The 230,686-nt window shown below is 71.9% G+C and carries 190 protein-coding genes, 5 tRNA genes and 2 pseudogenes (1 of these 197 only partly in view); 76 read left to right on the top strand and 121 right to left on the bottom strand.

The window, feature by feature from the left end; genetic code table 11:
• Positions 1–14 precede the first annotated feature (14 nt).
• On the top strand, positions 15–1,199 hold the full coding sequence (locus tag DRB89_RS03680) for a pyridoxal phosphate-dependent aminotransferase (RefSeq protein ID WP_112446232.1): 1,185 nt from the start codon (positions 15–17) through the stop codon (positions 1,197–1,199).
• 62 nt (positions 1,200–1,261) lie between these two features.
• On the opposite strand, the gene DRB89_RS03675 is transcribed toward DRB89_RS03680, so the two are convergent.
• Positions 1,262–1,678 carry a DUF3224 domain-containing protein gene (locus DRB89_RS03675; protein WP_112453110.1) on the bottom strand — a complete coding sequence of 139 codons (417 nt, stop codon included), beginning with the start codon at positions 1,676–1,678 and terminating at the stop codon, positions 1,262–1,264.
• 44 nt (positions 1,679–1,722) lie between these two features.
• Between DRB89_RS03675 and DRB89_RS03670 the strand changes: the two genes are divergently transcribed.
• Complete coding sequence (locus DRB89_RS03670; RefSeq protein WP_112446231.1) at positions 1,723–2,922, top strand: mannosyltransferase family protein; 1,200 nt, start codon at positions 1,723–1,725, stop codon at positions 2,920–2,922.
• Positions 2,923–2,936: 14 nt separating this feature from the next.
• Here the strand turns inward: DRB89_RS03670 and DRB89_RS03665 are convergent, their stop codons facing one another.
• Complete coding sequence (locus DRB89_RS03665) at positions 2,937–3,503, bottom strand: YbjN domain-containing protein (RefSeq protein ID WP_112446230.1); 567 nt, start codon at positions 3,501–3,503, stop codon at positions 2,937–2,939.
• A 216-nt stretch (positions 3,504–3,719) separates the two neighbouring features.
• On the bottom strand, positions 3,720–6,320 hold the full coding sequence (gene clpB, locus DRB89_RS03660; RefSeq protein ID WP_112446229.1) for an ATP-dependent chaperone ClpB: 2,601 nt from the start codon (positions 6,318–6,320) through the stop codon (positions 3,720–3,722).
• Between the two features lie 121 nt (positions 6,321–6,441).
• On the opposite strand from clpB, the gene DRB89_RS03655 reads away from it, so the two are divergent.
• Positions 6,442–6,879 carry a pyridoxamine 5'-phosphate oxidase family protein gene (locus DRB89_RS03655; protein ID WP_112446228.1) on the top strand — a complete coding sequence of 146 codons (438 nt, stop codon included), beginning with the start codon at positions 6,442–6,444 and terminating at the stop codon, positions 6,877–6,879.
• Positions 6,880–7,026: 147 nt separating this feature from the next.
• On the top strand, positions 7,027–7,266 hold the full coding sequence (locus DRB89_RS03650) for a hypothetical protein (protein ID WP_112447349.1): 240 nt from the start codon (positions 7,027–7,029) through the stop codon (positions 7,264–7,266).
• 156 nt (positions 7,267–7,422) lie between these two features.
• Here DRB89_RS03650 and DRB89_RS03645 read toward each other — a convergent pair whose 3' ends face one another.
• From DRB89_RS03645 to DRB89_RS03635, 3 genes are all read right to left on the bottom strand, one after another.
• Positions 7,423–8,952: a UDP-N-acetylglucosamine 1-carboxyvinyltransferase gene (locus DRB89_RS03645; RefSeq protein ID WP_112447347.1), complete on the bottom strand. Its 1,530-nt coding sequence runs from the start codon at positions 8,950–8,952 to the stop codon at positions 7,423–7,425.
• A 67-nt stretch (positions 8,953–9,019) separates the two neighbouring features.
• Entirely contained in the window at positions 9,020–9,370 is a 351-nt protein-coding gene (locus DRB89_RS03640) for a hypothetical protein (RefSeq protein WP_112447346.1), read from the bottom strand.
• Positions 9,371–9,421: 51 nt separating this feature from the next.
• Complete coding sequence (locus tag DRB89_RS03635) at positions 9,422–11,428, bottom strand: amidohydrolase (RefSeq protein WP_239516000.1); 2,007 nt, start codon at positions 11,426–11,428, stop codon at positions 9,422–9,424.
• Positions 11,429–11,520: 92 nt separating this feature from the next.
• On the opposite strand from DRB89_RS03635, the gene DRB89_RS03630 reads away from it, so the two are divergent.
• The 5 genes from DRB89_RS03630 (at position 11,521) to DRB89_RS03610 (ending at position 19,179) form a co-directional block, all read left to right on the top strand.
• Positions 11,521–12,606, top strand: coding sequence for a LacI family DNA-binding transcriptional regulator (locus DRB89_RS03630; RefSeq protein WP_239515999.1), 1,086 nt, complete (start codon positions 11,521–11,523; stop codon positions 12,604–12,606).
• A gap of 154 nt (positions 12,607–12,760) precedes the next feature.
• Positions 12,761–15,475, top strand: a complete 2,715-nt coding sequence (gene acnA, locus DRB89_RS03625; RefSeq protein ID WP_112453235.1) for an aconitate hydratase AcnA — start codon at positions 12,761–12,763, stop codon at positions 15,473–15,475.
• 321 nt (positions 15,476–15,796) lie between these two features.
• Positions 15,797–17,248 (top strand): N-acetylglucosamine/diacetylchitobiose ABC transporter substrate-binding protein, encoded by a 1,452-nt coding sequence (ngcE, locus tag DRB89_RS03620; protein ID WP_112447342.1) that lies wholly within the window; start codon positions 15,797–15,799, stop codon positions 17,246–17,248.
• Between the two features lie 44 nt (positions 17,249–17,292).
• Positions 17,293–18,237 (top strand): sugar ABC transporter permease, encoded by a 945-nt coding sequence (locus DRB89_RS03615; protein ID WP_112447340.1) that lies wholly within the window; start codon positions 17,293–17,295, stop codon positions 18,235–18,237.
• Between the two features lie 12 nt (positions 18,238–18,249).
• Positions 18,250–19,179 (top strand): carbohydrate ABC transporter permease, encoded by a 930-nt coding sequence (locus tag DRB89_RS03610; protein ID WP_112447338.1) that lies wholly within the window; start codon positions 18,250–18,252, stop codon positions 19,177–19,179.
• On the opposite strand, the gene DRB89_RS03605 is transcribed toward DRB89_RS03610, so the two are convergent.
• Complete coding sequence (locus DRB89_RS03605) at positions 19,172–19,936, bottom strand: MgtC/SapB family protein (RefSeq protein WP_239515998.1); 765 nt, start codon at positions 19,934–19,936, stop codon at positions 19,172–19,174. The two genes, DRB89_RS03610 and DRB89_RS03605, sit on opposite strands and share 8 nt — an antisense overlap.
• A 76-nt stretch (positions 19,937–20,012) precedes the next feature.
• Positions 20,013–22,733 (bottom strand): magnesium-translocating P-type ATPase, encoded by a 2,721-nt coding sequence (gene mgtA / locus DRB89_RS03600; RefSeq protein WP_112447336.1) that lies wholly within the window; start codon positions 22,731–22,733, stop codon positions 20,013–20,015.
• A gap of 623 nt (positions 22,734–23,356) precedes the next feature.
• On the opposite strand from mgtA, the gene DRB89_RS03595 reads away from it, so the two are divergent.
• The 7 genes from DRB89_RS03595 (at position 23,357) to DRB89_RS03565 (ending at position 32,388) form a co-directional block, all read left to right on the top strand.
• Positions 23,357–24,571 carry an ROK family transcriptional regulator gene (locus DRB89_RS03595; RefSeq protein ID WP_112447334.1) on the top strand — a complete coding sequence of 405 codons (1,215 nt, stop codon included), beginning with the start codon at positions 23,357–23,359 and terminating at the stop codon, positions 24,569–24,571.
• Positions 24,572–24,689: 118 nt separating this feature from the next.
• Complete coding sequence (locus DRB89_RS03590; RefSeq protein WP_204357651.1) at positions 24,690–25,802, top strand: substrate-binding domain-containing protein; 1,113 nt, start codon at positions 24,690–24,692, stop codon at positions 25,800–25,802.
• A gap of 167 nt (positions 25,803–25,969) precedes the next feature.
• Positions 25,970–26,758 (top strand): ATP-binding cassette domain-containing protein, encoded by a 789-nt coding sequence (locus DRB89_RS03585; RefSeq protein WP_112447331.1) that lies wholly within the window; start codon positions 25,970–25,972, stop codon positions 26,756–26,758.
• Positions 26,755–28,026: a sugar ABC transporter permease gene (locus DRB89_RS03580; protein WP_112447329.1), complete on the top strand. Its 1,272-nt coding sequence runs from the start codon at positions 26,755–26,757 to the stop codon at positions 28,024–28,026. Before DRB89_RS03585 ends, DRB89_RS03580 begins: the two co-directional genes overlap by 4 nt.
• A 252-nt stretch (positions 28,027–28,278) precedes the next feature.
• Positions 28,279–30,195: a 1-deoxy-D-xylulose-5-phosphate synthase gene (gene dxs / locus DRB89_RS03575; RefSeq protein WP_112447328.1), complete on the top strand. Its 1,917-nt coding sequence runs from the start codon at positions 28,279–28,281 to the stop codon at positions 30,193–30,195.
• A gap of 130 nt (positions 30,196–30,325) precedes the next feature.
• Positions 30,326–31,840: an amino acid permease gene (locus DRB89_RS03570; RefSeq protein WP_239515997.1), complete on the top strand. Its 1,515-nt coding sequence runs from the start codon at positions 30,326–30,328 to the stop codon at positions 31,838–31,840.
• A gap of 20 nt (positions 31,841–31,860) precedes the next feature.
• The gene (locus DRB89_RS03565; protein WP_112447325.1) at positions 31,861–32,388 is read left to right on the top strand and encodes a GNAT family N-acetyltransferase; all 528 of its coding nucleotides are present in this window, start codon (positions 31,861–31,863) and stop codon (positions 32,386–32,388) included.
• Positions 32,389–32,458: 70 nt separating this feature from the next.
• On the opposite strand, the gene DRB89_RS03560 is transcribed toward DRB89_RS03565, so the two are convergent.
• A complete protein-coding gene (locus tag DRB89_RS03560; RefSeq protein WP_112447323.1) occupies positions 32,459–33,526 on the bottom strand; it encodes an LCP family protein in 1,068 nt (355 codons plus the stop codon).
• A gap of 239 nt (positions 33,527–33,765) precedes the next feature.
• Here DRB89_RS03560 and DRB89_RS03555 point away from each other — a divergent pair, with 239 nt between their 5' ends.
• On the top strand, positions 33,766–34,803 hold the full coding sequence (locus DRB89_RS03555) for a hypothetical protein (RefSeq protein ID WP_112447321.1): 1,038 nt from the start codon (positions 33,766–33,768) through the stop codon (positions 34,801–34,803).
• A gap of 69 nt (positions 34,804–34,872) precedes the next feature.
• On the opposite strand, the gene DRB89_RS03550 is transcribed toward DRB89_RS03555, so the two are convergent.
• From DRB89_RS03550 to DRB89_RS03495, 12 genes are all read right to left on the bottom strand, one after another.
• Positions 34,873–36,474: a glycosyltransferase family 2 protein gene (locus DRB89_RS03550; RefSeq protein ID WP_162688456.1), complete on the bottom strand. Its 1,602-nt coding sequence runs from the start codon at positions 36,472–36,474 to the stop codon at positions 34,873–34,875.
• Positions 36,475–36,491: 17 nt separating this feature from the next.
• Complete coding sequence (locus DRB89_RS03545) at positions 36,492–37,295, bottom strand: Ig-like domain-containing protein (protein WP_112447318.1); 804 nt, start codon at positions 37,293–37,295, stop codon at positions 36,492–36,494.
• The gene (locus DRB89_RS03540; protein WP_112447316.1) at positions 37,292–38,113 is read right to left on the bottom strand and encodes a rhamnogalacturonan acetylesterase; all 822 of its coding nucleotides are present in this window, start codon (positions 38,111–38,113) and stop codon (positions 37,292–37,294) included. Before DRB89_RS03540 ends, DRB89_RS03545 begins: the two co-directional genes overlap by 4 nt.
• 2 nt (positions 38,114–38,115) lie before the next feature.
• Complete coding sequence (locus DRB89_RS03535; protein WP_112447314.1) at positions 38,116–39,621, bottom strand: bifunctional cytidylyltransferase/SDR family oxidoreductase; 1,506 nt, start codon at positions 39,619–39,621, stop codon at positions 38,116–38,118.
• 75 nt (positions 39,622–39,696) lie between these two features.
• Positions 39,697–41,691, bottom strand: a complete 1,995-nt coding sequence (locus tag DRB89_RS03530) for a hypothetical protein (RefSeq protein WP_112447313.1) — start codon at positions 41,689–41,691, stop codon at positions 39,697–39,699.
• A 161-nt stretch (positions 41,692–41,852) separates the two neighbouring features.
• A complete protein-coding gene (locus tag DRB89_RS03525; protein ID WP_112447311.1) occupies positions 41,853–42,896 on the bottom strand; it encodes a signaling protein in 1,044 nt (347 codons plus the stop codon).
• A 151-nt stretch (positions 42,897–43,047) separates the two neighbouring features.
• Positions 43,048–45,189 carry a 3-hydroxyacyl-CoA dehydrogenase NAD-binding domain-containing protein gene (locus DRB89_RS03520; RefSeq protein WP_112447310.1) on the bottom strand — a complete coding sequence of 714 codons (2,142 nt, stop codon included), beginning with the start codon at positions 45,187–45,189 and terminating at the stop codon, positions 43,048–43,050.
• Positions 45,186–46,412 carry an acetyl-CoA C-acyltransferase gene (locus DRB89_RS03515; protein WP_112447308.1) on the bottom strand — a complete coding sequence of 409 codons (1,227 nt, stop codon included), beginning with the start codon at positions 46,410–46,412 and terminating at the stop codon, positions 45,186–45,188. The genes DRB89_RS03520 and DRB89_RS03515 overlap by 4 nt, the downstream gene beginning before the upstream one ends.
• A 68-nt stretch (positions 46,413–46,480) precedes the next feature.
• Positions 46,481–47,344, bottom strand: coding sequence for a ferritin-like domain-containing protein (locus DRB89_RS03510; RefSeq protein WP_239515996.1), 864 nt, complete (start codon positions 47,342–47,344; stop codon positions 46,481–46,483).
• Positions 47,345–47,494: 150 nt separating this feature from the next.
• On the bottom strand, positions 47,495–48,805 hold the full coding sequence (locus tag DRB89_RS03505; RefSeq protein ID WP_112447306.1) for a ribonuclease D: 1,311 nt from the start codon (positions 48,803–48,805) through the stop codon (positions 47,495–47,497).
• Positions 48,806–48,938: 133 nt separating this feature from the next.
• Positions 48,939–49,601, bottom strand: a complete 663-nt coding sequence (locus tag DRB89_RS03500) for a response regulator transcription factor (RefSeq protein WP_112447304.1) — start codon at positions 49,599–49,601, stop codon at positions 48,939–48,941.
• 402 nt (positions 49,602–50,003) lie between these two features.
• Positions 50,004–50,666 (bottom strand): DUF3000 domain-containing protein, encoded by a 663-nt coding sequence (locus DRB89_RS03495; RefSeq protein WP_112447302.1) that lies wholly within the window; start codon positions 50,664–50,666, stop codon positions 50,004–50,006.
• Between the two features lie 91 nt (positions 50,667–50,757).
• Here DRB89_RS03495 and hemE point away from each other — a divergent pair, with 91 nt between their 5' ends.
• On the top strand, positions 50,758–51,822 hold the full coding sequence (gene hemE, locus DRB89_RS03490; protein WP_112447300.1) for a uroporphyrinogen decarboxylase: 1,065 nt from the start codon (positions 50,758–50,760) through the stop codon (positions 51,820–51,822).
• Between the two features lie 18 nt (positions 51,823–51,840).
• Here the strand turns inward: hemE and DRB89_RS03485 are convergent, their stop codons facing one another.
• Both DRB89_RS03485 and DRB89_RS03480 read right to left on the bottom strand, forming a co-directional pair.
• The gene (locus DRB89_RS03485) at positions 51,841–53,229 is read right to left on the bottom strand and encodes an FAD-dependent oxidoreductase (RefSeq protein WP_112447299.1); all 1,389 of its coding nucleotides are present in this window, start codon (positions 53,227–53,229) and stop codon (positions 51,841–51,843) included.
• A 64-nt stretch (positions 53,230–53,293) separates the two neighbouring features.
• Positions 53,294–54,373, bottom strand: a complete 1,080-nt coding sequence (locus tag DRB89_RS03480; protein WP_112447297.1) for a DUF4349 domain-containing protein — start codon at positions 54,371–54,373, stop codon at positions 53,294–53,296.
• Between the two features lie 175 nt (positions 54,374–54,548).
• Here DRB89_RS03480 and hemG point away from each other — a divergent pair, with 175 nt between their 5' ends.
• Positions 54,549–56,051 carry a protoporphyrinogen oxidase gene (gene hemG / locus DRB89_RS03475; protein WP_239515995.1) on the top strand — a complete coding sequence of 501 codons (1,503 nt, stop codon included), beginning with the start codon at positions 54,549–54,551 and terminating at the stop codon, positions 56,049–56,051.
• A 4-nt stretch (positions 56,052–56,055) separates the two neighbouring features.
• The gene (gene hemQ, locus DRB89_RS03470) at positions 56,056–56,769 is read left to right on the top strand and encodes a hydrogen peroxide-dependent heme synthase (protein WP_112447295.1); all 714 of its coding nucleotides are present in this window, start codon (positions 56,056–56,058) and stop codon (positions 56,767–56,769) included.
• 102 nt (positions 56,770–56,871) lie between these two features.
• On the opposite strand, the gene DRB89_RS03465 is transcribed toward hemQ, so the two are convergent.
• The 5 genes from DRB89_RS03465 to DRB89_RS03445 form a co-directional block, all read right to left on the bottom strand.
• Entirely contained in the window at positions 56,872–58,593 is a 1,722-nt protein-coding gene (locus DRB89_RS03465) for an alpha/beta hydrolase (protein ID WP_112463201.1), read from the bottom strand.
• 80 nt (positions 58,594–58,673) lie between these two features.
• On the bottom strand, positions 58,674–59,465 hold the full coding sequence (locus DRB89_RS03460; RefSeq protein ID WP_112452591.1) for a TIGR04222 domain-containing membrane protein: 792 nt from the start codon (positions 59,463–59,465) through the stop codon (positions 58,674–58,676).
• Between the two features lie 83 nt (positions 59,466–59,548).
• Positions 59,549–60,607 (bottom strand): TIGR04222 domain-containing membrane protein, encoded by a 1,059-nt coding sequence (locus DRB89_RS03455; RefSeq protein ID WP_162688455.1) that lies wholly within the window; start codon positions 60,605–60,607, stop codon positions 59,549–59,551.
• Positions 60,604–62,004, bottom strand: coding sequence for a DUF692 domain-containing protein (locus DRB89_RS03450; protein ID WP_112452589.1), 1,401 nt, complete (start codon positions 62,002–62,004; stop codon positions 60,604–60,606). Before DRB89_RS03450 ends, DRB89_RS03455 begins: the two co-directional genes overlap by 4 nt.
• Positions 62,005–62,151: 147 nt before the next feature.
• Positions 62,152–62,901: a peptidyl-tRNA hydrolase gene (locus DRB89_RS03445; RefSeq protein ID WP_112452588.1), complete on the bottom strand. Its 750-nt coding sequence runs from the start codon at positions 62,899–62,901 to the stop codon at positions 62,152–62,154.
• A 95-nt stretch (positions 62,902–62,996) separates the two neighbouring features.
• Between DRB89_RS03445 and DRB89_RS03440 the strand changes: the two genes are divergently transcribed.
• Positions 62,997–63,179 (top strand): hypothetical protein, encoded by a 183-nt coding sequence (locus tag DRB89_RS03440; RefSeq protein WP_112454290.1) that lies wholly within the window; start codon positions 62,997–62,999, stop codon positions 63,177–63,179.
• Between the two features lie 98 nt (positions 63,180–63,277).
• Here the strand turns inward: DRB89_RS03440 and DRB89_RS03435 are convergent, their stop codons facing one another.
• The 4 genes from DRB89_RS03435 to zapE form a co-directional block, all read right to left on the bottom strand.
• Positions 63,278–64,207: a polysaccharide deacetylase family protein gene (locus DRB89_RS03435; protein ID WP_112463200.1), complete on the bottom strand. Its 930-nt coding sequence runs from the start codon at positions 64,205–64,207 to the stop codon at positions 63,278–63,280.
• A 17-nt stretch (positions 64,208–64,224) separates the two neighbouring features.
• Positions 64,225–65,046, bottom strand: coding sequence for a PPK2 family polyphosphate kinase (locus DRB89_RS03430; RefSeq protein WP_239516730.1), 822 nt, complete (start codon positions 65,044–65,046; stop codon positions 64,225–64,227).
• Positions 65,047–65,574: 528 nt separating this feature from the next.
• Positions 65,575–67,161 (bottom strand): OsmC family peroxiredoxin, encoded by a 1,587-nt coding sequence (locus tag DRB89_RS03425; protein ID WP_112463199.1) that lies wholly within the window; start codon positions 67,159–67,161, stop codon positions 65,575–65,577.
• Between the two features lie 61 nt (positions 67,162–67,222).
• Positions 67,223–68,332, bottom strand: coding sequence for a cell division protein ZapE (gene zapE / locus DRB89_RS03420; RefSeq protein ID WP_112451139.1), 1,110 nt, complete (start codon positions 68,330–68,332; stop codon positions 67,223–67,225).
• Between the two features lie 36 nt (positions 68,333–68,368).
• Here zapE and DRB89_RS03415 point away from each other — a divergent pair, with 36 nt between their 5' ends.
• From DRB89_RS03415 to msrB, 4 genes are all read left to right on the top strand, one after another.
• Positions 68,369–69,142, top strand: a complete 774-nt coding sequence (locus DRB89_RS03415; protein ID WP_112451138.1) for a pyrimidine reductase family protein — start codon at positions 68,369–68,371, stop codon at positions 69,140–69,142.
• Between the two features lie 147 nt (positions 69,143–69,289).
• Entirely contained in the window at positions 69,290–69,757 is a 468-nt protein-coding gene (locus DRB89_RS03410; RefSeq protein ID WP_112451137.1) for an indole-3-glycerol phosphate synthase, read from the top strand.
• Between the two features lie 77 nt (positions 69,758–69,834).
• The gene (gene murC / locus DRB89_RS03405) at positions 69,835–71,229 is read left to right on the top strand and encodes a UDP-N-acetylmuramate--L-alanine ligase (protein ID WP_112451136.1); all 1,395 of its coding nucleotides are present in this window, start codon (positions 69,835–69,837) and stop codon (positions 71,227–71,229) included.
• Between the two features lie 24 nt (positions 71,230–71,253).
• Positions 71,254–71,661: a peptide-methionine (R)-S-oxide reductase MsrB gene (gene msrB, locus DRB89_RS03400; RefSeq protein ID WP_112451135.1), complete on the top strand. Its 408-nt coding sequence runs from the start codon at positions 71,254–71,256 to the stop codon at positions 71,659–71,661.
• A 102-nt stretch (positions 71,662–71,763) separates the two neighbouring features.
• Here the strand turns inward: msrB and DRB89_RS03395 are convergent, their stop codons facing one another.
• Positions 71,764–73,071, bottom strand: a complete 1,308-nt coding sequence (locus DRB89_RS03395; protein WP_112451134.1) for a hypothetical protein — start codon at positions 73,069–73,071, stop codon at positions 71,764–71,766.
• A 189-nt stretch (positions 73,072–73,260) separates the two neighbouring features.
• Here DRB89_RS03395 and DRB89_RS44155 point away from each other — a divergent pair, with 189 nt between their 5' ends.
• The 3 genes from DRB89_RS44155 to DRB89_RS03380 all read left to right on the top strand — a co-directional run bounded on the left by DRB89_RS44155 (position 73,261) and on the right by DRB89_RS03380 (position 77,252).
• A complete protein-coding gene (locus tag DRB89_RS44155; RefSeq protein WP_239515994.1) occupies positions 73,261–73,941 on the top strand; it encodes a hypothetical protein in 681 nt (226 codons plus the stop codon).
• Positions 73,942–74,220: 279 nt separating this feature from the next.
• Positions 74,221–76,281 carry a phospholipase C, phosphocholine-specific gene (locus DRB89_RS03385; protein ID WP_112451133.1) on the top strand — a complete coding sequence of 687 codons (2,061 nt, stop codon included), beginning with the start codon at positions 74,221–74,223 and terminating at the stop codon, positions 76,279–76,281.
• A gap of 215 nt (positions 76,282–76,496) precedes the next feature.
• Positions 76,497–77,252, top strand: a complete 756-nt coding sequence (locus tag DRB89_RS03380) for an alpha/beta hydrolase (protein ID WP_112451132.1) — start codon at positions 76,497–76,499, stop codon at positions 77,250–77,252.
• Positions 77,253–77,435: 183 nt separating this feature from the next.
• Here the strand turns inward: DRB89_RS03380 and DRB89_RS03375 are convergent, their stop codons facing one another.
• Together DRB89_RS03375 and DRB89_RS03370 are read right to left on the bottom strand one after the other, a co-directional pair.
• Positions 77,436–77,915, bottom strand: a complete 480-nt coding sequence (locus tag DRB89_RS03375) for a TIGR00645 family protein (RefSeq protein WP_112453808.1) — start codon at positions 77,913–77,915, stop codon at positions 77,436–77,438.
• 109 nt (positions 77,916–78,024) lie between these two features.
• Positions 78,025–79,083, bottom strand: a complete 1,059-nt coding sequence (locus DRB89_RS03370) for a PfkB family carbohydrate kinase (protein WP_239516729.1) — start codon at positions 79,081–79,083, stop codon at positions 78,025–78,027.
• Between the two features lie 283 nt (positions 79,084–79,366).
• On the opposite strand from DRB89_RS03370, the gene DRB89_RS03365 reads away from it, so the two are divergent.
• Entirely contained in the window at positions 79,367–80,761 is a 1,395-nt protein-coding gene (locus DRB89_RS03365; protein ID WP_239515993.1) for an MFS transporter, read from the top strand.
• A gap of 81 nt (positions 80,762–80,842) precedes the next feature.
• On the opposite strand, the gene DRB89_RS03360 is transcribed toward DRB89_RS03365, so the two are convergent.
• The 6 genes from DRB89_RS03360 to hrcA all read right to left on the bottom strand — a co-directional run bounded on the left by DRB89_RS03360 (position 80,843) and on the right by hrcA (position 86,393).
• Complete coding sequence (locus DRB89_RS03360; protein ID WP_112449273.1) at positions 80,843–81,748, bottom strand: ribonuclease Z; 906 nt, start codon at positions 81,746–81,748, stop codon at positions 80,843–80,845.
• 3 nt (positions 81,749–81,751) lie between these two features.
• Entirely contained in the window at positions 81,752–82,111 is a 360-nt protein-coding gene (locus DRB89_RS03355; RefSeq protein WP_112449272.1) for a histidine triad nucleotide-binding protein, read from the bottom strand.
• Positions 82,112–82,236: 125 nt separating this feature from the next.
• Positions 82,237–82,980 (bottom strand): 16S rRNA (uracil(1498)-N(3))-methyltransferase, encoded by a 744-nt coding sequence (locus DRB89_RS03350; protein WP_112449271.1) that lies wholly within the window; start codon positions 82,978–82,980, stop codon positions 82,237–82,239.
• Positions 82,977–84,068 carry a nitronate monooxygenase gene (locus tag DRB89_RS03345; protein ID WP_112449270.1) on the bottom strand — a complete coding sequence of 364 codons (1,092 nt, stop codon included), beginning with the start codon at positions 84,066–84,068 and terminating at the stop codon, positions 82,977–82,979. The genes DRB89_RS03350 and DRB89_RS03345 overlap by 4 nt, the downstream gene beginning before the upstream one ends.
• Before the next feature lie 168 nt (positions 84,069–84,236).
• Positions 84,237–85,376: a molecular chaperone DnaJ gene (dnaJ, locus tag DRB89_RS03340; protein ID WP_112449269.1), complete on the bottom strand. Its 1,140-nt coding sequence runs from the start codon at positions 85,374–85,376 to the stop codon at positions 84,237–84,239.
• Positions 85,377–86,393 (bottom strand): heat-inducible transcriptional repressor HrcA, encoded by a 1,017-nt coding sequence (gene hrcA / locus DRB89_RS03335; RefSeq protein ID WP_112453492.1) that lies wholly within the window; start codon positions 86,391–86,393, stop codon positions 85,377–85,379. It abuts the gene before it with no gap.
• Between the two features lie 142 nt (positions 86,394–86,535).
• On the opposite strand from hrcA, the gene DRB89_RS03330 reads away from it, so the two are divergent.
• Both DRB89_RS03330 and DRB89_RS03325 read left to right on the top strand, forming a co-directional pair.
• Positions 86,536–87,264 (top strand): MBL fold metallo-hydrolase, encoded by a 729-nt coding sequence (locus DRB89_RS03330; protein WP_112449268.1) that lies wholly within the window; start codon positions 86,536–86,538, stop codon positions 87,262–87,264.
• 28 nt (positions 87,265–87,292) lie between these two features.
• On the top strand, positions 87,293–88,102 hold the full coding sequence (locus DRB89_RS03325; RefSeq protein ID WP_112449267.1) for a DUF3097 domain-containing protein: 810 nt from the start codon (positions 87,293–87,295) through the stop codon (positions 88,100–88,102).
• Positions 88,103–88,222: 120 nt separating this feature from the next.
• On the opposite strand, the gene hemW is transcribed toward DRB89_RS03325, so the two are convergent.
• The 3 genes from hemW to lepA all read right to left on the bottom strand — a co-directional run bounded on the left by hemW (position 88,223) and on the right by lepA (position 93,686).
• Positions 88,223–89,455 (bottom strand): radical SAM family heme chaperone HemW, encoded by a 1,233-nt coding sequence (gene hemW / locus DRB89_RS03320; RefSeq protein WP_112449266.1) that lies wholly within the window; start codon positions 89,453–89,455, stop codon positions 88,223–88,225.
• A 205-nt stretch (positions 89,456–89,660) separates the two neighbouring features.
• The gene (locus DRB89_RS03315; protein ID WP_112453491.1) at positions 89,661–91,553 is read right to left on the bottom strand and encodes a long-chain fatty acid--CoA ligase; all 1,893 of its coding nucleotides are present in this window, start codon (positions 91,551–91,553) and stop codon (positions 89,661–89,663) included.
• A 267-nt stretch (positions 91,554–91,820) separates the two neighbouring features.
• Entirely contained in the window at positions 91,821–93,686 is a 1,866-nt protein-coding gene (lepA, locus tag DRB89_RS03310) for a translation elongation factor 4 (protein ID WP_112449265.1), read from the bottom strand.
• A 223-nt stretch (positions 93,687–93,909) separates the two neighbouring features.
• Here lepA and rpsT point away from each other — a divergent pair, with 223 nt between their 5' ends.
• Complete coding sequence (gene rpsT, locus DRB89_RS03305) at positions 93,910–94,176, top strand: 30S ribosomal protein S20 (RefSeq protein ID WP_112449264.1); 267 nt, start codon at positions 93,910–93,912, stop codon at positions 94,174–94,176.
• Between the two features lie 182 nt (positions 94,177–94,358).
• Here rpsT and holA read toward each other — a convergent pair whose 3' ends face one another.
• Positions 94,359–95,351, bottom strand: coding sequence for a DNA polymerase III subunit delta (holA, locus tag DRB89_RS03300; RefSeq protein WP_112453490.1), 993 nt, complete (start codon positions 95,349–95,351; stop codon positions 94,359–94,361).
• A gap of 73 nt (positions 95,352–95,424) precedes the next feature.
• Here holA and DRB89_RS03295 point away from each other — a divergent pair, with 73 nt between their 5' ends.
• Positions 95,425–95,667 carry a hypothetical protein gene (locus DRB89_RS03295; RefSeq protein WP_112449263.1) on the top strand — a complete coding sequence of 81 codons (243 nt, stop codon included), beginning with the start codon at positions 95,425–95,427 and terminating at the stop codon, positions 95,665–95,667.
• Between the two features lie 12 nt (positions 95,668–95,679).
• On the opposite strand, the gene DRB89_RS03290 is transcribed toward DRB89_RS03295, so the two are convergent.
• From DRB89_RS03290 to DRB89_RS43610, 14 genes and pseudogenes are all read right to left on the bottom strand, one after another.
• Positions 95,680–96,561 (bottom strand): YceI family protein, encoded by an 882-nt coding sequence (locus tag DRB89_RS03290; protein ID WP_112449262.1) that lies wholly within the window; start codon positions 96,559–96,561, stop codon positions 95,680–95,682.
• Between the two features lie 136 nt (positions 96,562–96,697).
• A pseudogene (locus tag DRB89_RS03285) lies at positions 96,698–99,085 on the bottom strand (ComEC/Rec2 family competence protein); the annotation flags it as partial.
• 41 nt (positions 99,086–99,126) lie between these two features.
• Positions 99,127–100,089 (bottom strand): ComEA family DNA-binding protein, encoded by a 963-nt coding sequence (locus DRB89_RS03280; protein ID WP_112446593.1) that lies wholly within the window; start codon positions 100,087–100,089, stop codon positions 99,127–99,129.
• A 98-nt stretch (positions 100,090–100,187) separates the two neighbouring features.
• Positions 100,188–101,033 carry a DegV family protein gene (locus DRB89_RS03275; protein WP_112446592.1) on the bottom strand — a complete coding sequence of 282 codons (846 nt, stop codon included), beginning with the start codon at positions 101,031–101,033 and terminating at the stop codon, positions 100,188–100,190.
• 77 nt (positions 101,034–101,110) lie between these two features.
• Positions 101,111–101,833 (bottom strand): hypothetical protein, encoded by a 723-nt coding sequence (locus DRB89_RS03270; RefSeq protein WP_112446591.1) that lies wholly within the window; start codon positions 101,831–101,833, stop codon positions 101,111–101,113.
• 109 nt (positions 101,834–101,942) lie between these two features.
• Positions 101,943–104,828 carry a leucine--tRNA ligase gene (leuS, locus tag DRB89_RS03265; protein WP_112446590.1) on the bottom strand — a complete coding sequence of 962 codons (2,886 nt, stop codon included), beginning with the start codon at positions 104,826–104,828 and terminating at the stop codon, positions 101,943–101,945.
• Positions 104,829–105,087: 259 nt separating this feature from the next.
• Positions 105,088–105,160: transfer RNA gene (locus tag DRB89_RS03260), tRNA-Ala, on the bottom strand.
• A gap of 131 nt (positions 105,161–105,291) precedes the next feature.
• Positions 105,292–105,525 (bottom strand): hypothetical protein, encoded by a 234-nt coding sequence (locus DRB89_RS03255; protein ID WP_112446589.1) that lies wholly within the window; start codon positions 105,523–105,525, stop codon positions 105,292–105,294.
• A 136-nt stretch (positions 105,526–105,661) separates the two neighbouring features.
• A tRNA-Ala gene (locus DRB89_RS03250) sits at positions 105,662–105,734 on the bottom strand.
• Between the two features lie 124 nt (positions 105,735–105,858).
• A complete protein-coding gene (locus DRB89_RS03245; RefSeq protein WP_112446588.1) occupies positions 105,859–106,545 on the bottom strand; it encodes a histidine phosphatase family protein in 687 nt (228 codons plus the stop codon).
• Positions 106,542–106,988 (bottom strand): ribosome silencing factor, encoded by a 447-nt coding sequence (gene rsfS, locus DRB89_RS03240; protein WP_112446587.1) that lies wholly within the window; start codon positions 106,986–106,988, stop codon positions 106,542–106,544. Before rsfS ends, DRB89_RS03245 begins: the two co-directional genes overlap by 4 nt.
• 120 nt (positions 106,989–107,108) lie before the next feature.
• The gene (locus tag DRB89_RS03235; RefSeq protein ID WP_112446586.1) at positions 107,109–108,899 is read right to left on the bottom strand and encodes an LCP family protein; all 1,791 of its coding nucleotides are present in this window, start codon (positions 108,897–108,899) and stop codon (positions 107,109–107,111) included.
• A gap of 24 nt (positions 108,900–108,923) precedes the next feature.
• Positions 108,924–109,541 carry a nicotinate-nucleotide adenylyltransferase gene (nadD, locus tag DRB89_RS03230; RefSeq protein ID WP_112446585.1) on the bottom strand — a complete coding sequence of 206 codons (618 nt, stop codon included), beginning with the start codon at positions 109,539–109,541 and terminating at the stop codon, positions 108,924–108,926.
• Between the two features lie 70 nt (positions 109,542–109,611).
• Entirely contained in the window at positions 109,612–109,779 is a 168-nt protein-coding gene (locus tag DRB89_RS43610) for a hypothetical protein (protein WP_204357619.1), read from the bottom strand.
• A 141-nt stretch (positions 109,780–109,920) separates the two neighbouring features.
• Here DRB89_RS43610 and DRB89_RS03225 point away from each other — a divergent pair, with 141 nt between their 5' ends.
• Positions 109,921–111,078 (top strand): M48 family metallopeptidase, encoded by a 1,158-nt coding sequence (locus tag DRB89_RS03225; RefSeq protein ID WP_112446584.1) that lies wholly within the window; start codon positions 109,921–109,923, stop codon positions 111,076–111,078.
• Here DRB89_RS03225 and DRB89_RS03220 read toward each other — a convergent pair.
• The 7 genes from DRB89_RS03220 to DRB89_RS03190 form a co-directional block, all read right to left on the bottom strand.
• Positions 111,062–112,210, bottom strand: a complete 1,149-nt coding sequence (locus DRB89_RS03220; RefSeq protein ID WP_112446583.1) for a hypothetical protein — start codon at positions 112,208–112,210, stop codon at positions 111,062–111,064. The genes DRB89_RS03225 and DRB89_RS03220 overlap by 17 nt on opposite strands.
• A gap of 67 nt (positions 112,211–112,277) precedes the next feature.
• Entirely contained in the window at positions 112,278–112,838 is a 561-nt protein-coding gene (locus DRB89_RS03215; protein ID WP_112446582.1) for a hypothetical protein, read from the bottom strand.
• A 77-nt stretch (positions 112,839–112,915) separates the two neighbouring features.
• Positions 112,916–114,193 carry a glutamate-5-semialdehyde dehydrogenase gene (locus DRB89_RS03210; protein WP_112446581.1) on the bottom strand — a complete coding sequence of 426 codons (1,278 nt, stop codon included), beginning with the start codon at positions 114,191–114,193 and terminating at the stop codon, positions 112,916–112,918.
• Between the two features lie 95 nt (positions 114,194–114,288).
• Positions 114,289–114,687 (bottom strand): hypothetical protein, encoded by a 399-nt coding sequence (locus DRB89_RS03205; RefSeq protein WP_239516728.1) that lies wholly within the window; start codon positions 114,685–114,687, stop codon positions 114,289–114,291.
• A gap of 99 nt (positions 114,688–114,786) precedes the next feature.
• A complete protein-coding gene (proB, locus tag DRB89_RS03200) occupies positions 114,787–115,914 on the bottom strand; it encodes a glutamate 5-kinase (protein ID WP_204357618.1) in 1,128 nt (375 codons plus the stop codon).
• 79 nt (positions 115,915–115,993) lie between these two features.
• Positions 115,994–116,473 (bottom strand): GtrA family protein, encoded by a 480-nt coding sequence (locus tag DRB89_RS03195; protein ID WP_112446578.1) that lies wholly within the window; start codon positions 116,471–116,473, stop codon positions 115,994–115,996.
• Complete coding sequence (locus DRB89_RS03190; RefSeq protein WP_239515992.1) at positions 116,473–117,489, bottom strand: glycosyltransferase family 2 protein; 1,017 nt, start codon at positions 117,487–117,489, stop codon at positions 116,473–116,475. The genes DRB89_RS03195 and DRB89_RS03190 overlap by 1 nt, the downstream gene beginning before the upstream one ends.
• A gap of 157 nt (positions 117,490–117,646) precedes the next feature.
• Between DRB89_RS03190 and DRB89_RS03185 the strand changes: the two genes are divergently transcribed.
• Together DRB89_RS03185 and DRB89_RS03180 are read left to right on the top strand one after the other, a co-directional pair.
• Positions 117,647–120,517 (top strand): bifunctional glycosyltransferase family 2 protein/CDP-glycerol:glycerophosphate glycerophosphotransferase, encoded by a 2,871-nt coding sequence (locus DRB89_RS03185; protein ID WP_112446577.1) that lies wholly within the window; start codon positions 117,647–117,649, stop codon positions 120,515–120,517.
• On the top strand, positions 120,514–121,719 hold the full coding sequence (locus DRB89_RS03180) for a glycosyltransferase (protein ID WP_239515991.1): 1,206 nt from the start codon (positions 120,514–120,516) through the stop codon (positions 121,717–121,719). Before DRB89_RS03185 ends, DRB89_RS03180 begins: the two co-directional genes overlap by 4 nt.
• 125 nt (positions 121,720–121,844) lie before the next feature.
• Here DRB89_RS03180 and galE read toward each other — a convergent pair whose 3' ends face one another.
• The 18 genes from galE to DRB89_RS03090 form a co-directional block, all read right to left on the bottom strand.
• Positions 121,845–122,834 (bottom strand): UDP-glucose 4-epimerase GalE, encoded by a 990-nt coding sequence (galE, locus tag DRB89_RS03175; RefSeq protein ID WP_112446576.1) that lies wholly within the window; start codon positions 122,832–122,834, stop codon positions 121,845–121,847.
• 92 nt (positions 122,835–122,926) lie between these two features.
• Positions 122,927–124,549: a glycosyltransferase family 2 protein gene (locus tag DRB89_RS03170; protein ID WP_112446575.1), complete on the bottom strand. Its 1,623-nt coding sequence runs from the start codon at positions 124,547–124,549 to the stop codon at positions 122,927–122,929.
• A gap of 127 nt (positions 124,550–124,676) precedes the next feature.
• Entirely contained in the window at positions 124,677–126,119 is a 1,443-nt protein-coding gene (gene obgE / locus DRB89_RS03165) for a GTPase ObgE (RefSeq protein ID WP_112446574.1), read from the bottom strand.
• A gap of 170 nt (positions 126,120–126,289) precedes the next feature.
• The gene (rpmA, locus tag DRB89_RS03160) at positions 126,290–126,544 is read right to left on the bottom strand and encodes a 50S ribosomal protein L27 (RefSeq protein WP_112446573.1); all 255 of its coding nucleotides are present in this window, start codon (positions 126,542–126,544) and stop codon (positions 126,290–126,292) included.
• A 13-nt stretch (positions 126,545–126,557) separates the two neighbouring features.
• Complete coding sequence (gene rplU, locus DRB89_RS03155) at positions 126,558–126,878, bottom strand: 50S ribosomal protein L21 (protein WP_112446572.1); 321 nt, start codon at positions 126,876–126,878, stop codon at positions 126,558–126,560.
• A 279-nt stretch (positions 126,879–127,157) separates the two neighbouring features.
• Positions 127,158–131,195, bottom strand: coding sequence for an Rne/Rng family ribonuclease (locus tag DRB89_RS03150; RefSeq protein ID WP_112463198.1), 4,038 nt, complete (start codon positions 131,193–131,195; stop codon positions 127,158–127,160).
• Between the two features lie 234 nt (positions 131,196–131,429).
• On the bottom strand, positions 131,430–132,221 hold the full coding sequence (locus DRB89_RS03145) for a TIGR03936 family radical SAM-associated protein (RefSeq protein WP_112453165.1): 792 nt from the start codon (positions 132,219–132,221) through the stop codon (positions 131,430–131,432).
• Positions 132,222–132,347: 126 nt separating this feature from the next.
• The gene (locus tag DRB89_RS03140) at positions 132,348–133,412 is read right to left on the bottom strand and encodes a hypothetical protein (protein ID WP_112446571.1); all 1,065 of its coding nucleotides are present in this window, start codon (positions 133,410–133,412) and stop codon (positions 132,348–132,350) included.
• A gap of 114 nt (positions 133,413–133,526) precedes the next feature.
• The gene (locus DRB89_RS03135) at positions 133,527–135,452 is read right to left on the bottom strand and encodes a TIGR03960 family B12-binding radical SAM protein (RefSeq protein ID WP_204357617.1); all 1,926 of its coding nucleotides are present in this window, start codon (positions 135,450–135,452) and stop codon (positions 133,527–133,529) included.
• 71 nt (positions 135,453–135,523) lie between these two features.
• Complete coding sequence (locus DRB89_RS03130) at positions 135,524–137,044, bottom strand: CYTH and CHAD domain-containing protein (protein ID WP_112446569.1); 1,521 nt, start codon at positions 137,042–137,044, stop codon at positions 135,524–135,526.
• 79 nt (positions 137,045–137,123) lie between these two features.
• Entirely contained in the window at positions 137,124–138,323 is a 1,200-nt protein-coding gene (rodA, locus tag DRB89_RS03125; RefSeq protein ID WP_112446568.1) for a rod shape-determining protein RodA, read from the bottom strand.
• Positions 138,324–138,337: 14 nt separating this feature from the next.
• Complete coding sequence (gene mrdA, locus DRB89_RS03120) at positions 138,338–140,518, bottom strand: penicillin-binding protein 2 (protein ID WP_112446567.1); 2,181 nt, start codon at positions 140,516–140,518, stop codon at positions 138,338–138,340.
• 13 nt (positions 140,519–140,531) lie between these two features.
• Entirely contained in the window at positions 140,532–141,236 is a 705-nt protein-coding gene (mreD, locus tag DRB89_RS03115; protein WP_112446566.1) for a rod shape-determining protein MreD, read from the bottom strand.
• Positions 141,237–141,248: 12 nt separating this feature from the next.
• Positions 141,249–142,190: a rod shape-determining protein MreC gene (gene mreC, locus DRB89_RS03110; protein ID WP_112446565.1), complete on the bottom strand. Its 942-nt coding sequence runs from the start codon at positions 142,188–142,190 to the stop codon at positions 141,249–141,251.
• 208 nt (positions 142,191–142,398) lie between these two features.
• Complete coding sequence (locus DRB89_RS03105; protein WP_112453164.1) at positions 142,399–143,418, bottom strand: rod shape-determining protein; 1,020 nt, start codon at positions 143,416–143,418, stop codon at positions 142,399–142,401.
• A gap of 296 nt (positions 143,419–143,714) precedes the next feature.
• Complete coding sequence (gene ndk, locus DRB89_RS03100) at positions 143,715–144,125, bottom strand: nucleoside-diphosphate kinase (protein WP_112446564.1); 411 nt, start codon at positions 144,123–144,125, stop codon at positions 143,715–143,717.
• A gap of 103 nt (positions 144,126–144,228) precedes the next feature.
• On the bottom strand, positions 144,229–144,579 hold the full coding sequence (locus DRB89_RS03095; protein ID WP_112446563.1) for a DUF4233 domain-containing protein: 351 nt from the start codon (positions 144,577–144,579) through the stop codon (positions 144,229–144,231).
• Between the two features lie 4 nt (positions 144,580–144,583).
• Positions 144,584–146,098 carry a folylpolyglutamate synthase/dihydrofolate synthase family protein gene (locus tag DRB89_RS03090; protein ID WP_112446562.1) on the bottom strand — a complete coding sequence of 505 codons (1,515 nt, stop codon included), beginning with the start codon at positions 146,096–146,098 and terminating at the stop codon, positions 144,584–144,586.
• A gap of 117 nt (positions 146,099–146,215) precedes the next feature.
• On the opposite strand from DRB89_RS03090, the gene DRB89_RS03085 reads away from it, so the two are divergent.
• Positions 146,216–147,280 carry a rod shape-determining protein gene (locus tag DRB89_RS03085; RefSeq protein ID WP_112446561.1) on the top strand — a complete coding sequence of 355 codons (1,065 nt, stop codon included), beginning with the start codon at positions 146,216–146,218 and terminating at the stop codon, positions 147,278–147,280.
• On the opposite strand, the gene DRB89_RS03080 is transcribed toward DRB89_RS03085, so the two are convergent.
• Positions 147,277–148,425: a histidine kinase gene (locus DRB89_RS03080; protein WP_112446560.1), complete on the bottom strand. Its 1,149-nt coding sequence runs from the start codon at positions 148,423–148,425 to the stop codon at positions 147,277–147,279. The genes DRB89_RS03085 and DRB89_RS03080 overlap by 4 nt on opposite strands.
• Positions 148,426–148,564: 139 nt before the next feature.
• Between DRB89_RS03080 and DRB89_RS03075 the strand changes: the two genes are divergently transcribed.
• Positions 148,565–149,158: a vitamin K epoxide reductase family protein gene (locus DRB89_RS03075; protein WP_112446559.1), complete on the top strand. Its 594-nt coding sequence runs from the start codon at positions 148,565–148,567 to the stop codon at positions 149,156–149,158.
• A gap of 81 nt (positions 149,159–149,239) precedes the next feature.
• Here DRB89_RS03075 and DRB89_RS03070 read toward each other — a convergent pair whose 3' ends face one another.
• Positions 149,240–151,888 (bottom strand): valine--tRNA ligase, encoded by a 2,649-nt coding sequence (locus DRB89_RS03070; protein WP_112446558.1) that lies wholly within the window; start codon positions 151,886–151,888, stop codon positions 149,240–149,242.
• Between the two features lie 128 nt (positions 151,889–152,016).
• Between DRB89_RS03070 and DRB89_RS03065 the strand changes: the two genes are divergently transcribed.
• Complete coding sequence (locus DRB89_RS03065) at positions 152,017–152,967, top strand: hypothetical protein (protein WP_112446557.1); 951 nt, start codon at positions 152,017–152,019, stop codon at positions 152,965–152,967.
• A gap of 78 nt (positions 152,968–153,045) precedes the next feature.
• On the opposite strand, the gene clpX is transcribed toward DRB89_RS03065, so the two are convergent.
• The 5 genes from clpX to DRB89_RS03040 form a co-directional block, all read right to left on the bottom strand.
• A complete protein-coding gene (clpX, locus tag DRB89_RS03060; protein WP_112446556.1) occupies positions 153,046–154,332 on the bottom strand; it encodes an ATP-dependent Clp protease ATP-binding subunit ClpX in 1,287 nt (428 codons plus the stop codon).
• Positions 154,333–154,485: 153 nt separating this feature from the next.
• Positions 154,486–155,157, bottom strand: coding sequence for an ATP-dependent Clp protease proteolytic subunit (locus tag DRB89_RS03055; RefSeq protein WP_112446555.1), 672 nt, complete (start codon positions 155,155–155,157; stop codon positions 154,486–154,488).
• 86 nt (positions 155,158–155,243) lie between these two features.
• Entirely contained in the window at positions 155,244–155,861 is a 618-nt protein-coding gene (locus DRB89_RS03050; RefSeq protein ID WP_112446554.1) for an ATP-dependent Clp protease proteolytic subunit, read from the bottom strand.
• Positions 155,862–156,160: 299 nt separating this feature from the next.
• Positions 156,161–157,564 (bottom strand): trigger factor, encoded by a 1,404-nt coding sequence (gene tig / locus DRB89_RS03045; protein ID WP_112446553.1) that lies wholly within the window; start codon positions 157,562–157,564, stop codon positions 156,161–156,163.
• Positions 157,565–157,807: 243 nt separating this feature from the next.
• A tRNA-Pro gene (locus DRB89_RS03040) sits at positions 157,808–157,884 on the bottom strand.
• Positions 157,885–158,051: 167 nt separating this feature from the next.
• Between DRB89_RS03040 and DRB89_RS03035 the strand changes: the two genes are divergently transcribed.
• Positions 158,052–158,122, top strand: a tRNA-Gly gene (locus DRB89_RS03035).
• A gap of 460 nt (positions 158,123–158,582) precedes the next feature.
• A complete protein-coding gene (locus tag DRB89_RS03030; protein WP_112446552.1) occupies positions 158,583–158,774 on the top strand; it encodes a DUF1059 domain-containing protein in 192 nt (63 codons plus the stop codon).
• Between the two features lie 347 nt (positions 158,775–159,121).
• Here the strand turns inward: DRB89_RS03030 and DRB89_RS03025 are convergent, their stop codons facing one another.
• From DRB89_RS03025 to DRB89_RS43605, 4 genes and pseudogenes are all read right to left on the bottom strand, one after another.
• Complete coding sequence (locus DRB89_RS03025; protein ID WP_112446551.1) at positions 159,122–159,316, bottom strand: hypothetical protein; 195 nt, start codon at positions 159,314–159,316, stop codon at positions 159,122–159,124.
• Between the two features lie 130 nt (positions 159,317–159,446).
• The gene (locus DRB89_RS03020; RefSeq protein ID WP_112446550.1) at positions 159,447–159,902 is read right to left on the bottom strand and encodes an HD domain-containing protein; all 456 of its coding nucleotides are present in this window, start codon (positions 159,900–159,902) and stop codon (positions 159,447–159,449) included.
• Positions 159,899–161,296, bottom strand: coding sequence for a pyridoxal-dependent decarboxylase (locus DRB89_RS03015; protein WP_112453163.1), 1,398 nt, complete (start codon positions 161,294–161,296; stop codon positions 159,899–159,901). Before DRB89_RS03015 ends, DRB89_RS03020 begins: the two co-directional genes overlap by 4 nt.
• 81 nt (positions 161,297–161,377) lie before the next feature.
• A pseudogene (locus DRB89_RS43605) lies at positions 161,378–162,601 on the bottom strand (tetratricopeptide repeat protein); the annotation flags it as partial.
• 399 nt (positions 162,602–163,000) lie between these two features.
• Between DRB89_RS43605 and DRB89_RS03010 the strand changes: the two are divergent.
• Together DRB89_RS03010 and DRB89_RS03005 are read left to right on the top strand one after the other, a co-directional pair.
• On the top strand, positions 163,001–163,459 hold the full coding sequence (locus DRB89_RS03010) for a hypothetical protein (RefSeq protein ID WP_204357786.1): 459 nt from the start codon (positions 163,001–163,003) through the stop codon (positions 163,457–163,459).
• Positions 163,460–163,493: 34 nt separating this feature from the next.
• Positions 163,494–164,366, top strand: a complete 873-nt coding sequence (locus DRB89_RS03005) for a fused MFS/spermidine synthase (RefSeq protein WP_112449995.1) — start codon at positions 163,494–163,496, stop codon at positions 164,364–164,366.
• Positions 164,367–164,406: 40 nt separating this feature from the next.
• Here DRB89_RS03005 and DRB89_RS03000 read toward each other — a convergent pair whose 3' ends face one another.
• Positions 164,407–164,964 carry a hypothetical protein gene (locus DRB89_RS03000; protein WP_112449996.1) on the bottom strand — a complete coding sequence of 186 codons (558 nt, stop codon included), beginning with the start codon at positions 164,962–164,964 and terminating at the stop codon, positions 164,407–164,409.
• A gap of 79 nt (positions 164,965–165,043) precedes the next feature.
• Between DRB89_RS03000 and DRB89_RS02995 the strand changes: the two genes are divergently transcribed.
• The 5 genes from DRB89_RS02995 to DRB89_RS02980 all read left to right on the top strand — a co-directional run bounded on the left by DRB89_RS02995 (position 165,044) and on the right by DRB89_RS02980 (position 169,056).
• The gene (locus DRB89_RS02995) at positions 165,044–165,733 is read left to right on the top strand and encodes a response regulator transcription factor (protein WP_112449997.1); all 690 of its coding nucleotides are present in this window, start codon (positions 165,044–165,046) and stop codon (positions 165,731–165,733) included.
• A 109-nt stretch (positions 165,734–165,842) separates the two neighbouring features.
• Positions 165,843–167,222, top strand: coding sequence for a HAMP domain-containing sensor histidine kinase (locus DRB89_RS02990; RefSeq protein ID WP_112449998.1), 1,380 nt, complete (start codon positions 165,843–165,845; stop codon positions 167,220–167,222).
• A gap of 172 nt (positions 167,223–167,394) precedes the next feature.
• Positions 167,395–167,559, top strand: coding sequence for a DUF5993 family protein (locus DRB89_RS43600; RefSeq protein WP_204357787.1), 165 nt, complete (start codon positions 167,395–167,397; stop codon positions 167,557–167,559).
• A gap of 11 nt (positions 167,560–167,570) precedes the next feature.
• The gene (locus tag DRB89_RS02985) at positions 167,571–168,212 is read left to right on the top strand and encodes a disulfide bond formation protein B (RefSeq protein ID WP_112453629.1); all 642 of its coding nucleotides are present in this window, start codon (positions 167,571–167,573) and stop codon (positions 168,210–168,212) included.
• 154 nt (positions 168,213–168,366) lie between these two features.
• Positions 168,367–169,056: an NAD(P)-binding domain-containing protein gene (locus DRB89_RS02980; protein ID WP_112449999.1), complete on the top strand. Its 690-nt coding sequence runs from the start codon at positions 168,367–168,369 to the stop codon at positions 169,054–169,056.
• Between the two features lie 38 nt (positions 169,057–169,094).
• On the opposite strand, the gene DRB89_RS02975 is transcribed toward DRB89_RS02980, so the two are convergent.
• The gene (locus tag DRB89_RS02975) at positions 169,095–169,595 is read right to left on the bottom strand and encodes a MarR family transcriptional regulator (RefSeq protein ID WP_112450000.1); all 501 of its coding nucleotides are present in this window, start codon (positions 169,593–169,595) and stop codon (positions 169,095–169,097) included.
• 121 nt (positions 169,596–169,716) lie between these two features.
• Between DRB89_RS02975 and DRB89_RS42675 the strand changes: the two genes are divergently transcribed.
• Positions 169,717–169,872: a hypothetical protein gene (locus DRB89_RS42675; RefSeq protein WP_162688454.1), complete on the top strand. Its 156-nt coding sequence runs from the start codon at positions 169,717–169,719 to the stop codon at positions 169,870–169,872.
• A gap of 59 nt (positions 169,873–169,931) precedes the next feature.
• On the opposite strand, the gene DRB89_RS02970 is transcribed toward DRB89_RS42675, so the two are convergent.
• The 4 genes from DRB89_RS02970 to DRB89_RS02955 form a co-directional block, all read right to left on the bottom strand.
• Positions 169,932–170,004, bottom strand: a tRNA-His gene (locus tag DRB89_RS02970).
• 106 nt (positions 170,005–170,110) lie between these two features.
• The gene (gene orn, locus DRB89_RS02965) at positions 170,111–170,713 is read right to left on the bottom strand and encodes an oligoribonuclease (RefSeq protein ID WP_112450001.1); all 603 of its coding nucleotides are present in this window, start codon (positions 170,711–170,713) and stop codon (positions 170,111–170,113) included.
• A gap of 81 nt (positions 170,714–170,794) precedes the next feature.
• The gene (locus DRB89_RS02960; RefSeq protein WP_112450002.1) at positions 170,795–171,964 is read right to left on the bottom strand and encodes a helix-turn-helix domain-containing protein; all 1,170 of its coding nucleotides are present in this window, start codon (positions 171,962–171,964) and stop codon (positions 170,795–170,797) included.
• A gap of 376 nt (positions 171,965–172,340) precedes the next feature.
• Positions 172,341–172,688: a hypothetical protein gene (locus DRB89_RS02955; protein WP_112453630.1), complete on the bottom strand. Its 348-nt coding sequence runs from the start codon at positions 172,686–172,688 to the stop codon at positions 172,341–172,343.
• A gap of 447 nt (positions 172,689–173,135) precedes the next feature.
• On the opposite strand from DRB89_RS02955, the gene DRB89_RS02950 reads away from it, so the two are divergent.
• Together DRB89_RS02950 and DRB89_RS02945 are read left to right on the top strand one after the other, a co-directional pair.
• On the top strand, positions 173,136–173,666 hold the full coding sequence (locus DRB89_RS02950) for a universal stress protein (protein WP_112450003.1): 531 nt from the start codon (positions 173,136–173,138) through the stop codon (positions 173,664–173,666).
• Between the two features lie 99 nt (positions 173,667–173,765).
• Positions 173,766–174,332, top strand: a complete 567-nt coding sequence (locus DRB89_RS02945; RefSeq protein WP_112450004.1) for a GPR1/FUN34/YaaH family transporter — start codon at positions 173,766–173,768, stop codon at positions 174,330–174,332.
• 83 nt (positions 174,333–174,415) lie between these two features.
• On the opposite strand, the gene glmS is transcribed toward DRB89_RS02945, so the two are convergent.
• The 3 genes from glmS to DRB89_RS02930 all read right to left on the bottom strand — a co-directional run bounded on the left by glmS (position 174,416) and on the right by DRB89_RS02930 (position 177,611).
• Entirely contained in the window at positions 174,416–176,233 is a 1,818-nt protein-coding gene (gene glmS / locus DRB89_RS02940; protein ID WP_112450005.1) for a glutamine--fructose-6-phosphate transaminase (isomerizing), read from the bottom strand.
• 62 nt (positions 176,234–176,295) lie between these two features.
• Positions 176,296–176,571, bottom strand: a complete 276-nt coding sequence (locus tag DRB89_RS02935) for a hypothetical protein (protein WP_112450006.1) — start codon at positions 176,569–176,571, stop codon at positions 176,296–176,298.
• A gap of 107 nt (positions 176,572–176,678) precedes the next feature.
• On the bottom strand, positions 176,679–177,611 hold the full coding sequence (locus tag DRB89_RS02930; protein ID WP_112450007.1) for a DUF4429 domain-containing protein: 933 nt from the start codon (positions 177,609–177,611) through the stop codon (positions 176,679–176,681).
• A gap of 63 nt (positions 177,612–177,674) precedes the next feature.
• Between DRB89_RS02930 and DRB89_RS02925 the strand changes: the two genes are divergently transcribed.
• Positions 177,675–179,267, top strand: coding sequence for a beta-N-acetylhexosaminidase (locus DRB89_RS02925; RefSeq protein WP_112463840.1), 1,593 nt, complete (start codon positions 177,675–177,677; stop codon positions 179,265–179,267).
• A gap of 64 nt (positions 179,268–179,331) precedes the next feature.
• On the opposite strand, the gene DRB89_RS02920 is transcribed toward DRB89_RS02925, so the two are convergent.
• The 5 genes from DRB89_RS02920 to DRB89_RS02900 form a co-directional block, all read right to left on the bottom strand.
• On the bottom strand, positions 179,332–180,366 hold the full coding sequence (locus tag DRB89_RS02920) for an ABC transporter substrate-binding protein (RefSeq protein ID WP_112450008.1): 1,035 nt from the start codon (positions 180,364–180,366) through the stop codon (positions 179,332–179,334).
• 198 nt (positions 180,367–180,564) lie between these two features.
• Positions 180,565–181,725 (bottom strand): acyl-CoA dehydrogenase family protein, encoded by a 1,161-nt coding sequence (locus DRB89_RS02915; protein WP_112450009.1) that lies wholly within the window; start codon positions 181,723–181,725, stop codon positions 180,565–180,567.
• Positions 181,726–181,733: 8 nt separating this feature from the next.
• Positions 181,734–182,651, bottom strand: a complete 918-nt coding sequence (locus DRB89_RS02910) for a hydroxymethylglutaryl-CoA lyase (protein ID WP_112453632.1) — start codon at positions 182,649–182,651, stop codon at positions 181,734–181,736.
• An 11-nt stretch (positions 182,652–182,662) separates the two neighbouring features.
• Entirely contained in the window at positions 182,663–184,747 is a 2,085-nt protein-coding gene (locus DRB89_RS02905) for a biotin carboxylase N-terminal domain-containing protein (protein ID WP_112463197.1), read from the bottom strand.
• Positions 184,748–184,770: 23 nt separating this feature from the next.
• Entirely contained in the window at positions 184,771–186,387 is a 1,617-nt protein-coding gene (locus DRB89_RS02900) for a carboxyl transferase domain-containing protein (RefSeq protein WP_112451724.1), read from the bottom strand.
• A gap of 100 nt (positions 186,388–186,487) precedes the next feature.
• Here DRB89_RS02900 and DRB89_RS02895 point away from each other — a divergent pair, with 100 nt between their 5' ends.
• Together DRB89_RS02895 and DRB89_RS02890 are read left to right on the top strand one after the other, a co-directional pair.
• Entirely contained in the window at positions 186,488–187,066 is a 579-nt protein-coding gene (locus DRB89_RS02895) for a TetR/AcrR family transcriptional regulator (RefSeq protein WP_112451725.1), read from the top strand.
• 56 nt (positions 187,067–187,122) lie between these two features.
• Entirely contained in the window at positions 187,123–187,935 is an 813-nt protein-coding gene (locus DRB89_RS02890) for a phosphatase (protein ID WP_112451726.1), read from the top strand.
• Between the two features lie 58 nt (positions 187,936–187,993).
• Here DRB89_RS02890 and DRB89_RS02885 read toward each other — a convergent pair whose 3' ends face one another.
• The 5 genes from DRB89_RS02885 to DRB89_RS02865 all read right to left on the bottom strand — a co-directional run bounded on the left by DRB89_RS02885 (position 187,994) and on the right by DRB89_RS02865 (position 194,182).
• Entirely contained in the window at positions 187,994–188,953 is a 960-nt protein-coding gene (locus DRB89_RS02885) for a cation diffusion facilitator family transporter (protein ID WP_112451727.1), read from the bottom strand.
• Positions 188,954–188,980: 27 nt separating this feature from the next.
• The gene (gene tesB, locus DRB89_RS02880; RefSeq protein ID WP_112451728.1) at positions 188,981–189,859 is read right to left on the bottom strand and encodes an acyl-CoA thioesterase II; all 879 of its coding nucleotides are present in this window, start codon (positions 189,857–189,859) and stop codon (positions 188,981–188,983) included.
• Positions 189,860–189,878: 19 nt separating this feature from the next.
• Complete coding sequence (locus tag DRB89_RS02875; RefSeq protein ID WP_112451729.1) at positions 189,879–191,036, bottom strand: acyl-CoA dehydrogenase family protein; 1,158 nt, start codon at positions 191,034–191,036, stop codon at positions 189,879–189,881.
• A gap of 209 nt (positions 191,037–191,245) precedes the next feature.
• The gene (locus tag DRB89_RS02870; RefSeq protein ID WP_162688453.1) at positions 191,246–192,520 is read right to left on the bottom strand and encodes a hypothetical protein; all 1,275 of its coding nucleotides are present in this window, start codon (positions 192,518–192,520) and stop codon (positions 191,246–191,248) included.
• Positions 192,521–192,652: 132 nt separating this feature from the next.
• Positions 192,653–194,182 carry a PucR family transcriptional regulator gene (locus DRB89_RS02865; RefSeq protein WP_112463196.1) on the bottom strand — a complete coding sequence of 510 codons (1,530 nt, stop codon included), beginning with the start codon at positions 194,180–194,182 and terminating at the stop codon, positions 192,653–192,655.
• A gap of 127 nt (positions 194,183–194,309) precedes the next feature.
• On the opposite strand from DRB89_RS02865, the gene speB reads away from it, so the two are divergent.
• Both speB and DRB89_RS02855 read left to right on the top strand, forming a co-directional pair.
• The gene (gene speB, locus DRB89_RS02860) at positions 194,310–195,278 is read left to right on the top strand and encodes an agmatinase (protein ID WP_112447159.1); all 969 of its coding nucleotides are present in this window, start codon (positions 194,310–194,312) and stop codon (positions 195,276–195,278) included.
• Between the two features lie 45 nt (positions 195,279–195,323).
• A complete protein-coding gene (locus DRB89_RS02855) occupies positions 195,324–196,991 on the top strand; it encodes a thiamine pyrophosphate-binding protein (RefSeq protein WP_112447157.1) in 1,668 nt (555 codons plus the stop codon).
• Between the two features lie 10 nt (positions 196,992–197,001).
• On the opposite strand, the gene DRB89_RS02850 is transcribed toward DRB89_RS02855, so the two are convergent.
• Together DRB89_RS02850 and DRB89_RS02845 are read right to left on the bottom strand one after the other, a co-directional pair.
• Positions 197,002–197,346 carry a helix-turn-helix transcriptional regulator gene (locus DRB89_RS02850; protein WP_112447155.1) on the bottom strand — a complete coding sequence of 115 codons (345 nt, stop codon included), beginning with the start codon at positions 197,344–197,346 and terminating at the stop codon, positions 197,002–197,004.
• A gap of 13 nt (positions 197,347–197,359) precedes the next feature.
• Positions 197,360–197,728 (bottom strand): type II toxin-antitoxin system RelE/ParE family toxin, encoded by a 369-nt coding sequence (locus tag DRB89_RS02845; RefSeq protein WP_112447153.1) that lies wholly within the window; start codon positions 197,726–197,728, stop codon positions 197,360–197,362.
• Positions 197,729–197,803: 75 nt separating this feature from the next.
• On the opposite strand from DRB89_RS02845, the gene DRB89_RS02840 reads away from it, so the two are divergent.
• On the top strand, positions 197,804–198,562 hold the full coding sequence (locus DRB89_RS02840; RefSeq protein ID WP_112453222.1) for a GntR family transcriptional regulator: 759 nt from the start codon (positions 197,804–197,806) through the stop codon (positions 198,560–198,562).
• Positions 198,563–198,857: 295 nt separating this feature from the next.
• Entirely contained in the window at positions 198,858–202,664 is a 3,807-nt protein-coding gene (locus tag DRB89_RS02835) for an ABC transporter ATP-binding protein (protein ID WP_112447151.1), read from the top strand.
• Between the two features lie 25 nt (positions 202,665–202,689).
• Here DRB89_RS02835 and DRB89_RS02830 read toward each other — a convergent pair whose 3' ends face one another.
• A complete protein-coding gene (locus DRB89_RS02830; protein WP_112447149.1) occupies positions 202,690–203,244 on the bottom strand; it encodes an EF-hand domain-containing protein in 555 nt (184 codons plus the stop codon).
• Positions 203,245–203,343: 99 nt separating this feature from the next.
• Here DRB89_RS02830 and DRB89_RS02825 point away from each other — a divergent pair, with 99 nt between their 5' ends.
• The 3 genes from DRB89_RS02825 (at position 203,344) to DRB89_RS02815 (ending at position 207,011) form a co-directional block, all read left to right on the top strand.
• The gene (locus tag DRB89_RS02825; RefSeq protein WP_112447147.1) at positions 203,344–204,954 is read left to right on the top strand and encodes an aldehyde dehydrogenase family protein; all 1,611 of its coding nucleotides are present in this window, start codon (positions 203,344–203,346) and stop codon (positions 204,952–204,954) included.
• A gap of 120 nt (positions 204,955–205,074) precedes the next feature.
• Positions 205,075–205,476, top strand: coding sequence for a hypothetical protein (locus DRB89_RS02820; protein WP_343234506.1), 402 nt, complete (start codon positions 205,075–205,077; stop codon positions 205,474–205,476).
• An 83-nt stretch (positions 205,477–205,559) separates the two neighbouring features.
• Positions 205,560–207,011, top strand: a complete 1,452-nt coding sequence (locus tag DRB89_RS02815) for a S28 family serine protease (protein ID WP_112447145.1) — start codon at positions 205,560–205,562, stop codon at positions 207,009–207,011.
• A 24-nt stretch (positions 207,012–207,035) separates the two neighbouring features.
• On the opposite strand, the gene DRB89_RS02810 is transcribed toward DRB89_RS02815, so the two are convergent.
• Both DRB89_RS02810 and DRB89_RS02805 read right to left on the bottom strand, forming a co-directional pair.
• The gene (locus DRB89_RS02810; RefSeq protein WP_112447143.1) at positions 207,036–208,913 is read right to left on the bottom strand and encodes a glycoside hydrolase family 3 protein; all 1,878 of its coding nucleotides are present in this window, start codon (positions 208,911–208,913) and stop codon (positions 207,036–207,038) included.
• Positions 208,914–208,942: 29 nt separating this feature from the next.
• Positions 208,943–209,938, bottom strand: coding sequence for a LysR family transcriptional regulator (locus tag DRB89_RS02805; RefSeq protein ID WP_112447141.1), 996 nt, complete (start codon positions 209,936–209,938; stop codon positions 208,943–208,945).
• A gap of 108 nt (positions 209,939–210,046) precedes the next feature.
• On the opposite strand from DRB89_RS02805, the gene DRB89_RS02800 reads away from it, so the two are divergent.
• Positions 210,047–211,006: an EamA family transporter gene (locus tag DRB89_RS02800; protein WP_112447139.1), complete on the top strand. Its 960-nt coding sequence runs from the start codon at positions 210,047–210,049 to the stop codon at positions 211,004–211,006.
• Between the two features lie 28 nt (positions 211,007–211,034).
• Here the strand turns inward: DRB89_RS02800 and DRB89_RS02795 are convergent, their stop codons facing one another.
• Entirely contained in the window at positions 211,035–212,003 is a 969-nt protein-coding gene (locus DRB89_RS02795) for a LuxR C-terminal-related transcriptional regulator (RefSeq protein WP_112447137.1), read from the bottom strand.
• Between the two features lie 308 nt (positions 212,004–212,311).
• Between DRB89_RS02795 and DRB89_RS02790 the strand changes: the two genes are divergently transcribed.
• The 14 genes from DRB89_RS02790 (at position 212,312) to DRB89_RS02725 (ending at position 230,231) form a co-directional block, all read left to right on the top strand.
• On the top strand, positions 212,312–213,115 hold the full coding sequence (locus DRB89_RS02790) for a hypothetical protein (protein WP_162688452.1): 804 nt from the start codon (positions 212,312–212,314) through the stop codon (positions 213,113–213,115).
• A 204-nt stretch (positions 213,116–213,319) separates the two neighbouring features.
• The gene (locus DRB89_RS02785) at positions 213,320–213,895 is read left to right on the top strand and encodes a GNAT family N-acetyltransferase (protein WP_112447133.1); all 576 of its coding nucleotides are present in this window, start codon (positions 213,320–213,322) and stop codon (positions 213,893–213,895) included.
• A gap of 343 nt (positions 213,896–214,238) precedes the next feature.
• Positions 214,239–214,823 (top strand): isochorismatase family cysteine hydrolase, encoded by a 585-nt coding sequence (locus DRB89_RS02780; protein WP_112447131.1) that lies wholly within the window; start codon positions 214,239–214,241, stop codon positions 214,821–214,823.
• 43 nt (positions 214,824–214,866) lie between these two features.
• The gene (gene hypE / locus DRB89_RS02775; protein WP_112447130.1) at positions 214,867–215,892 is read left to right on the top strand and encodes a hydrogenase expression/formation protein HypE; all 1,026 of its coding nucleotides are present in this window, start codon (positions 214,867–214,869) and stop codon (positions 215,890–215,892) included.
• Positions 215,893–215,912: 20 nt separating this feature from the next.
• A complete protein-coding gene (gene hypF, locus DRB89_RS02770; protein ID WP_204357647.1) occupies positions 215,913–218,282 on the top strand; it encodes a carbamoyltransferase HypF in 2,370 nt (789 codons plus the stop codon).
• Between the two features lie 4 nt (positions 218,283–218,286).
• Entirely contained in the window at positions 218,287–219,621 is a 1,335-nt protein-coding gene (locus DRB89_RS02765; protein WP_204357646.1) for a diaminobutyrate--2-oxoglutarate transaminase family protein, read from the top strand.
• A 73-nt stretch (positions 219,622–219,694) separates the two neighbouring features.
• Positions 219,695–220,408: a cyclase family protein gene (locus tag DRB89_RS02760; protein ID WP_112447127.1), complete on the top strand. Its 714-nt coding sequence runs from the start codon at positions 219,695–219,697 to the stop codon at positions 220,406–220,408.
• Entirely contained in the window at positions 220,395–221,756 is a 1,362-nt protein-coding gene (locus DRB89_RS02755; protein WP_112447125.1) for an MFS transporter, read from the top strand. Before DRB89_RS02760 ends, DRB89_RS02755 begins: the two co-directional genes overlap by 14 nt.
• A gap of 10 nt (positions 221,757–221,766) precedes the next feature.
• The gene (locus tag DRB89_RS02750) at positions 221,767–223,113 is read left to right on the top strand and encodes an amidohydrolase (RefSeq protein WP_204357645.1); all 1,347 of its coding nucleotides are present in this window, start codon (positions 221,767–221,769) and stop codon (positions 223,111–223,113) included.
• Positions 223,110–224,378: a biotin carboxylase gene (locus DRB89_RS02745; protein WP_112447121.1), complete on the top strand. Its 1,269-nt coding sequence runs from the start codon at positions 223,110–223,112 to the stop codon at positions 224,376–224,378. Before DRB89_RS02750 ends, DRB89_RS02745 begins: the two co-directional genes overlap by 4 nt.
• 103 nt (positions 224,379–224,481) lie before the next feature.
• The gene (locus DRB89_RS02740) at positions 224,482–227,100 is read left to right on the top strand and encodes an ATP-grasp domain-containing protein (RefSeq protein WP_112447119.1); all 2,619 of its coding nucleotides are present in this window, start codon (positions 224,482–224,484) and stop codon (positions 227,098–227,100) included.
• Positions 227,097–228,437, top strand: a complete 1,341-nt coding sequence (locus tag DRB89_RS02735; protein WP_162688451.1) for an MFS transporter — start codon at positions 227,097–227,099, stop codon at positions 228,435–228,437. Before DRB89_RS02740 ends, DRB89_RS02735 begins: the two co-directional genes overlap by 4 nt.
• Positions 228,434–229,726, top strand: a complete 1,293-nt coding sequence (locus tag DRB89_RS02730) for a PLP-dependent aminotransferase family protein (protein WP_204357644.1) — start codon at positions 228,434–228,436, stop codon at positions 229,724–229,726. Before DRB89_RS02735 ends, DRB89_RS02730 begins: the two co-directional genes overlap by 4 nt.
• A gap of 130 nt (positions 229,727–229,856) precedes the next feature.
• Positions 229,857–230,231, top strand: coding sequence for a nuclear transport factor 2 family protein (locus DRB89_RS02725; RefSeq protein ID WP_204357643.1), 375 nt, complete (start codon positions 229,857–229,859; stop codon positions 230,229–230,231).
• 170 nt (positions 230,232–230,401) lie between these two features.
• Here the strand turns inward: DRB89_RS02725 and DRB89_RS02720 are convergent, their stop codons facing one another.
• Positions 230,402–230,686 carry the 3' end of a DUF937 domain-containing protein gene (locus DRB89_RS02720; RefSeq protein ID WP_112447116.1) on the bottom strand. 321 nt of this gene lie beyond the right edge of the window, so 285 of the gene's 606 nt are visible here — the last part of the coding sequence; the start codon falls outside the window, past its right edge — the gene reads right to left on this strand; the stop codon is at positions 230,402–230,404.

Below are 230,686 nucleotides of genomic sequence, written 5' to 3'. Positions count from 1 at the left end.
AGGTTGCCCACAGGATGGCGCCCATGAGCGCTCCCGAACGCACCAACCGCCCCTTCCTCAACCGCAAGCTGGCGGCCTTCGGCACGACGATCTTCGCGGAGATGTCCGCGCTGGCCGCCTCCACCGGGGCGATCAACCTCGGCCAGGGGTTCCCCGACACCGACGGCCCGGTCGAGATCGCCGAAGCGGCGGCGCGCGCGGTCCTCGACGGCCGGGGCAACCAGTACCCGCCGGGTCCCGGCGTCCCGGAGCTGCGCGGCGCGATCGCCGCCCACCAGCAGCGCTTCTACGGCCTGGCCTACGACCCCGACACCGAGGTCCTGGTCACGGCGGGCGCCACGGAGGCCATCGCGGCCACCCTGCTGGCCCTCCTGGAGCCGGGCGACGAGGTCATCGCCCTGGAGCCCTTCTACGACTCGTACGCCGCCTGCATCGCGATGGCCGGCGCGGTCCGCGTCCCGCTGACCCTGCGCGCCCCCGATTTCCGCCTGGACGTCGACGCGCTGAAGGCGGCGGTCACCCCGCGCACCCGCCTCCTCCTCCTGAACACCCCGCACAACCCGACGGGCACGGTCCTCACCCCCGCCGAGCTGGCCGCGGTCGCGGAGCTGGCCGTCTCCCGCGACCTGCTGGTCATCACGGACGAGGTGTACGAGCACCTGGTCTTCGAGGGCGCCCACACCCCGCTGGCCGGCCTGCCGGGCATGCGCGAGCGCACGGTCACCATCTCCTCCGCCGGCAAGACCTTCTCCTTCACCGGCTGGAAGGTCGGCTGGGTGACCGGGACCCCGGAGCTGGTGACGGCGGTCCGCTCGGCGAAGCAGTTCCTCACCTACGTCTCCTCCGGCCCCTTCCAGTACGCGATCGCCGAGGCGCTGGCCCTGCCGGACTCGTACTTCACGTCCTTCCGCGCCGACCTGGCCGCGAAGCGCGACCTGCTGGCCGACGGCCTCGCGGCGGCCGGCTTCGAGGTCTACCGCCCGCAGGGCACGTACTTCATCACCACGGACATCACCCCGCTCGGCGAGAAGGACGGCCTGGCCTTCTGCCGGGCGCTGCCCGAACGCTGCGGGGTGGTCGCGATCCCGAACCAGGTCTTCTACGACGACAAGCAGGCGGGCGCCACCCAGGTCAGGTGGGCCTTCTGCAAGCAGACGTCCGTCCTGGAGGAAGCGGTGAACCGCCTGCGCCGCCTCTGAGCGGTGCGCGGCGGCGGAGGCCCGGGGCCGCCCCGGCGCGCTGCGGCGGGGCGGCTCCGGGGTCAGGCCGGGAGGGCGTAGTCGAACCAGATGTGGTGGACGCCGTTCTCGTCGACGCGCAGGCCGCCCGCGCCCGTGATGCCCTTCAGGGCGGCCGTGCCGCTGCCCGGGACGATCGCGAAGTGTTCGGCGCCGCGGGTGGGGCCGCCGTCCGTGGCGTCCGAGTGGACGAAGTTGAAGGCTCCCTCGCGGCCGGCGAGGGAGCCTTCGAAGGATTCCATCGCCACGTAGCTGCCGACGCCCGTCTCCTGGTCGAAGGCGGCCGTGAAGAGCGTGGCCGAGCGGCCCGTGAGGCTCTCGCCCTCGTAGTGTTTCTCCATCGTCGCGACTCCGACCGGGAGCCCGGTTTCCACGGCGGGCTCCGGGGCGAGCGGTGCCGGGGTGAAGCTGACGACCTCGAACGTGCCGGAAGCTCTCATCATCCGATGAGCGTACTCAGGCGAGACCAGGAAAGTCGGGATGCATGGCGACGCTGTCGAGCAGCGGCATACGGACCGGGCGCGAGGGGCGCGACGGGCACGGTGAGCCCGGCGGGCGCGGCCTGCACGGCCGGGCGCCCGGCGCGCTCGTCGCCCTCGGGGTGTACGCCGCCGTCCGCGGGGCCGGTGTGCTGGCGGTCGCCGTGGCCGCCTGGTGGACCGGGCGCAGCCCCGTACGCGTGCTCGGCGAGTCCTGGGACTCCACCTGGTACCTGCGGATCGCCGAGAACGGCTACGGGCGCACCCAGATCTGGCCCGGGATCGGCTCCGTGCAGAGCGACTCCGCCTTCTTCCCGCTCTACCCCGTCCTCATCCGCTGCGCCTCCGCGGTGCTGCCCGGCTCCCTGGCCGTCGCCGCGCTCGCCGTCGCCTGGCTCGCCGCCGGAGCGGCCGCCGTCGGGGTGTACCGGGTCGGGGCGCACCTGCTGGGGGCCCGCGCCGGGCTGCTCCTCGTCGCGCTGTGGGCCGTGCTGCCGCACGCCCTCATGCTGACCCTCGCCTACACCGAGGCCCTGCTGACCGCCTTCGCCGCCTGGGCCCTGTACGCGCTGCTGCGCGGCCGCTGGGGGTGGGCGGCGGGTCTGGCCGTGCTCGCCGGGCTGACCCGGCCCACCGGGATCGCGGTCGCCGCCGCCGTGGTGGTGAGCGCCGCCTGGGAGCTCTGGCGGCGGCGGGGCCGCGCGCCCGCGGTGTGGGCCGCCGCGCTGGCGGCGCCGGCGGGCTGGGCCTCGTACGTCCTGCTGGTCGGCGTGCGCCGGGGCGATCCGCTCGGCGGGTACTTCGCCGTGCAGAGCGGCTGGGGCTCGCGCTTCGACTTCGGGGCCGGCGCGGTCGCCTCCGCGCGGCACGCGCTGGGCGGCGGGAACGTGGAGCTCGCCACCCACGTGACGGTGGTGCTGCTGGTGGCCGCGCTGGTGCTGGCGGGCCTGCTGGCGGCGGACCGCTCGACCCCGCTGCCGCTGCTCGTGTACACCGGCGTGCTGCTGGTGATGACCTACGGCGGCGCCGGGTTCTTCGAGTCGAAGCCGCGCTTCCTGCTGCCCGCGTTCCCCCTGCTGCTGCCGGTGGCGGCCCTCATGGCGAAAGCCCGGCCGCGCACCGCGGTCGTGGTGACCGCGGTGCTGGCCGGGCTCAGCTACGGATACGGGCCGTACCTGCTGCTCGCGTCCGGAGTGGCGCCGTGAGGGCGGCCTGAGACCTAGTTGGTCTCGGCGGCGCCGTCGCCGTCCTCGTCGCCTTCGGCCTTCTCGGCGGAGTCCGCCGAGTCGACGGCCTGCTCCAGTCCGAACTGCTCGACGAGCCACTTGTCGAACTCGATCGACGCGCGGACCCAGCTGACCGTGGAGGACACGAAGTGCTCCAGGTTCACGCCGGTGCCGATCAGCATCTGCGCCTCGCCGATGAGGCGGACGGAGCCGTCGTCGTGCGTGTGGCTGTAGACCTTGGGCCACAGCGTGCGGCGGTTCCAGTCGTCGATCGACTCGAGGAGCTGGGGCTTCTCGTCGATCTTGTGCGGGCGGTCGTAGAAGGTCCGCACGGAGAAGACCTGCTGCTCGTCCTCGCCGCGGAACATGAAGTACGTGCGGAAGTCCTCCCACGGCGCCGCGAGGTCACCCTCGTCGTCGACGACGTACTTGAGCTCCATCTGCTCCAGGAGCTGCTTCACGAGGTCCTGGTCGGGGACGACGGGGCCCGCCGGTCCTGTGGCCTGCGGATCGGGCTGCTGCCCTCCGAAGTTCGGAATCGAGGCCGGGTCGATGCTCACCGTGTGACTTCCCTTCGTGCGGATGCGGCCATCCTCCCCCATCGCGCCCACCCCGTGTCCACCCCCGCAGCCACGATCCGCTCCGGGCGGACAGGAGTAGGCCCGCCGTAAGGGGGACGGATGGCCGTTCAAGGGATTTTGCGCGTGCGGCGGGGGCCCAGGCCCTGGGGCCCCAGGGCCGCAGCCCCGTACGGGGCTGCGGGCGTCCTCAGGGGGTCAGAGGACCTTGCCGACCAACAGGCCTTCGCCCGCCACGTCGACGCGGACCGTGTCCCCGTCCTTGACCTCGCCGGAGAGGATCTCCTTGGCCAGCCGGTCGCCGATCGCCGTCTGGATCAGGCGGCGCAGCGGCCGGGCGCCGTACGCCGGGTCGTAGCCCTTGTCCGCCAGCCAGGCCAGGGCCGCGGGCGTGACGTCCAGGGTGAGCCGGCGGTCGGCCAGCCGCCTGGCGAGGCGGCCGATCTGGATCTCCGCGATGTGGGCCAGCTCGGCCTGGCTGAGCGCGGAGAAGACCACCATGTCATCGAGCCGGTTCAGGAACTCCGGCTTGAAGGAGGCCCTCACCACGTCCAGGACCTTGGCCTTCTGCTCCTCCGCCGCCGTGGCCGGGTCCATCGAACCCGGCCCGCTCAGGAACTGGCTGCCCAGGTTCGAGGTCAGGATCAGGATGGCGTTGCGGAAGTCCACGGTCCGTCCCTGGCCGTCCGTGAGGCGGCCGTCGTCGAGGACCTGGAGCAGGACGTCGAAGACCTCCGGGTGGGCCTTCTCCACCTCGTCCAGCAGGACCACCGAGTACGGGCGCCGGCGCACGGCCTCCGTCAGCTGGCCGCCCTCCTCGTAGCCCACGTACCCGGGCGGCGCCCCGACGAGGCGGGCGACGCTGTGCTTCTCGCCGTACTCCGACATGTCGATCCGGACCATGGCCCGCTCGTCGTCGAACAGGAAGTCCGCCAGCGCCTTGGCCAGCTCCGTCTTGCCCACGCCCGTCGGGCCGAGGAAGAGGAACGAGCCGGTCGGCCGGTCCGGGTCGGAGATGCCCGCGCGGGTGCGGCGCACGGCGTCCGAGACGGCGCGCACGGCCTCGCCCTGGCCGATCAGGCGGCGGCCCAGCTCGTCCTCCATGCGCAGGAGCTTCTGGGTCTCGCCCTCCAGCAGGCGGCCGGCCGGGATGCCCGTCCAGGCGCCCACCACGTCGGCGATGTCGTCCGGGCCGACCTCGTCCTTGACCATCGTGTCCTTGGACACCTCGGCCTCGGCCTCGGTGGCCTCCGCCAGCTCGCGCTCGAGCGCCGGGATCTCCCCGTAGAGCAGCTGGGAGGCGGTGTCGAAGTCGCCGTCGCGCTGGGCCCGCTCGGCCTGGCCGCGCAGGTCGTCCAGCCGCTCCTTGAGCTCGCCGACCCGGTTGAGGGACTGCTTCTCCTTCTCCCAGCGGGCGGTGAGGCCCCGCAGGTCCTCCTCCTTGTCCGCGAGGTCCTTGCGGATCTTCTCCAGGCGTTCGCGGGAGGCGGGGTCCGACTCGTTGTTCAGGGCCAGCTCCTCCATCCGCAGGCGGTCCACGGAGCGCTGGAGCTCGTCGATCTCCAGCGGCGAGGAGTCGATCTCCATGCGCAGCCGGGACGCGGCCTCGTCGACGAGGTCGATGGCCTTGTCGGGCAGGAAGCGGGAGGTGATGTACCGGTCGGAGAGGGTGGCCGCGGCGACCAGCGCGCTGTCGTTGATGACGACCTTGTGGTGGGCCTCGTAGCGGCCCTTGAGCCCGCGCAGGATCGCGATGGTGTCCTCGACGGACGGCTCGGCGACCAGCACCTGCTGGAAGCGCCGCTCCAGCGCCGGGTCCTTCTCGATCCGCTCGCGGTACTCGTCGAGGGTGGTCGCGCCGACCATGCGCAGCTCGCCGCGGGCCAGCATGGGCTTGAGCATGTTGCCCGCGTCCATGGCGGAGTCCCCGCCGGCGCCCGCGCCGACGACGGTGTGCAGCTCGTCGATGAAGGTGATGATCTGGCCGTCGCTGGACTTGATCTCCGCGAGGACGGTCTTGAGGCGCTCCTCGAACTCGCCGCGGTACTTGGCGCCGGCGACCATCGCGCCGAGGTCGAGGGAGACGAGCCGCTTGTTCTTCAGGGACTCGGGGACGTCGCCCTTGACGATGCGCTGGGCCAGGCCCTCGACGACGGCGGTCTTGCCGACGCCGGGCTCGCCGATGAGCACCGGGTTGTTCTTCGTACGGCGGGAGAGGACCTGGACGACGCGCCGGATCTCCTGGTCCCGGCCGATGACCGGGTCGAGCTTGCCCTCGCGGGCCGCGGCCGTGAAGTCGGTGCCGAACTTCTCCAGGGCCTTGTACTGGCCCTCGGGGTCGGGGGAGGTCACCCGCCGCCCTCCTCTTGCGTTCTCGAATGCGGACAGCAGCTTCTTCGCGGTCGCGCCCTGGTCGGAAAGGAGCTCGCCGGCCGCGCCGCCCTTGGCGGCCAGCGCGATGAGCAGGTGCTCGGTGGAGAGGTACTCGTCGCCGAGCTTCCCGGCCCGCGCGTCGGCCTCGGCCAGTACGGCGAGCAGCTCGCGCGTGGGCTGCGGGGGCGCGACCGTGGAGCCCGTGACGCTGGGCAGGGCGGCGAGCAGCCGCTCGGCCCCGGCCCGCACGGCGACCTGGTCTGCGTCGGTCGCGGCCAGCAGGTCGGTGATGTTCTCGTTGTCCTCGCCGGCGAGCAGCGCCAGCAGCAGGTGCGCGGGCGTCAGGTCCGCGTGCCCGTCCTTGACGGCCCTGCTGGTGGCCGCGTTCAGCGCGTCCCGGCTCCTGTTGGTCAGCTCGGCGTCCACGGGCGGCTTCTCCTCTCCCTGCGGTCAGTGCGCAGCTTGCCTGCTTGCGTGTAGTTCACACGCATAACCTGCATAAAGTTGAGTCTATTCCACTCAAGGCCGAAGATCGTACCCTTCGCACATGCCGGCAACCACCACAGCCCATGACGTACTCAACCCGACGCCCGAGTACCTCGCCTTCTGGCGGGAGCGGCACGTCTGCACCCTGACGACCCCGCGTCCCGACGGCTCGCCGCACGTGGTCCCGGTGGGCGTGACGTACGACCCGGAGGCCGGGCTGGCACGGGTGATCAGCAACAAGCACAGCAAGAAGGTCCGCAACGTGCTGGCGGCGCAGGACACGGGCGCCGTCCCGCGGGACGGGGTCCGGGTCGCGGTGTGCCAGATGGAGGGGCGCCGCTGGGCGACCCTGGAGGGCCGCGCGGTGGTCCGTACGGACGAGGCCTCGGTCGCGGAGGCGGTACGGCGCTACGCGGAGCGGTACGGGCGGACGCCGTCGCCGAACCCGGACCGGGTGGTCATGGAGATCACCCTGGACCGGGCCATGGGGCGGGCGTAGGCGGGCACCGGGGGGGGTACCAGATGTACACAGGATGAGTCGCCGGCAGCGTCAGATGTGTACAAGAGCCAGGCCCACACGGCCCCCACCGGGCGGCACGGCCGGAAGCCTGTCCTCCGGCCCACCGCACCTGGAAGCATCCCGCGCATGAAGACGTTCGTGCGCGCCGCCGCCACCGCCCTGTTCCTGTCCACCGCCGCCCTGGGCCTCTCCCTGCCCACGGCCGGCGCGGCCCCCGCCGCCGACTGCGCCACGTGCATCCACACCACCGCCGATCTCGGCCCGGCCTGGTCGGGCCAGACCGCCCCGGCGGGCAGCTGCACCTCGTGCTGGCCGTCCGGCGCCGTCACCCAGCCCCGCGGGAACGCCGGCCACGCCCACGCGTAGCCGCGGCGCGGGGACCGTGCGCGGTGTCATCCGCAACCCGGCAGGTCGACGTCGGCAGCCCCGTTGCCGGAGCGAACGGCAAGAGGCCCCCTCGCTCCGTGAGGAGCGAGGGGGCCTCGGGATCCGGGGGTCGTCGTGGCCGCCCCGTCCGCCGGTTTAGATGTCGCGGAAGATCTCGATCTGTGCGCCCACCGAGTTGAGGCGTTCCGCCAGTTCCTCGTAGCCGCGGTTGATGACGTAGACGTTGCGCAGGACCGAGGTGCCCTCGGCCGCCATCATCGCCAGGAGGACGACCACCGCCGGGCGCAGGGCCGGCGGGCACATCATCTCCGCCGCGCGCCAGCGGGTGGGGCCCTCGACCAGGACGCGGTGCGGGTCCAGGAGCTGGAGGCGACCGCCGAGGCGGTTGAGGTCCGTCAGGTAGATGGCCCGGTTGTCGTACACCCAGTCGTGGATCAGGGTCTGACCCTGGGCCACGGCCGCGATGGCGGCGAAGAACGGGACGTTGTCGATGTTCAGCCCGGGGAAGGGCATCGGGTGGATCTTGTCGATCGGCGCTTCGAGCTTCGACGGGCGGACGGTGAGGTCCACCAGGCGGGTGCGGCCGTTGTCCGCCGTGTACTCGGGGGAGCGGTCGTGGTCGAGGCCCATCTCCTCCAGGACCGCGAGCTCGATCTCCATGAACTCGATCGGCACCCGGCGGATGGTCAGCTCGGACTCGGTGACCACGGCCGCGGCCAGCAGGCTCATCGCCTCGACCGGGTCCTCGGAGGGGGAGTAGTCCACGTCCACGTCGATGTTCGGGACGCCGTGGACCGTCAGGGTCGTGGTGCCGACGCCGTCGACCCGGACGCCGAGCGCCTCCAGGAAGAAGCACAGGTCCTGGACCATGTAGTTGGAGGAGGCGTTGCGGATGACCGTGGTCCCGTCGTGCCGGGCGGCGGCCAGCAGCGCGTTCTCGGTGACGGTGTCCCCGCGCTCGGTCAGCACGATCGGGCGGTCCGGGGAGACCCCGGCCTCGACCTGGGCGTGGTAGATGCCCTCGGTCGCGGTGATGTCCAGGCCGAAGCGGCGCAGGGCGATCATGTGCGGCTCGATGGTGCGGGTGCCGAGGTCGCAGCCGCCCGCGTACGGCAGCTTGAAGTGGTCCATCCGGTGCAGGAGGGGACCCAGGAACATGATGATGCTGCGGGTCCGGCGGGCCGCGTCCGCGTCCATGGCGTCCATGTCGAGGCGGGCGGGCGGTACGAGTTCCAGGTCGACGCCGTCGTTGATCCAGCGGGTGCGGACACCGATGGAGTTCAGGACCTCCAGGAGGCGGTAGACCTCCTCGATCCGGGCGACCCGCCTCAGCACCGTGCGGCCCTTGTTGAGCAGTGAGGCGCACAGCAGGGCGACGCACGCGTTCTTGCTCGTCTTGACGTCGATGGCGCCGGACAGCCGGCGGCCGCCGACCACGCGCAGGTGCATCGGACCGGCGTAGCCCAGGGAGACGATTTCGCTGTCGAGGGCTTCCCCGATGCGGGCGATCATCTCAAGGCTGATGTTCTGGTTGCCGCGCTCGATCCGGTTCACGGCACTCTGGCTGGTGCCGAGTGCGTCGGCGAGCTGACTCTGTGTCCAGCCACGGTGCTGCCGGGCGTCACGGATGAGCTTGCCGATGCGTACGAGGTAGTCGTCTGCCATGGCTGCACCGTATCTCAGATATGAGATCGCGCTCGCGTCGGGTGTGCCATACGGGTGTTACCGGCCGTCAGCTCCCGTGGCGGGTCGGCGTGCGCCGTGGTGACCGGTTGCTCCCGTTCGCGCGACCATCATGCGTTTTGCGGGCATCCACCCCGATCGGTCCCCGAGTCCGGCGCCGCCGGCGCCGGGCGGCCTCGACGGTGGACAGGGCGCTCCGGCCCGGTCGGCCGGGGGAGCGCCCGCGGGCGCCGCGCGTTCCCCGCGGCGTCGCGGGGAACGCGGGCAGTTCGGCGGTCCGGGTCGGCTGGAGGAGGATCTCCAGGTGGCGCAGCTGCCGGGCCAGGGCCTCCTTGAACTCGGCGCCGGCCACCACCGCTTCGGGGGTCCCGCCGCAGGCCTCGCGCGCCGCGTTCCGCACGCCTGGGAACAGGAAGTGGAATTGACCCCTCAGTGCCCGCTGGGTGCCGCCTCAGTGCCCGCAGGCGTGGTGCCGACCGCCCCCGTGGACCGCCGCGTACGAGGCCGGGTACGAGGCCGGCCGCGGGCCCGCCGCCGCGGCCCGGGCCACCCGCGCCGAAGCCGCCCGCCCCGACGTCGAATCCGCGTCGTGCACCACGCGTCCGCCGACCAGGGTCATCCGTACCTCCGTCCCGCCGATGTCGGCCACGGGACAGCGCGTCACGTCCCGGTCCAGCACCACCAGGTCCGCCGCCTTGCCCACCTCGACCGTGCCGGTCAGCTCCTCCTGGCGCAGCTGCCACGCAGTCCCCGACGTGTGCATCCGCAAGACGGTCTCCCGGCTCAGCCCCTCCTGCTCCCGGTACAACTCGCCCGCCCCGAACACGCCCTGCCGGTCGATCGCCGTCCGCAGCTGGTTCCACACCTGGAGGGCGTCCACCGGCCAGTCGGAGCCGCCCGCCAGCCGCGCGCCCGCCTTCTCCAGGCTGCGCGCCGGGTACATCCACCGGTGCCGCCGGGGCCCGATGTAGGGGAGCAGCGCCTCCATCGTCCAGGTGTCCCGCGCCGCCCACTGGAGCTGCATGCACGCCGCGACGCCCAGCTGCGCGAAGCGCCGCAGGTCCGCGGGGTCCACGAGCTGCAGGTGGGCCACCGCGTTGCGGGCGTCCCGGTGGCCCGTCACCCGCCGGGCGTACGCGTACCCGTCCAGGGCGGTGCGCACCGCCCGGTCTCCGAGGCCGTGGGCGTGCATCTGCCAGCCGGCCCGGTTGAAGGCGGCGCTGAGCCGGCCGTAGTCCGCCGCCGAGGTGTAGAGCTCGCCCCGGTTCGCGGTCGGCTTCCCCTTCCCGTCGAGGTACGGCTCCAGCAGGGCGGCCGTCTGCGCGGGGTACTCGATGACCCCGTCCAGGAAGACCTTGACCGTCCCGAACCGGAGCCCCGGCACCCCGTCCGCGGACCCGAACTCCCGCCGCAGGCCCCGTGCGTAGGCCAGCGAGCCCGCCGGGTCCTTGGCCTGCTCCGCGTCCAGCCGGATCGCGGGGACGATCCGCTGCGGCAGGGCGCCCGCCGCGGAGAGCGCCTGGTAGAGCTCCAGCTCGCGCCGCCCGACCAGGGCGTCCATCATCGTGGTGACCCCGGAGGCGGCCGCCAGCCGCAGCACCTCGGTGCAGGCCGCGACCAGTTCGGCCCGCGTGTGCTCCGGTACGTGCCGCTTCACCAGCCCCTGCGCGTCGTCCTTGAGGACGCCCGTGGGCTGTCCGTCCGCGCCCTTGACCACCTTGCCGCCGACCGGGTCGGGGGTGGCCGCCGTGATCCCGGCGACGTCCAGGGCCCGCCGGTTGGCCCACAGGTTGTGCCCGTCGCCGCCGACGAGGACGACGGGCCGCCGGGTCGGGAGCGCGTCCAGCACCGTGTGGTGCGGGCTGGTGCCCACGGGGAGCAGCCCGACCGGGTTCCAGTCCTCGACCACCAGCCAGCGGTCGGGTTCGGCGCCGGCGCCGCCGGTGTCGGCCAGGAAGCCGGTCAGGATCTCCCGGAGCTGCTCCGGGGTGGTCTCCGCGCCGTCCAGGGAGGGGCTCAGCGAGCGCTCGCCGGCGCCCAGCGGGTGGACGTGGCCGTCGTGGATCCCGCTCATCACCGTGTTGCCGCGGGCGTCGACCACCTCGGTGTCCCGGCCGGCGTACCGGCGCAGCGCCTCGTCGGTCCCGGTGGCCAGGATCCTGCCGTCCCGGCCGACGGCGACGGCCCGCACGGGCCCCCGGCCGCCGGTCCCGGTGAACACCGAGGCGTTGCGGACCACCAGGGCGGCCGAACCGCGCCCGCCGGAAGCGGCCCCGGAGGCGGCTCCGGAAGCGGCCCCGGGGGCGGCCGCGGCGGGTCCCGCACCCAGCAGGCCCGCCGCGCCGACGGCTCCGGCGGCCGCGAGGAGCCCCCGGCGGGACAGCGGGGCCGGCGGGGCCGCCGAGGAGGCCGAGGACGCCGGGGCCGGGGGAGCCCCGGCGGAGGAAGAAGACTGCATGCCCACTCCAAAGGTTGGTGTGGGCAGGACGCTGTTTGATTAAGGCGTTAACCAGAAGCCGCATCCGGCGACGGAATCCGTACGATGGCGGCGTGTCAGCGCCCGTTCCCGTCTCCGGTCCGCGGCCCGGTGCCATGCCGGCGCCCGCGCCCGTGCCCGGTCCGACCCTCGCCGACGTCGCGCGCGCCGCCGAGGTGTCCACGGCGACCGTCTCGCACGCGCTCAACGGCACCGGCCGGCTCGGCGAGTCGACCCGCCGCCGGGTGCGCGAGGTGGCCGGGGCCCTGGGCTACGGCGCCCGGCGCGGCCCGCACAGCCGCAGCCTCGGCGTCGCCGTGACCACGTACGCCGGTTTCGCCTGGGACTTCGCGCGGATCGCCTACTTCTCCCGGCTCCTCACCGCCGCCACCTCGGCCGCGCACGCCCACGGCTACGCCCTGACCACGCTGCCCGCCGACCGGGGCGCCGAGCCGCTGTGGCACAACCTCGCGGTGGACGGGATGCTCCTGCTCGACACCCCGGCCGACGACCCGGTGCTGCGCGCGCTGCGGGCGCGGGGCCTGCCCGTGGTCTTCGACGGGCGCCCGCCCGATCCCCGGCCGCAGGACGTGTGGGTGGACAACGACCACACCGCGACCACCCGCGAGGTGCTGGACCACCTCGCGGAGTCCGGTGCCCGGCGGATCGCCCTGCACTCGGCGTACGGCCGGGAGCACTACACCGCGGCCGTCACCTCGGCCTACGAGCAGTGGTGCGCCGAGCGCGGCCGGACTCCGCTCGTGGTCCCCTTCGACCCGAACGACGCGGCCGGGCACGCCTTCGACTCCGCGTTCGAGGGCCCGGACCGGCCCGACGCCGTCCACTGCGCGTACGACCCGGGGGGACGGCAGGTGCTGGCCGCCGCCGCGCGCCACGGCCTTCGGATACCCGGCCGCCCGTCCGCGGACGGGAGCGGGCTGGACGGCCTGCTGCTGGTGTGCGCCAGCGAGGATCCGGCGTACGCCGAGAACGAACCCCCAGTGACCACCGTCACTTTCGATCCGGACCGGATCGCCGCCACGGCGGTCTCAGCCCTGGTCAAGCTCGTCGAATCCGGACACGCGAAATCGCCCGGCCAGCTGACCGTGCGGGCGGGGCTGAGGGTGCGTGCCTCGTCCCGGCCCCCTCGCATGTACTAGAGTTATCTCGACATCGAGATATCTGCCCCGGACGTACCGCAGCCGTCCCGCTGGTAAGGGTTACCTAACTTAGCCTCACCTTAGCGGATTGGCCAGAGTGCCTCGCGGCAGGATTGCGGTAATACGCGCGAATTCATGCATGAAGGAGACTGTCGTGTCGGCGAACAGCTTCGACGCCCGCAGCACGCTGCAGGTGGGCGACGAGTCGTACGAGATCTTCAAGCTGGACAAGGTCGAGGGCTCCGCCCGCCTTCCCTACAGCCTGAAGGTCCTGCTGGAGAACCTGCTCCGTACCGAGGACGGCGCGAACATCACCGCCGACCACATCCGGTCGCTCGGCAACTGGGACTCGCAGGCCCAGCCCAGCGAGGAGATCCAGTTCACGCCGGCCCGCGTGATCATGCAGGACTTCACCGGCGTCCCCTGCGTCGTGGACCTCGCCACCATGCGCGAGGCCGTGAAGGCCCTCGGCGGCGACCCGGCGAAGATCAACCCGCTCTCGCCCGCCGAGATGGTCATCGACCACTCGGTCATCGCCGACAAGTTCGGCACGGCCGACGCGTTCGCGCAGAACGTCGAGCTGGAGTACGGCCGCAACAAGGAGCGCTACCAGTTCCTGCGCTGGGGCCAGACCGCCTTCGACGACTTCAAGGTGGTCCCCCCGGGCACCGGCATCGTCCACCAGGTCAACATCGAGCACCTGGCCCGCACGGTCATGGTCCGAAACGGCCAGGCGTACCCCGACACCCTCGTCGGCACCGACTCGCACACCACGATGGTCAACGGCCTGGGCGTACTGGGCTGGGGCGTCGGCGGCATCGAGGCCGAGGCCGCGATGCTCGGCCAGCCGGTCTCCATGCTGATCCCGCGCGTCGTGGGCTTCAAGCTGACCGGCGAGCTGCCGGCCGGCACCACCGCCACCGACCTCGTGCTGACCATCACCGAGATGCTCCGCAAGCACGGTGTCGTCGGCAAGTTCGTCGAGTTCTACGGTGTGGGCGTCGCCGCCACCTCCCTCGCGAACCGCGCCACCATCGGCAACATGTCGCCGGAGTTCGGTTCCACCGCCGCCATCTTCCCGATCGACGACGAGACCCTGAAGTACCTGCGCCTGACCGGCCGCGACGCCCAGCAGGTCGCGCTCGTCGAGGCCTACGCCAAGGCCCAGGGCGTGTGGCTGGACCCGGCCGCCGAGCCGGACTTCTCCGAGAGGCTGGAGCTCGACCTCTCCACGGTCGTCCCCTCCATCGCCGGCCCGAAGCGCCCGCAGGACCGCATCGTCCTCGCGAACGCCTCCCAGCAGTTCGCCCAGGACGTGCGCAACTACGTCAACGACGACGAGGAGTCCGGCAAGGAGTCCTTCCCGGCGTCCGACTCGCCGACGTCCACCAACGGCGTGCCCACCAAGCCGACCCCGGTGACCCTGGCCGACGGCACCTCCTTCGAGATCGACCACGGCGCCGTCACGGTCGCCGCGATCACCTCGTGCACCAACACCTCGAACCCCTACGTCATGGTCGCCGCGGCGCTCGTGGCGAAGAAGGCCGTCGAGAAGGGCCTCACCCGCAAGCCGTGGGTCAAGACCACCCTGGCCCCGGGCTCGAAGGTCGTCACCGACTACTTCGACAAGGCCGGCCTGACCCCCTACCTCGACAAGATGGGCTTCAACCTCGTCGGGTACGGCTGCACCACCTGCATCGGCAACTCGGGTCCGCTGGAGGAGGAGATCTCCAAGGCGATCAACGACGCCGACCTCGCGGTCACCTCGGTCCTCTCGGGCAACCGCAACTTCGAGGGCCGCATCAACCCCGACGTCAAGATGAACTACCTGGCCTCCCCGCCGCTGGTCGTCGCGTACGCCATCGCGGGCTCCATGAAGGTGGACATCACCAAGGACGCCATCGCCACGGACTCCGAGGGCAAGCCGGTCTTCCTCGCGGACATCTGGCCCACCGAGGCCGAGGTCAACGACGTCGTCGCGAACGCGATCGGCGAGGACATGTTCAACAAGTCCTACCAGGACGTCTTCGCGGGTGACGCCCAGTGGCAGGCGCTGGAGATCCCGACCGGCAACACCTTCGAGTGGGACCCGCAGTCCACCTACGTGCGCAAGCCCCCCTACTTCGAGGGCATGACGATGGAGACCACCCCGGTCTCCGACATCGCCGGCGCGCGCGTGCTGGCGAAGCTGGGCGACTCGGTCACCACCGACCACATCTCCCCGGCCGGTGCGATCAAGGCCGACACCCCGGCCGGCAAGTACCTCACGGAGCACGGCGTCGAGCGCCGCGACTTCAACTCGTACGGTTCCCGCCGAGGCAACCACGAGGTCATGATCCGCGGCACGTTCGCGAACATTCGCCTTCGCAACCAGATCGCCGCGGGCACCGAGGGCGGCTTCACCCGCGACTTCACCGTCGACGGCGCGCCGGTCGCCTTCATCTACGACGCCTCGCAGAACTACCAGGCCGCCGGCATCCCGCTGGTCATCCTGGCGGGCAAGGAGTACGGCTCCGGCTCGTCCCGCGACTGGGCGGCCAAGGGCACCGCGCTGCTCGGCGTCAAGGCCGTCATCGCGGAGTCCTACGAGCGCATCCACCGCTCCAACCTGATCGGCATGGGCGTCCTGCCCCTGCAGTTCCCCGAGGGCGCCACGGCGGCCTCCCTGGGCCTCTCCGGCGAGGAGACCTTCGCCTTCACCGGAGTGGAGGAGCTGAACGACGGCACCACCCCGCGCACGGTCAAGGTGACCACCGACACCGGCGTGGAGTTCGACGCGGTCGTCCGCATCGACACCCCCGGTGAGGCGGACTACTACCGCAACGGCGGCATCATGCAGTACGTGCTCCGCAACCTCATCCGTGGATAAGCACAGCCGCGGCTGAGCACATACCGGCACCAAAGGGCCGTACCCCCGTTAAGGGGGTACGGCCCTTCCGTTTCTGCGGGCGGCTCCGACGGGCCAGGTCAGGTGACGGTGAGGTCTCAACTCGGAAAAGCCGGGGCCCATACCGGCACATGATCTTGCTCACAGGAGCGGAAGTGGACTATACCTGTGCCCGTCCGGGTCACCGCGAAACGAGCGGCTCCGGACGGGGGGATGGCGGGGACCTGCGGTGATGTCCGCTGGGCGGCAGCAGTCGCACTTTCCTTCCTCCTTCACACTCCTGACGAAGGCGAGGACTTGAGCATGGGATCCACCTCCGCCCACGGCGAGAACAGCAACGGTGAGGGCTTCGGCCGCCGGGACCTGATCAAGCGCTCCGCGGCACTCGGCCTGATCGCCGTCCCGACGATGAGCTTCCTGTCCGCGTGCGCTTCCGGCTCCGACGAGACGACCAAGGGCAACGAGTCCAAGGTGGCCGTCACCAAGGAGAACCCGTTCGGCGTCGCCAAGGGCGGCAAGCTCGACGTCGTGGTCTTCAAGGGCGGCTACGGCGACGACTACGCCAAGGCCTGGGAAGCGGCGTTCGACAAGAAGTGGGGCACCACGTCCTCGCACCTCTCCACCCAGGAGATCACCTCCAAGCTGCAGCCGCGCTTCAACGGCGGCAACCCGCCGGACGTCGTCGACGACTCGGGCGCCCAGCAGATCAAGCTGGACGTGCTCGTCAAGGGCGACCAGCTCACCGACCTCACCGTGGTGCTCGACGCCCCCTCGCTCGACGACCCGAGCAAGAAGGTCCGGGACACCCTGATGCCCGGGACCATCGAAAGCGGCATGGTCGGCGGCAAGTTCGTCGCGCTGCAGTACGTCTACACCGTCTGGGGCCTGTGGTACTCGGGCAAGCTCTTCAAGGAGAAGGGCTGGACCGCGCCGAAGACCTGGCCCGAGTTCATGGACATCTGTCAGAAGGCCAAGGCGGCCGGCATCGGCGGCTTGGCCCACCAGGGCAAGTACCCGTACTACATCAACGTCGCCATCATGGACCTGATCGCCAAGAAGGGCGGCCTGGATGCCATGAAGGCGATCGACAACCTCGAGCCGAACGCCTTCGCGGACAACCCGGTCGCGCTGGAGGCCGTCGAAGCGATCTACGAGATCGTCGAGAAGGACCTGCTGATGCCGGGCACCAACGGCCTGACGCACACCGAGTCCCAGACCCAGTGGAACCAGGGCAAGGCCGCCTTCATCACCTCCGGCTCCTGGCTGGAGAACGAGCAGCTCAAGCAGACCCCGGAAGACTTCGACATGCAGTTCCTGCCGATGCCGGTGCTGCCCGGGAGCAAGCTGCCCTTCGAGGCCATCCGCGCCGGCGCCGGCGAGCCCTTCATCGTCCCGGAGAAGGCCGCCAACAAGGCCGGCGGCCTGGAGTTCCTCCGCTCGATGCTGTCGCGCGAGTGGTCGACCCTCTTCGCCCAGCAGGCCAACTCCCTCACCGTCCTCAAGGACGGCGTGGACCCGACGGTCAAGCTCCGCGCGGGTACGCAGTCCGCCGTCACCGCGCTCAAGGCGGCGGGGGACAATACCTTCAACTACCGCTACGCGGACTGGTACAGCGAGATGGGCACGGAGCTGGAGAACGCGTCCAATGAGCTGATGGCCAAGCGCATCCAGCCCAAGGAATGGATCAAGCGGGCCCAGGCTGCGGTAGACAAGGCCACGAAGGACCCGAACGCCAAGAACAACAAGCGCAGCTGACACCCGCGTCCACCGGTCACCCGGAAACACCAGGGACGGACACCATGAGCCACGTAGCAAACAGCAAAGGGCGGGGCGGCTTCATCGCCGGCTTCCTCATCCTGCCCCTTGCGCTGTACCTGACCTTTGTCATCTGGCCGTACATTCAGACGTTCGGCTATTCCTTCACCAACTGGACGGGTCAGTCACCGACTTTCGACTTCGTCGGTCTGGACAACTACTCGGCCCTGCTGAAGGACGAGGTCTTCCGCGGCGCGCTGCTGCACAACCTGCTGCTCCTGGTGTTCGTCCCGACGGTCACCATCCTGATCTCCCTGTTCTTCGCCTTCATGCTGAACGCCGGCGGGCGCAGCGGGGCCGGCGGAGTCAAGGGGGTCGCGGGCTCCGCCCTCTACAAGGTGATCTACTTCTTCCCGCAGGTCCTCTCCCTCGCGATCCTCGCGGTGCTCTTCGGAGCCGTGTACCGCAGTGACGAGGGAGGGCTGCTGAATGGATTCCTCACCAAACTGGGCCTGGTCGACCCGGCCCACCCCATCGAATGGCTCAACCAGCCCAACTTCGTCCTCTGGTGCCTGCTGCTCGTGGTCGTCTGGCACGGGGTCGGCTTCTACCTCGTCCTGTTCTCGGCCGCCATGCAGTCGGTCCCCAAGGACATCTACGAAGCCGCACTCCTCGACGGCGCGGGGCGCGCCCAGACCTTCTTCAAGGTCACGCTGCCCCTGCTGTGGGATTCTGTGCAGACCTCCGCGGTCTATCTGGGCATCGCCGCGATGGACATGTTCGTCCTCGTGTCGACCATGACCTCGGGCCAGTTCGGCGGCGGACCGGACCACCACAGCGAGGTCATGGCGACGGTGCTGATGCGTAACTTCCTCTACTTCGGCAAGGCCGGCTACGCCTGTGCCATGGGGGTCGTCATGCTCGTCCTCACCCTGATCCTCTCCGCCATCACGCTGCGGGCCACTCGCCGCGAGCACGTCGAGTTCTAGCGGGAGACCACGATGACCACAGTTGTCAAAGCACCGGGCGAGGCGGCGGCCGAGAAGCGCTCCGCCGCCTCCGGGCAGCCCCGCGGGAAGAGCAAGAGCGGCTCCGACGGAATGGTCCTGAACGTCTTCTCCCACGGCTTCCTCGCCGTGTGGGGGATACTGATCATCCTGCCGCTGATCTGGCTGGTGCTCGGATCGTTCAAGACCGACGTGCAGATCGGCGAATCGGCCCTGAGCTGGCCGGCCAACTGGCACTTCGACGCCTTCCCCCGCGCCTGGGACAAGGGCATCGGGAGCTACTTCGCCAACACGCTGATCGTGATGGTGTTCTCGGTTCCGCTGACGATGCTGCTCGGCTCGATGGCCGCGTACGTCCTGGCCCGCTACCCCTTCCGGGGCAACCGGCCGATCTACTACTTCTTCGTCAGCGGGGCCATGTTCCCGGTCTTCCTGGCGCTCGTCCCGCTGTTCTTCATGGTGAAGCGGCTGGACATGCTCAACACCTTCCAGGGCCTGATCCTGGTGTACGTGGCGTACTCGATGCCGTTCACCGTCTTCTTCATGCACTCGTTCTTCAGGACGCTGCCGACGGCCGTGCACGAGGCGGCGGTGATCGACGGGGCCTCGCACACCCGGATCTTCTTCCAGGTGATGATGCCGATGGCCAAGCCCGGCCTGATCAGCGTCGGGATATTCAATGTCCTGGGGCAGTGGAACCAGTACATCCTGCCCTCCGTACTGATGCAGCCGCAGACCGGATCCGACCCCGAGCGCTACATGCTCACCCAGGGCCTGATCCAGCTGCAGTACCAGATGGGCTACGAGACGGACCTGCCGGTGCTGTTCGCCGGTGTGACCATCGCGATGATCCCCATGCTGGTGGTCTACCTGTCCTTCCAGCGCCAGATCCAGGCCGGCCTGACCTCCGCCACGCTCAAGTAGCGTCAGGCCGAGGCCGACGGATCGGGCACGACCGACCAGCTGACCGCCGAGACCGGGGGTCCCCCCGGCCGAAGGCTGGGGGCGGGTCGAGCGAGAGGTTGCTGACGGCTTCCTCCAGCATCCGGCCCCCCTCGCCCTCGGCGGTCAGCAGTGCGGACACCGTCACCAGGCCGGCCCTCGGGCCGTCCTGGCTGCTGATCGAGCGCAGCTGGTAGCCCGGCCGGCCCAGTGCGTCGACCAGCCGGTGGCGGATGTGGGCCTCCTCCGCCTCCAGGCACACGGCCTCGAAGTGGAAGTCGGTCGCCACCTCGGCCCCGCCGCCCGGCTCGCGGTCCATGCGCCGGCCCAGCGGGCGCAGCAGGAGGTTCGCCCCCACCACGCCCACCGTGCCGAAGGCCGCCAGGAGGAACATCCCGGTGCCGGCGAGGCAGCCCACGGCCGCCGAACACCACAGGGTGGCGGCCGTGTTCAGGCCCCGGACGCTCAGCCCGTCGCGCATGATCACGCCGGCGCCGAGGAAGCCGATCCCCGAGACGATCTGGGCGGCGACCCGCGAGCCGTCGTACTGGACCTCCGAGACCTCGCTCATGAACCCGTACTGCGAGAGCAGCACGAACAGCGCGGCTCCGCCCGCCACCAGGGCGTTGGTCCGCAGGCCCGCCATCCGGGCCCGCCACTGCCGTTCCAGGCCGATCGCCGCCCCGAATCCGAGCGCCGCGGCCAGGTGTCCGGCCATCTCCCATTCGGTGGGCATCATCGGCCCTCCTCCCTTCTTCTCACGGCTCTCGCAGCCGGGTCCCGTCAGAGCCCGCTCCCGGCAGGGCCGGCCTGCGTCAGAGCCAGGTGCCGAACTTGCGGATGTACACGGTCTTCAGCAGCTGCGTGAGCGTGCAGTACGCGAGCAGCACGCCGATCAGCCACGGGAAGTAGCTCGCGGGCAGGGGTACGAAGCCCAGCGAGGCGGCCAGCGGCGAGAAGGGCAGGAAGAGCCCGGTCAGCACCGCGAGGACGGTCATCACCATCACCGGCCAGGACGCGCGGGACTGGATGAAGGGGATCTTGCGGGTACGGATCATGTGGACGACCAGGGTCTGCGAAAGCAGGCCCTCGATGAACCAGCCGGACTGGAAGAGCGCCGCGTGCGCCTCGGTGTTGGCGGCGAACACGTTCCACATGATGACGAACATCGCGATGTCGAAGATCGAGCTGATGGGGCCGATGCAGAGCATGAAGCGGCCGATGCCCTTGGCGTCCCAGTTGCGGGGCTTGCGCAGGTACTCCTCGTCCATCCGGTCCCACGGCGTGGCCAGCTGGGCGATGTCGTAGACCAGGTTCTGGACCAGCAGCATGATCGCGAGCATCGGCTGGAAGGGGATGAAGGCGCTCGCCACCAGGACCGAGAAGACGTTGCCGAAGTTCGAGCTGGCCGTCATCTTGATGTACTTGATGGTGTTGCCGAAGGTGGTCCGGCCCTGGATCACTCCCTGCTCCAGGACGGTCAGGTCCTTCTCCAGCAGGATGATGTCGGCGGACTCCTTGGCGATGTCGACCGCGGTGTCCACGGAGATGCCGACGTCCGCGTCGCGCAGCGCGGCCGCGTCGTTGATGCCGTCCCCGAGGAAGCCGACCGTGTGGCCGTCGGCCTGCAGCGCCCGGACGATCCGGGCCTTCTGGACCGGGTTGACCTTGGCGAAGACCGTCGTACGGGCGGCCAGTTCGCGCAGCGCCACGTCGTCGAGGGCGTCGATCTCGGTGCCGCCGACCACGTGGCCGACGGTGAGGCCGACATCGGCGCAGACCCGGGCGGCGACGAGCTCGTTGTCGCCGGTCACCACCTTCACGGCGATGCCCTTGTCCGCGAGGCCCTGCAGGGCCCGGGCGGCGTCGGCCTTCGGCGGGTCGAGGAAGGCGAGGAAGCCGACCAGGGTGAGCTGGTCCTCGTCGGCGACCGTGTAGGTGTCGCGCGGGGCGGCGATCGTGCGGGTGGCGACGGCGAGGACGCGCAGGCCCCGGCGGTTGTTGTCTTCCGCGATGCGGGTGGCGCGGCGGCGCAGCTGCTCGGTGAGCTCGACCTTCCGGCCGCGGTCCGTCATGTGGGTGCACAGGGCGAGGACTTCCTCGACCGCACCCTTGGTGATCATGACGTGCTCGGAGCGGCCGGGGCCGCCGACGATGTTGTTGCGGCTCAGGACCACGGACATCCGGCGCCGGGCGAAGTCGAAGGGGATCTCGTCGACCATCGAGAACCGGGCATCGACGACAACCTCCTCGGCCTCGTCCACGCGGTTGATGACCGCCTGGTCCATCAGGTTCTTCAGACCGGTCTGGAAGTGCGAGTTGAGGTAGCCGTACTCCAGGACCTCGTTGTCGTCGTTGCCGTGCACGTCCAGGTAGCGGTCCAGGACGATCCGGTCCTCGGTGAGGGTGCCGGTCTTGTCCGTGCAGAGCACGTCCATGGCGCCCAGGTTCTGGATCGCGTTGAGCCGCTTGACGACGACCTTGCGCCGGGACATGGCGACGGCGCCGCGCGCCAGGTTCGCGGAGACCACCATCGGCAGCATCTCGGGGGTCAGGCCGACCGCCACGGCGATGCCGAGGAGGAAGGCGGCCTCCCAGTCGCCCTTGGTGAAGCCGTTGATCATGAAGACGACGGGGACCATCACCAGCATGAAGCGGATCAGCAGGAAGCTGACCTTGCGCACACCGGTGTCGAAATTGGTCTCCGGACGCTCGCCGACCAGGGATCCGGCCATCGAGCCGAAGTAGGTGTCGGAGCCCGTGGCGACGACGACCCCGGTGGCGGTCCCGGAGGTCACCGAGGTGCCCATCAGGCAGATGTTGTCGGCCTCGACGGGGTCGGTGGTCTCGAACTGGCCGAGGTCGTCCGCGCGGGTGTCGGCCTTGGCGACGGGCAGGGACTCGCCGGACAGCGCGGCCTGGCTGACCATCAGGTCCTTGGAGGTGATCAGCCGCAGGTCGGCCGGGATCAGGTCGCCGGCGGCCAGTTTGACCACGTCACCGGGGACCACCCGGTCCATCGGGATCTCGAAGGTGGTGGCGCCCGAGCCGCTGCCGGCCCTGCGCTGCACCGCGCAGGTGGTGGTGACGAGCTTCTTCAGGGCGTCGGCGGCCCGGCCCGAGCGGTACTCCTGCCAGAAGCGCAGCACTCCGCTGATCCCGACCATCACCGAGAGGATGATGACGCCCGGGTCGGCCGGGTCCTGCCAGTACATGACGGCGGCCAGGAAGACCAGGACCCCGATGAAGGGGTTCCAGTACGCCTTCGCCAGCTGGAACCACCAGCGCGGGGCGCGCTCCCGCGCGACGGTGTTCGAGCCGTGCCGCTCCAGGCGCAGGGCGGCCTCGGTGTGGGTGAGGCCGTTGCGGGTCGCGGCCAGTTCCTGCAGGACCTGGGGTCCGGTGGCGGCGCTGGAGCGGGCGAGCCGTTCGCCGGCCGCACGGGTACGGGCCTCCAGTTCGGCGGCCTTGCGCTCGCGGCGGGCCTTGCCCGGCGGTGCGAGCTTCGCGGGGGTGCGAGGGGTGAGCATGGTCATGACGAAAACCTCCCTCCACGGTGTCCGGGCAGCGCGAAGCCGAGCGGTCACGTGGAGTGATCATGGGTCGGCGCGGGGTGGCACGTACGGCCACGGGGTACGCCGGTGGGCATGGGGAGTCCCCCGGACGAAGCCCGGAGGCGCATGCCGGACGGAAGCGTCAGGGCATGCGGAAGGGGTCACGAAGATGAATGCAGAAACGCACGGGGGCGACATCGGGCCGCGGCCGTGCACACTCGAAGAGAGGGCGGACGCTCAGAAGAGGTCGGGAGAGGTCAGCCGCAGAGAGCGCTGCAAGGACTTCGATCGGGACTCATCCCGAACACCTCCTTGCGTAGCGCTGTCATGACAGAGGGCGCCCGATCCGGCCGCGAAAGCCTGTGGAAGGCCGGGAAGATCGGCGCCTCGGCGACCGTAGCACGATCCGGATGGAGGTTTCTCTCATACTTATGACCGGTAGTGGCTGATTCGTACTGCGTCGGCCTCTTGACGTCTTGAGGCGTAAAGGCTCGACTTAAGGTTCACAAGTTGGAGAGACGCCGGGGTCTCGGAGCACGCAGCCGCGACGGCCCCGGCCGGGGGGCGACGGCTGGCCGTCGCTTATGGGCAGGAGTGGATGAGTCGTGCAGACTCCCGGATCGCAGTCTTCACTGCATCGCGCGAATCTGGAGCGCGTCGTACGGGCGGTGCGGCTCGCGGGTTCGCTGACCCAGGCGGAGATCGCCCGGAGCACCGGGCTGTCGGCGGCCACGGTCTCCAACATCGTGCGCGAGCTCAAGGAGGCCGGGACCGTCGAGGTCACGGACACCTCGGCCGGCGGCCGGCGGGCGCGCAGCGTCTCGCTCAGCGGTGACGCGGGCATCGTCATCGGCGTCGACTTCGGCCACACCCATCTGAGGGTGGCCGTCGGCAACCTGGCCCACCAGGTGCTGGCCGAGGAGGCCGAGCCGCTGGATGTGGACGCCTCCTGGGTGGAGGGCTTCGACCGGGCGGAATCCCTGGTCGGACGGCTGATCGCGGGCATCGGGGTCGGCCGCGACAAGGTCATCGGTGTCGGGCTCGGCGTACCGGGCCCCATCGACGTGGAGTCCGGAACCCTCGGATCCACCGCGATCCTGCCGGGCTGGGCCGGGATCAACCCGCGCCAGGAGCTCTCGCGGCGCCTGGGCGTGCCCGTGTACGTGGACAACGACGCGAACCTCGGGGCGCTCGGGGAACTGGTGTGGGGGAGCGGCAGGGGAGTCAAAGACCTCGCCTACATCAAGGTGGCCAGCGGCGTCGGCGCCGGGCTGGTCATCAACGGTCAGATCTACCGGGGGCCGGGGGGCACCGCCGGGGAGATCGGGCACATCACGCTGGACGAATCGGGCCCCGTCTGCCGCTGCGGCAACCGCGGCTGCCTGGAGACCTTCGCCGCCGCCCGGTACGTGCTGCCGCTCCTGCAGAGCAGCCACGGACCGGAGTTGACGATGGAGCGGGTCGTGGAGCTGGCCCGGGAGGGCGACCCCGGCTGCCGCCGGGTCATCACCGACGTGGGCCGCCACATCGGCAGCGGAGTGGCCAGCCTGTGCAACCTCCTGAACCCGAGCCGGGTGGTCCTGGGCGGCTCGCTGGCCGATGCCGGCGAGCTGGTGCTGGCGCCCATCCGCGAGTCCGTGGGGAGGTACGCGATCCCCAGCGCGGCCCGGCAGTTGTCGGTCCTCACCGGGTCGCTGGGCGGGCGCGCGGAGGTACTGGGAGCACTGGCCCTCGTACTCAGCGAGATGGGCGATTCGACGCTTTTGGCGGAAAATAGTAGTGGGGTGCGAGCTCCAGCCCTCTTGTCTTCAGTTAGATAACGGATGGCACCGTTGTCATCTCGTTAAGGATTCACTCCTTGACGACAAACTTGCGGCCGGGGTTGACTCACATCCACCTCGGCCGCAGCGTTGCGGCCTCGTCAGGGAGGTTCAAGTAATGAACACGCGTATGCGCAGAGCCGCCGTAGCCGTCGCCGCCAGCGCCATGGCCGTTTCGCTCGCCGCTTGCGGCAGTGCGAAGGAGTCCGGCGACAAGAAGGACTCCACCGCCACCGTCAAGGGCAACGCGATCAAGGTCGGCCTGCTCCTGCCGGAGAACCAGACCGCGCGCTACGAGAAGTTCGACAAGCCGCTCATCGAGAAGGCCGTCGCCGATCTCACCGCCGGCAAGGGCACCGTGGTCTACGCCAACGCCAAGCAGGACGCGACCACGCAGAACTCCCAGGTCGACACGATGATCACCAACAAGGTGAACGTCCTGATCATCGACGCGGTCGACTCCAAGGCCATCGCGGGCTCGGTCAAGAAGGCGAAGGAGGCCGGCATCCCGGTCGTCGCCTACGACCGCCTGGCGGAGGGCCCGATCGACGCCTACACCTCCTTCGACAACGAAGAGGTCGGCAAGGTCCAGGGCAAGGCGCTGCTGGAGGCCCTGGGCGACAAGGCCAAGGACGGCCAGATCGTCATGATGAACGGGTCCGTCACCGACCCGAACGCCGCGCTGTTCAAGAAGGGCGCGCACTCCGTCCTCGACGGCAAGGTGAACATCGGCAAGGAGTACGACACCGTCGAGTGGAAGCCGGAGAACGCCAACACCAACATGGCGGCCGCGCTTTCCGCGCTCGGCAAGGAGAAGGTCATCGGCGTCTACTCCGCCAATGACGGCATGGCCGGTGGCATCATCACGGCCCTCAAGGCGGCCGGCGTGCCCACCCTGCCCCCGGTCACGGGCCAGGACGCCGAACTCGCCGGTGTGCAGCGGATCGTGGCGGGCGAGCAGTTCATGAGCGTCTACAAGCCGTACGCCCCCGAGGCCGAGGCCGCCGCGAAGATGGCCGTCGCCCTCGCCAAGGGCGACTCGATCGCCACCGTCGCCACCGGCAAGGTCGACAGCCCCACCGCCAAGGGCGTTCCGTCCCTGCTGATCCCGGTCGTCTCGCTGACCAAGGCGAACGTCAAGGACACCGTCATCCGGGACAACGTCTACACGGCCGACGAGATCTGCACCGACAAGTACGCGGCCGCCTGCGCCACCCTCGGCCTGAAGTAAGGCCCCGCCGCTCGGTCCGCCGAGCCGGCCCCCATTCCTGTCCGGCGTTCCCGCCTCCACAATCCCGCCACTGGCGGGGCGCCGGACAGAAACGATTCTTCCCCCCCCCAGTTCCCCCGTGGTCCTGCTCTTTTGCACGACATCCCCGCCGGTCAGGCGGCAAGGAGATGGTTCATGTGTCCGCTGCGCCCGTACTGGCGTTGCGAGGGGTCTCGAAGCGGTTCGGCGCCGTTCAGGCCCTCACCGACGTAGAACTCGAGATCCACTCCGGCGAGGTGGTCGCCCTCGTCGGCGACAACGGCGCCGGTAAGTCCACGCTGGTCAAGACGATCGCCGGCGTGCACCCCATCGATGACGGCGTCATCGAGTGGGAGGGCCGCCCGGTCTCGATCACCAAGCCCCACGACGCCCAGAACCTGGGCATTGCGACGGTCTACCAGGACCTCGCGCTGTGCGACAACATCGATGTCGTCGGCAACCTCTTCCTGGGCCGCGAGCTCAAGCGGCGCGGCATCCTCGACGAGGTGGAGATGGAGCGGCGCGCCCGCGAGCTCCTGACCACCCTGTCCATCCGGATCCCCAGCGTCCGCATCCCGATCGCCTCGCTCTCCGGCGGCCAGCGCCAGACCGTGGCGATCGCCCGCTCCATGCTGGGCGAGCCGCAGCTCGTGATCCTCGACGAGCCCACCGCCGCCCTCGGCGTCGAGCAGACCGCACAGGTCCTCGACCTGGTCGAGCGGCTGCGCGAGCGCGGCCACGCCGTCATCCTCATCAGCCACAACATGGCCGATGTGAAGGCCGTGGCCGACAAGGTCGCCGTCCTGCGGCTGGGCCGCAACAACGGAGTCTTCTCCGTGAAGGACACGTCGCAGGAAGAGATCATCTCCGCCATCACCGGGGCCACGGACAACGCCGTGACCCGCCGGGCGGCCCGCACCGGGGAGGCCCGCAAGTGAGCACCCAGCACATAGACCCCGTCAACCCGGCCGCCGCGCACGACGCCATCCCGGCCGTGGACCCGCGACTGCTCGTCCGCGAGCAGGGCTTCGCCGGGTACGTGCACGAGTTCGGGCGCAAGCTCAAGGCCGGCGACCTGGGCTCCGTGCCCGTCGTCCTCGGCCTGATCATCATCTGGAGCATCTTCCAGGGCCTGAACTCGAACTTCCTCGGCCCCGAGAACCTCACCAACATCGCGATCACGATGACGGCCACCGGCATGATGGCGGTCGGCATCATCTTCGTCCTGCTGCTCGGCGAGATCGACCTCTCGGTCGGCTCGGTCAGCGGCGTCTCGGGCGCGATCGTCGCGGTCCTCTCGGTCACCAACGGCGTCAACGAATGGCTGGCCATCCTCGCGGCGGTCACCGGAGGCGCCCTGATCGGCTCCCTCCACGGCTTCTTCTTCGCCAAGATCGGCGCCCCGGCCTTCGCCGTCACCCTGTCGGGCCTGCTCTTCTGGTCCGGCGCCATGCTGCAGATCCTCGGCAGCAACGGCACGATCAACCTCGACTCCGAGGGCGTGGTCGGGCACCTGACGACGTACTTCTTCTCGGACGTGGTCGTCGGCTACGGGCTCGCCGGACTCGCGGTGGCGGGGTACTTCGCCGCCACGTTCTTCGACGCGCGCCGCCGCGAGGCCGCGGGCGTCCCCTCCCGGCCGGTCGGCGAGATCGTGCTGCGCACCGGGCTCCTCGCGGTGTTCACCTTCGGTCCCGCCGTCGTGTTCAACCAGTACAAGGGCCTGCCGCTCGCGGTGGTGCTCTTCCTGCTGGCCCTGGTCGGCACGGACTTCGTGCTGCGGCGCACCACCTTCGGCCGCCAGATCTTCGCGCTCGGCGGCAGCGTCGAGGCCTCCCGGCGCGCGGGCATCAACGTCAACCGGGTCCGGATCACGGTCTTCGCGGTCGCCGGCACCTTCGCGGCGATCGGCGGCCTCTTCTGGGCCTCCAAGATCGCGGCGGCCAACCAGAGCGCCGGCGCCGGCGACCTGCTGATGAACGTGATCGCGGCGGCCGTCATCGGCGGCACCAGCCTCTTCGGCGGCCGCGGCCGGACCTGGAACGCCCTCCTCGGCGTCATGGTCATCACCTCCATCCAGTACGGTCTGGCCCTGGAGGGAATCGCCACGCCGATCCAGTACATGATCACCGGTGCGGTACTGCTCGCCACCGTGGTGATCGACTCGATCACCCGCAAGACGCAGAAGACGGCCGGACGGGCCTGAACCGAGCGTTCTGCGAGTGACCAGGCGGTAAGAACCGTCACAGTGCCCGGTGCCACTACGTGTGGTGCCGGGCACCTATGCGTAGCCGTTTACGTACACCTGTACGGGTATACGCCCGTTCGGTGGGTGTGACTTCGCGCGGCTGTGTACAGGTATGACAAAGGTGTGACCCGACCGGTACCGCCCGATGATGCCCGCCGTGAGCGGAACATTAGACTCGACAGACCAGCAAGCAACTGCAAGGAGGCACGGGTGCTGCTGACCCGCATCAAGGGACCGCGCGATCTGGACCGGCTCAGCCAGGAGGAGCTCGACCAGCTCGCCGCCGAGATCAGGTCCTTCCTCGTCGACGCCGTGTCCAAGACAGGCGGGCACCTCGGCCCCAACCTCGGTGTGGTCGAGCTGACGATCGCCCTGCACCGGGTCTTCGACTCGCCCAAGGACAAGGTCCTCTTCGACACCGGCCACCAGGCCTACGTCCACAAGCTGCTCACCGGCCGCCAGGACTTCGGGAACCTGCGCTCGAAGGGCGGCCTCTCGGGCTACCCCTCGCGCGCCGAGTCCGACCACGACGTGATCGAGAACTCGCACGCCTCCACCGTGCTGGGCTGGGCCGACGGCATCGCCAAGGCCAACGAGGTGCTCGGCCGCGAGGACCACCACGTCGCCGCGGTCATCGGTGACGGCGCCCTGACCGGCGGAATGGCCTGGGAGGCGCTGAACAACATCGCCGCCGCCAAGGACCGCCCCCTGGTCATCGTCGTCAACGACAACGAGCGCTCCTACGGCCCGACCATCGGCGGCCTCGCCAACCACCTGGCCACCCTGCGCACCACGGACGGCTACGAGCGCTTCCTGGCCCGCGGCAAGGACCTGCTGGAGCGGACCCCGGTCGTCGGGAAGCCGCTCTACGAGACCCTGCACGGAGCCAAGAAGGGCCTCAAGGACTTCATCGCCCCGCAGGGCATGTTCGAGGACCTGGGCCTGAAGTACATCGGGCCGATCGACGGCCACGACATCGAGGCCCTGGAATCGGCCCTGCAGCGCGCCAAGCGCTTCAGCGGACCGGTCATCGTCCACTGCCTCACCCAGAAGGGCCGCGGCTACGAGCCGGCCGTCCAGGACGAGGCGGACCGCTTCCACGCGGTCGGCGTCATCCACCCGGACACCGGCCTGCCCGTCAGCACCGACGCCGCCAGCTGGACCTCCGTCTTCGCCGACGAGATGGTCAAGCTCGGCAAGGAGCGCAAGGACATCGTCGCCATCACCGCGGCCATGCTCCAGCCCGTCGGCCTGAAGAAGTTCGCGGACGCCTACCCGGACCGGATCTTCGACGTCGGCATCGCCGAGCAGCACGGCGCCACCTCGGCGGCGGGCCTGGCGACCGGCGGCGCCCACCCGGTCTTCGCGGTGTACGCGACCTTCCTCAACCGCGCCTTCGACCAGGTCCTGATGGACGTGGCCCTGCACAAGTGCGGAGTCACCTTCGTCCTGGACCGCGCCGGCGTCACCGGCACCGACGGCGCCTCCCACAACGGCATGTGGGACATGTCCATCCTCCAGGTCGTCCCCGGCCTGCGCCTGGCCGCCCCGCGCGACGCGGAGCAGCTGCGGGCCCAGCTGAACGAGGCCGTCCTGGTGAAGGACGCGCCGACCGTGGTGCGCTTCTCCAAGGGCGTCGTCGGCCCGGCCGTCCCGGCCGTCGGCAAGATCGGCGGGATGGACGTGCTGCGCCGTCCGGCCGAGGAGGTCACCCGTCCGGACGTACTGCTCGTCTCGGTCGGCGCACTCGCCCCGATGTGCCTGGAGATCGCCGACCTCCTCGACAAGCAGGGCATCTCCACGACCGTGGTCGACCCCCGCTGGGTCAAGCCGGTGGACGAGGCCCTGGCCCCGCTCGCCGACCGCCACCGCGTGGTCGTCACCGTCGAGGACAACAGCCGCGCCGGCGGTGTGGGCTCCGCCGTCGCGCAGGCACTGCGGGACGCGGGAGTTGACGTGCCGCTGCGCGACTTCGGCATCCCGTCGCGGTTCCTGGACCACGCCACGCGCAAGGAGGTCATGGCCGAGATCGGTCTGACCGCTCCGGACATCGCGCGGCAGGTCACCGGCCTGGTGGCCAAGCTGGACGGGCGCTACGAGAGCGAGCAGGCCGCCGTCGTCGACTGACGGCTTCCGGTCAGCGCCGACGGCGGCTGATCATCTGCGGTTGCACGCCACGGGCCGGAAGGTTCACCCTTGAAAGGTGGGCCTTCCGGCCCGTCTCGTTTCGATGCGGGCTCTCCTGGGAGGTGCGTCGGTGAGTACGAATCTGAACAGCCCCTTCCGTACCAAATCCGTCGAACAGTCCATCCTCGACACCGAAGAGCCGGAACACGCGCTCAAGAAATCCCTGTCCGCCTGGGACCTGACCGTCTTCGGCGTCGGCGTCATCATCGGCACCGGCATCTTCGTCCTCACGGGCAAGGTCGCCAAGGAGACCGCCGGACCCGCCACCGCCCTCGCGTTCGTCGCCGCCGGAATCGTCTGCGCGCTCGCCGCCCTGTGCTACGCCGAGTTCGCCTCGACGGTGCCGGTGGCCGGGTCGGCGTACACCTTCTCCTACGCCTCGATCGGCGAGCTGCCGGCCTGGATCATCGGCTGGGACCTGGTCCTGGAGTTCGCGCTCGGCACCGCCGTCGTCGCGGTCGGCTGGTCGGGCTACGTGCGCTCGCTCATGGACAACGCGGGCATCCACCTGCCGGCCTCGCTCCAGGGGCCCGACGTGCAGGGCGGCACCTTCGACGTGCTCGCCTTCGTCCTGGTCCTGGTCCTCACCGCGATCCTCGTCGTCGGGGTGAAGCTCTCCGCGCGGATCACCGGGGTCGTCGTCGCGATCAAGGTCACGGTGGTCCTCATCGTGATCATCGCGGGTCTGTTCTTCATCACGAAGTCCAACTACGACCCGTTCATCCCGCCGGCCAAGCCCCAGGAGGGCGGCTCCGGGTTCGACGCCCCGCTCGTCCAGCTGATCTTCGGCTACGAGCCCACCAACTTCGGCATCATGGGCATCTTCACCGCCGCCTCCGTCGTCTTCTTCGCCTTCATCGGCTTCGACGTGGTGGCCACCGCGGCCGAGGAGACCAAGCTGCCGCAGAAGGACATGCCGCGCGGCATCCTCGGCTCACTGATCATCTGCACCGTGCTCTACGTGGCGGTCTCGATCGTGGTGACCGGCATGCAGAACTACAAGGACCTCTCCACCAGCGCCCCGCTGGCCGACGCCTTCAAATCCGCCGGCCACCCGGTCTTCGGCGGCATCATCAGCTTCGGCGCGGCCGTCGGCCTGACCACCGTCTGCATGATCCTGCTGCTGGGCCAGACCAGGGTGTTCTTCGCCATGAGCCGCGACGGACTGCTGCCGCGCTTCTTCTCGCGGACCCACCCGAAGTTCCGCACGCCCTACCGGCCGACGATCCTGCTCGGCGTGATCATCGCGATCGTCGCCGGATTCACCAGCATCAACGAACTGGCGACCCTGGTGAACATCGGCACGCTCTTCGCCTTCGTCGTCGTGGCGCTCGGCGTGATCGTCCTGCGCCGCACCCGCCCCGACCTGCACCGGGCCTTCCGCACCCCGTGGGTGCCGTTCGTTCCCATCGTGTCGATCGCCGCGTCGGTCTGGCTGATGCTCAACCTGCCGGCCGAGACCTGGCTGCGCTTCGGGATCTGGATGGTCATCGGCTTCGTCGTCTACTTCCTCTACGGGAAGTCGCACAGCCGGCTGGGACGGGGCGAGGGCATGACCGCGAACCCGGCGCGCGAGGGCCGCTGAGCGTCTCCTACGGTGGCGGCATGGACATCTCCGTGCGCCTCGAACCCTGGGCGGAAGACGACTTCTGGCTCCTGCTCCGCAAGAACGAGCCGGTCATGACCGCACACCTCGGCGGTCCCGAGAGCGAGGCCAAGCTCCGGGACCGCCACCGGCGCTACCTCGCGCTGAGCGCCCGGGAGCCGGGGGCCGGGCGGATGTTCCGGGTCGTCGCCGACGGCGAGAGCGTGGGCAGCATCGGCTTCTGGGAGCGGGTCTGGAACGAGGAGGAGGTCTACGAGGCCGGCTGGGCCGTCCTCCCCGAATTCCAGGGCCGGGGCCTCGCGGCGGCGGCCGCCCGCGCGCTCGTCGTCCACGCCGGGGCCCACGGCACCCGCCGGCACCTGCACGCCTTCCCGGGCGTCGACCACCCCGCCTCCGCCGCGGTCTGCCGGGCGGCGGGCTTCGAACTCCGCGGCGAGGTCCGGTTCGAGTACCCGCCGGGGACCTGGCACATGAGCGGCGACTGGCGCGCGGTGCTCGGGGGCGGCGGACACGGCGGAGCCTCGTAGCAGCGGGGCCGGTCGCGGAGCCGCCGGGGCTCCGCGACCGGCCCCGGGAGCCGGAGTCGCCGAGTTGCCGTCAGCCGCCGGTGGCCGGGGACTTCTTGGCTGCGGCCGGGACCGGCCGGTCCGTGCGCAGGGCCTCCCACAACTGGCCGGCCTGCGGCTCGGCGACGACGACGCGGTTGCGGTCCACCTTGTCGTAGGCGACCGGCAGCATGATCGTCTCCAGGGTGTCGGGATCCACGCCCTTCATGCTCTGAGCGAAGTCCGACAGACCCTTGAGGGAGCCGAGTTCGGAGTCGGTGGTGAGCGCCTTGGTGCCGGCGTCGGCGAGCTTGTAGAGACGGGTCGGGTTGCCGAGGGCGTCCTGCTGCTTGATCTCGGACAGCATCGCCATCATGAACTGCTGCTGCAGGCCTATGCGTCCCAGGTCGCTGCCGTCGCCGTAGCCGTAGCGGGTACGGACGAACTTGAGCGACTCGGTGCCGTCGAGGCGGTGCGTGCCCGCGTCGAGCTTCAGGCCGCCCTTCCCGCCGTCGATGGGCTTGTCGAGGGTGACGGTCACTCCGCCGAGCGCGTCCACCAGACCCTTGAAGCCGGCGAAGTCCACCTCCACCAGGTGGTCGACGCGGATGCCCGACATCTGCTCCACGGCCTTGACGGTGCAGGCCGGGCCGGCGATGGAGTAGACGGAGTTGAACATGACGCGGTTGGCGGTCGAGACCGTCTTGCCTTCGCGGTCCTTGCACTCGGGACGGGTGACGAGGGTGTCGCGCGGGATGCTCACCGCGGTCGCCTTCGTTCGTCCCTCGGGTATGTGCATGAGCATCGCGGTGTCCGAGCGGGCGCCGCTGACGTCACCGTGGTCGAGGTCGCCGTTGGCGCCGGCGCGCGAGTCGGAGCCGAGGACGAGGACGTTCTGCCCGCTGGCGGGAACCTTCGCCGGGCGGTTGTCGACACCGATCGCTTGGTCCAGGTCGACGCTGTCGATGTTGCCGTTGAGGTGGCTATACGCCCACCAGCCGGTGCCGCCGGCCGCGAGGACGAGGGCCGTCAGTGCCAACAGCACGATCCGCAGGACGCGCCTGCCACGCCTCGGCCGGCGCCGGGACGAAGGGGAGGGGGCCGGGGACTGGTCGGTCATGGGGGCAGCGTCCTTCTGTTATTGATGGGGTGCATCATAAGACATACTTTCTACTGGCTGAATTTCTTGGGGTGAATCGCTCCCCGCTCGCACGGCGGACAGCAATCGTCGAAAGGGTGGAAACCGGTTTGAATCGAGGCAAGGGTGGTAGCCGAGCCGCTTACCCCGCTCGCGGGACCACGGATTCCGGCACCGGTGGATCGGGCCCCCTGAGATCGTCGCCCCCTTCCGGGAACTGGTTGTTCAAGGGAGTCGACGGCCGCCTGACGGCCTACGCCTGCGGACCGCGCGGCCTGCTGCGCTGGACCGAGGCCCCCGCTCCCTTCGCCGGCTGGACGGGCCCCGAGGCCTTCGAAGTTCCCGGCTGGACCGGCCCCTTGGCCATGGCGCAGAGCCGTGAGGGGTACGTGCACTTCGTGGCCGTGACGCAGGCGCCGGACGGCTCGGGCGCCACGGAGATCTCCGTGGCCACCCAGTTCCAGTCCGGCCGCGGCATCACCGACTGGCACCGCCTCGGGACTCCCGCCGTATCCGGTGGCCCCGCCGGCGACAGCCTGGCCGGCCCGCCGCGCATCGTCGTCAACCAGCGCTCCGGTTCCACGCACGTCATCGTCTCCCTGCGGCACGGTGGCATCCTGCGCCGCAGCCGCAACGAGGCGGGCGTGTGGGGTGGCTGGAAACAGCTGGCCCCGCAGCCGTACGAGGGGCACGTGATCCCGCTGATGCCCGCAGGCGGCCAGCTGGAGCTGCTCGCCCTGGGGCCGGCCGGTGCCGACCGCTGGGCGGGCATCGGCCAGGGCCGGTTCCAGCTCGCCGACCGAATCTCCTCGCCCGTCGTCCCGGGCAGCTCGGCCGTCTGCGAGACGGGCCCGCGCAGGGTGACGTACTTCTGGCGCTACCCGGGTGACGGCTCCCTGGTCGCCTGGCGGGCGGCCCAGCCCGGAGTCCAGGGAGGCCTGATGGGCCTCGGCGGCGCCGGAGGCCGGGGCATCCCGGGTGTGGTCCGGGCCGTCATCGGCGGCTACGACTGCACGGTGATCGCGCAGTCCGCTGCGGACGGCGGCATCGAACTCACCGCCTACGTCACCGAGAACGAGAGCTACGGCACCTGGTGGGCCTCCCTCGCAGGCCGTGGCGCCGAGGCACCCCAGGTGGCCGTCGACCCGGCCGGCCGCATCGTCGTGGCCGCCTTCGACGAGGACGGCGCACTGGTCGTCGCCCGCCAGGACACCACCCAGGAGGGCCTGGCGTTCGGCCCCTGGCACACCCCGGCCTGAGCCCCGCGGCCGGGCCACCGGACCGGGTCCGGCGGCGCCCCGGGGTGGTGGGGGCAGGAGGGCAGGGGGTCAGGAACGGCCCGGCAGCGGTGTGCGCTGGGCGACCTCGACACTGAGACCGCCGGACCGCGTGTAGTGGGGAGCGGCAACGAGCTCCAGCCCCGGGGCACCGGGCGCGGGCGCGATCCGTACCGGCATCCGGGCCGTCGTATCGACATCGGCGGAGCGGCGGGAGCCGAGCCGCACCTCCTGCGTCACGCCCTCGAAGCCGACCGCGAGGAAGAGGTCCCAGACGCCCGGCGCGAGAGGTCGGCCCGCAGAGGTCTGCGCCAGGTCGACCCGGGCCGAGAAGCGCCCCATCGCCCGGGAGTTGCCCTTGGCGTTGGCCAGGGTTTCGTCGCGGCGGCCCGTCACGGAGAAGACTTCCTCCCGCGCGCCGGAACGCTCGCGCAGTACCACCCGGGTGGTGCGGTCCTTCGTCGACAGCTGCTCGAAGAAGCCGAAGCCGTCCAGCAGCATGACCGGCCCGTCCCAGCGGACCTTCTGCAACTGGTGGCTGACCGTCATGTCACCGGTGATGTCGAACAGTTCGTCCGGCAGACCCACTTGCGGGTCGCGGAAGAACGGCAGCGTCGTGAACACCCGTCCGTTCTCCACCGTCTTGCGGACGGGCGGGCGGTCCCTGTCCGCTTCGAAGGCGGCCATGGCCCGTGCCTCGGCGAAGCGGCCCTGTTCGAGCAGCGCGAAACGCACCGCCACCATGCGCGTCACAAGTGCGAGCGCCCCGGGTGAGACCTGGGTGCGCAGCACCTCGGCGGCGGCCCACAGCGTCTGGTCACGCTCCGTCGGATCCATGTCCGACAACAGCGCGGAAGCGGTCGCCTTGCCAAGCTCCACTTCCAGGTGCCGCGCGTGGAGCCGGTCCCGGCGCGGTCCCTGCTCCAGCTGCGAGCCGACCAGCGCGAGCATCCTCGATACCAGGGTGACCCGGTCCGGCAGGGTCGCCTCGGCCGGCGCCGAGGGACCCTTGACCACGCAGGTCGCGTCGCCGACGACCGAGACGTTGTCCGCCCCGATGAAAGCGGAGGCGGTGAACACCTGGTCGTCGCCTATCGGCATGTCGGTGGGGAAGACCAGCCCGCGGCGCTGAAGCAGGCTGGTGCGGAACAGCTTGTCCGGGGTCAGCGACCAGTAGACGCGTGAGGAGTGCACGTCGGCGTAGGCCTGGTTCTTGCGGAACATCGAGGTGGCGACCTTGTGCCGGCCCGAGCTCTCCAGCTTTCCGAGTACCACGTCGGCCTCGTACGCGTCGGCCGCCGCCACCATCCGCTCCAGAGCGTCGGGAGCCAGCCGGTCCGTGGCCTCCAGGAAGATGACGTACCGTCCCCGGACCTGGCTCAGCGCCCAGTTCCGGGCCGCCGCCGGGCTCAGCCCGCGCGATACCTGGCCCATTCGCACGAACACCGGGTACTGGTGCGCCGCGCGGGCCAGGACGCTCCCGCTCTCGTCCGTGGATCCGTCGTCGACGGCGATGATCTCCAGCCGGTCCGTGCCGATCGACTGCCCGAGGACCGAGGCCAGGCAGGTTTCGAGTGCGGCGGCCCGGTCACGGACGCGGATCGCGACCGTCACGTCCTTGACGCCGGTGGCGCGCACGACGTCTGTGTTCATGATCTCGTGATCCTCGTTCAGTTCAGCTGGGACCGGTCGGTGCGGGGCCACGCCATCTCACCGCTGAGTTCCGGCCGCTGCCAGGGGCGCGGGGCGCTGTTGGCGGGGTGTTCCGGGAATGCGCCGGGAGTGTGTTCCAGGGAGCCCACGAAGACGTTCACATGAGAGGTCAGCTCCCCGCCCCCAGGGGTGGCCACCGTGTACTCGAAGCGGTCGTAGCCGACCGTGCCCGCGGCGGGCGAGTAGGTGACCGATCCGTCGTACGACAGCTGTGCGTCCCCGCCCCGCGGCTGCGTCACCGAGAGGGCGTTGCTCCCCCGCGGGGCCGCCGACAGCACGTTGACCGTACCCGGGCGGCCCGGCCCGGTGGTGATCCGCAGGCCCCGGGCGACGGGCCGGCGCACCGGCAGCGGCTCGGCGTCGAGGCGGCCCGTGCGCAGGAGCTTGCGGCCCGACGCGTCCGGGATCCCCACGGACATCTGGCACCGGATGACCTGCGCCGCGGACGGGTCCTTGACGCGCAGGTGCAGGACGCCCGTACTGGTCTCGTCCTCATCGGTCCGGACCCGGAACCAGCGCTGTCGGGGGAAGTATTCGAGCCCCTGCGTGCCGATGATCTCGCCGGAGTCGGCCAGCGGTTCCTCCAGTAGGTACGCGCAGCCCCGGGACACGCCCCGGTCGGCGGCCACGGACAGGGCGAACTGGACGGTCTCGCCCGGAGTTGCCCCGAACCGGGGGTCGGCCGAGCTGTACAGGGCCGCGTAGACGGCGCCCTGGGCCGGGTCCTCGCCGGTGGCCCGGCCGCGGCGGAGGAGGTTCACGTGCGGGACTCCTTGACGGCCGGGGTCCCGGACATCCGGGACTCGGTGCGGTGCGCGTACGTCTCCTCGTCCAGCCAGCCCAGTTCCCCGTACGAGAACCGGCCGCGTTCGAGGCCGTGGACCCAGTGGGCCGGGACGACGCCTTGTTCGGTCAGTGCGCGGGCGACGAAGCGGGCGCACTCGATCGCGCCCTCGGCCCGCAGGTGCAGGTCGTCCGCGTCCTGGACCTCGTCGAGCAGGGGTTCACCCGGCCGCCTGTGTGCGAAGGCGCCCTTGGAACCCTCCGGCCCGAGCTCCTCCCACCACTGCAGGCTCTGGCCGTACAGGTCGATGAAGGGGACGTGCTCGTCCTCGGCCAGCAGCCGGGCCGCCAACGGGTAGTCGCCCAGGAAGCGGGCGGCGTTGCCGTGCGCGTCGAGACGGCGCCGCTCGTACGGCAACAGGATCACGGGATGGGCCTGCCGCTCGCGCGCACCGTGCACGTAGGCGGCCAGTTCTTCCTGGAAGGTGGAGAACGGCTTCGTGTGCAGATCCGGGTCGGTCTTCGCGTCGATCGGGCCGAAGCCGAACAGGAGGTAGTCGCCCGGCTCCAGGTCGTCCAGGATCGACTGGAGGCGCCCGCTCCCGCGGAAGCTCTTCGAGCTCGCGCGTGCGTGCGCGCAGTCGACGACCTCGACCGCGGCGGTGAGGAACAGGGGCAGTGCCTGGGCCCAGCCCGCCATCGGCATGTGGTGGTAAGGCCGCGTCACGGTCTGGGAGTCGCCGGCCACGAAGATCCTCCGCGGCCGGCCCTGCTGCTGTACGGGTGCGTCCGTCACGCCTAGACCTCCTCGTCCCCCGTGGTCTGGATCAGCACGGACGCCAGCGCCGCCTCGAACGCGGAACGCTGCGCCGCGTTCGTGGTCGGGTCCTGCTTGCGTACGTCGATGACGTGGCCGGTCATCTCCGACAGCAGGACGTCCAGGGAGGTCAGGGCCACCGCCTCGGAGGTCAGCAGGGAGTCCGTGGGTTCTTGTCCGAAGGCCTTGGTCCGCATCGGGGTGGCCGTGCGCTCCGGGTTCACGCAGTTGACGCGGACGTGGTCCTCGGCCCATTCGTCGGCGAGGGCCTGGGTCAGGTTGACCATGGCGGCCTTGGTCGACGAGTACAGGCTGTACTTGGCACGGCCGCGAGTGTAGCTGCTGGAGGTGAACAGCAGCAGCTGGCCCTCGGTCTCGCTCAGGTACTTGTACGCGGTCCGCGCGATGTTCACGGGGGCGAGGTAGTTGACCTCGAGCGCCTCGCGGATCGTCTCGTTGTCGGTCTCGTCGAGGCGCCCGACGCGCAGCACGCCGGCGGTGTTGACGACGAAGTCGATACGGCCGGTCTCGGCGTAGGCCCCGGCCATCGCGTCCTCGATGTGGTCGAGGTTCTCCACGTGGGTGCCGGTCGTGGAGCGGCCCAGGGCGAAGACGCGGGCCCCGAAACCCTCGGCGATGCGCGCGATGTCGGCACCGATGCCGTACGAGCCGCCGAACACGACCATGGTCTTGCCGGACAGCTGCTCGCGGTAGGCGGCCTCCCCGGCCTGCGCGGGCGCGGCGTGGGAGGCCAGCTGGAAGAGCTTGTCGGCGATGAAGACGTCGACCGGCTGGGTGACCTTCATGTTGTACTCGTCGCCCGTGACCAGGTGGACCGGGACGTCGGGCAGGTACTTGACCACCACGGAGCAGTCGTCGGTCGCGTGGAAATACGGGTCCGAGGCGGCCTGCTCGTACGCCGCCCGGATGGTGGAGAGCCGGAAGCCCTGCGGGGTCTGGCCGCGGCGCAGCCGGGAGCGGTCGGGTACCTCGGTGATGAACTCGCCGTCGTCGCCGTGGGTCCGGGTCACGATGACGGTGTCGGAGGACGGGATGGCGACGTCGACGGCCTGGTAGCGCTCCAGGGACTCGACGCACTCCCGGACCACGCGCTGCGAGAGCAGCGGGCGCACCGCGTCGTGGAAGAGGAGGTTGCAGTCCCCCCCTTCGCCCAGTCCCTCGGCGGCGGCGCGGATGGCGATGCGAGTGGTCTCGCTGCGGGTGGCACCGCCGGCCAGTACCCGGGTCACCTTGCTCAGCCCGGCCCGCTCGACGATGCGCTTCGCGTCCTCCACGTAGTCGGGCGTCATGAGGAGGATGATCTCGTCCACGTCCGGCGCCGTCTCGAAGATGTGCATGGTGTGCTCAAGGATCGACTTTCCGGCGATCTTGAGCAACTGCTTCGGTATTTCGAGCCCGATGCGCTGGCCAGTACCCCCGGCGAGAACGACGGCGATGGTATGGCGGGGGGTGGGGCTGGACGACACGGTCGCCTTCTTCCTGAGCTGAACGGGCCATGGCAGTGGCAGTTGAGACTGTCGGGCGGAGTGCGGAGCCGCCGGTTACGCGAGGTGGTGCGCCTCGTCGGGCTCTTCGATGGGGAAGTCGAGGAGCCCGCGCCGGTAGAGGTTGCTCGCGGCGGCGTCGAAGCGGACGATCGAGGGCGGGTACTCCTCGCCCAGGAGGTACTCCTTGAGCTGCTCCCGGTAGGGCGCCATGAAGTCCTCGGCCGGCTTCAGCATCGCCTCGATGGCCTGGGTCAGGCCGTTGCAGTCGGCGTCCAGGAGGTACGAGGCGTACGCGGTGCGCTGCTCGTTGCGGAACTCCTGGTCGGGCAGACCTTCGAGGTTGAAGATCGCGTACGGCTTCAGGGTGGCGATGAAGTCGGACACGACGCTCGACATGTCGCCGATGAGCAGGTCGGAATGGTTGAAGCAGTCGTACAGGGCCGGGATCCGCTCGGTCACCGCGTGGTGCGCGGCTTCGGGCATCGCGCTCCAGTACAGCACTCCGGCCTGGTTGCGGCTCCGCCGGATGCGGGCGGTCCGCTCCTCTTCGGTGAGGTCCGGGTACTTGGAGCGGACACCGCGCTCGGAGAGGTCCGCGATGCGCTGGTCGATCCGGGCCAGCTTCTTGGCCGCGGCCTTGGAGTCGGTGACCTTGCGGCCGAAGCGCCGGGCGTTGTCCTCTTCGAGGAGGGCGATGATGCGCCGGTGCGCGGCGGCGGCCTCGGCGGAACGCGAGCCGGTGAGCGGGTGCGGCTTGTAGATGATCCGGATGTCGAGCTCGTGGTCGAGCAGGGCCTGGATCAGCTTCTCGCCCGCCGGGATGACCGAGGTGTAGCAGGCGTCGTCGGTCCAGCCCTCCCAGGTGGGGGCGTAGATGACGGTGGGCGCGGGGTTCGCGGCCCTGCCGGTCCAGCGCTGCAGGGGCATCAGCTGGGGGCGGCCGACCTCGACGATCTGGTTGTGCGTGACGGCGTGCTTGATGCGCTCGTAGCGGTCGCGGCCGGCGCGGCCGGCCACCCAGATCTCGTCGAAGACCTTGCTGACGCGGTTGCTGCTGGCGAGCTTGTCGCTGTCGCCGTGGCCGATGAAGACGTGCTTGACCTCGGCCCGCTGGAGCATGTGCACGTTCTTGCCCGCGTTGCCGGGGTAGAGGGCCACACGCAGTTCGTTCATCTCGATGCGCGCGAGATTGTCCGCCTTCGGGACGCAGATCACCGGTACGGACGTGGCGTCGAGGTAGCGCAGGGTCGCCCGCTCGCGCAGCACGATGATGGGCCGCAGCTCCAGCGACTCCAGCGACTCCAGCCACATGTTGACCTGGTACATGAAGTCTTTGGAGATGGCGGCGAAGGTGAAGTAGAGAGCGACCTGCGGGCGGTATTCGGCCAGCTGGAGGTTGAGTTCGTCGAGGGCCTCGTCGGCTGTGGGCAGCTTGAGCGCGTTGCGCGCGTCGGGCAGCAGCACCAGCAGGGAGAGGTAGGCGAGGAAGACGGTGGCGATCATGCCGTACGTGACGAAGCGCCAGTTGTCGGTCGTGATGGTGGCGAGGGCGCCACCCACCAGCGGTATGTCCAGGTGCAGGGTCTTGCGTACGTGCTTGTCCACCAGGAACGGGTGTGGCATACGGCGGATGCCGAGTGCCTCCAGGTCCAGTCCGCGGGTGGTGAAGGGCAGCTCGTTGCGCTGTTTGCGCACGTGTTTGAGGAGCGCGCCGTACGCGAGCTGGAGCACGAAGAGGAGGAGCAGGCCGATGGTCGTCATCTGCGCCACGAACGACTTGATGTCGGCGATGGCCCCGCACAGGCCCAGCAGCAGGAACTGGCGTATGAGGAAGCGCATGGTCAGGCCGAAGCGCGAGTCGCGCAGCCGGACCAGGGTCGTCGAATCGGTGTTGTGGAGCAGCAGGTCGGCCAGGTAGCTGATGGCTGCGCAGTAGGCGAACAGCGTGACGGACGGCAGTGCGACGGCCACCATCATTCCGAGGAAGCTGAGGATGAGCCCAGAGGTGATCAGTACGCCCATGGCGGCGCGCAGTCTGTTCGAGCCCATCGTTGGGAGCCTCTCCCATGGAGGTATAAGGATTGTGCCGGAGTGTCGGAGTAGTATAAGCAGCCATATGGACAACTCCGGAACAGCCGGTGAACCTCAGGTCAAGGATATCGGGCGCGTGTCGTGCGAGTTGTGACCTTGGGCCTCGGGATGCGGGCCCTTCACTGCGCGAAGCTGTACACCGTCAGCTCTCTTGCGTCCCTGGCCTTTACGGAAAATCCCACGCACAAAGCCGGGTTCGGCCCCGCCGTGCTGACCGCGATTCCCTCCGGCTCCCGGTAGGGGAGGTGCCGCGCCGCCGTCACGAGGCGGCGGCCCCGAGCCTCACCCGTACGGACGTCAATTGCGGAGACATAGGTATTGCCGTCCGATTTAGGCGGATTGTCGCCGTTCTTTCCGGTGTAAGGCTCACCGGTCAGCACGTAGACGAAGTCGCCGTGCAGTGCGCAGCCCTGGAACCACTCCTCTTCCTTTACCTGCACACCGGCCTGGAGCGTGTGCGCGGCCTCGAAGCGGCCGGCCAGGAAGTCCGTCATCCCGTACACCGAGAACCGGTGCTCCTCCCCTTTCTGGTGGCTCACCAGAACCCGGCCGCCGGCCAGGTCGAGTGCGGGGGAGACGTCGGAGGCGCCCGGAACCGGGTCGTAGTGGGCCACGGTCGGGTTGCTGCCGTCGAGCAGGGCGCCGTCCCTGAACAGGACGCGGGCCACCGAGCGGCCGTAGCCGCTTTCGGGGTCGGGCTTGCTCTCCACCCATATGAGCGTGGACTTGCCCACGGGCTCGATGCCGAAGGAAATGCCGTGTCCGAAGCCGCGCAGATACATGTGACCGCGCGGCTGCCCGGAACTGCTCATCCGGGTCAGGCACATATCGCCCGCCGTCTTGCGGTCTGCGGAACTGACCGGCTCCTTCTCGCCGTTGAGCTGCAAGCCGCCTTGAATGCCCTGAAGGGTGTAGACCAATCCCTTGGAGTCGTCGAATGCGAACGACTGAGGCCCGGTGGTGTTGAAAAGCGGCGAAGGTGCCAACATTTCGGCGGCTGTTCGCATATCGAACATTCCGGCAATTGGTGGAGAGTCGTCTTCGGGTGGGGCGCTCTTGGTGCGGAGTCGCCAGCCGAGACCGCCCACGGCCATGCCGGCGGCCGCCGTACCGCCCGCGAACAGGAGAGTCCGGCGGCTGAAAGGTTCTCTGCTGTCCGCCATGCCGGTATTCTGCCAGCCTTTCGAGGCTGGTCCGGCCCCGGATCCCTCCGCCTCCGGCAGCGGCGGCCGCCGCCTCCGCAACGGCGGACGCCCGCCCCCGGTGAGGGGGACGGGCGTCCGGACCGCGTCGGCTACACCGCGCGCGGAGACCTCAGACCGGAACGCTCGCCAGGCCGGGGGCCAGGAACTTCTTGCCGTTCACGCGCTCGGAGACGCCCTCGCGGTCCAGGTACGGCGTGACGCCGCCCAGGTGGAAGGGCCAGCCGGCGCCCGTGATGAGGCAGAGGTCGATGTCCTGGGCCTCGGCCACGACACCCTCCTCCAGCATCAGGCCGATCTCCTGCGCCACCGCGTCGAGGACGCGGTCGCGGACCTGCTCCTCGGTCAGGACGACATCGCCCTGGACGAGGAGGGCGGCGACCTCGGGGTCCAGCTCCGGCTTGAAGCCGTTCTCTGCGGAGTAGACGTAGAAGCCGCGCTTGCCGGCCTTGACGACGGCCGCCAGGTTCGGGGAGACGGTGAAGCGCTCCGGGAAGGCGCGGTTCAGGGTCTCGGAGACGTGCAGGCCGATCGCCGGGCCCACGAGCTCCAGCAGCACCAGCGGGGACATCGGCAGGCCGAGCGGCTCGATGGCCTTCTCGGCGGTGACCACCGGGGTGCCCTCGTCGATGACGTTCTGGATCTCGCCCATGAAGCGGGTCAGGATGCGGTTCACGACGAACGCCGGGGCGTCCTTGGTGAGGACCGCGGTCTTCTTCAGCTTCCGCGCCACACCGAAGGCCGTGGCCAGCGAGGCGTCGTCGGTCTGCTCGCCGCGGACGATCTCCAGCAGCGGGAGGATCGCGACCGGGTTGAAGAAGTGGAAGCCGACCACGCGCTCCGGGTGCTGGAGCTTGGAGGCCATCTCGGAGACCGACAGCGAGGAGGTGTTGGTGGCGAGGATCGCGTGCGCCGGGGCGACCGCCTCGACCTCCGCGAACACCTTCTGCTTGACGGACATCTCCTCGAACACGGCCTCGATGATGAAGTCCGCGTCCGCGAAGCCCTCGGCCTTGTCCAGGACACCCGTCACCAGGGCGGTCAGGCGGTTGGCCTTGTCCTGGTTGATGCGGCCCTTGCCCAGCAGCTTCTGGATCTCGGCCCGGACGTAGCCCACGCCCTTGTCCACGCGCTCCTGGTCGATGTCGGTGAGGACCACCGGCACCTCCAGGCGGCGCAGGAACAGCAGCGCCAGCTGCGAGGCCATCAGGCCCGCGCCGACGACGCCGACCTTGGTGACCGGGCGGGCCAGCGCCTTGTCCGGCGCGCCGGCCGGGCGCTTGGCGCGCTTCTGGACCAGGTTGAAGGCGTAGATGCCGGAGCGCAGTTCGCCGCCCATGATGAGGTCCGCGAGCGCGGTGTCCTCGGCGTCGAAGCCCTTCTGCAGGTCGCCGTCCTTGGCCGCCTCGATGATCTCCAGCGCGCGGTAGGCGGCCGGGGCCGCGCCGTGCACCTTGGAGTCGGCGATGAAGCGGCCGCGGGCGACCGCCGCGTCCCAGGCCTCGCCGCGGTCGATCTCGTCGCGTACGACCTCGGTGGTGCCGTTGAGCACGTTCGCGGTCCAGAGCAGCGACTGCTCCAGGAAGTCCGCGCCCTCGAACAGCGCGTCCGCGATGCCGAGCTCGAAGACCTGCTTGCCCCTCAGCTGCCGGTTCTGGTTCAGCGAGTTCTCGATGATGACCGAGACCGCGCGGTCCGCGCCGATCAGGTTCGGCAGCAGGGCGCAGCCGCCCCAGCCGGGAACCAGGCCGAGGAAGACCTCGGGCAGCGAGAAGGCCGGGATGGCCTTGGAGACGGTGCGGTAGGTGCAGTGCAGACCGACCTCGACACCGCCGCCCATCGCCGCGCCGTTGTAGTAGGCGAAGGTGGGGACGGCCAGCGCGGCCAGGCGCTTGAAGACGTCGTGGCCGCCCTTGCCGATGGCGAGCGCCTCGTCGTGCTTCTTCAGCAGCTCGACGCCCTTGAGGTCGGCGCCGACCGCGAAGATGAACGGCTTGCCGGTCAGACCGGCGCCGACGATGGAGCCCGCGATGGCCTCCTGCTCGACCTGGTCGATCGCCGCGTTCAGGTTGGCGAGGGACTGCGGGCCGAAGGTGGTCGGCTTGGTGTGGTCCAGGCCGTTGTCCAGCGTGATGAGCGCGAAGCGCCCGGCGCCGAAGGGCAGGTCCAGGTGGCGCACGAGCGCGCGCGTGACGACCTCGTCCGGGAACAGCTCGGCCGCGCCCTTGAGGAGCTCAGTGGTGGTGGTGCTCACTTGCTGTCTCCCTCGGCGGTGAAGTTCGGGTTCTCCCAGACGACCGTGGCGCCCATGCCGAAGCCGACGCACATGGTGGTCAGGCCGTAGCGGACCTCCGGCTGCTCCTCGAACTGGCGGGCCAGCTGGGTCATCAGACGGACGCCGGAGGAGGCGAGCGGGTGGCCGAAGGCGATGGCGCCGCCGTACTGGTTGACGCGGGCGTCGTCGTCGGCGATGCCGTAGTGCTCCAGGAACGCGAGGACCTGGACCGCGAAGGCCTCGTTGACCTCGAAGAGGCCGATGTCGTCGATCGTCAGACCGGCCTGCGCCAGGGCCTTCTCGGTGGCCGGGATCGGACCGTAGCCCATGACCTCGGGCTCGACACCCGCGAAGGAGTACGAGACCAGGCGCATCTTGACCGGGAGGTTGTTCTCGCGGGCGAAGTCCTCGGACGCGATGATCGCGGCGGTGGCACCGTCGTTGAGACCGGCGGCGTTGCCCGCGGTGACGTTGCCGTGGACCCGGAACGGGGTCTTGAGGCCCGCCAGGTTCTCCAGGGTGGTCCCCGGACGCATCGGCTCGTCGGCGGTGACCAGGCCCCAGCCCGTCTCACCGGCCGCCTCGTTGTTGTTGCGGACCGAGATCGGGACCAGGTCCTGCTGGATCTTGCCGTCGGCGTACGCCTTGGCGGCCTTCTCCTGCGAGCGCACGGCGTACTCGTCGGCGCGGAGCTTGGTGATCGTCGGGTACCGGTCGTGCAGGTTCTCGGCGGTCATGCCCATGAACAGGGCGGACTCGTCGACCAGCTTCTCGGAGACGAAGCGCGGGTTCGGGTCGACGCCCTCGCCCATGGGGTGGCGGCCCATGTGCTCGACACCGCCGGCGAGGGCGACGTCGTACGCACCGAAGGCCACGCCGCCCGCGACGGCGGTCACGGCGGTGAGCGCGCCGGCGCACATGCGGTCGATGGAGTACCCGGGGACGGACTGCGGGAGGCCCGCGAGAATGCCGGCCGTACGGCCCAGCGTCAGGCCCTGGTCGCCGATCTGCGTGGTCGCGGCGATGGCGACCTCGTCGATCTTCGCGGGGTCCAGGTCCGGGTTGCGGCGCAGCAGCTCCCGGATCGCCTTGACGACGAGATCGTCGGCGCGGGTCTCGTTGTAGATGCCCTTCGGGCCCGCCTTGCCGAACGGGGTGCGGACGCCGTCGACGAAGACGACGTCCCTGACGGTACGAGGCACGTTGGCTCTCCTCCAGGTGCGGGGGTGCACTGCTGCGCGGGGGGCGTGCCCATGGACTGAGCGCCCGCTCACCTCTCCATGCTACTTGCCGGTAACCGGCATGCACAGCCCCCCTGGAAGGAGCGGCGAAGGTCACACTCCGCCGCGCCCTTCCTCGCGGCCCCGGCGCTACCCGAGCAGGACCCGTCGGCGGGTCCGCGGCTCGGGGGGCCGGGCCGGGCCGAGCTCATGGCGGCGGCCATGGGGGACGAGGAGCGGACCGTGTCCGCCACGAAGGCGCGGCGGCGGACGCCCAGGGTGCGCAGCGCCGGGCCGTGGTCCACCGCGACCAGGGCGGCCGCGCCGGCGAGCAGGGCCCGCCAGGCCAGGGCCGCCGCCCGCCGGGCGGGGGCGGGCAGGGGCGCCAGGGCCTCGCGCAGGCGCAGGCAGTGGAAGGGGACGTGGCGCACCTCGTCGGCGTGGATCCGGCCCGCCACCTCCGAGGTCAGCGGGTCGGCGGCTCCGTCGCGCACCGCCTCGTAGTACCGCAGGGCGACCGCCTCCGCGACCATCAGTACCAGCAGCTCCACCTTCAGCCCGAGCAGCCTGCGCAGCCCGACGAAGGCGGCGTCGCTCCAGTGGCCGGCCAGGGTCCCCCCGCCCTCGGCCTTCAGGAGCAGGGCCAGCATCCGCGCGTGGTTCTGCTCCTCCGCCACGAAGAGCCGTACGGCCCGCGCGTACACCGGATCGCCCGCCCGCTCGGCCTTGGCGGCCAGCTCGGCGCCGTCCCCGCCTTCTCCCAGCTGGAACCGCTGCAGGCTTCCGGTGAGCTCCGCGGGGAGCGTCGTGACCCGGCTCCAGTCCGGATCGCCCCGCTCGGCCCGCCGCTCGCGCTCGGCCTCGAACTCGGCCACCCACTCCTCGTATCCCCACCCATGTTTGATCACGTTCAAAAACTACAAGACTTTGAGCGTGTTCAAAAGATGCGCGGACGTGACTCTTCGACGAGACCGGGACGCGCAAGAGCCCCCCGTCCACAGGACGGGGGGCTCTTGCGTGGAATCACGGGCGGCGGGCCGGGGCCGGGGCCCGGGCGCGACGCCTCAGTCGGCCGGATCCGGCTCCGGCTCGGGTGGCAGCGTCGTCGCCAGCGCCGTCGTCAGCGCCGCCGTCACCTGTTCGATCTGCCACGGGCGGGCCCCGTAGCCCGCCAGTGCCTCGGCCACCGCGTCGGGCTCCAGGCGCTCCGGCGGCTCCCAGCACAGCCGGCGGACCGTGTCGGGGGTGATCAGGTTCTCCTGGGGCAGGTTCAGCCCCTCCGCCAGCGCCGACACGGCCGTGCGGGCCGCCGCGAGGCGTGCCGCGGCCTCCGGGTCCTTGTCCGCCCAGGAGCGCGGCGGCGGGGGGCCGGCCGGGGTCGCCCCCGGCTGCGGCAGCTCGCTCTCGGGCAGGGCCTTCGCCCGTTCCACGGCGGCCATCCACTGGTCCAGCTGGCGCCGGCCCATGCGCTGCCCGTATCCGGGCAGCGCCGAGAGCGCGTGCACGGTCAGCGGCAGGGCGAGCGCGGCCTCGACGATCGCGCCGTCACCCAGCACCTTGCCCGGTGACACGTCGCGGCGCTGCGCGATCCGGTCCCGGGACTCCCACAGCTCCCGTACGACGGCCATCTGCCGGCGCCGGCGCACCTTGTGCATGCCGGAGGTGCGGCGCCAAGGGTCCTTGCGGGGCGGCGCGGGCGGCGCGGAGGCGATGGCGTCGAACTCCTGACGGGCCCACTCCAGCTTGCCCTGCCGGTCCAGCTCCTTCTCCAGCGCGTCGCGCAGGTCCACGAGCAGCTCGACATCGAGCGCGGCATAGCGCAGCCACGGCTCGGGGAGCGGCCGGGTGGACCAGTCGACGGCGGAGTGGCCCTTCTCCAGCACGTAGCCGAGTACGCCCTCGACCATCGCGCCGAGCCCGACCCGGGGGAAGCCGGCGAGGCGTCCGGCGAGCTCGGTGTCGAACAGGGAGGTGGGCGTCATGCCTATTTCGCGCAGGCACGGAAGGTCCTGGGTGGCCGCGTGCAGGATCCACTCGGTACCGGAGAGGGCCTCGCCCAGGGAGGAGAGGTCGGGGCAGCCCACCGGGTCGATCAGCGCGGAGCCCGCGCCTTCGCGGCGCAGCTGCACCAGGTAGGCGCGCTGGCCGTAGCGGTAGCCGGAGGCGCGCTCGGCGTCCACGGCGACGGGTCCGGTGCCCGCGGCGAAGGCCGCGACCACCTCGGCGAGCGCCTCGGCGTCGGCGACCACCGGCGGGATGCCCTCGCGGGGCTCGAGCAAGGGGATGGGCAGCCCGTCGGACGAAACCTCGTCGTCCGGGGGGCCGCCCCCGGTGGTGGTGCGCAGGCCTGCTGCGGTTTCTTGGGCGTCGGTCACTGGTCAAGGGTATCCGTGCATGCGACGCGCCCGTCGCCGGAACGTTCCGGCGACGGGCGCGAAGGGGAAGGACGGACGTTTCCCCGGGTTCTCCGGTTGTTGGCCCGGGGTCTCGCGGGCGGTATCGGCCGGGTCAGTGGATGATCCCGGTGCGCAGGGCGACGGCGACCATCCCGGCCCGGTCGCCGGTGCCCAGCTTGCGGGCGATCCGTGCGAGGTGGGACTTGACGGTCAGGGCGGACAGGCCCATCGAGACTCCGATGGCCTTGTTGGACTGGCCCTCCGCGACGAGGCGCAGGACCTCGACCTCGCGGCCGGAGAGCTCGCGGTAGCCGCCCGGGTGGCTCGGGGCACCCGGGGGGCGGCGGTGCATACGGGCCGCGGCGGCGCCGATGGGGGCGGCGCCGGGCCGGGACGGGAGCCCGATGTTGGTCCGGGTGCCGGTGACGACGTAGCCCTTCACTCCGCCCGCGAGGGCGTTGCGCACGGCGCCGATGTCGTCGGCGGCGGACAGGGCCAGGCCGTTCGGCCAACCGGCGGCGCGGGCCTCGGAGAGCAGGGTGAGACCGGAACCGTCGGGCAGGTGTACGTCGGCCACGCAGATGTCGCGCGGGCTGCCGATGCGTGGACGGGCCTCCGCGATGGACGAAGCCTCGATCACGTCACGTACGCCGAGTGCCCACAAATGGCGGGTCACGGTGGAGCGCACGCGCGGGTCGGCCACGACGACCATGGCCGTCGGCTTGTTCGGGCGGTAGGCGACCAGGCTTGCGGGCTGCTCGAGAAGAACGGACACCTAGGCCTCCTGGGGGAGTGGCGGGACGGCCGGCTGGGGGAAGGAAGCCGGTGCGAACCGTGCGGATGGTCACTGACTCTTTCGGCACGTCACCCGCCCGGCTTTAGGGAATGATCACGATTTGGTGAGTAACAATTCGGGCAATTCGGACGCACGATCGATCATAGGGTGATCAGAAGCCCGCAAGGGACGCCCCGTTCCGACATTCGGCCGAGGGTTTGGTCGCCTGTTCGAGGGGCTCGGGACGCCCGTCCGGCCGCTCCGCGGTCGATCGCGGAGCCGGGGCCCGCCCCCGCCCCGCCCGGCCGCGCGCACGGCCGGACGGGCCCGGTGGGAGGCTCTGCGGGTCTGGTGGGAGGCCGTGCGGACCTGGTGGGAGGCCGTGCGGACCGCTCCTCCGTGCTATCCCTTCGGGTGGTGCGGACCGCGCCGCTGGGGCAGCGAGACCACCCCGGTCACCGTCTCCGTCGGCCCGACCGGAGGCAGCCCCGCGATCTGGCACAGGAGTTCGCACCACGCCGCCAGGTGTGCGGAGGTGTCCGGCACCCCGCCCACACCCTCGCGCGGCGTCCAGGAAGCCCTGATCTCGATCTGTGTCGCCGGCCGGCGCTCGCCGAGCCCGCCGAAGTAGTGCGAGGCGGCCATGGTCACGGTCCCGCTCGCCTCCCCGTACGTCAGCCCGCGCGCGTCCAGCGCCCCGGTCAGCCAGGACCAGCACACCTCGGGGAGGAGCGGGTCCACGGCCATCTCCGGCTCCAGTTCCGCCCGTACGAGCGTCACCAGCCGGAAGGTGCCCTGCCAGGCGTCGTGCCCGGCCGGGTCGTGCAGGAGGATGAGCCGGCCGTCGGCCAGGTCCTCCTCGCCGTCCACGACCGCCGCCTCCAGCGCGTAGGCGTGCGGTGCCAGTCTCTGTGGCGGCTTGGTGGGGTCGATCTCGATCCCCTGCCGCAGCCTCGCCTTCTTCAAGCCGTCGACCGCCCGCCGGAACGGGAGCGGGACGGAGCTCTCCTTCGCGCTGTCCGCACCGTCAGCGCCATCTGAAAATCGTCCCTGAGCCGCAGCCATGCGGGGAAGACTAGGCGGAACGGGCGCCCGTACGGCGCAGGGACACCCGCGCCGGGCCGGGCACTTCTTCATACGTGCGAAGATTTGAGTCGTGAGCGCCAACACCCGCCCCACGGGCACGCCGAGCCAGACGTACGATTCCGCCTTCCTCAAGGCGTGCCGGCGCGAGCCGGTACCGCACACGCCCGTGTGGTTCATGCGGCAGGCGGGTCGCTCCCTCCCCGAGTACCGCAAGGTGCGCGAGGGCACGCAGATGCTGGAATCCTGCATGCGGCCCGACCTGGTCACCGAGATCACGCTGCAGCCGGTCCGGCGCCACAACGTGGACGCGGCGATCTTCTTCTCCGACATCGTGGTCCCGCTGAAGGCCATCGGCATCGACCTGGACATCAAGCCGGGCATCGGCCCGGTCGTCGCCCAGCCGATCCGCCGCCGCGAGGACCTCGCACAGCTGCGCGACCTCACCCCGGAGGACGTCTCGTACGTCACCGAGGCGATCGGCATGCTCACGGGTGAACTGGGCTCCACGCCGTTGATCGGTTTCGCGGGTGCGCCCTTCACCCTCGCGAGCTACCTCGTCGAGGGCGGCCCGTCCAAGAACCACGAGCACACCAAGGCCCTCATGTACGGGGACCCGGAGCTGTGGGCCGACCTGCTCGACCGACTCGCGGAGATCACCTCGGCCTTCCTCAAGGTCCAGATCGAGGCCGGCGCCTCGGCGGTCCAGCTCTTCGACTCCTGGGTCGGCGCGCTCGCCCCGGCGGACTACCGCCGCTCGGTGATGCCGGCCTCCGCGAAGGTCCTCCAGTCCGTCGCCTCGTACGGCGTCCCGCGCATCCACTTCGGCGTGGGCACGGGCGAGCTCCTCGGCCTCATGGGCGAGGCCGGCGCGGACGTCATGGGCGTCGACTACCGGGTCTCGCTGGACGAGGCCGTCCACCGGGTCGGCCCCGGCAAGGCGCTCCAGGGCAACCTGGACCCGGCGGTGCTCTTCTCCACTCCCGAAGCGGTGGAGACCAAGACCCGCGAGGTCCTGGACGCGGCGGCCGGCCTGGAAGGCCACATCTTCAACCTGGGCCACGGCGTCCTCCCGACGACGAACCCGGACGCCCTGACCCGCCTGGTGGACTACGTCCACACGCAGACGGCGGTCTAGCGGAACGGCCCGCGGGGCTCAGACCCCGGCCGCCCGCACCGCGGTCACCGTTTTGCGGGCGGCCACCAGGACCGGGTCCCAGACCGGGGAGAACGGCGGGGCGTAGCCCAGGTCCAGGGAGACGACCTGGTCCACCGTCATGCCGGCCGTCAGGGCCACCGCGGCGATGTCCACCCGCTTCGCGGAGCCCGCGCCGCCGACGATCTGGACTCCCAGGAGGCGGCCCGTGCGGTGCTCCGCGAGCATCTTGACCGTCATCTCCTCGGCCCCCGGGTAGTAGCCCGCCGTGTTCGTCGAGCGGATGGTCGCCGTGACGAAGCGGAGCCCGACGGCCAGCGCGTCCCGCTCGCGCAGCCCCGTACGCGCGATCTCCAGCTCGCAGACCTTGCTCACGGCCGTGCCCACCACCCCGGGGAACGTCGCGTAGCCGCCGCCCGCGTTCGAGCCGATGACCTGGCCGTGCTTGTTGGCGTGCGTGCCCAGCGGGATGTGCCGCATGCCGCCCGACACCAGGTCCAGGACCTCCACGCAGTCCCCGCCCGCCCAGATGTCCGCTTGGCCGCGGACCCGCATCGACAGGTCCGTCAGCAGGCCGCCCGACTCGCCGAGCGGCAGGCCCGCCGCGCGCGCCAGCGCCGTGCGCGGCTCCACGCCGATGCCCAGGACCACGACGTCCGCCGGGTACTCCTCGCCCGAGGCCGTGGCCACCGCGCGGGCCCGGCCCTCCTCGTCGGTGAGGATCTTCGACGCCTCGGCGCGGGCGACCGTACGGATCCCCATGCCGTTCATCGCGCTGTGGACGAGAGCGCCCATGTCCGGGTCCAGCGTGGACATCGGCTGCTCGCCCCGGTGTAGCACGGTGACCTCGAAGCCCCGCCCGACCAGGGCTTCCGCCATCTCCACGCCGATGTAGCCGGCGCCGACCACGACCGCCCGGCGGCCCTCGGTCCGCTCCAGAGCGTCCATCAGGCGCTGGCCGTCGTCCAGGCTCTGGACCCCGTACACCCCGTGCGCGCCGATGCCGGGCAGCCGCGGGCGGACCGGGCGGGCGCCGGTGGCGAGGACGAGCTTGTCGTACCCCGTCCAGTACTCGGCGCCCGATACGAGGTCCCGGGCGCGCACCCGCCGCCCCGCGAGGTCCAGTTCCACGACCTCCGTCCGCGTCCGCAGGTCGATGTCCCGCTCGCGGTGCTCCTCGGGCGTCCGGGCGATCAGCTCGTCCCGGCCGCCGACCAGGCCGCCGATCCAGTACGGGATCCCGCACGCGGAGTACGAGGTGAAGTGCCCCCGCTCGAAGGCGGTGATCTCCAGCTCCGCCGGCCCCTTGAGCCGCCGGGCCTGTGACGCGGCGGACATCCCCGCCGCGTCACCGCCGACCACCACCAGCCGTTCCCTGGCACTCGCCATCGCCCGTACCGTCCTTCCCCGCCGCCCGATGCCTGCGGGGCCCACGCTACGGGCGAATGGGTGTTCAGTCCCGGACGTCCGCGGCGGGGGCCGCCGGATCCGCCGGATCCGCGGGGCCCGCAGGGCTTCCGGCCGGCGGCCGGGGGGTCTGCCCCACCGGACCGGCCTGCGCCGGAAGTCGGCGCTCCGGCGCGCCCGGCTTCGGCTTCGCCGGCCGCCACGTGCGGAACTGCCGGAAGCAGAACAGCAGGAACGCGCCCGCCAACAGGAACGGGGAGGCCGCGGCGAGAGCCATCAGCAGGTACAGGACCACGGCGGCGAAGGCCTTCCAGCCGCCGGCCAGTGCGTCGGTGAAGCCCGGATCCGCCTTCTTCGGCTCCTTCGCCGCCTCCTTCGCCGGCTCCGAGAACGTCAGCGTGATCGTGCCGAGCGAGGTCTGGTCCTTCAGCGCCGTCTGCTGCGCGAGCAACGACTCCAGATCGGCCTGCCGCTTGCTGAGTTCGGCCTCCAGCGTGACCACCTCGCCCAGACTCGAGGCCTTCTCCATCAGCTCGCGCACCCGGCCCACGCTCGCCCGCTGCGAGGTGACCCGGCTGTCGACGTCCGCGACCTTCTGCGTCACGTCCTGCGCCTCGACCTTGCGTTCGAGCAGCTTCCCGCTGCCCTCCATGGCGGCCAGCACCGCGTCGAAGCGCCCGGCGGGCACCCGCAGGGTCACGGTCGAGGTCATCGCCCCGTCGTGGCCGCGGCCGGTGGTCTCGTTGCCCACGTAACCGCCCGCGCCCTCCGCCGCCGTGCGGGCCCCGGCCGCCGCCTTCTGGGCGTCCGCCGTCTCCACGCCCAGCGTCGCCGTGCGGATGATCTGCGTGCGTGCGGGGGCCTGCGGCTGGTCCTTGTCCGAGGACGGCGCCGGTGCGCCCGTCGCGGCCGACGCGGCGGCCGGGCCCTTCCCGGCGGCCTCCCGCTGCCGCGGAGCCGCCGCGTCGGCCACCGATTCATCCGACTTGGCGCCGCTCCCGGCCGCGGAGCAGCCGGTGAGCGCGAGGGCCCCGGTCAGGGAGAGCGCGGCCAGGGCCGTCGCGGTGCGCCGCCCGTACCCCCCGTACCCTCCGAACCGTCTGTGCTGGGTGCGCTGGGTGTGCATCGTCGGGTACCCCCCGGGAATCGCCGGACGCGCGGCCGGACCGCCGCGCTGGTGTCGACGTTCTGACGTTCCCGGCCCCGCCGCGGGTTTCGCACGCGCGGCCTCGAGGTGGTCCCGAACCGGTCACGGTCAGGCCTCGGTGATCACTCCGTGGGGGGTCTGAGACGATGTGTCCATGCACGGAGCGGACATGCGTACGGACCGGCCGGGCCCCGCCGGCCACGTCGTCGTCATCGGCGGCGGCATCGCGGGCCTCGCGGCAGCCCACCGGCTGCTCGCCGACGGCGTCCGCGTCACGCTCCTGGAGGCCGGCCCGCGCCTCGGCGGCAAGCTGTTCGCCGGCGAGCTGGCCGGCCTGCCCGTGGACCTCGGCGCCGAATCCGTGCTCGCCCGCCGCCCCGAAGCCCTCGAACTGGCCCGCGCCACCGGCCTCGGCGACGCCCTGCAGCCCCCCGCCACCGCCACCGCCCACCTGTGGACCCGCGGCGAGCTGCGGCCCATGCCGCGCGGCCACGTCATGGGCGTCCCCGGCGACCTGGGCCCGCTCGCCGCCTCCGGAGTGCTCTCCGCCGAGGGCCTGGCCCGGATCGGGGCCGAAGCCGAGCTGGCCCCCGCCGAGATCGGCGAGGACGTGGCCGTCGGCGAGTACGTCGCCGCCCGCCTCGGCCACGAGGTCGTCGACCGGCTCGTGGAGCCGCTGCTCGGCGGGGTCTACGCCGGCAACGCCTACCGCATCTCGATGCGCGCCGCCGTCCCCCAGCTCTTCGAGGCCGCCCGTACGCACGCCTCCCTGGGCGAGGGCGTACGGGAACTGCAGCGCCGGGCGGCCGGAGCCGGGCAGGCCGGTCCCGTCTTCTCCGGCATCGACGGCGGCATCGGCCGGCTCCCGCTCGCCGTCGCCGCGGCCTGCCGGGCGGCCGGAGCCCGCCTCCTCACCGACACCCCCGCGCGCGAGCTGACCCGTACCGCGACCGGCTGGCGCGTGCTCGCGGGCGCCCCCGACAGCCCGGGCGGCGCCGAGGTCATCGAGGCCGACGGCATCGTGCTGGCCACCCCGGCCGGACCCGCCGCCCGCCTCCTCGACCGGCTCGCGCCCGCCGCGGCCGCGGAGCTGCGCGGGGTCGAGTACGCCTCCATGGCCCTGGTCACGATGGCCTTCCGGCGCTCCGAGCTGCCGGCCGCCATCGCCGGGGGCGGCGCGAGCGGCTTCCTCGTACCGCCCGTGGACGGCCGGACGATCAAGGCGTCGACCTTCTCCAGCAACAAGTGGGCCTGGGCCGGCACCGATCCCGAGCTCTTCCTGCTGCGCACCTCCGTCGGCCGCCACGGCGACGAGCGCGACCTGGGCCGCTCCGACGAGGAACTGGTCGACGTCTCCCGCGCCGACCTCGCCGACGCCGTGGGCCTCGCGGCGGCCGCCCGCCCGGTCGCCTCCACCGTCACGCGCTGGGACGGCGGCCTGCCCCAGTACCCCGTGGGCCACCTCGGCCGGGTGGCCCGGATCCGCGCCGCCGTGGCGGCCCTCCCGGGACTCGCGGTGTGCGGTGCGCTGTACGACGGGGTCGGGATCCCGGCCTGCATCGCGAGCGCCGGCAAGGCCGCTGACGTGGTGATGGCCACGTTGGGGCCCGGTGGGGTACCCCTGGCACAGACCACTGATCAGCGCACGGGACAATAGGCACATGACTGCACCAGAGAAGATTCCCAACGCGGGGAAGAAGGCGAAGGACCTCAACGAGGTCATCCGCTACACCCTGTGGTCCGTCTTCAAGCTGAAGGACGTCCTCCCCGAGAACCGCGCCGGCTTCGCCGACGAGGTCCAGGAGCTGTTCGACCAGCTGGCCGCCAAGGACATCACCGTCCGCGGCACCTATGACGTCTCCGGCCTGCGGGCCGACGCGGACATCATGATCTGGTGGCACGCGGAGACCTCCGACGAGCTGCAGAGCGCCTACAACCTGTTCCGCCGCACCAAGCTGGGCCGCGCCCTGGAGCCGGTCTGGTCGAACATGGCCCTGCACCGCCCGGCCGAGTTCAACAAGTCGCACATCCCGGCCTTCCTGGCCGACGAGACGCCGCGCGACTACGTCAGCGTCTACCCCTTCGTGCGCAGCTACGACTGGTACCTGCTGCCCGACGAGGACCGCCGCCGCATGCTCAAGGACCACGGCATGATGGCCCGCGGCTACCCCGACGTGCGCGCCAACACCGTCGCCTCCTTCTCGCTCGGCGACTACGAATGGCTGCTGGCCTTCGAGGCCGACGAGCTGTACCGCATCGTCGACCTCATGCGCCACCTGCGCGCCTCCGAGGCCCGTATGCACGTCCGCGAAGAGGTGCCCTTCTACACCGGACGCCGCAAGTCCGTCGCCGATCTGGTGGCCGGACTCGCCTGAGACCTCCCCTGGGGGGAAGGACCGGAGGACCTGACCTGCGTCCTCCGGTGATCGGGAGGCCCTGCCCCCGAATCGACGCAGCCGGAGATCCCGCCCGGAAGTTCAGACGACTGGCGGCAGCAGTGCCCTGGGGTGCCCCTGGGCGGACGCTGCCCGGTCGTCCAGCGACACCGGTGCGGGCTCCGGATGCGGCGCACAGGTGGCATCCCCGCCCGAGGTGTCACCCGTCAGCAAGTACCGCTCCACGTGGGCGTCCACGCAGTCGTTGCGTCCGCCGACCACCCCGTGGGTGCCGGCCCCCTCCTCCGTCACCAGCCCCGCCCGCGGCCCGAGCCGCCGCCGGAGCTCCAGCGCCCCCGCGTACGGGGTCGCGCCGTCCCGCTCCGCCGCGACGACCAGCGTGCCGGGCAGCACCCCGGCCGCCCCGGCCGGCCGAGCGCCCACGTCGACCGGCCGCTGCCGCTCGCGCACCGGCCAGAAGGCGCAGGGCAGGTTCAGGAAGGCGTTGGTCCAGGTCTCGAAGGGGGCCGTGCGGGCCAGTTCCGTGTTGTCGCGGTCCCAGGTCTCCCAGTCGGCGGGCCAGGGGGCGTCGTTGCACAGCGTCGCCGTGTACACGGCGGTCGCGTTCTCGTCCTCGGCGGCCATCGCCGGATCCGGGGCGGCGAGCTCGACGAGCGGGCCCGGATCGCCGCGCAGGAAGGCCGCCAGCGCCGCCGCGCGGCCCGGCCAGACCTCGTCGTAGTACGCGGCCCGCAGGTACGCCGAGTGCAGCTGCCCGGTGCCGACCACCCCGCCCGCCGGCTCGCGGGCGAGCGCGGCCCGGACCCGGTCGTAGGAGGCCTGCACGGCGCCCGGGGTGCCGCCCAGCCCGTACACGGAGTGGTGGCGGGCCGCCCAGGCGCGGAAATCGGCCCAGCGGCGCTCGAAGCCGGGCGCCTGGGCGAGGTTGTCGGCGTACCAGACGCGCCGGGGATCGGGATCGACGGCCGAGTCGAAGACCATCCGGCGGACGTGGCCCGGATGGAGCGTGGCGTACACCGCCCCCAGGTACGTGCCGTACGAGGCCCCCATGAAGCTCAGCTTCGGCTCGCCGAGGGCGGCCCGCAGCACGTGCAGGTCGCGGACGTTGTTCAGGGTCGTGTAGGACGCGAGGCCGGCGCCGGTGCGGCGCGCGCAGCCCCGGGCGTACTCCCGGGCCTCGGCGACGCGCCGCCGCTTGTACGCGGGGTCCGGTTCGGCGGGCGGGGCCTGGGAGGGGGCGCGCGCGTGGTCCGCCGGGTCCTGGCAGGACACCGGGGGCCCCGAGCGGCCGACCCCGCGCGGGGCGTAACCGACGAGGTCGTAGGCGGCGGCCACGCGCCGCCACTCGGGCAGGCCGGCCACGAGCGGGAAGAACATGCCGTTCCCGCCGGGCCCGCCGGGGTTGTACACGAGCGCGCCCTGCCGCACGGCGCCGCCGGCCCCGGTGGCGCCGACCCGGCTGACCGTGATGCCGATCTGCGCTCCGTCGGGCCGCGCGTAGTCGAGGGGCACCCGGAGCGTGGCGCACCGCACGTCCGGAGCGAGACCCTCGACGACCGCGCAGGGCCCGAAGTCCAGCCCGCGCCCCGCGAGGGGGCTGCCCGGGGCCGCGCGGGCGGCGGCCGCCGCCCGCCGGGCGACGAGCTCGGCCCCGGCGGCTTCGGCGGCGGCCGTCGCCGTGGCGGCGGAGCCCGGGGGCGGGGGAGGGCCCTCGGCCGTGGCCGCCGCGGCGGGCGGACCCGCCAGGACGGAAGTCAGCGCGAGGACCAGTGTGGTGCGGCGCCCTCGGATCGTCCCGCGCATGACGGACCCTCATCTCTTCGGATGGTCCGATGAGATCCGGCGAGCGGCCCCCTGTACAGGATCACCGGCCGGTGTCGCGCTCAATGCCCCCGTTGCCGCGGAATCGGCCCCCGCCTGCCGTACGCGAGCGCCGCCCGCACCTCGGGGTCGTCGACCGCGCGCGGCCCCCGCAGGGCCACCGCGGCGAGCGAGCCCCGGCCGCCCCGCTCCTGCTCCAGCTCCACGAGGAGCCGCCGGCCGGCGGGGGAGGCCCAGGAGGAGTGCGCGTGCCCCTCGACGCGGGCGATGGCCAGGCACCCCAGGGCCAGGATCAGCGGCAGCGAGAACCAGCACAGGACGATCGTGGTCGTGGTCCCGGGCGTCGGCACGCACAGCGCGGCCACCGTCATGGCCAGTACCAGTCCGGTGGCCCGGCGGACCGACCGGATCCCCTCGCCGATGTCCTGCCGGGTCCCGGCGCGCAGCGCGAGGCCCGCCTCGCCCAGCCGGTCCGCGAGGTCCCGTACGGCCGGATCCCGCTCCGCGACCGCCCGTACGGACACCACCGGCTCCTGGCCGTCCGGCCCGAACGCCCCGAGCACGGACCGCTCGTGCGGATCGCGCCCCACCGGGTCGAGCACGGTGGCCCAGCCGGTGTGCGCGAGCAGCAGCCGCCGCTGGCGCTGCATCGAGAGCAGCGTCAGCTCGGCCACCCGCCGCGGGCCGCCGGCCAGGTACGCGGCCTCGTACAGGCTGAGCTCGTCGTGACGCGGGCGCCCGTCGGCGGGCGGCCCGTCGGCGGGCTCCGCGGTTTCGCCGGCGGCTCTCAGGAGGCGGGTGCACGCGATCAGCACCCCTGCCCAGGCCAAGAGCAGGAACAGGACCCAGAACATGCCCGATTTCTACAAGATGTGGAAGCCCGGGCATAGGGCTCTGCCGAGGTGTGAGCAGCTCGTGACGGGTCCGTGATGGGAGGTCAGGAACTGCTGCTGCAACTGGAACCGGACGAACTGCTGCAACTCGAACCGCTGGAACTGCTGCCGGAACAGCTGGAACCGCCGCCGGAGGAGCCGCAGCTCGATCCCGACGAGCAGCCGCTGCCGCCCGAGGAGCCGCAGCTCGACCCCGATCCGCAGCCCGACCCGCCGGATCCTCCCGACCCGCCGCCGTCGGAGCCCGCGCACCAGACGACCGGAACCAGCTCGGCTCCGGACCCCCAAGCAGGCTCTGAGCTGCCGGTACGCGGACGGGACTGGGCCGCGGCCAGCCGGGTCCCGCGGGCCGCCGGCACCAGTTGCTCGCGCAGGTAGGGGTCGCGCAGGCCGCGCAGCCCGAACAACGAGGTCTGGACGTACGGGCTCTGGTCGGTCCGGTAGTGGGCGCGGATGTCGCGCAGGGCCGCCGCCCCCGCCCCGGTGATCCGCTGCCGGGCGCGCGAGGCGCCGACGGCGGCCGCGATGATTCCGGCCAGCAGAACGGGGAACACCTCGGCGATGAACGGCACGTGGAAGTCGCCGGAGCCCGCGTACAGGGCGAGGGCGACGAAGGTGAGCGGCAGCGACAGGATCAGCAGCACCCCGCACACGGACGCCTGGATCACCCCGTGGTGGTACTGCGCGCGCCGCCCGCCGGGCGCGGCGATCAGCCCGCGGGCGGCCAGCGCGTCGCCGGTCTCCTGGACGGCCGGGTCCCGCATGGCGGCGTACCGGATCTGGTAGAGCCAGCCGGACGCCGCGCCCCGGTGGGCCTGGAGCACGGCCCGTTCGGCGGGATCGGTCGCCCGCACCCCGGGCCGCAGCTGGACGATGCCCGGCCCGCCGACCACCATCCGGCCGTCGCAGAGCAGGGAGACGAGCGCGGCATCCACCACCGCGCCGGGGCCGCCCGCCATGAAGGCGGCCTCGGACAGGTCGTGCAGCCGGGGAGCGGGGCCGAAGGTGGAGGGCTGCGCGCGCCGCAGACCGCGCACCAGGAGGGCGGTGGAGGTGATGACGCCGATCCAGATGCCGAGGGCGAGGAGGTCGAAGAAGTTCATGCCGCTCTCCCCGCCAGCGCGCGGGCCCAGCGCACGATGCGGCGCGGCGGCCGCGCCCCGGCCCGGTCCTGCCACCAGAGCGTGAGCCGGCGCCGTGCCGCGGGATCGGCGGGCAGGTCCCGGATCAGCAGGTGCTCGGCGAAGTCCAGCGCGTCGCGCCGGTACCCGGAGGCCATCGGCCGGTGCCGGGCGTAGTCGAGGAAGGCCTTGCGGTACGGCTCCTGCCCGCCCAGGATCCCGGGCAGCTCGGGGGCCAGCCGGGCCACGACCCCGGCCCGCTTGGCCGCCAGCGCCCGGGCCTGGACCCGGACCCGCTGCCGGTCGAACCCCTCGGGCACGGGCGTGCCGGCCACCAGGGCCGACAGGAGCGCGGCCTGGCCGAGGCCGACCCGCGTCCGCGCCTTGTCCAGCGCCGTGCCGCCGGGTCCCGCGGGCCCGGCGGACGGGCGCGCCGGGACATCCGTGCCGGCAGCCGCCACGGCATCCGGCGCGGCGTCCGGTGCGGCAGCCGCCGTGGCACCCGCCACGGCATCCGGTGCGGTGTCCGGCAGGGGCCGGGACGGGGTCCCGGCACGGTCCAGGACCCCCCGGATCGCGGTGAGTTCCCCGGCCAGCTCCCCGTCCGGCGGGAAGTCGTCGTCCCGCTCCAGGAGCACCCCCGGCGGGTCCACCCGGGCGCGGAGCTGCGCCAGCACGTCCAGCACCACCTCCGGCACCGGGTGCGCGTGGGTGTCGTGCCACACCCCGCCCCGCTCCACGCCCCCGGCGACGTGCACGTACGCCAGCGCCTCCAGCGGGATCCCGTCCAGCACGGCGGCCGGGTCCTCCCCGCGGTTCACCCGGTTGGTGTGCAGGTTGGCCACGTCGATGAGCAGCCGCACGCCGGTCCGCTCGACGAGCTCCGTCAGGAACTGCCCCTCCGTGAGCTCCTCGCCGGGCCAGGCCAGCAGCGCGGCGATGTTCTCCAGCGCGAGCGGCACCGGCAGCGCGTCCTGTGCGATGCGCACGTTCTCGCAGAGCACGTCCAGCGCGTCCCGCGTCCGCGCCACGGGCAGCAGGTGCCCGGCCTCCAGCGCCGGCGCGGCCCCCAGCGCGGAGGTCCGTACGAAGGCGATGTGCTCGGTGACGATCGGCGCCCCCAGCGCCACCGCCCGCTCGGCGAGCGCGGCCAGCTTCGCCGGGTCCGGCCGGTCGGCGCCGCCGAGTCCGAGCGAGACCCCGTGGGGCACGACGCGGACCCCGCGGTCGAGCAGCCGCCGCAGCGGCTCCGGCAGGTGGCCGGGGCAGATGTTCTCGGCCACCACCTCGACCCAGTCCAGCCCCGGCAGGCCTTCCACCGCTTCCGCGATCTCCGGCCGCCATCCGATGCCCACCCCCAGGTGTGCCATGGGCTTCATGTCCCCTCGCCCCCGCTCGTCGGTCCGTGTGTCGATGTCATGGCCCCGTCGGAGTCGAGCCAACCGCCGAGGAGGACGTTCAGAGCAACATTTGAGGTTCCCGGCGGCGCTGGTGCTGTGACCGGAAAGGTCCACCGGGTCACGGCACTAGAGCCGTGCCCGCAGTGCGGGATGGTCCGCGACCACGGTGCAGGAACCCGGTGCGATCTCCGTGAACCCCGCGTCCCGCACCACCGGCAGGCCGCTCGCGGACAGCTCCGGCCAGCGCTCGCGCGGGGCCGTGCGCACGGCCAGCCGGAAGCCGGCGTCCCGCCAGGCGGCGCGCTCCGCGCCGGTCAGCTCCCACCAGGCCAGCTGCGCGCCGTGCCCGGCCTGGGCCATCGCCTTGCCGGCGGACATCTCCACGTCCGGGTTGAGCCACAGCACCGGCAGTCCGGGCTCCGCGGGGGCGGCCGGCTCCGGATCGTCCAGCTCGGTGCCCGACACCTGGAGCTTGGCGAGCTCCTTGGGCCAGCCGTCGAGCGGGACCGGCGGGAAGACCCGTACCTCCGAGGCTCCGCCCCGCACCGTGACGCCCGGCAGGGTGCCGGCCTTGCGCCACTCCGCCCCGCGCGCCCGGCGGACCACCTTGCGGATCCGCGCGTCCTGCCAGTCCCGCACGGCCTCGGCCCACTCGCCGCCGTCGGCCGACCGCTCGTCCGTGAGCAGTACCAGCACCGCGCGCGCCGCCGTCTCCAGGGCGTCCGTACGGGCCGGCGGCCCGGTCTTCTCGATCCGCACCACCAGCGGCAGCACGAACTGCGGGGCCTCGTCGCGGGCGATCCGCTCCTGCCGGAACGGGCTGTCCGCCCCGACGGCGGGTACCCCTGTGTGCGCTTGCGCGTCCTCGGTGCTCATCCGGCCGATTCTGCCAGCCCGCACCGACAGGGACGGCGGGGCAGGGGGCGGGCCGGTCCCGGCCGGGGCTGAGTACGCTCGTACCCGTGGACCCGATCGAGCAGGACGCCTCCTACTGCCCCGCCCCCGCGGCCCCCGCCGGGCGGGTGGCCGGGCCGCCGTACGCCGACTGCGTGCAGTGCGGCAAGCCCACCGAGTACGGGGTCGCGACCCCGGGCGTGGTGCTGTGCCCGGTGTGCGAGTGGCAGGAAGCGCAGCGCACGGCCTGCTCCGGCTGAACCCGCGGCGCGGCCGCCGCGGTTCCGTCGCTTCGCGCCGCTGCCCGCGCTACCGGGAACTTGGCCAGTGCTCTGCCCTTTAGGGAGGGGAGCGGAAGTCAATTCCCGATGAGCTCGGACACCTTGACGAACCGGTAGCCGCGCTTGCGCAGCTCCGGGACGATCTTCCGGATGGCCTCCTCGGTGACCGGGGCGGCGCTGCGCGTGCAGTGCATGACCACGACCGATCCGGGCTTCACCCCGGACAGCACCTGCTCGGCCACCGCGTCGGGATCCTTCGCGAAGGCGTCCCCGCTGACCACGTCCCACTGGACGGCCGTGACCTTGGCCGTGGAGATCGCCCGCAGCGCCTGGTCGTCGTAGCAGCCGCCGGGGAAGCGGAAGTACGGGACGGTGTTGACGGCCCCCGCCTTGCGGAAGGCCTCGAAGGCCCGGTCCACGTCGGCGCGGGCGGCGGCCTCGTCGAGGGTGGGGAGCCCGTAGCAGGGGGACTTGAAGGCGTGGTGGCTGTACGAGTGGTTCGCGATCTCGAAGTTCGGATCGGTGCCGATGGACTTCGCCTGGTCCGGGTACTGCTCGGCCCAGCGGCCCGTCATGAAGACCGTCGAGGGCACCTTGAGCGTGCGCAGCGTGGAGATCAGCTGCGGGTTGTCGAAGTGCTCCCCGTCCGCCGCGCGCGGCCCCTGGTCGGAGGTCATGTCGGCGTCGAAGGTCAGCGCCACGGTCTTGTCGGTCCGCTGCTTCGCCCGCTCGAAGACGGGGGTCAGGCCGTTCGGCCCGGGCGCCATCGTCGGCGCCTTCCCGGGGGCGCCCGCCTGCGGCGGGGCGGGCTGGGGGGCGGCGGAGGCGCCGGGGGCGCCCGCGGAGCCGCTCGGGGCGGCCGCCGGCGGGGACGGGGAGGCCGAGGCCCCCATACGGGCCCGGCTGCCGGCGTCCGGCGTACCGGCGCCGCCCCCGCACGCGGCGAGGGCGGCACCGAGGGCTGCCACGGCCGCGACGGCAGCCGTACTGCGCAGTGAGATGGTCACATGCGCAAAATATATGACTATGTGGCAAGTAGGCGTGCGCGGCACTCCTGCACGTCGAAGTCGGCCTCGGGATACCGCGGAGCGATGCCCTCCAAGTGCTCCAGCAGCAGTGTGCTGATCGCCCAGTTGCGGTACCACTTGCGGTCCGAGGGGACGACGTACCACGGCGCGGCGTCCGTGGAGCAGCGCTCCAGGGCCAGCTCGTACGCCTGCTGGTACGCGGGCCACGCGGCGCGCTCCTCGATGTCGCCCGGGGTGAACTTCCAGTGCTTCTCGGGGTTGTCGAGCCGCTCGAGGAGCCGCTTGCGCTGCTCCTCGTAGCTGATGTGGAGGAAGACCTTCAGCACGCTCACGCCGTCGTCGGCGAGGGACTTCTCGAACCGGTTGATCTGCGCGTAGCGGCGGCCCAGCTGACTGCGCGGCACCAGCTCGCGGACGCGGGCGATGAGGACGTCCTCGTAGTGCGAACGGTCGAAGATGCCGATCTCGCCCGGCTGGGGGAGCGCCTTCATGACGCGCCAGAGGAAGGGGTGGTTCTGCTCCTCGGGCGTGGGCGCCTTGAAGGCCTTGATCCGGCAGCCGGAGGGGTTGAACAGGCCGATCACGTGCTTGACCGTGCCGCCCTTGCCGCTGGTGTCCATGCCCTGGAGGACGAGCAGGACGCGGCGGCGGTCGCCCGCGGTGCTGGCGGCGTAGAGCCGCTCCTGGAGGGAGGCGAGCCCCTCGGCCATCTGCGCGGTGGCCGCCACGCCGGCCGCCTTGTCGGTGGGACCGGCCGGGGTGGCGCCGGGGTGGAAGCCGGCGAGGTCGACGCGCTCGCCGGCGGGGACGCGGAGCAGCGGGCCCAGGAGGGCGCCCGAGCCGTGGCCGGAGGCCTTGCGGGAGCCCTTGGGGGCCTTGGCTCCCTCGGCGGAGATGCGGAGCAGTTCGCGCAGGGAGAGGGGCTTGGGCTTGGGGTCGGGCTTCTTCTCGCCCTTGGCGGGCGGCGCGGCCGCCTCCTGGGCGGGCTTCGCGTCCTTGGCGTCCTTGGCCGCCTTCCGGGCCTCCTGGGCCTTCTCGCCCTTCGCGCCCTTGGCAGGGTTCTCGGCCTTCTCGGCCTTCTCGGCCTTCTCGGCCTTCTCGGCCTTCTCGGCCTTCTCGGCCTTGGCCGCCTTCGCCCCGGCCTTCGCGGGACCGGCGGGCGCGGAGGCCTTGGCGCGCTTCGGTGGCTTCGCTTCCTTCGCCGGCTTCGTACTGTCCTTCTTGGCCACCGCTACCTACCTCGATCCCGTCGACTCCATACGATCTTCCAGTACGGCGGCGGGGACCGCGAGGTGGCGAAAGACCGGTTCCGACGGGCCGGAGGGCGGCGGGGGACACGCCTTAGGTCACCTCCAGGGGCCCGTCACGGCGAAGGTGGTGCCGGGCGCGTACGCGTTGACGTACATCGTCCGGGCGTCCGGCGAGAAGGTGACGCCCGCGAACTCCCCCCACTCCGAGGCCCCCGGCCCGCCGATGTCGTCCGCGTTGCGGGCCACCGGGTAGACCTCGCCGCCGGGGGTCACCCCGAAGACGTACTGCGCGCCGCCGCCGTCCTCGCACACCATCAGGCCGCCGTCCGGGGCCAGGCAGATGTTGTCGGGGGAGTCGCCGGGCAGCCGGACGTCGGCGGCCGGGCCGAACACCACGTCCAGCCGGATCAGGGCGCGCGCGGGGTCGTAGAACCAGACCTGGCCGTGGTGGTCGGCGGGGGAGCCCTCGCGGGTGCGGGAGTAGCTGGAGACGAAGTAGACGCCCTCGCCGCCCCAGTAGCAGCCCTCCAGCTTCTGCGCGTGGGTGATCCCGCCGGGTCCGAAGTCCTGGAGCCGGATCGGGGTCGCGGCCGCCGACGGGTCCGGTACGGGGACCCACTCCACCGGGAACCGGGCCCCGGGTTCGTCCACCGCCGCCAGGTTCGCCAGTCCGGGGACGCGCATCGCCTCGAGCCGGCCGCCGGCGCGCAGGGAGCCGGGGCCGCCGAGCGGGCGGGCGGGCAGGAACCGGTAGAAGAGGCCGAAGGGTTCGACGAAGGCGTCCTCGGTCTCGTAGACCACTCCGAGGTACGGGTCGACGGCGACGGCCTCGTGCGCGAAGCGGCCCATCGCGGTGAGCGGGACCGCGCCGGAGCGCTGGGGGTCGGCGGGGTCGACCTCGAAGACGTAGCCGTGGTCGCGGGCGTAGCCGGCGGTGCCCGCCCGGTCCTCGGTCTCCTCGCAGGACAGCCAGGTGTTCCAAGGGGTACGGCCGCCCGCGCAGTTGACGGCGGTGCCGGCGAGGGCGACGCGTTCGGAGGTGACCCGGCCCGCCGGGTCGAGGTCGAGCAGGGTGCAGCCGCCGAGTGCGTACGGGTCGTAGGTGAGCCCTTCGACGGGCGGCACGCGCAGGGCGGCGGTGGTCCGGTTCTCGTGGTTGCGGACCAGCTTGACGCGGCCCTGTCCGGCGCCGAAGGCGGCCATGCCGTCGCAGTTGCCCGGGACCCTGCCCTCACCGGAGAGCAGCGGGTCGCCGGCGCGCGAGAGCACCCGGTACGTGAACCCGGCCGGCAGGTCGAGCAGCCCGGCGGGGTCGGCCACGAGCGGGCCGTAGCCGCGGGCGACGAACGCGTCGTCGTCCAGACCCGGCACCTCGCCCTCGACGGTGAGGTGGATCCCGGTGATGCCCTTGCCCGGCACGAAGGTGACGGCGGCCGAGGTGGTCAGCTTCACCGGCGGGTGGCCGGCCTTCGCGAGACCGTTCGAGAAGGCCATGTTGAAGCAGCTGGAGTGCGCGGCGGCGATGAGCTCCTCCGGGCTGGTGCGCCCGTTCGCCTCCTCGTCGGTCCGGGCGGGCCAGGAGACGGGGTAGCTGCCGAGGCCGGAGGAGTCGAGCGTGACGACGCCCTTGCCTTCGAACAGGTCGCCTTCCCAGACGGCGTGTGCGTTGCGTGTGGCAGCCATGGTGGATCCCTTCGCGGAAGTGGAAACGGCCGGCCCGTGGAACGGGCCGACGTCACCAAACCTACTGGGACACCAGGGGCTTCGCGTCGCGTGCCAGCGCGGTGAGCCGCGAGATGGCCCGGAAGTACTTCTTGCGGTAGCCGCCGTTCAGCATCTCTTCACTGAAGAGCTTGTCGAAGGGGACCCCGGACGCCAGCACCGGTATCTCGCGGTCGTACAGGCGGTCCGCGAGGACGACCAGGCGCAGCGCGGTCGACTGGTCCGGGACCGGGCCGACGTCGGTGAGGCAGACGGCCGCTATCCCGTCGGTCAGGGCCCCGTAGCGGCTCGGGTGGACCCGGGCGAGGTGCTCGAGGAGGCCGGGGAAGTCGTCCAGGCTCGCGCCGGGGGTCGCGTAGGCGGCCTTGGCCACCTGCTCGTCCGAGAAGGGCGCCGGGGCCTCGGGCAGGCCGCGGTGGCGGTAGTCCTGGCCGTCGATGCGCAGCGGCCGGAAGTGGGCGGAGAGCCCCTGGATCTCGCGCAGGAAGTCGGCGGAGGCGAAGCGGCCCTCGCCGAGCTTGCCGGGCAGGGTGTTGGAGGTGGCGGCCAGCGCCACGCCCTGCTCGACGAGGCGGCTGAGCAGCGAGGAGACGAGCACGGTGTCGCCCGGGTCGTCGAGCTCGAACTCGTCGATGCACAGGAGCCGGTGCCCGCCCAGGGTCTGCACGGTCTGCTGGAAGCCGAGCGCACCGACCAGGTTGGTCAGCTCCACGAAGGTGCCGAAGGCCTTGAGCGCGGGCTCGGCCGGGGTGGCGTGCCAGAGGGAGGCCAGCAGGTGGGTCTTGCCGACGCCGTACCCGCCGTCGAGGTAGACCCCGCGCGGACCGGCGGCGGCCGCGGCCTTCGGTGCCCTGGAGAACCAGCGGCGCTTGCCGGCGCCGGTGGCGTGGGCGCCGCCGAGGCCCGCGGCGAAGCCGACCAGGACGGTGACGGCCTCGGACTGGCTCGGCTGGGCCGGGTCCGGGTCGTAGGTGTCGAAGCGCACCGAGTCGAAGCGCGGGGGCGGCACCATCTCGGCCACGAGCCGTTCGGCCGGCACCCGCGGCGCGCGGGCACAGAGGGCCTGCGGGCCCACGTCGACTATCGGGGGCTGCCCGGAGGCTGACGCTGAGGGCGAGAGTGATGTTGACACAGCTCTTAACTCTACGGGGCGTGGCACACTGCACCGATGCGACGCCTGTTCCCTGTGACCGATCAGACATCAGCAGACGAGACCGACCGGGAGTGGTCGCTGGACGAGCTCGCCGAGGCGTACGCGTACCCCTCCCTCGGTCCGGACCGCCACTGGCTGCGGGCCAACATGGTGTCCACCCTGGACGGCGCGGCCCAGCACGACGGTCGTTCGCAGCCCATCTCCGGCGAGACCGACATGCGGATCTTCGGCACCCTGCGGGCGCTGGCCGATGTGGTGGTCGTCGGTGCGGAAACGGTTCGCCAGGAGGGCTACCGCCCCGCACGGGCCCGGGACGCCTTCGCGGCCCGCCGCAGCGCCGCCGGCCAGGGCCCCGCCGCCGCCATCGCGGTGGTCACGGCGAGCATGGACCTGGACTTCTCGCTGCCGCTGTTCACCTCCCCGCTCGTGCCCACGCTGGTGCTCACCGGGGCCGCCGCACCGGCGGACCGGGTGGCCCGGGCCCAGGAGGCCGGGGCCGAGGTCGTGGTGGCCGGCGAAGGGGCCGGCGTGGACCCGGCCCGCGCCGTACGGGTGCTCGCGGACCGGGGGCTGCGCCGCCAGCTCACCGAGGGCGGACCCCGGCTGCTGGGCCAGTTCGTGGCCGCCGGCGTGCTGGACGAGCTGTGTCTGACGATCTCGCCGATGCTCACGGCGGGTGACGCCCAGCGGATCTCCGCAGGGCCTTCCGTCACGGTTCCGCACCGGCTGGCGCCGGCCTGTCTGCTGGAAGAGGCCGGGTTTCTCTTCACGCGTTACCGTCGGATCTGACAAGGAGCGGAATTTATCGTTCCGCTTTGCTTCCGCTGGGCACATATCTGGGCAGGATGACTGGGCAGGGCCCCGTGCGACAGCGGGGCAGGATGGTTTCCGCAGGGGCCGGCCGGCCGGCCTCGGCCCACGAAGGAGAGGGCGTCCGTGTTCACGAGCGTATTGATGATCGAGCAGCCGCTGACCCCCGTCGACGTGGACTTCGTCACCACCCTCCACGGCGACGAGTCGGTCTCCTTCGTCGTCCTCATGCAACCCCGCGGCGACCGGGACCGGCTGCTGCGCGCCATCGACGACGTAGCGCTCGGTGAGCTTCCCGAGGCCATCCGAGAGGGCGACGAACCGGAGGGCGAGGCCGCCCGGGGCCCCGCCGAACTGGCGCTCGAGCACTCCCTGGCCTCCCTGCGCGCCAAGGGCGCCAAGGCCGTCGGGCAGATCATCGAGGACCACCCGCTGGACCACCTCAGGGCGGTGGTGGAGGAGACCGCCGCCGACGAGGTGATCGTGCTGACCGCCCCGCACTACGTCGAGGAGTTCTTCCACCGGGACTGGGCTTCCCGGGCGCGCCACAAGGTCGGCGTTCCGGTGCTCAAGCTCTTCGCCCACAAGGAATAGGGTGGAGTCCGCTGAACCTCCGTGCTGAGCGGACGGGACCCAGCGGACCGCACGCCCTCGATCCTGGAGCTACCTGAATGAAGCCCGGCCTGCCGACCGCCATGGAACGGCCCCACTTCATCGGCATCGGCGGCGCCGGCATGTCCGGCATCGCGAAGATCCTGGCCCAGCGCGGCGCGCAGGTGGCCGGCAGCGACGCCCGTGACTCCGAGACCGCCCAGGCGCTGCGCGCCCACGGCGCCACGGTCCACATCGGGCACGCCGCCGGCCACCTCGCCCCCGACGCCACCTGCGTGGTCGTCTCCAGCGCCATCCGCGCCGACAACCCCGAGCTGGCCCGCGCCGCCGAGCTCGGCATCCCGGTCGTGCACCGCTCCGACGCCCTGGCCGGGCTGATGGACGGCCTGCGCCCGATCGCCGTCGCCGGCACCCACGGCAAGACCACCACCACCTCGATGCTGGCCGTCTCCCTCTCGGCGCTGGGCCTGGACCCCTCGTACGCCATCGGCGGCGACCTCGACGCCCCCGGCTCCAACGCCCACCACGGCGAGGGCGACATCTTCGTCGCCGAGGCGGACGAGAGCGACCGCAGCTTCCACACGTACACGCCGCAGGTCGCGATCATCCTCAACGCCGAGCTCGACCACCACGCGAACTACGCGTCGATGGAAGAGATCTACGAGTCCTTCGAGACCTTCGTCGGCAAGATCCCCGAGGGCGGCACCCTGGTCATCGCCCACGGCCAGGCCGGCGCCGCCGAGATCGCCGGCCGGGTCCGCGGCAACGACGGGCTGAAGGTGGTCACGTACGGCGAGGAGCCCGAGGCCGACGTCCGGATCACGAAGATCACCCCGCGCGGGCTGACCAGCGAGGTCACGGTCGTCATCGACGGCCGGATGCTCACCTTCACGGTCTCGGTGCCCGGCCGCCACTACGCGCACAACGCCGTCGCGGCCCTCGCCGCCGGTGTCGCGCTCGGCATCCCCGCGCACAACCTGGCCTCCGCCCTCGGCAAGTACACCGGGGTCAAGCGCCGCCTCCAGCTCAAGGGCGAGGCCGCCGGAGTCCAGGTCATCGACTCCTACGCGCACCACCCGACCGAGATGACCGCCGACCTGGAGGCCATCCGCGGCGCCGCCGGGGACGCCCGCATCCTGGTCGTCTTCCAGCCGCACCTCTTCTCCCGCACCCAGGAGCTCGGCCGGGAGATGGGCCGGGCGCTCGGGCTGGCCGACGCCTCCGTGGTCCTCGACATCTACCCCGCCCGCGAGGACCCGATCCCCGGGGTCACCAGCGAGATCATCATCGACGCCGCCCGGGCGGCGGGCGCCGACGTCACCCCCGAGCACGACAAGGGCGCCGTCGCCGACGTCGTCGCGGGAATGGCCAAGCCCGGCGATCTCGTTCTCACCATGGGCGCGGGCGACGTCACGGACCTGGGGCCCCAGATCCTCGCCCGCCTGTCCAGCTGACGGTTCTCAGGGAGCGCACAAGTCATGTCGTACGAGGTAGAGAAGACGGACGAGCAGTGGCAGGCGGAGCTGACCCCGTCCGAGTACCAGGTGCTGCGCCTCGCCGGCACCGAGCCCGCCTTCCGCGGTGAGTACACGGACACCAAGACCGAGGGCGTCTACTCCTGCCGCGGCTGCGGCTCCGAGCTGTTCCGCTCCACGGAGAAGTTCGAGTCGCACTGCGGCTGGCCCTCCTTCTACGACCCGAAGGACTCCGACGCGGTCGAGCTGAAGGCGGACGTCGCGCACGGCATGGTCCGCACCGAGGTGCTCTGCGCGAAGTGCGGCTCGCACCTGGGCCACGTCTTCGAGGGCGAGGGCTACCCGACGCCCACGGACCAGCGCTACTGCATCAACAGCATCTCCCTGCGCCTGGTTCCGGACGAGGGCTGACAGGCTCGGCCACCGTAGACGACTGCGCGTCCCGCAGAGCCTTGAGCCCCGGCACCGATGGTTGCCGGGGCTCTCGTGCCGGCTCCCCCGGCGCGCCCGCGCCTACGCGGGCAGCGCGGGGAGCACGACCAGCGAGCCGTCCTTGTTGCGGGCGATCTCAATCGCCACGTCGGTCGTGGGGCTGTTGACCACGACGCCGTCGCCCAGCTTGTGAAGCCCGTTGGCCGCGCGCAGTAGGCGATCGACGTCACCGATGTGCATCACGGGCAGCAAACCGGACGTGCGGGCCAGCTCCAGCGCCGACAGGCGCGCCAGGACCCCGGCGATGCTCGACTCCAGTGTGGCGAGGCGCTGGTGGTCGGCCTTGAGGAGGCGGGTGAAGTTCGCGAACAAGTTGTCAGGGTCGCCCTGGGCGTGCTCGACGGCCTGCAGGACGATGACCCGCCGCTTCAGCGCGATGGCCAAGGCAGCGAGTTCGAGGTGGGTGCGGAACTTGCCGCCGTGGTCGTCGACGCCGGGGAACGACTTGTTCAGCGTGCCGATCTCGACGGGCTTGCCGTCGGGCAGCTTGTCGAGTGCGCTCTGCCACTTGGCAAGGCGGCGGTCAGTGGCGGCCAGTGCCTTGCTGATGGCATGCACGGCCGAGTCCAGGCCCAGCGAGGCACCGAGCTTGCCCTGGTCGAGCAGGACGGCGGTTGCCTTCTCAATGGCATCGCGGCAGCCGTCGAGTTCGTTGCGCTCGTCAGCGAGCTTCTCTTCGTGCAGTTGCTCCAGCAGTTCCGTGATGCGTTCGACAGCCAGCTGGCGCTGGTAGTCGGCATTCGCGCTCACGCCCACCGCTATGGCCATGAGCACGAGCGGCGCGGCCACGGTGAGCGCCGCGCTGCCGACGGCCGCGACGCCGGCCGTCGCACCGGCTCCACCGACCGCGCCTGCCGCTGCCGCTTTACCGACCGGCACGAACGTCGCCTGGGCGGTGATGCCCGTTGAGTTCATGAGTGCTCCGTGGATGCCACCGGCCGCCACCTTCGACGCCATCGGGCGGACGATGCCCTGACCGAGCTGGGCGACGACCTTCGCGGGAACCACCATGCGATACAGGCCTTCGCCGGCAGCGGTCGCCGTAGCCGCCACAGAGGAACCTTGCGCCGATTGCGTGATGAGCTTCGACAGGTGCTTCGCCAAAGGACTCGCGGCATCGAGCGGGATACCTCGGCTGCGGTCGAGCTTGTCGGGCAGCGGATGCGCCTCAAGTGTGGCAATCGGCTCATTGGCCAGGCCGGCCAGCACACTGCGCAGTTCAGCCAGGCGCTCAGCCGTCATCGGCTCGTCTCCGGCCAATGCGGGCACCCGGACGTCACCGGTAGCCAGCGTCCACACCGGAATCATTGCCCCGCGGTCGTCAGTCATCGTCTCCCCTTGTTTTCCCACGGCAGCCTACGGCTGGTGCCCGGCAAGAACGCGACCGCACCAGGGCGAGGGCTACCCGACGCCCACGGACCAGCGCTACTGCACCAACAGCATCTCCCGCGCCGCCGGGCCGCCGTGTGATCCCTAGGATGGCAACCAGCGGTTCACCGACGGAGGCTGGCGGGGGAGATGGACGAGAACTCTTATGCGGAGCGGCAGGACGTGGTGCGGCGGCAGCCGCCGGACTGGACACCGGTCGACGACCACCTGCTGTACACCTGTGCCGTGGTGCACGACCTCGTGCACGGGCGGCTCTCCGCCCGTCCCCCGGTGCCTTCCCGGGTGCGCCTGGCCCCCGGCGAACTGCCGCTCGCCTCGGGCCCGGCGACGCGCTACACCTGGCGGGCCCTGGGCAACGGCTCCTACCAGCAGAGCAGCGTGGTCGCCTTCGGCGGCACCGGCTTCGTCCTCGGCAGCATGGCCGCCTCGGCGCTCGGCAACGCCGCCCGCCGCAACCGGGCCGCGGCCGACGCGCAGCCCCGCTGGGCGAGCGACGGCCCGGGCGAGCTGACCGTCACCGACCGGCGCGCCTACTTCGGGCACCCGCAGAGCTACCTGGACCTGAACTGGTCGGGACTGGCCACCATGGACCTGGTCGGGGCGGACGTCTTCGAGTGCGGGTTCCAGAACGTGGACGGGGGCGGGTTCCTCAGCGTCCGCGTCCAGTCGCTGTGGGCCTCGCTGATGTTCGCGCTCGCCGCGCACAGCGCCTTCCCGGCCCATCCCCGGCTGCTCAACGGCGGCTGGCTGCCGCCGGGCTTCGAGGCGCGCTGCGCGGCGGCCGGCCGGGTCTGCCCCCAGGTCCGGTGATCAGGTGATCGGGTGAGTCGGTGAGCGGGTGAGCCGGTGAGCCGGTGAGCCGGTGAGACGAAACCCCGGGGTGTGAGGGGTGGTGGTGCGGGGCGGGGACCGCGGGCGGCATGTGGCGAGAAGGTGGCCGTGAGGTGTGGACCGGCGTACGAGGGCTTCCGTTTTCCAGGTGTACGGCCCACTGTCACGAAAGCAACGCCGACCGGTACCCCGGGGCCGCTGTTCTTGGGGCGCCCCCCGACACCCCCGCACCGTCTCACCGACAGAGGTCGTCACGCCATGGCAGAGCTCAACCGCCGCAGGTTCCTGCAGATCGCCGGCGGTACCGCCGCGATCACGATGCTGAACGAGAGCATCGCGCGCGCCGCCGCGATACCGGCGCAGGGCGCCACCGGAACCATCCAGGACATCGAGCACATCGTCGTCCTCATGCAGGAGAACCGGTCCTTCGACCAGTACTTCGGCTCGATGAAGGGCGTACGGGGCTTCGGTGACCCGCGTCCGGTCCTGCAGGACAACGGCAAGTCCGTCTTCCACCAGTCCAACGGGACGAAGGACATCCTCCCCTTCAACCCCCAGGTCAACGACCTCGGCATGCAGTTCGTCGAGGGCCTGAACCACGACTGGGCCGGCGGCCACGCGGCGTACAACAACGGCAAGTACGACAAGTGGGTGCCGGCCAAGACGGCGACGACCATGTCGTACATGAAGCGGAACGACATCCCGTTCCACTACGCGCTCGCCGACGCCTTCACCGTGTGCGACGCCTACCACTGCTCCTTCATCGGCGCCACGGACCCCAACCGCTACTACATGTGGTCGGGACACACGGGCAACGACGGCACCGGCGGCGGCCCGGTCCTCGGCAACCAGGAGGCCGGCTACGGCTGGAAGACCTACCCCGAGCGCCTGGAGGCGGCCGGGGTGTCCTGGAAGGTCTACCAGGACATCGGCGACGGCCTGAACGCGGCCGGCCACTGGGGCTGGATCGGCGACGCCTTCCGCGGCAACTACGGCGACAACTCGCTGCTGTACTTCAACTCCTACCGCAACGCCCAGCCGGGCAGCGCCCTGTACGAGAAGGCCCGTACGGGCACCAACGCCAAGGCGGGCGAAGGCTACTTCGACAAGCTGCGCGCGGACGTGGTGGGCGGCACGCTGCCGCAGGTCTCGTGGATCGCGGCGCCCGAGGCGTTCAGCGAGCACCCGAACTGGCCCACGAACTTCGGCGCCTGGTACATCTCGCAGGTGCTCGACGCGCTGACGGCCAACCCCGACGTGTGGGCGAAGACGGCCTTCCTCATCACCTACGACGAGAACGACGGCTTCTTCGACCACGTCGTGCCGCCGTACCCGCCCACCTCCGCGGCGTGGGGCCTGTCCACCGCCGACGTCACGAAGGACCTGTACGCCGGGGGCGGCGGCTACGCGGCCGGCCCCTACGGGCTGGGCCCGCGCGTCCCGATGATCGTGGTCTCCCCGTGGAGCAAGGGCGGCTACGTCTGCTCCGAGACCTTCGACCACACCTCGGTGATCCGCTTCATGGAGAAGCGGTTCGGCGTGCAGGAGCCCAACATCTCGCCGTGGCGGCGCGCGGTCTGCGGCGACCTGACCTCGGCCTTCGACTTCAGCCGGGCGGACGCGTCCCCGGCGGCCCTGCCCTCGACGGCCGCGTACGTCCCGGCGGACCACAACACCCACCCGTCCTACCACCCGGTCCCGCCGGCGACCGGCGCCCTGCCCAAGCAGGAGGCGGGCGCGAAGCCGACGCGCGCGCTCGGCTACCAGCCGTACGCGGACGGCAAGGCCACCGTCTCCACCGGCAAGTTCACCCTGACCTTCTCCTCCGGACCCTCCCTCGGCGCCCATTTCCACAGCACCTCGGGCAACCGCACGGACGGCCCGTGGCCCTACACGGTCGAGGCGGGCAAGACCCTGTCGGACACCTGGAGCACGAGCGGCTCCACCGGGAACCAGGTCAACCTCACGGTCTGGGGCCCGAACGGCTTCCTGCGCACGTGGAAGGGCCCGGCGAAGAAGGCCGGCCCCGAGGTCACGGCCCGCCACGACGCGGCCACCGGCAACCTCAAGCTGACGCTGGCCAACTCCGGTACGGCGGCGGTCAACCTCACGGTGACCAACGCCTACGGAGGCGCGGCCCAGGTCCTGCGCGTCGCGGCGGGCGGCACGGTCGCGCACACGGTGAACCTGTCCGGCACGGCCCGCTGGTACGACGTCACGGTCGTCTCCGACGCGGACGCCACCTTCCTGCGCCGCTTCGCCGGCCACGTGGAAACGGGCGCGACGGGCGTCTCGGACCCGGCGATCAAGACCGTCTGACGCGGTCGGCCGGTACGCGCAGCAGCCGCCGCTCCAGGACCGGGAGGTCAGCGGGGCGGTGGCTGCGGGCGTGGCGCGGCAGGAGCTCGCGGCCTGTGTCCGGGACCCGGACGCGCACCACGGGGGGAAGGTGCCGGCGTCACGGTGTGATGGTAGGCCCGGTGGGCAGAACGTACGGCGGCAATTCTTTCAGCCCCGTCACCGAGGGAGAACGCATGGCCATCGCCCACCGCAGGATCGGCACCGGCCCCGTCCGCATCATCGTGCTGCACGACTGGTTCGGCACGTCCACCAACTGGGGCTCCGTGCTGGAGTACCTGGACCCGCGGGAGTTCTCGTACGCCTTCCTCGACTACCGGGGCTACGGCGACCGCCGGGACGTCCCCGGCCGCCACAACCTCGCCGAGATCGCCGACGACGTCCTCGCGCTCGCCGACGAGCTCGGCTGGGACACCTTCTCCCTCCTCGGGCACTCCATGGGCGGCAAGGCCATGCAGCAGGTCCTCGTCCGCGCCCCCGAGCGCGTGGAGAAGCTGGTCGGGATCAACCCCGTCCCCGCGGCCCCCTACGAGATGGACGACGCGACCCGCGCGCTGTTCTACGGGGCCGCCGAGAACGCCGGGAACCGCCGCGCCATCCTCGACGTCGTCACCGGCCACCGCGCGAGCCCGCGCTGGCTGGACCTGATGGTCGAGCACTCGCTGGCCGTGTCCCGCCCCGAGGCCTTCGCCGCGTACCTCGCGAGCTGGCAGCCGCTGGACCTGTCCGCCGCCGTGAAGGGCAGCACCGTCCCGGTCCTGGTCCTCGTCGGCGAGTACGACCTCGCGCTCACCGTCGACGTCATGCGGGCCACCTGGCAGGTCTGGTACCCCGACTGCCGCATCCACCCGCTGCCCGGCGCCGGCCACTACCCGCCGCACGAGAGCCCGGTGGCCTTCGCGACCGAGGTCGAGGCCTTCCTGCGCGGCTAGTGCCGTGGCCGGGAAGGTTTGCCGGGTCGCGGTGTCCGGTGCGGTGCATCTCCCCCAGCTACCGCTGGGAGGGGCCCCCGGGCGGAGGGCCGCCGCTTGTACTGGACGTACTTCGGTGGTCCGACAACGCGGCGAGGTGCCGTGCCGGGCGCCGTGACCCGGTGGACCTTTCCGGTCACGGCACTAGTGCTGTGACTTCGGCAGCAGGCGGTCGATCAGGGCGAGGGCGATGGCCGACACGATGAAGGCCACGTGCACGATCACCTGCCACATCGTCTGCTGCCACACCCACGTGTCCCCGGAGATCTCGATGAAGGACTTCAGGAGGTGGATCGAGGAGATGCCGATGATGGCGGTGGCCAGTTTCACCTTCAGGACGTTCGCGTTGACGTGGCTGAGCCATTCCGGCTCGTCGGGGTGGTCCTTGAGGTTGACCCTGGCCACGAAGGTCTCGTAGCCGCCGACGATCACCATCAGCAGCAGGTTGGCGACCATCACCACGTCCACCAGGCCCAGGACCATCAGCATGGTCGTGGTCTCCGTGAGGGCGCCGATGTCCCCGACCAGGTGGGCGACGTCCTTGAGGAAGACCCAGACGTAGACCACCTGGGCCACGATCAGGCCCAGGTAGAGCGGCAGCTGGAGCCAGCGGCTCAGGAACATCAGGGCGCCGATGCTGTCTCTTATACCCCTCTGCCGCTGCCGCCGATCTACCCCTGGTAAGCTCTGCACGCGCCCGCCCCGGCGCACCCCGTCCCCGGCCGGCCAGGCCCTACGCCGGTGTCCGGAAGCCGATCGTCGGGACCGCCCGGCGCCGGCTGGCCGGGGCGTGGCCGGGCGGGACCAGGTCGTCGAGGAAGCCGTACAGCCCGCGCAGCTCCTGCGGGGCGGTGCGCCACCAGGCGGCCACCTCCGGCCAGCCCGGGGCCGACAGCGAGCCGCCGAACTCCTGCACCGACAGGGCGGCGGTCAGGCCCGCGAAGGCGAGCCGGTCCGCCAGCGGCCACCCGGCGAGGGTGCCGGTGAGGAAGCCCGCCACGTACACGTCGCCCGCGCCGGTGGGGTCGAGGGCGTCGACCGCGATCGCCGGGACCTGGGCCGTCTCCCCGGTCCGCCCGTCCACCGCGTACGAGCCCTCGGCGCCCATCGTGACCACCGCGATCGGGACCTTCTCGGCCAGCGCCCGGGCCGCCGCGAGCGGACAGTCGGTGCGGGTGTAGGCCATCGCCTCCCCCGCGTTGGGCAGGAACGCCTCGCAGTGCTCCAGGTCGGCCAGCGCCCCCAGGTCCCACTGGCCGCTCTCGTCCCACCCGACGTCGGCGAAGACCCGCGCCCCGTGCCGGGCCGCCTCGGCGACCCACGGCTCGCCGCCGCCCGGGCCGAGGGAGGCCACGGCCGCCCGGGTGCGGGGCGGGATCCGCGGGAACGGCCCGGGGCCCGGCGGTGGCGGGGCCTCGTGGCCGTGCGAGACCATCGTGCGCTCGCCCTCGTACGCCATCGAGACGGTGACGGGGCTGTGCCAGCCGGGGACGGTCCGTGACATCGACAGGTCAATGCCCTCGCCCTGCTCGAGGGCGTCCCAGCAGTACTCGCCGTAGTGGTCGTCCCCGAAGGCGGCCGCGAGGGAGGTGCGCAGGCCGAGCCGCGCGAGGGCGGTGGCCATGTTGGCGACGCCGCCGGGGCTGGACCCCATGCCGCGCGCCCAGGACTCCGTGCCGCGCACGGGGGCCGAGTCGAGTCCGGTGAAGATGATGTCGAGGAAGACGGTGCCGGTCAGGAAGACGTCGCAGCCCGGCTCTTGGGGATCGCGCAGCGGACCGAGCGGGTCCAAGGCGGCGGCACGGCTGTCCCGGCTGGTGCGACTGCTCACGATGTACTCCCCGTTCGGCGCGTATCGCTGGAATCGGTTCTGCTGGACGGTCTTGGCGGGTCGTTTCTTCAATGGGGTTAACACACGCCCGCCGTGCGGCCCCTCCCTCCCGGGTGGACCCGGAATACAGTGTGACGCAGATCACCCCCTGAACGCCCTTCTCGGAAGATCCGGCCGCTTGGTAAACATGAGCTCCCGCGCACGTGCGGAATCTCATGTTCCACCTGCGTCACCTGGACCACCCGTGTACGACCGCACCTCCGCGCCGCCCGCCTCCTGGCCGCTCGTCGCGCTCTTCACCGCCGGCTACGTCGCCCCGTACCTCCTGCCCACCGTGGTCGGCCGGCTCGACGCGCACCTCCCGCTGAGCCCCGCGCAGGCCGGACTGATCGGCTCGGTCCTGCTGCTGGGCTCGGCCGCCGCCGGTTTCACCCTGGCCTCCCGCATCCCCCGCCGCGGTCCGCGCCCGCTGGCCCGGCTCGGGCTGCTGCTGGCCGTCCTCGGCTACGGCACCGCGGCCGCCACCCCCCTGCTCCCGCTCGTCATCGCGGGCGCCGTCGTCGGCGGCTTCGGCTCGGGCACGGCGACCGCCGTGGCCGCCTCGGGGATCGCGGCGCAGCGCGACCCGCACCGCACCTCCTCGCTCGGCCTGCTGTCGGTGTCGGCGACCGCCGGGGCCCTGTACCTGACCCTGCCGCGGCTCGGCGGCGGCCACGGGCTGCCCTTCGCCGCGATCGCGCTGGTGGCGGCCGCGTGCTGGCCCGCGACGGGCCGCCTCGACGGCCCGGGTACGGCGGCCGCCCGCGCCGTACGGGCCCGCGGGCGGCTGCCGTACCCGCGGGCCGGGGTGGTGCTGGCCGGCGCTCTGATGCTGTGGTCGCTGGCCCAGAACGCCCTGTGGGGGGTCAGCGGCCGCATCGGCGCGCAGCAGGCGGGCCTGTCCGAGGTCACCCTCGGCATCGTCTTCGCCGCCGCGCTCGGCGCCGGGCTGCTCGGGGTCACCGCCGCCTCGGCGCTGGGCGCCCGCCTGGGCCGGGCGGTCCCGGTGGGCGCGGGCACGGCGGTCATCGCCTGCTGCGTGGTGCTGGCCTCCCGCGCGCAGGGCCTCGGCGCTTTCGCCGCCGGGGAGATCCTGTGGAACGCGGTCTACCCGGTCGTGCTCTCCTACGCCATCGGCCTCGCGGCCGCCCTCGACCCGCGCGGCCGCTGGGCCGTCCTGGTCGGCTCGGCGTCCTCGCTCGGAGTGGCCTGCGGGCCCGTCACCGGGAGCCTGCTCGCCGAAGGCGCGGGGTTCCCGGGCATGGGCCTGGTCCTCGGCGGCCTGCTGCTGGCCGTGGCCGGGCCGATGGCCGCGGTCGCCCTGCACGTCGGCGGACGCCCGCTGGTCCCCGGTTCGGTGCGGCGGCGCGGCGGGGCCCCGGCGGCCGTGCTCGCCGCCGGCGCGGGCGCCCCGACGGGCGCGGTGCCGAGGGTCGGCGCCCCGGAGCTGAAGGTCGTCGAGCTCGCGGAGCTCGCCGTACGCCCGGCCCGCTCCGCCCGCCCGCTGCGGCTGCCCCCGCTCCGCGTGCTGCTGCTCTCCCCGGCGGCGGCCCGCCGGAGCCGGGCGCCGGCCGCGTCAGGCTCCCGCGCCCGCCGCTGATCCGCGGTCGGGGCCGGGGCCGGGGAGGCCCCGCCGGATCCGGGGCGGGCCTCCCGGCCCGGGAACCGTACGGGTGCGCCGTCACACCCGCTTCGGCACGGGAACCCGTACGAGGTCGGCGGCGATCGTGAGCTCGCCCTCGAAGCCGGCCGCGCGGGCCTGGCGTTCGAACTCCGACGGGTCCGGGTAGCGCTGCGAGAAGTGCGTCAGCACCAGGTGCCGCACGCCCGCGTCGCGCGCCACCCCGGCCGCCTGGCCAGCGGTGAGGTGCCCGTGGTCGGTGGCGAGGCGGACGTCCTCGTCGAGGAACGTCGACTCGATCACCAGCATGTCGCAGGCCGCCGCGAGGGTTTCGACGCCCTCGCAGAGGCGGGTGTCCATCACGAAGGCGAACCGCTGCCCGGGGCGCGGCTCGCTGACGTCGTCGAGGGTGACCTCGCCGAGGCGGCCCTCGCGCTGGATCCGGCCCACGTCGGGCCCCTTGATCCCGTGCCGCGCGAGCAGTTCGGGCCGTATCCGGCGCCCGTCGGGCTCCGTGACCCGGTAGCCGAAGGACTCCACCGGGTGCGAGAGCCGTACGGCGTCCAGGGTGTAGGTGTCCGTGCGTGCCAGCACCCCGTCCGCGGCCACCGGTTCCTCGGTGATCTCCACGGTCTCGCGGTAGGCCGTGGCGTACCGCAGCCGGTCGAAGAACTTCTGTCCGGAGGCCGGGTAGTGGGCGCTGACGGGGTGCGGGACCCGGTCGAGGTTGATGCGCTGGATCACCCCGGCGAGGCCGAGGCTGTGGTCACCGTGGAAGTGGGTGACGCAGATCCGGTCGATGTCGTGCGCGGCCACCCCGGCGCGCAGCATCTGGCGCTGGGTGCCCTCGCCGGGATCGAAGAGGATGCCCTGGCCGTCCCAGCGCAGCAGGTAGCCGTTGTGGTTGCGGTGGCGGGTGGGGACCTGGCTGGCGGTGCCGAGCACCACGAATTCGCGTACGGACACGGTTTATCCCGGGGGCCACTCGAAGCCGCGGCCGCCCAGCACGTGCGCGTGGGCGTGGAAGACGACCTGGCCGGCGCCGGCGCCCGTGTTGAAGACGAGCCGGTAGCCGCGGCCTTCGAGCTTCTCGTCGAGGGCGACCTGGCCGGCCTCGCGCAGTACGTCGGCGGCGATCTGGGGTTCGGCGGCCGCGAGGGAGGCGGCGTCGGGGTAGTGCGCCTTCGGGATGACGAGGACGTGGGTGGGCGCCTGCGGGTTGATGTCCCGGAAGGCGACGGTCGTCTCGGTCTCGCGGACGACGGTCGCCGGGATGTTCCCTGCGACGATCTTGCAGAACAGGCAGTCGGCCTGCGGTTCCCCGGCCATTGCTGAGCCCTTCGTGACAGTGATCGGTTCCGGCATCGTATCGACCGCCGCGGACCGGGCCCGTCAGGCCGTCCGCCGGGGGCGGCCGTCGCTCCGCGGGCCGGCCCGTCGGGACCAGCGGCCCGTCAGGACCAGCGGCCCGTCCTGGCGAGCAGGACCGCGGCGGCGGCCGTGCCGGCCGTGGAGGTGCGCAGGACCGAGGGGCCCAGCCGGTACGGGTGCGCGCCGGCCTCCGCGAAGGCGGCGAGCTCCTCCGGGGAGACCCCGCCCTCGGGGCCGACCACCAGGACGACGGAGCCCGCGGCGGGCAGTTCCGCCGTGGCCAGGGCCCCCGAGGGGGTGTCGCGGTCCTCGTGCAGGACCACCGCGAGGTCGGCCCCGGCGAGCAGCGCCGCGACCTGCTTGGTCGTCGCGGCCTCCGCGACTTCGGGGAAGCGGACCCGGCGGGACTGCTTGCCGGACTCCCGGGCGGTGGCCCGCCACTTCGCGAGGGACTTGGCACCCCGGTCGCCGCGCCACTGGGTGATGCAGCGCGAGGCCTGCCAGGGCACGATCGCGTCGACGCCGGTCTCCGTCATGGTCTCGACGGCGACCTCGCCGCGGTCTCCCTTGGGCAGGGCCTGGACGACGGTGATCCGGACGGCCGGCTCGGCCTCCTCGAAGACCCCGGACACGGAGACGACGAGGCGGTCCTTGCCCTCGGCGGCCTTCACGACGGCCTCGGCCCAGCCTCCCCGGCCGTCGGCGAGGACCAGGGCCTCGCCCGGGGCCAGTCGCTTCACGGAGACCGCGTGCCGGCCCTCGGGGCCGTCCAGGACGAACTCCGGCCCCGCGGGGACCTCTTCGACCACGAACACGGGGGCGGTCATGACGCACTCCTCATCTGCATTGTCTTCAACGCGTGCTGCGCGGCGGCGAGTTCCGCGGCGAGCACCTCCACCAGTTCCCCGGCCGGCATCGCCCGCGCCAGCCGGTGCCCCTGGCCCGCCCACAGGGCCATGCCCTGCGGGTCCCCGGCCGCGGCGGCCGCTTTGCGCAGCGGCGAGGTGAGGTGGTGGACCTGCGGGTAGGCGGCCGGGGCGTAGGGGCCGTGCTCGCGCATGAACCGGTTGACCAGTCCCCGGGCGGGACGCCCGGAGAAGGCCCGGGTCAGTTCCGTCCGGACGAACAGCGGGTCGGTCAGCGCCTTCTTGTGCAGCGGGTCGGCGCCGGACTCCGGGCAGGCCAGGAAGGCGGTGCCGAGCTGCGCGGCCTCCGCGCCGGCCGCGAGCATCGCGGCGATCTGCGAGCCGCGCATCAGGCCGCCCGCCGCGATGATCGGCAGGGCCACCGCTTCGCGCACCTGCGCCACGAGCGCGAGCAGGCCGACGCCGGCCGTGCCGTCGGCCTGCGGGTCGTCGCGGTGGGTGCCCTGGTGGCCGCCGGCCTCCATGCCCTGGACGCAGACGGCGTCCGCTCCGGCGCTCTGCGCGGCGCGGGCCTCCTCGACCGAGGTCACGGTGGCGATCGTGTACGTGCCGACCTTGCGCAGGCAGGTGAAGGCCGCGGGCGAGGGCAGTCCGAAGGTGAACGAGACCACGGGGACCGGGTCTTCGATGAGGATGGCGAGTTTCGCGTCGTAGCCGTCGTCGCAGGTGCCGAGGAGGTCCTCCTCCGCGAGGGAGATCTCGTACCAGCTGGCCTCGCCGGCGAGCTGCCCGCGGTACACCTCCAGCGCGGCCGGATCCACGGCGGAGGCCTGCGGCATGAAGAGGTTGACTCCGAAGGGGCGGCGGGTGAGCGCACGCAGCCGCTTGATCTCCTGGTACATGCCGTCGGCGGTTTTGTAGCCTCCGGCCAGGAAGCCCAGTCCGCCCGCTTCGCACACGGCGGCCGCGAGCGGCGGGCAGGACGCGCCGCCCGCCATGGGCGCCTGCACGATCGGGTACACGAAGAGACCGTTCGGTGCGGAGGACATGTGCTGCATCGTGCCATGTCCCGCTCACGGGACCGAATCACGGCATTCGCCTGGCATAGTCCCTTCGCCGGATCGGCGAAAACCCGTCGGCACCTGCGCCGCGAGCCCGGTCCGGGGCATCCCCGGACCGGGCTCGCAGGTGTTCTCGTACGCGCTCGCGCGGGTGGCTCAGCGGCCGTTGAAGGCGTCCTTCAGGCGGCTGAACAGCCCCTGCTGGCCCGGCGCGAACTGGCCGAGCGGCCGCTCTTCGCCGCGCAGCTTCGCCAGCTGGCGCAGCAGGTCCTCCTGCGCCGGGTCCAGCTTGCTGGGGGTGGTGACCTCGACGTGCACGATCAGGTCGCCGCGCCCGCCGCCGCGCAGGTGCGTGACGCCCCGGCCGTGCAGCGGGATCGCCTGGCCGGACTGGGTGCCGGGCCGGATGTCGATCTCCTCCAGGCCGTCCAGCGTCTCCAGCGGGCACTTGGTGCCCAGGGACGCCGCGGTCATCGGGATGGTGACCGTGCAGTGCAGGTCGTCCCCGCGCCGCTGGAAGGTCGGGTGCGGCAGCTCGTGGATCTCCACGTAGAGGTCGCCGGCGGGGCCGCCGCCGGGGCCGACCTCGCCCTCGCCCGCGAGCTGGATCCGGGTGCCGTTCTCGACACCGGCCGGGATCTTGACCGTGAGGCTGCGGCGGGAGCGGACCCGGCCGTCGCCCGCGCACTCGGGGCACGGGGTCGGGACCACGGTGCCGAAGCCCTGGCACTGCGGGCAGGGGCGCGAGGTCATGACCTGGCCCAGGAAGGACCGGGTGACCTGCGAGACTTCGCCGCGGCCGCGGCACATGTCACACGTCTGCGCCGAGGTGCCGGGTGCGGCGCCCTCACCGGAGCAGGTGGTGCAGACGACGGCCGTGTCGACCTGGATGTCCTTGGTGGTGCCGAAGGCGGCCTCGTCCAGCTCCAGGTCGAGGCGGATCATGGCGTCCTGGCCGCGGCGGGTCCGCGAGCGCGGTCCGCGCTGCGAGGACTGGCCGAAGAAGGCGTCCATGATGTCGGAGAAGTTGCCGAAGCCGCCCGCTCCGAATCCGCCCGCGCCGCCGCCGCCTCCCGAGGAGGACAGCGGGTCGCCGCCGAGGTCGAAGACCTGCTTCTTCTGCGGGTCCGAGAGCACCTCGTAGGCCGCGTTGATCTCCTTGAAGCGCTCCTGCGTCTTCGGGTCCGGATTCACGTCCGGGTGGAGTTCGCGCGCCAGGCGGCGGAAGGCCTTCTTGATCTCGTCCTGCGATGCGTCGCGGCGCACGCCGAGAACGGCGTAGTAGTCCGTGGCCACTTACGACTCCGCCAGGATCTGTCCGACGTAACGTGCCACTGCGCGTACCGCTCCCATCGTTCCGGGGTAGTCCATGCGGGTCGGTCCGACCACGCCGAGTTTGGCGACTGCTTCGCCGCCCGAACCGTAGCCGACCGAGACGACGGACGTGGAGTTCAGTCCCTCGTAGGCATTCTCATGCCCGATCTTTACGGCCATTCCCGACTCACTGGCCTCGCCCAGCAGCTTGAGGAGCACGACCTGCTCCTCCAGCGCTTCGAGCACCGGCCTGATCGTCAGGGGAAAATCGTGTCCGAACCGGGTGAGGTTGGCGGTGCCGCCGATCATCAGCCGCTCCTCCGCCTCCTCCACCAGCGTTTCGAGGAGGGTGTCGAGGACGGCCTTGACCGTCACCCGGTCATCGGTGTCGAAGGACTCCGGAAGGTCCTGCACCAGCGGCGGCACGTCGGTGAACCGGCGGCCGACGACACGGCTGTTGAGGCGGGCCCGCAGATCGGCGAGCGAGGCCTCCCCGAAGGGGGTCTGGCAGTCGACGAGCCGCTGCTCGACCCGGCCGGTGTCCGTGATGAGCACGAGCATCAGGCGGGCCGGGGCCAGCGAGAGCAGCTCCACGTGCCGGACGGTGGACCGGGTCAGGCTCGGGTACTGGACGACCGCGACCTGCCGGGTCAGCTGCGCGAGCAGCCGCACGGTCCGGCCGACGACGTCGTCGAGGTCGACGGCGCCGTCGAGGAAGTTCTGGATGGCCCGGCGCTCGGGCGTCGACAGCGGTTTGACCCCCGCCAGCCTGTCGACGAAGAGCCGGTAGCCCTTGTCGGTGGGGATCCGGCCGGCGCTGGTGTGGGGCTGGGCGATGTAGCCCTCTTCCTCCAGCACGGCCATGTCGTTGCGCACGGTGGCGGGCGAGACGCCGAGGCGGTGCCGCTCGGTGAGCGCCTTGGAGCCGACCGGCTCCTCCGTCCCGACGTAGTCCTGGACGATGGCGCGCAGCACTTCGAGTCTGCGTTCGCTGAGCATCGCGCACACCTCCATCGTTTCCGTCGTTCGCGGCTCGCACTGTTTGGCACTCTGCGCGTTCGAGTGCCAGAGATCCCCCGGTCAGTGTACGGCGGGGTGGTGCACCCGTAGCAAGGGCGGCCCGCCAAGGTAGCGTCGCGGTATGGACGTGCGTTGGGAAGAGGCGGGCTGGGAACGGCTCACCGATCGGGCCGGCCGGCGGCGGCTGCCGGTGTGGGATTGCACGGTGGGACTGGTGGTGGGCGACGATTCGGCCCTCCTGATCGACCCCGGCTCCTCGGTCCGGGAGGGTGCCCTCGTACGGGCCGAGGCGGAGCGGCTGGCGGGCCGGCGCGTGACCCATATCGCATTCACACACGGACATTTCGACCACGTGCTGGGCGGTGCGGTGTTCGCGGGGGCGGAGGTCTACGGACCCGTCGGCCTGGACACCCTGCTGTCCGTCAGCCATGACGACCTGCGGGCCGACGCGGTCCGGCACGGTCTGGCGCCGGCCGAGGCCGCCGAGGCGGTGGACCTGCTGGTGGTCCCCCGGCACCTGGTGTCGGGCGAGTGGACGCTCGACCTGGGCGGCGTACAGGTGCTGCTGGCGAACGTGGGCCCCGGGCACACCCGGCACGACCTGGCCGCCTTCGTCCCGGGCGGCGGGCAGGAGGTCGTCTTCTGCGGCGACCTCGTCGAGGAGTCGGGCGAACCCCAGGCCGGCCCGGACTCCGTTCCGCGGCAGTGGCCGGCGGCGCTCGACCGGCTGCTCGCCCTGGGCGGGGACGACGCGCTGTACGTGCCGGGTCACGGAGCGGTGGTCGACGCGGCCTTCGTCCGTGCGCAACGCGCCACACTGGCGGCCCGCTTCGGCGTGTCGGGCACCTGATCGCGCCGGCTCTCCTACCCTCGGCCGGATGCGTGAGTACTCCCCCGACCTGACCCCGCAGTGGAAGCGCGCCAAGCCCGTCCCGGAGGTGCCGGCCGATCCCGACCTGGTGGTCGAGGTGGCGGGTACGGACTTCTGCGGCGCGGTGGTGGGCTGCGAGGCGGGCACCGTCACCCTGGAGGACCGCTTCGGCAAGCGGCGCGTCTTCCCGCTGGAGCCGCGCGGCTTCCTCCTGGACGGTGCGGTGGTCACCCTGACCCGCCCCGTCCGCGGGCCCGCCGCCCCGCTGCGCACCGCCTCCGGCTCGCTGGCCGTCCCCGGGGCGCGGGCGCGGGTGGCCCGGGCGGGCCGGATCTACGTGGAGGGCCGCCACGACGCCGAGCTGGTGGAGCGGGTCTGGGGCGACGACCTGCGCATCGAGGGCGTGGTGGTCGAGTACCTGGAGGGCATCGACGACCTCCCGTCGGTGGTCGCGGACTTCGCCCCGGGCCCGGACGCCCGCCTCGGGGTCCTGGTGGACCACCTGGTGCCGGGCTCGAAGGAGTCCCGCATCGCGGCGTCGGTCACTTCGGCGGACGTCCTGATCGTGGGCCACCCGTACGTCGACGTCTGGCAGGCGGTGAAACCGTCCGCGCTGGGCATCCGGGAGTGGCCGGTCATCCCGCGCGGCCAGGACTGGAAGACGGGCATCTGCCGGGCCCTGGGCTGGCCGGAGAACACCGGCGCCGCCTGGCAGCACATCCTGTCCCGCGTGACCTCGTACAAGGACCTGGAGCCGGTCCTGCTGGGCCGCGTCGAGGAGCTGATCGACTTCGTTACGGCCGGCGGTACTTCTTGAATTTCGGGAGGGTGCCGAATTCGCCGGTCCCCAGCTCGACGTCCAGGACGGCCAAGGGGACGGGATCTCCGAACTTCGGCAGGCGCACCCCGATCCGCCCGGGTGCGCTCCCCCGAGCGGTCAGTCGACCAGGTCCCGGACCACCGCGTCGGCCAGGAGGCGGCCGCGCAGGGTCAGGACGGCCCGCCCGGCCTCGTACGGGGCGGTTTCGAGCAGGCCGTCGGCCAGGGCCTTGCGGGAGGCCGTGAGCCCCGCCGGAGCCAGCAGGGACAGCGGGACGCCGTCCACGAGCCGCAGCTCCAGCAGGATCCGCTCGACCCGGCGGTCCTCCGCCGAGAGGAGCTCGCGCCCGGCGCCGGGCGACCGTCCTTCCGCCAGCGCAGCGGCGTACGCGCCGGGGTGCTTCACGTTCCACCACCGCACCCCGCCCACGTGCGAGTGGGCTCCGGGGCCCGCGCCCCACCAGTCGGCCCCGCGCCAGTACAGCTCGTTGTGCAGGCACCGCCCGGCCTCGGACGTGGCCCAGTTCGAGACCTCGTACCAGGAGTACCCGGCCCCGGCCATCACCGAGTCGAGGATCAGGTACCGGTCCGCGTGGACGTCGTCGTCCGTCATCGGGACCTCGCCCCGCCGGATCCGCCGCGCGAGCTGGGTTCCCTCCTCCACGATCAGCGCGTAGGCGCTGATGTGGTCCGGCCCGGCCCCGAGCGCCGCCGTCAGCGACGCCCGCCAGTCCTCGTCCGATTCCCCCGGCGTGCCGTAGATCAGGTCCAGGTTCACGTGCTCGAAGCCCGCGGCCCGCGCCTCCGCGACGCACGCCTCCGGCCGGCCGGGGGTGTGGGTGCGGTCCAGGACCTTCAGGACGTGCTGCTTCGCGCTCTGCATGCCGAAGGAGATCCGGTTGAAGCCGCCGGCCCGCAGCTCCGCGAGGTACTCCGGGTTCACCGACTCCGGGTTCGCCTCGGTGGTGACCTCGGCGTCCTCGGCCAGCCCGAACTCCTCGCGGATCGCCGCGAGCATCCGTACGAGGTCGCGCGCGGGCAGCAGCGTGGGCGTACCGCCGCCCACGAACACCGTCCGCACGGCCCGGGGGTCGTCCCCGAGGACCTTGCGGGCCAGCCTGACCTCGTCGATCAGGGTGTCCGCGTAGTTCTCCCGGGAGGCGAGCACGCCTCCGGTGCCCCGCAGCTCGGTGGCCGTGTAGGTGTTGAAGTCGCAGTACCCGCAGCGCGTGGCGCAGTACGGGACGTGCAGGTAGAACCCGAGCGGCCGCTCCCCGGCTCCCGCCAGGGCGTGGAGCGGCAGCGAGCCGTCTTCGGGCATGGGTTCACCGTCGGGCAGTGCGGAAGGCATGCCCCCATTGTCCCGCACCGATCCAGCCCCGGCCCCGCCGGCGTCTGAGGCCCGGGGTCCGGGGCGGAGCCCCGGGAAGCCGGGCCGCAGGAGCACGCGGCGGGCAGCGTCAGCCCCGAGGCGCGGGGCCCGCCCGCACGGGGGCGGGGTTCCGGGGGGCGGTCCGCCGCCCCGCCCCGCCAAGCCCGCCGCGGGCGGCTTCGCGCTACGCCTCGCGCGACCCCTCGTACATCTCCTCGATCAGGTGCTTGAACTCACGCTCGACGACCGGACGCTTCAGCTTGAGGCTGGGGGTCAGGTCGCCGTGCTCCACGTCGAGGTCGCGCGGCAGGAGGCGGAACTTCTTGACCGTCTGCCAGCGCTGGAGCCCCTCGTTGAGGGTCTGGACGTACGTCTCGATGAGCCGGCCGGTCTCGGGGGCCGCCAGGACCTGCGAGTACGTCTTGCCCTCCAGCCCGTTCTCGGCGGCCCACACCAGGATGGAGGGCTCGTCGAGGGCGATGAGGGCGGAGCAGAAGTTCCGGTCGGCGCCGTGGACGACGATGCTGGAGACGTACGGGCAGATCGCCTTGAACTGGCCCTCGATCTCCGCCGGGGCGACGTACTTGCCGCCCGAGGTCTTGATCAGGTCCTTCTTGCGGTCCGTGATGCGCAGGTAGCCGTCCGCCGACAGCTCGCCGATGTCTCCGGTGTGCAGCCAGCCGTCGGCCTCCAGGACCTCGGCGGTCTTCTCGGGCTGCCCGTGGTAGCCCTGCATGATGCCGGGGCCGCGCAGCAGGACCTCGCCGTCGTCGGCGATGCGCACCTCGGTGCCGGGGAGCGGCTTGCCGACCGTGCCGGTGCGGTAGGCCTCGCCGGGGTTGACGAAGGAGGCGGCGCTGGACTCGGTGAGCCCGTAGCCCTCCAGGATGTGGATGCCGGCGCCCGAGAAGAAGTACCCGATGTCGGGGGCGAGGGCGGAGGCGCCGGAGACGGCGGCGCGCAGGTTGCCGCCGAAGGCCTCGCGGAGCTTGGAGTAGACGAGCGCGTCGGCGATCTTGTGCTTGGTGGTGAGGCCGAGGGGGGCGCTCGCGCGGCCGGTGCGGCGGAAGTTGTCCTGGGTGACCTTCGCGTACTCGCGAGCGACGCCCACGGACCACTGGAAGATCTTGTACTTGGCGCCGCCGCCGGCCCGGGCCTTGGCCGCGACCCCGTTGTAGACCTTCTCGAAGATGCGCGGGACGGCCGCCATGTACGTCGGCTGGACGATCGGCAGGTTCTCGATGATCTTGTCGATGCGGCCGTCGACGGCGGTGACGTGCCCGACCTCGATCTGGCCGGAGGTGAGCACCTTGCCGAAGACGTGCGCGAGCGGCAGCCAGAGGTACTGGACGTCGTCCTTGGTGATCAGGCCCGTGGCGACGGTGGCCTTGGCCATGTACGACCAGTTGTCGTGCGGCAGCCGCACGCCCTTGGGGCGGCCGGTGGTGCCGGAGGTGTAGATGAGGGTGGCGAGCTGCTCGGCGGTGATGGCCGCGATCCGCTCCTTGACCGCCTCGGGGTGCTTGGCGAGGTACTCCCGGCCGCGCGCCTCGAGGTCCGCGAGCGAGAGCACCCAGCCCTCGGGGTCGTCCTCGGCCGGCTCCACGCCGGTGGCGTCCACGACCACGACGTGGATGAGGGCGGGCAGCTCGGCGCGCCGCTCGCGGGCCTTGGCCAGCTGAGCGGCGTCCTCGGCGATCAGGATCCGGCTCTCGGAGTCGGAGAGGATGAACGCCGACTCCTCCGCGTTCGTGCTCGGGTAGATCGTGGTCACGGCGCCGCCGGCGCACATCACGCCGAGGTCGGCCAGGATCCACTCGACCCGGGTGTTGGAGGCCAGCGCGACGCGCTGCTCCGGCTGGATCCCGAGGTCGACGAGGCCCGCCGCGATGGCGAAAACCCGCTCGGCGGACTGTCCCCAGCTGAGCGACTTCCACTCGTCCGGGCCGCCGCGGCCGTCCGCCGCGGGGACGGGGTAGCGGTAGGCCTCACCGTCGGGCGTGGCGGCGACTCGCTCCAGGAAGAGGGTCGCCACGGTGGGCGGACGGTTCTCGATCAAGGTCTGTGTGTCGCTCACGGACATCCTCCGGACCACGCGGCAGGGCCTGTTCATCACAGGGGCGGACTGACTGGGTGGTGGGTCAGGGTGGGTGGCTGAGTCAGGGCTTGGCAGCACCCGACACAGAAAACTGGCGAGTAACCAACGAGCAGTGATCAGACTAGGGTCCCTCCGCCTGGCGCGTAAGAGGCCCTGGGGCGCCGATTCATAACGAAGCGGAGCGGGCCCCGAAAACGGAGCAGGCCCCCGTGCCGGAGCACGGGGGCCTGTCCCACTTCCCGGGGGCTACTTCTTCTTGCCGCTGGACTCGTCGCTGGAGAGGACGGCGATGAAGGCTTCCTGCGGAACCTCCACGGAGCCGACCATCTTCATCCGCTTCTTGCCTTCCTTCTGCTTCTCCAGCAGCTTCCGCTTGCGGGAGATGTCACCGCCGTAGCACTTGGCCAGGACGTCCTTGCGGATGGCGCGGATGGTCTCGCGCGCGATGACGCGGGAGCCGACGGCCGCCTGGATCGGGATCTCGAAGGCCTGCCGCGGGATGAGCTCGCGCAGCTTGGCGACGAGGCGCACGCCGTAGGCGTAGGCGGCGTCCTTGTGGCAGACGGCGGAGAAGGCGTCGACCTTGTCGCCGTGCAGCAGGATGTCGACCTTGACCAGGCTGCCCGACTGCTCGCCGGTGGGCTCGTAGTCGAGGGAGGCGTAACCGCGCGTCTTGGACTTCAGCTGGTCGAAGAAGTCGAAGACGATCTCCGCGAGCGGGAGCGTGTAGCGGATCTCGACCCGGTCCTCGGAGAGGTAGTCCATCCCGAGGAGGGTGCCGCGGCGCTGCTGGCAGAGCTCCATGATCGCGCCGATGAACTCGGAGGGCGCGAGCAGGGTGGCCCGGACGACCGGCTCGAACACGTCCGAGATCTTGCCCTCGGGGAACTCGCTCGGGTTGGTGACGGAGACTTCCTTGCCGTCCTCCATGACGACGCGGTAGACCACGTTCGGCGCGGTGGCGATCAGGTCGAGACCGAACTCGCGCTCCAGGCGCTCGCGCACCACGTCCAGGTGGAGCAGGCCGAGGAAACCGACGCGGAAGCCGAAGCCCAGGGCTGCCGAGGTCTCCGGCTCGTACACGAGCGCGGCGTCGTTGAGCTGGAGCTTGTCCAGGGCCTCGCGCAGGTCCGGGTAGTCCGAGCCGTCGAGCGGGTACAGGCCCGAGAAGACCATCGGACGCGGGTCCTTGTAGCCGCCGAGGGCCTCGGTCGCGCCGTTGTGCAGGCTGGTGATGGTGTCACCGACCTTGGACTGGCGGACGTCCTTCACGCCGGTGATGATGTAGCCGACCTCGCCGACGCCGATGCCGTCGGCCGGGGTCATCTCCGGGGAGGAGACGCCGATCTCCAGCAGCTCGTGCGTGGCTCCGGTGGACATCATCCGGATGCGCTCGCGCTTGTTGAGCTGGCCGTCGACCACACGCACGTACGTGACGACACCGCGGTACGAGTCGTACACGGAGTCGAAGATCATGGCGCGGGCGGGGGCGTCCTTGGGGCCGACCGGGGCCGGGACCGTGGCGACGATCTTGTCGAGCAGCACGTCCACGCCGAGACCGGTCTTCGCGGAGACCCGCAGGACGTCCTCGGGCTGGCAGCCGACCAGGTTCGCGAGCTCCTCGGCGAACTTCTCCGGCTGCGCGGCCGGCAGGTCGATCTTGTTCAGGACCGGGACGATCGCCAGGTCCTTCTCCATCGCCAGGTACAGGTTGGCGAGGGTCTGCGCCTCGATGCCCTGGGCCGCGTCCACCAGGAGGACCGTGCCCTCGCAGGCCGCCAGGGAGCGCGAGACCTCGTAGGTGAAGTCGACGTGCCCGGGGGTGTCGATCATGTTGAGGATGTGGGTCTTGCCCAGGTCCTCGCCCGTGTTCGGCGCCCACGGCAGTCGGACCGCCTGGGACTTGATCGTGATGCCGCGCTCACGCTCGATGTCCATGCGGTCGAGGTACTGGGCGCGCATCTGCCGCGAGTCCACCACACCGGTGAGCTGGAGCATCCGGTCGGCAAGCGTCGACTTGCCGTGGTCGATGTGCGCGATGATGCAGAAATTGCGGATCAGCGCCGGGTCGGTACGGCTCGGCTCGGGCACGTGGCTGGGGATCGCGGGCACGCAGTGTCCTGATTCTCGGGTCGCAGTCGGAACGAAGTGGGCTTCGGTCTGCGCGAAGTCGGATCTGTACGCAGGCTCCCATGGTCCCATGGAAGCGGGAGTGCGCTCGGTTTGGGCCGGTGGGAGCGTGCCTGGTAGCCTGGGCAGCTGTGTCTCGTGTGCCCTCTAAGCTTTCGTGACACAAATCCGAAGATCAAATCTCTGAACCTGCAAAGGCTCTTTCGTGGCGAACATCAAGTCCCAGGTCAAGCGCAACAAGACGAACGAGAAGGCTCGCCTTCGCAACAAGGCCGTCAAGTCCTCGCTCAAGACCGCGATCCGCAAGGCCCGTGAGGCCGTCGTCGCCGGTGACGTCGAGAAGGCCACCGTGGCCTCCCGCGACGCCTCCCGCGCGCTCGACAAGGCCGTCTCGAAGGGTGTCATCCACAAGAACGCCGCCGCCAACAAGAAGTCGGCGCTGGCGATCAAGGTTGCCTCCCTTCAGGGCTGAGCCCCTGATGTGATCGCCGGGTAGGGATCCAGCGGGCCCTCTCTCCCGCTCCCGACCGGCACCCCGCGCCGCACACGAAGCGTTCGCCACGCGGGTGCGGTGCAACCCAGCAGCAACCGAAGGCCCCGGCCGCAGCCCTCCCCAGGGCGACGCCCGGGGCTTTCGCGTTCCCCGGCCGGGCCTCAGCCCCGCTGCGGGCGCGCCGCCCGCGCCACGGCGACGACCGCCTTCTCCAGCGCGTACTCGGGATCATCGCCGCCGCCCTTGACCCCCGCATCGGCCGCCGCCACCGCCCGCAGCGCGTCCGCGACACCGTCCGCCGACCATCCCCGCATCTGCTGCCGGACCCGGTCGATCTTCCACGGCGGCATGCCCAGGTCCCGCGCGAGGTCTCCCGGACGGGCTCCCCGGGGGGCCGAGGCCAGCTTGCCGATCGCCCGGACCGCCTGGGCCAGCGCGCTGGTGATCAGGACCGGCGCCACCCCGGTGGACAGGGACCAGCGCAGGGCCTCCAGCGCCTCCGCGGCCCGTCCCTCGACCGCCCGGTCGGCGACCGTGAAGCTCGACGCCTCCGCCCGGCCGGTGTAGTACCGCCCGACGACGGCCTCGTCGATCGTGCCCTCGACATCGGCGCACAGCTGCGCGGCCGCGCTCGCCAGCTCCCGCAGGTCGCTGCCGATCGCGTCGACCAGCGTCTGGCAGGCCTCGGGCGTCGCGGAACGGCCCAGCGCGCGGAACTCGCCCCGTACGAACGCCAGCCGGTCCGCCGGCTTCGTCATCTTCGGGCAGGCGATCTCCCGGGCACCCGCCTTGCGCGCGGCGTCCAGCAGGCTCTTGCCCTTGACGCCGCCCGCGTGCAGGAGGACGAGGCTGATCTCCTCGTACGGAGCGGCGAGGTACGCCTTGACCTCCTTGACCGTTTCCGCGGACAGGTCGTGCGCGTTGCGCACGACCAGCACCTTGCGCTCCGAGAAGAGCGAGGGGCTGGTGAGCTCGGACAGCGTGCCCGGCTGCAGCTGCTCCGACATGAGGTCGCGCACGTCCGTATCGGCGTCGGCGGCGCGGGCCGCCGTCACCACCTCCCGCACGGCGCGGTCGAGCAGCAGATCCTCCTGCCCCACCGCGAGGGTGATCGGGGCGAGCGGATCGTCGGTGGAATTCTTCCTGGTGGCCATCGGATCCAGCATCCCACGCCGTACCGACAGCCCCCCGCTCCGCGGCCGCCCGCACGTGCCCGAGAATGGCCGGGTGAACGTGCGACATGTACTGGTCCTGCCCGACCGCGACGCCGCCGAGGAGGTGGCGCGGGAGGCGGTCGACCGCTTCGGCCTCCCCGAGGAGCCCCAACTGGTCCGTGACGCCCTCGCCGGTGAGGACGACGCCGAGGACGCCCAGTGGCTGGTGGTCCTGGAGGACCCGCGCGAACGGCTCGACGCCACGGCCCTGGACGACCTCGCCGGCGAGTACGACGGCTGGCTCGAAGCCCCGTAGCCGCCCGCCGGGTCAGGCCTTGTGCACGATCTGGGCGTCCAGCGCCACTTCCACGCTCGATCCGATCGCCGCGATCCCGTGCGCCAGCATCGACTGCCAGTTCAGCGTGAAGTCCTCGCGGTGCAGCTCGGTGGTGGCCCGGCACGCCGACCGGGGCTCGCCCTCCAAGCCCGTGCCCAGGCCCAGGTACTGGGCGTCCAGGGTCACGGAGCGGCTGACCCCGTGCAGGGTGAGGGCGCCGGCCACGGACCACCGGCTGCCGCTGCGGTGGATGAACCGCTCGCTGTAGAACTCCACCGTCGGGTGGCGGGCAGCGTCCAGGAAGTCCGCGGAGCGCAGGTGGTCGTCCCGCATCCGCAGTCCCGTGTCGATGCTCGCCGCGTCGATGATCACGTGCATGGAGGAGTCCTCCATCCGGTCGGCTATCCGCACCGCGCCGGCGAAGGTGTTGAACCGGCCGTTGATCCGGGCGAAGCCGATGTGCCGGGCCGAGAACGCGATCGACGAGTGCGCCGGGTCGAGCTCCCAGTGGCCGGGCTGCGGCAGCAGCGGCGGCTCCACCGCGTCGAGGACGATCTCCCCCGTGCCGGGCTGCGCCGAGTCCCCCACCAGCGTCGCACCGTGGAAGGACGCGAAGCCCTCGGCCGTGACGGAAAGCCGGTACTCGCCCGCCGGCACGGCCACCGTGAACCCTCCGTACGGGTCGGTCTCCCCGCTGACGATCCGCCGGCCGATCGGGTCGGTCACCTCGAACTTGGCCTGCCGGACGGGCTGGTGGACCGTGTCGAGGACCCGGCAGCTGAGCAGCCGCGCCGTATGAGGAAGCGTCAGTGTCGCGGAGGTCCGGGGACTGGCGCTCGTGGCCGTCCCCGTCCCCCGTCTGCGACTGAACATGGTTCGTGCACCCCCGTGCTGTGTGGACTTGGACCGCTCTGGCGGAAACGCATTCGATCACGCTGTCGGGTTGGGGGCAAACAGAGTGGTCACGCCCGGTATGCCCGCGCCGGGTCCGTCGCCGGATGGCCGGGAATGCCCGCAGTCCCGAGCCGCTGCCCGCCACGGCGACCGAACCGTCCTCGTCCGTGCGCAGCACGGCCGCCCCCAGCGCCCGCAGCCGCGCGAGCGTACCGGCCGCCGGGTGGCCGTACCGGTTGCCCCCGCCGACCGGGACGATCGCCAGGCGGGGCCGGATCCGCTCGTGGAGGCCGGGGTCCTGGTGGGCGCTGCCGTGGTGGGCGACCTTCAGGACATCGACCGGCGCCAGTTCCGGATGGCTCGTCAACAGCGCCTGCTGCGCCTCTGGTTCGAGGTCGCCGAGCATCAGGACGCTCAGGCCGCCCGTGCGCACCAACAGGGCCACGCTCGCGTCGTTCGGCCCCTCCGGGGGCGGGTGCCCGGCCGGTGGCCACAGCACCCGCCATTCCACCGGACCGGACCGGCGCCGCTCCCCCTCCACGGCGGTGACGACGGGAATCCCGGCGGCCGCCGCCGTCCGCCGCACGAACCGCGCCTGCCCGGCGGGCTCTTGCAGCCCGGTGACTTGCACCACACCCACCGAGCGGCCCCTCAGCACCCCCACCAGCCCGCCCACGTGGTCGGTGTGAAAGTGCGTCAGCACGAGCATCGGCACCCGCTTCACCCCCAGTGCGCGCAGGCACGCGTCCACCGGACCCGGCTCGGGGCCCGCGTCCACCACCACGGCCGTGCCCGGGGCGACGGCGAGCACGGCGGCGTCCCCCTGGCCGACCGCGCACTGCGCGTAGCTCCAGCCCGGCGGCGGCCAGCCCTTGACCGTACGGGTCAACAGCGGCGGCCTCAGCACCGCGAGGAGCAGCGCCGCGGCCACGGCGCAGACGACCCACCGACTGCGGCGCCGGCGGCCGAACCGGATGCCGAGCCCCACCAGGGCCAGGGTGACGGCGGCGAGCAGGAACCCCCCGCCCACCCCGCCGGGCCAGCCCAGCTCCGCCCCGGGCAGCCTCGCGCCGCCCCGGGCCACGGCGGCGATCCACCCGGCCGGCACCCCCGCGCACCAGGCGAGGAGCTCGGCCGCCGGCCGGTACAGCGGGGCCGCCGCCAGTGCGGCGAACCCCAGGACCGTCGCGGGGCCCGCGGCCAGTTCGGCCAGCAGATTGCACGGCACCGCCACCAGGCTCACCCGGGCCGACAGGACGGCCACGACGGGCGCGCACACCGCCTGGGCGGCCGCGGCGGCCGCCAGCGCCTCCGCCGGGCGCGGACGTACCCCGCGCCCGCGCAGGGCCGCGCTCCACCGGGGGGCGAGGGTCAGCAGGGCTCCGGTGGCCAGGACCGAGAGGAGGAATCCGGGGCTGCGGGCCAGCCACGGGTCGTAGAGCACGAGCAGCAGGACGGCCGCGGCCAGCGCCGGGATGAGGGATCTGCGCCGCCCGGTGGCGATGGCCAGCAGGGTGACCGCCCCGCAGGCCGCCGCCCGCAGCACGCTCGGCTCGGGCCGGCACACCACCACGAAGGCCAGAGTGAGCGCCGCCCCGCCCAGGGCGGTCGCCCGCAGCGAGAGCCCGAGGCGCGGTGCCAGGCCGCCCCGCTCCGCCTGCTGCGCCCGGGCCGGGGACCCGATGAGCAGGAAGAGCACCACGGTCAGGTTGGAGCCCGAGACGGCCAGCAGGTGCAGCAGGTCGGTGGCCCGGAACGCCTCGTACAGGTCGGGCTCCACGCGGGAGGTGTCCCCGACGACCAGCCCCGGCAGCAGCGCCCTGGCGTCCGGCGCCAGCCCGTCGGTGACCTCGCGCAGCCCGGCCCGCAGCTGCCCTGCGATCCGCTGCGCGGTGTCCGGACCCCCGGTCACCCTCGGCGGGGTGTCCCCGGCCGGGCGGAGCAGGGCGATCGCCCGCTCCCCGCCGCGGGCCGGGGCCAGCCGGACGACCGCCTCGACCCGGGTCGAGGGCTGCAGCCGGGTCCATCCCGGATGTCCCGCCAGCACCCGCACGGGGGTCTCGACCCGCGTCCGCACGCCGTCGGGCGCGGTCACCCGGGTCACCACCGCGTCGAGTACCGCCACGGGCGGCCCGCTCCCGCTCCGGGCGGCCCGCGGATCGGATCCGACGGTGAGCTCGACGAGTACGCGGGCGTGCTCCCGGGCCAGCTCCTCGACCGGCCCCGCTCGCGCCTCGGCCCGCTGGAGCCCCGCCACCCCGGCCGCGGCGGCCGCGCAGAGCAGGGCGGCCGCCGCGGCCGCCACGGCCTTCCTGGACGGCTCGGGGCGCCGACGTCCGGCCAGCACCAGCAGCCCGGCTCCGAACGCCCCCAGGGCCGCCGCGGACAGGCTCCGGGCGGCCGGTGCGCCGAGGGCGACGGCGGCCGCCGCCCAGGCAACCGCCGCGGGCCCGGCCAGGCGCAGATCCGCAGGGCGCGGATCCGCAGGGCGCGCGTCCGCCACGTCACGGACGGGCCGGTCCGGCTCCGCTCCCCCGGCCCGGCTCACGGCCGCACCAGCTTCCGCAGGTCGGCGAAGCGCCGCTCGCCGATCCCGTTGACCTGCCGGAGCTCTTCGACCGTGCGGAAACCCCCGCGAGCCGTGCGGAAGTCCACGATGTGCTGCGCGAGGACCGGCCCGACCCCCGGCAGGCCGTCCAACTGCTCGGCCGTCGCCGTGCCGAGGCTCAGCGGCCCGGCGGGCGGGCCGCCCCCGCCCGCCGGCGGCGGCGCCGGGGCCCCGACCAGCACCTGCTCGCCGTCCGTCAGGACCCGGGCCCGGTTGAGCGCGGTGGTGTCCGTCCCGGGCCGCACGCCCCCGGCGGCGACCAGGGCGTCCTCCACCCGCGAACCCGCGGGCAGTCTGCGCACCCCCGGATCCCGGACCTTGCCGCTGACGTCGACCAGGATCGGCCCGGACCCCCCGCCGGCGGAGGCGGGCAGGGCGGCCGCGGCCGGCGCGGGCACGGGCGACACCAGGGCCGGAGCGGTCACCGGCCTCGGCCTGGCCGACCAGTACTGCTGTCCCGCGAACCCGACCGCCAGGGCCAGCACGACCGAGACGGCCACCACCGTGCGCGGCTCCACCCCGCAGCGGGCCTGCAGCCACAGCGGCAGCCGCTCCCGCACCGCGAGCCGCCCCGCGACCCCGGCGGGCAGCACCTCCTCCCCGGCCAAGGGCACGGCCGCAGGCGGAGGCACGGGCGGAGGCGGCACAGGCGGAGGCAGGTCCACAGCCACCGGCGGAGCCGGGAAGGGGGGCGACGGCAACGGTGACGGCACCGCCCGGCCGGCGCCGAGCAGCGCCTCGGCCCTGCGGCGCACGGCCGCCGGCTCGGAACCACCGGCGGGCGGGCGCCGTCGGTGACGCAGACGGCTGTCGGAGAGCCGGGAACGGCCGGGGCCGCCACCGGCGCCGGCGGGACGCGGAGTACGACTGCGAGTGTGAATACGAGCGCGAAGAGTCATGCCACGACCGTAGGACCGCAGCCGGAACGCCGTTCGGAACCTTCAATTCCGGTGGATGACGGACCCGTTGTGGATAACTCCGTCACCCGAACCGGTGATCAGCGCGGGGAGACGACCGCCGCCAGCAGCCCCGGCCCGGTGTGCGCGCCGATCACCGCACCGACCTCGCTGACGTGCAGCTCGACCAGCCCCGGGATCCGCTCCCGGAGCCGCTGCGCGAGCTTCTCCGCACGCTCCGGGGCCGCCAGGTGGTGCACGGCCACGTCGACGGCGCCGGACCCGGCGCGCTCCACGGCGAGCTCTTCCAGCCGCGCGATGGCCTTGGACGCCGTCCGCACCTTCTCCAGCATCTCGATCCGCCCGCCGTCCAGCGTCAGCAGCGGCTTGACCGCGAGCGCCGAACCGAGCAGGGCCTGCGCGGCGCCGATCCGCCCGCCGCGGCGGAGGTAGTCGAGGGTGTCGACGTAGAAGTACGCGGACATCCCGGCGGCCCGCTTCTCGGCGGCCGCGACGGCCTCGTCCACGGATCCGCCGGCCTCGGCCACCTCGGCGGCGGCCAGGGCGCAGAAGCCGAGGGCCATCGCGACCATGCCGGTGTCCACGACGCGGACCGGCACCGGGGCGGTCTTCGCGGCGAGCACGGCGGCGTCGTAGGTGCCGGAGAACTCGGCGGACAGGTGCAGGCTGACGATGCCGGTCGCACCGGCATCGGCGGCCGCCCGGTAGGCCCGGACGAAGTCCTCGGGGCTGGGGCGGGAGGTGGTGACCGAGCGGCGCTTCTGCAGCGCCAGGGCGAGGCTCCGGGCCGAGATCTCCGTGCCCTCTTCGAGGGCCTCGCCGCCGAGGACCACGGTCAGCGGGACGGAGGTGATTCCGTGCCGCGACATGGCCGGTTGGGGCAGGTAGGCCGTGGAATCGGTGACGATCGCGACATGGCGGGACATGAGGCGGAGGTTACCGGGAGCCGGGGTGTTCCGGCAGCCCGGGCCCTCCTCGGGGGCCCCGGCCGCCGGTCCGGGGGTCAGGTCGTCGTCTCCGGGCGGGGCGACTTCTGCCAGGGGTACTGCGGTGCCGCGACGGGCTGCGCCAGCGCCGCCGGGGGCGTCACGGGCGTCTGCGGGGCGCCCCAGGAGCCGGTCGCAGGGGCAGCGGGGGAAGCCTGCGGGGACCCCGGGAACGCGAGGTCGTCGATCGACTCGCGGGACCAGTCCCGCAGGGCTCCCGACTCGACCTCGATCTGGTCCGACAGCGCGGACAGATCGTCCGCGGCGAAGCGGCGGGCACGGTCGCGCGCCGCCCAGCGCAGCGAGTCGGACGCCTCCGTGATCTTCGCCGTGCGCTCCCGCAGGTCCGGCAGGCTCGCCTCCGTGCGCTTGCGGTCCGGCTCGGCCTCCAGCCGCTTCAGCTCGTCGTCCAGCTCGTGCCCGTGGGCGCTCAGCCGCTCGAACAGCCCCAGCGACTCCTTGAGGGAGGCATCCGTCTGGACCCCTTGGTACAGCGCCTGCTGCGTGGCCCGCATCGACGTCCGCAGGTCCAGCCGCAGCTGCGCCAGCGCCCCCGCGACTCCCACCTGGCCGAAGCTGCGCGCCCTCAGGGTGGTGTCCTCCACGGTGCGGCGGGCCTGGGTGATGGTCCGGTCCACGCCGCGCTTGGCGGCTCCGACCACCTTCACCGTCGCATAGACACCGAGCCCCAAGAAGGCGAACAGCAGCACCAGGGCCACGATGATAAAGACCGCCTCCATGAGGTTCCCTTCCCCAGCCGATTGCTCCCTTCCACCGTAAACGCCACGGGCAGGCCGCGGGTTCCCATCGAACCCCCAACCTGCCCGTACGGGAATACCCTTAGACGCGTCAGACGACGATGTTCACCAGCTTCGGCGCGCGCACGATCACCTTGCGGATCTCGGCACCGCCCAGCGCCGCCACGACCGCCGCGTCACCCAGCGCCAGCTGCTCCAGGTCCGCGTCGGAGATCGTCGGCGACACCTCCAGGCGGGCCTTGACCTTGCCCTTGATCTGGACGACGCACGTGACGCTCTCGTCCACGACGTACGCCGGGTCCGCGACCGGGAAGTCCTGGTGGACGACCGACTCGCCGTGGCCCAGGCGCTGCCACAGCTCCTCCGCGATGTGCGGCGCCAGCGGGGCGACCAGCAGCACCAGCCGCTCCGCGACCGAGCGCTCCAGCGGCCGGCCCGCCTTCGTCAGGGCGTTGTTCAGCTCGGTGATCTTCGCGATGGCCGTGTTGAAGCGCAGCCCCGCCAGATCGCCGCCGACCCCGTCGATGGCCTTGTGCAGCGCGCGCAGGGTGTCCTCGCCGGGCTCGGCGTCGACGACCGTCACCACGCCTGTCTCCTCGTCCACCACGTTGCGCCACAGGCGCTGCAGCAGCCGGTACTGGCCGACGACGGCGCGCGTGTCCCACGGGCGCGAGACGTCCAGCGGGCCCATCGCCATCTCGTACAGGCGCAGGGTGTCCGCGCCGTACTCCGCGCACATCTCGTCCGGCGTGACGGCGTTCTTCAGGGACTTGCCCATCTTGCCGTGCTCGCGCTTGACGGGTTCTCCCTGGTGGAAGTAGCCGCCGTCGCGCTCCTCAACCTCGGCCGCCGGGACGTACACGCCGCGCGCGTCCGTGTACGCGTACGCCTGGATCATGCCCTGGTTGAACAGCTTGTGGAACGGCTCCACCGACGAGACGTGCCCCAGGTCGAACAGGACCTTGGACCAGAACCGCGCGTACAGCAGGTGCAGCACGGCGTGCTCGGCGCCGCCCACGTACAGGTCGACGCCGCCGTGCGGCTGGCCCTCGCGCGGACCCATCCAGTACTGCTCGATCTGCGGGTCCACCAGGGCCGACGCGTTGTTCGGGTCCAGGTAGCGCAGCTCGTACCAGCAGGAACCGGCCCAGTTCGGCATGGTGTTGGTCTCGCGCCGGTACGGGCGCACGCCCCGCCCGTCGCCCAGGTCCAGCTCGACGTTGACCCAGTCCGCGTTCCGCGACAGCGGGGTCTCGGGCTTGGAGGCGGCGTCGTCGGGCTCGAAGGTGCGCGGCGAGTAGTCCTCGACCTCCGGCAGCTCCAGCGGCAGCATCGACGCGGGCAGGGAGTGCGCGACGCCGTCCTCGTCGTAGACGATCGGGAAGGGCTCGCCCCAGTAGCGCTGGCGGCTGAACAGCCAGTCGCGCAGCCGGAAGTTGACGGTCCCCTCGCCGATGCCGCGCTCGGCCAGCCAGTCGGTGATCGCGGCCTTCGCCTCGACGACGCCCAGGCCGTCCAGCGAGACGCCCTCGCCCGTGGAGTTGACGATCGTGCCGTCGTAGGAGGAGAACGCGTCGTCCCACTCGGCCGGGTCGGCGTCGCGGTCGTCCGTGGGCCGGACGACGCAGCGCACCGGCAGCTCGAAGGCGCGCGCGAACTCGAAGTCGCGGCTGTCGTGCGCCGGTACGGCCATGATCGCGCCGGTGCCGTAGCCCATCAGCACGTAGTCCGCGATGAAGACCGGGACCAGGTCGCCGCTGACCGGGTTCGTCGCGTAGGCGCCGGTGAAGACGCCGGTCTTGTCCTTGGCCTCGGCCTGCCGCTCGACGTCGGACTTCGAGGCTGCCTGCTTGCGGTACGCGTCCACGGCCTCGGCGGGGGTCGCGTTGCCGCCGGTCCACAGCTGGTGGGTGCCCTCGGGCCACTCGGCCGGGACGATCTTCGAGACCAGCTCGTGCTCGGGCGCCAGCACCATGTAGGTGGCGCCGAACAGCGTGTCGGGGCGCGTGGTGAACACGGTGATGGCGTCGCCGCCGACCGCGAAGTCGACGCGGGCGCCCTCGCTGCGGCCGATCCAGTTCCGCTGCTGCAGCTTGATGGCCTCGGGCCAGTCCAGCGCGTCCAGGTCGTCGATCAGGCGGTCGGCGTAGGCCGTGATCCGCATGTTCCACTGGCTCAGCTTGGACTTGAAGACGGGGAAGTTGCCGCGCTCGGACCGGTTGTCGGCGGTGACCTCCTCGTTGGCCAGCACGGTGCCCAGCCCGGGGCACCAGTTGACGGGCGCGTCGGAGGAGTACGCCAGCCGGTGCTCGTTCAGTACGTCGGCCCGCTCGCCCGCGTCCAGCGCGGCCCAGGAGACGCCGCCGGGCAGCTCGCGCGAGCCGTCCTCGAAGGCGGCGACCAGCTCGGCGATCGGGCGGGCCCTCTTCGCCTCGGCGTCGTACCAGGAGTTGTAGATCTGCAGGAAGATCCACTGCGTCCACTTGTAGTAGTCCGGGTCGATCGTGGCGAACGAGCGGCGCTTGTCGTGGCCCAGGCCCAGCCGGCGCAGCTGGACCTTCATGTTCTCGATGTTCGCCTCGGTCGACACGCGCGGGTGCGTTCCGGTCTGCACGGCGTACTGCTCGGCCGGCAGGCCGAAGGCGTCGAAGCCCAGGGTGTGCAGGACGTTGTGGCCGGTCATCCGCTGGTGGCGGGCGTAGACGTCGGTGGCGATGTACCCCAGCGGGTGGCCGACGTGCAGGCCCGCGCCCGAGGGGTACGGGAACATGTCCATGATGAACTTCTTGGGCCGCGCCACGACCGCCGCTGCCTGTGAAGACTCGGCACCGGCCAGGTCACCGGTCGGGTTCGGGGCCTCGTAGGTGCCCTGGGCGTCCCATACGTCCTGCCAGCGTGCCTCGATGTCGGCGGCCATGGCAGCCGTGTAGCGGTGCGCCTCGGCCGCCTCGGGGGCCGGGGTGTTCGTCTCGCTCATGATTTCTGAAGCTCCATCGATCGTCTCTGCCGTCTCTGCCTGCCCAAACGAAAAAACCCCTCGCACAGGAGGGGGCGCCGCGCCGAGGCCGACCGTCTCGTGGGGTCGGTGCTGTTCAGCGCGGCTCGGTAAGCAGGAGGCGTACGGCACGCATGGCGCCAGGGTACCGCAGCGGCCCGCGCGGACGCCGCGTCCTTCCGGTCCGCGGACGCACGACGAGAAGCGGGCCACCCGATCCGGGTGGCCCGCTTCTTCACTGTGGAGCTATGGAGAATTGAACTCCAGACCTCCTGCATGCCATGCAGGCGCTCTACCAACTGAGCTATAGCCCCTTGTCTTGCCTGCCGCTTCGCTCTCCGTTTCCGGTTCCCCTTGGCGACGTCCCAAACATTACACGGTCATGGCCCTGGTCCAAAAATCGGTTTCCGCCGACCTGGGGCCATGCCCGTTTTGACCCATATCGTCAGGCACGGGCGAACTGGTAGAAGCGCTTCAGCGTGCAGTGCTCATCGAGCAGCCGGCCGTAGATCGGCTCGCCCTCCAGCTCGCGGTAGGTCTCGATCGGGTCGCCTTTTATGATCAGCGCCCGCGCGCATTCCTCGCACCAGTACTGGTAGTCGGGGTTGATCGGCTCCATGTCCCGCACGATCGGCGTGCCGTTGTTGCACCAGTCGCACCGCCGCCGGTGTGCACCCATCCGTCAGCGACTCCCTCCCGCGTCGGACCGTCGTCGTCCCCCTCCGGCCGTCCGATTCTGCCATGCCGGTGCGCGCCTGGGCAGCTGGGGACAAAAGCAAAGATCCCGCCCCCTGTTGGGGACGGGATCTTGATTGTGGAGCTATGGAGAATTGAACTCCAGACCTCCTGCATGCCATGCAGGCGCTCTACCAACTGAGCTATAGCCCCGCTCTCCGCGAACGCTCCCCCCGTTTCCGGTGTTCTGCGCTGCGAACAAGAAGAACTCTAGCCTGTGACCAGCCGGAAAGTGAAATCCGGGTGGCAGCGGGGCGGAAGCCACCCCGGGACGATGTCAGTCGTCGTCGCCGAGCACCGGTTCCGGCAACGTGCCGGCGTTGTGCTCCATCAGACGCCAGCCGCGCGCGCCCTCACCGAGGACGGACCAGCAGCAGTTGGAGAGCCCGCCCAGGCCCTCCCAGTAGTACGAGTCCAGGCCCAGCAGGCGGCCGATCGTCGTACGGATCGTGCCGCCGTGGCTGACCACGACGAGCGTGCCGCCCACGGGCAGCCGGCCGGCGTGTTCCAGCACCACCGGCGCGGCCCGGTCGGCGACCTCGGTCTCCAGCTCACCGCCGCCGCGGCGGACCGCCTCGCCGCGCTTCCACGCCGCGTACTGCTCGCCGTACTTCTCGAGGATCTCGTTGTGCGTGAGGCCCTGCCACTCGCCGGCGTACGTCTCGCGCAGCGCCTCGTCGTGCGTCACGGGCAGGCCGGTGACGGCCGCCAGCTCGGCGGCCGTGGCCGCGGCCCGCTGGAGGTCCGAGGCGACGATGGCATCGGGGCTCAGGGACGCGAGCAGCCGGGCGGCGCGGCGCGCCTGCGCCACACCGTCCTCGGTCAGCTCGATGTCCGTCGAGCCCTGGAAGCGGCGCTCCAGATTCCACGAGGTCTGGCCGTGCCGCCAGAGGACGATCTTCCGGCCGGTCCCGCCCGGAGTGGTCGTACCGTCGAGGTTCGTGCCGTGGTGGGTGGTGCTCAGAACAGATCACCGTCCAGTTCGTCGTCGCCCTGCGTCGCGCGCAGCTGGGCGTGCTCCTCGGCCTTGCCCTTGGTGAGCTTGGCGTCCTCGGGGAGGTCGATCTCGGGGCAGTCCTTCCACAGGCGCTCCAGCGCGTAGAAGACGCGCTCCTCGCTGTGCTGCACGTGGACGACGATGTCGATGTAGTCGAGCAGGATCCAGCGGGCGTCGCGGTCGCCCTCGCGGCGAACCGGCTTCGCGCCGAGTTCCTTGAGCAGACGCTCCTCGATCTCGTCCACGATCGACTTGACCTGGCGGTCGTTGGGCGCCGAGGCGAGCAGGAAGGCGTCGGTGATCGACAGCACGTCGCTGACGTCGTACGCGATGATGTCGTGCGCGAGCCGGTCGGCCGCGGCCTGGGCGGCGGCGGTGATGAGCTCGATGGAGCGGTCCGTGGCGGTCACTGGCCATGCTTTCGGGTTGGCGGGCAGATCCTTACAAGGGTCTCATGTACCGCCGTCACCGCCCGCGCGCAGCGACCCGCGCGGGCGGAAGCGCACCTCACAGGCGCGGCAGCAGAAGGCTCAGGACGGTTTGTAATCCTTGCCCAGGGTCACCACGACGTCCGCGTTGACCGCGTTCTCGGCCTTCTTCACGACCGTCTCGGGCAGCCCCAGCGTCTTGGCGACCTCGATCGCCTTGTCCCGCTGGGCGTCGTCCTGGTAAGTGATCTGCGACCCGGGCGCGGGCTTGTCGGACTTGCCGCCGTCCACCAGGGTGTAGCCGCCGTTGACCAGGGCCGCCTTCGCCGCCGTCTGGCTCTTCTCGTCGCCGCTGGCGTCCTTCAGGCCCACCCTGGGGGCCGCGCCGGGCTGGGAATCCGTGGCCGAGCCGCCGAGGACCTCCTTGACGACCTTCTTGTTGGCGTCGTCCGTGAGGCCGCCGTCGGGCTTCAGGGCGAGGACATCGGTGCGGTAGGCGCCCACCTTGGCGTGCTCCCCGAGCTTGGACAGCAGCGCGCCGAGGCTCTGCGCGTTCAGCGCCGGGTCCAGGATCTGGCCGGTGGTCTCGACGGTCATGGCCGCCGACTTCGGATCGCCGGGCACCTTGCGCAGCAGGGCGAACAGGACCTTGCCGAAGCGGTCCAGCTGCTTGGCCTCGGGCTCGCCCGGGGCCCGGTACGTGGCGTACGCGACGGCCATGGCACCGCTGAGGCTCTGCTTCTGGCCCTGGCCGACGGCGGGGGCCTTCACCGAGTCGTCCGCCGGGACCGCCGCGTCGGTGTCGACCTCGATGCCGCCGACCAGCTCCACGAAGTTTTCCAGGAAGGGGGTGTCCAGGCGCCAGGTGCCGCCGATGTGGGTGCCGAGGACCGAGTCGAGGGACTCCCGTACGCCCAGGCCACCGCCCTCGACGGCCTTGCCCAGCTGGGTGCCGGTGCCGTCGTCCTTGGTGACGTTCAGCCCGTTCGGCACCAGCACGGTGGCGCCCTGCTTGGTGGTGACGTTGTCGACGAGCAGCGCCGTGGAGGTGCCGCCCTTCTTGGTGTTGTGCAGGTGGACGACGATCATGTCGCGCTTCTGCGGACCGCTGGCGGCCGCGCCGCCCGATCCCTTGCCGGGACCCTCCAGGAACGGCAGCTTGCCCGCGTACCAGAGGTACCCCAGGCCGCAGGCGACGAAGACGGCCAGCACCACGATCAGCGCGACCACGCGGTTGCGGCCGCGCCGGCGGGCTTCCTCGCGGCGCTCGGTGCGGCTCTCGGTGAAGGCGAGCCAGTCGATGACGTCCTCGGACTCCTCGTCCTGCTGGTCGAGGAAGGCGAACTGCTCGGTGCGGTACGAGGGCCCCTGCCCGGCCGGACCCTCCGCCCGGCGGGGCTCCGGGACCTGCGCGGCGGCCGGCCGGAACTCCGGCTCGGGTGCGGGCGCGGGAGCCGGTGCCGGCTCACGGGCCGGCGCCTCCGGGGCGGACTGCTGCGGGATCCACTGCTGGGTGGCCTGGGTGTCGTACCCGTAGGGCTGGGCCGGGGGGTACTCCTGCTGCTGCGGCTGCTGCGCGTAGTACTGCTGCGGCTGCTGCGGCTGCTGCGGCTGCTGCGGCTGGCGGCCGTAGGCCTGGTGGTCGTAGCCGTACTGCTGCTCGTACGGGGACTGCTCGTACTGGGGCTGGTCGTACTGGGGCTGCTCGTACTGCTGCTGCGGCTGCGGCTCGTACTGCTGCGACTGCTGCTCGTACCGCTGCTGCTCGTACGGAGGGGCGGGGGCGGGCTGCGCGGGCACCTGGCCGTACACCGGCCGCCCGTACGCGTCGTAGCCGACGAGCTGCTGCTCCTGGCTCGCGTACGGGTCGTACGGCTCCTGTCGGTCGTTCACCGCGGGGCCCCTCTCTCCGGAAGCTCAGGCTCCCCGGTACAGCTCACGCTTGTCGATGTAGCGGACCACGCCGTCGGGCACCAAGTACCAGACAGGATCCCCCTTGGCGACGCGTGCGCGGCAGTCCGTGGACGAAATGGCCAGCGCGGGCACCTCGACGAGGGAGACACCGCCCTCGGGCAGGCCGTCGTCGGTGAGGACGTGGCCGGGCCGGGTGACGCCGATGAAGTGGGCGAGGGCGAAGAGCTCGTCGGCGTTCCGCCAGGTCAGGATCTGGGCGAGGGCGTCGGCGCCGGTGATGAAGAACAGGTCGGCGTCGTCGTTGAGCGCGCTCAGGTCCCGCAGGGTGTCGATGGTGTACGTCGGTCCGCCGCGGTCGATGTCGATCCGGCTCACCGAGAACTGCGGGTTCGAGGCGGTCGCGATGACCGTCATCAGATACCGGTCCTCGGCCGACGACACGGCGCGCTGCGACTTCTGCCACGGCTCACCGGTCGGTACGAACATCACCTCGTCGAGGTGGAACAGTGCGGCCACCTCGCTGGCGGCCACCAGGTGTCCGTGGTGGATCGGATCGAACGTCCCGCCCATCACGCCGAGCCGGCGCTTGACCGGGCCGGTAGGCACTTCCTGCTCTCCCATGAGCGCAGAGCCTACTGGCCCGGTGGCGCGGCGGGGACCCGCCTCCGGGCGCGTGCGCGGTGCGCGGGATTCAGCGGTCGCGGTTCAGGCGCGTGGTGACCCACAGCAGCAGCAGGAGGATGGCGAAGGCTGCGCCGCCGGTCAGGTACGGGTTGAGGCTGTCGTGGTTGCCGCCGTGCTGCTCGGCGCCCTCCGAGGCGAGGACGACCAGGGTGTGGGCGGTGGAGGCGAGGCTCATCAGGCAGGTACCTATCGAGTCGGGGAGCGGGCGGAGACTTCGCTCACATCGTATGCGGGGGCCTGGGGCACGCTCACGCCGACTCAGGCGTTGGAGAGGATAGACGGACCGACAGACGGACGGACCAACGGGGAGGGCGCTATGACGGGGACGGGCTTCGAGAAGGCACCGGCACGGGACCGCAGGAGGTTTCCCGGTATTTCCTCACGGGCGTACGAGCATCCGGCGGACCGCTCGGCGCTGGTGGCCCTGCGCAAGCTGACCGGCTTCGACACGGTCTTCAAGGCGCTGAGCGGGCTGCTGCCGGAGCGCAGTCTGCGACTGCTCTTCCTGTCGGACTCCGTCCGGGTGGGCGAGACGCAGTTCCCGCACCTGCACGCGATGCTCCTCGACGCCTGCTACATCCTGGACCTGGAGAAGGTCCCGCAGATGTACGTGCAGCAGGACCCCAAGCCGAACGCCATGTGCATCGGGCTGGACGAGCCGATCATCGTGGTCACCACCGCCCTCGTCGAGCTGCTCGACGAGGAGGAGATGCGGGCGGTGGTGGGCCACGAGGTGGGCCACGCCCTGTCGGGGCACGCCGTGTACCGCACGATCCTGCTCTTCCTGACGACCCTCGCGCTCAAGATCGCGTGGATCCCGCTGGGCAATGTGGCGATCATGGCGCTCGTGACCGCGCTGCGCGAGTGGTTCCGCAAGTCGGAGCTTTCGGCGGACCGGGCGGGTCTGCTGGTGGGACAGGACGTGCACGCCTCGATGCGCGGACTGATGAAGCTCGCGGGCGGCAACCACCTCCACGAGATGAACGTCGACGCGTTCCTCGCCCAGGCCGACGAGTACGAGAAGAGCGGCGACCTGCGCGACTCCGTGCTGAAGATCCTCAATGTGCTGCCCCGGACGCACCCCTTCACGACGGTGCGGGCGGCCGAGCTGAAGAAGTGGTCGCAGAACCGGGACTACCAGCGGATCATGGACGGCCACTATCCGCGGCGCGAGGAGGACAAGGACACCTCGGTGACCGACTCCTTCCGGCAGTCCGCCTCGCACTACGCCGACTCGGTGCGCACCAGCAAGGACCCGCTGATGAAGCTGGTCGGCGACCTCGCCGGCGGCACCGCGGACCTGGGCGGCAAGCTCCGGGACAAGTTCACGGGAGCGGGCGCGGGCTCGAGCGCGGGCTCCGGCGCGGGCTCGGGCTCGGCCGGCAGCGGGGACAAGGGCACGGACAGGGACCGGGACCGGGACAACGACGGGAACGGGGACGCCGGCCGGGGCGGGGCTACGGGGCAGGGCTGACGCCCTGCTCCGGGGAGGCCGTCGGCGCCATGACCCCGCACAGCCCGGCCGAGCGCCGCGGCTGCCCGCTGGCGTACGGATCGCTCGCGGCCGGGCCGACGGTGGTCGGCCCGGCGCCGGCCGGCAGCGGGCGGAAGCCCGCAGCCGGGTCGGCGGAGCAGTCCTGCGGTCCGGCCATGACGTAGGCCGTGACCAGCTCCGCCCGCCGGGCCGTGAGGTCGTCGCGGTCGAAGCGCAGTTTCAGCTCACGCCGGACGGTGAAGAGCGAGGAGCCGTCCGCGGCGGCCGGCAGGCCGGTGGCCGGGCGCACGGCGTAGACGAAGGTGTGGTCGGTGGTCACTTCCAGCACGTTCGGGCCTGCCTCGTGGAAGGCGAGCACTCCGCTGACCCGGACCCTGGTGTCGGCCACGACCGCGACGGCGGGGTCGAAGCGGACCAGCCAGCCCGTGACGGCGTGCCGCCCGTCACCGGACGGCGCGAGCACGCTCTGGTCGAACTGCGTCAGCTGGGCGGGATCGAGCAGGACCCGCACCGGCCGGGAGGCCGTCGCGGACAGCACGTCGGGGTCCAGTGAGGACTGCACCAGGTAGTCCTTGGCGATGGTCAGCGCGGCGAGCACCTGGCTGTCGGTGAAGTGGTGGGTGCGGCGCACGGCGGGCAGGTTGATCCCGGCCGCCCCGACGCGGTAGTGCGCTGCCGGGCTCTTCGCGTACAGGTCGGCGGGCCGGCCGCCCGGTACGGGTTCGGTGGGCGCGAGCGGGACGACGGTGCTGCTGAGCGCCTCCGCCGGGCCTTCGGCGGGTGGCACGTAGGGGTTGCGCAGCCCCATGTAGACGGCGGCGGCGAGCGCCAGGGTGATGCACAGCACGATGACGCGGCCCTGCCGGGCCGCCGACGCGCCGCCGCGCGGTCCGGCGGCACCCGCGCCCGACCAGAACGACCGGCTGCGTACGGCGCGGGCGTGCTCGCCCATGCGTTCCTGCGCCGAGAACTCCTGGAGCCGGGCAGCCCGGACGAAGTCGTCGTCGAACACGACCGATCGGTACTCGTCCGACCGGAAGTCGTCGTCGCCCCCTTCGGTGCCTCCGGGGGTGCCGTTGGTGCCGCTGGGTGGATCTCCTGACACGGCCATCGCTTCTCCCCGCTGTCCCCGCTTCAGAGAAGCCCCCGGCTCCGGCGAAAGGGAGCGGGGTCTACCTTCAGGGTTGGCGGCCGACGCGGTCCATAAACTTGCCCGCACCGGCGACTTCGCCCATCGGGGTGCTGGCGGGCGCCGGAGCGGGTTCGGCGTCGCTCGCGGCGCTGCGGTAGACGGCGCTGAAGGCGAGCGCGATCATGCCGAGGCCCATCACGAAGGCGAGGATCCAGGCGACCGGGCGCAGCCAGGGCGAGCGTCCCCGGTAGGGGCGCAGGCTGCCGCCGTACGCGCCGTAGGGGCCGTCCGGGTACCCGAAGCCGTGGCCGTGGTCCCAGCCCGAGTCGTCGGACCGGTGGCCGTCGGGAGGGGAGTACGCGTACGCGTCGTAGTCCTCGTCGCCCGTCCAGCCGCCGGCGAAGGCGGCGCGGGCGGCCTCGGCCGCCTCGGCGCGCGCCCGGTCGCCGGCCCGCTGGCGCTCCGCGGCGCTCGGTTCACGGATCTCGGCGTTCCGGACGAAGTCCTCGTCGAACACCACGGAGGCGAAGTCCTTGTCCGCGCCTCCGCGGTCGTCGTCGGGCTCCCCGTCGTCCGGGAACGGTTTGCCCCCCACGTCGTCCGGCACGGGACCAGCGTAGACCTGAGGGACACCTTTGGGCAGGGTGTGCGCCGAAATCCGGCCACACGGTGTTCAGGGGTCGGTTACCGTACGTGACCGTCGCCGGTGACGATGTACTTGGTCGAGGTGAGCTCCGGAAGCCCCATGGGGCCCCGGGCGTGCAGCTTCTGGGTGGAGATGCCGATCTCCGCACCGAAGCCGAACTGACCACCGTCCGTGAACCGGGTGGAGGCGTTCACGGCAACCGTCGTCGAGTCGACCAGCTGGGTGAAGCGGCGCGCGGCGGCCTGCGAGGTGGTGACGATCGCCTCGGTGTGGCCGGAGGTCCAGCGGCGGATGTGGGCGACGGCGTCGTCGAGGGAGTCGACGACCCCGGCGGCGATGTCGTAGGAGAGGTACTCGGCGGCCCAGTCCTCGTCGGTGGCGGGGAGCGCGGTGACCTTGGTGCCTTCGGCGTACGAGAGCACCTCGCCGTCGCCGTGGACGGTCACGCCGGCTTCGGCGAGTGCGTCCAGGGCCAGCGGCAGGAAGGCGGCGGCGATGTCCCGGTGGACGAGGAGGGTCTCGGCCGAGTTGCAGACCGAGGGCCGCTGGGCCTTGGAGTTGATCAGGATGTCCACGGCCATGGCCAGGTCGGCCTGGGCGTCCACGTAGACGTGGCAGTTGCCGGTACCGGTCTCGATGACCGGGACGATGGACTCCTCGACCACGGTCTTGATGAGGGAGGCGCCGCCGCGCGGGATGAGCACGTCGACGAGGCCGCGGGCGCGCATCAGCTCGCGGACGGAGTCGCGGGACTCACCGGGGACGAGCTGGATCGCGTCGGCGGGCAGACCGGCCCCGGAGATGGCGTCCCGCAGGATGCCGACGAGGGCCGTGTTGGAGGCGTAGGCGGAGGAGGAGCCGCGCAGCAGGACGGCGTTGCCGGACTTCAGGCAGAGGGCGGCGGCGTCGACGGTGACGTTGGGGCGTGCCTCGTAGATGATGCCGACGACGCCGAGCGGGACACGGATCTGGCGCAGGTCGATGCCGTTGGGGAGGGTGGAGCCGCGGACGACCTCGCCGACGGGGTCGGGCAGTGCCGCGACGTCGCGCACGTCGGAGGCGATGGCCTTGACGCGCTCGGGGGTGAGGGTCAGGCGGTCGATGACGGTCTCGCTCGTCCCGGCCTCGCGGGCCTTGGCCGTGTCGACGGCGTTGGCCTCGACGATCTCGGCGGTACGGGCCTCCAGCGCGTCGGCGATGGCCAGCAGGGCGGTGTCCTTGGCGGACCGCGGGAGCGGGGCGATGGCCGCGGCGGCGGTGCGGGCGGCTTGCGCGGTGGCGATCACGGGCGAGGTGGTGGCATCGAGCGAGGTCATGCGGCCAGGGTAATCCCCGCCCCGGCCGGGCCGGATGGGGTTCCACCCCCCGAGACGGCCGCCTCCTTGGCACACCGCCCCCGGCGCCGGGCGCGTCAGTAGGGGTGCACGCCCACCGGGTGGGCCGGGGGCGGGCCGTAGCCCTCGGCGACGCGCTGGTGGTAGGTGGCCCGGTCGATGACCTCCAGGCCGACGATCTCCCAGGGCGGCAGCTTCGCCGAGGAGCGGTGCTCGCCCCACAGCCGCAGAGCGACGGCCGCCGCGTCGTGGAGGTCGCGGGCCTCCTCCCAGTAGCGGATTTCCGCGTGGTCGTCGGCGTACCGGCTGGTCAGCAGGAAGGGGTGGTCGTGGGCGAGCTGCTCCAGCCCGCGTCGGACCTCGCACAGCGGCGCCGGCTTCCCGGAGACGCTCAGGGTGATGTGCCACAGACGGGAGGAGTCCCGGTCCTCCCCGCTCCCGCCGATGTCACCGTCCCCGGTGCCGACGCTGGTCAGCGCTCGTCTCACCAGCCGCCTCCTCGTCCCGCGCCATTGCCTGTCCGCCCCTCACAGTTGACCAGTCCTCGGCCCACCGCGCGGCGGTTTTGCCGAACCTCAGCCCTGCAGCAGGACCAGATCGTCCCGGTGGACGACCTCCCGCTCGTACTCGGGTCCGAGTTCGCGCGCGAGCTCGCGCGTGGAGCGGCCGAGGAGCCGCGGAAGCTCCTTGGCGTCGAAGTTGACGAGGCCGCGGGCGACGGCCCGGCCGTCGGTCGAGCGCAGTTCGACGGGGTCGCCGGCGACGAAGTCGCCCTCGACCGAGGCGATGCCCGCGGGCAGCAGCGAGCTGCCGCGCTCGGTGACCGCGCGGACGGCTCCGTCGTCCAGGACGAGGTGCCCCTGCGGGGTCGACGCGTGCTGGAGCCAGAGCAGCCGGTCGGTGGACCGGCGCCCGGTGGAGTGGAACAGGGTGCCCGTCTCCCGCCCGGCCAGGGCGTCCGCGGCCTGGCTGGCCGAGGTCAGGACGACGGGGATGCCGGCCGCCGCGGCGATCCGCGCGGCCTCGACCTTGGTGGCCATGCCGCCGGTGCCGACACCCGCCTTGCCGACGCTGCCGATGGTGACGTGGGCGATGTCCTCGGGGCCGCGCACCTCGTCGATGCGGCTGGTGCCGGGCTGGGCCGGGTCCCCGTCGTAGAGGCCGTCCACGTCCGAGAGGAGCACGAGGAGGTCGGCGCGGACGAGGTGGGCCACGAGCGCGGCGAGGCGGTCGTTGTCGCCGAAGCGGATCTCGTCGGTGGCGACGGTGTCGTTCTCGTTGACGACGGGCAGGGCGCCCATGGCCAGGAGCTGGTCCAGGGTCCGGTAGGCGTTGCGGTAGTGCGCGCGCCGGCTGGTGTCGTCGGTGGTGAGCAGCACCTGGCCGACGCGGATCCCGTACCGGGCGAAGGAGGCGGTGTACCGGGCGACGAGCAGGCCCTGCCCGACGCTGGCGGCGGCCTGCTGGCGGGCCAGGTCCGTGGGGCGGCGGTGCAGGCCGAGCGGGGAGAGCCCGGCGGCGATGGCTCCGCTGGAGACCAGGACGATCTCCTTCTCGCCGCCGCCGCGCGCCTTGGCCAGTACGTCGACCAGGGCGTCCACCCGGTCGGCGTCGAGTCCGCCGGTGGCCGTGGTCAGGGAGGAGGATCCGACCTTGACCACGATCCTGCGCGCGTCGAGCACACCCTGCCTAGCCGCTGACACGTCTGTCCCCTTGCCCCTCGCCTTGCCCGACCCTGCCCGCTCAATCTACGGGGTGGCCGGGCGGGGCCGCCCTCCGGTTTCAGACCGTGGACGGCTTGCGGGCCTGCTCCGCTTCCCCGGCCTGGTCCCCGGTGCCCGGGATGAGGATCTTGCGGGACAGGACGAAGGTGAACGGGATGGCCAGGACCGCGGCGACCAGCGGCGCGATCTTGGTGTTCATGCCCGCCCAGGTCACCAGGGCGTACAGGCCGGCGGACTGGATCACGTAGTTCGTGATGTTGGTCAGCGGGAAGAGCAGGAACTTCTTCCAGGTCGGCCGGGTGCGGTAGGTGAAGTAGGTGTTCATGAAGAACGAGCCGACCATCGCCAGCACGAAGGCGAGGGTGTAGGCGGCGAAGTACGGCATGAACGGGTGCAGGATCAGGTACAGCACGAAGAAGGTGCCGGTGTTGACCCCGCCGACCAGCGCGAACCGGAAGATCTGGCCGAGCTGCGTCCTGCGGTCCGGCTTGGCCGGGTCGCGGGGGGTGTCGCGGGGGGTTTCGGGCTTGTTCCGCATCAGCTGCTGCGCTCCGCGATCACGCTCTCGGGCACCGCGGTGCCGCTGGTCTTCCGGATGTCCTCGGCGGCCCGCACGTCGCGGGGCAGGGGCTCCGTGCCGTGCGACTCCTTGACGAGGAAGTGCGGCCGGCGCTTGGTCTCGTAGTAGATGCGGCCGATGTACTCGCCGATCAGCCCCAGCATGATCATCTGAACGCCGCCGAGGCCGACGATGATCGCGACGAGGGTGACGTAGCCCGGGGAGGTCACGCCCTGGGTCATCGCGATGACCGCGATCGACAGGGCGTACAGCGCCGTCAGGGCCACCAGCGAGACGCCCGCCCAGATGGCGATGCGCAGCGGCCGGTTGTTGAACGAGATCAGCCCGTCCATGCCGTAGTTCACCAGGGAGCCGAACTTCCACTTCGTCTCGCCGGCCTCGCGCTGCGCGTTGCGGTAGTCGAAGTGGACGGTGTCGAAACCGATCCAGGAGAAGAGGCCCTTGGAGAAGCGGTTGTACTCGGGCAGCGACAGCAGGGCGTCCACGGCCGGGCGCGACAGCAGCCGGAAGTCGCCGACGCCGTCGGTGAGCTCCACGTCGACCCACCGGTTGATGCCCCGGTAGTAGAGGCGGCTCAGCGCGGTGCGGACCTTCTTGTCGCCCTCGCGCGTGCGGCGGGCGATGATCTGGTCGTGTCCCAGCCGGTAGTAGTCGAGCATGGTGGCGATGAGCTCCGGCGGGTGCTGGAGGTCCGCGTCCATGATGACCACCGCGTCGCCGGTCGCCTCGCGCAGGCCGGCGAGCATGCCGGCCTCCTTGCCGAAGTTCCGGCTGAAGGAGACGTAGCGGGTCTGGTCGGCGTACTGGGCCGCGATCTTGCGGAGCTTGCCGAGGGTGCCGTCGCGGCTGCCGTCGTCGACGTAGCAGACCTCGTACTCGACGGGGAGGGCGTCCAGGACCTTGCGGATCTCCGTGTCGAAGCTGTCGATGACGGCTTCCTCGTTGTAGCAAGGGACTACTACGGACAGCTTCATGAACACTTCCTGCGGGTCCGAACGGGTGATTGTCGGCGACCGGACCTGCCACTCACCTCTTCCTTAGAAGTATGCACGCCGGTCGCGGGGCTGCCGGGGGCGAGTGCGGCACACGGTAGCTTTGACTGGATAAGCGGAATGAATCAAAGGGATCGAGGTGCACGTGCCTGACGTCTCCGTGGTCGTCATCGTCTACAACGACGCAGAGCGTCTGCCGACAGCCGTCCAGTCGGTTTTGGACCAGACTCTGCACGGGGTCGAAGTCGTGATCGTCGACGACTGCAGCAAGGACCGGTCCTACGCGGTCGCCCAGGAGCTCGAGTCCGCGCATCCGGGGAGGGTGCGCGCCTTCCGGCTGCCGGAGAACAGCGGGGGCTGCGGCGCCCCCCGCAACCACGGCATCAAACAGGCCGTCGGCGAGTACGTCATGTTCCTGGACAGCGACGACGTTCTCGAACGCAACGCCTGCCGCAACATGCTCGACGCCGCCCGTCGGACCGGCTCCGACCTGGTCTCGGGCATGTGCGTCCGCGTGCACCTGGACAACCGGTGGGGCAAGACCACCGAGTGGTACCCGTGGATCTACGCGCGCACCCGCACGCTGGAGTCGATCACCGAGTTCCCCGACCTGCTGGTTTACGACACCCTCTCCACGAACAAGTGCTACCGGCGCGCGTTCCTGCTGGAACAGGGCCTGGAGTTCCCGGTCGGCATCCACTACGAGGACCTGCTCTTCTCCGCCCAGGCCTACGTCGCCGCCCGCCGCATCACGCTCATCCCGAACCACGTCTACTTCTGGAACGTGATCGAGAAGGCCGCTGCGAAGTCGATCAGCAACCGGCGCCACGAGATCGAGAACTTCGTCCACCGGATGGAGATCCACCGCCGCGTCGACGAGCTGCTGGCCGCCAAGGGCCACACCGAGATCAAGTCCGCGAAGGACGCCAAGTTCCTCAAGCACGACCTGGTGCTGCACCTGCGGGACCTGCCCCTGCTCGGTGACGCCTACCGCCAGGAGTTCGCCCGGCTCGCCAACGGCTACCTGGCCGGCATCGACCCGGCCGCGTACGAGCACGTCACGAACCTCCAGGCCATCTGCGCCTACCTGCTGGGCAAGCAGGACTGGGACAACCTCCTCCCGGCCGCCGACGCCATGACCAACAAGGGCCGGCTCACCTCCCCGCTCGCCGAGCGCGACGGCCGCGTCTACTGGTGCGCCGCCCATCTCGACGACGCCGAGGGCCGGCGGATACTGGACGTCACCGACCAGGGCTTCGCCACCACGGCGCTCACCTCCCTCGCCCTGGGCAACCGCCTCACCTCGTACGAGGACGACGGCCGCGGCACCGTCACGCTGTCGGGCGCCGTCGTGAACCCGCTGGGCCGCATCCGTCCCGAAGCGGAACTGAAGGCCTCGCTCGAATTCCGAGCCCGCCGGCAGATCGGGGTCCGCTCCTTCAGCTTCCCGGTGTCAACCGTGCGCCACGCCGGTGACACGATCGAGTGGAACGTCACGGCCGACATCGGGAGCACCGTCCGCCCCTTCGGCATCATCGACGCCGTCTGGGACGTACGCCTGAAGTTGACGGCCGGCGGCTCCCGGCTGACCACCCGCGTCTCCGTCGGCGGCGTCGATCTGGAGAAGGCGGCCCGGCTGCGCGTGCGCCCCCGCCTGACCCGGCTGGTCTCCGACCGCTTCGAGCCCGAGGTGACCAAAAAGGGCAACCTCTCCTACGTCCTGACCGCCGAGGGCGCCGCGGCCGTGCGCACTCAGACGCTGATCAACAGCGCGATGCACGGCAAGGCCGCCGGCCTGGTCAAGCGGGGTCTGCGCAAGGCACTGCGGACCCGCCGCAACCTCGGCTCGGGCGAGCAGAAGGTCAAGGTCTACCACGAGGTCTTCTCGAAGCTGCCGGTCAAGAAGGGCACCGTCGTCTTCGAGAGCCACATGGGCAAGCAGTACAGCGACAGCCCGAAGGCGATCTACGAGGAGATGGTGCGCCAGGGCGTGCCCTTCGAGGCGATCTGGTCGTACGCGGGCGGCAAGCCCACGGGCTTCCCCAAGGGCGCCACCCTGGTGCGGCGCTGGAGCTGGCCGTACCTGCGCGCCCTGGCCCAGGCCGAGTACTGGGTCGACAACCAGGGCTTCCCGCTGGCGCTGACCAAGCGCCCGGGGACCACGTACATCCAGACCTGGCACGGCTCCGCGCTCAAGCGGATGGGCTTCCACGAGCCCCGCACCAAGGCCCAGGACCGGGCCGGCCAGCGCCGCTTCCAGGCGGCCGTCGACCGCTTCGACCACTTCCTGATCCGCTCCGAGCACGACGCGCGCACTCTCGCCAAGGGCTTCCGGCTGCGCGACGAGGTGCTGCTGCGCACGGGCTACCCGCGCAACGACGCCCTGGTCGCGGCGCACCGCTCCGAGGCGCACAGCGGCGAGCGGGTGCGCGGGCCGCTGGCCGGCGAGTTCGGGATCGACCCGGAGAAGAAGGTGCTGCTGTACGCGCCCACCTTCCGGGCGAACGCGGACGGCGCGGTCGAGGGGTTCGAGTTCCCCTTCGACGTGGAGGAGTTCGCCGACCGGCTCGGCGACCGCTTCACGCTGCTGGTGCGCACCCACTACCTCAACAGCGTCACGCTGCCGCCGTCCGTCGCCGGCCGGGTCATCGACGTGTCCAAGCACCACGACATCACGCCGCTGCTCGCCCTCGCCGACGGGCTGATCACCGACTACTCGTCCGTGATGTTCGACTACGCGGTCCTGGACCGGCCGATGCTGTTCTTCGCCTACGACTACGAGAAGTACGCGAACGACATCCGCGGCACCTACTTCGACCTGAAGGAGAAGGCCCCGGGCCCGGTCGTGGCCACGGCGGACGAACTGCTGCAGGCCCTCGCCGCGTTCGACGAGGCGGACGCCAAGTACGCCGAGGCGCGCCAGCGCTTCCTCACCGAGTTCGGCGAGTACGACCGCGGGGACGCGGCCGCCCGGATCGTCGAGAAGTTCTTCACCAGGAGCGGCAAGTGAGCACACGGACCGCCTCCGGGCAGGCCATCCAGGCCGCGGAACAGGGCCCCGTCGGCGGACGGGACATCTTCCTCGTCTCCAACAGCGTCGACGAGCTCGGCGGCGTGACGACCTGGTCGCACCAGATGGCCCGGCTGTTCAGCGAGCGCGGGCACCGGGTGCACGTGGTGGGTATCGCCCCCGTCGCCGAGGAGATCCGGCAGAAGCTGCCCGCCGAACTGCCGTACGCGACGACCACGCTGTACGACGCGGCGCCCCCCGCGGCGCGCCGGCTGCACGGCATCAAGGGCCGCCTCAACGCGCCCGAGCGGCGCCGCCAGTCGGTCCGCCGGGCGAAGATGCGGGCCAAGGCGGAGCAGCTGAACGAGCTGCTGCGCGCGGCCCGTCCCGGGGGCGTCCTGATCGTGACCCAGGTCTGGGCGATGGAGTGGGTGGCCCTCGCCGACACCAAGGGGTTCACCGTCATCGGCATGAGCCACGAGTCTTTCGAGGCCAGCCAGAAGTCCACCCGGGGACAGCGGGTCCGCCGCCTCTACGCGGACGTCGACCGGATGCTCGTGCTGACCCCCGAGGACGCGGACCTCTGGATCCGGGCGGGCATGGAGAACGTCGCCAGCATGCCGAACCCGCTGCCGTTCATGCCCGACTCCCCCGCGCCGCGCACCGAGAAGGTCGTGGCGAGCGTCGGCCGCCTCGCCTTCGAGAAGGGCGTGGACCTGCTGCTCGACGCGTGGGCGGACGCGGCGCCGCAGCACCCCGGCTGGATCCTGCGGATCTACGGGGCCGGCGTGGAGGAGCCCGTGCTGCGGGCGCACGCCGCCGAGCTCGGAGTCGAGGACTCCGTGGAATGGATGGGCAGCACCGACGACGTGCTGGGCGCGCTGCGCGGGGCCTCCGTCTTCGCGCAGGCCTCGCGCGCCGAGGGGTTCCCGATCACGCTGCTGGAGGCGATGGCGGCGGGCGTACCGGTGGCCGCCTTCGACTGCGCGCCGGGCGTGCGGGAAATCGTGGAGCACGGCGAGGACGGGCTGCTGGCCCGGCTCGGCAACACGATGGAGCTCGCCGGGCAGCTGAACCTGCTGATGTCCGACCGCGAACTGCGCGACCGGCTCGGCGACACCGCCTTCCGCCACGTGCAGCGCTATTCCAGCGCCGAGATCACCGACCGGTGGGAAGGGCTGTTCTCCTTCCTGGAGCGCTGATCCCGACGGGCTGGTCCCGTCACCGCGTACGAAGCCGCCCGCCCCGGTCGTTTCCGGGGCGGGCGGCTTCGTACGCGGTGACGGCCCGCGCGGGCGGCGCCGGTGGCGCCGCCCGCCTCGGCGGGTCAGGCCTTGGTGCGGGCCTCCCAGCCCTCCCAGGCCGAGGTGATCATCTCGCGCACGTCGTGGCGGGCCTTCCAGCCCAGCTCGGCCGTGATCCGGTCGGCGGAGGCGACGACCTTCGCCGGGTCGCCGGCCCGCCGCGGGGAGACCGCGGGCGCGTAGGCGGCATCGGTGTGCCCGGTGGTCTCGTTCACGATCTCGACCATCTCGCGGACGGAAACGCCCTCGCCGCGGCCGATGTTGACCGTCAGGTCCTTGTACTCGCCCTGCGCGCCCCACTCGACGAGCTTGCGGGCCGCCACGACGTGGGCCTCCGCGAGGTCCGCGACGTGGATGTAGTCGCGGATGCAGGTGCCGTCCGGGGTCGGGTAGTCGTCGCCGAAGATCCGGGCGCCCTCGCCCTTGTCGAAGCGCTCGAAGATCATCGGGACCAGGTTGAAGACCCCGGTGTCGGCGAGCTGCGGGGTGGCGGCGCCCGCCACGTTGAAGTAGCGCAGGCAGGCGGTGGAGATCCCGTGGGCCTTGCCCGCGGCGCGGACCAGCCACTCGCCGGCCAGCTTCGTCTCGCCGTACGGGCTCAGCGGCAGGCAGGGGGTGTCCTCGGTGACGAGGTCGACGTCGGGCATCCCGTACACGGACGCGGAGGAGGAGAAGAGGAAGTTGCGGACGCCGGCGGCGGCCACGGCCCCGAGCAGGACCGTGAGGCCGTGCACGTTCTCGTGGTAGTAGTGCAGCGGCTTCTCGACGGACTCGCCGACCTGCTTCTTGCCCGCGAGGTGGACCACGCCGGTGATCTCGTACCGGGCGAAGGTCTCGTCCAGGACCTGCCGGTCCAGCACGGAACCGACCACCAGCGGTACGCCTTCCGGGACGCGGTCGGCGTTGCCCGTGGAGAGGTCGTCGACCACCACGACCTCCTCGCCCGCGAGCAGCATCGCGCGGACGACGTGCGCCCCGATGTAACCGGCACCACCAGTGATCAGGAACGTCATGCGTAACTCCTTAGTTCTCTGTCGTGTCTCTTGCCGCGGCGGACCGCGACCGGCCGCAGTCGTCCGCAGTCGGCCGCGGCCGGGCCTTGGACCTAGCGGACCCTCCTGCGGACCCGGTACATGCGACTGCGCGCGAGGCTCGCGACTCCCGCGGCACCCGGCGCGAGCCGCAGCGCCAGCGATCCGCCGGCCGTGCGGTAAGGCTGGGCCAACAGCACACCGTACCGGCTGCTGGGCAGCATCCGCCGGTGCAGCAGGCTGCCCAGGGGGCGCGGGGAGGTGAGCAGGGAGCTCCCGTCGGCGCACTCCACGCCCACCTTCACGTCCCAGGCCTGCATCCCGCGCCGGCCCTCGCCGCGCCCGAGGGCGGCCAGCGTGGTCAGCCGGAAGGGCAGCTCCGCGGTCCAGTGGCCGCCGTCCGCCGAGGGGGTCAGCGCGACCGGCTCGGAGACCAGCGGCTTGCCGGGGTCGCCCCGGGGCAGGAAGCGCAGCTGGACGGTGCGCGGGCCGGCCGCGGCGAGGCGTCCGTAGAAGTCGTGCACGCGCAGCCGGATCCCGGCGTAGCCGCTCGGCTCGGCGTCGACGGTGACGGGGAGCTCGCTGGTCGCGAGCCCGTCCAGCCCGTCCAGCTCCACCGGCAGGGTCCCGCTCCACACCGGTGTCCCGTCGGCGCCGGTCGCGTACGGGGGAAGCAGCCGGGGCGGGTCGGCCGCGAAGCGGGTGAGGCGGAGGAGGTCGTCGGGTGCGGGCGGGGCCTCGGTGGCGCGCAGCACCCGTACGATCCAGCGCGCGTGTGCACCGGCGGCCTCGATGTCGGCGTCGGCGAAACCGGCGAGGTAATCGCGGGTCAGCCGCCACCAGGCGGACTGGTACTCGGGGTCCTTGCCGAGCTCGCGCAGGTACATGCGCAGGTCGTACTCGAGGAATTTGACCTGGCAGGCGCGGCCCAGCAGGGGCGAGGACCCGGTGATGACGCGGGAGGCCGTGCGGTGGGCCTCCACACGGGCCCGCCAGTTGCCGACGTCCTTGCGGTCCAGGGAGATCGACACCCGGGCGGCGTCGCGGCGCACGTGCCACACGTAGACGAGGTCGCCGATCACCGCGATGCGCGGGGCGGCGGCGAGCACGCGGGCGGTGAAGACGAAGTCCTCGTAGACGAACCGGCCGTCGGGGAAGCGGATCCCGTGCTCGTCCAGGAACGCCCGGTCGTACAGCTTGTTGACGCAGAGGGTGTCGCGGACCAGCTCCGGCCGGTCGGCGGGGGTCTCGATGACCTCGCCCGGGGTGTACAGGCCGGGCACCCAGGGCACGTCGCGGCCCTCGGGCAGCTCCCTGCGCACACAGGCGCCGACGGTGACCGGCGCCCGGTGCTCCCCGGCGGCGCGCACCAGTGCGTCGACCGCACCCGGGGGCAGGACGTCGTCACTGTCCAGGAACAGGACGTACGGGGCGCTCGCGGCAGCGATCCCGTCATTGCGCGGGGTGCCGCAGCCCCCGCTGTTCTCCGTGCGGCGCACGACCTTCAGGCGGGGGTGGCGGGCTGCCAGCTCGTCCAGCACCTGCGCGGTGCCGTCGGCTGAGGCATCGTCGACCGCGATCACTTCGGCGACAACCGGACCCTGGGCGAGGGCCGAGGAAACGGCCTCGCCCACCAGCCTGGCGTCGTTGTACGCGATCACCACGACGGAGACTGTGGGGGTTTGGGTGCTCGTCACCCGTGGATCCTAGGCCACCCGGGTAAACACAGCTTCAAGATCACCCCACGGAAGGGGCGGGAAGCGGAATCCCGCGGGCCGACGGGATCCGGACCGTGAGCACGGCCCGGATCCCGACGGGGACCGATCAGAAGGGACGGAACTCGTCGTACTCCTTCTGCGCGGTGTCCCGCTCGGCTTCCTTCTCCTTGCGGCGCGTGGTGGCCGGACGCGGCGCCTCGAGGCGGTGGTCCTCACCGCGGCGGCCCAGCATCTCGGCGCCGGCCATCATGGTCGGCTCCCAGTCGAAGACGACCGCGTTCTCGTCGGACCCGATGGCGACGCCGTCGCCGGCACGGGCACCGGCCTTGCGCAGCGCCTCCTCGACACCGAGGCGGTTGAGACGGTCCGCGAGGTAGCCGACGGCCTCGTCGATGTTGAAGTCGGTCTGGCGGACCCAGCGCTCCGGCTTCTCGCCGCGCACCCGGTAGACGTCCTCGACCTCGTCGTAGGTGATGGTGAAGCCGCTGTCGTCCACGGCCTTCGGGCGGATGACGATACGGGTCGCCTCCTCCTTCGGCTTGCGGGCGCGGGACTTCGCGATGACCTCGGCGAGGAAGAAGGACAGCTCCTTGAGACCCGTGCGCGAGAGCGCGGAGACCTCGAAGACCTTGTAGCCGCGGGCCTCCAGGTCCGGGCGGACCATGTCGGCGAGCTCCTGGCCGTCCGGGATGTCGACCTTGTTCAGGACGACGAGCCGCGGGCGCTTCTCCAGGCCGGCACCGTAGAGCCGGAGCTCTTCCTCGATGGCGTCGAGGTCGGCGACCGGGTCGCGGTCGGACTCCAGGGTGGCGGTGTCCAGGACGTGCACGAGGATCGAGCAGCGCTCGACGTGGCGCAGGAACTCCAGGCCGAGGCCCTTGCCCTGGCTGGCGCCCGGGATGAGGCCCGGGACGTCGGCGATCGTGTAGACCGTCGAGCCGGCGGTGACGACGCCCAGGTTCGGGACGAGGGTGGTGAAGGGATAGTCCGCGATCTTCGGCTTGGCCGCGGAGAGCACCGAGATCAGCGAGGACTTGCCCGCGCTCGGGAAACCGACCAGCGCCACGTCGGCGACGGTCTTGAGCTCCAGGATGACGTCGCCGCCGGTGCCGGGGACGCCGAGGAGCGCGAAGCCGGGCGCCTTGCGGCGGGCGGAGGACAGCGCGGCGTTGCCGAGGCCGCCGCGGCCGCCCTCGGCGGCCACGTAGGTGGTGCCCTGGCCGACGAGGTCGGCGAGGACGTTGCCCTCCTTGTCGAGGACGACGGTGCCGTCCGGCACGGGCAGGACCAGGTCCTGGCCGTCCTTGCCGGAGCGGTTGCCGCCCTCGCCGGGCTTGCCGCTGGTGGCCTTGCGGTGGGGGCTGTGGTGGTAGTCCAGCAGGGTGGTGACAGCCTGCTCCACCACCAGGATGACGTCGCCGCCACGGCCGCCGTTGCCGCCATCGGGGCCGCCGAGCGGCTTGAACTTCTCCCGGTGAACGGAGGCGCAGCCGTGGCCCCCGTTACCCGCGGCGACGTGCAGCTCGACGCGGTCCACGAAGGTGGTCATGGGTGATCCTCCAGATACATACGGGAATGTCCCGGGCAGGCCTTGCTGCCCATTAAACGTGTCTATGTGACAACGCGCCGAGGGCGGACCTCTCTTCCCGGCTCGCGCCGGGAAGAGTTGAGATCCGCCCTCGGGATGTTTCGGGTACTACTGGTTCAGCGGAAGCTGAATCAGGCAGCCGGAACGATGTTGACGACCTTGCGGCCACGGTGCGTGCCGAACTGGACCGAACCGGCCAGCAGCGCGAACAGCGTGTCGTCGCCACCACGACCGACACCCGAACCGGGGTGGAAGTGGGTGCCGCGCTGGCGGACGAGGATCTCACCAGCGGAAACGACCTGACCGCCGAAGCGCTTCACGCCGAGCCGCTGAGCATTGGAATCGCGCCCGTTCCGGGTGGACGATGCGCCCTTCTTGTGTGCCATGTCTCAGTCCCTCTTACTTCGCAGCCGCGGGGATACCGGTGACCTTGATCGCCGTGTACTGCTGGCGGTGACCCTGGCGACGGCGGTAGCCGGTCTTGTTCTTGTAACGCAGGATGTCGATCTTGACGCCCTTGTGGTGGTCCACGATCTCAGCCGTGACCTTGACGCCGGCCAGGACCCACGGGTCGCTGGTCACGGCTTCGCCGTCGACAACGAGCAGGGTCGAGAGCTCGACCGTGTCGCCAACCTTGGCGGTGGGAATCTTGTCAACCTCAACGATGTCACCGACAGCAACCTTGTGCTGGCGGCCACCGCTGCGCACGATGGCGTACACGCGGATCTCTCTCTCACTCGGGGCGGGTACTCCTGAAGCCAGCCGCTCAGGCAGGACCCGCCACGAGGGCAGGACCACACCGATCCGGATTGGACGAGCGGCCTCTCCCGCACGTGGTGCTCAGCGGGAGGAAGGTGCTCAGGAGTGCGGCGCGTTTTAAACGTAATCGTCTAAGACACGCCGACGGTCTAGGTTACGGGGCCGGTACCGGAGGGTCAAACCGGGTCCCGCAAGGCCGTGGGCCCCGCCTCTCGGCGGGGCCCACGGCGTTGGAGCGGATCAGGCTTCGGTCGGAGCCGAGACGGAGGGCAGCGTCTGCTGCTCGGCCGCCGCGGTCTTCTTCGTCGCCCGCTTCGCAACGGTCTTCTTCGCGGCCGTCTTGGCCGTCGCCGCCTTCTTGGCGACGGTCTTCTTGGCGGTCGCCGCCTTCTTGGCCGGGGCCTTCTTCGCCGCGGTCGTCGTCGCCTTCTTGGCGGCCGTCTTGCGGACCGCCTTCTTGGCGGGAGCCGCCGGGGCGGCCTCCTCGACGACGGCCTCGGCCGGGGCCTCCACCGGGGCCTCCACGGGCGCCTCGACGACCAGCACGGCCGCCTCCGCGCCCGCCGGGGAACCGGCCGGTGCGGTGGCCTTACGGGTGGCACGGCGGCGCGGACGGGCCGGTGCGGCCTCGGCCACGGGCTCCGCCGGGGCCTCCACGACGACCGGCGCGGGCTCGGGCTCGACCTCGGGCAGGGCGACCTCGGCCACGACGGCCTCGGCGACCGGCTCCGGGGCCTGGACGGCCTCGGCCGGGGCACCCGCCGAGGCGGTGGCCTTACGGGTGGCACGGCGGCGGGTGCGGCCCTTGGGGGCCTCCTCCACGACCGGCTCCACGACGGCGGCCTCGACCTCGGGCAGGGCGACTTCGAGGACCTCGACCAGCTCGGCCTCGGGCAGGGCGACCGGCTCGGCGACCGGCTCCGCCACGGGGGCGGGAGCCGGGACAGCCGCACCGCGCGGGGCGCCCGCCGGAGCGGTCGCCTTGCGGGTGGCGCGGCGGCGGTTGCGGCGGCCGCTGACGCCCGCGGCGGCCTCGGCCTCGGCCGGGCTGCCGTAGAGCTCCTCGTCGGCGACGAAGGCCGGCTCGGGCAGCGCGAACGGCGCGGCGACCTCGGCAGCCAACTCGGCCTCGGACTCGACCTCGTAGACATCGCTCTCGGCGGTGTCCACGGCCTCGGTCTCGTGGTCGTGGTCGTGCTCGTGCCCGCCGGCCTGGCCGCCGCGGCGCTTGGAACGCTTGCCGTTGCCACCGCCGCCGACCACGGTCGGGGTCTCCATGTGCACGATCACACCGCGGCCGTTGCAGTGGACGCAGGTCTCGGAGAAGGACTCCAGCAGACCCTGGCCCACCCGCTTGCGGGTCATCTGGACCAGGCCCAGCGAGGTGACCTCGGCCACCTGGTGCTTGGTGCGGTCACGGCCCAGGCACTCCAGCATGCGCCGCAGGACCAGGTCGCGGTTGGACTCCAGGACCATGTCGATGAAGTCGATGACCACGATGCCGCCGAGGTCGCGCAGCCGCAGCTGGCGCACGATCTCCTCGGCCGCCTCCAGGTTGTTCCTGGTGACGGTCTCCTCGAGGTTGCCGCCCTGACCGGTGAACTTGCCGGTGTTGACGTCGATGACGATCATCGCCTCGGTCTTGTCGATCACAAGCGAGCCGCCCGAGGGCAGCCACACCTTGCGGTCGAGCGCCTTGGCGAGCTGCTCGTCGATCCGGTACGTCGCGAAGACGTCGACCTCGGAGGTCCAGCGCGACAGCCGGTCGGACAGGTCCGGAGCCACGTGGTTCACGTAGCCGTGGATGGTCTCCCAGGCGCCGTCACCGCTGACGATGACCTTCGAGAAGTCCTCGTTGAAGATGTCGCGCACGACGCGGACGGTCATGTCCGGCTCGCCGTACAGGAGGCTCGGCGAAGAGGTCGAGATCATCTTCGACTTCTTCTGGATGTCCTCCCACTGGGCCTGCAGGCGCTCGACGTCGCGGCGCAGCTCGTCCTCGCTCGCGCCCTCGGCGGCGGTGCGCACGATGACGCCCGCGTCCTCGGGGACGATCTTCTTGAGGATGGTCTTCAGGCGCGCGCGCTCGGTGTCGGGCAGCTTGCGGCTGATGCCGGTCATCGAGCCCTCGGGCACGTAGACCAGGTAGCGGCCGGGCAGCGAGACCTGGCTGGTCAGGCGGGCGCCCTTGTGGCCGATCGGGTCCTTGGTGACCTGCACCAGGACCGACTGGCCGGACTTGAGGGCGGACTCGATGCGGCGCGGCCCGTGGGCCATGCCGAGCGCCTCGAAGTTGACCTCGCCGGCGTACAGGACCGCGTTGCGGCCCTTGCCGATGTCGATGAAGGCGGCCTCCATCGACGGCAGCACGTTCTGGACCTTGCCCAGGTAGACGTTGCCGACGTACGAGGTGGCTTCTTCCTTGTTGACGTAGTGCTCGACGAGCACGTTGTCCTCGAGGACGCCGATCTGGGTGCGCTCGCCGGCCTGGCGGACGACCATGACGCGCTCGACGGCCTCGCGGCGGGCCAGGAACTCGGCCTCCGTGATGATCGGGACGCGGCGGCGGCCCTGCTCGCGGCCCTCGCGGCGGCGCTGCTTCTTCGCCTCGAGACGGGTCGAGCCCTTGATGGACTGGACCTCGTCGGAGGAGGTGGACAGGGCCTCGACGCGCTCGCGCGCCGGACGCGGCTCGCGGACCTTGACGACCGTGCGCACACCGTCGTCCTCGCCCGCCTCGGCGTCCGTACCGCCGTCACCGCTGCGGCGACGACGACGACGGCGACGACGGCTGGAGCTGGAGCCGAGCGGCCCGTTGTCCTCGTCCTCTTCGGCGTCTTCCTCGTCCGCCTCCTCGGCGGACTCGGTCTCGGCCTCCTCCTCGGCGGACTCGTCGAGGTCGGCGGTCTCACCGCGGCGGCGGCGACGGCCACCGCGACGGCGGCGGCGCGACGGGCGGTCGCCCGACTCGTCGCTGTCGTCCTCGTCGAGCTCGGCTGCCTCGGACTCCTCCTCGACCAGCTCTACGTCGGCCAGCGTGACCGGGCCGGACGGCGCGGCCGGGGCCTGGACCTCAGCGGCGACGGGCTCGGCGGCGCCGCGGCCACGGCGGCGGCGACGGCCGGCGGGCTGCGCGACGGGAGCCTCGACGACCTCGGCCTCGAGCTCGGCGTCCTCGTCCTCCTCGGCCTCGTCCACCGAAGCGGCGGCGGCAGCGGCGGCCATGGCAGCGGTCTCCGGGGTCTGGAACATCGGCTCGGCGAAGACCGGGGCCTGGAACACGGCGACGGCGGGGCGCGCCGCGCGGCGGCCGCCCCTGGCCGGCGCCGGGGCGGCGGGCTCCTCGGCGGGGGCCGCGGCCACGGGCTGCGCCGGGGCGGCGGCCGGGGTCGTGGTGGTACGGGTGGCGCGGCGGCGGCCGCCGCGCTTCGGGGAGTCCACGGCGTCGGCGACGGTGACGGTGGCCTTGCCGGCCGCGGCCGCCGGGGCGGCGGCCTCCTCGACGACGGCTTCGGCGGCGGGCGCCTCGGGGGCGGTCACGGCGCGGGTGGCACGGCGACGGGATCGCGGCGCGGGAGCGGCGGCCTCCTCGACGGCAGGAGCGGCCGGAGCCTCGACCACGACCGGCGCGGCCTCGGCGACCGGCGCCTCGGGGGCGGTCACGGCGCGGGTGGCACGGCGACGGGCACGCGGCGCGGGGGCAGCGGCCTCCTCGACGGCCGGAGCCTCGACCACGGCGGCCGGAGCCTCGGGAGCGGCCGGCGCGGCCTCCGCGACCGGCGCCTCGGGGGCGGTCACGGCGCGGGTCGCACGGCGACGGGTACGAGCCGGGGCGGCGGCCGGAGCGGCCTCCTCGGCGGGAGCGGCCTCGGCAGCCGGGGCGGCGGTTTCGGCGGCGGGCGCCTCGGGGGCGGCCACGGCACGGGTGGCACGGCGACGGGCACGCGGCGCGGGGGCGGCGGCCTCCTCGACGGCGGGAGCGGCCGGAGCCTCGGCCACGACCGGCGCGGCCTCGACGACCGGCGCCTCGGGGGCGGCCACGGCGCGGGTCGCACGGCGACGGGTACGAGCCGGGGCGGCGGCCGGAGCGGCCTCCTCGGCGGGAGCGGCCTCGGCCGCAGGAGCCGGAGCGGCCTCGGCGGGCGTCACGGCGCCGCCGGGCGGGCCGGCCGGCCGGGAAGCGGCACGCCGGCGCCTGCGCGGAGGCAGGTTGTCACTCGGGCTGCCGGTGTCGGCGGCTGCGCTGTTGGCGGTGTTGTCGTTTTCGTTGTTGAGCATGCGGGGTTTCTCCCGTCACGCTCCCGGGCGCCGCGGCTGACTTCCGGTCCGGCACGGCTCCGCACGATGAGCGAGGAGCCGGCCTCCGGGGCGCGTTCGCCACACGGGAGCTCAGTTCAATGGCCGCCGGTTCCGTACGTGGTAGTCCGTACGGCCTGGCGGAAGTCTTCAAGTCTGTGCGCGGCCCGACCCAGGTGGCTCCCGAGTGCCAGGGCTGCGCGACGACGACGATCCCTACGCGGAGGGACCTTCCGGCGCCTTCGCGTCGGCGGCTACGGCGGCCGTGGGTGGGGCCGTCGTCGCAGCTTCGCGGTCGGGCGCGAGCGGGTCGGTCACCGTGCCGGACTCCTCATCGAAGAGCCCCTGCGCCAGCCTGGTCACCGCTGCGGGGACCGGCGGCGTTAGGTCGGCCACGGTTCGGAGACCGGACAGGACGTCGTCGGGTCGCACGGCAGGTGTCAGATGCCGAACAACCAGCCGCAGTATCGCACAAGCATTGTCCAGGGGCCTATCAGCCGCCGCGGTGGCCGAAGTGGGAACCACTTCCAGACTGACCACGGCGCCGCGCGTGTCGAAGGTCCGCATGCCGTTCTTGGTGCGGCGCTGGACCTCCACGCTCTCGGCGGCGAGGAAGGCCTCGACGGCCCGCTCGGTGTCCGCGGGCTCCACGCCGTCCAGGCGCAGCTCCCAGACGGAGGCCGTCAGCCGGTCGGCGAGACCGGAGGTGTGGGCCTCCACGGCGTCGATGATGTCGAGGCCGAGCGGCATCGATTCGTCGAGCAGTTCGCGGAGCTTCGCCGGGTCGCGGCGCTCCGCGAGGGCGATCTCCAGGTACTCGGCCTCGCTGCCGGTCCCGGTCGGGGCGGCGTTCGCGTACGAGACGCGCGGGTGCGGGGTGAAGCCCGCCGAGTACGCCATGGGCACCTCGGAGCGGCGCAGTGCCCGCTCGAAGGCGCGCTGGAAGTCCCGGTGACTGGTGAACCGGAGGCGGCCGCGCTTGGTGTAGCGCAGTCGAATGCGCTGCACCACCGGTGCGGGAGGCGGGCCTTCGGGCTGTCGCTTGCCCAGTGGTTCTTCTCCTTGTGCGGGGCTCCGCGCTCGCGCGTCGCCCTGAGGTCTGTGGGGCCTGCCGGCCACGCCGTGCCCGCCGGCTCACCCCTGCGTTTTGTACAGGGGGCTCTCGGGGGCGGGCGCGTCGCCTGCGGCTCTGTTACTACCCAGAGTACGCGCCCGTGACCTCGCCGGTTCCCGGGGCGGGCCACCGAACAGCGCCCTCCGTACGTCGGCCCGCGCCTCGCGGACCGCGAGGCGGGAGGTGTGCCACAGGGCGCGCAGGGTGCGGCCGACGGGGGCGATGGCCTGCCGGTGCACCGCGCGGGCCGCGCGGCGGACGGCGTTCGCGGCGGGAGTGAGCACGTGGCGGAGCAGCCAGGCGGCGGGCCGCACGACGAGCCACCGCCAGATCCGGACGAGCCCGCGCCCCAGCGCCCGGCTCGCGCGGCCCGCGAGGTGCCAGGCGCTGACGAGCAGCCGACCGAGCGGGGCGAGCAGGTAGGCGTACAGCCCCCGGCAGACCGGGGCGAGGACGTACCGCCACAGCGCGGCCCAGGGCCAGACGAACACCGCCATGACCAGCCAGGTCACGACGGCCGCGATCCCCCGGGCCAGCCAGAGCAGTCCGTGCCCGAGCGGGACCAGGAGGTACCGCCACAGCGCCCGCGCCGGCAGGACCACCAGGTACCGCACGCCGCCGGCGACCAGCCGGGCGGTCCCGCGCCCGACCGGCGCGAGCACGTACTCCCAGAGCGGCACCAGCACGTACCGCCACAGCCCGGTCGCCAGCACCCGGCCGGCCCACCCGAGCGCCCGGCCCGCCGGCCGCAGCAGGTAGGCGAGGACGGCCTGCCCCACGGGGACCATGACGTACCGCCAGAGCCCCACCCAGGGCCAATAGAAGACCAGCTTGAGCAGTCCCCCGACCAGCCACCCGATCCCGCGCAGCACCGGCAGCACGGCCTGTTCGTGGAACCAGCGCAGCCCCCGCCCCACCGGTCCGAGGACGCTGCGGTTCAGCAGCCGCGCGAACGCGACGAGCAGGTCCCAGACCACCCGTACGGGCAGCACGATCAGCACGGCCACGATCTTCACGGGGATCCGCACGACCCCGACCAGGCACCCGTCACCCTGCGGCAACGGCTGCGACTTCTCCAGTTCCATGCCCCTAAGGACACACCACGCCCCCGCGCCGTTCCCCGGGGCCTCCCCTTCACATGAATGTGCCCCCCACCGTTCCCGGTGGGGGGCACAGACGGGGCGGGCCTCAGCCCCGGGTCACTTCACCACCGACAGCGGCAGCAGCTTCTTGCCCGTCGGGCCGATCTGGATGCTCGTATCGAGCTGAGGACACACGCCGCAGTCGAAGCACGGGGTCCAGCGGCAGTCCTCGACCTCGGTTTCGTCGAGGGCGTCCTGCCAGTCCTCCCAGAGCCAGTCCTTGTCGAGGCCCGAGTCCAGGTGGTCCCAGGGCAGGACCTCCTCGTAGGTGCGCTCGCGCGTCGTGTACCAGGCCACGTCCACGCCGTGGGCCGGCAGCGTCTTCTCCGCCGCCTGCATCCAGCGGTCGTACGAGAAGTGCTCGCGCCAGCCGTCGAAGCGGCCGCCCGACTCGTACACGGCGCGGATGACGTCGCCGACGCGGCGGTCGCCGCGGGACAGCAGGCCCTCGACGACGCCCGGCTTGCCGTCGTGGTAGCGGAAGCCGATGGAGCGCCCGTACTTCTTGTCCCCGCGGAGCTTGTCCCGGAGCTTGCCCAGGCGGGCGTCCGTCTCCTCCGCCGACAGCTGCGGCGCCCACTGGAACGGGGTGTGCGGCTTCGGCACGAACCCGCCGATCGACACCGTGCAGCGGATGTCGTTCTGGCCGGAGACCTCGCGGCCCTTGGCGATGACGTTGACCGCCATGTCGCCGATCTGGAGCACGTCCTCATCGGTCTCGGTCGGCAGGCCGACCATGAAGTACAGCTTCACCTGGCGCCAGCCGTTGCCGTACGCCGTGGCGACCGTGCGGATCAGGTCCTCTTCCGAGACCATCTTGTTGATGACCTTGCGCATGCGCTCGGAGCCGCCCTCGGGGGCGAAGGTCAGACCGGACCGGCGGCCGTTGCGGGTCAGCTCGTTCGCGAGGTCGACGTTGAAGGCGTCCACGCGGGTCGACGGGAGGGACAGGCCCACCTTGTCGTCCGCGTAGCGGTCGGCCAGGCCCTTGGCGATGTCCGCGATCTCGGTGTGGTCGGCCGAGGACAGGGACAGGAGGCCGACCTCTTCGAAGCCCGTCGCCTTGAGGCCGCGCTCCACCATCTCGCCGATGCCGGTGATGCTTCGCTCCCGCACGGGGCGCGTGATCATGCCGGCCTGGCAGAAACGGCAGCCGCGGGTGCAGCCGCGGAAGATCTCCACGGACATGCGCTCGTGGACGGTCTCGGCGAGCGGGACCAGGGGCTGCTTGGGGTAGGGCCATTCGTCGAGGTCCATGACCGTGTGCTTGGACACGCGCCACGGCACGCCGGAGCGGTTCGGGACGACACGGCCGATGCGGCCGTCCGGCAGGTACTCCACGTCGTAGAAGCCCGGCACGTAGACGCCGCCGGTCTTCGCGAGGCGCAGGAGGACCTCCTCGCGCCCGCCCGGCCTGCCCTCGGCCTTCCACGCGCGGATGATCTCGGTCATGTCGAGCACGGCCTGCTCGCCGTCGCCGATGATCGCGCAGTCGATGAACTCGGCGATCGGCTCGGGGTTGAAGGCCGCGTGGCCGCCCGCGAGCACGATGGGGTGGTCGACCGTACGGTTCCTCGCCTCGAGCGGGATGCCCGCGAGGTCCAGGGCCGTCAGCATGTTCGTGTAGCCGAGCTCGGTGGAGAAGGAGAGCCCGAAGACGTCGAAGTCCCCGACCGGACGGTGGGAGTCGACGGTGAACTGCGGCACCTTGTGCTCGCGCATCAGCTCTTCGAGGTCCGGCCACACGCTGTACGTGCGCTCCGCGAGCACGCCCTCGCGCTCGTTCAGCACCTCGTACAGGATCATGACGCCCTGGTTGGGTAGCCCGACCTCGTACGCGTCCGGGTACATGAGCGCCCAGCGCACGTCGGCGCTGTCCCAGGGCTTGACGGTCGAGTTGAGCTCACCGCCGACGTACTGGATCGGCTTCTGGACGTGCGGAAGCAAAGCCTCGAGCTGAGGGAAGACCGACTCGGTCATCACGCGACTTTCTGAAGCGGGCAGGGGGCGACTCTCAAGCGTACCCCGAGGGCCGGTAGCCCCCCGCCCGAAGATCAGCCGCGCAGCGCCCCCGCCTGAGCCGCGGTTCCCGCCCACACCTCGGGCAGTTCCCGCTCGCGACGGGCGGACAGAGCTTCCTCGCGGGCGTAGAGCACGCCCCAGGTGAAGGCCGACTCCCCCGCGCCGGCCGACTGGACCCCGAGTCCGCGCAGGGCCTCGCGGGCGACGACGCTGTCCTGGTGGTCGCCGAGCAGGTTCTGCACCGCCTTCACCGCCTTGGCCAGGCGCCGCGCGGGCTTGCCGAGGGCGGGCGCCGCCGCCTCCGCCGCGTACCGGGCACGCTTCGCCGCCTTGCGGGCTTCGTGCAGGGCCAGGTCGCGCGGCTCCCCCGGGTCCAGGGCCAGGGCGCCTTCGACCCGGTCGGCGAGGCGCCCGTAGTCGGCGAGGACCGCGGCGGACAGGGCCGTCTCGGCGGGCCGGCCGGCGGCCTTCCGCAGGGGCGGGTCGGCCAGCAGGGCGTCGAGGGCGTCCAGCAGGGCCACGTACCGCCTGCTGTCGAGGGCGGCCAGGGCGGCCCTGCGCGAGCCGGTGCGGCGGGTGGTGTGCCAGATCTTCAGGCGGCCGCCGACCGGGCCCAGCCGCAGGGTGCGCGGGAGCTCGCCGAGGCGGGTCTGGATCCGCTCCAGCAGGACTTCCTGATCGCGGTCGATGCCGAGCTCCGCGGCGAGCCAGCGCAGCTCCTCGCCGACGGGTCCGGTCTCGGCGGGGTCGAGGACGCGTCGGTAGGTCTTGAAGGCGCTGCGCAGCCGCCGGGTGGCGACGCGCATCTGGTGGACGGAGTCGGGCAGGCCGCGGCGGACTGCGGGGTCCTGGGCGATCAGGGTGTCGCGCTGTTCGTGCAGGTACGCGAGGACGTACGCGCCGGTCGCGCCCCCGGCGGGGTCGGGCGGCCCGGGGCGCGCCGGGGGCCGCGCGCCGGTCTCGTCCAGCGCGCGGGCGAGCTTCGAGGGCGCGTCCGAGACGCGCAGTCCGGCCTTGCGGAAGGCCTTCTCGACGGCGTCGAGCAGTTCGGGGTCGATGCCGTCGGCGAGTTCCACCTCGACCTCGGTCCAGGCGGCGGTGGCGCCCTGGCGCTCGGCGCGCACGGCGTCGGTGGACAGTTCCGCGAGGAGGGCTCCGCCGGCGTCCAGGAGATGGCTGACCTTGCGCGAGGACAGGAGCCTGACCTGCGGTTCCAGCGGGGCGTCGCGGAGGCGTGAGCGCAGCAGGGCGGTCAGCGCGGGCGGCACGGTGTCGCTGAGGGGGGTGGTGATCTCGTCGCGGACCCCGGGGGCGACGGGCAGTTTGAGGTGCCAGCCGGCGTCCTTGCCGCCGGTGCGGCGGCGCAGGGTGAGCCCGTCGGCGGCGAGCCGCTGGTCGGGGGTGTCGTAGTAGACGGCGTCGAGGTCGACGGTGCCCTGGTCGGCGACGGCCGCGATGGCGGCCGTGCCCGTCAGGTCCGGCACCCCGCGCCGGGCCTGCTTGACCGTGGAGAACTCGAACTTCCGCTCGATCTCGCGCTTCGTATCCGCCATGAATCGAACTTAGTCCTGAACGGACGGCCACGTGAAGGCGAACGGGGAGAGCGGCCGAAAGCGGCCCCCGGTCGTCCGGTCAGGCCGACATCGGCCGCTGCACCCTGATCGACTGGAGCAGCCCGATGGCCACCCACACGGCGAACATCGACGATCCTCCGTACGAGACGAACGGCAGCGGGAGCCCGGCCACCGGCATGATGCCCAGGGTCATGCCGATGTTCTCGAAGGACTGGAAGGCGAACCAGGCGATGATCCCGGCGCACACGATCGTCCCGTACAGCTCGGTGGTCTCGCGGGCGATGACGCAGGCCCGCCAGAGGATGACGCCGAGCAGCACGAGGATGAGCCCCGCGCCGACGAAGCCGAGCTCCTCGCCCGCGACCGTGAAGACGAAGTCGGTCTGCTGCTCCGGCACGAACTGGCCGGTGGTCTGCGAGCCCTTGAAGAGCCCGGAGCCGGTCAGTCCCCCGGAGCCGATCGCGATGCGCGCCTGGTTGGTGTTGTAGCCGACGCCGGCGGGGTCGAGCTCGGGGTTGGCGAAGGCCGCGAAGCGGTTGATCTGGTACTCGTCGAGGATGCCGAGCTGCCAGATCAGGATGGCGCCGGCGGCGCCCGAGCCGAGTAGGCCGACCACCCAGCGGTTGGAGGCGCCGGAGGCCAGCAGGACGCCGAGCACGATGACGACCATGACCATGACGGAGCCGAGGTCGGGCATCAGCATGACGATGCCCATCGGGGCGGCGGCGAGGCAGAGCGCCTTGACGACCGTGCGGTGGTCGGGGTGGACGAGGTCGCCCGCGTCCACCCGGGCCGCGAGCAGCATCGCCATGCCCAGGATGATCGTGATCTTCACGAACTCGGAGGGCTGGAGCGAGAAGCCGCCGCCGATGACGATCCAGGCGTGGGCGCCGTTGATGGTGGCGCCGAGCGGGGTGAGCACGGCGAGGATCAGCACCACGGAGAGCCCGTACAGGATCGGTACGGCGCCGCGCAGGGTGCGGTGGCCGAGCCAGACGGTGGCGATCATCAGCACGAGGCCGATGCCGGTGTTCATGGCGTGCCGGAAGAGGAAGTAGTACGGATCGCCGTTGTTCAGCGAGGTCCGGTTGCGGGTCGCCGACCACACCAGCAGGGCGCCGAGGAGGGAGAGCGCGAGCGCGGAGAGGAGTATCGGCCAGTCGAGGCGGCGCACCACGGAGTCGCGCGCGGTGAGCTTGGCCATCGCCCCGCGCTCCGGCGCGTACCGGGATACGGAGAACTTGTTCGCGGTCTGCATGTCTGTTTCGGTCCTCAGTCGTGCTGCGCGGGGCGCGCGGCGGGCGGGCCGGCGAGCGCGGGCGGCGCCAGCTCCTCCGGGGACGGCGGCACGTACGGCCGGATCTCGGGGGAGTCGATGGAGCCGTCGGGGCGGATCCTGGGCAGTTTCGCCTCGGGTCCCAGCAGCAGGGCCTTCTTCACGTCCTGCTTGCCGGCCATGTCGAGGCCGTAGATGGCGTTGTAGATGTTGCGGACGGCGGGGCCGGAGGCTCCGGAGCCGGTGCCGCCCTGCGAGATCGTCATGACGATCGTGAAGTCGTCGGTGTAGGTCGCCAGCCACGAGGTGGTCTGCTTGCCGTAGACCTGGGCGGTGCCGGTCTTGGCCCGCATCGGGATCTTGTCCAGCGGCCAGCCGCCGAACCGCCAGGCGGCGGTGCCGCCGGGCTCGACGACCATGCGCAGGCCCTTGTCGAGGTCCCTGACGGTCTGGGCGTCGATCGGCAGCCTGCCGTGGGACCTGGGCTTGATCATCTCGACGTGCTTGCCGTCGGGGCTGATCACCGCCTTGCCGACCGTGGGGTCGTAGAGCGTGCCCCCGTTGCTGATGGCGGAGTACGCGGTGGCCATCTGGATGGGCGTGACGAGGACGTCGCCCTGGCCGATGGCGAAGTTGATGCTGTCGAACGCCTTCAGCTGGTTGCCTTCGAGACAGCTCTCGTAGGCGATCTGCTCGACGTAGGTGCCGCCCTTCTTGCCCTGCTTGCACCAGGAGTCCTTGTTGGCCGCCCAGAAGTTCTTCTTCCACCGGCGGTCGGGGATGCGGCCGGTGACCTCGTTCGGCAGATCGATCCCGGTCTCGGAGCCGAGGCCGAATTCACGGGCGGTCCGGTAGAACCAGTCGTGGGCGTCCTTCTTGGGCTTCAGGCCGCCGTCGCGCTGCCACTCCTTGTGCCCGAGGGCGTAGAAGACGGTGTTGCAAGAGAACTTGAGGGCCTCGCCGAGGCTGATGGGGCCGTGCCCCTTCGACTCGAAGTTCGCGAAGCTCCGGTTGCCCATGCTGTAGGAAGCGCTGCAGTTGTACTTGTCGTCGAAGGCGTAACCGGCCCGCACGGCCGCGCTCGCCGACACCACCTTGAAGATGGAGCCCGCGGGGGCCTGGCCCTGGATGGACCGGTTGAGCAGCGGGTAGTTGGAGTTCTTGCTGGTGAGGTTGGCGTAGTCCTTGGCGGAGATTCCACCGACCCAGGCGTTGGGGTCGTAGTCGGGTTGCGAGGCCATCGCGACGACGCGGCCGGTCTTGGTCTCCATGACGACGACGGCGCCCGAGTCGGCCTCGTACTTGCGGCCGGTGATCTTGTCGGTCTCCTGGCGAACGGTCTTCATCGCCTGCTGCAGCTCGAATTCCGCGACGGACTGGACCCGGGCGTCGATGCTGGTGACGAGGGTGGATCCGGCGACGCCGGGGTCGGACTGGGTCTGGTGCATGACCCGGCCGAGGTTGTCGACCTCGTACGAGGTGACTTGCGCCTTGCCGCGCAGGTACTTGTCATACGTGCGTTCGATCCCGGAGCGGCCCACCTGATCGGATCGCAGGTGCGGCGAGTCGGTGTCCTTGGCCTTCTGGATCTCCTCGTCGGTGACCGGCGAGAGATAGCCGAGCACCTGTGCGGTGCGGGCCCCGGCGGGTGCCGGGTAGCGGCGGACGGCGGTGGGCTCCGCGGTGACGCCGGGAAAGTCCTCCGGGCGTTCGCGGAGCTGCAGCGCCTGCTGCGTGGTGGCTTCGAGCGTGATCGGAATCGGCTGGTACGGGGAGCCGTTCCAGCAGGGCGCCGGGGTCTCGGAGTCGCAGAGGCGGACTTTCTCCATGACCTCCTTGGGGGTCATGTCCAGGACGCCGGCGAGGCGGGTCATGACGCCCTTGCCCCGGTCCTTCATCTTCATCAGCGCCGTGCGGCTGGCGGAGACGACCAGGCGGGTCTCGTTGTCGGCGAGCGGAACCCCGCGGGCGTCGAGGACCGCCCCGCGCACAGCGGGCTGGACGACCCGCTGGACGTGGTTGCTCCTCGCCTCGTGGTAGTACTCGTCGCCGTTGCGGATCTGGAGGTACCACAGGCGCCCGCCGAGGGTGAGCAGCAGGGAGAAGACGAGGACCTGCATGATCACCAGCCGGATCCGCACCCGGGAGGTGCGGCCGGTCTCAGGAATGTTGGTCACGCGGACTCCTCCCTCACAGCTTCTTGACGCTCTTCACACCCTTGATGCCCTTGACGCCCTTTATCCGGCCGGCCCGGTTGGCACGGCTGCGGGCGGTCTTCATCCGCAGGCCGCCGCGCTGGCTGCCGATCCGCAGTCCGGTGCCGCCGGCCAGCCAGCCGGAGGCGATGTCCTTGCCGGCCGGGGGCCCGCCGTTGGCGTCGACGGCCATCGGGTCGTTCTCGGCGCGGCGGGCCAGGGCCATGATGAACGGCACGGTGAAGGGCGCGAGCAGCAGGTCGTAGAGGACCGCGGTGAAGAGCAGTCCGGTCAGGCCCACGTGGCGGGCGGCGGTGTCGCCGACCAGGGCGCCGACGCCCGCGTAGAGCAACGTGGAGGCGAAGGCGGCGCCGACGACGGTGAGCATCGGGCCCCAGGCGGAGCGGAACCGCCCGGTGTCGGGGCGGACCAGGCCGGCGACGTAGCCGATGACGCAGAGCACGAGCGCGTAGCGTCCGGCGGCGTGGTCGGCGGGCGGGGCCAGGTCGGTGAGGAGGCCGGCGGCGAAGCCGATGAGGGCGCCGCTGACGCATCCGTACACGAGTGCGAGGGCGACGACGGTGAGGAGGACCAGGTCGGGGACGGCTCCGGGAAGTCGGAGCCGGCCCAGGATGGAGACCTGGACGACGAGGGCGACGACGACGAGCGTGCCCGAGAGCAGGATCCGGTTGAAGCGCATGGTGGTCGGCTCCTAGTCGTCGGCCGGCTTGCCGGGCGCGCTGGCCGACGGCGTGACCGTGACGGTGACCGTCGGGGTGGGCTTGGGCGCCTCGGGCTTGGGCGGCAGTACGGCGTCGCGCGGGTCCTCGCGCGGGGGCATCACCACGACGCCGACGATGTCCAGGCGCGAGAAGCCGACGAAGGGGCGGACCCAGACGGTACGGGTCAGGTCGCCGCGCGAGGGGTCGACCTTGACCACCTCGCCGATCGGGACGCCGGGGACGAAGGGCTTGTTGCCGCGCGAGCCGAAGGTGACGAGGCGGTCACCTTCGTTGATCTTGGCCTTGCCGTTGAGCATCTGCACGGACAGCGAGCGGTCGCCCTGTCCGGTGGCGAAGCCGAGTTCGCCGGTCTTCTCCAGCCGGGTGCCGACGGTGAAGTCGGGGTCGTTGGCGAGGACCACGGTGGCGGTGTCGGGGCCGACGGTGGCGACGCGTCCGACGAGTCCGTCCCCGTTCAGGACGGTCATGTCACGCTCGATGCCGTCCTTGCTGCCGGCGTCGATGGTGACGGTCCAGGAGAAGCCCTGGGCCGCTCCTATGGCGATGACCTCGGCGCCCTTGATGCCGTACTGCCCGGCGCCCGCCCGCTTGAGCATCTCGTCGAGCTCGCGGATCCGGCTGCGGGTCTGGTCGTCGCTGCCGAGCTTGGCCTTCAGTGCCGCGTTCTCGCGCTCCAGCGAGGCGATGCGGTTGTGCCGCTCGCCGGAGTCCCGTACCGCCCCTATGGCGTTGGCGACCGGGTCGACACCCCTCGCCACGCCCTTCTCGACCGGCCCGAAGACCGCTGCGGCGGCCTGCCGGGCACCGTCGACCGGCGACTCCTCGCCCGTCCTGATGTCCACCGTGATCAATGCGAACGCGATGGCGATCAGAAGCACCAGGAGCAGCCGGCTTTCTCGTGTGTCCCTCACGTGCGGCGGCCGTGCCTTCCTCATAGTTACCTGTGCGGCGAAGCCGCTCCGGTGGAGCCGGGGCTCGCAACGGGCCGTGCGGCAAAGCCGCTCCGGTGGAGCCGGGGCTCGCAACGGACCTTGCCTGTATATCAACGATCCGCCGCACGGGCCCGGTAGCACCCGTACGGCGGATCATTTGTGTTCCACCGGCCGGCGGCGGGGCGACTCAGCGTCGGGGCTGGGCGTCCAGGACCTGCTGGAGCGCCTCGAACTCCTCGACGCACTTGCCGGATCCGAGGGCGACGGAGTCGAGCGGGTCCTCGGCGATGTGGATGGGCATGCCCGTCTCGCGGCGCAGCCGCTCGTCGAGGCCGCGCAGCAGGGCGCCGCCACCGGTGAGGACGATGCCGCGGTCCATGATGTCGCCGGAGAGCTCCGGCGGGCACTTGTCGAGGGTGGTCTTGACCGCGTCGACGATGGCGTTGACCGGCTCCTCGATCGCCTTGCGGACCTCGGCAGCCGAGATCACGACGGTCTTGGGCAGCCCGGAGACCAGGTCGCGGCCGCGGATCTCGGTGTGCTCGTCCTTGTCGAGGTCGTACGCCGACCCGATGGTGATCTTGATCTGCTCGGCGGTGCGCTCGCCGAGGAGGAGCGAGTACTCCTTCTTGATGTGCTGGATGATCGCGTTGTCCAGCTCGTCTCCGGCCACCCGGATGGACTGTGCCGTGACGATTCCGCCGAGGGAGATGACGGCCACCTCGGTGGTGCCGCCACCGATGTCCACGACCATGTTGCCGGTGGCCTCGTGGACGGGCAGGCCCGCGCCGATGGCGGCGGCCATGGGCTCCTCGATGATGTGCACCTGGCGGGCGCCGGCCTGCGTGGACGCCTCGATGACGGCGCGGCGCTCCACTCCCGTGATGCCGGAGGGCACGCAGACCACAACGCGCGGACGGGCCAGGTAGCGGCGCTTGTGGATCTTGAGGATGAAGTACCGGAGCATTCGCTCGGTGATCTCGAAGTCGGCGATTACGCCGTCCTTGAGGGGCCGAACGGCGACGATGTTGCCGGGTGTGCGCCCGATCATCTTCTTCGCCTCGGTGCCGACCGCCAGGATGCCGCCGGTGTTCGTGTTGATGGCGACCACGGACGGCTCGTTCAGGACGATTCCCCGGCCCCTCACGTACACCAGCGTGTTGGCGGTCCCGAGGTCGATCGCCATGTCACGGCCGATGAACGACATGTAGTTCCCCTTGTTCCCCATGAGGAGCGTCTGGCCTTCCAGTTGATAGCGGCTGCTGTCAGGTCGGCGAGGTGGGTGTGTGGGTGGAGGCCCCATCGTAGTGCCGCAAGTACGGACACCGCGCGACGGGACTCCGGCAAGCCCGCCGGAATGGATACCCGCCCCCTTAGTGGTGACGTCGTGTCCTGTCGATGCGTTCCCGGATATGTCCGGTAATACCAAAGGGCGACCGAAATTACTTCGGTCGCCCCAGGTCATGAGCGCTATTCGGCTGATGTTGCGTCAGTGAAGAGTGATCACAGCGCGGGGAAGAACAGCTTCAGCTCGCGCTCCGCGGACTCCTCGGAATCCGAGGCGTGGATCAGGTTCTCCCGGGTGACGGTGCCGAAATCGCCCCGGATGGAACCGGGTGCCGCGGCGATCGGGTCGGTGGGGCCGGCCAGCTGGCGGACACCCTCGATCACGCGTTCCCCTTCGACGACCAGGGCGACGACGGGACCGCTCGCCATGAAGCCCATGAGCGGCTCGTAGAACACCTTGCCCTTGTGCTCGCCGTAGTGCGCCTCCAGGGTCTCCTGGTCCAGCGTGCGCAGCTCCAGCGCGGCAATGGTCCAGCCGGCCTTCCGCTCGATGCGGCCGACGATCTCGCCGATCAGGCCGCGACGGACGGCGTCGGGCTTGAGGAGGACGAGCGTGCGCTGGGTCATGTGGGTAACTCCTTGCGGCATACGGGTGCGGTCCGACGAGGCTACAGGGGACCGGGACCCCGCCGGGGCGGGGCCTTCGCGGGCCCCTTCCCCGAGCGTCCGGCTACGCCTCGGTCCGGGCTTCCGCCTGGGCCGCCCAGCCCGCCTTGATCGTGTCGATCCTGCGCCCGTAGTGGACCGAGCACCACCACAGGCCCGCGAACACCGCGCCCAGGAAGAACATCGTCGGGACCACGAAGCCGCTCAGGATCAGGCCGATCTGCAGGGCCCAGCCGATCTGCACGGCACCCGGCCGCGACAGCATCCCGCACAGCAGGACCGACAGCAGCATCACGGCCCCGCACACCGACCAGACCGCCGCCTGGCCCAGGTCCGGGTCCTTCATGGCCACCAGACCCGCGAACCCCACCACGAAGAACTCGCCGATCAGCGTCGAAGCACACAGCGTGCGCATTCCCTCAGCCCCTCTTCAGCAGCAGGCGGGCCTCGCCCACCGTGATCACGGACCCGGTCACCAGGACCCCGGCCCCTCCGTACTCCGCCTCTTCCTCCGCCAGGGTGATCGCCGCCTCCAGGGCGTCGTCCAGCCGCGGCTCCACCTGCACCCGGTCCGACCCGAAGACCTCGATCGCGACGGCCGCCAGGTCGTCGGCGGACATCGCCCGGTGGCTGGTGTTCTCCGTGATCACGACCTCGGCGAAGATCGGCTCGAAGGCCTCGAACAGCCCCCGCGCGTCCTTGCCCTCGCTCGCGCCCACGACCCCGATCAGCCGGCTGAAGCCGAAGGCCTCGGTCACCGCCTCCGCCGTGACCAGCGCCCCGGCCGGGTTGTGCGCCGCGTCCAGGACCACCGTCGGACTGCGCCGCACGACCTCCATGCGGCCCGGCGAGGTCACCGAGGCGAACGCCTTGCGCACCGTGTCCGCGTCCAGCACCCGCGCGTGGTCCGCGCCGACCCCGAAGAAGGCCTCGACCGCGGCCAGCGCCACCGCCGCGTTGTGCGCCATGTGGGCGCCGTGCAGCGGCAGGAAGATCCCGTCGTACTCGCCGCCCAGGCCGCGCAGCGTCAGCTGCTGCCCGCCCACCGCGACCTCGCGGCTGACGACGCCGAACTCCATGCCCTCGCGGGCCACCGTCGCGTCGACCTCGACGGCCTTCTTCAGCAGCACCTGCGCCGCGTCCACCGGCTGCTGCGCCAGGATCACGGTGGCGCCCTGCTTGATGACCCCGCCCTTCTCCGTGGCGATCTCACCGGGCGTGGAGCCGAGCCGGTCCGTGTGGTCCAGGCTGATCGGGGTGACCACCGAGACCGCGCCGTCGATCACGTTCGTCGCGTCCCAGGTGCCGCCCATGCCGACCTCGACCACGGCCGCGTCCACCGGGGCGTCCGCGAAGGCCGCGTAGGCCATGCCGGTGAGGACCTCGAAGAACGACAGCCGGAACTCCTCGGCCGCGTCCACCATCTCCACGTACGGCTTGATGTCGTGGTAGGTCTCGACGAACCGCTCGGCGGTGATCGGCGCCCCGTCCAGGCTGATCCGCTCGGTGACCGACTGCACGTGCGGGCTGGTGTAGCGGCCGGTGCGCAGCTCGAAGGCGTTCAGCAGCGACTCGATCATGCGGGCGGTGCTCGTCTTGCCGTTGGTGCCGGTGACGTGGATGGAGGGGTACGCGCGCTGCGGCTCGCCCAGGACGTCCATCAGCGCGGCGATCCGCGTGACGGACGGCTCCAGTTTGGTCTCGCCCCAGCGGCCGGCCAGCTCCTCCTCCACCTCCCGCAGCGCCTCGGCCACCTCGGGATCGGCGGGCACGTCGGGCACCGGCTCGCCCTGGGGTGGACCGGACTGCGCGCGCAGGGTCCGGCTGCCCGCAGCGATCACCGCCAGGTCGGGGTCGCGGTCGGACTCTTCCGCCACGATCTGGTCGAACTCGTCGAAGCGGTCATCGTGGCTCTCGGGCTGCTGCTCACTCACGGGACCAGTCTACGGACGAAGGCCGCCAGGACTTTCGGCCCGGTCGCTTCAGGACCTTCGGCGGCGAATGCGACCGGATCGTTATGCAAGCCTTGCGGGCAGGAGATAGGGGAATAAATGCCGCAGGCGCGCAGTGAAAAAACGGGGCCCGACAAGACACCTTCCAGCCGCGACATAGGGATCGACCTGGGCACCGCCAACACCCTCGTCTACGCACGCGGACACGGAATCGTCCTCAATGAGCCGTCCGTGGTGGCGGTCAGGGCCGGCACGACCACGGCCCTCGCCGTCGGCAAGGAAGCCAAGGAGACCATCGGCCGCACCCCCGGCTCCATCACCGCCATCCGCCCGCTGAAGGACGGCGTGATCTGCGACTACGAGGCCGCCGAGGAGATGATCCGGCACTTCGTCCGCAAGGCCGTCCCCGGTCGGCGGGTGCGCACCCGCATGGTGATCTGCGTTCCGTCCGGGGTCACCCCGGTCGAGCGGCGGGCCATCGTGCACGCCTCCACCCGGGCCGGCGCCAAGACCGTCCACCTCATCGAGGAACCCATGGCCGCGGCGATCGGAGCCGGGCTGCCGGTGTCCGAACCGCGCGGGTCGATGGTCGTAGACATCGGCGGCGGCACCTCGGAGGTCGCCGTCATCTCGCTGGGCGGCATCGTCACCTCCCAGTCGCTGCGGGTCGGCGGCGACCGGCTGGACGCCGCGATCATGGACTACGTCCGCAAGGAGCACGCCCTGCTCATCGGCGAGCGCACCGCCGAGGACGTCAAGGTGGCCATCGGCTCGGCCTGGCCGGTGCCCGACCGGCCGGAGCTGGAGACCCGCACCTTCACCGTGCGGGGCCGCGAGAAGGTCGGCGGCATGCCCAAGACCCTCGAGCTCGGCGCGGCCGACGTGCGGGCGGCCCTCGACGAGCCCGTCGAGGCGATCATCGCCGCGGTGCGCACCACCTTGGAGGAGTGCCCGCCCGAGCTGTCCGGCGACGTCATGGAGCACGGCATCGTCCTGACCGGCGGCGGCGCGCTGCTGCCCGGCCTGGACCTGCGGATGGCCTCCGCGACCGGGATCCCGGTCTTCGTCGCGGACAACCCGCTGGACTGCGTGGCCCTGGGCTCGGGCCGGTGCGTGGAGGACATGGACACGCTCAGCAGCCTGCTGGCACCGGCGAAGGCCTAGCCCTTCGGGAGGGTGGCGACGACCTCGTACGCGTCGTCCGTGCGCGTCGCCGTCAGGGTCCCGCCCAGGCTGCGCACGCGTTCGGACATGCTCGCGGTCCCCGAGCCCGCCGAGACCGGGGCCCGGGTCGGGTTGCGCTCCGGCAGCCCGTTGCTCACGGCGATCCGCAGCTGCGGCCCGTCCGCCGTGATGGACACCTCGATGGTCTCGCCGCGGGCGTGCTTGGCGGCGTTGGTCAGGCACTCCTGCACCACGCGGTAGACCGCCGCCTGCCGCAGCGGCGACAGCCCGTGCACGTCCGGATCCAGATGGAGCCGTACGGGGGAACCCGCGCGCCCGCTCTCCTGCGCGAGGGCCGCCAGCCCCTCCACGCCCGGGGTCGCGGCCCGCTCCCCGCGCTGCACGATGATCTCGTTGAGCACCAGGTGGGCCCGGCGGGCGGTGTCGGCGAGCTCTTCGAAGTCCTTCGCGTACGCCGTCTCGCGCGCCCGCATCGACAGCACCTCGGAGCGGACGGTGAGCAGGGTCAGCTCGCGCCCGACGAAGTCGTGGACGTCGCGGGCGACGGAGGTCCGCTCCTGCTGGACGGCCTGCAGCACGGCGGACTCGGCGCGCCGGGTGTCCAGCTCGCGCACGAGGTCGTGGCGGTAGGCGGCGATGCCGACGGCCGAGGCAAGGACGCCGATGGGCACGACGAGGCTGAGGAAGGAGCTGAGCGTCTCGGCCCGCGGCTCGGACCAGCCGGGCACGGCGAACGCCACCAGCGCGAAGGCCACGTACCCGAGGGTGGCCAGGACTCCGGCGCGGCGCCCCCGGTAGCGGCCGACGGAGTACAGGGCGAACTGGATCAGGGTGAGCTCGTGCAGCCAGCCGATGAAGAGCAGTGCGGTGAGGTACGCCACCCAGGGAGCGCGCCGCCGCACCAGCAGGCTGAGGCAGCCCGCGGCGAGCACGACGGCGGCGAGCGGGCCGGTCAGGGAGTTGTCGGCGGCGGCCAGACCCGGCAGGTCCAGCGCCATCAGGGCGAAACACCCGCTTGCCGTGAGCATGTCCATCGCCCGCGGTGACCCGGCCCAGCTCCCGGTGAAGCGGCGGCCGGAGGCCGCGGCCCAGTGGAGCGCCGAGGCGACGGGCTTGACGTGCATGCCACCCATCATCCGTGGTCACCGGACCGGATCCGCGACGGCGCCGCCCCGCGGCCAGTGACATACGGCACTTCGGATGTGTCCGGACATGGCCGGATGGCCCTGCCGCCGCGGCACCCCGTTTCGTAGCGTGAAAGGAATGAGCCCCCGAACCAGCCCCGGCAAGATCCCCGGGCATCCCGGCCCCGACCGCCCCTCCCCGGGGCTCCCGCTGCTCCTGCTCATCGGCGGCGTGATCGGCACGCTGGCCTCCGGCATCCTCACCTACGACCGCATCCGCACCCTGGAGGACCCGCTCTTCACCCCGGGCTGCAACGTCAACGCGGTCCTGAGCTGCGGCGACGTGATGACCACCTGGCAGGGCAACCTGCTCGGCTTCCCCAACATGCTGCTCGGCATCGCCGGCTTCGCGGCGCTCGCGGGGCTGGGCGCGGCCCTGGTGGCCGGCGCGGTGTTCCCGCGGTGGCTGTGGCGCGGGCTGTGGGTGGGGATCGCGGGCGGCTTCGCCTTCACGCTGTGGCTGATCAGCCAGTGCCTGTACGTGATCGGGGCGCTGTGCCCGTGGTGCATGGTCGTCTGGGCGGTGGTCATCCCGCTGTTCTGGTACGTCACCCGCCACCTGGCCCCGGCCTGCTCCCGGCTGCGGGCGCTCCCCCACTGGCTGGTGCCGCTGGCCGCGTACGGGGTGCTCACCGCGCTGATCCTGACGGAGTTCGGCGAGCGGCTGCTGTGACGCCGGGCCCCTGACGGGGAACAGATACCGCGAAGGCCCTCACGTCGACCGACGGCGTGGGGGCCTTCGCATGCGCGCTGCCTAAGCGGCGGGCAGGGTGTCCAGCTGGACCTTGAGCCGGGCGATGTCGGCCTCGGCCTTGGTCAGACGGCCCTTGATCTTGTCCACGACGTTGTCGGGGGCCTTGGCGATGAACGCCTCGTTCCCGAGCTTCGCCTCGGCCTGCTGCTTCTCCTTCTCGGCGGCGGCCAGGTCCTTGCTCAGCCGCTTGCGCTCCGCCTCCACGTCGATGGTGCCCGACAGGTCGAGCGCGATGGTGGCTCCGCCGACCGGGAGGGTCGCGGTGGCGCTGAAGTCGTCACCCTGCGGCTGGAGGCGCAGCACCTGGCGGATGGCGGCCTCGTGGGCGGCCAGCGCGGTGGCCGACAGGTCCAGGCGGGCCGGGACCTTCTGCTTGTCGTCGAGGCCCTGCTCCTTGCGGAACCGGCGGACCTCCCTGACCAGGCTCTGGACGGCCTCGATCTCGGCCTCGGCGGCCGCGTCGCGGAAACCGCCCGGGGCGTCAGCCCCAGGAACGGACACAGCCTTCGGCCAGTCGGCGATCACCAGGGACTCGCCGCCGGTCAGCGTGGTCCACAGCGTCTCGGTGACGAAGGGGACCACCGGGTGCAGCAGCCGCAGCATGACGTCGAGGACCTCGCCGAGGACCCGGCCCGAGACCTTGGCCTGCTCGCCGCCCGCGAAGAAGGTCGTCTTCGACAGCTCGACGTACCAGTCGAAGACCTCGTCCCACGCGAAGTGGTAGAGGGCGTCGGCCAGCTTCGAGAACTGGTAGTCCTCGTAGTACGCGTCGACCTGCGCGACCGTCTTGTTCAGACGGGACAGCACCCAGCGGTCGGTGGCGGACAGCTCCTCGACCGGCGGCAGCTCGCCCTCGATCGTGGCGCCGTTCATCATCGCGAAGCGGGTGGCGTTCCAGATCTTGTTGGCGAACTTGCTGGAGGCCTGGACCCAGTCCTCGCCGATCGGGACGTCGGTGCCGGGGTTGGCGCCCTTGGCCAGGGTGAACCGGACGGCGTCGGAGCCGTACTTGTCCATCCAGTCCAGCGGGTCGACGACGTTGCCGGCGGACTTCGACATCTTCTTGCCGCGCTCGTCGCGGACCAGGCCGGTCAGCGCGATCGTCTTGAAGGGCGCCTCGCCGTCCATGGCGTACAGGCCGAACATCATCATCCGGGCGACCCAGAAGAAGATGATGTCGTGGCCGGTGAGCAGGACGTCGGTGGAGTAGAACTTCTCCAGGTCCGGGGTCTTCTCCGGCCAGCCCAGCGTCGAGAAGGGCCACAGGCCGGAGGAGAACCAGGTGTCGAGGACGTCGGTGTCCTGGACCCAGCCCTCGCCGGTGGGCGCCTCGTCGTCGGGTCCGACGCAGACGACCTCGCCGGCCGGGCCGTACCAGATCGGGATGCGGTGGCCCCACCACAGCTGGCGCGAGATGCACCAGTCGTTGAGGTTGTCGACCCAGTCGAAGTAGCGCTTCGACATCTCCTCGGGGTGGATCGAGACCCGGCCGTCGCGCACCGCGTCGCCGGCGGCCTTGGCCAGCGTCTCGACCTTGACCCACCACTGGAGGGACAGGCGGGGCTCGACGGTGGTGGAACAGCGCGAGCAGTGCCCGACGGAGTGCATGTACGGACGCTTCTCGGCGACGATCCGGCCCTGCTCGCGCAGCGCGCCGACGACCGCGGAGCGGGCTTCGAAGCGGTCCAGGCCGAGGAAGGGGCCGTGGACGGTGATGACGCCGCGCTCGTCCATGATCGTCATGTTGGCCAGGCCGTGGCGCTGCCCGATCGCGAAGTCGTTCGGGTCGTGCGCCGGGGTCACCTTGACGCAGCCGGTGCCGAACTCCGGGTCGACGTGGGTGTCCGCGACGACCGGGATGGAGCGGTCGGTGAGCGGCAGCTTGATGAGCTTGCCGACCAGGTGCTTGTAGCGCTCGTCGTCCGGGTGGACCGCGATGGCCGTGTCACCGAGCATCGTCTCGGCACGCGTGGTCGCGACGACGAGCGTGTCGTCGCCCTCGCCGTACTTGATGGAGACGAGCTCGCCCGCGTCCTCCTGGTACTCCACCTCGATGTCGGAGATGGCCGTCAGACAGCGGGGGCACCAGTTGATGATGCGCTCGGCACGGTAGATGAGCTCGTCGTCGTAGAGCTTCTTGAAGATCGTCTGGACGGCCTTGGAGAGGCCCTCGTCCATGGTGAAGCGCTCACGGGACCAGTCGACGCCGTCGCCGAGACGGCGCATCTGGCCGAGGATCTTGCCGCCGTACTCTTCCTTCCACTGCCAGACCCGCTCGACGAACTCCTCGCGGCCCAGGTCGTGGCGGGACTTGCCCTCCTCGGCGAGCTGCTGCTCGACCTTGTTCTGGGTGGCGATACCGGCGTGGTCCATGCCGGGCAGCCACAGCGACTCGAAGCCCTGCATGCGCTTGCGGCGGGTCAGGGCGTCCATCAGCGTGTGCTGGAAGGCGTGCCCCAGGTGCAGGGAGCCGGTGACGTTCGGCGGCGGGATGACGATGGTGTACGCGGGCTTCTCGCTCGCGGCATCGGCCGTGAAGTACCCACGCTCTACCCAGCGCTCATAGAGCTTCCCCTCTACCTCGGCCGGCGCGTAGGCAGTCGGCAGTTCGGAGTCGGGGCGGCTGGGTGTCTGCGTGTTCTCGGTCACGAGCCACAGTTTAGAGCGGTAACAGTCCAGTCATGAAACCGGCTTTCCCAGGACCCGGCGCCCTTCGCGGCGCCGCCTTCCGCCAGGATGTGTGGGACGCATAAAGCAACCTCATGGGGGGACGCGGGATGAGCTACAACCAGCCGGGGCCATATGGAGGCCAGCAGCCGCAGCAGCCCGGGCCTTACGGGCAGCAGCCGCAGCAGCCGCCGGGGCAGCCTGGGCAGCCGGGGCCCTACGGGCAGCAGCCCGGGCCGTACGGCCAGCAGCCCGGCGCGCAGCCCGGCTACGGGTACCCGCAGCAGGCCCCTCAGGGAGTGCCGCAGCAGGGCTACCCGCAGCAGCAGCCCCCGTACGGCGGCTACCAGCAGCCTGCCCCGTACGGCGGCACGCCCCCGAAGAAGTCCAAGGCCGGCGTGATCATCGCCGTGGTCCTGGCGGTCGCCGTGATCGGCGGCGCCGGCTGGTACTTCACGGCGGGCGGCGGCGCGGGCGCCTCGATCTCGGCCGACACCAAGGGCTACAAGCTGGTGGCTCCGGCGACGGTGGACGACTTCAAGAAGGACCCGAAGTACAAGGACCCCGATTTCAGCGACAAGGACAAGAAGGAAGCCGAAGGGGTCGGCATCAAGAACCCCACCCAGGTGGGCATGAACTACCAGGCCGGTGACCCGAAGAACCCGCTGACCACCAAGGGCCTGAACTTCTCGGGGCTCTACGGCGACGTCACCGACCCGGAGAAGTCCGTGGACGCGTACTTCGCCATGGCCAAGCTCAACGCGGCCAAGGACGGTTCCACGAAGGTGGAGTTGGTCGGAAGCCCCCAGGCGAAGACCCCGGCGGGCTTCAAGGGCGCGGTGCTGAAGTGCCAGGAGATGAAGCTCATCTCCACGAGCACCACGGAGAAGGGGCCGAAGGAGTTCACCGTGCCGATCTGCGTGTGGGGTGACTACAGCACCCTCAGCATGGTCGGCGCCACCGACGTGGCGTCGATCCTGGCCGGCAAGCCGGGCTACACCCTGGACCAGACCGCGGAGCTCGCCGCGAAGCTCTACAACACCGCCCGCGTCAAGAAGTAGCGGGGACGGACGGCACGGCCACACACGCAGAAGGGGCGCCCCAGTCGGGGGCGCCCCTTCTGCGTGTGTTCCGGCGTACTACGCCGACTTCTCGTGCGGGCCCTGGTCCTTCGGGACGATCCGCGGGACCAGCGTCGGGTTGACGTTGGAGCGGACGACATCGGCGCTGATGACCACGCGGGCCACGTCCTTGCGGGACGGGACCTCGTACATCACCGACATCAGGACCTCTTCCATGATGGCGCGCAGGCCTCGCGCGCCGGTCTGGCGGAGGATCGCCTGGTCCGCGATGGCTTCCAGCGCCTCGCGCTCGAAGTCCAGCTCCACACCGTCGAGTTCGAACAGCCGCTGGTACTGCTTCACCAGGGCGTTGCGCGGCTCGATGAGGATCTGGAGCAGGGCCTCGCGGTCCAGGTTGTGGACCGAGGTGATGACCGGGAGACGGCCGATGAACTCGGGGATCATCCCGAACTTCACCAGGTCCTCCGGCATGACCTCCTGGAACTGGTTGCTCGCCTCGATCTCGCGCTTCGAGCGGATCGTCGCCCCGAAGCCGATGCCCTTGGCGCCGGCGCGGGACTCGATGATCCGCTCCAGGCCGGAGAAGGCGCCGCCCACGATGAACAGCACGTTCGTCGTGTCGATCTGGATGAATTCCTGGTGCGGGTGCTTGCGGCCGCCCTGCGGCGGTACGGAAGCGGTCGTGCCTTCCAGGATCTTCAGGAGGGCCTGCTGCACGCCCTCACCGCTCACGTCGCGCGTGATCGACGGGTTCTCGCTCTTGCGGGCGACCTTGTCGATCTCGTCGATGTAGATGATCCCGGTCTCGGCCTTCTTGACGTCGTAGTCCGCCGCCTGGATCAGCTTGAGCAGGATGTTCTCGACGTCCTCGCCGACGTACCCGGCCTCCGTCAGCGCCGTCGCGTCGGCGATGGCGAACGGAACGTTGAGCATGCGGGCGAGCGTCTGGGCCAGCAGCGTCTTGCCCGAGCCCGTGGGGCCCAGCAGGAGGATGTTGGACTTCGCGAGCTCGATCGCGTCGTCCCGGCCCGTCCCGCCGCCGTTCTCGCCGGCCTGGACGCGCTTGTAGTGGTTGTACACAGCGACGGAGAGCGCCTTCTTCGCCGGCTCCTGGCCGACGACGTAGCTCTCCAGGAACTCGTAGATCTCACGGGGCTTGGGAAGTTCTTCCCAGCGAACCTCGGAAGTCTCCGCGAGCTCCTCTTCGATGATCTCGTTGCAGAGGTCGATGCACTCGTCGCAGATGTACACACCGGGTCCCGCGATGAGCTTCTTCACCTGCTTCTGGCTCTTTCCGCAGAACGAGCACTTGAGCAGGTCGCCGCCGTCACCGATGCGTGCCACGAGGTGCTTCCCCTTCGCCTGGGAGACGCCTGGTTCAGCGCTCCTGGTGCCTCATATCCGACGGTACCTTGCCGGGGGCCCCGTGCGGGGCCCCCTTGACGTGGTTCACATCGCCCAATCCGGCGACGTGCCCACGCCAACAGTCGGCAAGGATCAGTGCGAAGTCTTGCGGGTGGCGACGACCTGGTCGATCAGGCCGTACGCCAGCGCGTCCTGCGCCGTCAGGATCTTGTCGCGCTCGATGTCGTCGCGGATCTTCTCGATCGGCGTCGAGGAGTGCTTGGCCAGCATGTTCTCGAGCTGGTCGCGCATGCGCAGGATCTCGTTGGCCGCGATCTCCAGGTCGGAGAGCTGCTCGCGGCCGGTGCCACCCGAGGGCTGGTGGATCAGCACGCGGGCGTTCGGCAGCGCCATGCGCTTGCCGGGGGCGCCGGCGGCCAGCAGGACGGCGGCGGCGGAGGCCGCCTGGCCCATGCAGACCGTCGAGATGTCCGGCTTCACGAACTGCATCGTGTCGTAGATCGCCGTCAGCGCGGTGAAGGAGCCGCCGGGGCTGTTGATGTAGAGGTAGATGTCGCGGTCCGGGTCCATCGACTCCAGGCACAGCAGCTGCGCCATGACGTCGTTGGCGGAGGCGTCGTCGATCTGCACGCCGAGGAAGATGATGCGCTCCTCGAAGAGCTTCGCGTACGGGTCGTACTCGCGCACGCCCTGCGAGGTGCGCTCGACGAAGCGCGGCACGACGTAGCGGTTGTCCACCGGCGCGCCGGTGTAGAGGCCGCTCGCGGGAGAAAGGTTGTTCAGGTGCATCTGGGTGTTCACCATCCTGGTGGCGTTCTGCGGGCTGAGGCTTGCCTGGTGCGGGCGGGCGTACGAGCTCCCGAGCGGGATCTCGCGCGCCGGGGCCGGGATCAGGCCCCGGTGCCACCGCCACCCGGGACCAGCGACGCGGCGGAGATGATCTCGTCGATGAGGCCGTAAGCCTTGGCCTCTTCCGCCGTGTACCAGCGGTCGCGGTCGCCGTCGCGGATGATCGTCTCCACGCTCTGGCCGGAGTGGTGGGCCGTGATCTCAGCCATGCGCTGCTTCGTGCGCAGCAGGTACTGGGCCTGGATCTTGATGTCCGAGGCGGTGCCACCGATGCCGGCGGAGCCCTGGTGCATCAGGATGTCGGTGTTCGGGAGCGAGAAGCGCTTGCCCGCGGTGCCGCCGGTGAGCAGGAACTGGCCCATCGAGGCCGCCATGCCCATACCGATGGTGACGACGTCGTTCGGGATGTACTGCATGGTGTCGTAGACCGCCATGCCGGCCGTCACCGAGCCACCGGGGCTGTTGATGTACAGGTAGATGTCCTTCTCCGGCTCGGCGGCCAGGAGGAGGAGCTGGGCGGTGATCTTGTTGGCGATGTCGTCGTCGACCTGCTGGCCGAGGAAGATGATGCGCTCGCCGAGCAGCCGGTTGTAGACATGGTCGCCGAGGCCGCCACCGATGGACGGCTCACCCGCGGCGTAAGGCTTCAGATTCGTCACGTATCCACCTGCTCGTCTCCGACGGCCATGTGCCGTCTCAGCGTCTCGTTCTGGGGCTCGGACCAACCGGTGCGGACGATGCCCGCCGGCGTCGGGTACTCCCGTGCCCTCGTATTCATGGACCCTAACGCGCAGGTAGGACAACGCCATCCCGCTTCCCGAACTGTTCGCTCGGAGCGCAAGGTCCCGGACCCTTCCCGGAGGTCCCTCAACGGGCAAAGCCGAAGGGCCCGGACGCGACGGCGTACGGGCCCTTCGGGCCATGCTCGGGTACTGCTCCGCGGGGGTTGACCCGGGTGTTACTTGGCCTCGTCGGCGGCGATCTCGCCGTCGGCCTCGACCACGTTCTCGACGGTCTCGGCGGCCTGCTCGACCGCGTTCTCGTCGTCCTCGTCGTCAGAGAGGTCGACGACCTCACCGTTGGTGTCGGTCACCTTGGCGACCTCGACGACGGCCGCGAGGGCCTTGCCGCGGGCGACCTCGCCGACGAGCATCGGAACCTGGCCGCCCTCGACGACGGCCTGGGCGAACTGGTCGGGGGACATGCCGGAGGAGGCAGCACGCCGCATGAGGTGCTCGGTGAGCTCCTCCTGGTTGACGTTCAGCTTCTCCTTGTTGACGAGCTCGTCGAGGACGAACTGCGTCTTGATGCCCTTGATCGCCTGCTCGGCGGTCTCGGCGTCGAACTCCTCGACCGTCTTGCCCTGGATCTCGAGGTACTTCTCGATGGAGAGACCCATCTGGCCGAGCTGGTGGTGCTCGAGGTTGTGCTTGCGGGTCTGGACCTCGTCCGCGAGGAGCTTCTCGGGGATCGGGACCTCGATGAGCTCCAGCAGCTTCTCCAGGACGCGCTCCTGGGCCTGCGTGGCCTGGTCGTACTGCTTCATGTTCTCGAGGCGCTTGCGGCTGTCGGCCTTCAGCTCCTCGAGGGTGTCGAACTCGCTGGCCATGCCGGCGAACTCGTCGTCCAGCTCCGGCAGCTCACGGGCGGAGACCTTGGTGACCTTGACGGTGACCTCGGCGTCCTGGCCCTCGGCGGAGCCGCCCTTCAGCTGGGAGGTGAAGGTGGCCTCGCCACCGGCCTCCAGGCCCTTGACGGCCTCGTCGATGCCTTCGAGCAGCTCGCCCGAGCCGATGGTGTAGGAGACGTCCTGGGCGACACCGTCCTCCAGCACCTCGCCGGCGACCTTGGCCTCGAGGTCGATCGTGACGACGTCGCCGTCCTGGGCGGCGCGCTCGACGTCCTTGGTGGACGCGAAGCGGCCGCGCAGCTGCTCGACCGACTTCTCGACGTCCTCGTCGGAGACCTCGATGGCGTCCACGGTGACCTCGATGCCGGAGTAGTCCGGGATCTCGATCGCGGGACGGATGTCGACCTCGGCGGTGAAGGCCAGCAGCTCGCCGTCCTTCAGCTCCGTGATGTCGACGTCGGGCTGGCCCAGCGGGTTCAGGTCGGCCTCGTTGACGGCCTCGGTGTAGAACTTCGGGAGGGCGTCGTTGACGGCCTCCTCCAGCACCGCACCGCGGCCGAAGCGCTGGTCGATGACGCGGGCCGGGATCTTGCCCTTGCGGAAGCCCTTCACCGTGACCTGCTGGTTGATCTTCTTGTAGGCCGCGTCGAGGCTGTCCTTGAGCTCCTCGAAGGGCACCTCAACAGTGAGCCGAACCCGAGTCGGGTTCAGGGTCTCCACGGCGCTCTTCACGGTTCGGTCTCCTTGTGGCTGACTGCGGGGGTCTCTGCTGTCGCCGCGACTCAGCGGTTTTCAGCGGATCGGGCCCGGTACATCAGACACACGGGCACGCAGCTTGCATAGTAGCCGCAAGCGGCAATCAGCCCACAACGCGATCATCGATGCGGTCTCGATGAGGGTGCGCGCGGCCGGGCGGAAGCCGTGGGGAAGGGGAGGCGCCGAGGGGAGACACAGCCCCCTCCGGGCGCTTCCTGCTGGTCGGGGTGGCCGGATTCGAACCGACGACCTTCCGCTCCCAAAGCGGACGCGCTACCAAGCTGCGCCACACCCCGTCGGTGCGACACGTAGGGTACATGCCCGAAGACCCTCCGCCGTGCGGAGTTTCGGCGAAAGCGCCACCACTCGCGCACCCGGGCCCGAAATGCGGTGTGCGATCCGCCGCCCCGACCCGCTAGGATGCTGTCCGTGCCGAGGTCCCAGGACCTCCGTCACACGTCATGCGGGTGTAGCTCAATGGTAGAGCACTAGTCTTCCAAACTAGCTACGCGGGTTCGATTCCCGTCACCCGCTCAGAGACACAAAGGGCCAGGTCAGAGGACATCTCCTCGACCTGGCCCTTCGTCGTTCCCAGGGCTGCGCCACGGTGGTGGGCCCGGTGCTGGCGCCGAGCTTGTCGGCACACCAGCGCCGCACGAGGGGCGTCGTGACGGTCAGGGTGGACCCGCGTACGCGATCTACGCGGGAGAACCTCCTACGGCCCCTGATCACGCTCGACCCCGAACCGGGCAGGACACCGGCCAGAGCCGCTCCGCTGACCGCGTGGCTTGCTGACGGGCCCGAGGTGGTGCGGCCGGCCGGGTTTGGGGTGTAGGGGAGGCCACGCATTGACCAGGCTGCCCCCAGAGCGCGTCCCGGGTCCGCAGGGAGGATCGTGGAAGGAGGCCCCTAAACGCGCCTGCGTCCGCCCTCGCGCCGGGCACCACTCGGACGGCGACGTCGGCAGCCGCACCACCAATCCGGGAGGCACACCATGCGTAAGGTCATTGACTGCAGGGACTACCCCAGCGAGGCCAAGTGCAGCCTGACCATCACGGGCGAGGAAGAAGAAGTAGTCCGGGCGGCCACCGAGCACTCCGTGTCCGTACACAGCGAGGTCGACACACCGGAGTTCCGCGCCATGCTGCGGACCATGCTGAAGGACGAGGCGCCGCAGCACGCCTGACATCCAAGGCCCGCCTCCCGGAGGCGGGGCATGCATGGTGAACTGCAAACTGCGTCCTACTCGTGCGCTGACCGGTCGCCGTGTCCTTCGCGTGCCAGGTTGGGCGGCGGCGGGCGGGGAGTAGCGGGCAACGGCAGCACGGGGGCTGGGAACGCGCAGGTCAGCGGCACCGCGGGTCAGGGTCGATGTGGGTGAGCGATCTTCCAGACTAGCTGCGCGGGTTCGGTTTCCATCACCCGCTCTGAAGTCGAAAGGGCCAGGTCAGAGGATGTTTCCTCGACTCGATCTGGCCCTTCGTCGTTCACGGGGGGCGCGGTGCTGCCGGGGCGGGCGGCGCGCTCGGGGGTTCAGAGTTTGATGCCGGCGATCGTGTCCGCTAGGGAGTTCAGGAAGCGGTTGACGTCCGGGGCGATGGAGCTGGACGCGAGGAAGAAGCCGAAGAGGACCGCGACGACCGCGGGGCCGGCCTTGAGGTGGTTACCGCGAACGAGCACCACCAGGATGATCGCCAACAGAACCACCACTGACAGAGAAATGGCCACTTCTGATCACACCTTCGGTCGTCCCCTGGTCGGCCCGGGGGACGGCCTGGCGTACCCCCACATGGACCATCCTCCCACCAACACGCCCCGGCTATCCGTCCCGTGACGAATCGGCAGTGGCCCGTTCGCGTCAGGGCGCGGCGATGCCCAGCAGCGAGCGGACATACGCGTACTTCGCGGACAGCCTGTCCCGGGTGGGCGCGTCGAGGACCGCGAGGCGGGCCGGGTCCGCGTTGTGCGCGAGGTCGGCCTCCTTGACCAGGCGGGCGCCGGGCGTGGCGAGGATGCGGGCCGTGTACCCCTCGACCGGTTCCCCGGGGCGCTTCGTGAGCGCCAGGACCATGGCCTTGACGTGCGGGGGGAGCGCGGCGGAGGCCAGCCAGTCGGGGCTGAGCGCATCGTCCTCGATCGCGTCGTGGAGCCAGGCCGCCGCCTGCTGTTCGGCGGTGCCGCCGCGGGCGCGGACGCCCTCGGCGACGGCCGCGAGGTGCTCCGCGTACGGCCGGCCGGCCTTGTCCGTCTGGCCCTCGTGCGCGGTGCGGGCCAGGGCTTCGACCTCTATGAGTGTCAGGGGCTGTTCCGTCATCCGAGCTCCTTCGCCGCCGTGCGCAAGGCCTGCGCGACCCGGCGTACATCTGCCTGGGTGGTACGCCAGTTGGAGAACGCCGCGCGCAGGGCGGGGGTTCCCGCGTACGTCGTGGGGGTGACGAAGACCTCGGACCCGGCCGCTTCGCGCAGGGCCGTCAGGCGGGCGGGGGTGGGCCGTTCGGCGAGGGTGAAGCAGACGACGTTCAGCCGGACCGGGGCGAGGACCGTGAAGGACGGTTCCGCGGCGAGCGTCTCGCCCAGCGCGCGGGCGCAGGCGATGTCCCGCTCGACGATCTCGCGGTGGCCCTCGCGGCCGTAGGCGCGCAGCGTGAACCAGGCGGCCAGGGCCCGCAGTCGGTGGGAGTTCTCGGGGGTGAGGTGGACCAGGTCGGGGTTCTCGCCGAGGGGGCCGAGGTAGGCGGCGGCGTTCTGGAAGACGCGGGCTTGCAGGTCTCGGCGGCGGGTGAACTGGACGGCGCTGTCGTAGGGGACGTTGAGCCACTTGTGCAGGTCGACGCAGACGGAGTCGGAGGCGTCGAGGCCCGCGGTGAGGTGGGCGTGTTCCGGGGAGAGCGCGGCGAAGGCGCCGAAGGCGGCGTCCGTGTGCAGCCAGAAGTCGTGGCGTTCGCGCAGGGCGGTGATGGCCCGGAGGTCGTCGAAGTCCACGGTGTTGACGGTGCCGGCGTTGGCGACGACGACGGCGGGGCGTCCGGGCGCGTCGGCGAGCGCGCGTTCCAGGGCGGCCGGGTCGACGGCCTCGCGGCCCGGGAGGGTCGGTACGGGGACCAGGGCGCGGCGGCCGAGGCCGAGGACGGAGAGGGCCTTGGCGATGGAGGAGTGCGGGGCGCCGGAGAGGACCCGGACCGGGCCGAGGGCGGCCGCGCCGTCCTCGGCCGGGGAGACGCCGAGGCGTTCGCCGAGCCATTCGCGGGCGATGGCGAGGCCGGTGGTGTTGGACATGGTGGCGCCGCTGACGAAGGTGCCGGTGTGGGCGTCGGAGAGGTGGAAGAGGTCGCGGAGCCAGGTGACGGTTTCGCGTTCGAGGTCCTGGCCGGCGCCGTCCAGGGCGGAGTTGGAGTTCTGGTCGTGGGCGGCGGTGAGCCAGTCGCCCGCCAGGGCGGCGGGGGTGGCGCCGCCGGTGACGAAGCCGAGGTAGCGGGGGCCGGCGGAGGCGGACAGGCGCGGGGCCCAGCGGGCGGCGAAGGCGGCGAGGGCCGCCTCCGTGCCGGTGCCGTGTTCGGGCAGGGCTTCGGGCTCCCGCGGCGGCCCGTCCGGGGGCGGCGGTACGACGGGACGCGCGTCCAGGGCCGCCAGGGCCGCGGCGGCCGCGTCGCGGGTGGCGTCGAGGAGGTCGGGGAGGCGGGCGAGGTCGGCGGCGAGCGTGCGGTCCATGGGCGCACGGTAGGGGCCGCCGGGCCCGGCGGCCCGGGCCAATCGCGCCCGGGTGGCCTTCGGGCCCACGCTCCGGGGCGGGAGGATGGGCGCGCCCGCCCAGGCCGCCTCGTCGGGGGCGCCCGCGTGGGCCAGGTCGCCGGCCAACTCGGCGGTGTAGAAGGCGACGTTGCGGGCGAAGTGCGGATCCTGGAGGTCCGCCGCCCGGCGCGCGTGCCGGGCCGCGCGGGCGTGCTCGCCGAGCGCCGCCCAGCAGCGGGACTCCAGGGACTCCAGCTCGGCCTCGCCGAAGAAGGACATCCACTCCGGGTCCGCCGCCGCGGGGCCCCGCGAGAACTCCGTGTGCGCCCGGGTCAGCGCCTCCTCGCAGGCCTTGCGGTCCGCGAGCCCCGCCCAGCCCCCGGCCTCCCGCAGGGCCAGCAGGGACAGCAGCCGCGGGGACCCGAGGGCCCGGGCGGCGCGGCGGCCCGCCTGGGCCGCCCGTACCGACTCGCGGGGACGCCCGCAGTCCCGGGCGAGGAAGGCCATGTTGCTGAACGCGTGGGCCTCCAGGGCGGCGTCCCCCGCCACCCGGGCCGTGGCGAGCGCCTCCGCGTAGTGCGAGCGGGCGTCGTCGAAGCGGCCCGAGTCGTGTGCGAGCCAGCCGACCGAGACGGCCAGCTCGCCCGCGCCCGCGTGCAGCCGGTCCTCGGTGGACTGGCGGGTGGCCCCCGCGTCGAGCAACGCGTAGGCGGTGCGCAGCGGTTCCGCGGCCCGCCGGTACAGGGCGTCCGCCCCGTGCCGGTCGTCCAGCAGCCGGATCTGGCGTACGGCGTCCTCGACCGCGGCCGCCTCGGACTCGCCGGCGCGGGAGGGGAGCCGGCGGGTGTCGCCGAGCAGGGTGAGGCTGAGCGTCGCGGCCGCCACGGTCGCGGAGCCGCCCGCCATGAACGCGCGACGCAGCACGTCGCTCTCCTTGGAACGCGAAGGGGAACCGGCGGTGGGGCGCCGGGTGAAGGGGGAGAACGGCGAGGAGGGCGAGGGACGTTCGCGCTGCGCGAGCCGGCCGCGGACGCTCTCGCGCGGGGAGAAGCCGAGATCGGCCAGGGTGCGGCCGGGGAACATGTGGAGGAAGACCCGCTCGTAGGCGTAGTTGGGGCAGCGGATCTCGCCGGACTCGACCCGGCCGACGTAACGGGCGTCGCAGGAAACCGTTTCTCCGATTTCCTTCGCCGCCCTGCGCACCATCGCGGCGAACTCGGCCGGGGAGTGCTGACCGCGCAGCCGCCGGAAGGGGGTGTTGGGTGAGTGGGGGGACGCCGCCATCAGTTCCCTTGCTCTCTGGTAGTTTCCCTCTGCCCCGCTAAGGGGTCGGCTCGGGCTGGACCGCAGCCCTCGGGTTGGAAGCCCCCCTCCGTGTAGGTGGGGGAGCGGAGTCACGGACGTGGCCTCTCTGGCTGCGAACCATCCCCATGACGGGTGAGCTTCAGCGGCATGAAAGTACCGCTGGAGCTGGGATGCCCACCCCGGGTTTGGCTACAAAACGGATATCTCACCCGCGATCCGCCATGAACTGCCATCCTTTGCAGCGTCTTGCCGCCGCACCTGTTGACGCCCCCGTGCGTTGAACCCATGCGGAGTGGGAGGAAGCTTCCTGGCTTCCGGCATCCACTCCCGCGAGGTTCGTACGCGGATCGAGGAGGGGTTCCCTTGGTGGAGGGCGGCATGGAGAGCACTGGAACGAACACCGCGCCCGAGCCCGGCGCGCCCCTGATCACCGGCTCATACCTGATCACCGGCGCGCCCTCGGTCGCCGGAGCCCCGGACCTCGTCACCGTGCCCACCCGGCAGGGCCTGGAGGCCGTCGACATCATCCGCCGGGCCGCCGGCCAGGCCAGCGCCAGCCGGGCCGGCGGCGTCGGCCCGGTCCTGCACGACGGCTCCGGCAGCACCCTCGGCTTCCTCGTCCCGCCCGGCACCGCCGACGCCTGGGACCTCCCGGGCAGCGCCTGTACGCACACCAACGGGCGCGGCATGCGCTTCGGCGACACCTCGCCGACCGCGGGCGACACCGGCTGGCTGCTGCCGCCGGAGGCCGTCGGGCCGGTCACCGATCCGGAGGTGCTGCGCGCGGCACTCGGCGAGGCGGCCCGGCTGATCGAGGCCGCCGACAACTGCCGCTGACCCCCCACGGTCCCTGACCAGCCATAATGAGGACGTGGCAGGCAAGGGCAAGGACAAGCGGCGCGGGCGCGACACCTCCGAGGCGCAGCTCGGGCAGGTGGACGGCGGCCAGGCCGTGCTGGAGCCCGACCGGGAGCGGTCGCGCGCCTGGACCCTGCTGATCGACGGCGCCCCGCAGTCGCACGTGGACCTGGACGACCCCGGACACCTGGACTTCTCCTACCAGCGCCGGATCGGCCACCTGATCGACCTCGTCGCGCCCGCCCGCCAGCCCCTGAACGTCCTCCACCTCGGCGGCGGCGCCTTCACCCTCGCGCGCTACACGGCCGCCGCGCGCCCCCGCTCGACGCAGCAGGTCGTGGAGATCGACGCCGGGCTCGTGGCCTTCGTACGGGAGCACCTGCCGCTGGACCCGCAGGCGCGCATCCGGGTCCGGTCGGTCGACGCCCGGGCCGGGCTGGCCAAGATCCCCGACGGCTGGGCCGACCTGGTGATCGCGGACGTGTTCAGCGGCGCCCGCACCCCCGCGCACCTGACGAGCACCGAGTTCCTGGACGACGTACGCCGGGCCCTGGCGCCGGGCGGCTGGTACGTGGCGAACCTCGCGGACGGGCCGCCCCTCACCCACCTGCGGGGCCAGATCGCGACGGCCGCGTCGCGCTTCACGGAGCTGGCGCTCGCCGCCGATCCGGTGGTGTGGCGGGGCAAACGATTCGGCAACGCCGTCCTGGTGGCCGCCGACCGTGAGCTCCCGCTCGCCGAGTTCACCCGCCGCGTCGCGAGCGACCCGCACCCCGGCCGGGTCGAACACGGCCGCGCCCTCATCGATTTCGCGGGCGGCGCCGTCCCCGTCTCGGACGCCTCGGCGGTCGCCTCGCCGGAGCCCCCGCCGTCGGTCTTCCGCTGACCCTCGGCTCGGGGGTCGCTCAGCTCGGGGGTCGCTCGGCTCAGGGGTCGACGATCTCCACCAGCGGGGGGTGGTCGTGCCACGTGCAGAACACCGACACCTCCCGGCCGTCGCGGGTGAAGGTGACGCGGATCCAGGACTCGTGCTTCCACACCTGCATCCGCCAGCCGGCCGCCGGGGTCGCCGAGACCAGCTCGCCCGAGGAGGCGCCGAGGTCGAAGACGACCCGCCCGCCGGAGACGCTGTACGACTTCACGTTCCCGCTCGCGCCCGCGCCGCCCTGACCGTTCGAACGCGCGGCGGGCGCCGGCCGCGACGGCGGCGTCGACGCCTTGGCGGAGGCGGACGGGGCGGACTCCGAGGGGGACGCCGGGGCGGAGGCCGAGGGCGAGGAGGACGGGTCCGGGTCCGGGGGCAGCGCCTGGTGCGTCGAGGAGGAGAGCGGCCGCGTGGTCAGCGGCACCGCGAGCGGGGGATCGTAGGCCGTGCCGGACATGACCGTGTGCACGCCCCACCACGACAGCGTCACCGCAGCCCCGGTCGCCAGCGTCCACGCTCCCGCATGGCTGACTGCTCTACCGACATGTCCTCGTCGCATCGGGGGACATCCTGCCCCACCCGTCCCAGACCTGGACCGGCACCCTCGGGCATCCCCCGAATGGGCTACGGTGCGGGCCATGGCTAGTGTGCTCGTGGTCGAGGACGACCAGTTCGTACGTTCCGCCCTCATCCGGCACCTGACCGAGGCCTCGCACACCGTGCGCAGCGTCGGCACCGCCCTGGAGGCACTGCGCGAGGTCGCGCACCACCGCTTCGACGTGGTCATCCTCGACCTCGGGCTGCCCGACCTGGACGGGTCCGAGGCGCTGAAGATGCTGCGCGGCATCACCGATGTGCCCGTGATCATCGCGACTGCCCGGGACGACGAGGCGGAGATCGTCCGGCTGCTCAACGACGGCGCCGACGACTACCTGACCAAACCCTTCTCCGTGGAGCACCTCTCCGCCCGGATGGCCGCCGTGCTGCGCCGCGCGCGCTCCGCCGCCGGGGCCGAGCCGCCCTCGCGGGTCCTGCGCGTCGGCGGCCTGGCCATCGACCCGCTGCGGCGCCAGGCCGAGCTGGACGGGACGGTACTGGACCTCACGCGGCGGGAGTTCGACCTGCTGGCCTTCCTCGCGGGGCGGCCGGGCGTGGTCGTGGCCCGCCGGGAGCTGCTCGCGGAGGTCTGGCAGCAGTCCTACGGCGACGACCAGACCATCGACGTCCACCTGTCGTGGCTGCGCCGCAAGCTCGGCGAGACCGCCGCGAGCCCGCGCTACCTGCACACGCTGCGGGGTGTGGGAGTCAAGCTGGAGCCGCCTCAGTGAGCGGCGCACGCGCGGCCACCGGGCCGCGGGCGGGCACGACGGCCGCACCTCCGCGCCGCGCGGGCGACCGCGACGACAGCCGCTGCCGCGGCGGAGCGAGCCGACGGAGATGAGGTGGGCGCTGGTCAAGGTGTGCCTCGCGGTCACCGTCATGGTGGTCGTGGCGTTCGCCGTGCCGCTCGGGCTGGTCGTCCAGGAGATGGCCAGCGACCGGGCGTTCTCCAACGCCGAGCGGCAGGCCGCCACCATCGGGCCGACGCTGTCGATCACGACGGACCCGGTCCAGCTGCGCAAGGCGGTGGAGTCCACGCAGATGGGCGCCGCCCGGCGGATGGCCGTGCACGTCCCGGCCGTCGCAGACACCCCGCGCGTGGACATCGGCGACGGCTGGGCCGGGGAGCACGCCGTCGCCGAGACCCGGCGGATCGGGCGGGCGGCCACGGCCCCGGTGTCGGGCGGCGGCTCGGCGCTGCTCCAGCCCATCGCGCTCGGCTCCGGGGACATCGCGGTGGTGGAGATCCTCGTCCCGGAGAGCGAGGTCAGCAACGGCGTCGCCACCGCCTGGGTGGTCCTCGCGGGCGTCGGCCTCGCCCTGGTCGTGGGCTCGGTGGCGGTGGCGGACCGGCTCGGCGCCCGCCTGGTGCGGCCGGCCGAGCGGCTCGCGGACGCCGCGCACCGGCTGGGCGAGGGACGGCTGGGCGCGCGGGTCCCCGAGGAGGGGCCGAAGGAACTCCGCTCGGCGGCCGTCGCGTTCAACTCGATGGCGGACCAGGTGGTGGAGCTCCTCGCCAACGAGCGGGAGTTGGCCGCCGACCTCTCGCACCGGCTGCGGACGCCGCTGACGGTGCTGCGGCTCAACGCGGCCTCGCTCGGCGACGGTCCGGCGGCGGAGCAGACCCGGGCGGCCGTGGAGCAACTGGAGCGCGAGGTCGACACGATCATCCGTACGGCCCGCGAGCAGCGCGCGCCCGCCTCCGCCACGGGCGGCGGCGGTGCCGGCTGCGACGCCTCCGAGGTGATCCGCGACCGGATGGACTTCTGGTCGGCGCTGGCGGAGGACGAGGGCCGGGAGGTGCGGCTCGCGGGGGTCGACCGCACGGTACGGATCCCCGTGGCCCGGCCCGAGCTCGCGGCCGCGCTGGACGCCATGCTCGGCAACGTCTTCCGGCACACCCCGGAGGGCACTCCCTTCGCGGTGGACGTCCACGACGCGGGGGACGCGGTGATCGTGCTCGTCTCGGACGCGGGGGGCGGCATCGCCGATCCGGACGCGGCCCTGCGGCGCGGCAACGACGGCGGCCGGGACGGTTCGACGGGCCTCGGCCTGGACATCGTGCGGCGCGTCGCCGAATCGACGGGCGGTGACGTGCGGCTGGGGCGCTCGGTGCTCGGCGGCACCGAGGTGCGGGTGTGGATCGCCCTGGACGGCCGCACGCGGGGCGGGTCCGCCCGCGCGGGGCGCGGCCGGCGCAAGCGGCGGGGCGACTGACGGCACGGGCGACCGGCGGGGACCCCGCGGGGCGACCGGCCGCGCGGGTGGCTGACCGTGCGGGTGGCTGACCGTGCGGGTGGCTGACCGTGCGGGGCAACCGACGTAACCCCGGAGCGGTCGGGGGCGCGCCGCGCGCCCGGTATGTCCCCATGTCGATACGGTCCGCGCCATGGACACCCTCATCTTCGGCGGCCTCCTCGCCACCCTGATCGCGATGTACCGGGACGCGTCGCGGTTCGTGGTGCTCGGTGCCTGGTGGCTGATGCTGCTCGCCGTGATCCTGCTGATGGCGCACCACATCACCAGCGGCCTCGCCCTCACCCTGAGCTACTGACGGTGGCCGCGATGTCCAGCCTCCTCCCGGAGGCGCCGCTGGAGGGCGGGCTGCTGGGGCGCGTCCAGTACTGGTTCGCGTGCGCCTTCGCCATCGGCTGGACGGGTGTGGTCTGCGGCGGGCTCTTCTACCAGTTCGGGCTGTGGGAGTACCCGTGCCCGCTCTGCATCGTGCAGCGGATGTTCATGCTGCTGGCGGCGATCGGGGCCGGGCACGTCATCCGTACGGCGCTGACGCACGGGGCGGTCACCGGCCGCGACTACATGATGGGCTGGGGCCTCACGCTCGTCGCGGTGATCGCGGGCTCCTTCGCCTCGTGGCGCCAGACGATGCTGCACATCCTGCCGGGCGACAAGGGGTTCGGGAGCGAGGTGTTCGGCCTGCACCTGTACGTATGGGCGTGGATCCTCTTCCAGGCCTCGGTGGTCGCCGTCGGGATCGTCCTCGCCTTCGCCCACTCCACGGCCGACCGGGTCATTCCGGCCGACGGGCCGGGTGCGTACCGCACGGTGGGGCTGGCCGCGCTGTGGTTCCTGGGGCTGGTGATCGCCGTGAACATCGTGGCGGTCTTCCTCGAAGAGGGATTCCACTGGTTCCTCCCGGACGACCCCTCGCGCTACCAGTTCTTCCACGATGTGGGGATCATCGACTAGTGCCGTGCCGTGCCGTGCCGGGCGCCGTGACCCGGTGAACCCTGCCCGTCACAGCACTAGCGGAGGTTGGCGGGGAGTCGACGCCGCCCGCGCGCGAACGCGGCGGAACTGCTTGAGTACTCGCGCCCGCACCCCTATCGGATGGGAACCCGCCATGCGCTACGCAGTTCTCGGCACCGGCATCGTCGGCCGTACGGTGGCCGCCCGGCTGCTCTCCCTGGACCACGAGGTCGTCATCGGCACCCGCGACCCCGTGGCCACCCTCGCCCGCGGCGAGTACGCCGAGTGGCAGGCGGCCCACCCGCGAGCGGGGCTCGCCCGCTTCGCGGAAGCGGCGCGCGGCGGCGAGACGCTGGTCAACGCCACGGGCGGGCGGGTCAGCGTGGCCGCCCTGACGGCGGCGGACGCCTCGCACCTGGACGGCAAGATCCTGATCGACATCGCGAACCCGCTGGACTTCTCGCACGGCTTCCCGCCGGGGCTCGACCCGGTGGACGGCGACAGCCTGGGCGAGCTGATCCAGCGGACCTTCCCGGGGCTGCGCGTGGTCAAGACGCTGAACACGATGAACTGCCAGGTCATGGTCGACCCGGCCAGGGTTCCCGGCGACCACACCGTCTTCCTCTCGGGCGAGGACGCCGAGGCGAAGAAGGCCGTGCGCGAGCTCCTGTACTCCTTCGACTGGCGCGAGCACACCGTCATCGACCTGGGCGGGATCGAGACGGCGCGCGGCACGGAGATGCTGCTGCCGATCTGGCTCCGGCTGATGGGGGCCCTCGGCCACACGGACTTCAACTTCCACATCCAGGGCGCGCGGCGTACGGAGCCGGGCCCGCAGGTCTGACCCGGGGCCGGGCTCCGGGGGGCCGGGGTGCCCCTCAGTCAGTCGGTGGCGCTCGAGGCCAGCCGCTCGGCCTGGGCGCGGCCGACCTCGGCGGCGCGGTGCAGGTAGTCGCCGATGACGGCGAGCTCGGCGTCGGAGTAGCCCTCCAGTACGGCGCCGAAGGCGCGGCCCGGGGTCTCCCAGGCCGCGCCGATCCGGTCGCGGGCGGCGGGGGCGAGGGCGACGAGGGAGCGGCGGCGGTCGTTCGGGTCGGCGCGGCGCTCGACGATGCCGGCCTTGACCAGGCGGTCGACGAGCCGGGTAGCCGAACCGGACGTCAGGCCGGTGAGGCGGGCGACGTCACCGGTGCTGACCGGTTCGGGCTCCATGTCGAGGAGGGCGACGCACTGCAGGTCGGTGGGGTGCAGGCCGACGTGGTCGGCCATGGCCTGGCTGAAGAGCGAGTAGTCGGCGTAGTGCCGCTGGCTTTCGGTGACGATGCGCGCGAGCAGCTCGGCGCGGGTCCACTCCGCACTCGAACGGGGGTTGTTGGTTGACATCGGCTTCTCCGTGCTTCAAATTTGTCTGTGTGACACAGGAAATGCGTAACGCAGAGAATGTGTCACACGGAATCTGTGTCACGTCCTCAGTCTAGAACAGGAACGAGAACAGGAAGAAGCCATGTCGAAGATCCTCGTCACCGGCGGCCGCGGCGCCGTCGCCCGCGGTCTCACCGCCCTCCTCGCCACCGACGGCGTCCCGCACCGCCTCGCATCCCGCGAGCCCGACAAACCCGGCACCGTCCACTGCGACCTCCCACCACCTGACCGTGCCTGACGGGCCCCGGGTACGCGAAAGGCCCCGCTCCGCTTTCGCGGAACGAGGCCTTCTCGCAGGGTGAGTGACGGGACTTGAACCCGCGGCCACCTGGACCACAACCAGGTGCTCTACCAACTGAGCTACACCCACCATGTCCGGTCGGAAAACCGACCGGCCGAAGAAAAGGTTACAGGGTCCGGGAGGGTGCTCGCTCCCCCCTTTCCCCGTGCCCCTCGCTGTCGGGTACTACGGGGTGCTACGCGCCGGGGACGACGTGCTTGGCGGCGATGGTCCGCGCCGTGTCCGAGTCCGGACCGGGCTGCGGCACGAAGACGGCCTCCCGGTAGTAGCGCAGCTCGGCGATGGACTCCTTGATGTCCGCGAGCGCCCGGTGGTTGCCGTTCTTCGGGGGGCTGTTGAAGTACGCGCGCGGGTACCAGCGGCGCGCCAGCTCCTTGATCGAGGAGACGTCCACGATCCGGTAGTGCAGGTACCCCTCCAGCGCGGCCATGTCGCGCAGCAGGAAACCGCGGTCGGTGCCGACCGTGTTTCCGCAGAGCGGGGCCTTGCGGGGGTCCTTCACGTGTTCCCGTACGTAGGCCAGGACCTGCGCCTCGGCGTCCGCGAGGGTGGTCCCGCCGGCCAGCTCTTCGAGCAGGCCGGAGGAGGTGTGCATCTCGCGCACCACGTCGGGCATGGTCTCCAGGGCCGCGTCCGGCGGGCGGATCACGATGTCCACGCCTTCGCCGAGCACGTTGAGCTCCGAGTCGGTGACCAGTGCGGCCACCTCGATAAGTGCGTCGTCCGTCAACGAGAGCCCGGTCATCTCGCAGTCGATCCACACCATGCGATCGTTCATGCGCCCCACCTTATGCGGAAGGTCCCCCACATCGGTGACCGCCGATGCGGGGGACCTTCTTCGAGCGATGCCCGCAAGGGGCTACGCGTGCTCGCGCAGCACCCGCCCGGGGGCGTACAGCTCCGTCACCGTGGGACCGGCCGCGGCCAGTGCGGCCGCGGTCCGCTGGGGCTGAGGAGTGCGCTGGTGCGGTACCGGCGACTCCGACAGCTGCGCCACCTGGGCCACGTCCGCCTGCGGGCGACGGGCCCGGTAGGCGGAGCGGTAGGCGGCCGGGGAGGACCCCAGCTGGCGGCGGAAGTGCCCGCGCAGCGCGACCGGCGAACGGAACCCGCAGCGTCCGGCGACCTCGTCGACCGAGTAGTCGGAGGTCTCGAGCAGCCGCTGTGCCTGGAGCACCCGCTGGGTGATCAGCCACTGCAGCGGTGCGCTGCCGGTGAGCGAGCGGAACCGCCGGTCGAAGGTGCGCCTGCTCATGTAGGCGCGGGCGGCGAGCGTCTCCACGTCGAACTGCTCGTGGAGGTGCTCCAGTGCCCAGGCGACGACCTCGGCCAGCGGGTCGGCGCCGATCTCCTCCGGCAGAGACCGGTCGAGATAGCGCTCCTGGCCACCCGTGCGGCGCGGCGGCACGACGAGTCGACGGGCCAGCGCACCGGCCGCCTCGCTGCCGTGGTCCGTGCGCACGATGTGCAGGCACAGGTCAATTCCGGCCGCGGTGCCCGCGGACGTCAGCACATCGCCGTCGTCGACGAACAGCTCGCGCGGATCGACGTGGACGGACGGGTAGCGCTTGGCCAGCGTCGGCGCGTACATCCAGTGCGTCGTCGCGGGCCGGCCGTCCAGCAGACCCGCGGCGGCGAGCACGAATGCCCCCGTGCACAGTCCGACGATCCGGGCACCCTCCTCGTGCGCCAGACGCAGTGCGTCGAGCGCCTCCGGCGGCGGCGGTGAGGTGATGGAACGCCACGCGGGCACGACGACCGTGCCTGCCCGGGCGATCGCCTCCAACCCGTATGGCGCGGTCAGCTCGAGTCCGCCGGTGGTCCTCAGTGGACCGTCTTCACCGGCGCAGACGAGCAATCGATAGCGTGGAACTCCCGCGTCCTGCCGGTCAATGCCGAACACGGAAAGTGGAATGGAGCTCTCGAAGATCGGCCCGCCGCTGAAGAGCAGCACCGCGACGATCTCCCTGCGGCGACGCCCCGCGAGCTTCCTGCCGTCTACGACGACGGCGGTGGAATCCTGGCTCATGGCGCTAAGCCCCCCTTGGGTGTCGCGACTCCTTGGTCTGGTCGCACCTGCACGTTTCCCCTCGGCCTTGCACGTGGCTCCCCCGCCGTAAATACATGATCGAATCTACTGCGTCCCGTGGTGTCGGCGTGACAAGTTCAGCACGCAGCGCTATGTCGACTTGGCAACTTGGCGAAAAGTATTCGATCAGGAAGCGTTCCACTCCGCCACCCGCGAGGGAAGCGCACTGTCCGGCCATGGCCAGTACTCATAGGGTCAGGGACCCCCTGTGGCGGACTAGTCGCTGATGGTGAGGAGGTTGGGGGGACATTCCGGCAAGGGGGGTGACCTGCCGGGAAGTTGGCTGAAAACGTGCGGGTGTGGATGTGCGAATCGGTCAGTCGTGAGGGGGCAAACCGGCGGAACCGTGACATCCCCGGTGCACGGAGCCCCCGGCGCGCGAGTGCCGGCCCCGGTGGGCGGGCGCGGCGCGGTCCTCCACGGGCACCCGGGCGGCATTCCGCTCCTCCTTCTCCGAGTGCCGCAGCAGCACCCGGCAGGCGGCCGTGACGGCGGCCAGGCCGAGCGTGGCCACCGCTGCCCCGCCGAACGAGGTCCCGTAGACGACCAGGACGACCGGGACGAGCAGGCAGCTGAAAGCCGCCCAGCGCACCACGTCACCCGCGGGGTCGTCATGAGTACGTCTGGCGGGGTGCACGGAAGAGTGAAGAGGGGGAGGCGACATGTGGACGGACTGCTTCGGCTGAGCGGGCGACTGAGCGGGCTGGACGGGGTGAACCGGATGACCGGGCACGGCGTGCTCCCTGCGGGCTCTTCCTGGACGGTCGGACTCGTGTCCAACGCCGGGCGGAGCGGCTCGGTCACTGCGCGCACGGGTGGCGCCTACCCGGGACGGAGTCATTCGTCACTGCCTGTAGGGGACAGCGGCCATTGCCAAGGCGGCGGCGCTGCGGCATGCTCCCTTGGACGCTCTCCAAGGGCGGCATGCCCTGTGCAGCACAGGAGTGTCGCCGTACCCTGGTGGGTATGGCTTGGGAAGATGCTTCCCGGACAGAGCTCGGTCACACTGAGTTGCCATTCCCGGAATCTTCACCGCTAGAACCGTCGCTTCCGCCTACTGTCGCCACGCCGCCTTGTCCCTTCCCCCGAGGACCTCTTCGTCGAGACACCCATGGCCGGTCACGAATTCTCCGAACCTGCGGACCGCAAGCGCAAACACCTCGCCGATACTGAATCGGCCGACCTGCGCGCGGTGGAACAACCACGTCATCCCTGCGACCCGGCCTTCCGGCACGGGGTCGTGGTGGGCTTCGACGGATCCACGTCCAGCGAGCGCGCCCTCGCGTACGCGATCGGGATGGCCCGTCGCTCAGGATCCGGTCTGATCATCGTCCATGTGGCGAACCGGCTGCCCACCACCGTGTGGGCCGGCTGCGAGCCGCCGGTCTTCGTGGACGTGCCGGACCACCGCACCGAGGTGCTGGGCCTGGAGCTGGCGTGCGCCGACTACCTCTCCGAGGTCCCGTGGATCCTCGTCGAGCGCGGCGGGGACATCTGCCACGAGCTGGAGGAGGTCGGCCGGGAGTATTCGGCGGACGCCATCGTGGTCGGCTCCACGCACGGGATCGTCGGCCGGATCTTCGGCTCGGTGGCGGGCCGGCTGGCGAAGCGGGCGCAGCGACCCGTCGTTGTCATCCCGTAACCGACCGTATGTCGATTGTGTGGTTGTGAACCCCCTTGTAAGGGGTAGATAAAGGCTGCTGGGACGCAGCAAACAACTGCAGATCGAAGGGAGCCCGCCGTGGACAATGGTGTCTCTGCGGGAAGCACGGCCTCGACTTCGACCCTCGGGCACATCGCCCTGGGTCTCACCCTTCTCGCGTTCGGTATCGGCCACACCGGGATCATCGGCGGTGTGACCGTGGCCAACTCCGTGTCGCTCGCGACCTTCCTCGGCGGCCTCGCCCTGTTCGTCCTCGGGATCCTCGAATACCGCGGCGGCAACGGCTTCAACGGCACGGCCTTCGCGGGTCTCGGAGCCTTCTGGTTCACCTGGGCCAACGGCGCCGACGGAAAGGTTTCGGCACACGCGGCCGGACTGTTCCTCGTCCTGTTCGCCATGCTCGCGCTGACCCTCACCGCCGCGGCCTCGGGCGGACTGTTCGGCCAGGGCGTGTACGGCCTGTTCACCCTCTCGCTCGTACTCCTGGCGATAGGCACCTTCGCCGAGACCGACGGGCTGGCCAAGGCGGCCGGCTGGGTGGCGGCACTGTCCGGACTGCTGGCCTGGTACGGGGCCACCGCGGCCCTGGCGAGCTGGCCGATGGCGGTCGGCAAGGGCTCGCGCGGCGCGGTCGCCGCGAGCTGAGGAACCCGGCACGCAGCTCACGTGAGGCCCCCGGTACCCACCGGGGGCCTCACGCGTGCCGGCCTCGCTCACGTGCGGGTCGGCTACTCGACGGTGACGGACTTCGCCAGGTTGCGCGGCTTGTCGATGTCCCGGCCCAGGGCCAGGGCGGTGTGGTACGCCAGCAGCTGCAGCGGGATGCCCATCAGGATCGGGTCCAGCTCGTCCTCGTTCTTGGGCACGAGGATGGTGTGGTCGGCCTTCTCCTGCTTGGTGTGGGCGACGGCCAGGATCCGGCCGCTGCGGGCCTTGATCTCCTCCAGCGCCGCGCGGTTCTTCTCCAGCAGGTCGTCGTCCGGGACGATCGCGACCGTCGGCAGCGACGGCTCGATCAGGGCGAGCGGGCCGTGCTTGAGCTCGGAGGCCGGGTAGGCCTCGGCGTGGATGTAGGAGATCTCCTTGAGCTTCAGGGAGGCCTCCAGGGCCACCGGGTAGCCCCGGACGCGGCCGATGAACATCATCGACTTGGCCTCGGCGTACTCGGCGGCCAGCGTCTTGATGTCCTCCTCGCCGTCGAGGATCTCCTGGATCTGCGCGGGCAGCTTGCGCAGGCCGTCGATGATCCGCTTGCCGTCGGTGACGGACAGGTCGCGGATGCGGCCCAGGTGCACGGCGAGCAGCGCGAAGGCCACGACCGTGTTGGTGAAGCACTTGGTGGAGACGACGCAGACCTCGGGGCCGGCGTGCACGTACACGCCGCCGTCGGCCGCGCGGGCGATCGCGGAGCCGACCACGTTGACCACGCCGAGGACGCGGGCGCCCTTGCGCTTGAGCTCCTGCACGGCCGCCAGCACGTCGTAGGTCTCACCGGACTGGGAGACCGCGATGTAGAGGGTGTCGGGGTCCACGACCGGGTTGCGGTAGCGGAACTCGGAGGCCGGCTCGGCGTCGGCGGGGATCCGGGCCAGGCTCTCGATGAGACCGGCGCCGATCAGGCCGGCGTGGTACGAGGTGCCGCAGCCCAGGATCTTGACCCGGCGGATGCCGCGCGCCTCGCGCGGGTCCAGGTTCAGGCCGCCCAGGTGGACGGTGTTGAAGCGGTCGTCGATCCGGCCGCGCAGGACGCGGTCGACCGCGTCCGCCTGCTCGGAGATCTCCTTGTGCATGTACGTGTCGTGGCCGCCCATGTCGTAGGAGGCGGCCTCCCACTCCACGGTCTCGGGCGTGGCGGTGGTCGTCGTGCCGGAGGTGGTGTAGGTCCGGAAGTCGTCGGCCTTCAGGGTCGCCATCTCGCCGTCGTCGAGGGTGACGATCTGGCGGGTGTGGGCGACGAGCGCGGCGATGTCCGAGGCGACGAACATCTCCTTCTCGCCGATGCCGAGGACGACGGGGGAGCCGTTGCGGGCCACGACGATGCGGTCGGAGAAGTCGGCGTGCATGACGGCGATGCCGTAGGTGCCCTCGACGACCTTCAGCGCCTCGCGGACCTTCTCCTCCAGGGTGTCGGCCTGGGCGCGGGAGATCAGGTGCACGAGCACCTCGGTGTCGGTCTCCGAGAGGAAGACGACCCCGTCGGCCTCCAGCTTGGCGCGCAGCTCGGAGGCGTTGTCGACGATGCCGTTGTGGACGACGGCGACCTTGTTGTCGGCGTCCAGGTGCGGGTGGGAGTTGATGTCGCTCGGGGCGCCGTGGGTGGCCCAGCGGGTGTGGGCGATGCCCGTGGTGCCGGCGAAGCGCTTGGGCACCCGGGACTCCAGCTCGCGTACGCGGCCCTTGGCCTTGACGACCTTCAGGGTCGCGGCCTTCGGGCTGTTGACGACGATGCCCGCGGAGTCGTAGCCGCGGTACTCCAGTCGCTGCAGGCCCTCCAGCAGCAGCGGTGCCACGTCACGCTTGCCGATGTAACCCACGATTCCGCACATAAGGTCTTTCCCCTCCTGGAGTTCGAATGCTCTTTTGCCACTGCCCGCCCCGCCGTGGCCGGTCAGCCGTAGACGATGCGGCGCAGCTGCCGGAGCGAGAGCTCCGGGGGCGCCACGGCGCGGTGCGGCAGTTCGGCCGCGATCCGCTCGAAGATGTCCGCGTTGACCGCGCCGCCGGACTGGAGCTCACGGTGGCGGCGGCGGACGAACTCCTCGGTGCTCTCGTCGAAGTATGCGAGCACGTCGAGAACCACTCGGGCGGCCTCGCCCCGCTGGAGCGAGGTGCTGCGCACCAAGTGGTCGACGAGGTCGTCGTGCGACGGGCGGTGGTCGGGCATCCGTCGATATTGGCGGTCAGAGCCGCAGAACGCAAAGATCCTGCCCGAAATCGGGCAGGATCATGCTGGTCTGGACCAACGGAGTGGTCAATTCCGGTCTTGGTTGATCAGAAACGTCCCAAAACTGCCGCTTTCGCCGTGGCGAACTCCTCGGCCGTGAGGATGCCCGCCTGGTGCAGCTCTCCGAGCTCGCGCAGCCGCCGCAGCAGGGCGTCGTGGTCCGCCGCCCCGGCCACGGCCGGCTCCGCCGCGGGACCGGCGGCCGGGGCGGCCGCCAGGGCCTGCTTCGGCTCGGACCCCGAACCGGGACCGAGATCCGGACCGGGGCCGGGATCGGGCGCCGCCGGGTGCGGCATGCGTACGGCCACGGCCGCCGCGACCAGCGCCATCAGCGGGTCCTTCTTGAAGCCGAACAGCTCCACCGTGTGCGGGTCGTACTTCGGTGCGGCGCTCTGCGGGGCACCGGCCAGGACGAAGCGGATCCACCCGTTCTCCAGCCCCCGTGACGGAGCCCACTCCACCGACCGCAGGTCCGCGACCCGGAACTCGCGCGCGCCGCCGGATCGTTTGGCCTCCTCCGTCGTCCAGTTCCAGTCCAGCGACACCCGGTCCCCGTCGAAGGCCACCGTCCCGTCGCCCGCGCCGACCGTGATCGGCACGGCGGGGCCGGGCACCAGGTAGGAGTCCGCGGGCCCGGGGTCCACCTGGTCCAGCAGCAGGGCGTTGCGCACCTCGTCCACGAAGTACTCCGCCACCCCCGACCGGTCCGACTCCACGGTCAGCCGGTACGGATCGGAGGCCTCCGGCAGCCGCCCGCCCGTCACCTGGAGCAGCGGGTCGGCGCCGTCACGCAGCCGCAGGCGCAGCCGGCCCGCCTTGCGCCCCGGTTCGTAGGAGACTCCGGCCAGCGCGCGCAGCGGCACGACCACCTCGCCGAGCGTCTGGCGCAGCAGTCCCACCCCCTTGTCGCGGCCCGGCACGATGCGCACCGCGTCCCCGTCGAAGGTCCATGTGCCGTCCTTCTGGATGATTTCCGCCATCCTCGGATTCTCGCACCGCCCGAACGCCCTCCTTCCGGGCCCAGTTGGCCTATACCTGTGCGCATGAGAGTCCCGCGACGCACCCTCGCCGCCCTCCTCGTCCTCGCCGCCGTCCCCGCGGCCGCCTCCTGCACCGCCGCCCGCGGCGACGACGCCCGGCCCGGCGACGAACCCCCCGCCGCGCTCGCCCCCTACGAACGGCTCCTGCCGGCGCCCGCCTCCGCGCACGCCGAAGGCCCGGGGTACGCCTTCGGGCCGGGCACGGTCATCCGTACCGGCCCGACCGGCGACGAGGAGGTCCGCAAGGTCGGCGAACTCCTCGCCGAGCAGCTGCGGGGGCCCAGCGGGCTGCCGCTGCCCGTGGTGGACGGCGCCGAGGGCGACGGGATCCGCCTCAGGCTCGACGGGGCGGCCGAGGACGCGGGGGGGGAGGGGTACCGGCTGGAGTCCCGACCCGGCGGGGTCACGCTCACCGCCCGCACGCCCGCCGGGCTCTTCCACGCCGGCCAGACGCTGCGCCAGCTGCTGCCGGTGTCCGGCCCGGGGACGGTGCCGGGCGGGACGGTCACCGACGCGCCGCGCTTCGCGTACCGGGGGGCGATGCTCGACATCGCCCGCCACTTCTTCACGGTGGAGCAGGTGAAGAGGTACGTGGACCAGCTCGCCCAGTACAAGGTCAACACCCTGCACCTGCACCTGACCGACGACCAGGGGTGGCGCATCGCGATCGACTCCTGGCCGCGGCTCGCGCAGGTCGGGGGCGCCGGCGAGGTCGGCGGCGGGCCCGGCGGCCACTGGACGAAGGACGACTACCGGGAGCTGGTGGCCTACGCGGGGGAGCGGTACGTGGACGTGGTCCCGGAGATCGACATGCCGGGGCACGTGAACGCGGCGCAGGCCGCCTACGCGGAGCTGAACTGCGACGGCAAGGCGCGCGAGCCCTACACCGGGATCAAGGTCGGCTTCAGCTCGCTGTGCGTCGGCGAGGAGCGGACCTACGAGTTCATCGACCAGGTGCTGGGCGAGCTCGCGGAGCTGACCCCGGGCACGTACCTGCACATCGGCGGCGACGAGGCGCACTCCACGCCGGCGGCGGACTACGCGGCCTTCATGGACCGGGCGCAGGCGGTGGTGGCGAAGCACGGCAAGACGGTGGTGGCCTGGCACCAGCTGGCGACGGCCCGTCCGGCCGGGGGCGCGGTGCTCCAGTACTGGGGACACGACCGCACCCCGGCGCCGGAGAAGGCGGCCGTCGTCGCGGCGGCCAAGGCGGGGAACCCGGTGATCCTGTCCCCGGCGGACCGGCTGTACCTGGACATGAAGTACGACAAGGCGACGAAGCCGGGGCTGGCCTGGGCGGGGTACGTGCCGGTGCGCAGGGCCTACGACTGGGACCCGGGGAGCTACCTGGCCGGTGGGCTCCCGGAGTCCGCGGTCCTGGGCGTGGAGGCGCCGCTGTGGACCGAGACGGTCGCGACCCGCCTCGACCTCGAGCTCCTGGCCTTCCCGAGGGTGCTGGGCCTGGCGGAGCTGGGCTGGTCCCCGGCCGCGGCCCGCGACTGGGACTCCTACCGGCTGCGCCTGGCGGCCCAGGGCCCGCGCCTCGACGCCCAGGACGTCAACTACCACCGGGCCCCGGACGTGCCCTGGTCGTAGCGCGGCCCGGAGCGCCGCGGCCGCTGCCGGGGCCGGGTCGGGCCGGGGTCAGCCGGCCAGTCGGTCAGCCGGTCTTCTTGGCGTTCTGGAGGGCCTTCGCGAGGTCTTCCAGGATCTGCGCGCACTTCTCGTACGAGTAGATCGGCTCGGTCACGCGGGGGGTGACCTGGCCGGCCTTGACGGCGGGCAGCTCGGCCCAGGTCGGCTTGGCCTTCAGCTCGGTCGGCTGGAGGGTGCCGGTGCGGTTGTCGAGGAGGACGACGTCGGCCTTGTACTTGCCGGCGTTCTCCCAGCTGAGGCTCTCGAAGAAGCCGCCCTCGTCCGTCGTCTCCGGGGTGACGAACTCGACGCCGAGCGACTGGAAGTACTTCAGGTCGGCGGAGGTGTCGGGGGTGGAGATGTAGAACAGGTCGGCGGAGCCGGAGCCGACGAGCACCTTGATGCCCGGGTTCGCCTTGGTGGCCTCGCGGAGCTTCGCGGAGGCCGCCTCGAAGCGGGCCTTGCCGTCGACGGCCTTCTTGGAGTTCAGGTCGGCGCCCAGGGACTCGGCGAGGGCCGCGGTGCGGGCCAGGGCCTTGTCCATCGAGACGTCGCGGCCCACGCTGACCGCGGCGGCCGGGGCGAGCTTGAAGATCTTGTCCTTGGAGGCCTCCGGCACGTACCAGTACGTGCCGTCCCAGGTGTTGGTGACCAGCAGGTCGGGCTGGAGCGCGGCGTACTTCTCGACGTTGAACTCGTCGTAGACGTTGCCGAGGATCTCGACCTTGGAGATGTCCATCGAACCGGCCTGGACGTCGGGCTTGCCGTCGGCGGTCTTCGTCGGACCGAAGACGCCCTTGACCTTGACGCCGTAGTCGTACAGCGCGGCGGCGGTGCCGGTGAAGGCGACGATGTTCTTCGGCCTCGACTTCGCGGTCAGGGGCTGCTGGGAGAGGTCGTCCTGGAAGCTCCAGGAACCCGAGCCCGTGCCCTTGTCGCCCGATCCGTCCTTCGCGGAGCCGTTGCCGCCGCAGGCGGTGAGCGCGGCGACCAGGCCGAGGGCGCCGCCTGCCGCGATGAGGCCGCGGCGGGTGAGGAGGGAGGATCGGGATCTGGGCATGGCAGTGTCCGCTTTCATGCGTGCGAGGTGGCGGTGGAGCCGTCGAAGGAAAGTTAGCCTAACCTTACCTGAACGTGGTGAGGGGCCCCGAGTGCTCGGGGCCCCCTCGTCCGCGGTCCGCGGTCCGCGAACGGCGAACGGCGAACTGTGAACGGCGAACTGTGAACTGCGGACTTGCGGTGTGCGCACGGCCGTCGGTCAGGCGGAGAGCCCCAGTTCACGGGCGATCAGCATGCGCTGCACCTCGCTCGTGCCCTCGCCGATCTCCAGGATCTTCGAATCGCGCCACATGCGGGCCACCGGGTACTCGTTCATGAACCCGTAGCCGCCGTGGATCTGCGTGGCGTCGCGCGCGTTGTCGACGGCCACCGTCGAGGAGTACAGCTTCGCGATGGCCGCCTCCTTCTTGAACGGCTCTCCGGCCACGAGCCGGGAGGCCGCGTCGCGCCAGCCGATCCGGGCCATGTGCGCGCGCATCTCCATGTCCGCCAGCTTGAACTGGATGGCCTGGTTGTCGCCGATCGCCTTGCCGAAGGCGTGCCGCTCCTTCGCGTACTTGACCGACTCGTCCACGCAGCCCTGCGCGAGCCCGGTGGCGAGCGCCGAGATGGCGATGCGGCCCTCGTCGAGGATCCGCAGGAACTGGGCGTAACCGCGGCCCTCCTCGCCGACCAGGTTGGCGAGCGGGACCCGTACGTCCTGGAAGGCCAGTTCGCGGGTGTCCGAGGAGTTCCAGCCCACCTTGGAGTACGGGGCGGCCACCGTGAAGCCGGGGGTGCCGGACGGGACGATGATCGAGGAGATCTCGGGGCGGCCGCCCGCCTTGCGGCCCGTCACGGCGGTGACGGTGACCAGACCGGTGATGTCCGTACCGGAGTTGGTGATGAAGCACTTGGAGCCGTTGATGACCCACTCGTCGCCGTCCCGGACGGCGGTCGTGCGGGTGCCGCCCGCGTCGGAGCCCGCGCCGGGCTCGGTCAGGCCGAAGGCGCCCAGGACCTCCCCGGAGCACATCTTCGGCAGCCACTGCCGCTTCTGCTCCTCGGTGCCGAAGAGGTAGAGGGGCATCGCGCCCAGCGAGACGCCCGCCTCCAGGGTGATGGCGACCGAGGAGTCGACGCGGGCGAGCTCCTCCAGGGCGATGCCGAGGGCGAGGTAGTCGCCGCCCATGCCGCCGTACTCCTCGGGGAAGGGCAGGCCGAACAGGCCCATGCGGCCCATCTCGGCGACGATCTCGTACGGGAACTCGTGCCGCTCGTACAGGTCGCCGATCTTCGGTGCCACGACATCGTGCGCGAACGCCTCGACGGTGCGGCGGAGTTCCTCGTGCTCGGGGGTGAGCCGGTGGTCGAGGGCCATGGTCTTCGTTACTCCTTGTGGGAGAGGGCGCGGACGGTACGGGAGGGGCTGGGTCGCCCCAACCGCTCGGCCATCCACACGCTCGTGGCGGTGAGGGCGGCCAGATCGACCCCGGTCTCGACGCCGAGGCCGTCGAGCATCCAGACGAGGTCCTCGGTCGCGAGATTGCCGGTGGCGCTCTTGGCGTACGGGCATCCGCCGAGGCCGCCGGCGGAGGCGTCGACGGTGGTCACGCCGTGCTGGAGCGCGGCGAGGGTGTTGGACAGGGCCTGGCCGTAGGTGTCGTGGAAGTGCACGCCGATCCGGTCGGTGCCGACGCCCTCCTCGTTGAGCGCGGAGAGGAGGGTCCGCACGTGTCCCGGGGTGGCGACGCCGATGGTGTCGCCGAGGCTCAGCTCGTCACAGCCGAGGTCGAGCAGGGCCTTGGCGACGCCGACCACCTGGTGGACCGGGACCGGCCCCTCCCAGGGGTCGCCGAAGCACATCGAGAGATAGCCGCGCACGTGCGCCCCGTGCTCCTTGGCCCGGGCCACGACGGGCTCGAACATGGCGAGGGACTCGGCGACGGTGCGGTTGAGGTTGCGCGAGGCGAAGGTCTCGGTGGCCGAACCGAACACGGCGATACGGGTGGCACCGAGCGCGAGCGCGCGGTCGAGGCCGCGCTCGTTGGGCACGAGGACGGGCAGCGCGGCCTTCACGTCGGCGAGGAGCGGGAACAGTTCCTCGGCGTCGGCCAGCTGGGGGACCCACTTGGGGTGCACGAAGCTGGTGGCCTCGATGGTGGTGAGCCCGGCGGCGGCCAGCCGGTGGACGAACTCGGCCTTGACGGCGGTGGGGACGGCCGTCTTCTCGTTCTGCAGCCCGTCGCGGGCGCCGACCTCGTGGATGCGGACGCGCGCCGGGAGTCCGGCCGCGGGGACGGTCATGGGCAGCCCGTTCACTTGGCCTCCTCCTCGGTCGCGGGGGTGACCACGGCCAGGACCTGGTCCATGGCGACGGTGGTGCCGGGGGTGACGTCGATTTCGGTGACGGTGCCGGCGTGCGGGGCGGAGATGACGTGCTCCATCTTCATGGCCTCGACGACGAGCAGGCTCTGCCCGGCGATGACCGTGTCCCCCACGGCCACCTTGACGACGGTGACGGTGCCGGGCATCGGCGCGGCGAGGGTTCCGGCGCCGGTGTGCCCCCGGCCGCTGAGGGCTGCTGCCACGGGGTCGTGGTCCTGGACGTGCCAGGAGTCGCCGTCGCGCCCGAGCCAGGTCCCCTCCGGGGAGGTGGCGTGGCTGAACCGGTGGGTGACCCCGTCGAGTTCGACCGTGAGCCGATCGGAGGTCAGCTCGACGATCCGTCCCCGGGCCGGTGCGCTGGGGGCGTCGCCGTCGAGTGCAGGTGCGAGGAGCAGTTCTGTGTCAGAACCGGACGGCCGGGTGCGGATCGTGACCGGGTCCTGGCCCGGGAGGCGGAAGTGGTGGACCGTCCAGGCGGGCGTCCCGCCGAGGCGCCAGCCGTTGGCGGAGTCGAACGGGTCGACCCACCTCTTCGGCCCGTCCGGCGTTCGAGGACCGGGGTCCGGGGCGGAGCCCCGGTTTCGGGAAGGGGCGGGGTGGGGGAAAGAAGCCCCGGCCAGCAGCGCAGCAGCCGCGTACACCTCGTCCGGGATGCCGTCCGGGAGGAGCTCGGCGAGGTCCCGCTCGACCAGGCCCGTGTCCAGGTCCCCGGACACCACGTCCGGGTGGGCCAGCAGGCGGCGCAGGAAGCCCGTGTTGGTCTGGACCCCCAGGATCACCGTGTCCGCCAGAGCCCCCCGCAGCAAGCGCAGCGCACTGGCCCGGTCGGGACCGTAGGCGATGACCTTCGAAAGCATCGGGTCGTACGTGGACCCGGTGTCGACGCCTGCCGTCAGCCCGGAGTCCGTACGGACGGAGCCGCCCGAGGGCTCGGACAGGGCCAGCACCCTGCCCCCGGAGGGCAGGAACCCCCGCGCCGGATCTTCCGCGCAGACGCGGGCCTCGATCGCGTGGCCCGTCAGCCGGACCTCCGACTGGTCGAAGCCCAGCTCCGCGCCCGCCGCCACCCGCAGCTGCTGCTCGACCAGGTCCAGCCCGGTGACCAGCTCCGTCACCGGGTGCTCGACCTGGAGGCGGGTGTTCATCTCCATGAAGTAGTACGAGGACGGGTCGGAGCCCGGCACGATGAACTCCACCGTGCCCGCGCCGACGTAGCCGCACGAGCGCGCCGCCTCCACGGCCGCCGCGCCCATCGACTCCCGCAGCTCCGGCGTCAGCAGGACCGAGGGGGCCTCCTCGATCACCTTCTGGTGGCGCCGCTGGAGCGAGCACTCGCGCTCGCCGAGGTGCACCACGTTCCCGTGGGCGTCCGCCAGCACCTGGATCTCGATGTGCCGGGGCCGGTCCACCCAGCGCTCCACGAGCAGCGTGTCGTCCCCGAAGGAGGAGCGCGCCTCGCGCCGTGCCGCCGCGATCTCCTCGCCCAGCAGCCCGGGCTCCCGGACCAGCCGCATGCCCTTGCCGCCGCCGCCCGCCGAGGGCTTCAGCAGCACCGGCATGCCGATCTTCTCGGCCGCGGCGACCAGTTCGGCGTCCGACAGCCCGCTGCCCGATGAGCCGGGGACCACGGGCACGCCCGCCGCCTTCACCGTCTCCTTCGCGCGGATCTTGTCGCCCATCAGGGAGATCGCGGAAGCCGGCGGCCCGATGAAGGCCAGGCCCGCCTGCGCGCACGCGGCGGCGAAGGCCGCGTTCTCCGCGAGGAAGCCGTAGCCGGGGTGGACGGCCTCGGCGCCCGTGCGCCGGGCGGCGTCCAGGAGCCGCTCCACGGACAGGTAGCTCTCGGCCGCGGCCGCCGGGCCGATCCGTACGGCCGTGTCGGCCTCGCGTACGTGCCGGGCGTCCGCGTCCGCGTCGCTGAAGACGGCGACGGAGCGGATGCCGAGCTCTCGCAGGGTGCGGATGACCCGGACCGCGATCTCGCCCCGGTTGGCGACCAGAACAGTGCTGAACATCAGTGAGGTCCTCACATCACACGTCACATGCGGAAGATGCCGAAGCCGCGATCGCCCAGCGGGGCGTTCGCGCACGCGGTCAGGGCCAGTCCCAGCACCTGCCGGGTCTCCATCGGGTCGATGACCCCGTCGTCCCACAGCCGGGCCGTCGCGTAGTAGGCGTTGCCCTGCGTCTCGTACTGCGCCCGGACCGGGGCCTTGAAGGCCTCCTCATCCTCGGCGGGCCACTCCTGGCCCGCGCCCTCGATCTGGTCCCGCTTGACCGTCGCCAGGACCGAAGCGGCCTGCTCGCCGCCCATCACGGAGATCTTGGCGTTGGGCCACATCCACAGGAAGCGCGGTGAATAGGCGCGCCCGCACATGGAGTAGTTGCCGGCGCCGTAGCTGCCGCCGACCACGACCGTCAGCTTCGGGACCCGGGTGCAGGCCACGGCCGTGACCATCTTGGCGCCGTGCTTGGCGATGCCGCCGGCCTCGTAGTCCCGGCCGACCATGAAGCCGGAGATGTTCTGGAGGAAGAGGAGCGGGATGCCGCGCTGGTCGCACAGTTCGATGAAGTGCGCGCCCTTCTGGGCCGATTCGGAGAACAGGATGCCGTTGTTGGCGACGATCCCGACCGGGTGGCCGTGGATCCGGGCGAAGCCGGTGACCAAGGTCTGCCCGAACTCGGCCTTGAACTCCTGGAACCGGGAGCCGTCCGTGATCCGGGCGATGATCTCGCGGGCGTCGTAGGGGGTGCGGGAGTCGACCGGGACCGCGCCGTAGAGCCCGTACGGGTCCACCTTGGGTTCCTCGGGCGCCTCCACCGACCAGGGCAGGGCCCCGCGGTCGGGCAGGGTCGCCACGATGTTCCGTACGATCCGCAGCGCGTGCGCGTCGTCCTCCGCGAGGTGGTCGGTGACGCCGGAGGTCCGGGAGTGGACCTCGCCGCCGCCCAGCTCCTCGGCCGTGACGACCTCTCCGGTGGCGGCCTTCACCAGCGGCGGGCCGCCGAGGAAGATGGTGCCCTGACCGCGCACGATGACGGCCTCGTCGCTCATCGCGGGGACGTACGCGCCGCCCGCCGTGCAGGAGCCGAGGACGGCGGCGATCTGCGGGATGCCGGCCCCCGACATGCGGGCCTGGTTGTAGAAGATGCGGCCGAAGTGGTCCCGGTCGGGGAAGACCTCGTCCTGCATGGGGAGGAAGGCGCCGCCGGAGTCGACGAGGTAGAGGCAGGGGAGACGATTCTCCAGGGCCACTTCCTGGGCGCGCAGGTGCTTCTTGACGGTCATCGGGTAGTACGTGCCGCCCTTGACGGTGGCGTCGTTCGCGACGATCACGCACTCGCGGCCGCTGACCCGGCCGATGCCGGCGATCACGCCCGCGGCCGGCGCCGAGCCCCCGTACATCCCCTCGGCGGCCAGCGGGGCCAGCTCCAGGAAGGGGGACCCGGGGTCGAGGAGGGCGTCCACGCGGTCGCGCGGGAGCAGCTTTCCGCGGGCGGTGTGGCGGGCGCGGGCCTTCTCCCCGCCGCCGAGCCGGGCCGCCTCCAGCCGGGCGCGCAGGCCCTCGGCGAGCTCGCGGTGGGCGGCCTCGTTGGCCCGCCAGGCATCGGACGCCGGGTCGGCGGCGCTCGTCAGCACTGGTGCCTGCTGCATCGGTCGAGCTCCCTTGCTCGGTACACGCTTGTTAATGAGCGTTAACGCATGTGGGACTTAGGTTAACGACCGCTAACGGCCCTGTCTAGAATGGATTCCCATGAGCACCAGAGCGGCCGCCCCGACCCGTCGCGAGCAGATCCTCAGCGAGGCTGCCCGCCTCTTCGCCGCGCGCGGCTTCCACGGCGTCGGCGTGGACGAGATAGGGGCCGCCGTGGGCATCAGCGGCCCCGGCCTGTACCGGCACTTCGCGGGCAAGGACGCCATGCTCGCCGAACTGCTCGTCGGCATCAGCGAACGGCTGCTGACCGGCGGCCGCCGGCGTACGGAGGAGGCCGCCGGCGACCCGTCCGGCGTACTGGCCTCCCTCATCGAGGGCCACATCGACTTCGCGCTCGACGACCGGGCGCTGATCACCCTCCACGACCGGGAGCTCGACCGGCTGCGCGAGGCCGACCGCAAGCTCGTACGGCAGCTCCAGCGGCAGTACGTGGAGCTGTGGGTCGACGTCGTACGGGAACTGCACCCCGAGGTGGGCGAGGCGGAGGTGCGCGTCTGCGTCCACGCGGTCTTCGGCCTGCTGAACTCCACCCCGCACCTGGCCGCCCTGGGCCGGGACGCGACGGAGTCGCTGCTGCGCAGGCTCGCGAACGGGGCGTTCGGGGCGCTGTCGGGATGAGGCCGCGTGTCCGCCGATCGGGATGGAGCGGACGGCTGCGCCCGCGCGGCGGCAGAATGGGCCGTATGCCGAAGCCGATAGAGACGCCTGTCCCCAGCCGCGCCGAACTCATCGACCACCTGGTCCGGACGCGGATCGCGGGGGACGTGGCGACCCCGCGCGACAACAACCTGTCCCACTACCGCAAGCTCGCCAACGGCGACCGGCACTACTGGCTGGGCCTGGAACTGGGCGACCGCTGGAGCGACGAGCAGGACGTGCTCGCGGTGATGGCGGAGCGCTGCGGGGTCGTGGACGACGCCGCGTACCGCTTCGGCCAGGACACCATCGACCCCGAACTCACCGTGGCCGGCCTGGACCGGCTGGCGGCACGGCTGCGCAAGGCCGCGCTCGACCGGCAGAGGGTGCTGCTGGCCACCGGGCACCCGGGCGGCCTGCTGGACGTCCACCGGGCCACGGCCGACGCGCTGCGCGCGGCGGGCTGCGAGATCGTGGTGATCCCGCGGGGCCTGACGGCGGACGAGGGCTCGGTGTGGCAGTTCGCGGACGTCGCCGTCCTGGAGCGCGGCGCGACGCTGTGGCACACGCACTCCCCGGAGCCGATGGCGGCGATCCTGGACGGCCTGGCCGCGCACGGCCGCCCCCAGCCCGACCTGGTCGTCGCCGACCACGGCTGGGCGGGCTGCGCGGCGCAGCGCGGGCTGGATGCCGTGGGGTACGCGGACTGCAACGATCCGGCGCTGTTCCTGGCGGAGGCCGAGGGCACCCTCCAGGTGGCGGTTCCGCTGGACGACCACGTCCGCGACCCGCGGTTCTACGACCCGATGGTGGCCTACCTCCTGGACGCGGCGGGCCTGCTCCCTTCCTGACGCGCCGCTCGCGCGGTGCGCCGCCGCTGCCGGGGACCGGCCCCCGGCCCCCCGCGCCTCACACGCCGGCGGGGCCGGCCGGCGGCGGCGTGGGCGTCGGCGTCGGGTCCAGGTAGACCCGGCGGACCGCCGGGAAGCGCTCCCGGAGCTGCGCCTCGGCGACCTCGCACGCCGCCTCCACCTGCGCGGCGGACGCCAGGTCGTGGAAGTCGATCTTCGCCGCGATCAGCACCTCCGCCGGCCCCTGCACCAGCGTGGTCAGCTCCAGCACCGCCTCGATGTGCGGCACCGACAGGAGCTCCTCCCGTACCTCCGCCCGCATCGCGGCCGGCAGCGGCCGCCCGATCAGGTACCGCGCGTTCGAGCGGCCCAGCTCCCACGCCACCCACACCAGCAGCAGCCCGATCAGCAGCGAGGCCACCCCGTCGTACGCGCCCGACCCGGTGAGCTGGGCGCCCAGCAGGCCGCCCGCCGCCAGCGCCAGGCCGATCAGCGCGGCCACGTTCTCCAGCAGGACGGCCTTCACCGCCGTGTCCGGGGTGTGTTTCACGTACAGTCCCAGCGGCGCCCGCATCCGCTCGGCCTCGCCCTTGACCTGCCGCCAGGCGACCAGCAGCGAGTAGCCCTCCAGCAGGGCGGCGACGGCGAGGATCACGTAGGACACCGTCGGGTTCCCCGGGTCCTCCCCGTGGACCAGCGTGTGGATGCCGTCGTAGATCGCGAACACCGCGCCCCCGACGAAGGTGGCGATCGAGGCCAGCAGCGCCCAGATGTACCGCTCGGGCCCGTAGCCCAGCGGGTGCGCCTCGTCGGCCGGCTTCGCGCTGCGCTTGAGGGAGGCCAGCAGCATCACCTCGGTGACGGTGTCGGCCACCGAGTGCGCGGCCTCGGAGAGCATCGCGCTCGATCCGCTGATGACCCCGCCGACCGCCTTGGCGGCGGCGATGCCGAGGTTCGTGACCACGGCCACGATGACCGTGCCGACGCTCTCTTCTTCGTTCGCGCCACTGCTGGACATGAAGTGACGGTACGTCGGACGGCCCCGTTACGCGCGCGGGACGCGCACCACGCCCTCCTGGATGACCGTCACGGCCAGCCGGCCGTCCTGGGTCCAGATCCGGGCCTGGCCCAGTCCCCGGCCCGCGGCCGCCGAGGGCGACTCCTGGTCGTACAGCAGCCACTCGTCGGCGCGGAACGGCCGGTGGAACCACATCGCGTGGTCCAGGGAGGCGCCGACCACGTCGCCCACCGCCCAGCCGCCGCGGCCGTGCGCGAGCAGCACCGAGTCGAGCAGGGTCATGTCGGAGACGTACGTGGCCAGGCAGGTGTGGAGCAGCGGATCGGCGCTGTCGAGCTTGCCGGCGGTACGGAACCACACCTGCGAGCGCGGTTCGACGGGCTCGCCGACGCTGCCCCAGGGCGGGACCGTCGCGTACCGCAGGTCCACGGCCGCGCGCGCGTCGATCAGCCGCTCCACCGTGCCGGGGTCGCGGAAGATCTCGCGGTAGAGCGGGAGCGACTCGGCGGCCGTCGGCAGGGTCTCCGGATCGGGCGCGTCCGGCATCGCGGCCTGGTGGTCGAGGCCCTCCTCGTACGTCTGGAAGGACGCGGAGAGGTGGAAGATCGGCTGCCCGTGCTGGACGGCGACGACCCGGCGGGTGGTGAAGGAGCGCCCGTCGCGGATCCGGTCGACCGAGTAGACGATCGGCGCGCCGGGGTCGCCGGCGCGCAGGAAGTACGAGTGCAGCGAGTGCGCGGTGCGGTCCTCGGGCACGGTGCGGCCGGCGGCGACCAGGGCCTGGGCCGCGACCTGGCCGCCGAAGACCCGCGGTACCAGCGCCGAGCGGCTGGTACCGCGGAAGATGTTCTCCTCGATCTGCTCCAGATCGAGCAGGTCGAGGAGCGTCGTCAGTGCCTCGTTCATGGGGGTAAGGCTAGGTGCCCTACAGGCCCATCGACTTGGCGATGATGGACTTCATGACCTCGCTGGTGCCGCCGTAGATGCGGTTCACGCGGTTGTCGGCGTACAGGCGGGCGATCGGGTACTCGTTCATGTAGCCGTAGCCGCCGTGCAGCTGGAGGCACTTGTCGATGACGCGGTGCGCGACCTCGGTGCAGAACAGCTTCGCGGACGCGGCCTCGGCGGCGGTGAGCTCACCGGCGTCCAGGGCTTCCAGGGCGCGGTCGGCGACGGCCTCGGCCGCGTCCACCTCGGCCTGGCAGGAGGCCAGTTCGAACTTGGTGTTCTGGAAGTGCGCGACCGGCTTGCCGAAGACGGTGCGGTCCGTGACGTACTGCTGGGCGAACCGGACGGCCGCCTTGGCCTGGGCGTACGCGCCGAAGGCGATGCCCCAGCGTTCGGACGGCAGGTTGGCGCCGAGGTAGTGGAAGCCCTTGTTCTCCTCGCCCATGAGGTCCTCGACGGGCACCTTCACGTCGACGAACGCCAGCTCGGCGGTGTCGGAGGTGCGCAGGCCCAGCTTGTCCAGCTTGCGGCCGATCGAGTAGCCCTCGGACTTGGTGTCCACGGCGAAGAGGGAGATGCCGAAGCGGCGGTCGTCCTCGCGCGGGGAGGAGGTGCGGGCGCAGACGATGACGCGGTCGGCGTGGACGCCGCCCGTGATGAAGGTCTTGGAGCCGTTGAGGACGTAGTGCGTGCCGTCCTCGGAGAGCTTCGCGGTGGTCTTCATGCCCGCGACGTCGGAGCCGGTGCCCGGCTCGGTCATCGCGAGGGCCCACATCTCCTCGCCGGTGACGAACTTCGGCAGGTAGCGCTTCTTCTGCTCGTCCGTGGAGAGCATCTTGATGTAGGGGAGGGCGAGCAGCACGTGCACGCCGGAACCGCCGAAGTTCACGCCCGCGCGCGAGGTCTCCTCGTAGAGGACGGCCTCGAACTTGTGCGTGTCCAGGCCCGCGCCGCCGAACTCCTCGGGCACGTTGATGCCGAAGACGCCCAGGTCGCCGAGCTTGTAGTAGAACTCGCGCGGGGCCTGGCCGGCCGCGAACCACTCGTCGTAGACCGGGACGACCTCGGCCTCGATGAAGGCGCGGATGGTCTCGCGGAACGCCTCGTGGTCCTCGTTGAACACCGTACGGCGCACGGCCGACTCCCTTCGTCGCGGCAGTCAGCCGCCCCAATCTAAGCGCTTGCTCAGATTAAGTTACCGGCGAGTTGTCGATTCTGTCCAGAGATGCAGCCGGGATCGCGGGGAGAGGGTCGCCACACGGCAGCGCGACGGCCGCCCGGCCGCGTGCGACGGCCGGGCGGCTTCGAGGCGTACGGGCGGCTTCGAGCTGTACGCGGCGGGGTCTACCGCCCGGCCGCTCCCTCCCGCCCCGCCGTGGACACCGGCTGCGGCCGGGGCCCGGGGGCGCCGGGCAGCGCGTACGCCTGCCGGGAGGCGCACGTCCAGATCACCGGATGGACCACGCCCCCGGCGTCCTGGGCGGCGCCGCCGACCCGGTCGTCGTCCGAGGCCGCGTACGCGGTGCTGTAGTTCTGGACGCCGCCGATCCCGGGCAGGACGCGCATCGGGCCGCTGCCCGTCCAGTACTCCGCCATGGACGCGGGCAGGTCCGGGTAGCCGGGGTAGGGGTAGGAGAAGTCGGCCACGCCGACCGTGACCCCGCCGGCCGGGCTGATGTCCTCGAAGCTGCTGCCCACGGAGCCGGAGGCCGGCGGCGCGTCGACGGGAGCGCCGCCGGGGGTGCTCCACACGACCCCGTGCTCCTGGCCGCCGCCGTCGGGCCGGTGGCGGCCGACGGTCCGGCCGGACTCGTCCATCGCCAAGGCCGTGTAGCCGTCCGTCGGGACGCCGCCGGTCGCGAGCAGCGAGGGGGCGGCGGCCGGGTCGGCGGGCCAGTGGGCGCCCCGGCCGTAGTTGAACGGGCCGGAGGGGACGTAGGCGTTCCCGGTGATCTGCCCGGCGTTGTTCACGGCGGACATGAGGGTGACGGTGGATCCGGCGGGCGCGGGCAGCTCGCGGCGGACCCGGCCGCCGGCCGACCACCGCACGCCGACGGTCTGCCCGCGGGCCTCGTCCCGGAACCTGCCGACGATCACGCCCCGGTTGTTGACGCCGACGGCCGAGTCCCCGCCCGGCAGCAGCGTGACGGCGGCCGCGCCCGCCTGGTAGCTGAAGGCCCGTGCGCCCGCGTCCGTGAAGACCACCTCGCCGACCATGAGGCCGTGCCGGTTGACGCCCAGCACCCGGCCCGCGCCGTTCGAGCCGGGCGGCAGCGGTACGGCGAAAACCTCCGTCCCGACCCAGTAGGCCGGGGCGGCCCCGCTCCTGCCGACGGCCAGCCGCGAGGACCCGGGCGCGATGGCGGTGACCTCGGTCCGGCGCACCCACGGGCTCGGATGCGGATCGTCCGCGCGGGGCAGCTTCCCCAGTACCTGGACGGACGGCTTGCAGCGTGCGGCGACCGCCTCCTGAGCGGCCCCCGTCTGAGCGGCCCCCGTCTGAGCGGCCACCGCCTGAGCGGCTCCCGCCGGAGTGGCGAGTACGGGAGCGGCCAGGGTGAGCGCGGCGAGGAAACTCCCCGCCGCCGTGAGGCCGTTGCGCATCGTTCTCGTTCCCATGGATCCCCCCGGATCGACAGCGTGCGAGATGCGAGAGCTGACTGGTCGGGGGACATCCTTGCCGTAATGGACAGCGGCGGACAGATCGGATCCGGACATCGGGCGGGCGCCGCTGACCCCGGGGGGCCGGCGTCAGCCGGAGGGCGCTTCCGGCGGAGCGGCCGACCGGCGCAGGGCGAACCACAGCTCCATCCGGGTGTCCGGGTCGTCGAGGTCGGTGCCCAGCAGGCCGGCGGCGCGGGCGACGCGCTGGCGGACGGTGTTGCGGTGGACGCCGAGCGCGGCCGCCGCGCGGTCCCAGCTGCCGTGGTGGGCCAGCCAGGCGCGCAGGGTGTCGCGCAGGACGGGGGAGAGGGGCCCGAGCAGGGCTTCGGCGTGGGCGCGCGCCTCGGCCTCGCCGACCAGGCCCGCGAAGCCGGGGTCCGTGTGCCGGGCCATCGGGGTGCGGGCCGCCTCGGCGCGCTCCAGGGCCCGGCCGGCCTGCGCGTCGGCGCCGGGCAGGGCGTCGGGCGCCGCCGCCGCGCTCACCCCCAGCCGCCAGCCGGGCTGCGGGGCCGGATCCCGGTCGGTGAGCAGGCGTACGCCGTCCTCGCGCGGGTCCAGCAGTACGGTGCCCAGCGCCGCCGCCAGGGCCTGCGGATCCCCGGAGCCCCGGGCGTGGACGGCGTACCAGGGCCCGGGGCCGACCGCTTCGCCCGGAGCCGCGCCGAGCAGCAGCCGGGTCAGCGCGGCGGCCTGCGCCCCGGCCGGGCGGCGGGTGAGCAGGGTCAGCAGCACGGCCGCCACCGAGGCGACGGTGTGGTCCCCGGGGGCCCGCGAAGGCGTGGCCAGGGCGAGGGCCCGGCCGTCGCCCAGGGCATGGGCGGCGAGGTGGAGCTCGCCGTGCGCGGCGGTGGCGGTGGCCGCGGAGCCGGGCGCCACGCGGCGGGCGAGCGCGGCGAGCGCGGCCAGCACCTCGGGGCCGGGCAGGGGCCCGGCGTGGACACCGGGGTCGGCGGGCGCGGGGCCGGGGAGCGCGGAGGGTCCGGAGGGTCCGGAGGGTCCGGAAGGCGCGGCGGGCGCGGCGGGCGCGGGGCCGGGATCCGGCGCGGCGGCCCCCGGGGGCCGCGCCGGGTCGGTGGGGAGCAGTCCGGCCCAGCCGCCCAGGGCGGCGGCCAGTCGGCGCAGGACCGCCGGGACCGGGTCCGGGCGGGCGGCGGCCGCGGCCAGCGACTGCTGGGCCTCGGTGACCCGGCGGAGCTCGGCGGTGCGGGCCCGCGCCATCAGCCGCCAGACGCTCCGGCCGACCGCCGTGAACGGGGTCCCGGGCGGCACCTCGACCAGGGGCAGCCCGTGGCGGGCACAGGCCTCGACGAGGGACCGCGGCACGGTCTCGTGCACCGGGGTCACGCCGAAGCCGAGGGCCGCGGTCCCGGCCCGGACCAGCCGGGAGACGTACTCCCCGGCGTCCGTGCCCCCGCCCTCCCGGTCCGCCCCCGCGAGCCCCGCGCCGGCCGTCAGCAGCAGCTCGCCACCCAGCAGGTACGGCGACGGGTCCGCCATCTCCGAGGCGTGCACGCCGTGCACCTCGCCCTCGGCCGGCCCGGCCAGGTGCCGCAGCCCCAGCTCGTGGTCGGCCAGCAGCCTGCCGAGCGCCACCGGCGGGGTGGGAGGGGCTTCCATGGATACTCCGTACACATCAGGGGAGCCAGATGGATGAAACGTACACTTCGCGCCTCCCGGGTGTCGGCTTACGCTCGAAGCACCGCACCCGCAGGAACCCGCAGTACCTCCAGAAGGGCACCCCCTCATGAGCACGCAGCCGCGCGGCCCCGTCGACTCCTCCCGCATCCCGCGCTACGCGGGCCCCGCGACCTTCGCCCGGCTGCCCCGCCTGGACGAGGTCGGCGGCAAGGCGGACGTGGCCGTCGTCGGCGTGCCCTTCGACTCGGGCGTCTCCTACCGCCCCGGCGCCCGCTTCGGCGGCAACGCCATCCGCGAGGCCTCGCGCCTGCTGCGCCCGTACAACCCCGCGCAGGACGCCTCCCCCTTCGCGCTGGCGCAGGTGGCGGACGCCGGTGACATCGCGGCGAACCCCTTCAACATCAACGAGGCCGTCGACACGATCGAGGCCGCGGCCGACGAGCTGATCGGCAACGGCTCCCGCCTGATGACCCTCGGCGGCGACCACACCATCGCGCTCCCGCTGCTGCGCTCCGTCGCCAAGAAGCACGGTCCGGTGGCCCTGCTCCACTTCGACGCGCACCTGGACACCTGGGACACCTACTTCGGCGCCGAGTACACGCACGGCACGCCGTTCCGCCGCGCCGTCGAGGAGGGCATCCTCGACACGGAGGCGCTGTCCCACGTCGGCACCCGCGGCCCGCTGTACGGCAAGCAGGACCTGGACGACGACGCCAAGATGGGCTTCGGCATCGTCACCTCGGCCGACGTCTACCGGCGCGGCGCCGACGAGGTCGCGGACCAGCTGCGCCAGCGCATCGGCGACCGCCCGCTGTACATCTCGATCGACATCGACGTGCTGGACCCGGCGCACGCGCCCGGTACGGGCACGCCGGAGGCCGGCGGCATGACCTCGCGCGAGCTGCTGGAGATCATCCGAGGCCTCTCCTCCTGCAACCTGGTTTCGGCGGACGTCGTCGAGGTGGCCCCGGCGTACGATCACGCGGAGATCACCTCGGTCGCGGCCTCGCACACCGCGTACGAGCTGACCACGATCATGAGCCGTCAGATCGCTGCGGCACGCGGCGCCAATTAGGCACAGCGCGCAGGCGAAGGCGAACCCGAAGGGCAAGTAAGAGAAGTGACGCACGACCACGACCTGGTACTCCGTCCCACCGAAGCCCAGAAGGCGGCCGCGCTCGCGCCGCCGCCGGGCCGGACGGGCGGGGACCTGGTCGTGGAGACGCTGCGTTCGCTCGGCGCGACCACCGTCTTCGGCCTGCCGGGGCAGCACGCGCTGGGCCTCTTCGACGCGGTCGGCCGCTCGGACCTGCGCCTGGTCGGGCTGCGCACGGAGAACAACGCGGGCTTCGCCGCCGACGCCTACGGCCGGATGACCGGAGAGGCGCCCCCCCTCCTGCTGTCCACCGGCCCGGGCGCGCTGATGGCGCTGCCCGCCCTCGCCGAGGCGGCGGCGGCATCCGCCCCGGTCCTGGCGATCTCCTCCCAGGTCCCGACCCCGGGGCTGGGCGGCGGGCGGCGCGGGCACCTGCACGAGCTGCGGGACCAGGCGGCGTCCTTCCGGGACGTCGTCAAGTCCGTGCACACCGCCCGGACCCCGTCCCAGATCCCGTCGGTGATCGCCGAGGCGTGGGAGTCGGCGCTGACGGCTCCGCACGGGCCGGTGTGGGTGGAGATCCCGGAGGACGTCCTGCGGGCGGAAACGGTGATCCCGCAGGTCACGGGCATGGACGCGACCCCGCACGAACTGGCCCCGCGCCCGGAGCTCACGGCGCTGGCCGCGCACTGGCTGGAGAACGCCGAGCGCCCGGTGATCATCGCGGGCGGCGGGGTGATCCGCGCGGACGCGGCGGGCAAGCTCAAGCAACTGGCGGAACGCCTGAACGCGCCGGTCGTCACCACCTTCGGCGGCAAGGGCGCGTTCCCCTGGACCCACCCGCTCTCGCTCCAGTCCTGGCTGGAGGACCGCCACATGACGGACTTCCTGGAGGACGCGGACGTCCTGCTGGTGGTCGGCTCGGGGCTGGGGGAACTCTCCTCGAACTACCACACGTTCTTCCCGGAGGGCCGGGTCGTCCAGATCGAGGCGGACCTCGGCAAGCTGGAGTCCAACCACGCGGCCCTGGGCATCCACGCGGACGCCCGCCTGGCCCTGCAGGCGCTCCTGGAGACGGTCGCCGAGCGCGCGGACGCGGGTGCTCCGGAGCGGGTCCGCGCGCTCGTGTCCGCCATCGCGGCCCGCCTGGCCACCCAGGACGTGGGGCTGGAGCAGCGGCTCCTGACCTCGATCCGCGCGGCCCTGCCCCCGCGCTCCCCGTCCTTCTGGGACATGACGATCCTGTCGTACTGGGCCTGGTCGGCCTTCGACGCCAAGCACCCCAACACCATGCACTCGGCGCAGGGCGCGGGCGGCCTCGGCTACGCCTTCCCGGCGGCCCTCGGCGCGTGCGTGGCGGAGCCCGGCACCCCGGTCCTCGCGGTCTCCGGCGACGGCGGCGCGATGTACTCGATCGCCGACCTGGCCACGGCCCGCCAGCACGACCTGGACGTCACCTGGCTGATCGTGGACGACGGCGGCTACGGCATCCTGCGCGAGTACGGCTGCGAGACGGGCACGTCCCTGACCCGCCCCGACTTCGTCGCCCTGGCGGCGGCCTTCGACGTCCCGGCGCAGACGACCACCCCGGAGTCCCTCCGCGAGGACCTGAAGAAGTCCCTGGCCACCCCGGGCCCCTCCCTCCTGGTCCTCCCGACCACCCTCAAGATGTTCGCCCCGACGCATCTCTGAGGGCGGTGCGTCAGGCGGCTTCGTGCGCGTGCGCGGTGAAGACGACCTGTGAGGTTTCCCCGACGAGCTTGAGGTTCAGCTCAGACTCCATAGCCCGCGCCAGCCGTGCCAGCAGCGGCACGGTCGGCACGGTGCCGCCGAGCTCCAGCTTGGACACCTGCGGCTGCGTCATCCCGGCCCGCCGCGCCAGCTCGGTCTGTGAGATCCCGAGCTCGGTCCGCCGGTCGTAGACGGCCTGCCCGAGATCCCAAGCCAGCCGGATCTCCTCACGGTGCTTGGTCACCTCCGGACTCTCAGAGAAGCCCTGGGCGACCTTCTTGTCCCGGGCAATCTTCCAATGTGCGTGGCTCACCATCAGGGGCTCCTTCCTACGGTTCACGGCTGAACACGTCGTGGGCGGGTTCGTGCTGCGCTTCACAGATCGCCTTCGCCAGCTTGGCGCGCGCAACTTCGGCGTCTTCGCGCTGCCGCGTTTTGCGGAAGACGGTCAGCAGAACCGCCCGGCGCCCTGGGGCCAGCCAATACGAGATTCTGACAGCGTCCCGACTCGGGCCGATGTCGAATCGCAATTCCCGGACGCCGTTACCCAGGTAGCGGGAGTGAGGTTCGCCGAGCGTGGTCGCATCAGTGGAGAGACGGACGGCTGCGTGCTCGGCTGCCCTGTAGTCCGCGTCGGAGAGGTTCATCAGCCAAAGCCGGACCTCCGGTTCGAGCTCGATGTCGAATGGGTCATCCATACATCGGAACGTATAGATGCTTCAGTGTATGACGGACAGGAACGGGAAGGAATCCCTCGTGTGAGTGAGGACCGCATGAAAAGTGACGGCGCCCCAAGTCAGCCCAAGTGCCAGCGCATCGCTGCCGCGCTGAAGGCCGCCATCGAGGCCGGCGAGTACGGTCCCGGCGACCGGCTGCCCGGCGAGAACGACCTCATGGCCACCTATGGCGTCGCCCGGATGACCGCGCGGCAGGCGCTGGGCGTGCTCCAGTCCGAGGGGCTGACCGAAGCCCGCAAGGGGGCCGGAGTCTTCGTCCGGGAGTTCCGGCGGATCCGGCGGCGCGGGATTCAGCGGCTGGCCGAAGACGTCTGGGGTGAGGGTCGGTCCATCTGGGCCGCCGACACCGAGGATCGGGAACCCGTCGTCGAGCCGCTCTCCGTCACGGAGGAGGCTGCGCCCGAGGCCATCGCCGCACTGCTCGGCCTGAGCGACGGGACGGCCGTCGTCCGCCGCCGCAGGTTCCTGCTCGACGGGAAGCCCGTCATGTTCGCGACCTCGTACCTCGACGCCGCCCTCGTCGCGGGGACGCCCATCACCGAGCCCGACACCGGCCCCGGCGGGATCTACGCCCGGCTCGCCGAGCTCGGGCAGAAGCCGGCCCGGTTCCGCGAGGAGGTTCGCTCGCGGATGCCCACCACCGAGGAGGCCGCGAGCCTCGGGCTGGCCGCCGGGACGCCCGTCGTCCTGGTCGCCCGTACCGCCTTCGCCGCCGGCGGACGGGTCGTCGAGGTCAACGAGATGGTCCTCGACGCCTCCGCGTACGTCCTGGAGTACGAGTTCGACTCTCCCTAGTGCTGTGACCGGAAAGGTCCACCGGGTCGCGGCGCCCGGCACGGCACCTCGCCGCGTTGTCGGACCACACCGGTACGTCCAGTACGAGGCGTGGCCCTCCGCCTTGCGAGGCACCGCACCGGACACCGCGACCCGGCAAACCTTTCCGGCCACAGCACTAGAGCCGTCCACCCCGAATGGTCCTAGCCACCTCGCCCACCCTCGCGTAAACCCGTTCGATTGTTGCGGCGGGATGAAATCCGCCGGTCGGAGCGTTGGGGCTTCCGGTAGGGCAGGACGAACGGGGAGGCAGCACGTGGCTACGGCGGCGGCGGGAACGGCGGCTGGGGACAAACAGGGGTGGGGGCGGCGGCTCGCCGCCTACACCTGGCGCTACAAGCTCAACGTGCTGCTCGCGCTCGGGTCCTCGCTCGGCGGCATGGCCGTCATGGCGCTCGTCCCGCTCGTCACCAAGGTGATCCTCGACGACGTCATCGGCGACAAGACCAAGCCCATGGGGCCCTGGGCCGGGATGCTCATAGGCGCCGCCGTGATCGTCTACGTGCTGACCTACATACGCCGGTACTACGGCGGGCGCCTCGCCCTCGACGTGCAGCACGACCTGCGCACCGACATGTACGACACCATCGCCCGGCTGGACGGCCGCAGGCAGGACGAGCTGTCCACCGGACAGGTCGTCGGGCGGGCCACCAGTGACCTCCAGCTGATCCAAGGGCTGCTCTTCATGCTGCCCATGACCATCGGGAACTTCCTGCTCTTCGGGATATCCCTCGGGATCATGCTGTGGCTGTCGCCGCTGCTGACCGTCGTCGCGCTGCTCATGGCCCCCGCCCTGTGGTTCATCGCCAAGCGCAGCCGCAAGAAGCTCTTCCCCGCCACCTGGTACGCCCAGAGCCAGGCCGCCGCCGTCGCCACCGTCGTCGACGGGGCCGTCACCGGCGTCCGCGTGGTCAAGGGCTTCGGCCAGGAGCAGCAGGAGACCGGCAAGCTCCGCGACGCCGGCCGCCGGCTCTTCGCCGGGCGGATGCGCAACATCCGGCTGAACTCGCGCTACACCCCCGCCCTGCAGGCCGTACCCGCCCTCGGGCAGGTCGCCATGCTGGCCCTCGGCGGGTGGATGGCCACCAAGGGGCAGGTCACCCTCGGTACCTTCGTCGCCTTCTCGACCTACCTCGCCCAGCTCGTCGGACCCGTCCGCATGCTCGCCATGGTGCTCACCGTCGGCCAGCAGGCCCGCGCCGGCGCCGAGCGGGTGTTCGAGCTCATCGACACCGAGCCCGCCATCCGGGAGGGGAGCGAGGAGCTTCCCGCCGATGCGCCCGCCACCGTCGAGTTCGAGGACGTGCGGTTCGGGTACGACCCCGAGCGGCCGGTCCTCGACGGGTTCTCCCTGCGCATCCGGGAGGGGGAGACCGTCGCCCTCGTCGGCTCCTCCGGCAGCGGCAAGTCCACCGTCTCCCTCCTCCTGCCCCGCTTCTACGACGCCGACCGCGGCACCGTCCGCGTCGGCGGCCGGGACGTGCGCGAGCTGACCTACGACTCGCTGCGCGACGTGATCGGGCTGGTGCCCGAGGACTCCTTCCTCTTCTCCGACACCATCCGCGCCAACATCGCCTACGGGCACCCGGGCGCGACGGACGAACAGGTCGAGGCCGCCGTCCGCGCCGCCCAGGCCGAAGGCTTCATCCGGGCCCTCCCCGCCGGGTACGACACCAAGGTCGGCGAGCAGGGCCTGACCCTCTCCGGCGGACAGCGCCAGCGCATCGCGCTCGCCCGCGCCATCCTCACCGACCCGCGCCTGCTGCTCCTGGACGACGCGACCTCCGCCGTCGACGCCCGCGTCGAGCACGAGATCCACGAGGCGCTGCGGTCCGTCATGGCCGGCCGCACCACCCTGCTCATCGCCCACCGCCGCTCCACGCTCGGGCTCGCCGACCGGATCGCCGTACTGGACCACGGGCGGCTCGCCGACATCGGTACGCACGAGGAACTGGAGCGCCGCTGCGCCCTGTACCGACGGCTGCTGACCGACCCGGACGCCCTCGGCGCCGGCTCGCCGCGCACCCCCGACGCGGCCGCGATGGGCGAGTTCGAGCGCGAGCTCGACCGGAACATCGAGCGGGACATCGAACTCGAAGCCGAGATCGACTCCGAGCCCGTCAACGCCAAGCGCCGGGTGGCCGGCGGGATCACCCCCGAGCTCTGGCAGCGCCAGGAGGAGGCGGACGAGCGGACCACCGCCCCCGCCGGCATGCCCGCCACCCCCGAACTGCTCGCCCAGGTGGCCGCGCTGCCGCCCGCCGACGACACCCCGCAGGTGGACGAGGCCCGGGCCGAGTCCGCCGAGGACAGCTACAACCTGCGCCGCCTGCTCCGCGGCTTCTGGGCCCCGCTCGCGATATCCCTGGGCCTGGTCGCCCTGGATGCCGGCTCCGGGCTGCTCCTGCCCATCCTGATCCGCAACGGCATCGACGAGGGCGTCGAACAGGCCGCCCTCGGCGCCGTCTGGCTGGCCTCGGCCCTCGCGCTGGGCGTCGTACTCGCTCAGTGGGCCGCGCAGTTCGCCGAGACCCGGATGACCGGCCGCACCGGCGAGCGCGTGCTCTACGCGCTGCGCGTCAAGATCTTCGCCCAGCTCCAGCGCCTCGGCCTCGACTTCTACGAGCGCGAGCTCACCGGCAAGATCATGACCCGGATGACCACCGACGTGGACGCCCTGTCCAGTTTCCTGCAGACCGGGCTCGTCACCGCCGTCGTCTCCGTCCTCACCTTCTTCGGCATCCTGATCGCCCTGCTCGTCCTGGACGTCGAGCTGGCGCTGATCGTCTTCGCCACCCTGCCCGTCCTGATCCTCGGCACGATCGTCTTCCGCCGCAGGTCGGTCGCCGCGTACGAGCTCGCCCGCGACCGGGTCGGCCTGGTCAACGCCGACCTCCAGGAGTCGGTGGCCGGGCTGCGCATCGTCCAGGCCTTCCGCCGCCAGCGTGCCGGCGCCGCCCGCTTCGCCGAGCGCAGCGACTCCTACCGCGAGGCCCGGGTCCGCGGCCAGTGGCTGATATCCGTCTACTTCCCCTTCGTCCAGCTGCTGTCCTCCGGGGCCGCGGCCGCCGTGCTGATCGTCGGCGCGGGCCGGGTGGGGGCCGGCACGCTCACCACGGGCGCGCTGGTCGCGTACCTGCTCTACATCGACCTGTTCTTCGCCCCCGTGCAGCAGCTCTCCCAGGTCTTCGACGGCTACCAGCAGGCCACCGTCTCCCTCGGCCGGATCCAGGGCCTGCTGCGCGAACCGACGAGCACGCCCCGCGCCGCCGCCCCCCGCGAGGTGCCGCGGCTGCGCGGCGAGATCGCCTTCGAGGGGGTCCACTTCGGCTACGGCACCGCCGAGGAGCGCGGCGAGAAGGAGCAGGCGCTGGCCGGAATCAGCCTGCGCATCCCCGCCGGGCAGACGGTCGCCTTCGTCGGCGAGACCGGGGCCGGCAAGTCCACGCTGGTCAAGATGGTGGCCCGGTTCTACGATCCGACGTCCGGCCGGGTCACCGCCGACGGGGTGGACCTGCGCGAGCTGGACCTGACGGGCTACCGGCACCGGCTGGGGGTCGTCCCCCAGGAGCCGTACCTCTTCCCGGGCACGGTCCGCGACGCCATCGCCTACGGGCGGCCCGAGGCGGGCGACGCCGAGGTGGAGGCCGCCGCGCACGCGGTCGGCGCCCACGACATGATCGCCACCCTGGACGGCGGCTACCTGCACGCCGTCACCGAACGCGGCCGCAACCTCTCCGCGGGTCAGCGCCAGCTGATCGCGCTGGCCCGCGCCGAGCTCGTCGACCCCGACGTGCTGCTGCTCGACGAGGCCACCGCCGCCCTCGACCTGGCGACCGAGGCCCTGGTCAACCAGGCCACCGAGCGGCTCGCGGGCAAGCGGACCACCCTGGTCGTGGCGCACCGCCTGACGACCGCCGCGCGCGCCGACCGGGTCGTGGTCATGGACCGCGGCCGGGTGGCCGAGGACGGCACCCACGCCGAACTGCTGGCCCGCGGCGGCCGCTACGCGGAGCTGTGGCGCACCTTCGTCGGAGAGGACGAGCCGGCCGCCGCGGCCTGAACCCTTCCGGTCGCGGCGCCAGGGGTCAGAGCTCGCCGAAGAGCAGGTTTCCCGGGGCGTCCTCCTCGGTGCCGGTGTAGTACTCGCGCACCGCGCCGAGGAGTTCGTCCACGGTCAGCGTGCCGTCCCCGTCCGCGTCGATCCGCCGGAAGAGCGCCTCGGCGTCCGCGTGGCTCAGCCGCGTGTCGAAGGCCTCCTGCGCCTTGTGGAACTCCTCCGGGCTGATGCGCCCGTCGCCGTCGGTGTCGACGATCGTGAGGATCGCCTGCACCATCGGGCGGAACGAGCGGTCGTAGGCGGGCCCGCCCTGCGCGTACAGCCGGGTCATGCCCGCCTTGTACTCCTCGGGCGTGACCTTGCCGTCCCGGTCCAGGTCCAGCTCGGTGAACAGCTCCTGCCAGAAATCGACGAGCCCGCCCATCACCAGCGTCGCCTTGGGCGAGGTGGCCGGCTCCGCGAGGGCCGACAGCAGGCGGGAGCCGAGCCCGATGATGTCGTGCTCGTCGATGACCCGGTCCTCGTTGACGTCCATGTGGGCGAAGGCGCGGTCCAGCTTGCGGTCGAGCAGGTCGTTCGTCATTTCAGTTGCCTTTCGCGGCTACGGTGCGGGGTCCTGCGGTCACCTACCGTAGTGTCCCTGGTGATCGCGAACTCCCGTTGTCCCGCTAGGAAGTTGTGGATGCACTCTTACGAGGTATGGGTGGCCGGCGCCGAAGAGCCCGGCACCCGTTGGGTCTACTGGCCCCGGGTGGGTCAACTGCTGCGCGAGCCCTATGAGGTGCTCGGCCTCAAGGCCCGGCTGGAGCGCGGCGAGGACCTGCCGTACGACGACCGCCTGCTCGCCGGCCGCGTCGCCATGTCCACCCCCGAGCAGGGCCTGCGCGCCCTGGCCGCCGCCCGCGCCGCCCAGCCGGGATGGGCGCGGATCCCGCTCGCCGACCGGCTGGAGCTGCTGCACGCGGTCCACCGCGCCGTCATCGAGCGCCGTGAGGAGCTGACCGGCCTGCTGGTCGCCGAAGGCCACCCCGTACGGCTGGCAGCCTGGGAGCTGGCCTCGGTGGCCGCCTCGTTCCACCCGGACTCCGTCGCCGACTTCGCCGGGCGGCTGCGCGAGCCCGAGCGGACCGCGGCGGGCCGGCGGATCCGCATGGTGCGCAAGCCGGACGGGGTGGTGTGCCTGAGCCCGCCGCGCAACGCGCCGACCTCGAACTCCTTCTACGGGGCGATGGCGCTCGCGGCGGGCAACAGCCTGGTCGTCAACGCGCCGCCGACCGCCCCGCTGGGCGTCAGCTTCGTCTACCGGGAGATCGTGGCCCCGGCCCTGGAACGCCTCGGAGCGCCGCCCGGCACCCTGAGCGTGCTCTCCACGCACGCCCGCGCCGCGGTGCGCCAGTGGCTGGACAGCCCCGACTGCGACGACCTCGTCTTCTTCGGCGGCTCCGAGCAGGGCCTCAAGCTGGAGCGCGAGTGCGTGGCCGCGGGGAAGAAGCCCGTACTCGAACTGTCCGGGAACGACGGCGTGCTGGTGTGGCGCGACGCCGAGACCGACCTCGCCGCGCGGGCGCTGTGCGAGCGGTTCTACGGCTCCGGCCAGATCTGTATGACCCCCAAGTTCGCGATCGTCCACCCGGAGGCGGCGGACCGGCTGCTGAAGGAGCTGGTGGAGCGGGTGCGGGGGATCCGCCCGGGACCGCCGGAGGACCCGGAGACGGTGCTGAGCCCGGTGGTCAAGCGGGCGGAGTTCGCCGAGTTCCTCGACGAGGTGCTGGCGGCCGGCGGGGAGCTGCTGTGCGGCGGCGAGCTCGTGGACGTCGACGACGTGCCGGCCGCGGCCGGGCCGTTCATCCGCCCGGCGGTCGTCCGGGTGGACGGGCTGGCCGCCGCCGGCCGGCTGCGCGCCTTCCGCGAGGAGACCTTCTTCCCGCTGCTGTGCGTGGTCGTGCCCGGGGAGCCGGTCCGGCTGGAGGAGGCCTTCGCGTTCCTCAACGCCAACCGCTACGGGCTGCGCAACTCCCTGTGGACGCGGGACGAGCGGGTCGTCGAGCGGTTCTGCGAGGAGGTGGTCAACGGCGGCATGCTGAAGGTCAACGACTCGCACATCGGCTGCCTGCCGGTGCTCCCGTACAACGGTGGCACGGGCGCGACGGGCGGGGTCTTCGGCGAGGCCAACCAGCCCGCCGTGCGCACCACCCACCTCCAGTCGATCGCCGTCGCCACCCTGGTCAGCCCCCGGGAGTCCGTCTTCGACCACGCGGCGGGGGCGTTCGACCGCGCGGCGGGCGCGGAGTGAGCCCGGTGGGCCGCGGTCCCCGCCCACCGGTCTGAAGTCCTTGTCCCCTGCAACCTTTCGCGGCGGTCGGGCGTCGTACGTGCGTACGCGCGTTGTACGTACGACCGTCGGGGGGGCAGTGTGTTGAAGGCGCGGAAGCGGGGCGGCCGGTGGGCCGTCCGCCTGGGTGTGTTCACCGCGGCGCTGTGGACGCTCGCGGGCGTGCTGCTCGTGGCGCAGCCCGCGCACGCGGCGACCGGGGGGTGCGAGGGGCGGCGGGCGGCGACGCTGCCGTTCCCCGCGGGGGAGGTGCGGGTCTACAAGACCCGCGACCAGGCCTGCGCGGTGGCGGTCGCCCATGACCCCGGCCGGCGCCGCGCGATGTCGGTGAGCATCCAGCCGCGCGGCGGGTACCCGGTCCGCGATTCCGGACCATTCACCCGTTATGCCGGACCGGTCACCGTCCACGCGATCCACCGCTGCGTGTATGTAAAGGGGAGCGTGGGGGCCGGATCTGTCGATTCCGGCTGGATACTGTGCTGATGGAGCGGCCCAACTAGGTCTGTTCAGGCGCGTGTTGCCCCGGCTAGGTTCACGGCGACCGAAGTGAACTAAGGGGAGGGTGAATGCGCAAGAAGCTCGGATGGCTGCTGTCGCTCGTGGTGCTCATCGGCACCATGGGTGCGGCCGGCACCGCGGCACAAGCGGCCACCGCCGCGGAGCCTGCCGCCGCCACGGAGACCACCGCCGCCACGGACATCAAGGACCAGATCCTCGCGGTACCGGGGATGAGCCTGATCGAGGAGAAGCCGTACCCCGGCTACCGCTTCTTCGTACTGAACTACGAGCAGCCGGTCGACCACCGCGCGCCGTGGAAGGGCACCTTCAAGCAGCGCCTGACCCTGCTGCACAAGGACGTCTCCCGGCCCACGGTGTTCTTCACCTCCGGCTACAACGTCAACACCAGCCCGCGGCGCAGTGAGCCGACGACCATCGTCGACGGCAACCAGGTGTCCATGGAGTATCGGTTCTTCACCCCCTCCCGGCCCGACCCGGCCAACTGGGCGAAGCTGGACATCTGGCAGGCCGCCAGCGACCAGCACCGGGTCTTCACCGCACTGAAGAGGATCTACAAGAAGAACTGGCTCGCCACCGGCGGCAGCAAGGGCGGGATGACGGCCACCTACTTCGAGCGGTTCTACCCGCGCGACATGGACGGCGTCGTCGCGTACGTCGCCCCCAACGACGTGGTGAACAAGGAGGACTCGGCCTACGACCGGTTCTTCGCCCAGGTCGGTACCAAGGAGTGCCGCGACAGGCTGAACGCGGTGCAGCGCGAGGCGCTCGTGCGCCGCGTGCCGCTGGAGGCCAAGTACGCGGCCGCCGCCGCCGAGAACGGCTGGACCTTCACCACCGTCGGCAACCTCGACAAGGCCTACGAGGCCGTCGTGCTCGACTACGTGTGGGCCTTCTGGCAGTACAGCCTGCTCGCCGACTGCTCCGCCGTCCCGGCGGCCGCGACCGCGAGCGACCAGGAGATCTGGGACACGATCGACGCGATCTCCGGCTTCTCGGCCTACGCCGACCAGGGCCTGGAGACGTACACGCCGTACTACTACCAGGCGGGCACGCAGCTCGGCTCGCCCGACATCAAGCAGCCCCACCTGGGCAAGCTGAGCCGCTACGGCTACCAGCCGCCGCGCAACTTCGTCCCCCGCGACATCCCCATGGACTTCCAGCCGGGGGCCATGCGGGACGTGGACACCTGGGTCCGGCACCACGCGAACCAGATGCTCTTCGTCTACGGGCAGAACGACCCGTGGGGCGCCGAGCCGTTCCACCTCGGCCACGGGGCGCGCGACAGCTACGTGATGACCGCGCCGGGCGCCAACCACGGGGCCAACGTCGCCAAGCTCCAGGAGGGCGAGAGGGCGCTGGCCACCGCGAAGATCCTGCAGTGGGCCGGGGTGGCCCCGGCCGCCACGCTCACCGGCCCGGCCAAGGCCGAGCCGCTGGCGAAGCCGGACGCGCAGCTCGACCAGCGCGACCTGCAGCGCGAGCCGATGCTGCGGCCGTAGCCGCGGCTCCCGCTGGGCCCCCGGCTAGTACGTCAGCCCGTGGCCCAGCGGGTAGCGGCCCGGCACGGGCACCGGGAGGCGCCCGGTCGGCCGCAGGGTCCCCGTGACCACGCGGGCCGCCGCCCGCAGCTCCGCGTCCGTCCAGGTGTACGTCGCCAGCTCGGCGGCGCACCGCGGCAGCCGGGCCGGATCGTACGGATTGCGGATCGCCACGAGGACCACCGGCACCCCGGTGGCCAGCAGCTCCGTGACCAGGTCGCGCTGCGGGCTCGGCCCCTCCGGGACGTTGTACGTGCACACGAGCACCGCCGCGTTCCCCGCCGCGAGGGCCACCGCGCGGCCGGGCGGCAGCGCCGTCGCCCGGCAGCCCAGCGCGGACAGCTCCCGGGCCAGCACCACCGTGGGGGGACCCGTGGTGCCCGTGGGGGAGAGCGGGTCGGTCCCCGTGACCAGGAGCCGAGGCCGGTCCGCCGCGTCCAGCGGCAACAGGCCGTCCGCGTTGGCCAGCAGGGTCGTCGTCCGGCCCGCGATCTCCTCGGCCGCGGCCAGGTGCGAGGGGATCCCGACGGCCGCGTCCACCGCCCCGGCCGTGGCCGCCGGGGCCGCCGGGACCACGCCCGGGGCCTGGTCGAACAGCCCCCGGCGTTCCTTGAGTTCCAGGATCCGCAGCACCGACTCCTCGATCCGGGCCCGCGTCAGCTCACCCGATTCCACGGCCGCCAGCACGCTGCGGTGGGCGAGCCCCAGGTCCGGCGGGTTCAGCAGCTGGTCGCAGCCCGCCTTGAGGGCCAGCACCGGGACCCGGTCGTCCCCGTACTTCTGGCGCACCCCGGCCATGTCGAGGGCGTCGGTGACCACCACCCCCCGGAAGCCCAGGCGTTCGCGCAGGATGCCGGTGACGATGGGCCTCGACAGGGTCGCCGGATCCCCCGAGGGATCGAGCGCGGGGAAGACGATGTGCGCCGTCATGACCACGTCCACGCCGGCCCGGACGGCCGCCCGGAACGGCGGCTCGTCCAGTTCCTCCCACTGCGCCCGGGTGTGCTTCATCAGCGGCAGCCCGACATGGCTGTCGGTGCCGGTGTCCCCGTGCCCCGGGAAGTGCTTCACGGTGGCGGCCACCCCCGCGCCCTGGTAGCCGCGGACCTGGGCCACGACCAGGTCCGCCACCGCGTGCGGGTCGGCGCCGAAGGACCGTACGCCGATGACCGGGTTGGCCGGGTCCACGTTCACGTCGGCCACCGGCGCGTAGTTGTGCCGGATGCCCATCGCGGCCAGCTCCGCGCCCGCGACGCGCGCGGCCCGGCGGGCCTGGGCCGTCGCACCGTCGCCGTCGGGGGCCACGGCCCCCAGCGCCATGGCGCCCGGCAGCAGGGTCGCGGGCCTGCCGATCCGGGCGACGGCCCCGTGCTCCTGGTCGACGGAGAGCAGCAGCGGGATGCCCGCGCCGGATTCCGCGGCCGCCTGCTGGAGGCCGGCCGACAGCTCGGCGACCTGGTGCGGGGTACGGGTGTTGTGCGCCCAGCCGAAGTAGACGATCCCGCCCAGGTGGTAGCGGGAGACCAGCTCGGCGGCGGTGCGCACCCCGAAGTTCTGCTGGTTGAGGGCGGCGTCCGCGGGGTCGGGCCCGGTCGCCGAATGCCCGTACGCACGGGACACGAAGAGCTGCCCGACCAGTTCGGCCAGGCTCATCCGGGCCATGGTCGCGCGCGGCCGGGCCCGGGCGGAGCCGCGCCCCGGCGGACGGTCGCCCGGCCTCGCGTCGTCGGGCAGGGGGCCGCGCGCGGCCGGTCCGCCGGGGGTTCCGGAAGGGCCGACGGCGGCCGAGACGGCCCCCGCGGCGGTGACGGCGGCGACGGCGGCCGCGGTGAGCAGGGACCGGCGGGAGGCTTGGTACGGCACGCGCCGGACGCTACTGCGGGACTACGCCTTCAGAGCGACGGACACTCCTCAGGTCCCCCGGACGGGGGGCCAAGCGGTCTCGGGGAAGTGGGCGGCGCGGAGGCGTGCCTCACTTCCCCGAGACCGCTTAGCCGGGCCCAGTGCTCCTGGATGGTCCGCACGGCCTCGGTGATCGCCGGCCGGCGGGCCGCCCCGGTCCGCCACGCGGCGTACAACCGGCGTACGGGGCCCGGGTCCAGGGGTACGGCCACCGCCCCCGGCGGCAGCTCCCCGGTGCCCAGCCGGGGTACGACGGCCACCCCGAGCCCGGCGGCGACCAGCGCGACGACGGTGTGGTTCTCCTCGGCGACGTGCGTGATGTCGGGTTCGAACCCGGCCGTGCGCAGGGTGCGTACGAGCCAGTCGTGGCAGACCCGGCCGGGCGGCTGGCACACCCACCGCTCCCCGCCCAGGTCCGATCGGTGGATGACGGAGCGGGAGGTGAACGGGTGCCCGGCCGGCACCACGAGGTCGCAGCGGTCGTCGCCGATCACGGCCTGCTCGACGCCGTCGGGCGCGGGCAGCGGGGCGATGTCCCAGTCGTGGGTGACGGCCAGGTCCGTGATGCCGCGGGCCACCAGGTCCATCGACAGGTGCGGGTTGACCTCGGTGAGCCGGGTGTCCAGGGCCGGGTGGCGGCGCGCGAGGTCGGCGAGGACCCCGGGGAGCAGGCCGCGGGCGGCCGAGGCGAAGGCGGCGATCCGCAGCCGGCCGACGGGCTGGCCGCGGGACTCCTCCAGGGTGGTCTCCGCCCGCTCCGCGATGGCCAGCAGCTGCTCGGCCGTGGCGGCCAGCAGTTTGGCCTCCTCGGTGAGCGCGACCCCGCGGCCGTGGCGTTCGAGGAGGGTGGTGCGGGTCTCCCGCTCCAGCTTGGAGATCTGCTGGGAGACGGCGGAGGGCGTGTAGCCGAGTGCGGCGGCGGCCGCCCCGACCGAGCCGTGGACGGAGACGGCATGGAGGGCGCGCAGCCGTGAGAGGTCCAGCATGCCGGCAGCCTACGGCGCCCGGTGCCGCCGGTGGATGAAGCATCACTAATTCCGATACTGAAGACATCGGCGCTGGTGCTGAACGGTCGCGGCCCCGATGCTCGGAGCATGCGACCCATTCACACCGCCCTCGCGGTTCTCGTAGCCGCCGTCTGGGGTTTCAACTTCGTCGTCATCGAGATCGGGCTCGGCACCTTCCCCCCGCTGCTGCTGTCCGCGCTGCGCTTCCTGGTCGCCGCGATCCCGGCGGTCTTCTTCGTCGGCAAGCCCAAGGTGGCGTGGAAGTGGGTGATCGCGGTCGGAGTGGTGCTCGGGATCGTGAAGTTCGGGCTGCTGTTCACGGGGATGGACCGCGGGATGCCGGCCGGCCTGTCCTCGCTGGTGCTCCAGGCCCAGGCGGTGTTCACCGCCGTGTTCGCGGCGGTCGTGCTCAAGGAGCGGCCGGGCCGGGTGCGGATCGCCGGCATGGCCGTGGCCTTCGTGGGGATCGGCGTGGCCGCCGTGGACGAGGGCGCCTCCGGCCCGGTGCTGGGCTTCACGATGGTGATCGCGGCCGCCGCGTGCTGGGGCGTCTCCAACGTCCTGACCCGCAAGGCGTCCCCGCCCGACGCGCTGAACTTCATGGTCTGGGTGAGCGTGGTGCCGGTGCTGCCGCTGGCCGCGCTGTCGCTGCTGCTGGAAGGCCCGGAGCGGGACCTGGCCGCGCTGCGCGGGCTGGACTGGAGCGGCGTGGGCGTCATCGTGTACCTCGCCTGGATCACCACGGTGTTCGGGTTCGGGGCGTGGGGGTTCCTGCTGCGCCGCTACCCCGCCTCCTCCGTGGCCCCCTTCTCGCTCCTGGTCCCCGTCTTCGGGATGACCTCGGCGGCCGTGGTGCTGGGGGAGCAGGTGAGCGGGCTGCGCTGGGTGGCGGCGGTGCTGCTGGTGGGCGGTGTGGCGGTGACCTCGCTGGTCCCCTCGAAGTCCCGGCCCGCGGCCGGACCGGCCCCGGCCCCGGCCGTGGCTCCGGCCCCGGCGGCGACGGCGACGGCGCCCGAGGGTCAGGACGCGGCCGTCCGCGTCCCCTGACCCGCGGATCCGCCGGGGCCGGCGCGGATCAGTTGCCTCCGAAGGGCTCCTTGCCCAGCAGATATCCGGCGTGCAGCCGGTTGCGGGCGCCGATGCTCTTCATGATGTTCGCGATGTGCCGCTGGCAATTCCGCAGGGAAATCCCGACGACATGGGCTATCCGATTGTCCGACTCGCCCTGGATGAGCAGGGAAACGATCGTCTGCTGGATGTCCGAGGTGATCGCGGCACGAGCCGGGCGGTCGGTTTCCGGGACGAATTTCTCCCCCGCGCTCCAGGCCCGCTCGAAAGCCTCCGCAATGAATGAGACAAGGTGTCTGTTTCTCGATACCGCCGCCCCGTGGGATCCGTCCATGAGCGGCAGTATCGCCACTTCCCGGTCGAAGACGATGCAGCGCGGAAAACCGCCGGCGAGCGTGCAGACTTCCGCGCCGAGCGGTGTGAACCGCTCGACGAAGGACATCGTGACCGGGCTGAACCGGGCCGTGTGCTGGTAAAGGGTCCGCATCCGCACCCCCCGCCGCAGCAGCCGTTCGGTGCGCTCCAGGCTCTCGTCGAGCACCCCCTCGTCCCGCGCCCCGCCGGGCTGGGAGGTCAGCACCTCGGCGCGGCAGCCTTCGGCCAGGCCGTTGATGAGCTGGCGGACATCGTGGACCCCGGGGATGACCTCCAGTGAGTTGTCGTCCTCCAAGTGCTCGGTCTTGAGCGTCAACTCATCGAGATCTCCCCGGAGATGGTCGATGAAGGCCTGTATCTCGTTGAGGCCGTGCTGCGCCGGGTTGAGGACCTTGATGCGCGCGTGGTCCACGGGGTACGGGGTGTAGATCCCCGTGTCCGGGCACTTGCTCAGCAGCCCGAGGTCCCCCAGGGCGTCGGCGGCTTCCTCCACGTCGGCGGCGTCCATGTCCAGTGCCTCGCACGCGGATTCGCGCGTTGTACCCGGTGTCAGGGCCACGAACCGGTAGAGGCGGTTCCCGTCAGCGGTCAGCTGAGGCACGGGAAAAGGATGGACTTGTCTGGTTGAGTTCAATTCATCCCCCTGTCATGTTTTCGCCAGCGGCAACATGATCCCAGAAGGGGATGGATACGGAAGTCGTCCCACCGGCAGGATGAAGGCGAAGCTGATCCGGACCGCGGAAAAGATTCTGGAGGGGCAGGTAAGCATGCCACGTATAGCGAGATCCCTTCTCGCCATTGCGGCAACTGTCGCGGTGTCCGTCTTCCTTGCTCCGTCGACAAGTGGTATGGCCCCGGTGGCCGCCACTGGTCCGGATCGGGTAGTCAACGATCTCGGCTGGGGATGAGATGCCTCGAAGTAAGTCGTACAACACGTACTCCAACCTGCAGCGACCCGAGTTCCGCAAGCGAGTGGACGACCTCCTGCTGAAGTTCGAGCGGGACTTCTACGAGCGCAGCGCGGGCGCCGACGGCATGCTCGACAAGGACAAGTTCGACCTCGACCTGTACAAGCGGCACAACGTCGAGACGATGATCCGCATCGGTCTCAAGCGCGCCGTCGACCCGCTCATCGCCAACTACTGGGCCACCCGCGACCCGCAGCTCTGCAAGGAGTGGGGGCTGTACGGCGCGGAGGAGGGCCGCCACGACCGCATGTTCGCCGGCGACCTGCACAAGGTGGGCATGACGGACGAGGAGATCTACGCGATCCGTCCGACCTTCGCCACCGAGCTGCTCAACGGCTACTTCTACTACACGATGGCCACCGAGGGTCCGCTCGCGGCCATGATCAGCGGCTTCTACCTGGAGTACATCGCGGGCAAGACCCAGCCCGACTGGCTCAACATCATGGAGCAGCACGTCGGGGCCGCCAACACCAAGGGCGCCCGCGCCCACCTGGCCCTCGACGAGGACGACGACCACGTGGACATGGTCTGGAACCTCATCATGCGGGTCGTCAAGGACGAGGACGACGAAGAGCGCTTCGTCGAGCACCTCATCAAGATCAACTCCCTGTTCGTCTCCTACTTCGTCGAGGTCTACGCCGCCACCGTGCTCGGCGCCGGCGCCGACCTCTCGCTGCTGACCCAGGCGGCCCCGGCCGCCGCCGTCCAGACCAACCTGCAGACGCAGGCCACGGCCTCGGTCTAGCAGGCCCGGTCCGGCCGGTCAGCCTGATCCGGCCGGTCAGCCCGGTCCGACCGGTCAGCCCGGTCCGACACGCAAGTCGCCACCTCCGCAAGCCGGCGATCCCGGACATTGCGCTCCCAGATGTCCGCACCGCCCCGGCGGGGCCGTGCGCGCGGTGTCCGGGGTCCGGCTGCCTCTCCCGTCCACTCACCAAGGAAGACGACGATGCACTATTCATGGCCTCGCGAGCTGTCCGAGCAGGACATGCGCGAAATGATCGAGCTGATGGACGCCGTGGCGGTCAAGGAGATGACCCTCGGCTTCTACGAACCCGTAGGGCTGGAGAAGGGCCTCCCGCTGATGCGGGCCTTCGAGGCCGACCTGCGGAAGGGGGCCGTCGACCTCCTCCACGTCCGCAACGACGAAGGCCGCATCGTCGGCATGGTGACCCTCGCCCGGGCGCCGCTGCCGGCCCGCCGCCACATCGTCGAGATGCGCCGCTGCGTCGTCGCCCCCGACTACCGCGGGCAGTTCCTGCTCGAGGGCTGGGCCGAGGCCCTGCGCAAGGTCGGCGAGATGGGATGCGACGTCATCACGCTCGAAGTCCGCGACGACGGCCCCTCCGTGCTCTGGCAGCGCCTGGGCTTCCGCGAGTACGGCCGGCTGCCCGACTACGCCCGCGCCGACGAACGCCCCGTCACCGGCTTCTACATGTACGCCCGGCTCGCCGACATCACGGCCCACTTCGAGGCCACCGGCAGCTGGCTGCACGAGATCGAGTCCGACCGCGTGGCCGCGTAGCGAGCCCGGCTCCGCACCGCCCGCACACCGGCTGAACGTACGGGCACACCCCCGCGCCGCCCCGCGCACCCTCGCGGCGCACTCGCACCACACCTGACGCGCCTCCGAGCGCCCCTCCCGGCCGTCGGCGCCCCATCGGGGCCGCCCGGCACGGTGCCACCGCCAACGCCCCGCCACCGGCGGGCGGATCCCCTCCTCCCCACGGGCAGCGGCCCGACGGCCGCGCCCACGCGGCGCCCGCCGCGCCCCGCCCCGCACCCCGCGCACCCACCCCGGCAGAGCGCGCTTCCGCACGCCCCCGGCCGGGTCCATCCGACACACCGGTCCACCGAAGGGCACAGCCATGTCGAAGATCGCCGTCCTCACCAACGACCTCCAGTACGAACTGGTCGAGAAGAACCCCGAGCGCGTCGCCGCCGTCGAGGCCGCGACCCCGCACTTCACCGGGTTCCTCGACGAGATGCGCCGCCGCGGCCACCACATCTTCCACCTGCAGCTGGTCAACGACCCGGACGACCCGAACGCCGAGCGCTACGACGGCTACCTCCCGGTCACCCGCGGCACCCACGGCGCCGACGTCATCGAGGCGTTCCTCGCCCCCGAGGACGTCGTCATGGAGAAGAGCAAGGACTCGGGCTTCTACGAGACCGACCTGCACGAGCGCCTCCAGGCCCTCGGCGTCGACACCGTCCTGATCACCGGCATGCAGACGCAGATCTGCGTCCAGACCACCGCCGCCGACGCCTTCTTCCGCGGCTACAACATCTGGGTCCCGTCCGACTGCGTCGTCTCGGCCCGCCTGGACGACAAGCAGCGCGCCCTGGACTGGCTCGAGGGCTACTGCGCCACCGTGACCGACTCCTCCGAGGTCCTGCGCGTCCTGGACGCCGAGGGCGGTCTGCCCCGCAAGAACATCAAGACCCCGTGACCGCGCCCCACTCGACGCAGCCCCTCTCCGCAAAGGAACCGGCATGACCACGAGCGTGGACCCCACCCAGTACATCGTTCTCGACCACGGCACCGGCGCGAAGCTCAGCCAGGACCTGGTCCAGCTGATCGCACAGACCCTCGGCGACGTGTACGTCGGCATCATGGAGGACAGTGCGGTCCTCAAGATCGAGGGCGACCGCATCGCGATGACCACCGACTCCTTCGTGATCGACCCGCCGTTCTTCGGCAACGGGGACATCGGGAAGATCGCGGTCTGCGGCACCGTCAACGACCTGGCCGTGGCGGGCGCCCGGCCCAAGTACCTCACCCTCGGCATGATCCTGGAGACCGGGCTGCCCATACCCAAGCTCGTCCAGGTCCTGGAGTCGATCCGCGACACCGCCCGCGAGGCCGACGTACAGATCGTCGGAGGTGACACCAAGGTCGTCCGCAAGGGCGAGGCCGACCAGATCTACCTCAACACCGCGGGCGTCGGGGTCTTCGAGCGCGAGCCGCTCACCATGACCGACGTGCGCCCCGGCGACAAGGTGATCCTCAGCGGCCCCATCGGCAACCACACCGTCCACCTGCTCTCCATCCGCGAGGGCCTCGGCTTCGAACAGCGCGTGGACAGCGACTGCGCCCCGCTCAACGGCCTCGTCGAAACGGTGCTCTCCACCGTCCCCGCCGGCGCCGTCCGCTCGATGCGCGACGTCACCCGCGGCGGCCTGACGGCGGTGCTCCACGAGTACGCCCACAAGCTCGGCCGCACCATCCGCGTCGCCCAGGACGACCTGCCCATCCAGCACGAGACCGCGATGGCCGCCGACATGCTCGGCATCAACCCCCTCCACTGCGCCAACGAGGGCTGCCTGGCGGTCTTCGTGGACCCGGAGGCCGAGGCCGAGGTGCTGGCCGCCCTGCGCTCCCTGCCCTACGGCAAGCACGCGGTGACCATCGGCGAGATCTCCGAGGACACCGAGGGCCTGGTCCTGCTGCGCGACAAGGAGGGTCGCGAGACCCAGCTGGAGGAGCTGCTCGGCGCAGAGCTCCCCCGGCTCTGCTGAGAAGGGCCGGGGAGACCGCCATGAGCATCGATCAGAGCGCAGAGCCCGCAGTGTGCACGGAGGAGTGGCGCATCCGCGTCACCGGCGTGGTCCAGGGCGTCGGCTACCGGCCCTTCGTCTACAAGCTGGCCCGCGAACTCGGCCTGTCCGGCTGGGTCCGCAACGACCCCGAGGGCGTGCTGGTGGAGGCGTCCGGACCGGTCGCCGCCCTGGAGGAGTTCGCGGCCGGCCTGAGCGGCCGCGCCCCCGAGCTCGCCCGGGTGGACGAAGTCCGTCCCACCCGGGACCTGGCCCCGGGGAGCGTGCCCCCCGGCCCGTTCACCATCGTGCACAGCGAGCACACCGGAGCCCGGTCCGCGCTGCTCCCGGCGGACACCCACGTGTGTGGCGACTGCCAGGCGGAACTTCGGGACCCGAAGGACCGCCGGCACCGCTACCCCTTCATCAACTGCACCAACTGCGGGCCCCGGTACTCCATCATCCAGGACCTGCCGTACGACCGTCCGATGACCACCATGGCCTCCTTCACCATGTGCGCGGACTGCAAGAACGAGTACGAAGACCCCATGGACCGGCGCTACCACGCGCAGCCCAACGCGTGCCCGGACTGCGGCCCCCGGCTGGTGCTCCAGGACCGCGAGGGGAACACGGCCGAAGGGGACGAGGCCCTCCTGGGGGCCGCCCGGGTGCTCGCGGACGGCGGGATCGCGGCCATGAAGAGCGTCGGCGGCTTCCACCTCGTGGTGGACGCGACGAACGCGGAGGCCGTGGCCCTGCTGCGCAGCCGCAAGCGCCGCGACTCCAAGCCCTTCGCGGTGATGGTCCGCGACCTCGTCACGGCGCAGGGCCTCGTGGACCTCTCCGAAGAGGAGATCGACATCCTGCGCTCGCCGGCCCGGCCGATCCTGCTGGCGCGCAAGCGCCCCGGCTCCCTCCCGGAGTCGGTGGCGCCGCGCAACCCCAACCTGGGGATCATGCTGCCGTCGGCACCCCACCACCACCTGCTGCTGGACGAGCCCGGCCTCGAGGCCCTCGTCGCCACCAGCGGCAACATCTCCGGCTACCCCATCGCCTACCGCAACGAGGAGGCGCTGGAGCAGCTCTTCGAGATCGCGGACGTCATCCTCTACCACGACCGCGACATCGAGATCCGCGTGGACGACTCGGTCGTCCGCCTCTCGGCCCACCCCGAACTCGACAAGCCGCTCCTCCAGTTCATCCGGCGGGCCCGCGGCTACGCCCCCTACCCGGTGGACGTCGGCCGCGAGGTCGCCCCCGTGGTCGCCCTCGGAGCCGAGCTGAAGACGACCGTCGCCCTCACCAACGGCTCCCGGGTCTTCCTCAGCCAGCACATCGGCGACCTCAAGAACGACGAGACCTTCGCCGCGCACCACCGCACCGCCCGGCACCTCGCACAGCTCTACGCGCTGAAGCCGGAGATCACCGCGCACGACATGCACCCGCAGTTCCGCTCCACCCGCGCCGCCCTGGACGACGACGGCACGGGCCCGGCCGGCCCCACCGTGGAAGTCCAGCACCACCACGCGCACATGGCCTCCTGCATGGCGGAGAACCACGTGAGCGGCACCACCCTCGGCGTCATATTCGACGGCTTCGGCTACGGCGAGGACGGCACGGTGTGGGGCGGGGAGTTCCTCCTCGGGGACTTCGCCTCCTTCCGCCGCGTCGGCCGGATGCGCGGACTGCCGCTGATCGGCGGGGACCAGGCCGTGCGCGAACCCATCCGCACGGGGTACGCCCTCGCCCTCGACGCCTTCGACGGGGACCAGGACCGGGCCCTGGCCGGCTTCCCCGCCCTCGCCACCCTCGACGCACAGCGGCGCCAGGTCTTCGCGACCATGGCGGCCCGCGGCATCAACTCCCCGCCGACCTCCAGCATGGGCCGCCTCTTCGACGGGGCCGCCGCCCTGGCCGGAGTGTGCGCCAAAGCCGAGTACGAGGCACAGGGCCCGATCGAACTGGAAGGACTCCTGGGCCGCGACGCGACCCGGGAGGAGGGGCCGGAGTACCGCTTCGGCGCCTACGCGGCGGACGGCCTCACCGAGGTGGACCCGCGGCCCGTGATCCGGGCCATGGCCGCCGACATCGCCGCCGGACTGCCCACGGATCGGATCAGCCGCAGGTTCCACACGGCCGTCGTCGAGATGGTCCGGGAGCGCTGCAAGGCCCTGCGGGAGGAGACCGGGGTCAACCAGGTCGCCCTCTCCGGAGGCGTGTTCCTCAACGAATTCCTGCTGCTCAACTGTCTGACCGGGCTGACCGCCGACGGTTTCGACACCTACGTCCAGCGGCTCGTGCCGACCAACGACGGAGGGATCGCCCTCGGTCAGGTCATGGTCGCCGACGCCCGCTCACACCTGAGGAAGTGAAGACGTGACCACCCTCACGCCGGACGACATGTACGCCTTCGTCAAGGAGCGCGAGTCGGGCGCCCGGACCTACGCCAACGCCTTCGGCCAGATCCTCACCGAGGGCCGCGGCGCGCGGATCCGTGACGGACACGGCCGCGAGTACCTCGACTGCCTCGCCGCGGCGGGCACCCTCGCCCTGGGGCACAACCACCCCGAGGTGCTGCGCGAGGTCGCGCGGTACCTCTCCTCCGGTCAGGTCCAGCAGGCGCTGGACCTGACCACCCCCGCCAAGTACGAGTACCTCCAGGCCCTGTACGCACGGCTGCCCGGCACCATGGCCGACCACTTCAAGACGCAGTTCTGCGGGCCCGCGGGCACCGACGCCACCGAGGCGGCCATCAAGCTGTTCAAGACCGCGACGGGCCGCCGGACGGTGCTGTCCTTCCACGGCGCCTACCACGGGATGACGGCGGGGGCGCTCGCGCTCACCGGCAACCTGGGCGCCAAGGAGGCCGTGCCCTCCCTCATGCCGGACGTCCACCACCTGCCCTACCCCTACGACTACCGCTGCCCGTTCGGCATCGGCGGCGAGGCGGGCGTCCGGGCCGGCCTGACCTACATCGAGCGGCTGCTCACCGACCCGGAGAGCGGCATCACCAAGCCGGCCGCCGTCTTCGTCGAGGCGGTCCAGGGCGAGGGCGGGGTCATCCCCGCGCCGCCGGCCTGGCTGCGGGGGCTGCGGGAGATCACCGCCCGGCTGGACATCCCGCTGGTCCTGGACGAGATCCAGGCGGGCTTCGGGCGCACCGGCACCATGTGGGCCTTCGAGGAGTCCGGGATCGAGCCGGACGCCGTACTGGTCTCCAAGGCGGCCGGCGGCGGCTTCCCGCTGTCGATGCTGCTCTACCACGGCAAGTACGACTCCTGGTCGCCCGGCGCCCACGCGGGCACCTTCCGCGGCAACCAGATCGCGCTCGTCGCCGGACTCGCCGCCATGCGGGTCACGGAGTCCGAGGGCCTGATCGAGAAGGCCGTCGCCAAGGGCGAGTTGATCGCGGAACTGCTGGGCCGCCTCGCCGCGGTCCACCCCGAGATCGGCCAGGTCCGCGGCCGGGGCCTGATGTGGGGCATCGAGATCGTGGACCCGCTCGGCCGGGCCGACGCGCTCGGCGCCCTGCCCGCCGACGGAGCCCGCGCCAAGCGCGTCAAGCGGGCCTGCCTGGATCACGGGCTGCTGCTGGAGAGCGGCGGCCGCCACGGCGCCGTGCTCCGCCTCCTGCCGCCACTGATCATCACCGAGGGCGAGATCCACGAGATGGCGGCGGCTCTGGAGAAAGCTCTGATCGACTGCGCCTGAGCGGCAACGGCCGGTTCGGCACGACAGGGCACGGATCCGCGAACGGCGGATCCACGAACGCGAGGACAGGGACATGACCACGGGAACGAGCAGCGGTCAGTGGCGGGTCGACTTCGACGCGGAGGTCGTCTTCAGCAACGGCGGCGCCTTGCAGACCCAGGGATTCCGGCTGGACATCCCCGGTGACGACATCGCCGACGGGGAGCTCGGCGAACTGCTGGTGCGCCACCTCGGACTGCTGATGGTCGGCAGCACGAAGATCACGCGCCGGGAGCTGCTCCAGGAGCCGCACAAGGGCTCCCGCCACACCGCCGCCCCCGGCTCGGGCCGCCGCACCGCCGACCTGACCGGCCCCGCGACCAGGGCCGCCTGGCCCGCGGCTCCCGGCGGCGGCGCACCGGCCCTGGCCGGCCTGGTGGACCTGCCCGTGGTCCTGCTGCGACTCCTCGGAGCCGGGCGGCCGGTCGCCGACCGGCTCGCGCTGGCCCCCTTCGACCTCGCCGGACACGCCGTCGTGGTGCAGACCGGCCGCCAGGACGGCCCGTACCTCACCGAGGACGCGGTGGAACTGCTCGCCGGGCAGGGCGCGGCCCTCGTGGCGACCGACAGCCGGCAGGGCGACGGACCGGTGGCGCGGGCACTCGCCGCCGCCGGCCTGCCCGCCCTCACGGGCCTGACCGGCCTGGAGGAACTCCCGGCGACCGGGGTCCGGCTGCACGCCGTGCCGTTCCCCGGCCCGGACGACACATTGATCAGGGTCTACGGAGTGACAGATGACCAGCACTGAGCAAGTCGGCTTACCGGCGGCCGGCGCCGCGGCGGGCACCGTCCCCGCGGCGGCGGACACCGCCCCCGCGCAGACGGGCACCGTCCCCGCGGCGGCCCGGCGGCCCCGCAGGGAACTGGCCGCCGCCACCGTCGGCTCGGTGGTCGAGGCCTACGACTGGACCATCTACGGCATCCTGGCCCCCTACTTCGCCGAGGCGCTCTTCCCCGGCTCCTCGCCCACCGCCAAACTCATCGCCGCCTACCTGGGCTTCGCCCTCGGCTTCCTGGTCCGGCCCCTGGGCAGCGTGCTCATCGGCCGCCTCACCGACACCCGCGGCCGGCGCTACGGACTGACCCTCACCGTCGGCCTCATCGCGGCCGGCTCCCTGCTCCTGGCCGTCGTACCCGGATACGCCTCCATCGGCCTGGCCGCCCCGCTCCTGGTGGTCGGCGCCCGGCTGGTGCAGGGGCTCTCGGTGGGAGCGGAGAACCCGAGCGTGGCCGCGTACGTCACCGAGACCGCCCCGGCCGGGCGGCGCTACTTCTACAGCGCCGTCTCCTACGCGGGCGTGGTGCTGGGCAGCGCGCTGTCCTTCATCGTGATGAACGTCCTGCTCGGGGTGTTCGGGGAGAGCGGGGTCGAGGACGGCGGCTGGCGCTACGGCTTCGTCTTCGGCGGCCTGCTCGGCCTCACCGCCCTGTGGATCCGGCGCGGCGCGGCGGAGAGCGCCGCCTTCACGGCCGCCGCCGCCAAGGCGCCGAGCCCCTGGCCGGTGCTCCGCTCCCACCTCGGAAGCCTCGCCGTGGTGTTCGCCATCACCTCCGGCGCCACCACCGCCTTCTACTTCGTCACCGTCGACTTCCCGTCCTACGCGGCCAGCGCGGGCGCCGCCACCAAGGAGGAGACCTCCGCGGCCCTGCTGCTGGGCATGGCGGCCCTGCTGGCCGCGATGCTCGGCGGCGGCAAGGCCGCGGACCGGTTCGGCGCCCTGCCCGTCCTGCGCACCGGCTTCGCCGGGCTCGCCCTGGGCACCGTCCCGCTGCTGGCGGCCATGACCTCCGGCCGGGTGCCCGTCCAACTGGTCACCGTGGTCCTGCTCTTCCTGCTGGGCCTGCCGCTCGCCGTGAGCAACGTCTTCGCCGGCCGGATGTTCCCGACGGCCGTGCGCGCCGTGGCGGTGGGCCTGCCCACCGCGGCCGCGATCAGCCTCTTCGGCGGCACCTTCCCGATGCTCGCGGAGCTGCTGCGCTCGGCAGGGCACAACGACTGGCTGCCGTGGTGGCCCGCACTCACCGCCGCGGCGGCGCTGGCCGCCTCATGGGGTGTACGCGAGCACCCCACGTCCTCCGTAACCCCTCATGTCTGAGAAGGACGCCATGACTGCACTGCTCGATGGTCTCGACTCGCTGATGCCGGCCCTTGAAGCCGACTATCGCGAACTGCACGCACACCCCGAACTCGCCTTCCAGGAGAAGCGGACCGCCGCGCTCGTCGCCGAGCGGCTGGCCGCCCAGGGCGGCTGGGAGATCACCACCGGCGTCGGCCGCACCGGCGTGGTCGCCGTTCTCCGCAACGGCGACGGACCCGTGGCCATGCTGCGCGCCGACATGGACGCGCTGCCCGTCAAGGAGGCCACCGGACTGCCGTACGCGAGCACGGAGACCGCCACCGACGACACGGGCGCCGAGGTGCCGGTGATGCACGCCTGCGGACACGATCTGCACGTGGCCGCCCTGATCGGGACCTGCGAGCTGTTCGCCCGCAACCGGGAGGCCTGGCGGGGCACCGTCGTCGCCGTCTTCCAGCCGGGCGAGGAGAGCGGCTACGGCGCCCGCGAGATGGTCGAGGACGGCCTCTTCGAGCGGTTCCCGCGCCCCGACGTCATCCTCGGCTCGCACGTGGGACCCGGCCCGGTCGGACTCGTCGCGACCCTGCCCGGCACGGTCATGGGCGCCACCGACTCCATCACCGTCAAGCTCTTCGGGCGCGGCGGCCACGGCTCCAAGCCCGAGGCCGCGGTGGACCCGGTGGTCATGGCCGCCTCCCTGGTGCTGCGGCTCCAGACGGTGGTCTCCCGCGAGGTCGCCGCCCAGGAACCGGTGGTGCTCACCGTCGGCAAGCTGCAGGCCGGCACCACCGCCGCGGTCATACCCGACACCGCCGAGCTCGGCATCAACGTCCGCACCAGCTCCGCCCCGGTGCGCGAGAAGGTGCTCGCGGCCATCGAGCGCCTGGCGCGCGCCGAGTCGGCCGCCGCCGGAGCGACCGCCGACCCGGAGATCACCTCCGTCTACCACCTGCCGATGACGGTCAACGACACGGCGAGCGCCGAGCGGGTCGCCCAGGCCCACCGCGACCACTTCGGGGCCGGCGCCGTCATGACCATGGGCCCGACCACCGCCAGCGAGGACTTCGGACTCCTCGCCACCGCGGCCGGAGTCCCCTCGGTGTACTGGTTCTACGGCGGCCTCGACCCGCAGGCCTTCGGCGAGGCCTTCGCGGCCGGCCGGCTGGAGGACCTCCCGCAGAACCACTCGTCCACCTTCGCGCCCGTCGCCGGACCCGCGCTGTCCGTGGGCGTCCGCACGATGGCCACGGCCGCCCTGCCCTGGCTCGCCGCCGAGACCGCCCAGCCCGCCGAGACCTCTGAGACCTCCGAGGTGCCCGAGACCGCCGAGGCCGCCGCGGCCGTGCAGCCGGGAGAGGAGGGCCGGAGCGCATGAACGGCGACCGCCCCCACATCCTCGTCCTGCACCGTTGGCGGGACACCCACGCGCACTACACCGACTACCTCGACCACGCCGCCGCCCACGTCACCTACGTGAGCACCGAGCTCGGCCGCGCCTCGCTGCCCCCGGCCGCCGCCGCGGTCGTCGCCGTGGGGCTGACCGACGACCTGCCCGCCGTGCGCGCGGCCGTCACCGGCCTCGCCGCCCGTTTCGGCACCCCGGCCCGGCTCGTCGCCCTCAACGAGGGAGACCTCGACACGGCCGCGCTGATCCGCGAGGAGTTCGCGATCCCCGGCCAGCACACCGCCGAACTGGCCGTCTTCCGCGACAAGCTGACGATGTGCCGCACGGCGGCGGCCGCCGGGCTGCCCGTACCGGCCTTCGCCCCGGCGCCCGACCCGGCCGCGGTGACCGACTTCGGCGAAGCCCACGGCTGGCCGGTGGTCGTCAAACCGCACCGGGGCACCGCCAGCCGGGGCGTGGTCCGGGTGGACCGCGCCGAGGACGTGGCCGAGGTGGCGGGCCTGGCCGCCGCCCTGGCCGGGGAGCCGTACCTCGTCCAGAGCTACGTGGACGGGCCGATCCTGCACATCGACGGCCTGTGGGAGGGCGATTCGCTGGGCAGCTGGACGGTCTCCCGCTACGTCGGCGGCACCTGCGCCGACTTCACCCAGGGCACCTGGCTCGGCTCCGTGGAGGAGGACGACCCCGCGCTCCTGGAGGCCACGGAGGCCTTCGCCGCGGCCGTCGGCGCCGCCCTCGGCGGCACCCGGCCGTGGGTCTTCCACCTGGAGGCCTTCGTCACCGCGGCGCCCGACGGCGGGCCCGCGCTGGTCTTCCTCGAATGCGGGGCCCGGGTGGGCGGCGGCGAGATCCCCTTCACCTGGCGCGACGTCCACGGCGTCGACCTGATGGCCGCCGCCGTCGACATCCAGCTCGGCCTGACCCCGGTCCTGCCGCCCCTGAAGACCGGCGAGGTCGGCGGCTACCTGCTCCTCCCGCTGCCGGTGCCCGCCCCCTGCCGGGTGGAGGCCGCCGGCTGGGTGGGCACGCCCCGGCCGGGCCGCCTCCCGTACGCCGTCCTGCACACCCCGGTCGGCGACGTGGCCCCGGCGATCAGCGGCTACGAGCACGTCGGCACCCGCTTCCGCTTCCGCGGCCCCTCCACCCGGGAGGTCGAGGCGGCCATCACCGAGGCCGCGAACGGCTTCCGGCTGACCTGCGTACCGGCCGCCGGCCCGCCCGACCCGCAGAACTGACACACGGCGCGCCGCGCGGACCAGCCCGCGGCGCGCCCCTCCCCAGCACCCCCCGTCTTGGCGGGGCCAAGGCACCACGCCCCGCATCGGAAAGGAACACACCGTGGTCTTCACCTCTGAACGCCAGCGCGTCATCCTCGTCGGCAGCCGCATACGCCAGTACCGCGAATACGCCCTGGCCTCCCTCGCCCAGCACTACGAGGTGACGCTCGTCGCGCCTGAGGCGCCCACCTGGCAGGCCCGCTACGTGGAGACCCACCGGATCGCGGACACCACGGACGCCGCCAAGCTGTACGCACCGGTCGCCGACCTGCGCGGCGAGGTCGCGAACGCCGCGATCGTCACCTGGGACGAGTGGTCCCTCGTCGCCGTGTCCTCGGTCGCCAAGAAGCTGGGCATGCGGTCCATGGACCCCGCGGCCGCCCGCATCTGCCGCGACAAGTACGCCACCCGCCAGGCCCTGGAAGCCGCCGGCATGGCCGCCGTCCGCTACATCCCGGCCACCACCGAGGACGAGGCCGTCGCCGCCGCCGAGACCATCGGCTTCCCCGTGGTCGTCAAGCCCCGCACCCTCGGCGGCAGCTTCGGCGTCATGATGGCCCGCGACGTCGACGGCCTGCGCCGGGCCTTCAAGCTCGCCTCCACCAGCCGCCTGCGCGGCGCCGGCACCACCGCCTCCGTCCTGATCGAGGAGTTCGTCGAAGGCCCCGAACTCAGCGTGGACAGCGTCGTCGTGGACGGCGTCGCCACCCCGGTGGCAGTGGCCCGCAAGCGCCTGGGCGCCCACCCGTACTTCGAGGAGGTCGGCCACCTCGTCACCGACTGGCGCGACGAGCCGTGGGCGGACGCCGTCACCGAACTGGTCCAGGGGTCCCACCGCGCGGCCGGCGTCGACTACGGCGTCACCCACACCGAACTGCGCGTCGCCGCGGACGGCCCCCGGCTGATCGAGCTCAACGGCCGCCTCGGCGGCGACCTCATCCCGCACCTGAACAAGCTGGCCACCGGGGTGGACCTGCCCCTGGCCGCCGCCCGGATCGCCTTCGAGGAGACCCCCGACATCACCCCGACGCACTCCAAGAGCGCCGAGGTCCGCTTCCTCTACCCGGCCTACGACGGAGCCGTCGACCGGGTCGTGCTGCCCGCGCCCGAGGACGTCGAGGACCTGGTCGAGGCGATCGCCCTGGTGGAGCCCGGCGACGAGCTGCTGCTCCCGCCGCGCGGCCTGACCCCCCGCTCCGCGGCCCTCATCGCGGTGAGCGACAGCCCCGCCGGGACCCGCCGCGCCCTGGACCGGGCCGAGGAGCTCTCCCGTACCGAGGTCTCCGGAGTCGCCGCACACCGCCTGGGCGCCCGCGTGGAGAACGCCGTGACCCGCCGCTTCTTCGACCACGAGCGCACCTCCCGGCGGATGACCGTCTCCGGCGTCCGGGGCGTGGAGCGCTTCCGCACCGGCGCCGGCGGCGGCGAGGGCCTCAACCGCCCCGTCTTCCTCAGCGCCACGGACGTCGCCACCCTCGAGCACGACCTCGGCGGCCTCTTCGAACTGCTGAAGGCGGTGCCCGCCCGGCTCTTCGACGGCGACCTGCGCGCCTTCGCCAAGGCCGTCGGAATGTCCCCGACCCAGGCCGACCTGGTCCTGCGGGGCTCCTCCGACGAGCTCGCCCCGCTCTCCCGCGCCGACCTGTACCGCGAGACCGGCGGCTTCCGCGTCATGGAGCTCAACACCGGCTCCTCGCTCGGCGGCTGGCAGATGGGCGAGTTCGCCCGCGCCCTGGTCCAGGACGAGGAGTTCGTGAAGTTCGCGGACGCCGAGGGCCTGGTCTACCCCGACCCGCTCGCCCGCATCACCGAGGTGCTGCGCCGCCAGGCGCCCTCCCTCGAAGGCGCCCTGCGCCCGCTGCTCGCCATCACCGACTGGCCCGAGGGCTTCGAGAAGTCCAAGTGCTGGATGGACTTCGTCGTCCCGGCCTTCGAGCGGCTCGGCTTCGAGCCCGTCGTCTGCCACCTCGGCGACTTCGCGTACGAGGACGGCAACGTCCTGCACCGCGGCCGCAAGGTCGACGTGGTCTACCGGATGTTCCTGCCCGGCGAAATGCCGGACGAGCCCCGCACCTACGACCTCGTCAACCCGCTGCTCGACGCCGTCGAGGCCGGCCGCGTCGAGCTGTTCGCCCCGCTGGACTGCGAGCTGTACGGCAACAAGGGCAGCCTCGCGATGCTCAGCGACGAGCGCAACCGCGGGTTCTTCACCGAGGAGGAGCGCGAACTGATCGACCGGATCCTGCCCTGGACCCGGTTCGTGCGCGACGAGAAGGTCACCTTCGACGGCGAGAAGATCGACCTGCTGCCCTACGCCATCGCCAACAAGGACCACCTCGTCCTCAAGCCCACGCTGCTCTACGGCGGCGTCGGCGTGACCCCCGGCTGGACCACCGACCAGAAGGAGTGGGTGGCCAAGCTGCGGCAGGCCACGGACGGCCCGTTCGTCCTGCAGCACCGGCTGCTGCCGACCACCGAGCGGTTCCTCTCCGAGGACGGCGAGAGCTGCGAGGACATGGCCGTCGCCTACGGGACCCTGATGGTCGACGGGCGCTACGCCGGCACCCTGGCCCGCGGCGTCACCGACCCGGCCGTGGGCATCGTCAGCATGCTGCGCGGCGCACAGATCGGCTGTGCCTTCCACGTCGACCCGGCCGCCGGGGTGGTGGAAGCCAAGTGACCGACATCGGGAACGGAGCCGCCGAGGCGCTGGAGGAGGCGCCGGCCGGCCCCCCGGCCGGCGCCGGGAACTCCACGCTCTGGCGGGACCCGGAATTCCTCAAGTTCTGGTCCGGGGAGGCGATCTCACAGGTCGGGGCCCAGGTCACGACCCTGGCACTGCCGCTCACCGCGGTGCTCACGCTCGACGCCAGCTCCTCGCAGGTGGGCTTCGTCAACGCGGCCTCCTACGCCCCGTTCCTGATGGTCACCCTCCTGGTCGGCGTCTGGGTCGACCGGGTGCGCCGCAGGCCCCTGATGATCATGGCCAACGTGGGGCGCGCGCTGCTGGTCAGCGCGGTACCGCTGCTGGCCGTGCTCGACCTGCTGCGCATCGAGTACGTCTACGTCGCCGCGCTGCTCGTCGGCACCCTGACCGTGGTCTTCGACGTCTCCTACCAGTCGTACCTGCCGACCCTGGTCGGCAAGGAGCACCTGGTGGAGGGCAACAGCAAGCTCCAGGGCACCAGTTCGCTGGCCCAGATCGGCGGTCCCGGACTGGCCGGCCTGCTCGTCGGCTGGGTCACGGCCCCCTACGCGCTGCTGATCAACGGGATCTCGTACCTGGTGTCCGTGCTCACGCTGCTCGCGGTACGGCGCACCGAACCGGCGCCGGAGCCCCAGCAGGAGCGGACCGGCATCCGCACGAGCATCAAGCAGGGCGTCCGGATCATCTGGGACAGCGCCCACCTGCGGGCCTGCGCCCTCCAGTCCGGGCTGTACAACCTGTGCTGGATGTCGCTCCAGACGGTGTTCGTGCTGTACGCGGCCCGCACGCTCGGCATCTCGCCCGGGGGCATCGGCCTGCTGCTGGGCACCGGCGCGGTGGGCTCCCTGGTCGGCTCGATGTTCGCGCAGCGGCTCAAGCGCAGGATCGGGCTCGGCCCGGCCATCCTGGCGGCCCTGCTGCTGTGCTGCCTGGCGCCCGTGGCCATCCCGGCGGCCCCGGCGAACGGCGGTGCGCCCTCGATCGCCCTGTTCGTCGCCGCCTTCGCCCTGATCGGCGCGGGCGGCACCATCGCCAACATCCACATCATCTCCCTGCGCCAGTCCATGACCCCGGACCACCTCCTGGGCCGGATGAACGCCGGCTACCGGTTCGTCTCCTGGGGGACGCTCCCGCTCGGCGCCCTGCTGGGCGGCTGGCTCGGCGACCTCATCGGGCTGCGGGAGACCTTGTTCGTCACGGCCGCGGTCTTCCTGACCGCGGTCCTGGTGGTCCTGAAGTCGCCGGTGTGGCGCCTGAAGGACTTCCCGGCGCAGATCGGCGCGGAGCCGCGGAAGGTGGAGGCAAGGTGACCCCCGTGACCCCGGCGACCCCGGCCACGACGGCGACGACGGCGCTCCCGGCGATGACGGCGCTCCCGGCGACGACGGTGCCCCCGGCGGCCCGCGGCATCGGGGAACTGCTCGCCCGCCGCACCGGCTGGGGCCGCTCCGACGCGGTGAGCCGGATCCTGGCGGCCGCCGGCGCGCCCGGAGTGCTCTCGATGGCCGGGGGCATCCCGGCGCCCGACAGCTTCCCCGTGGCCCGGCTCGCCGAGGCGACCGAGCGGCTGTTCGCCCGCTCCGCCGTGCCGGCGCTCCAGTACGCCCCCACGGACGGCATCGCCCCGATGCTCGAGGTGATCGCGGCGCGGGCCACCGCGACCGGCGCTCCCGTCACGCCCGACCGGGTGATGGTCACCGCCGGCAGCCAGCAGGGCCTCGACCTCGTCGCCCAGACCCTCATCGACGAGGGCGACGAGGTGGCGCTGGACGACCCCAGCTACCTGGGCGCCGTACAGGTCTTCCGGCGGGCCGGCGCCCGGCTGCTGCCGGTGCCCGCGGACGCGGACGGCATGCGCACCGACGTGCTGGAGGAGCGCCTGGCCGCCGGCGCCCGGCCCAAACTGGTCTACGTCGTACCGCACTTCCACAACCCCACCGGGGCGGTCCTCTCCGCGGAGCGGCGCCGCCACCTGGCCGCGCTGGCCGAGCGGTACGGCTTCCTGGTGGTCGAGGACGACCCGTACGGCGACCTGGCCTTCGAGGGCGGCCGGCTGCCGTCCACCGACGTCCACAGCGACCGGGTGGTCCGGCTGATGAGCCTGTCCAAGACGGTCTGCCCGGGCCTGCGGGTGGCCGGCCTGGTCGCGCCCGCCGATCTGATCGGGGAGCTGATCGCCGCCAAGCAGTGCGGCGACCTGCAGACCAACACCTTCGGCCAGTACCTGCTCGTCGACCTGCTGGGGGACCCGGAGTTCCTGCCGGCCCACCTGGCGGGACTGCGCACGCTCTACGGCGGGCGGGCGCGGGACATGGAGGCGCTGCTGCGCGAGCGCCTGCCCTGGCTGGACTTCGAGCGGCCGCGCGGCGGCCTCTTCTTCTGGTGCCGGCTGACCGACCCCCGGGTCGGCTCCGAGGCGCTGTACGCGCACGCGCTCGCGCGGGGCGTGGCCATCGTGCCCGGTACGCCCTTCTGCATCGAGGAGGACGGCTCGCGCGTGCTGCGGCTGTCCTTCGCCTCGCTGGACGAGGCGCAGCGCCGGGAGGGCGTCTCACGGCTGGCCGACGCCTGGGAGAAGGCGCTCGCCGACGGTTCCTGACGGCCCGATCACGCACGCGCGCCACCCACGGGTGACCCCCGTCCGCACGACCGCACCGCGTCCATCCCGCGCGGCGCGCATCCGCACAGTCCGCATCCCGCACTGTCCGCACCCCTGAAGGAGCAAGGCCGTGACAACCACGTCCCCCGCACCGGTGACCGCCGACGTTCTGGTGGCCCGGCTGTTCCAGGTGATCGACACCCGCTCGTGGGACCGGCTCGGCGAGGTCTTCTCGCCGGACGCCGTTTACGAGCGACCGGGCTACCCCGCGCTGGAGGGCCTCGAGCGCATCCGCCGCTTCTACGAGCACGAGCGGATCATCACCTCGGGCGCGCACGAGGTGAGCCAGGTGACCGGCGGGCTGGCCGCGGCCGCCTGCTGGGGCCGCTTCCGGGGCGCCGACAAGAGCGGCACGGCCCTGGACGAGGCCTTCGCCGACACCTACCTCGTCCGCGACGGCAGGATCGAGCACCGCAAGACGTTCTTCTACCGTCCCGCGATCTGACGCGGGGCCGGGTGGGTCCGGCTCCGTGTCGGGTCCGGACCGCCGGGGGGCGGCCCGGACCACCGCGTTCGACGCGGCCCCGGTCCCGGACCGGGACCGGGACCGGGGCCGCGTCGGCCGTACGGGTGAACGCGCGGCGCCCGGCTGCTCGCCGGGGCCGCCCGGCGGGACTACTTCTTGCCGCCGCCGAGGATCTGGCCCAGCAGGTCGCCGAGGCTGCCGCCGGCCGCCGGGGCGCCCGCGCCGGCCGCGCCGCCCGCGCCCGCGGCTCCTGCCGCGCCCGGTACCGCTCCGGGGGAGGGGATGGCCGATTCGGCGCCGCCGGCCTGCGGGGCCGCGCCGCCGCCCGCGCCCCGGCCCGCCGCGCGCTTGGCGAAGACGGCCAGCAGCACCGGGATCAGCAGCTCGATGACGCGGGCGATGGTGGGCGCGGGGATGCCCGTCTTCTTGGAGAC

Source organism: Streptomyces sp. ICC4, from assembly GCF_003287915.1.
Classification (GTDB): domain Bacteria; phylum Actinomycetota; class Actinomycetes; order Streptomycetales; family Streptomycetaceae; genus Streptomyces; species Streptomyces tritrimontium.
The sequence above is the reverse complement of the archived record's forward strand: the minus strand, read 5'-3'. Positions and strand labels throughout refer to the sequence as shown.

What these genes read in the sequence shown, in the direction of transcription:
- DRB89_RS03680 (WP_112446232.1), top strand. Translation starts at nt 15, where the DNA reads ATGGCGCCCATGAGCGCTCCCGAACGCACCAACCGCCCCTTCCTCAAC.
- DRB89_RS03675 (WP_112453110.1), bottom strand. Translation starts at nt 1,678, where the DNA reads ATGAGAGCTTCCGGCACGTTCGAGGTCGTCAGCTTCACCCCGGCACCG.
- DRB89_RS03670 (WP_112446231.1), top strand. Translation starts at nt 1,723, where the DNA reads ATGGCGACGCTGTCGAGCAGCGGCATACGGACCGGGCGCGAGGGGCGC.
- DRB89_RS03655 (WP_112446228.1), top strand. Translation starts at nt 6,442, where the DNA reads ATGCCGGCAACCACCACAGCCCATGACGTACTCAACCCGACGCCCGAG.
- DRB89_RS03650 (WP_112447349.1), top strand. Translation starts at nt 7,027, where the DNA reads ATGAAGACGTTCGTGCGCGCCGCCGCCACCGCCCTGTTCCTGTCCACC.
- DRB89_RS03645 (WP_112447347.1), bottom strand. Translation starts at nt 8,952, where the DNA reads ATGGCAGACGACTACCTCGTACGCATCGGCAAGCTCATCCGTGACGCC.
- DRB89_RS03635 (WP_239516000.1), bottom strand. Translation starts at nt 11,428, where the DNA reads ATGCAGTCTTCTTCCTCCGCCGGGGCTCCCCCGGCCCCGGCGTCCTCG.
- ngcE (WP_112447342.1), top strand. Translation starts at nt 15,797, where the DNA reads ATGGGATCCACCTCCGCCCACGGCGAGAACAGCAACGGTGAGGGCTTC.
- DRB89_RS03615 (WP_112447340.1), top strand. Translation starts at nt 17,293, where the DNA reads ATGAGCCACGTAGCAAACAGCAAAGGGCGGGGCGGCTTCATCGCCGGC.
- DRB89_RS03610 (WP_112447338.1), top strand. Translation starts at nt 18,250, where the DNA reads ATGACCACAGTTGTCAAAGCACCGGGCGAGGCGGCGGCCGAGAAGCGC.
- DRB89_RS03605 (WP_239515998.1), bottom strand. Translation starts at nt 19,936, where the DNA reads ATGATGCCCACCGAATGGGAGATGGCCGGACACCTGGCCGCGGCGCTC.
- mgtA (WP_112447336.1), bottom strand. Translation starts at nt 22,733, where the DNA reads ATGACCATGCTCACCCCTCGCACCCCCGCGAAGCTCGCACCGCCGGGC.
- DRB89_RS03590 (WP_204357651.1), top strand. Translation starts at nt 24,690, where the DNA reads ATGAACACGCGTATGCGCAGAGCCGCCGTAGCCGTCGCCGCCAGCGCC.
- DRB89_RS03585 (WP_112447331.1), top strand. Translation starts at nt 25,970, where the DNA reads ATGGTTCATGTGTCCGCTGCGCCCGTACTGGCGTTGCGAGGGGTCTCG.
- DRB89_RS03565 (WP_112447325.1), top strand. Translation starts at nt 31,861, where the DNA reads ATGGACATCTCCGTGCGCCTCGAACCCTGGGCGGAAGACGACTTCTGG.
- DRB89_RS03560 (WP_112447323.1), bottom strand. Translation starts at nt 33,526, where the DNA reads ATGACCGACCAGTCCCCGGCCCCCTCCCCTTCGTCCCGGCGCCGGCCG.
- DRB89_RS03550 (WP_162688456.1), bottom strand. Translation starts at nt 36,474, where the DNA reads ATGAACACAGACGTCGTGCGCGCCACCGGCGTCAAGGACGTGACGGTC.
- DRB89_RS03530 (WP_112447313.1), bottom strand. Translation starts at nt 41,691, where the DNA reads ATGGGCTCGAACAGACTGCGCGCCGCCATGGGCGTACTGATCACCTCT.
- DRB89_RS03525 (WP_112447311.1), bottom strand. Translation starts at nt 42,896, where the DNA reads ATGGCGGACAGCAGAGAACCTTTCAGCCGCCGGACTCTCCTGTTCGCG.
- DRB89_RS03495 (WP_112447302.1), bottom strand. Translation starts at nt 50,666, where the DNA reads ATGGCTGCGGCTCAGGGACGATTTTCAGATGGCGCTGACGGTGCGGAC.
- DRB89_RS03485 (WP_112447299.1), bottom strand. Translation starts at nt 53,229, where the DNA reads ATGGCGAGTGCCAGGGAACGGCTGGTGGTGGTCGGCGGTGACGCGGCG.
- DRB89_RS03480 (WP_112447297.1), bottom strand. Translation starts at nt 54,373, where the DNA reads ATGCACACCCAGCGCACCCAGCACAGACGGTTCGGAGGGTACGGGGGG.
- hemG (WP_239515995.1), top strand. Translation starts at nt 54,549, where the DNA reads ATGCACGGAGCGGACATGCGTACGGACCGGCCGGGCCCCGCCGGCCAC.
- hemQ (WP_112447295.1), top strand. Translation starts at nt 56,056, where the DNA reads ATGACTGCACCAGAGAAGATTCCCAACGCGGGGAAGAAGGCGAAGGAC.
- DRB89_RS03465 (WP_112463201.1), bottom strand. Translation starts at nt 58,593, where the DNA reads ATGCGCGGGACGATCCGAGGGCGCCGCACCACACTGGTCCTCGCGCTG.
- DRB89_RS03460 (WP_112452591.1), bottom strand. Translation starts at nt 59,465, where the DNA reads ATGTTCTGGGTCCTGTTCCTGCTCTTGGCCTGGGCAGGGGTGCTGATC.
- DRB89_RS03455 (WP_162688455.1), bottom strand. Translation starts at nt 60,607, where the DNA reads ATGAACTTCTTCGACCTCCTCGCCCTCGGCATCTGGATCGGCGTCATC.
- DRB89_RS03450 (WP_112452589.1), bottom strand. Translation starts at nt 62,004, where the DNA reads ATGAAGCCCATGGCACACCTGGGGGTGGGCATCGGATGGCGGCCGGAG.
- DRB89_RS03445 (WP_112452588.1), bottom strand. Translation starts at nt 62,901, where the DNA reads ATGAGCACCGAGGACGCGCAAGCGCACACAGGGGTACCCGCCGTCGGG.
- DRB89_RS03425 (WP_112463199.1), bottom strand. Translation starts at nt 67,161, where the DNA reads ATGGCTGCCACACGCAACGCACACGCCGTCTGGGAAGGCGACCTGTTC.
- DRB89_RS03415 (WP_112451138.1), top strand. Translation starts at nt 68,369, where the DNA reads ATGCGACGCCTGTTCCCTGTGACCGATCAGACATCAGCAGACGAGACC.
- murC (WP_112451136.1), top strand. Translation starts at nt 69,835, where the DNA reads ATGAAGCCCGGCCTGCCGACCGCCATGGAACGGCCCCACTTCATCGGC.
- msrB (WP_112451135.1), top strand. Translation starts at nt 71,254, where the DNA reads ATGTCGTACGAGGTAGAGAAGACGGACGAGCAGTGGCAGGCGGAGCTG.
- DRB89_RS03395 (WP_112451134.1), bottom strand. Translation starts at nt 73,071, where the DNA reads ATGACTGACGACCGCGGGGCAATGATTCCGGTGTGGACGCTGGCTACC.
- DRB89_RS44155 (WP_239515994.1), top strand. Translation starts at nt 73,261, where the DNA reads ATGGACGAGAACTCTTATGCGGAGCGGCAGGACGTGGTGCGGCGGCAG.
- DRB89_RS03385 (WP_112451133.1), top strand. Translation starts at nt 74,221, where the DNA reads ATGGCAGAGCTCAACCGCCGCAGGTTCCTGCAGATCGCCGGCGGTACC.
- DRB89_RS03380 (WP_112451132.1), top strand. Translation starts at nt 76,497, where the DNA reads ATGGCCATCGCCCACCGCAGGATCGGCACCGGCCCCGTCCGCATCATC.
- DRB89_RS03375 (WP_112453808.1), bottom strand. Translation starts at nt 77,915, where the DNA reads ATGTTCCTGAGCCGCTGGCTCCAGCTGCCGCTCTACCTGGGCCTGATC.
- DRB89_RS03355 (WP_112449272.1), bottom strand. Translation starts at nt 82,111, where the DNA reads ATGGCCGGGGAACCGCAGGCCGACTGCCTGTTCTGCAAGATCGTCGCA.
- DRB89_RS03350 (WP_112449271.1), bottom strand. Translation starts at nt 82,980, where the DNA reads ATGACCGCCCCCGTGTTCGTGGTCGAAGAGGTCCCCGCGGGGCCGGAG.
- DRB89_RS03345 (WP_112449270.1), bottom strand. Translation starts at nt 84,068, where the DNA reads ATGTCCTCCGCACCGAACGGTCTCTTCGTGTACCCGATCGTGCAGGCG.
- hrcA (WP_112453492.1), bottom strand. Translation starts at nt 86,393, where the DNA reads ATGCTCAGCGAACGCAGACTCGAAGTGCTGCGCGCCATCGTCCAGGAC.
- DRB89_RS03330 (WP_112449268.1), top strand. Translation starts at nt 86,536, where the DNA reads ATGGACGTGCGTTGGGAAGAGGCGGGCTGGGAACGGCTCACCGATCGG.
- DRB89_RS03325 (WP_112449267.1), top strand. Translation starts at nt 87,293, where the DNA reads ATGCGTGAGTACTCCCCCGACCTGACCCCGCAGTGGAAGCGCGCCAAG.
- hemW (WP_112449266.1), bottom strand. Translation starts at nt 89,455, where the DNA reads ATGCCTTCCGCACTGCCCGACGGTGAACCCATGCCCGAAGACGGCTCG.
- holA (WP_112453490.1), bottom strand. Translation starts at nt 95,351, where the DNA reads ATGGCCACCAGGAAGAATTCCACCGACGATCCGCTCGCCCCGATCACC.
- DRB89_RS03290 (WP_112449262.1), bottom strand. Translation starts at nt 96,561, where the DNA reads ATGTTCAGTCGCAGACGGGGGACGGGGACGGCCACGAGCGCCAGTCCC.
- DRB89_RS03280 (WP_112446593.1), bottom strand. Translation starts at nt 100,089, where the DNA reads ATGACTCTTCGCGCTCGTATTCACACTCGCAGTCGTACTCCGCGTCCC.
- DRB89_RS03275 (WP_112446592.1), bottom strand. Translation starts at nt 101,033, where the DNA reads ATGTCCCGCCATGTCGCGATCGTCACCGATTCCACGGCCTACCTGCCC.
- DRB89_RS03270 (WP_112446591.1), bottom strand. Translation starts at nt 101,833, where the DNA reads ATGGAGGCGGTCTTTATCATCGTGGCCCTGGTGCTGCTGTTCGCCTTC.
- leuS (WP_112446590.1), bottom strand. Translation starts at nt 104,828, where the DNA reads ATGAGCGAGACGAACACCCCGGCCCCCGAGGCGGCCGAGGCGCACCGC.
- DRB89_RS03255 (WP_112446589.1), bottom strand. Translation starts at nt 105,525, where the DNA reads ATGGGTGCACACCGGCGGCGGTGCGACTGGTGCAACAACGGCACGCCG.
- nadD (WP_112446585.1), bottom strand. Translation starts at nt 109,541, where the DNA reads ATGGGAGAGCAGGAAGTGCCTACCGGCCCGGTCAAGCGCCGGCTCGGC.
- DRB89_RS43610 (WP_204357619.1), bottom strand. Translation starts at nt 109,779, where the DNA reads ATGAGCCTCGCCTCCACCGCCCACACCCTGGTCGTCCTCGCCTCGGAG.
- DRB89_RS03225 (WP_112446584.1), top strand. Translation starts at nt 109,921, where the DNA reads ATGACGGGGACGGGCTTCGAGAAGGCACCGGCACGGGACCGCAGGAGG.
- DRB89_RS03220 (WP_112446583.1), bottom strand. Translation starts at nt 112,210, where the DNA reads ATGGCCGTGTCAGGAGATCCACCCAGCGGCACCAACGGCACCCCCGGA.
- DRB89_RS03210 (WP_112446581.1), bottom strand. Translation starts at nt 114,193, where the DNA reads ATGACCTCGCTCGATGCCACCACCTCGCCCGTGATCGCCACCGCGCAA.
- DRB89_RS03195 (WP_112446578.1), bottom strand. Translation starts at nt 116,473, where the DNA reads ATGCGGAACAAGCCCGAAACCCCCCGCGACACCCCCCGCGACCCGGCC.
- DRB89_RS03190 (WP_239515992.1), bottom strand. Translation starts at nt 117,489, where the DNA reads ATGAAGCTGTCCGTAGTAGTCCCTTGCTACAACGAGGAAGCCGTCATC.
- galE (WP_112446576.1), bottom strand. Translation starts at nt 122,834, where the DNA reads ATGACGTTCCTGATCACTGGTGGTGCCGGTTACATCGGGGCGCACGTC.
- obgE (WP_112446574.1), bottom strand. Translation starts at nt 126,119, where the DNA reads ATGACCACCTTCGTGGACCGCGTCGAGCTGCACGTCGCCGCGGGTAAC.
- rpmA (WP_112446573.1), bottom strand. Translation starts at nt 126,544, where the DNA reads ATGGCACACAAGAAGGGCGCATCGTCCACCCGGAACGGGCGCGATTCC.
- DRB89_RS03150 (WP_112463198.1), bottom strand. Translation starts at nt 131,195, where the DNA reads ATGCTCAACAACGAAAACGACAACACCGCCAACAGCGCAGCCGCCGAC.
- DRB89_RS03140 (WP_112446571.1), bottom strand. Translation starts at nt 133,412, where the DNA reads ATGGAACTGGAGAAGTCGCAGCCGTTGCCGCAGGGTGACGGGTGCCTG.
- DRB89_RS03130 (WP_112446569.1), bottom strand. Translation starts at nt 137,044, where the DNA reads ATGGCGGATACGAAGCGCGAGATCGAGCGGAAGTTCGAGTTCTCCACG.
- rodA (WP_112446568.1), bottom strand. Translation starts at nt 138,323, where the DNA reads ATGCAGACCGCGAACAAGTTCTCCGTATCCCGGTACGCGCCGGAGCGC.
- mreD (WP_112446566.1), bottom strand. Translation starts at nt 141,236, where the DNA reads ATGCGCTTCAACCGGATCCTGCTCTCGGGCACGCTCGTCGTCGTCGCC.
- DRB89_RS03105 (WP_112453164.1), bottom strand. Translation starts at nt 143,418, where the DNA reads ATGTCGTTCATCGGCCGTGACATGGCGATCGACCTCGGGACCGCCAAC.
- ndk (WP_112446564.1), bottom strand. Translation starts at nt 144,125, where the DNA reads ATGACCCAGCGCACGCTCGTCCTCCTCAAGCCCGACGCCGTCCGTCGC.
- DRB89_RS03095 (WP_112446563.1), bottom strand. Translation starts at nt 144,579, where the DNA reads ATGCGCACGCTGTGTGCTTCGACGCTGATCGGCGAGTTCTTCGTGGTG.
- DRB89_RS03085 (WP_112446561.1), top strand. Translation starts at nt 146,216, where the DNA reads ATGCCGCAGGCGCGCAGTGAAAAAACGGGGCCCGACAAGACACCTTCC.
- DRB89_RS03080 (WP_112446560.1), bottom strand. Translation starts at nt 148,425, where the DNA reads ATGCACGTCAAGCCCGTCGCCTCGGCGCTCCACTGGGCCGCGGCCTCC.
- DRB89_RS03075 (WP_112446559.1), top strand. Translation starts at nt 148,565, where the DNA reads ATGAGCCCCCGAACCAGCCCCGGCAAGATCCCCGGGCATCCCGGCCCC.
- DRB89_RS03065 (WP_112446557.1), top strand. Translation starts at nt 152,017, where the DNA reads ATGAGCTACAACCAGCCGGGGCCATATGGAGGCCAGCAGCCGCAGCAG.
- DRB89_RS03055 (WP_112446555.1), bottom strand. Translation starts at nt 155,157, where the DNA reads ATGGTGAACACCCAGATGCACCTGAACAACCTTTCTCCCGCGAGCGGC.
- DRB89_RS03030 (WP_112446552.1), top strand. Translation starts at nt 158,583, where the DNA reads ATGCGTAAGGTCATTGACTGCAGGGACTACCCCAGCGAGGCCAAGTGC.
- DRB89_RS03020 (WP_112446550.1), bottom strand. Translation starts at nt 159,902, where the DNA reads ATGACGGAACAGCCCCTGACACTCATAGAGGTCGAAGCCCTGGCCCGC.
- DRB89_RS03015 (WP_112453163.1), bottom strand. Translation starts at nt 161,296, where the DNA reads ATGGACCGCACGCTCGCCGCCGACCTCGCCCGCCTCCCCGACCTCCTC.
- DRB89_RS03010 (WP_204357786.1), top strand. Translation starts at nt 163,001, where the DNA reads ATGGAGAGCACTGGAACGAACACCGCGCCCGAGCCCGGCGCGCCCCTG.
- DRB89_RS03000 (WP_112449996.1), bottom strand. Translation starts at nt 164,964, where the DNA reads ATGCGACGAGGACATGTCGGTAGAGCAGTCAGCCATGCGGGAGCGTGG.
- DRB89_RS02995 (WP_112449997.1), top strand. Translation starts at nt 165,044, where the DNA reads ATGGCTAGTGTGCTCGTGGTCGAGGACGACCAGTTCGTACGTTCCGCC.
- DRB89_RS02990 (WP_112449998.1), top strand. Translation starts at nt 165,843, where the DNA reads ATGAGGTGGGCGCTGGTCAAGGTGTGCCTCGCGGTCACCGTCATGGTG.
- DRB89_RS43600 (WP_204357787.1), top strand. Translation starts at nt 167,395, where the DNA reads ATGGACACCCTCATCTTCGGCGGCCTCCTCGCCACCCTGATCGCGATG.
- DRB89_RS02985 (WP_112453629.1), top strand. Translation starts at nt 167,571, where the DNA reads ATGTCCAGCCTCCTCCCGGAGGCGCCGCTGGAGGGCGGGCTGCTGGGG.
- DRB89_RS02980 (WP_112449999.1), top strand. Translation starts at nt 168,367, where the DNA reads ATGCGCTACGCAGTTCTCGGCACCGGCATCGTCGGCCGTACGGTGGCC.
- DRB89_RS02975 (WP_112450000.1), bottom strand. Translation starts at nt 169,595, where the DNA reads ATGTCAACCAACAACCCCCGTTCGAGTGCGGAGTGGACCCGCGCCGAG.
- DRB89_RS42675 (WP_162688454.1), top strand. Translation starts at nt 169,717, where the DNA reads ATGTCGAAGATCCTCGTCACCGGCGGCCGCGGCGCCGTCGCCCGCGGT.
- orn (WP_112450001.1), bottom strand. Translation starts at nt 170,713, where the DNA reads ATGAACGATCGCATGGTGTGGATCGACTGCGAGATGACCGGGCTCTCG.
- DRB89_RS02960 (WP_112450002.1), bottom strand. Translation starts at nt 171,964, where the DNA reads ATGAGCCAGGATTCCACCGCCGTCGTCGTAGACGGCAGGAAGCTCGCG.
- DRB89_RS02955 (WP_112453630.1), bottom strand. Translation starts at nt 172,688, where the DNA reads ATGTCGCCTCCCCCTCTTCACTCTTCCGTGCACCCCGCCAGACGTACT.
- DRB89_RS02950 (WP_112450003.1), top strand. Translation starts at nt 173,136, where the DNA reads ATGGCCGGTCACGAATTCTCCGAACCTGCGGACCGCAAGCGCAAACAC.
- glmS (WP_112450005.1), bottom strand. Translation starts at nt 176,233, where the DNA reads ATGTGCGGAATCGTGGGTTACATCGGCAAGCGTGACGTGGCACCGCTG.
- DRB89_RS02935 (WP_112450006.1), bottom strand. Translation starts at nt 176,571, where the DNA reads ATGCCCGACCACCGCCCGTCGCACGACGACCTCGTCGACCACTTGGTG.
- DRB89_RS02930 (WP_112450007.1), bottom strand. Translation starts at nt 177,611, where the DNA reads ATGGCGGAAATCATCCAGAAGGACGGCACATGGACCTTCGACGGGGAC.
- DRB89_RS02925 (WP_112463840.1), top strand. Translation starts at nt 177,675, where the DNA reads ATGAGAGTCCCGCGACGCACCCTCGCCGCCCTCCTCGTCCTCGCCGCC.
- DRB89_RS02920 (WP_112450008.1), bottom strand. Translation starts at nt 180,366, where the DNA reads ATGCCCAGATCCCGATCCTCCCTCCTCACCCGCCGCGGCCTCATCGCG.
- DRB89_RS02915 (WP_112450009.1), bottom strand. Translation starts at nt 181,725, where the DNA reads ATGGCCCTCGACCACCGGCTCACCCCCGAGCACGAGGAACTCCGCCGC.
- DRB89_RS02910 (WP_112453632.1), bottom strand. Translation starts at nt 182,651, where the DNA reads ATGACCGTCCCCGCGGCCGGACTCCCGGCGCGCGTCCGCATCCACGAG.
- DRB89_RS02905 (WP_112463197.1), bottom strand. Translation starts at nt 184,747, where the DNA reads ATGTTCAGCACTGTTCTGGTCGCCAACCGGGGCGAGATCGCGGTCCGG.
- DRB89_RS02900 (WP_112451724.1), bottom strand. Translation starts at nt 186,387, where the DNA reads ATGCAGCAGGCACCAGTGCTGACGAGCGCCGCCGACCCGGCGTCCGAT.
- DRB89_RS02895 (WP_112451725.1), top strand. Translation starts at nt 186,488, where the DNA reads ATGAGCACCAGAGCGGCCGCCCCGACCCGTCGCGAGCAGATCCTCAGC.
- DRB89_RS02890 (WP_112451726.1), top strand. Translation starts at nt 187,123, where the DNA reads ATGGGCCGTATGCCGAAGCCGATAGAGACGCCTGTCCCCAGCCGCGCC.
- DRB89_RS02885 (WP_112451727.1), bottom strand. Translation starts at nt 188,953, where the DNA reads ATGTCCAGCAGTGGCGCGAACGAAGAAGAGAGCGTCGGCACGGTCATC.
- tesB (WP_112451728.1), bottom strand. Translation starts at nt 189,859, where the DNA reads ATGAACGAGGCACTGACGACGCTCCTCGACCTGCTCGATCTGGAGCAG.
- DRB89_RS02870 (WP_162688453.1), bottom strand. Translation starts at nt 192,520, where the DNA reads ATGGGAACGAGAACGATGCGCAACGGCCTCACGGCGGCGGGGAGTTTC.
- DRB89_RS02865 (WP_112463196.1), bottom strand. Translation starts at nt 194,182, where the DNA reads ATGGAAGCCCCTCCCACCCCGCCGGTGGCGCTCGGCAGGCTGCTGGCC.
- speB (WP_112447159.1), top strand. Translation starts at nt 194,310, where the DNA reads ATGAGCACGCAGCCGCGCGGCCCCGTCGACTCCTCCCGCATCCCGCGC.
- DRB89_RS02850 (WP_112447155.1), bottom strand. Translation starts at nt 197,346, where the DNA reads ATGGTGAGCCACGCACATTGGAAGATTGCCCGGGACAAGAAGGTCGCC.
- DRB89_RS02845 (WP_112447153.1), bottom strand. Translation starts at nt 197,728, where the DNA reads ATGGATGACCCATTCGACATCGAGCTCGAACCGGAGGTCCGGCTTTGG.
- DRB89_RS02840 (WP_112453222.1), top strand. Translation starts at nt 197,804, where the DNA reads ATGAAAAGTGACGGCGCCCCAAGTCAGCCCAAGTGCCAGCGCATCGCT.
- DRB89_RS02830 (WP_112447149.1), bottom strand. Translation starts at nt 203,244, where the DNA reads ATGACGAACGACCTGCTCGACCGCAAGCTGGACCGCGCCTTCGCCCAC.
- DRB89_RS02825 (WP_112447147.1), top strand. Translation starts at nt 203,344, where the DNA reads ATGCACTCTTACGAGGTATGGGTGGCCGGCGCCGAAGAGCCCGGCACC.
- DRB89_RS02815 (WP_112447145.1), top strand. Translation starts at nt 205,560, where the DNA reads ATGCGCAAGAAGCTCGGATGGCTGCTGTCGCTCGTGGTGCTCATCGGC.
- DRB89_RS02805 (WP_112447141.1), bottom strand. Translation starts at nt 209,938, where the DNA reads ATGCTGGACCTCTCACGGCTGCGCGCCCTCCATGCCGTCTCCGTCCAC.
- DRB89_RS02800 (WP_112447139.1), top strand. Translation starts at nt 210,047, where the DNA reads ATGCGACCCATTCACACCGCCCTCGCGGTTCTCGTAGCCGCCGTCTGG.
- DRB89_RS02790 (WP_162688452.1), top strand. Translation starts at nt 212,312, where the DNA reads ATGCCTCGAAGTAAGTCGTACAACACGTACTCCAACCTGCAGCGACCC.
- DRB89_RS02785 (WP_112447133.1), top strand. Translation starts at nt 213,320, where the DNA reads ATGCACTATTCATGGCCTCGCGAGCTGTCCGAGCAGGACATGCGCGAA.
- DRB89_RS02780 (WP_112447131.1), top strand. Translation starts at nt 214,239, where the DNA reads ATGTCGAAGATCGCCGTCCTCACCAACGACCTCCAGTACGAACTGGTC.
- hypE (WP_112447130.1), top strand. Translation starts at nt 214,867, where the DNA reads ATGACCACGAGCGTGGACCCCACCCAGTACATCGTTCTCGACCACGGC.
- hypF (WP_204357647.1), top strand. Translation starts at nt 215,913, where the DNA reads ATGAGCATCGATCAGAGCGCAGAGCCCGCAGTGTGCACGGAGGAGTGG.
- DRB89_RS02760 (WP_112447127.1), top strand. Translation starts at nt 219,695, where the DNA reads ATGACCACGGGAACGAGCAGCGGTCAGTGGCGGGTCGACTTCGACGCG.
- DRB89_RS02755 (WP_112447125.1), top strand. Translation starts at nt 220,395, where the DNA reads ATGACCAGCACTGAGCAAGTCGGCTTACCGGCGGCCGGCGCCGCGGCG.
- DRB89_RS02750 (WP_204357645.1), top strand. Translation starts at nt 221,767, where the DNA reads ATGACTGCACTGCTCGATGGTCTCGACTCGCTGATGCCGGCCCTTGAA.
- DRB89_RS02745 (WP_112447121.1), top strand. Translation starts at nt 223,110, where the DNA reads ATGAACGGCGACCGCCCCCACATCCTCGTCCTGCACCGTTGGCGGGAC.